The sequence below is a fragment of the Pseudomonas putida genome (genome assembly GCA_029953615.1).
GTDB lineage: Bacteria > Pseudomonadota > Gammaproteobacteria > Pseudomonadales > Pseudomonadaceae > Aquipseudomonas.
Genome location: CP124529.1, coordinates 1,210,334 through 1,438,394, shown reverse-complemented (window position 1 = coordinate 1,438,394; position 228,061 = coordinate 1,210,334). Strand labels below are relative to the sequence as shown.

The 228,061-nt window shown below is 63.4% G+C and carries 204 protein-coding genes, 1 other RNA gene and 17 pseudogenes (2 of these 222 cut by a window edge); 128 read left to right on the top strand and 94 right to left on the bottom strand.

The genetic code is table 11. The annotated features are described in order from the left end of the window. On the bottom strand, window positions 1–714 hold the 5' portion of the coding sequence (locus tag QIY50_06625) for a LysR family transcriptional regulator (GenBank protein WGV21884.1). The gene continues 237 nt to the left of window position 1, outside the view; the window shows 714 of its 951 coding nt (coding positions 1–714); the start codon lies at window positions 712–714; its stop codon lies beyond the left edge, outside the window. 132 nt (window positions 715–846) lie between these two features. Here QIY50_06625 and QIY50_06620 point away from each other — a divergent pair, with 132 nt between their 5' ends. Both QIY50_06620 and mmsB read left to right on the top strand, forming a co-directional pair. Beyond that, window positions 847–2,373 (top strand): CoA-acylating methylmalonate-semialdehyde dehydrogenase, encoded by a 1,527-nt coding sequence (locus QIY50_06620; protein WGV21883.1) that lies wholly within the window; start codon window positions 847–849, stop codon window positions 2,371–2,373. 10 nt (window positions 2,374–2,383) lie between these two features. Next, window positions 2,384–3,272: pseudogene (mmsB, locus tag QIY50_06615) on the top strand (3-hydroxyisobutyrate dehydrogenase). 225 nt (window positions 3,273–3,497) lie between these two features. Here mmsB and QIY50_06610 read toward each other — a convergent pair. Both QIY50_06610 and dmeF read right to left on the bottom strand, forming a co-directional pair. Next, window positions 3,498–3,842: a cupin domain-containing protein gene (locus QIY50_06610; GenBank protein ID WGV21882.1), complete on the bottom strand. Its 345-nt coding sequence runs from the start codon at window positions 3,840–3,842 to the stop codon at window positions 3,498–3,500. A gap of 96 nt (window positions 3,843–3,938) precedes the next feature. Next, window positions 3,939–4,862 (bottom strand): CDF family Co(II)/Ni(II) efflux transporter DmeF, encoded by a 924-nt coding sequence (dmeF, locus tag QIY50_06605; protein WGV21881.1) that lies wholly within the window; start codon window positions 4,860–4,862, stop codon window positions 3,939–3,941. 70 nt (window positions 4,863–4,932) lie between these two features. Between dmeF and QIY50_06600 the strand changes: the two genes are divergently transcribed. The 3 genes from QIY50_06600 (at window position 4,933) to QIY50_06590 (ending at window position 6,036) form a co-directional block, all read left to right on the top strand. Beyond that, window positions 4,933–5,208, top strand: a complete 276-nt coding sequence (locus QIY50_06600; protein WGV21880.1) for a metal/formaldehyde-sensitive transcriptional repressor — start codon at window positions 4,933–4,935, stop codon at window positions 5,206–5,208. A gap of 196 nt (window positions 5,209–5,404) precedes the next feature. Further along, on the top strand, window positions 5,405–5,632 hold the full coding sequence (locus QIY50_06595) for a type II toxin-antitoxin system HicA family toxin (protein ID WGV21879.1): 228 nt from the start codon (window positions 5,405–5,407) through the stop codon (window positions 5,630–5,632). Continuing rightward, window positions 5,629–6,036, top strand: a complete 408-nt coding sequence (locus QIY50_06590) for a type II toxin-antitoxin system HicB family antitoxin (protein WGV21878.1) — start codon at window positions 5,629–5,631, stop codon at window positions 6,034–6,036. Before QIY50_06595 ends, QIY50_06590 begins: the two co-directional genes overlap by 4 nt. 18 nt (window positions 6,037–6,054) lie before the next feature. Here the strand turns inward: QIY50_06590 and QIY50_06585 are convergent, their stop codons facing one another. The 7 genes from QIY50_06585 to QIY50_06555 form a co-directional block, all read right to left on the bottom strand. Continuing rightward, the gene (locus QIY50_06585) at window positions 6,055–6,987 is read right to left on the bottom strand and encodes a phosphatidate cytidylyltransferase (protein WGV21877.1); all 933 of its coding nucleotides are present in this window, start codon (window positions 6,985–6,987) and stop codon (window positions 6,055–6,057) included. Between the two features lies 1 nt (window position 6,988). Further along, window positions 6,989–7,612 carry a lysophospholipid acyltransferase family protein gene (locus tag QIY50_06580; GenBank protein ID WGV21876.1) on the bottom strand — a complete coding sequence of 208 codons (624 nt, stop codon included), beginning with the start codon at window positions 7,610–7,612 and terminating at the stop codon, window positions 6,989–6,991. Window positions 7,613–7,622: 10 nt separating this feature from the next. After that, window positions 7,623–8,054: a hypothetical protein gene (locus tag QIY50_06575; protein WGV21875.1), complete on the bottom strand. Its 432-nt coding sequence runs from the start codon at window positions 8,052–8,054 to the stop codon at window positions 7,623–7,625. Next, window positions 8,051–9,421 carry a phosphatase PAP2/dual specificity phosphatase family protein gene (locus QIY50_06570; GenBank protein WGV21874.1) on the bottom strand — a complete coding sequence of 457 codons (1,371 nt, stop codon included), beginning with the start codon at window positions 9,419–9,421 and terminating at the stop codon, window positions 8,051–8,053. Before QIY50_06570 ends, QIY50_06575 begins: the two co-directional genes overlap by 4 nt. Then, entirely contained in the window at window positions 9,422–11,176 is a 1,755-nt protein-coding gene (locus tag QIY50_06565; protein WGV21873.1) for a bifunctional alpha/beta hydrolase/class I SAM-dependent methyltransferase, read from the bottom strand. A gap of 30 nt (window positions 11,177–11,206) precedes the next feature. Next, window positions 11,207–11,812, bottom strand: coding sequence for a CDP-alcohol phosphatidyltransferase family protein (locus tag QIY50_06560; GenBank protein ID WGV21872.1), 606 nt, complete (start codon window positions 11,810–11,812; stop codon window positions 11,207–11,209). 282 nt (window positions 11,813–12,094) lie between these two features. Then, a complete protein-coding gene (locus QIY50_06555; protein ID WGV21871.1) occupies window positions 12,095–12,976 on the bottom strand; it encodes a LysR family transcriptional regulator in 882 nt (293 codons plus the stop codon). A 77-nt stretch (window positions 12,977–13,053) separates the two neighbouring features. Here QIY50_06555 and QIY50_06550 point away from each other — a divergent pair, with 77 nt between their 5' ends. Next, window positions 13,054–13,818: a sulfite exporter TauE/SafE family protein gene (locus QIY50_06550; protein ID WGV21870.1), complete on the top strand. Its 765-nt coding sequence runs from the start codon at window positions 13,054–13,056 to the stop codon at window positions 13,816–13,818. Here QIY50_06550 and QIY50_06545 read toward each other — a convergent pair. Further along, the gene (locus tag QIY50_06545) at window positions 13,808–14,122 is read right to left on the bottom strand and encodes a putative quinol monooxygenase (protein WGV21869.1); all 315 of its coding nucleotides are present in this window, start codon (window positions 14,120–14,122) and stop codon (window positions 13,808–13,810) included. The two genes, QIY50_06550 and QIY50_06545, sit on opposite strands and share 11 nt — an antisense overlap. 155 nt (window positions 14,123–14,277) lie before the next feature. Here QIY50_06545 and QIY50_06540 point away from each other — a divergent pair, with 155 nt between their 5' ends. The 3 genes from QIY50_06540 to ggt all read left to right on the top strand — a co-directional run bounded on the left by QIY50_06540 (window position 14,278) and on the right by ggt (window position 17,672). Then, entirely contained in the window at window positions 14,278–14,868 is a 591-nt protein-coding gene (locus tag QIY50_06540; GenBank protein WGV21868.1) for an NAD(P)H-dependent oxidoreductase, read from the top strand. Window positions 14,869–14,990: 122 nt separating this feature from the next. After that, window positions 14,991–15,887: a LysR family transcriptional regulator gene (locus QIY50_06535; GenBank protein ID WGV21867.1), complete on the top strand. Its 897-nt coding sequence runs from the start codon at window positions 14,991–14,993 to the stop codon at window positions 15,885–15,887. Between the two features lie 117 nt (window positions 15,888–16,004). Beyond that, entirely contained in the window at window positions 16,005–17,672 is a 1,668-nt protein-coding gene (gene ggt / locus QIY50_06530; GenBank protein WGV21866.1) for a gamma-glutamyltransferase, read from the top strand. Between the two features lie 133 nt (window positions 17,673–17,805). Here ggt and QIY50_06525 read toward each other — a convergent pair whose 3' ends face one another. Beyond that, window positions 17,806–19,725, bottom strand: a complete 1,920-nt coding sequence (locus QIY50_06525) for a methyl-accepting chemotaxis protein (GenBank protein ID WGV21865.1) — start codon at window positions 19,723–19,725, stop codon at window positions 17,806–17,808. 279 nt (window positions 19,726–20,004) lie between these two features. After that, a complete protein-coding gene (locus QIY50_06520; GenBank protein ID WGV21864.1) occupies window positions 20,005–20,892 on the bottom strand; it encodes a neutral zinc metallopeptidase in 888 nt (295 codons plus the stop codon). 226 nt (window positions 20,893–21,118) lie between these two features. Between QIY50_06520 and pcaH the strand changes: the two genes are divergently transcribed. Together pcaH and pcaG are read left to right on the top strand one after the other, a co-directional pair. Continuing rightward, window positions 21,119–21,838 carry a protocatechuate 3,4-dioxygenase subunit beta gene (gene pcaH, locus QIY50_06515; protein WGV21863.1) on the top strand — a complete coding sequence of 240 codons (720 nt, stop codon included), beginning with the start codon at window positions 21,119–21,121 and terminating at the stop codon, window positions 21,836–21,838. Between the two features lie 10 nt (window positions 21,839–21,848). Beyond that, window positions 21,849–22,454 (top strand): protocatechuate 3,4-dioxygenase subunit alpha, encoded by a 606-nt coding sequence (pcaG, locus tag QIY50_06510; protein ID WGV21862.1) that lies wholly within the window; start codon window positions 21,849–21,851, stop codon window positions 22,452–22,454. Window positions 22,455–22,534: 80 nt separating this feature from the next. Here the strand turns inward: pcaG and QIY50_06505 are convergent, their stop codons facing one another. From QIY50_06505 to QIY50_06480, 6 genes are all read right to left on the bottom strand, one after another. Beyond that, complete coding sequence (locus tag QIY50_06505) at window positions 22,535–22,954, bottom strand: IS3 family transposase (protein WGV21861.1); 420 nt, start codon at window positions 22,952–22,954, stop codon at window positions 22,535–22,537. Continuing rightward, on the bottom strand, window positions 22,938–23,234 hold the full coding sequence (locus tag QIY50_06500) for an IS3 family transposase (GenBank protein WGV21860.1): 297 nt from the start codon (window positions 23,232–23,234) through the stop codon (window positions 22,938–22,940). The genes QIY50_06505 and QIY50_06500 overlap by 17 nt, the downstream gene beginning before the upstream one ends. 140 nt (window positions 23,235–23,374) lie before the next feature. Then, window positions 23,375–23,683 (bottom strand): transposase, encoded by a 309-nt coding sequence (locus tag QIY50_06495; GenBank protein WGV21859.1) that lies wholly within the window; start codon window positions 23,681–23,683, stop codon window positions 23,375–23,377. Window positions 23,684–23,836: 153 nt separating this feature from the next. After that, window positions 23,837–24,922, bottom strand: coding sequence for a tRNA (uridine(54)-C5)-methyltransferase TrmA (gene trmA, locus QIY50_06490; protein WGV21858.1), 1,086 nt, complete (start codon window positions 24,920–24,922; stop codon window positions 23,837–23,839). Beyond that, window positions 24,919–26,214 carry an NCS2 family permease gene (locus QIY50_06485; GenBank protein WGV21857.1) on the bottom strand — a complete coding sequence of 432 codons (1,296 nt, stop codon included), beginning with the start codon at window positions 26,212–26,214 and terminating at the stop codon, window positions 24,919–24,921. Before QIY50_06485 ends, trmA begins: the two co-directional genes overlap by 4 nt. A gap of 280 nt (window positions 26,215–26,494) precedes the next feature. Continuing rightward, window positions 26,495–27,715, bottom strand: a complete 1,221-nt coding sequence (locus QIY50_06480) for an MFS transporter (GenBank protein ID WGV21856.1) — start codon at window positions 27,713–27,715, stop codon at window positions 26,495–26,497. 344 nt (window positions 27,716–28,059) lie between these two features. Between QIY50_06480 and QIY50_06475 the strand changes: the two genes are divergently transcribed. From QIY50_06475 to QIY50_06465, 3 genes are read left to right on the top strand one after another with little or no spacing between them, the layout of a single operon-like run. Then, a complete protein-coding gene (locus tag QIY50_06475; protein ID WGV21855.1) occupies window positions 28,060–29,496 on the top strand; it encodes a cytochrome ubiquinol oxidase subunit I in 1,437 nt (478 codons plus the stop codon). Window positions 29,497–29,499: 3 nt separating this feature from the next. Beyond that, window positions 29,500–30,507, top strand: a complete 1,008-nt coding sequence (gene cydB, locus QIY50_06470; GenBank protein WGV21854.1) for a cytochrome d ubiquinol oxidase subunit II — start codon at window positions 29,500–29,502, stop codon at window positions 30,505–30,507. 9 nt (window positions 30,508–30,516) lie between these two features. Beyond that, window positions 30,517–30,672 (top strand): DUF2474 domain-containing protein, encoded by a 156-nt coding sequence (locus QIY50_06465; GenBank protein WGV21853.1) that lies wholly within the window; start codon window positions 30,517–30,519, stop codon window positions 30,670–30,672. 115 nt (window positions 30,673–30,787) lie between these two features. On the opposite strand, the gene QIY50_06460 is transcribed toward QIY50_06465, so the two are convergent. Together QIY50_06460 and QIY50_06455 are read right to left on the bottom strand one after the other, a co-directional pair. Then, on the bottom strand, window positions 30,788–31,912 hold the full coding sequence (locus QIY50_06460; GenBank protein ID WGV21852.1) for a methyltransferase: 1,125 nt from the start codon (window positions 31,910–31,912) through the stop codon (window positions 30,788–30,790). A 96-nt stretch (window positions 31,913–32,008) separates the two neighbouring features. Next, window positions 32,009–32,716, bottom strand: a complete 708-nt coding sequence (locus QIY50_06455) for an autoinducer binding domain-containing protein (GenBank protein WGV21851.1) — start codon at window positions 32,714–32,716, stop codon at window positions 32,009–32,011. A gap of 214 nt (window positions 32,717–32,930) precedes the next feature. On the opposite strand from QIY50_06455, the gene QIY50_06450 reads away from it, so the two are divergent. Next, window positions 32,931–33,707, top strand: coding sequence for a ferredoxin--NADP reductase (locus tag QIY50_06450; GenBank protein WGV21850.1), 777 nt, complete (start codon window positions 32,931–32,933; stop codon window positions 33,705–33,707). Window positions 33,708–33,740: 33 nt separating this feature from the next. On the opposite strand, the gene mscL is transcribed toward QIY50_06450, so the two are convergent. After that, complete coding sequence (gene mscL, locus QIY50_06445; GenBank protein WGV21849.1) at window positions 33,741–34,160, bottom strand: large-conductance mechanosensitive channel protein MscL; 420 nt, start codon at window positions 34,158–34,160, stop codon at window positions 33,741–33,743. A 176-nt stretch (window positions 34,161–34,336) separates the two neighbouring features. Between mscL and radA the strand changes: the two genes are divergently transcribed. Continuing rightward, the gene (radA, locus tag QIY50_06440; GenBank protein ID WGV21848.1) at window positions 34,337–35,707 is read left to right on the top strand and encodes a DNA repair protein RadA; all 1,371 of its coding nucleotides are present in this window, start codon (window positions 34,337–34,339) and stop codon (window positions 35,705–35,707) included. Window positions 35,708–35,883: 176 nt separating this feature from the next. On the opposite strand, the gene QIY50_06435 is transcribed toward radA, so the two are convergent. Then, window positions 35,884–37,401: a nucleobase:cation symporter-2 family protein gene (locus tag QIY50_06435; GenBank protein ID WGV21847.1), complete on the bottom strand. Its 1,518-nt coding sequence runs from the start codon at window positions 37,399–37,401 to the stop codon at window positions 35,884–35,886. 263 nt (window positions 37,402–37,664) lie between these two features. Then, window positions 37,665–38,027: a PilZ domain-containing protein gene (locus QIY50_06430; protein ID WGV21846.1), complete on the bottom strand. Its 363-nt coding sequence runs from the start codon at window positions 38,025–38,027 to the stop codon at window positions 37,665–37,667. A gap of 178 nt (window positions 38,028–38,205) precedes the next feature. On the opposite strand from QIY50_06430, the gene QIY50_06425 reads away from it, so the two are divergent. From QIY50_06425 to yjiA, 3 genes are all read left to right on the top strand, one after another. Further along, complete coding sequence (locus QIY50_06425) at window positions 38,206–40,272, top strand: carbon starvation CstA family protein (protein WGV21845.1); 2,067 nt, start codon at window positions 38,206–38,208, stop codon at window positions 40,270–40,272. 13 nt (window positions 40,273–40,285) lie between these two features. After that, window positions 40,286–40,483 carry a YbdD/YjiX family protein gene (locus QIY50_06420; GenBank protein WGV21844.1) on the top strand — a complete coding sequence of 66 codons (198 nt, stop codon included), beginning with the start codon at window positions 40,286–40,288 and terminating at the stop codon, window positions 40,481–40,483. Window positions 40,484–40,629: 146 nt separating this feature from the next. Further along, window positions 40,630–41,607 (top strand): GTPase, encoded by a 978-nt coding sequence (yjiA, locus tag QIY50_06415; protein WGV21843.1) that lies wholly within the window; start codon window positions 40,630–40,632, stop codon window positions 41,605–41,607. Here the strand turns inward: yjiA and QIY50_06410 are convergent. Next, on the bottom strand, window positions 41,567–43,054 hold the full coding sequence (locus tag QIY50_06410; GenBank protein ID WGV21842.1) for a methylenetetrahydrofolate reductase C-terminal domain-containing protein: 1,488 nt from the start codon (window positions 43,052–43,054) through the stop codon (window positions 41,567–41,569). The genes yjiA and QIY50_06410 overlap by 41 nt on opposite strands. Before the next feature lie 313 nt (window positions 43,055–43,367). Between QIY50_06410 and metE the strand changes: the two are divergent. Next, window positions 43,368–45,660: pseudogene (gene metE, locus QIY50_06405) on the top strand (5-methyltetrahydropteroyltriglutamate--homocysteine S-methyltransferase). A 137-nt stretch (window positions 45,661–45,797) separates the two neighbouring features. Here metE and QIY50_06400 read toward each other — a convergent pair. Continuing rightward, window positions 45,798–46,976, bottom strand: coding sequence for an acetyl-CoA C-acetyltransferase (locus QIY50_06400; GenBank protein WGV21841.1), 1,179 nt, complete (start codon window positions 46,974–46,976; stop codon window positions 45,798–45,800). 175 nt (window positions 46,977–47,151) lie between these two features. On the opposite strand from QIY50_06400, the gene QIY50_06395 reads away from it, so the two are divergent. The 4 genes from QIY50_06395 (at window position 47,152) to QIY50_06380 (ending at window position 50,480) form a co-directional block, all read left to right on the top strand. After that, window positions 47,152–47,418: a PepSY domain-containing protein gene (locus tag QIY50_06395; GenBank protein WGV21840.1), complete on the top strand. Its 267-nt coding sequence runs from the start codon at window positions 47,152–47,154 to the stop codon at window positions 47,416–47,418. Next, window positions 47,415–47,948 carry a cytochrome b/b6 domain-containing protein gene (locus QIY50_06390; GenBank protein WGV21839.1) on the top strand — a complete coding sequence of 178 codons (534 nt, stop codon included), beginning with the start codon at window positions 47,415–47,417 and terminating at the stop codon, window positions 47,946–47,948. Before QIY50_06395 ends, QIY50_06390 begins: the two co-directional genes overlap by 4 nt. A 244-nt stretch (window positions 47,949–48,192) precedes the next feature. Beyond that, window positions 48,193–49,404 (top strand): trans-2-enoyl-CoA reductase family protein, encoded by a 1,212-nt coding sequence (locus tag QIY50_06385; protein ID WGV21838.1) that lies wholly within the window; start codon window positions 48,193–48,195, stop codon window positions 49,402–49,404. Between the two features lie 167 nt (window positions 49,405–49,571). Further along, a complete protein-coding gene (locus tag QIY50_06380) occupies window positions 49,572–50,480 on the top strand; it encodes an alpha/beta fold hydrolase (GenBank protein ID WGV21837.1) in 909 nt (302 codons plus the stop codon). A gap of 127 nt (window positions 50,481–50,607) precedes the next feature. Here QIY50_06380 and QIY50_06375 read toward each other — a convergent pair whose 3' ends face one another. The 4 genes from QIY50_06375 to QIY50_06360 are packed head-to-tail and all read right to left on the bottom strand — an operon-like array spanning window position 50,608 to window position 52,579. After that, on the bottom strand, window positions 50,608–50,949 hold the full coding sequence (locus QIY50_06375) for a HopJ type III effector protein (GenBank protein ID WGV21836.1): 342 nt from the start codon (window positions 50,947–50,949) through the stop codon (window positions 50,608–50,610). Beyond that, window positions 50,942–51,238 carry a DUF1244 domain-containing protein gene (locus tag QIY50_06370; protein WGV21835.1) on the bottom strand — a complete coding sequence of 99 codons (297 nt, stop codon included), beginning with the start codon at window positions 51,236–51,238 and terminating at the stop codon, window positions 50,942–50,944. The genes QIY50_06375 and QIY50_06370 overlap by 8 nt, the downstream gene beginning before the upstream one ends. 9 nt (window positions 51,239–51,247) lie before the next feature. After that, window positions 51,248–51,985 carry a dihydromonapterin reductase gene (gene folM, locus QIY50_06365; protein ID WGV21834.1) on the bottom strand — a complete coding sequence of 246 codons (738 nt, stop codon included), beginning with the start codon at window positions 51,983–51,985 and terminating at the stop codon, window positions 51,248–51,250. Window positions 51,986–52,018: 33 nt separating this feature from the next. Next, on the bottom strand, window positions 52,019–52,579 hold the full coding sequence (locus QIY50_06360) for an antibiotic biosynthesis monooxygenase (protein WGV21833.1): 561 nt from the start codon (window positions 52,577–52,579) through the stop codon (window positions 52,019–52,021). A gap of 219 nt (window positions 52,580–52,798) precedes the next feature. On the opposite strand from QIY50_06360, the pseudogene QIY50_06355 reads away from it, so the two are divergent. After that, window positions 52,799–53,735: pseudogene (locus tag QIY50_06355) on the top strand (MerR family transcriptional regulator). Here QIY50_06355 and QIY50_06350 read toward each other — a convergent pair. Beyond that, window positions 53,720–54,337 (bottom strand): hypothetical protein, encoded by a 618-nt coding sequence (locus tag QIY50_06350; protein WGV21832.1) that lies wholly within the window; start codon window positions 54,335–54,337, stop codon window positions 53,720–53,722. The pseudogene QIY50_06355 and the gene QIY50_06350 overlap by 16 nt on opposite strands. Before the next feature lie 56 nt (window positions 54,338–54,393). After that, window positions 54,394–54,822 carry a PAS domain S-box protein gene (locus QIY50_06345; GenBank protein ID WGV21831.1) on the bottom strand — a complete coding sequence of 143 codons (429 nt, stop codon included), beginning with the start codon at window positions 54,820–54,822 and terminating at the stop codon, window positions 54,394–54,396. 128 nt (window positions 54,823–54,950) lie between these two features. Between QIY50_06345 and QIY50_06340 the strand changes: the two genes are divergently transcribed. Next, complete coding sequence (locus QIY50_06340; GenBank protein WGV21830.1) at window positions 54,951–55,406, top strand: flavodoxin; 456 nt, start codon at window positions 54,951–54,953, stop codon at window positions 55,404–55,406. A gap of 147 nt (window positions 55,407–55,553) precedes the next feature. Here the strand turns inward: QIY50_06340 and QIY50_06335 are convergent, their stop codons facing one another. Further along, window positions 55,554–56,435 carry a LysR family transcriptional regulator gene (locus QIY50_06335; GenBank protein ID WGV21829.1) on the bottom strand — a complete coding sequence of 294 codons (882 nt, stop codon included), beginning with the start codon at window positions 56,433–56,435 and terminating at the stop codon, window positions 55,554–55,556. Window positions 56,436–56,531: 96 nt separating this feature from the next. Between QIY50_06335 and QIY50_06330 the strand changes: the two genes are divergently transcribed. From QIY50_06330 to QIY50_06315, 4 genes are all read left to right on the top strand, one after another. Beyond that, the gene (locus tag QIY50_06330) at window positions 56,532–56,912 is read left to right on the top strand and encodes a CidA/LrgA family protein (GenBank protein WGV21828.1); all 381 of its coding nucleotides are present in this window, start codon (window positions 56,532–56,534) and stop codon (window positions 56,910–56,912) included. Beyond that, complete coding sequence (locus QIY50_06325; protein WGV21827.1) at window positions 56,909–57,595, top strand: LrgB family protein; 687 nt, start codon at window positions 56,909–56,911, stop codon at window positions 57,593–57,595. The genes QIY50_06330 and QIY50_06325 overlap by 4 nt, the downstream gene beginning before the upstream one ends. Window positions 57,596–57,771: 176 nt before the next feature. Next, on the top strand, window positions 57,772–58,677 hold the full coding sequence (locus QIY50_06320) for an alpha/beta hydrolase (GenBank protein WGV21826.1): 906 nt from the start codon (window positions 57,772–57,774) through the stop codon (window positions 58,675–58,677). Window positions 58,678–58,886: 209 nt separating this feature from the next. Next, window positions 58,887–59,801, top strand: coding sequence for an SDR family oxidoreductase (locus QIY50_06315; GenBank protein ID WGV21825.1), 915 nt, complete (start codon window positions 58,887–58,889; stop codon window positions 59,799–59,801). 353 nt (window positions 59,802–60,154) lie between these two features. Here QIY50_06315 and QIY50_06310 read toward each other — a convergent pair whose 3' ends face one another. Then, window positions 60,155–60,937, bottom strand: coding sequence for an IclR family transcriptional regulator (locus QIY50_06310; protein ID WGV23013.1), 783 nt, complete (start codon window positions 60,935–60,937; stop codon window positions 60,155–60,157). A gap of 174 nt (window positions 60,938–61,111) precedes the next feature. On the opposite strand from QIY50_06310, the pseudogene hmgA reads away from it, so the two are divergent. The 3 genes and pseudogenes from hmgA (at window position 61,112) to maiA (ending at window position 64,355) form a co-directional block, all read left to right on the top strand. Next, window positions 61,112–62,414: pseudogene (gene hmgA / locus QIY50_06305) on the top strand (homogentisate 1,2-dioxygenase). Window positions 62,415–62,417: 3 nt separating this feature from the next. After that, window positions 62,418–63,710, top strand: a complete 1,293-nt coding sequence (fahA, locus tag QIY50_06300) for a fumarylacetoacetase (GenBank protein WGV21824.1) — start codon at window positions 62,418–62,420, stop codon at window positions 63,708–63,710. A 12-nt stretch (window positions 63,711–63,722) separates the two neighbouring features. After that, window positions 63,723–64,355 carry a maleylacetoacetate isomerase gene (gene maiA, locus QIY50_06295; GenBank protein WGV21823.1) on the top strand — a complete coding sequence of 211 codons (633 nt, stop codon included), beginning with the start codon at window positions 63,723–63,725 and terminating at the stop codon, window positions 64,353–64,355. Here the strand turns inward: maiA and QIY50_06290 are convergent. Continuing rightward, window positions 64,349–65,156, bottom strand: a pseudogene (locus tag QIY50_06290) (tetratricopeptide repeat protein). The gene maiA and the pseudogene QIY50_06290 overlap by 7 nt on opposite strands. A 123-nt stretch (window positions 65,157–65,279) precedes the next feature. Between QIY50_06290 and QIY50_06285 the strand changes: the two are divergent. After that, complete coding sequence (locus tag QIY50_06285; protein WGV21822.1) at window positions 65,280–66,299, top strand: Glu/Leu/Phe/Val dehydrogenase dimerization domain-containing protein; 1,020 nt, start codon at window positions 65,280–65,282, stop codon at window positions 66,297–66,299. A gap of 124 nt (window positions 66,300–66,423) precedes the next feature. Here the strand turns inward: QIY50_06285 and QIY50_06280 are convergent, their stop codons facing one another. Then, a complete protein-coding gene (locus QIY50_06280; protein ID WGV21821.1) occupies window positions 66,424–66,687 on the bottom strand; it encodes a YebG family protein in 264 nt (87 codons plus the stop codon). A gap of 230 nt (window positions 66,688–66,917) precedes the next feature. On the opposite strand from QIY50_06280, the gene QIY50_06275 reads away from it, so the two are divergent. Then, window positions 66,918–67,388, top strand: a complete 471-nt coding sequence (locus tag QIY50_06275) for a phosphate-starvation-inducible PsiE family protein (GenBank protein ID WGV21820.1) — start codon at window positions 66,918–66,920, stop codon at window positions 67,386–67,388. Between the two features lie 3 nt (window positions 67,389–67,391). Here the strand turns inward: QIY50_06275 and QIY50_06270 are convergent, their stop codons facing one another. Together QIY50_06270 and QIY50_06265 are read right to left on the bottom strand one after the other, a co-directional pair. Further along, window positions 67,392–67,682 (bottom strand): DUF3509 domain-containing protein, encoded by a 291-nt coding sequence (locus tag QIY50_06270; protein ID WGV21819.1) that lies wholly within the window; start codon window positions 67,680–67,682, stop codon window positions 67,392–67,394. A 121-nt stretch (window positions 67,683–67,803) separates the two neighbouring features. Then, on the bottom strand, window positions 67,804–68,151 hold the full coding sequence (locus QIY50_06265) for an HPF/RaiA family ribosome-associated protein (protein WGV21818.1): 348 nt from the start codon (window positions 68,149–68,151) through the stop codon (window positions 67,804–67,806). A gap of 232 nt (window positions 68,152–68,383) precedes the next feature. Here QIY50_06265 and QIY50_06260 point away from each other — a divergent pair, with 232 nt between their 5' ends. The 6 genes and pseudogenes from QIY50_06260 (at window position 68,384) to QIY50_06235 (ending at window position 74,754) form a co-directional block, all read left to right on the top strand. Beyond that, window positions 68,384–68,689 carry a DUF3649 domain-containing protein gene (locus QIY50_06260; protein ID WGV21817.1) on the top strand — a complete coding sequence of 102 codons (306 nt, stop codon included), beginning with the start codon at window positions 68,384–68,386 and terminating at the stop codon, window positions 68,687–68,689. Further along, entirely contained in the window at window positions 68,686–70,263 is a 1,578-nt protein-coding gene (locus QIY50_06255; GenBank protein WGV21816.1) for a PepSY-associated TM helix domain-containing protein, read from the top strand. The genes QIY50_06260 and QIY50_06255 overlap by 4 nt, the downstream gene beginning before the upstream one ends. Beyond that, window positions 70,263–70,589, top strand: a complete 327-nt coding sequence (locus QIY50_06250; protein WGV21815.1) for a DUF3325 domain-containing protein — start codon at window positions 70,263–70,265, stop codon at window positions 70,587–70,589. The genes QIY50_06255 and QIY50_06250 overlap by 1 nt, the downstream gene beginning before the upstream one ends. A gap of 22 nt (window positions 70,590–70,611) precedes the next feature. Beyond that, window positions 70,612–71,169 (top strand): sigma-70 family RNA polymerase sigma factor, encoded by a 558-nt coding sequence (locus tag QIY50_06245; protein ID WGV23012.1) that lies wholly within the window; start codon window positions 70,612–70,614, stop codon window positions 71,167–71,169. Next, window positions 71,166–72,147, top strand: a pseudogene (locus QIY50_06240) (FecR domain-containing protein). The gene QIY50_06245 and the pseudogene QIY50_06240 overlap by 4 nt, the downstream one beginning before the upstream one ends. Window positions 72,148–72,363: 216 nt before the next feature. Next, a complete protein-coding gene (locus QIY50_06235; protein WGV21814.1) occupies window positions 72,364–74,754 on the top strand; it encodes a TonB-dependent receptor in 2,391 nt (796 codons plus the stop codon). A gap of 127 nt (window positions 74,755–74,881) precedes the next feature. On the opposite strand, the pseudogene QIY50_06230 reads toward QIY50_06235, so the two are convergent. Beyond that, a pseudogene (locus tag QIY50_06230) lies at window positions 74,882–75,758 on the bottom strand (AraC family transcriptional regulator). Between the two features lie 262 nt (window positions 75,759–76,020). Between QIY50_06230 and QIY50_06225 the strand changes: the two are divergent. Further along, entirely contained in the window at window positions 76,021–76,923 is a 903-nt protein-coding gene (locus tag QIY50_06225) for an EamA family transporter (GenBank protein WGV21813.1), read from the top strand. A gap of 134 nt (window positions 76,924–77,057) precedes the next feature. Here the strand turns inward: QIY50_06225 and QIY50_06220 are convergent, their stop codons facing one another. Together QIY50_06220 and QIY50_06215 are read right to left on the bottom strand one after the other, a co-directional pair. Beyond that, the gene (locus QIY50_06220; GenBank protein WGV21812.1) at window positions 77,058–78,032 is read right to left on the bottom strand and encodes a D-glycerate dehydrogenase; all 975 of its coding nucleotides are present in this window, start codon (window positions 78,030–78,032) and stop codon (window positions 77,058–77,060) included. 177 nt (window positions 78,033–78,209) lie between these two features. Then, a complete protein-coding gene (locus QIY50_06215; GenBank protein ID WGV21811.1) occupies window positions 78,210–79,157 on the bottom strand; it encodes a LysR family transcriptional regulator in 948 nt (315 codons plus the stop codon). A 191-nt stretch (window positions 79,158–79,348) separates the two neighbouring features. On the opposite strand from QIY50_06215, the gene QIY50_06210 reads away from it, so the two are divergent. From QIY50_06210 to QIY50_06195, 4 genes are read left to right on the top strand one after another with little or no spacing between them, the layout of a single operon-like run. After that, window positions 79,349–80,878 (top strand): efflux transporter outer membrane subunit, encoded by a 1,530-nt coding sequence (locus QIY50_06210; GenBank protein ID WGV21810.1) that lies wholly within the window; start codon window positions 79,349–79,351, stop codon window positions 80,876–80,878. After that, the gene (locus tag QIY50_06205) at window positions 80,875–83,052 is read left to right on the top strand and encodes an FUSC family protein (protein ID WGV21809.1); all 2,178 of its coding nucleotides are present in this window, start codon (window positions 80,875–80,877) and stop codon (window positions 83,050–83,052) included. Before QIY50_06210 ends, QIY50_06205 begins: the two co-directional genes overlap by 4 nt. 4 nt (window positions 83,053–83,056) lie before the next feature. Beyond that, window positions 83,057–83,257, top strand: a complete 201-nt coding sequence (locus QIY50_06200; protein WGV23011.1) for a DUF1656 domain-containing protein — start codon at window positions 83,057–83,059, stop codon at window positions 83,255–83,257. Window positions 83,258–83,267: 10 nt separating this feature from the next. Beyond that, window positions 83,268–84,128 (top strand): HlyD family secretion protein, encoded by an 861-nt coding sequence (locus QIY50_06195; GenBank protein WGV21808.1) that lies wholly within the window; start codon window positions 83,268–83,270, stop codon window positions 84,126–84,128. Window positions 84,129–84,698: 570 nt separating this feature from the next. Here the strand turns inward: QIY50_06195 and QIY50_06190 are convergent. After that, a complete protein-coding gene (locus QIY50_06190; GenBank protein ID WGV21807.1) occupies window positions 84,699–85,148 on the bottom strand; it encodes a universal stress protein in 450 nt (149 codons plus the stop codon). A gap of 271 nt (window positions 85,149–85,419) precedes the next feature. On the opposite strand from QIY50_06190, the gene QIY50_06185 reads away from it, so the two are divergent. The 5 genes from QIY50_06185 to QIY50_06165 all read left to right on the top strand — a co-directional run bounded on the left by QIY50_06185 (window position 85,420) and on the right by QIY50_06165 (window position 91,570). Next, entirely contained in the window at window positions 85,420–86,328 is a 909-nt protein-coding gene (locus QIY50_06185) for a LysR family transcriptional regulator (GenBank protein WGV21806.1), read from the top strand. A gap of 228 nt (window positions 86,329–86,556) precedes the next feature. Continuing rightward, window positions 86,557–88,098: an MFS transporter gene (locus QIY50_06180; protein ID WGV21805.1), complete on the top strand. Its 1,542-nt coding sequence runs from the start codon at window positions 86,557–86,559 to the stop codon at window positions 88,096–88,098. 28 nt (window positions 88,099–88,126) lie between these two features. After that, on the top strand, window positions 88,127–89,188 hold the full coding sequence (locus QIY50_06175) for an HlyD family secretion protein (GenBank protein WGV21804.1): 1,062 nt from the start codon (window positions 88,127–88,129) through the stop codon (window positions 89,186–89,188). Continuing rightward, complete coding sequence (locus QIY50_06170) at window positions 89,185–90,636, top strand: efflux transporter outer membrane subunit (protein ID WGV21803.1); 1,452 nt, start codon at window positions 89,185–89,187, stop codon at window positions 90,634–90,636. The genes QIY50_06175 and QIY50_06170 overlap by 4 nt, the downstream gene beginning before the upstream one ends. Window positions 90,637–90,775: 139 nt before the next feature. Next, window positions 90,776–91,570, top strand: a complete 795-nt coding sequence (locus tag QIY50_06165; GenBank protein WGV21802.1) for an SDR family oxidoreductase — start codon at window positions 90,776–90,778, stop codon at window positions 91,568–91,570. A 130-nt stretch (window positions 91,571–91,700) separates the two neighbouring features. Here the strand turns inward: QIY50_06165 and QIY50_06160 are convergent, their stop codons facing one another. The 15 genes and pseudogenes from QIY50_06160 to yaaA form a co-directional block, all read right to left on the bottom strand. Continuing rightward, window positions 91,701–92,513 carry an SDR family oxidoreductase gene (locus QIY50_06160; GenBank protein ID WGV21801.1) on the bottom strand — a complete coding sequence of 271 codons (813 nt, stop codon included), beginning with the start codon at window positions 92,511–92,513 and terminating at the stop codon, window positions 91,701–91,703. A gap of 151 nt (window positions 92,514–92,664) precedes the next feature. Then, entirely contained in the window at window positions 92,665–93,129 is a 465-nt protein-coding gene (locus QIY50_06155; GenBank protein ID WGV21800.1) for a multidrug transporter, read from the bottom strand. Between the two features lie 97 nt (window positions 93,130–93,226). Next, window positions 93,227–94,681 (bottom strand): mannose-1-phosphate guanylyltransferase/mannose-6-phosphate isomerase, encoded by a 1,455-nt coding sequence (locus QIY50_06150; protein ID WGV21799.1) that lies wholly within the window; start codon window positions 94,679–94,681, stop codon window positions 93,227–93,229. A gap of 36 nt (window positions 94,682–94,717) precedes the next feature. Next, on the bottom strand, window positions 94,718–95,365 hold the full coding sequence (locus QIY50_06145) for an alginate O-acetyltransferase AlgF (GenBank protein WGV21798.1): 648 nt from the start codon (window positions 95,363–95,365) through the stop codon (window positions 94,718–94,720). A 16-nt stretch (window positions 95,366–95,381) separates the two neighbouring features. Further along, window positions 95,382–96,539, bottom strand: a complete 1,158-nt coding sequence (locus QIY50_06140) for an alginate O-acetyltransferase (protein ID WGV21797.1) — start codon at window positions 96,537–96,539, stop codon at window positions 95,382–95,384. 10 nt (window positions 96,540–96,549) lie between these two features. Beyond that, window positions 96,550–98,007 carry an MBOAT family protein gene (locus QIY50_06135; GenBank protein ID WGV21796.1) on the bottom strand — a complete coding sequence of 486 codons (1,458 nt, stop codon included), beginning with the start codon at window positions 98,005–98,007 and terminating at the stop codon, window positions 96,550–96,552. Between the two features lie 207 nt (window positions 98,008–98,214). Continuing rightward, window positions 98,215–99,318, bottom strand: a complete 1,104-nt coding sequence (locus QIY50_06130; GenBank protein WGV21795.1) for a mannuronate-specific alginate lyase — start codon at window positions 99,316–99,318, stop codon at window positions 98,215–98,217. 7 nt (window positions 99,319–99,325) lie between these two features. Further along, window positions 99,326–100,768, bottom strand: coding sequence for an alginate O-acetyltransferase (locus tag QIY50_06125; protein WGV21794.1), 1,443 nt, complete (start codon window positions 100,766–100,768; stop codon window positions 99,326–99,328). 13 nt (window positions 100,769–100,781) lie between these two features. Then, window positions 100,782–102,342 (bottom strand): annotated as a pseudogene (gene algG, locus QIY50_06120) (mannuronan 5-epimerase AlgG). 22 nt (window positions 102,343–102,364) lie between these two features. Next, window positions 102,365–103,843: an alginate export family protein gene (locus QIY50_06115; GenBank protein WGV21793.1), complete on the bottom strand. Its 1,479-nt coding sequence runs from the start codon at window positions 103,841–103,843 to the stop codon at window positions 102,365–102,367. After that, window positions 103,840–105,285, bottom strand: coding sequence for an alginate biosynthesis TPR repeat lipoprotein AlgK (gene algK, locus QIY50_06110; protein WGV21792.1), 1,446 nt, complete (start codon window positions 105,283–105,285; stop codon window positions 103,840–103,842). The genes QIY50_06115 and algK overlap by 4 nt, the downstream gene beginning before the upstream one ends. 90 nt (window positions 105,286–105,375) lie before the next feature. After that, window positions 105,376–106,542 (bottom strand): alginate biosynthesis protein Alg44, encoded by a 1,167-nt coding sequence (locus QIY50_06105; protein WGV21791.1) that lies wholly within the window; start codon window positions 106,540–106,542, stop codon window positions 105,376–105,378. A gap of 36 nt (window positions 106,543–106,578) precedes the next feature. Then, window positions 106,579–108,060 carry a glycosyltransferase family 2 protein gene (locus QIY50_06100; GenBank protein WGV21790.1) on the bottom strand — a complete coding sequence of 494 codons (1,482 nt, stop codon included), beginning with the start codon at window positions 108,058–108,060 and terminating at the stop codon, window positions 106,579–106,581. A 73-nt stretch (window positions 108,061–108,133) separates the two neighbouring features. Then, window positions 108,134–109,450, bottom strand: coding sequence for a UDP-glucose/GDP-mannose dehydrogenase family protein (locus QIY50_06095; protein ID WGV21789.1), 1,317 nt, complete (start codon window positions 109,448–109,450; stop codon window positions 108,134–108,136). Window positions 109,451–110,312: 862 nt separating this feature from the next. Continuing rightward, complete coding sequence (yaaA, locus tag QIY50_06090) at window positions 110,313–111,092, bottom strand: peroxide stress protein YaaA (GenBank protein WGV21788.1); 780 nt, start codon at window positions 111,090–111,092, stop codon at window positions 110,313–110,315. 137 nt (window positions 111,093–111,229) lie between these two features. Between yaaA and QIY50_06085 the strand changes: the two genes are divergently transcribed. From QIY50_06085 to moaE, 5 genes are all read left to right on the top strand, one after another. Further along, window positions 111,230–112,357 (top strand): polysaccharide deacetylase family protein, encoded by a 1,128-nt coding sequence (locus tag QIY50_06085; protein WGV21787.1) that lies wholly within the window; start codon window positions 111,230–111,232, stop codon window positions 112,355–112,357. A gap of 390 nt (window positions 112,358–112,747) precedes the next feature. Then, window positions 112,748–114,142, top strand: coding sequence for a PhoH family protein (locus tag QIY50_06080; protein ID WGV21786.1), 1,395 nt, complete (start codon window positions 112,748–112,750; stop codon window positions 114,140–114,142). 115 nt (window positions 114,143–114,257) lie between these two features. After that, window positions 114,258–114,728, top strand: coding sequence for a cyclic pyranopterin monophosphate synthase MoaC (gene moaC, locus QIY50_06075; protein ID WGV21785.1), 471 nt, complete (start codon window positions 114,258–114,260; stop codon window positions 114,726–114,728). Beyond that, entirely contained in the window at window positions 114,728–114,973 is a 246-nt protein-coding gene (gene moaD / locus QIY50_06070; GenBank protein WGV21784.1) for a molybdopterin converting factor subunit 1, read from the top strand. The genes moaC and moaD overlap by 1 nt, the downstream gene beginning before the upstream one ends. 2 nt (window positions 114,974–114,975) lie before the next feature. After that, a complete protein-coding gene (gene moaE / locus QIY50_06065) occupies window positions 114,976–115,422 on the top strand; it encodes a molybdopterin synthase catalytic subunit MoaE (GenBank protein ID WGV21783.1) in 447 nt (148 codons plus the stop codon). A 161-nt stretch (window positions 115,423–115,583) separates the two neighbouring features. On the opposite strand, the gene rhlB is transcribed toward moaE, so the two are convergent. Together rhlB and QIY50_06055 are read right to left on the bottom strand one after the other, a co-directional pair. Beyond that, window positions 115,584–117,047: an ATP-dependent RNA helicase RhlB gene (rhlB, locus tag QIY50_06060; GenBank protein WGV21782.1), complete on the bottom strand. Its 1,464-nt coding sequence runs from the start codon at window positions 117,045–117,047 to the stop codon at window positions 115,584–115,586. 101 nt (window positions 117,048–117,148) lie between these two features. Then, complete coding sequence (locus QIY50_06055; protein ID WGV21781.1) at window positions 117,149–117,805, bottom strand: alpha/beta fold hydrolase; 657 nt, start codon at window positions 117,803–117,805, stop codon at window positions 117,149–117,151. Between the two features lie 332 nt (window positions 117,806–118,137). Between QIY50_06055 and QIY50_06050 the strand changes: the two genes are divergently transcribed. The 4 genes from QIY50_06050 to QIY50_06035 all read left to right on the top strand — a co-directional run bounded on the left by QIY50_06050 (window position 118,138) and on the right by QIY50_06035 (window position 122,295). Continuing rightward, window positions 118,138–119,166 (top strand): amino acid ABC transporter substrate-binding protein, encoded by a 1,029-nt coding sequence (locus tag QIY50_06050; protein ID WGV21780.1) that lies wholly within the window; start codon window positions 118,138–118,140, stop codon window positions 119,164–119,166. Between the two features lie 67 nt (window positions 119,167–119,233). Continuing rightward, window positions 119,234–120,412, top strand: a complete 1,179-nt coding sequence (locus QIY50_06045) for an amino acid ABC transporter permease (GenBank protein WGV21779.1) — start codon at window positions 119,234–119,236, stop codon at window positions 120,410–120,412. 10 nt (window positions 120,413–120,422) lie between these two features. Beyond that, on the top strand, window positions 120,423–121,520 hold the full coding sequence (locus QIY50_06040; protein ID WGV21778.1) for an amino acid ABC transporter permease: 1,098 nt from the start codon (window positions 120,423–120,425) through the stop codon (window positions 121,518–121,520). 10 nt (window positions 121,521–121,530) lie between these two features. Continuing rightward, complete coding sequence (locus tag QIY50_06035; GenBank protein ID WGV21777.1) at window positions 121,531–122,295, top strand: amino acid ABC transporter ATP-binding protein; 765 nt, start codon at window positions 121,531–121,533, stop codon at window positions 122,293–122,295. Between the two features lie 120 nt (window positions 122,296–122,415). Here QIY50_06035 and algW read toward each other — a convergent pair whose 3' ends face one another. Then, a complete protein-coding gene (gene algW, locus QIY50_06030; GenBank protein ID WGV21776.1) occupies window positions 122,416–123,576 on the bottom strand; it encodes a Do family serine endopeptidase AlgW in 1,161 nt (386 codons plus the stop codon). Window positions 123,577–123,742: 166 nt separating this feature from the next. Between algW and QIY50_06025 the strand changes: the two are divergent. From QIY50_06025 to cysN, 3 genes and pseudogenes are all read left to right on the top strand, one after another. After that, window positions 123,743–124,502, top strand: a pseudogene (locus QIY50_06025) (Nif3-like dinuclear metal center hexameric protein). Window positions 124,503–124,740: 238 nt separating this feature from the next. Further along, window positions 124,741–125,658, top strand: a complete 918-nt coding sequence (gene cysD, locus QIY50_06020) for a sulfate adenylyltransferase subunit CysD (GenBank protein WGV21775.1) — start codon at window positions 124,741–124,743, stop codon at window positions 125,656–125,658. A 15-nt stretch (window positions 125,659–125,673) separates the two neighbouring features. Beyond that, window positions 125,674–127,575 carry a sulfate adenylyltransferase subunit CysN gene (gene cysN / locus QIY50_06015; GenBank protein WGV21774.1) on the top strand — a complete coding sequence of 634 codons (1,902 nt, stop codon included), beginning with the start codon at window positions 125,674–125,676 and terminating at the stop codon, window positions 127,573–127,575. Window positions 127,576–128,888: 1,313 nt separating this feature from the next. On the opposite strand, the gene QIY50_06010 is transcribed toward cysN, so the two are convergent. After that, on the bottom strand, window positions 128,889–129,368 hold the full coding sequence (locus QIY50_06010) for an Lrp/AsnC family transcriptional regulator (protein WGV21773.1): 480 nt from the start codon (window positions 129,366–129,368) through the stop codon (window positions 128,889–128,891). A gap of 127 nt (window positions 129,369–129,495) precedes the next feature. Between QIY50_06010 and QIY50_06005 the strand changes: the two genes are divergently transcribed. Further along, window positions 129,496–130,692 carry a methionine gamma-lyase gene (locus QIY50_06005; protein ID WGV21772.1) on the top strand — a complete coding sequence of 399 codons (1,197 nt, stop codon included), beginning with the start codon at window positions 129,496–129,498 and terminating at the stop codon, window positions 130,690–130,692. A 162-nt stretch (window positions 130,693–130,854) separates the two neighbouring features. Here the strand turns inward: QIY50_06005 and QIY50_06000 are convergent, their stop codons facing one another. After that, on the bottom strand, window positions 130,855–131,292 hold the full coding sequence (locus tag QIY50_06000) for a DUF1043 family protein (protein WGV21771.1): 438 nt from the start codon (window positions 131,290–131,292) through the stop codon (window positions 130,855–130,857). Window positions 131,293–131,427: 135 nt separating this feature from the next. On the opposite strand from QIY50_06000, the gene QIY50_05995 reads away from it, so the two are divergent. The 4 genes and pseudogenes from QIY50_05995 to zapE all read left to right on the top strand — a co-directional run bounded on the left by QIY50_05995 (window position 131,428) and on the right by zapE (window position 134,700). Then, window positions 131,428–132,063 (top strand): alpha/beta fold hydrolase, encoded by a 636-nt coding sequence (locus tag QIY50_05995; GenBank protein WGV21770.1) that lies wholly within the window; start codon window positions 131,428–131,430, stop codon window positions 132,061–132,063. A 25-nt stretch (window positions 132,064–132,088) separates the two neighbouring features. After that, window positions 132,089–133,019, top strand: a pseudogene (locus tag QIY50_05990) (tryptophan--tRNA ligase). Window positions 133,020–133,124: 105 nt separating this feature from the next. Further along, window positions 133,125–133,439 (top strand): hypothetical protein, encoded by a 315-nt coding sequence (locus QIY50_05985; protein WGV23151.1) that lies wholly within the window; start codon window positions 133,125–133,127, stop codon window positions 133,437–133,439. 166 nt (window positions 133,440–133,605) lie between these two features. Beyond that, entirely contained in the window at window positions 133,606–134,700 is a 1,095-nt protein-coding gene (gene zapE, locus QIY50_05980; GenBank protein WGV21769.1) for a cell division protein ZapE, read from the top strand. A 132-nt stretch (window positions 134,701–134,832) separates the two neighbouring features. Here zapE and QIY50_05975 read toward each other — a convergent pair whose 3' ends face one another. Both QIY50_05975 and QIY50_05970 read right to left on the bottom strand, forming a co-directional pair. Beyond that, window positions 134,833–135,753, bottom strand: a complete 921-nt coding sequence (locus tag QIY50_05975; protein ID WGV23010.1) for a GlxA family transcriptional regulator — start codon at window positions 135,751–135,753, stop codon at window positions 134,833–134,835. A 274-nt stretch (window positions 135,754–136,027) separates the two neighbouring features. After that, window positions 136,028–137,069: pseudogene (locus QIY50_05970) on the bottom strand (NADP(H)-dependent aldo-keto reductase). A gap of 258 nt (window positions 137,070–137,327) precedes the next feature. Here QIY50_05970 and rplM point away from each other — a divergent pair. The 7 genes and pseudogenes from rplM (at window position 137,328) to QIY50_05935 (ending at window position 142,194) form a co-directional block, all read left to right on the top strand. Further along, window positions 137,328–137,756 (top strand): 50S ribosomal protein L13, encoded by a 429-nt coding sequence (gene rplM / locus QIY50_05965; GenBank protein WGV21768.1) that lies wholly within the window; start codon window positions 137,328–137,330, stop codon window positions 137,754–137,756. Between the two features lie 14 nt (window positions 137,757–137,770). Then, window positions 137,771–138,163: a 30S ribosomal protein S9 gene (rpsI, locus tag QIY50_05960; GenBank protein ID WGV21767.1), complete on the top strand. Its 393-nt coding sequence runs from the start codon at window positions 137,771–137,773 to the stop codon at window positions 138,161–138,163. Between the two features lie 264 nt (window positions 138,164–138,427). Next, a pseudogene (gene petA / locus QIY50_05955) lies at window positions 138,428–139,022 on the top strand (ubiquinol-cytochrome c reductase iron-sulfur subunit). Continuing rightward, window positions 139,022–140,234: pseudogene (locus QIY50_05950) on the top strand (cytochrome bc complex cytochrome b subunit). The pseudogenes petA and QIY50_05950 overlap by 1 nt, the downstream one beginning before the upstream one ends. Then, complete coding sequence (locus QIY50_05945; GenBank protein WGV21766.1) at window positions 140,234–141,013, top strand: cytochrome c1; 780 nt, start codon at window positions 140,234–140,236, stop codon at window positions 141,011–141,013. The pseudogene QIY50_05950 and the gene QIY50_05945 overlap by 1 nt, the downstream one beginning before the upstream one ends. 118 nt (window positions 141,014–141,131) lie before the next feature. Continuing rightward, window positions 141,132–141,755 carry a glutathione S-transferase N-terminal domain-containing protein gene (locus QIY50_05940; GenBank protein WGV21765.1) on the top strand — a complete coding sequence of 208 codons (624 nt, stop codon included), beginning with the start codon at window positions 141,132–141,134 and terminating at the stop codon, window positions 141,753–141,755. 10 nt (window positions 141,756–141,765) lie between these two features. After that, a complete protein-coding gene (locus QIY50_05935; protein WGV21764.1) occupies window positions 141,766–142,194 on the top strand; it encodes a ClpXP protease specificity-enhancing factor in 429 nt (142 codons plus the stop codon). A gap of 51 nt (window positions 142,195–142,245) precedes the next feature. Here the strand turns inward: QIY50_05935 and QIY50_05930 are convergent, their stop codons facing one another. The 5 genes from QIY50_05930 to QIY50_05910 all read right to left on the bottom strand — a co-directional run bounded on the left by QIY50_05930 (window position 142,246) and on the right by QIY50_05910 (window position 146,050). Then, entirely contained in the window at window positions 142,246–142,464 is a 219-nt protein-coding gene (locus QIY50_05930) for a YgdI/YgdR family lipoprotein (protein ID WGV21763.1), read from the bottom strand. Between the two features lie 143 nt (window positions 142,465–142,607). After that, window positions 142,608–143,186: a BON domain-containing protein gene (locus tag QIY50_05925; GenBank protein ID WGV21762.1), complete on the bottom strand. Its 579-nt coding sequence runs from the start codon at window positions 143,184–143,186 to the stop codon at window positions 142,608–142,610. Continuing rightward, window positions 143,183–143,776, bottom strand: coding sequence for a phosphoheptose isomerase (locus QIY50_05920; GenBank protein ID WGV21761.1), 594 nt, complete (start codon window positions 143,774–143,776; stop codon window positions 143,183–143,185). The genes QIY50_05925 and QIY50_05920 overlap by 4 nt, the downstream gene beginning before the upstream one ends. 85 nt (window positions 143,777–143,861) lie before the next feature. Beyond that, window positions 143,862–144,233, bottom strand: a complete 372-nt coding sequence (locus QIY50_05915) for a YraN family protein (protein WGV21760.1) — start codon at window positions 144,231–144,233, stop codon at window positions 143,862–143,864. Next, entirely contained in the window at window positions 144,233–146,050 is a 1,818-nt protein-coding gene (locus QIY50_05910; GenBank protein ID WGV21759.1) for a penicillin-binding protein activator, read from the bottom strand. The genes QIY50_05915 and QIY50_05910 overlap by 1 nt, the downstream gene beginning before the upstream one ends. Window positions 146,051–146,317: 267 nt before the next feature. On the opposite strand from QIY50_05910, the gene rsmI reads away from it, so the two are divergent. The 18 genes from rsmI (at window position 146,318) to lpxC (ending at window position 165,657) form a co-directional block, all read left to right on the top strand. Next, entirely contained in the window at window positions 146,318–147,112 is a 795-nt protein-coding gene (gene rsmI / locus QIY50_05905) for a 16S rRNA (cytidine(1402)-2'-O)-methyltransferase (GenBank protein ID WGV23009.1), read from the top strand. A 67-nt stretch (window positions 147,113–147,179) separates the two neighbouring features. Beyond that, window positions 147,180–147,539, top strand: an RNA gene (gene rnpB, locus QIY50_05900) — RNase P RNA component class A. Between the two features lie 308 nt (window positions 147,540–147,847). Further along, window positions 147,848–148,303, top strand: coding sequence for a division/cell wall cluster transcriptional repressor MraZ (gene mraZ / locus QIY50_05895; protein ID WGV21758.1), 456 nt, complete (start codon window positions 147,848–147,850; stop codon window positions 148,301–148,303). Between the two features lie 2 nt (window positions 148,304–148,305). Continuing rightward, on the top strand, window positions 148,306–149,247 hold the full coding sequence (rsmH, locus tag QIY50_05890; protein WGV23008.1) for a 16S rRNA (cytosine(1402)-N(4))-methyltransferase RsmH: 942 nt from the start codon (window positions 148,306–148,308) through the stop codon (window positions 149,245–149,247). Then, window positions 149,244–149,537, top strand: a complete 294-nt coding sequence (ftsL, locus tag QIY50_05885; protein ID WGV21757.1) for a cell division protein FtsL — start codon at window positions 149,244–149,246, stop codon at window positions 149,535–149,537. Before rsmH ends, ftsL begins: the two co-directional genes overlap by 4 nt. Further along, window positions 149,537–151,279 carry a penicillin-binding protein 2 gene (locus QIY50_05880; GenBank protein WGV23007.1) on the top strand — a complete coding sequence of 581 codons (1,743 nt, stop codon included), beginning with the start codon at window positions 149,537–149,539 and terminating at the stop codon, window positions 151,277–151,279. Before ftsL ends, QIY50_05880 begins: the two co-directional genes overlap by 1 nt. Further along, window positions 151,276–152,766: a UDP-N-acetylmuramoyl-L-alanyl-D-glutamate--2,6-diaminopimelate ligase gene (gene murE, locus QIY50_05875; GenBank protein WGV21756.1), complete on the top strand. Its 1,491-nt coding sequence runs from the start codon at window positions 151,276–151,278 to the stop codon at window positions 152,764–152,766. The genes QIY50_05880 and murE overlap by 4 nt, the downstream gene beginning before the upstream one ends. Then, window positions 152,759–154,126: a UDP-N-acetylmuramoyl-tripeptide--D-alanyl-D-alanine ligase gene (gene murF / locus QIY50_05870; GenBank protein ID WGV21755.1), complete on the top strand. Its 1,368-nt coding sequence runs from the start codon at window positions 152,759–152,761 to the stop codon at window positions 154,124–154,126. The genes murE and murF overlap by 8 nt, the downstream gene beginning before the upstream one ends. Further along, a complete protein-coding gene (gene mraY, locus QIY50_05865) occupies window positions 154,126–155,208 on the top strand; it encodes a phospho-N-acetylmuramoyl-pentapeptide-transferase (GenBank protein ID WGV21754.1) in 1,083 nt (360 codons plus the stop codon). The genes murF and mraY overlap by 1 nt, the downstream gene beginning before the upstream one ends. A gap of 6 nt (window positions 155,209–155,214) precedes the next feature. Then, window positions 155,215–156,561, top strand: a complete 1,347-nt coding sequence (gene murD, locus QIY50_05860; GenBank protein ID WGV23006.1) for a UDP-N-acetylmuramoyl-L-alanine--D-glutamate ligase — start codon at window positions 155,215–155,217, stop codon at window positions 156,559–156,561. Further along, window positions 156,561–157,772 carry a putative lipid II flippase FtsW gene (gene ftsW / locus QIY50_05855; GenBank protein WGV23005.1) on the top strand — a complete coding sequence of 404 codons (1,212 nt, stop codon included), beginning with the start codon at window positions 156,561–156,563 and terminating at the stop codon, window positions 157,770–157,772. The genes murD and ftsW overlap by 1 nt, the downstream gene beginning before the upstream one ends. Continuing rightward, on the top strand, window positions 157,762–158,841 hold the full coding sequence (murG, locus tag QIY50_05850; GenBank protein WGV21753.1) for an undecaprenyldiphospho-muramoylpentapeptide beta-N-acetylglucosaminyltransferase: 1,080 nt from the start codon (window positions 157,762–157,764) through the stop codon (window positions 158,839–158,841). The genes ftsW and murG overlap by 11 nt, the downstream gene beginning before the upstream one ends. Beyond that, window positions 158,834–160,282 carry a UDP-N-acetylmuramate--L-alanine ligase gene (gene murC / locus QIY50_05845; protein WGV21752.1) on the top strand — a complete coding sequence of 483 codons (1,449 nt, stop codon included), beginning with the start codon at window positions 158,834–158,836 and terminating at the stop codon, window positions 160,280–160,282. The genes murG and murC overlap by 8 nt, the downstream gene beginning before the upstream one ends. After that, window positions 160,279–161,235, top strand: a complete 957-nt coding sequence (locus tag QIY50_05840) for a D-alanine--D-alanine ligase (GenBank protein ID WGV21751.1) — start codon at window positions 160,279–160,281, stop codon at window positions 161,233–161,235. Before murC ends, QIY50_05840 begins: the two co-directional genes overlap by 4 nt. A gap of 5 nt (window positions 161,236–161,240) precedes the next feature. Further along, entirely contained in the window at window positions 161,241–162,110 is an 870-nt protein-coding gene (locus QIY50_05835; GenBank protein WGV21750.1) for a cell division protein FtsQ/DivIB, read from the top strand. 14 nt (window positions 162,111–162,124) lie between these two features. Then, a complete protein-coding gene (gene ftsA, locus QIY50_05830) occupies window positions 162,125–163,381 on the top strand; it encodes a cell division protein FtsA (GenBank protein ID WGV21749.1) in 1,257 nt (418 codons plus the stop codon). Window positions 163,382–163,436: 55 nt separating this feature from the next. Further along, complete coding sequence (gene ftsZ / locus QIY50_05825; protein ID WGV21748.1) at window positions 163,437–164,633, top strand: cell division protein FtsZ; 1,197 nt, start codon at window positions 163,437–163,439, stop codon at window positions 164,631–164,633. A 112-nt stretch (window positions 164,634–164,745) separates the two neighbouring features. Next, on the top strand, window positions 164,746–165,657 hold the full coding sequence (gene lpxC, locus QIY50_05820; protein ID WGV21747.1) for a UDP-3-O-acyl-N-acetylglucosamine deacetylase: 912 nt from the start codon (window positions 164,746–164,748) through the stop codon (window positions 165,655–165,657). A 47-nt stretch (window positions 165,658–165,704) separates the two neighbouring features. Here the strand turns inward: lpxC and QIY50_05815 are convergent, their stop codons facing one another. Further along, on the bottom strand, window positions 165,705–166,160 hold the full coding sequence (locus QIY50_05815) for a DciA family protein (GenBank protein WGV21746.1): 456 nt from the start codon (window positions 166,158–166,160) through the stop codon (window positions 165,705–165,707). A gap of 390 nt (window positions 166,161–166,550) precedes the next feature. Here QIY50_05815 and secA point away from each other — a divergent pair, with 390 nt between their 5' ends. From secA to QIY50_05795, 4 genes are all read left to right on the top strand, one after another. After that, a complete protein-coding gene (secA, locus tag QIY50_05810) occupies window positions 166,551–169,286 on the top strand; it encodes a preprotein translocase subunit SecA (protein WGV21745.1) in 2,736 nt (911 codons plus the stop codon). Between the two features lie 196 nt (window positions 169,287–169,482). Beyond that, window positions 169,483–170,700 carry a bifunctional glutamate N-acetyltransferase/amino-acid acetyltransferase ArgJ gene (gene argJ / locus QIY50_05805; GenBank protein ID WGV21744.1) on the top strand — a complete coding sequence of 406 codons (1,218 nt, stop codon included), beginning with the start codon at window positions 169,483–169,485 and terminating at the stop codon, window positions 170,698–170,700. Between the two features lie 138 nt (window positions 170,701–170,838). Continuing rightward, window positions 170,839–171,471: a glutathione S-transferase family protein gene (locus QIY50_05800; GenBank protein ID WGV21743.1), complete on the top strand. Its 633-nt coding sequence runs from the start codon at window positions 170,839–170,841 to the stop codon at window positions 171,469–171,471. Continuing rightward, window positions 171,468–172,412 (top strand): Nudix family hydrolase, encoded by a 945-nt coding sequence (locus tag QIY50_05795; GenBank protein ID WGV21742.1) that lies wholly within the window; start codon window positions 171,468–171,470, stop codon window positions 172,410–172,412. Before QIY50_05800 ends, QIY50_05795 begins: the two co-directional genes overlap by 4 nt. Window positions 172,413–172,555: 143 nt before the next feature. Here the strand turns inward: QIY50_05795 and QIY50_05790 are convergent, their stop codons facing one another. The 3 genes and pseudogenes from QIY50_05790 to QIY50_05780 all read right to left on the bottom strand — a co-directional run bounded on the left by QIY50_05790 (window position 172,556) and on the right by QIY50_05780 (window position 176,111). After that, the gene (locus QIY50_05790) at window positions 172,556–173,122 is read right to left on the bottom strand and encodes a cob(I)yrinic acid a,c-diamide adenosyltransferase (protein ID WGV21741.1); all 567 of its coding nucleotides are present in this window, start codon (window positions 173,120–173,122) and stop codon (window positions 172,556–172,558) included. A gap of 1 nt (window position 173,123) precedes the next feature. Then, window positions 173,124–175,155: pseudogene (locus QIY50_05785) on the bottom strand (ATP-binding protein). 38 nt (window positions 175,156–175,193) lie between these two features. Continuing rightward, a complete protein-coding gene (locus QIY50_05780) occupies window positions 175,194–176,111 on the bottom strand; it encodes a putative 2-dehydropantoate 2-reductase (GenBank protein ID WGV21740.1) in 918 nt (305 codons plus the stop codon). A gap of 100 nt (window positions 176,112–176,211) precedes the next feature. Here QIY50_05780 and QIY50_05775 point away from each other — a divergent pair, with 100 nt between their 5' ends. The 3 genes from QIY50_05775 (at window position 176,212) to QIY50_05765 (ending at window position 179,106) form a co-directional block, all read left to right on the top strand. Continuing rightward, entirely contained in the window at window positions 176,212–176,697 is a 486-nt protein-coding gene (locus tag QIY50_05775) for a YajQ family cyclic di-GMP-binding protein (protein ID WGV21739.1), read from the top strand. A 113-nt stretch (window positions 176,698–176,810) separates the two neighbouring features. Further along, window positions 176,811–177,653, top strand: coding sequence for a mechanosensitive ion channel family protein (locus QIY50_05770; GenBank protein WGV21738.1), 843 nt, complete (start codon window positions 176,811–176,813; stop codon window positions 177,651–177,653). A 214-nt stretch (window positions 177,654–177,867) separates the two neighbouring features. Then, window positions 177,868–179,106 carry an MFS transporter gene (locus QIY50_05765; GenBank protein WGV21737.1) on the top strand — a complete coding sequence of 413 codons (1,239 nt, stop codon included), beginning with the start codon at window positions 177,868–177,870 and terminating at the stop codon, window positions 179,104–179,106. Between the two features lie 132 nt (window positions 179,107–179,238). On the opposite strand, the gene QIY50_05760 is transcribed toward QIY50_05765, so the two are convergent. Continuing rightward, window positions 179,239–180,786 carry an AmpG family muropeptide MFS transporter gene (locus QIY50_05760; GenBank protein ID WGV21736.1) on the bottom strand — a complete coding sequence of 516 codons (1,548 nt, stop codon included), beginning with the start codon at window positions 180,784–180,786 and terminating at the stop codon, window positions 179,239–179,241. A 43-nt stretch (window positions 180,787–180,829) separates the two neighbouring features. Further along, the gene (locus tag QIY50_05755) at window positions 180,830–181,183 is read right to left on the bottom strand and encodes an MGMT family protein (protein WGV21735.1); all 354 of its coding nucleotides are present in this window, start codon (window positions 181,181–181,183) and stop codon (window positions 180,830–180,832) included. Between the two features lie 166 nt (window positions 181,184–181,349). Here QIY50_05755 and QIY50_05750 point away from each other — a divergent pair, with 166 nt between their 5' ends. From QIY50_05750 to groL, 5 genes are all read left to right on the top strand, one after another. After that, window positions 181,350–182,360 (top strand): DUF481 domain-containing protein, encoded by a 1,011-nt coding sequence (locus QIY50_05750; GenBank protein WGV21734.1) that lies wholly within the window; start codon window positions 181,350–181,352, stop codon window positions 182,358–182,360. Window positions 182,361–182,548: 188 nt separating this feature from the next. Beyond that, window positions 182,549–183,280: a DUF2470 domain-containing protein gene (locus tag QIY50_05745; protein ID WGV21733.1), complete on the top strand. Its 732-nt coding sequence runs from the start codon at window positions 182,549–182,551 to the stop codon at window positions 183,278–183,280. Between the two features lie 67 nt (window positions 183,281–183,347). Next, window positions 183,348–183,809, top strand: a complete 462-nt coding sequence (gene fxsA, locus QIY50_05740) for a membrane protein FxsA (protein WGV21732.1) — start codon at window positions 183,348–183,350, stop codon at window positions 183,807–183,809. 321 nt (window positions 183,810–184,130) lie between these two features. After that, window positions 184,131–184,424 (top strand): co-chaperone GroES, encoded by a 294-nt coding sequence (locus QIY50_05735; GenBank protein ID WGV21731.1) that lies wholly within the window; start codon window positions 184,131–184,133, stop codon window positions 184,422–184,424. 47 nt (window positions 184,425–184,471) lie between these two features. Next, window positions 184,472–186,112, top strand: coding sequence for a chaperonin GroEL (gene groL / locus QIY50_05730; protein ID WGV21730.1), 1,641 nt, complete (start codon window positions 184,472–184,474; stop codon window positions 186,110–186,112). A 186-nt stretch (window positions 186,113–186,298) separates the two neighbouring features. Here groL and QIY50_05725 read toward each other — a convergent pair whose 3' ends face one another. Next, entirely contained in the window at window positions 186,299–187,027 is a 729-nt protein-coding gene (locus QIY50_05725; protein ID WGV21729.1) for a phosphatase PAP2 family protein, read from the bottom strand. Between the two features lie 183 nt (window positions 187,028–187,210). Here QIY50_05725 and colR point away from each other — a divergent pair. From colR to QIY50_05700, 5 genes and pseudogenes are all read left to right on the top strand, one after another. Next, a pseudogene (gene colR, locus QIY50_05720) lies at window positions 187,211–187,895 on the top strand (two-component system response regulator ColR). After that, window positions 187,885–189,195, top strand: a complete 1,311-nt coding sequence (locus tag QIY50_05715; GenBank protein ID WGV21728.1) for a HAMP domain-containing sensor histidine kinase — start codon at window positions 187,885–187,887, stop codon at window positions 189,193–189,195. The pseudogene colR and the gene QIY50_05715 overlap by 11 nt, the downstream one beginning before the upstream one ends. 107 nt (window positions 189,196–189,302) lie before the next feature. Then, window positions 189,303–189,986 (top strand): class I SAM-dependent methyltransferase, encoded by a 684-nt coding sequence (locus QIY50_05710; protein WGV21727.1) that lies wholly within the window; start codon window positions 189,303–189,305, stop codon window positions 189,984–189,986. Between the two features lie 6 nt (window positions 189,987–189,992). Continuing rightward, window positions 189,993–190,694, top strand: a complete 702-nt coding sequence (locus QIY50_05705; GenBank protein WGV21726.1) for a lipopolysaccharide kinase InaA family protein — start codon at window positions 189,993–189,995, stop codon at window positions 190,692–190,694. Next, window positions 190,691–190,924, top strand: coding sequence for a hypothetical protein (locus QIY50_05700; protein WGV21725.1), 234 nt, complete (start codon window positions 190,691–190,693; stop codon window positions 190,922–190,924). The genes QIY50_05705 and QIY50_05700 overlap by 4 nt, the downstream gene beginning before the upstream one ends. Before the next feature lie 168 nt (window positions 190,925–191,092). Here QIY50_05700 and QIY50_05695 read toward each other — a convergent pair whose 3' ends face one another. The 9 genes and pseudogenes from QIY50_05695 to QIY50_05655 form a co-directional block, all read right to left on the bottom strand. Beyond that, on the bottom strand, window positions 191,093–194,137 hold the full coding sequence (locus QIY50_05695) for a multidrug efflux RND transporter permease subunit (GenBank protein ID WGV21724.1): 3,045 nt from the start codon (window positions 194,135–194,137) through the stop codon (window positions 191,093–191,095). Between the two features lie 12 nt (window positions 194,138–194,149). Continuing rightward, on the bottom strand, window positions 194,150–195,298 hold the full coding sequence (locus QIY50_05690) for an efflux RND transporter periplasmic adaptor subunit (GenBank protein WGV21723.1): 1,149 nt from the start codon (window positions 195,296–195,298) through the stop codon (window positions 194,150–194,152). A gap of 194 nt (window positions 195,299–195,492) precedes the next feature. Further along, complete coding sequence (locus QIY50_05685; GenBank protein WGV21722.1) at window positions 195,493–196,590, bottom strand: DUF1513 domain-containing protein; 1,098 nt, start codon at window positions 196,588–196,590, stop codon at window positions 195,493–195,495. 2 nt (window positions 196,591–196,592) lie between these two features. Then, on the bottom strand, window positions 196,593–197,657 hold the full coding sequence (locus tag QIY50_05680) for an imelysin family protein (protein ID WGV21721.1): 1,065 nt from the start codon (window positions 197,655–197,657) through the stop codon (window positions 196,593–196,595). Window positions 197,658–197,677: 20 nt separating this feature from the next. Continuing rightward, a complete protein-coding gene (locus QIY50_05675; GenBank protein WGV21720.1) occupies window positions 197,678–199,105 on the bottom strand; it encodes a di-heme oxidoredictase family protein in 1,428 nt (475 codons plus the stop codon). Window positions 199,106–199,321: 216 nt separating this feature from the next. Then, the gene (locus QIY50_05670) at window positions 199,322–200,659 is read right to left on the bottom strand and encodes an imelysin family protein (protein WGV21719.1); all 1,338 of its coding nucleotides are present in this window, start codon (window positions 200,657–200,659) and stop codon (window positions 199,322–199,324) included. Between the two features lie 158 nt (window positions 200,660–200,817). Beyond that, window positions 200,818–202,872 carry an EAL domain-containing protein gene (locus tag QIY50_05665; protein WGV21718.1) on the bottom strand — a complete coding sequence of 685 codons (2,055 nt, stop codon included), beginning with the start codon at window positions 202,870–202,872 and terminating at the stop codon, window positions 200,818–200,820. A gap of 247 nt (window positions 202,873–203,119) precedes the next feature. Next, a pseudogene (locus QIY50_05660) lies at window positions 203,120–203,717 on the bottom strand (Fe-Mn family superoxide dismutase). Between the two features lie 309 nt (window positions 203,718–204,026). After that, complete coding sequence (locus QIY50_05655) at window positions 204,027–204,626, bottom strand: LysE/ArgO family amino acid transporter (GenBank protein ID WGV21717.1); 600 nt, start codon at window positions 204,624–204,626, stop codon at window positions 204,027–204,029. A gap of 97 nt (window positions 204,627–204,723) precedes the next feature. Between QIY50_05655 and QIY50_05650 the strand changes: the two genes are divergently transcribed. The 3 genes from QIY50_05650 to QIY50_05640 all read left to right on the top strand — a co-directional run bounded on the left by QIY50_05650 (window position 204,724) and on the right by QIY50_05640 (window position 207,616). Then, entirely contained in the window at window positions 204,724–205,614 is an 891-nt protein-coding gene (locus tag QIY50_05650; protein WGV21716.1) for a LysR family transcriptional regulator ArgP, read from the top strand. Window positions 205,615–205,663: 49 nt separating this feature from the next. Next, on the top strand, window positions 205,664–206,659 hold the full coding sequence (locus QIY50_05645; GenBank protein WGV21715.1) for an NAD(P)-dependent oxidoreductase: 996 nt from the start codon (window positions 205,664–205,666) through the stop codon (window positions 206,657–206,659). Between the two features lie 87 nt (window positions 206,660–206,746). After that, complete coding sequence (locus QIY50_05640) at window positions 206,747–207,616, top strand: ATPase (protein WGV21714.1); 870 nt, start codon at window positions 206,747–206,749, stop codon at window positions 207,614–207,616. A 108-nt stretch (window positions 207,617–207,724) separates the two neighbouring features. Here QIY50_05640 and QIY50_05635 read toward each other — a convergent pair whose 3' ends face one another. After that, window positions 207,725–208,774: an alkene reductase gene (locus QIY50_05635; protein ID WGV21713.1), complete on the bottom strand. Its 1,050-nt coding sequence runs from the start codon at window positions 208,772–208,774 to the stop codon at window positions 207,725–207,727. 17 nt (window positions 208,775–208,791) lie between these two features. Continuing rightward, complete coding sequence (locus QIY50_05630; protein WGV21712.1) at window positions 208,792–209,094, bottom strand: helix-turn-helix transcriptional regulator; 303 nt, start codon at window positions 209,092–209,094, stop codon at window positions 208,792–208,794. A gap of 150 nt (window positions 209,095–209,244) precedes the next feature. Between QIY50_05630 and QIY50_05625 the strand changes: the two genes are divergently transcribed. Beyond that, window positions 209,245–209,829, top strand: a complete 585-nt coding sequence (locus QIY50_05625; GenBank protein ID WGV21711.1) for an ACP phosphodiesterase — start codon at window positions 209,245–209,247, stop codon at window positions 209,827–209,829. Between the two features lie 124 nt (window positions 209,830–209,953). Here QIY50_05625 and QIY50_05620 read toward each other — a convergent pair whose 3' ends face one another. Together QIY50_05620 and olsB are read right to left on the bottom strand one after the other, a co-directional pair. Next, complete coding sequence (locus QIY50_05620; protein WGV21710.1) at window positions 209,954–210,742, bottom strand: lysophospholipid acyltransferase family protein; 789 nt, start codon at window positions 210,740–210,742, stop codon at window positions 209,954–209,956. After that, window positions 210,742–211,497 carry an L-ornithine N(alpha)-acyltransferase gene (olsB, locus tag QIY50_05615; protein ID WGV21709.1) on the bottom strand — a complete coding sequence of 252 codons (756 nt, stop codon included), beginning with the start codon at window positions 211,495–211,497 and terminating at the stop codon, window positions 210,742–210,744. The genes QIY50_05620 and olsB overlap by 1 nt, the downstream gene beginning before the upstream one ends. A 159-nt stretch (window positions 211,498–211,656) precedes the next feature. On the opposite strand from olsB, the gene QIY50_05610 reads away from it, so the two are divergent. The 6 genes from QIY50_05610 to QIY50_05585 all read left to right on the top strand — a co-directional run bounded on the left by QIY50_05610 (window position 211,657) and on the right by QIY50_05585 (window position 216,501). Continuing rightward, entirely contained in the window at window positions 211,657–212,544 is an 888-nt protein-coding gene (locus QIY50_05610) for an acyl-CoA dehydrogenase (GenBank protein ID WGV21708.1), read from the top strand. A 168-nt stretch (window positions 212,545–212,712) separates the two neighbouring features. Then, window positions 212,713–213,720: a serine hydrolase gene (locus tag QIY50_05605; GenBank protein ID WGV21707.1), complete on the top strand. Its 1,008-nt coding sequence runs from the start codon at window positions 212,713–212,715 to the stop codon at window positions 213,718–213,720. A 69-nt stretch (window positions 213,721–213,789) separates the two neighbouring features. After that, the gene (locus QIY50_05600; GenBank protein WGV21706.1) at window positions 213,790–214,086 is read left to right on the top strand and encodes an amidase; all 297 of its coding nucleotides are present in this window, start codon (window positions 213,790–213,792) and stop codon (window positions 214,084–214,086) included. 44 nt (window positions 214,087–214,130) lie between these two features. Then, the gene (locus QIY50_05595) at window positions 214,131–214,712 is read left to right on the top strand and encodes a YceI family protein (protein ID WGV21705.1); all 582 of its coding nucleotides are present in this window, start codon (window positions 214,131–214,133) and stop codon (window positions 214,710–214,712) included. A 1-nt stretch (window position 214,713) separates the two neighbouring features. Further along, complete coding sequence (locus tag QIY50_05590) at window positions 214,714–215,871, top strand: phosphatidylserine/phosphatidylglycerophosphate/cardiolipin synthase family protein (protein ID WGV21704.1); 1,158 nt, start codon at window positions 214,714–214,716, stop codon at window positions 215,869–215,871. A gap of 51 nt (window positions 215,872–215,922) precedes the next feature. Next, window positions 215,923–216,501, top strand: coding sequence for a DJ-1/PfpI family protein (locus QIY50_05585; protein ID WGV21703.1), 579 nt, complete (start codon window positions 215,923–215,925; stop codon window positions 216,499–216,501). Between the two features lie 118 nt (window positions 216,502–216,619). Here QIY50_05585 and QIY50_05580 read toward each other — a convergent pair whose 3' ends face one another. Continuing rightward, window positions 216,620–217,018 carry a nuclear transport factor 2 family protein gene (locus tag QIY50_05580; GenBank protein WGV21702.1) on the bottom strand — a complete coding sequence of 133 codons (399 nt, stop codon included), beginning with the start codon at window positions 217,016–217,018 and terminating at the stop codon, window positions 216,620–216,622. A 115-nt stretch (window positions 217,019–217,133) separates the two neighbouring features. Between QIY50_05580 and QIY50_05575 the strand changes: the two genes are divergently transcribed. Both QIY50_05575 and QIY50_05570 read left to right on the top strand, forming a co-directional pair. Continuing rightward, the gene (locus tag QIY50_05575) at window positions 217,134–217,724 is read left to right on the top strand and encodes a GNAT family N-acetyltransferase (protein WGV21701.1); all 591 of its coding nucleotides are present in this window, start codon (window positions 217,134–217,136) and stop codon (window positions 217,722–217,724) included. Further along, complete coding sequence (locus tag QIY50_05570) at window positions 217,721–218,593, top strand: carbon-nitrogen hydrolase family protein (protein WGV21700.1); 873 nt, start codon at window positions 217,721–217,723, stop codon at window positions 218,591–218,593. Before QIY50_05575 ends, QIY50_05570 begins: the two co-directional genes overlap by 4 nt. 121 nt (window positions 218,594–218,714) lie before the next feature. Here QIY50_05570 and QIY50_05565 read toward each other — a convergent pair whose 3' ends face one another. Then, a complete protein-coding gene (locus QIY50_05565; GenBank protein ID WGV21699.1) occupies window positions 218,715–220,238 on the bottom strand; it encodes a fumarate hydratase in 1,524 nt (507 codons plus the stop codon). 376 nt (window positions 220,239–220,614) lie between these two features. Here QIY50_05565 and QIY50_05560 point away from each other — a divergent pair, with 376 nt between their 5' ends. Further along, complete coding sequence (locus tag QIY50_05560) at window positions 220,615–221,535, top strand: iron-sulfur-binding ferredoxin reductase (GenBank protein WGV21698.1); 921 nt, start codon at window positions 220,615–220,617, stop codon at window positions 221,533–221,535. Between the two features lie 138 nt (window positions 221,536–221,673). On the opposite strand, the gene pyk is transcribed toward QIY50_05560, so the two are convergent. Further along, on the bottom strand, window positions 221,674–223,128 hold the full coding sequence (pyk, locus tag QIY50_05555) for a pyruvate kinase (GenBank protein WGV21697.1): 1,455 nt from the start codon (window positions 223,126–223,128) through the stop codon (window positions 221,674–221,676). A gap of 179 nt (window positions 223,129–223,307) precedes the next feature. Here pyk and QIY50_05550 point away from each other — a divergent pair, with 179 nt between their 5' ends. The 3 genes from QIY50_05550 to sbcB all read left to right on the top strand — a co-directional run bounded on the left by QIY50_05550 (window position 223,308) and on the right by sbcB (window position 225,696). After that, window positions 223,308–223,694: a tetratricopeptide repeat protein gene (locus QIY50_05550; GenBank protein WGV21696.1), complete on the top strand. Its 387-nt coding sequence runs from the start codon at window positions 223,308–223,310 to the stop codon at window positions 223,692–223,694. A 123-nt stretch (window positions 223,695–223,817) separates the two neighbouring features. Then, on the top strand, window positions 223,818–224,177 hold the full coding sequence (locus QIY50_05545) for a PilZ domain-containing protein (protein ID WGV21695.1): 360 nt from the start codon (window positions 223,818–223,820) through the stop codon (window positions 224,175–224,177). Window positions 224,178–224,262: 85 nt separating this feature from the next. Further along, window positions 224,263–225,696 carry an exodeoxyribonuclease I gene (sbcB, locus tag QIY50_05540; GenBank protein ID WGV21694.1) on the top strand — a complete coding sequence of 478 codons (1,434 nt, stop codon included), beginning with the start codon at window positions 224,263–224,265 and terminating at the stop codon, window positions 225,694–225,696. Window positions 225,697–225,779: 83 nt separating this feature from the next. Here the strand turns inward: sbcB and QIY50_05535 are convergent, their stop codons facing one another. Further along, the gene (locus tag QIY50_05535) at window positions 225,780–226,157 is read right to left on the bottom strand and encodes a DNA binding protein (protein WGV21693.1); all 378 of its coding nucleotides are present in this window, start codon (window positions 226,155–226,157) and stop codon (window positions 225,780–225,782) included. Window positions 226,158–226,439: 282 nt separating this feature from the next. On the opposite strand from QIY50_05535, the gene purU reads away from it, so the two are divergent. Then, window positions 226,440–227,291 (top strand): formyltetrahydrofolate deformylase, encoded by an 852-nt coding sequence (gene purU / locus QIY50_05530; protein ID WGV21692.1) that lies wholly within the window; start codon window positions 226,440–226,442, stop codon window positions 227,289–227,291. Window positions 227,292–227,457: 166 nt separating this feature from the next. Beyond that, on the top strand, window positions 227,458–227,691 hold the full coding sequence (locus QIY50_05525; GenBank protein WGV21691.1) for a hypothetical protein: 234 nt from the start codon (window positions 227,458–227,460) through the stop codon (window positions 227,689–227,691). Here QIY50_05525 and QIY50_05520 read toward each other — a convergent pair. Further along, a pseudogene (locus QIY50_05520) lies at window positions 227,597–228,061 on the bottom strand (lysylphosphatidylglycerol synthase transmembrane domain-containing protein) (it continues 568 nt past the right edge of the window). The gene QIY50_05525 and the pseudogene QIY50_05520 overlap by 95 nt on opposite strands.

Below are 228,061 nucleotides of genomic sequence, written 5' to 3'. Positions count from 1 at the left end.
CGCTGCCGTGTACTGCGCAATCACGCTGGTACTGCGCAAATGCGCGCTGGCGCTGGGGATCAGGTTGGCCAGGTACAGCAGCTCCGAACTGAACGCCAGGTCGTCCACATAGCTGATGAACGGGTGCCTGGCCAGGTCCGCGATCTGGCGGATCGGTGCGTGGCTGTCCAGGTAGTCCTGGGTTGCGTACAGCCGCAAGCGGTAGTCACACAGCTTGCAGCACACATAAGGCCCATGCTCTGGCCGCTCAAGGGCAATGACGATGTCCGCCTCGCGCTTGGACAGGCTGATGAAGTGCGGCAGCGGCAGGATATCCACCGAGATTGCCGGGTAGGCATCGACAAAGTGGCTTAGCTGCGGGGTGACGAAGAAGCTGCCGAAGCCTTCGGTGCAGCCCATGCGCACATGCCCCGACAACGCCACGCCCGAGCCGGACACCTGCTCGCAAGCCATGTGCAGCGTGCTCTCGATCGACTCGGCATAGCCCAGCAGGCGCTGGCCCTCGGCGGTGAGTACAAAGCCGTTGGTCCGGGACTTCTCGAACAGCAAGGTGCCCAGTGCCCCCTCCAGCGAGCTGATGCGCCGCGACACGGTGGTGTAGTCCACACTCAGGCGCTTGGCGGCGCTGCTGGCCTTGCGGGTACGCGCCACTTCAAGGAAGAACTTCAGGTCGTCCCAGTTGAGTGCGCTCAGGGATGTGAGGTCTTTTTGCATGATGATCCGGTTTTTTTGTGCGTTCTTGTTGGATGTTTGCACATCTATACTCGAAACAAGCCTCTGGACGCTACCTCGCGTTTGCCCGGCAATGGCGATCTCGTCCCGACAATAATTCCAAGGAGAACGCAGATGAACGCACCGCAATCCCCTGCCCAGACCAAAATCGAACAGGTCAAGCTGCTGATCGACGGCCAATGGGTCGAATCCAGGACCACCGAATGGCGCGACATCGTCAACCCGGCCACCCAAGAGGTGCTGGCGCGCGTACCGTTCGCCACCGTCGAAGAAGTCGACGCGGCCGTGGCCGCTGCCCACCGCGCCTTCCAGACCTGGCGTAACACCCCGATCGGCGCGCGCATGCGCATCATGCTCAAGCTGCAGGCGTTGATCCGCGAGCACACCAAACGCATCGCCCAGGTGCTCAGTGCCGAGCAGGGCAAGACCCTGGCCGACGCCGAAGGCGATATCTTCCGCGGCCTGGAAGTGGTCGAGCATGCCGCCTCCATCGGCACTCTGCAGATGGGCGAATTCGCCGAGAACGTTGCCGGCGGCGTCGATACCTACACCCTGCGCCAGCCGATCGGCGTGTGCGCCGGCATCACCCCGTTCAACTTCCCCGCGATGATTCCGCTGTGGATGTTCCCCATGGCCATCGTCTGCGGTAACACCTTCGTACTCAAGCCGTCCGAGCAGGACCCGCTGTCGACCATGCTGCTGGTCGAGCTGGCACTGGAGGCCGGCATACCGGCTGGCGTGCTCAACGTGGTGCACGGCGGCAAGCAGGTGGTGGATGCCATTTGCACCCACCAGGATATCAAGGCGATTTCCTTCGTCGGTTCCACCGAAGTGGGCACCCACGTGTACAACCTGGGTAGCCAGCACGGCAAGCGCGTGCAGTCGATGATGGGCGCCAAGAACCATGCGGTGGTGCTGCCCGATGCCAACCGCACGCAAACCGTCAACGCCTTGGTCGGTGCCGCCTTCGGCGCAGCAGGCCAGCGCTGCATGGCGACCTCGGTGGCGGTGCTGGTCGGCAAGGCCCGCGAATGGCTGCCGGACATCAAGGAAGCGGCCAGCAAGCTCAAGGTCAGTGCCGGTTGCGAGCCAGGCACCGATGTCGGCCCGGTGGTTTCCAAGCGCGCCAAGGAGCGTGTGCTGGGGCTGATCGAAAGCGGTATCAAGGAAGGCGCCAAGCTGGAACTCGACGGCCGCGACGTCAGCGTGCCGGGCTACGAGCAAGGCAACTTCGTCGGCCCGACCCTGTTCTCGGGGGTGAAGACCGACATGCAGATCTACACCCAGGAAATTTTCGGCCCAGTGCTGGTGACCCTGGAAGTCGACACTCTCGACGAGGCCATCGCCCTGGTCAACGCCAACCCGTTCGGCAACGGCACCGGCCTGTTCACCCAGAGCGGCGCGGCAGCCCGCAAGTTCCAGAGCGAAATCGACGTGGGCCAGGTCGGCATCAATATCCCGATCCCGGTACCGGTACCGTTCTTCAGCTTCACCGGTTCGCGTGGCTCCAAGCTCGGCGACCTCGGCCCGTACGGCAAGCAAGTGGTGCAGTTCTACACTCAGACCAAGACCGTCACGGCCCGTTGGTTCGATGACGACAGCGTCAACGACGGTGTGAACACCACCATCAGCCTGCGCTAAGGAGACAGTCATGCGTATCGCATTCATCGGCCTCGGCAACATGGGCGCACCCATGGCTCGCAACCTGATCAAGGCCGGGCACCAACTTAACCTGTTCGACCTGAACAAGGCCGTGCTGGCCGAACTGGCAGAACTGGGCGGGCAGATCAGCCCTTCGCCAAAGGTCGCGGCGGCCGACAGTGAGCTGGTGATCACCATGCTGCCGGCGGCTGCCCATGTGCGCAGCGTGTATCTGAACGAGGACGGTGTGCTGGCCGGCATTCGCCCGGGCACGCCGACCGTGGATTGCAGCACCATCGACCCGCAGACTGCGCGTGATGTGTCCAAGGCCGCAGCGGCCAAGGGCGTGGACATGGGCGATGCGCCGGTGTCCGGTGGCACCGGCGGCGCGGCGGCAGGTACCCTGACCTTCATGGTCGGTGCCAGCGCCGAGCTGTTCGCCACCCTCAAGCCGGTATTGGAACAGATGGGCCGCAACATCGTGCACTGCGGTGAAGTCGGCACCGGTCAGATCGCCAAGATCTGCAACCAACCTGCTACTGGGCATCTCGATGATCGGCGTGTCCGAGGCCATGGCCCTGGGCGATGCGCTGGGCATCGACACCAAGGTGCTGGCCGGCATCATCAACAGTTCGACCGGGCGTTGCTGGAGCTCGGACACCTACAACCCATGGCCGGGCGTCATCGAGACTGCGCCGGCATCGCGTGGCTATACCGGTGGTTTTGGCGCCGAGTTAATGCTCAAGGACCTGGGGCTGGCCACCGAGGCTGCGCGCCAGGCGCATCAGCCGGTAATCCTGGGTGCCGTGGCCCAGCAGCTGTATCAGGCCATGAGCCTGCGTGGCGAGGGTGGCAAGGACTTCTCGGCCATCGTCGAGAGTTATCGCAAGAAGGATTGACGCAAGAGGTGGGCTTCATCGCGGGCCAGGTGGCTTTCCCTCTGTAACTGCGCACCAGAGGGAAGGGCGCCTGATCCGCGATTTTTTTTGTTCGCGATTCAGCAGGCAGCCTACGACCCTGTGGGAGCGGGCATGCCCGCGAACACCGGCAAAGCCGGTGCCATCCACCGTGTTGCCTGCTTCGCGGGCGCGCCCGCTCCCACAGAGAGGGGGTGTAAGCCTTGATCAGGCGAAAACGAAGTACTTGCGCACCGTCTCGACCACTTCCCAGGTGCCTTTCATCCCCGGCTCGATCACGAACACATCACCCGCTTTCAGGTGCTTCGGCTCTTCGCCTTCCGGGGTGATGATGCAGTAGCCATCGAGGAAGTGGCAGAACTCCCACTTCTCGTAGTTGACCTCGAACTTGCCCGGGGTGCAAATCCAGGTGCCCATGATCTTGCTGCCGTCGGCCGACAGGTAAGCGTTGAGGTTGACGGTGTGCGGATCGCCGCCGATGCGCTTCCACTTGGTGGCGTCCACGACCGGCGTCGGGCAGGTTTCGCGCAGGACGGTGATGAAATCGGACATGGCACAACTCCTGGTGACTGGCTGAATGACTCGTCACCATAGGGCCATTGGCCGAGCCGCAGTTGCCTGGGCTCGACGTCCAGCTGTCTGGTCGCGCTATGCCAGGCGGTTGACCTCGACGGTGATGTGCGCCAGTTCTTCGTGTACGCCCATGGCCTGGCGCACGCTGTCGGCGCTGAGCTCGGCCCGGGCGGCCAGGCCGAGAATGCAGGCGTACTGGTCCTTGCCCACGCGCCAAACGTGCAGGTCGGTAATGCTGGCCGGCACCGGCAGCTGCGCGACCACCTCGCGGATTTCCTCCACTACCGGCGCATCCATCTCCGCATCCAGCAGCACTCGCCCGGTATCGCGCAACAGCCCGCGGGCCCACAGCGCTACCAGCAGCGCACCGACCAGGCCCATGACCGGGTCGAGCCAGCCGGCGCCCCAGTATTTGCCAGCCAGCAGTGCGACAATCGCCAGCACCGAGGTGGCGGCATCGGCCATCACATGCAGATAGGCCGAGCGCAGGTTCAGGTCGTGGTGATGGTGGTCATGGCCATGGTGGTGATGATCATGATGGTGATGGTCGTCACGCAGCAGCCAGGCGCAGATCAGGTTGACGGCCAGGCCCACGGCGGCGATGAAGATCGCCTCGTCGTAGTGGATCGGCCCTGGTGCCAGCAGGCGCTCCACCGACTGGAAGGCCATCAGCCCGGCCACGCCCAGCAACAGCAGGGCGCTGGAGTAGCCGCCAAGAATCTCGATCTTCCAGGTGCCGAAGGCAAAACGCCTGTCGCCGGTATAACGCCGCGCGGCGGCGTAGGCCAGCAGCGACAGGCCCAGGGCCAGGGCATGTGAGCTCATATGCCAGCCGTCGGCCAGCAACGCCATGGAATTGAAGAACCAGCCACCGGTAATTTCCGCCACCATCATCACCGCGGTCAGCCACACCGCCAGGCGGGTCTTGCGCTCGGCGCCCAGGTTGCTGGTATGGAACTGGTGGCTGTGCTGCCAGCGGTCTGAGGTTTGTGTCGCCATGGTTTATCATGCTCCCGGAACGTCGAGAAATATACTATACCCCAGTATACCTAGAATGGTGTGAAACCCAATGGCACATACCCTGAAGAGCAAGAAGCAGCTGCTGACCCGGGTGCGCAAGATCAAAGGCCAGGCCGCCGCCCTGGAGACAGCGCTGGAGCAGGACAAGGACTGCCTGGCGATCCTGCAGCAAATTGCCGCCGTGCGCGGCGCGGTGAACGGGCTGATGGCCGAAGTGATGGAAGGGCATATCCGCGAACACCTGGTGGCGGACGGGCTGACTGCCGAGGAGCGGCAGGACGAGGCGGACAAGGTGGCGACGTTGCTGCGGTCGTACCTTAAGTAGCAGACCGGTGGTTCCGATACCCCAGGGGGGTATTGGTACCCGATGGGACTTGCTGATTTCCTACGTGTCAGAAGGCATGTTCTTGCTTTGCCATCCAGTCTGTCCGCTGGTCGCGACACGTGTGCATAGTGTGTAGTGCGCTTTGTTCTGGTCAATTCGGTGTGTATGATACACATCGACTGCCGAGGAAGAATGAATGCGCAGTCGTGAAGTTATCCAGCTTATTGAAGCCGACGGTTGGTACCAGGTTGATGTGAAAGGTAGTCATCACCAGTTCAGGCACCCGACAAAAAGGGGGCGAGTCACGGTTCCTCATCCCAGGAGTGAGCTCCCCAAGGGCACAGTACGCAGCATCTTGAAGCAGGCTGGCTTGGTTCAAGCCAGCGGCACTGCCAGCACGAGCATCAACGGAGGTAGTCAATGAAATTCCCGGTCGTATTGCACAAAGACGCCGACTCGGACTACGGCGTGACCGTTCCTGATGTGCCCGGTTGCTTCAGCGCCGGTGCCACTGTTGCGAAAGCACTGGAGAATGTTCAGGAAGCGCTGGCACTACATTTTGAAGGGTTGGTCGCAGATAACGAGGCATTGCCGCAGGCACAGGAAGTCGACATCCATGTGGCGAACCCTGACTATGAAGGTGGGGTCTGGGCCGTTGTGGATTTTGATGTCACCCCGTATCTGGGCAAGGCGGTTCGCTTCAATGCAACGCTGCCGGAAAACCTGCTTCAACGAATCGACGAAAAAGTGAAGCGTGATCATCGCTATGCGTCCCGCTCCGGTTTTCTGGCTTCGGCTGCACTGCGAGAGTTGGCGCTTTCACACTGATCGGTGCGCACGCTTTCACTATGCCCACCAATACCGCACAAAGTGGAAGAACACCGGCGCGGCAAAGCACACCGAATCCATGCGGTCGAGCATGCCGCCGTGGCCCTCGATCATGTGCCCCCAGTCCTTCACCCCGCGGTCGCGCTTGATCGCCGACATCACTAGCCCGCCGAAGAAGCCCATGGCGTTGACCGCCAACGCCATGAGTGCGGCCTGCCAGAAGGTGAAGGGGGTGATCCAGCACAGCAGTGCGCCGACCAGGGTGGCCAGTGCCACCCCGCCGGCCAGGCCTTCGACGGTCTTGGATGGCGACAGGTTGGGCGCGACCTTGTGCTTGCCGAACAGCTTGCCGCACACGTACTGCAACACGTCGCTGATCTGCACCACCAGGATCAGCCAGGCGATCAGCAGCAGGTTGCGGCCCTCGTAACCCGGGATATCCAGGGTCATCAATGCCGGCACCGATGACACGCAGTACACCGCGATCATCAGCCCCCACTGCACCTTCGAGGCGCGTTCGAGAAAGCGCGTGGTGTCGCCGCCGAAGCTGGCCAGGATCGGCAGCAACAGGAACAGGTACACCGGGATGAAGATGCTGAACAGCCCGTACCAGTCCATGGCGATCAGCACGTACTGCACCGGCAGCGCCACATAGAACGCCGCCACCAGCGCCGGGTAGTCGCTGCGCCGGGTCGGGGTGAGAGTCATGAATTCGCGCAGGGCGTAGAACGATACGCCGTAGAACAGCACGATTACGCCGTACTTGCCGAACAGGAAGGCGATGCCGATCACCAGCACCATCACCCACCAGGCGTTGATGCGGGCGTTGAGGTTGTCGATCACCGCGTGCGGGGCGGGGCCGGCGCGCCATTTGAGCAGGCGGCCGATCACGCTGGCGAGTAGCAGCAGGGCACCGATGCCGGCAAACAGGGAAAGGGTGTTGTCGTCCATCTCAGGCATCCTTGGGGGCCAGGGTCAGCAGGGCCTGGCTGGCCCGCTCGAGGAAGGCTTGCTTGTTTTCATCCGGCTGCAGGTGCAGCGGTTCGCCAAAGCTCAATGTGCACAGCAACGGCAATGGCAGGGCGCGGCCCTTGGGCATCACCCGGTTCAGATTGGCGATCCACACCGGCACCAGTTCGACCTCGGGGTTGGCTGCTGCCAGGTGGTACAGCCCGCTCCGGAAGGGCATCAGCGGCTCGTCGCCCAGGTTGCGGGTACCCTCCGGGAAGAAGATCAGCGAGTCGCCCTGGGCCACGGCTTCGAGGATCGGCTGCAATGGGCTGCCCTGGCCGGCGCTGTGCTGCCGGTTGATCAGCACACCATTGAAGACCTTGCGGATAAGAAAATCGCGAATGCCCGGCCTGGCCCAGTAATCGGCACCGGCTACCGGACGGGTACGCTTGCGCAGCGGCTGCGGCAGCGAGGCCCACAACAGTACGAAGTCGCCATGGCTGCTGTGGTTGGCGAAGTACAGGCGCTGCACCGGCAGCGGCGTGCAGCCCAGCCACAGGGCACGGGCGCCGGTGATCAGGCGGGCGGCGGAGGTGATGAGGTAGGCGGTCAGGTTGGCGAGCATGGATCGGTAGTCATCCCTTCAAAGGCAGTGTCAGCAGGGTAGCCAGGGCCAGCGACAGTTGCAGGCCCAGGCACACTGCCTGGCGGCGCAACAGGGCCAGCGCGGCCTGGCTGCGTGCAGGCCAGGCGCGGGAGTCGGTGGCCTGCGGTTTGAGTTTCAGCTCGAACAGAGCGTGGTCCAGGGCCTGGGTATCCGTCGCCAGGTCGTGGCTGGCGGCCAGGCGGGCGAACAGTTCGGCGTCCAGGGCCACGCGGATGGCCCAGTACTTGTGCAGCACGCCCAGTACCAGCAGCACAACGCACAGCAGGCTGGCCAGCGGTTGCAGCTGGGCACCCAGCAAGGGCGCCAGGCCGTAGGCCAGGGCCAGCAGGGTGAGGCCGTCCGACAGGCGTGCCAGTTGCTCGCCACGGCCCAGCAGGCTGGCCACCACGTGCAGGTTCATGGTTGCGCCCCCAGCTGTTGCACGGCCTGGCGGTGCGTGCTGTGCAGGACTACGCCTGGGCGGGCCTTGCGGATCAGCGCTTCGGCCTGACGAGCATCACTGCAGCGGCCCGTGAGCACCAGCCAGGCGGCCACGGCGCTGGCGCTGCGCGAATAGCCCAAGGCGCAGCAGACCAGCACCGGGCCCTGGGAGCGCAGGCGTTCGATGGTTACGGCGGCCTGGTGCAGCAATGGGCTTTCGGGGGCGATCAGGTCCAGGGTGGGAAAACATGCGTAGCCAACGGCGGACGCGACCTGTGTAGGAGCGGCCTTGTGTCGCGAAAGGGCGCTCCTGAAAGGGGCCGCGCTGTCCTGAACATGACACGGTAGCTCTGCACACAAATCGACCACCGCAGCGAACCGCGCGCCACGCCCTGGAACCCGCCCGAGGTAGACGCCATCACACACTTCATCCGCCTGCGGATGCCGCCAGGTCCACAGCCGTGAATTGATCCACGCCCCCACCAGGTACGGCGCCAGCAGCCAGCTGGCTGCCTTCGACAAGCGCCCATCAGCGCCTTTCTGAAACCCGCCTGCACCGAGCACGGCATAGTTCAGCGCCACCAACGCCAGCGACACGGCTGGCCAGGCCAACCACAGCCAGGCCCCGCCCAGCGTGATGGCAGGCACTGCGCACAGCAGCCCGCCCATCGTATAAACCAACGCCAACCGCCAACGCTTGGCATCCCGCGCAAGGCGCGCCTGCTGCCAGGGCAGCGGCCCTTGATGTGGCCACAACCAGATGCAGGCAAACCCGGCCAGTGCTCCTGTGGGAACGTCCACGAAATGGTGCTGCCAGGTGGTCAGCACCGACACCCCGATCAGTGCCATCCAGCCATGCATCAGCCAACGCCAGGGCTGGCGCTGTACGTGCCGGGCAAACATCGTCCAGATGATCACCAGCAGGGCGATATGCAGCGAAGGCGCCTGGTTGAAAGGCTTGTCGAAGCCCATCAGTACATCGAACATCCAGCCGAATACCCCGCCCAGTTCCGGTCGTTCGAAGGTGAAGCGCAGTGGCCAGAGCAGGAAGCAACTGACGCTGATCAGCTGTGCGGTCAGCAGCGCCAGCGCGTGCCGGTCCATCTCCTGGCGCGTGCGCGGCAGCAGGAAGGACAAGCCGTAGAGCAGGTCGATCGACCAGTACGGGATGATCGTCCACGGCCACAACGGCATGCGGCTTTCCCAGCCGAACACCAGGCTGCCGACATCACCGCGCCCGGCGGTATGGTTGTTCGCCAGCCCGTAGCTGAGGAAAAACAGCGGCCCCAGCAATAGCAGCCAGAACACGCCCCGGCGAATCAGCCCGGGCTCGCGCGATGGGTTCATTCAGCGCACCCGTTGTGCCAGGCTGACGCTGAAAATGCCCCATTCATCGATGCGCTGGGCCAGCTTGCGGAACCCTGCGGCTTCCACCAGCTGGTCCATCTCGGCCTGGCTGCGGCGGCGCATTACCCAGGCCTCGCCGCCGCGGTGGCTGGTGAGGGCGCGGGCGATCATTTCCAGTTGCGGGTGCCACGGCTGGCCGGTGTAGACCAGGTAACCGCCATCCTCCAGCGCGTCGGCCAGGCCGGCCAACGAGTTGCCTACCAGCTGGTTGCTGGCGAACAGTTCGTACAGGCCGGAGACCACAGCCAAGGTAGGCGGTTGCTCCAGCGTGGCCAGGCTCTGGCGGTCGAAGGCATCGCCCTGGACGAAGCGGGCGATATCAGCCAGGCCTTTTTCCGCGATCAGCGCGCTGCCTTGCTGCACGTTCAGCTCGCTGTAGTCGCGCAGCAGGATCGAGTCTGGCAGTTGCTCCAGCTCTTGCAGGGCTTCGAGGATGTAGCGGCCATGGCCGGCAGCGATATCGACGATGTGTACTGGCCGTTGCTGTTCGCGCAGTTGGGCGATGGCCAGGCGCAGCAGCTCTTCGACGTGCAGCTTGCGCTGGCGGATGCCACGCCAGCCGATGGCATCGAGATAGTTCCGGTCGACCAGGCGGCCGAGCTTGCCATTGCCGGTCGCCTGGTTGCGGTAGACGTAGTCGAGGGTACTGCCGGAATCGAAACCTGTGTCGAAACCCAGCTTGACGCCTTCGGACAACCCCTTGCCCAGGCGCAGCGCGGCACGAGTGGCGCGCCAGTAAAGGTCGCGGGGCGAGTTGCGCGGCAGCGGTGCGGCCAGGCTCTCGGCCTCGGCGCAGCTGGCGCCGGTCTTGTCGGCATCGAGCAGTGACGGCAATGCGGCGGGGCTGGCGAAGCAATGTTCGACGAACCTCTCGATGCGCCGCAGGGCATGGGCCCGATCACGCTCGCCAAGGGTGTCGTGGAAGAAGCCTGGCAGGATGTGCATTTCCTTGCGCGTACTGCCCAGGCGTTCGAAGAAGCGCTCCTGCGGCTGGCGTTCGACCACCAAGTCGGCACCGGACACCAGCAGTTGGGTCGGCAGCTGGATAGCCTGGGCATCCGCCACCACGCGGTCGGCGGCTTCGTACAGGCCCAGCAGCATGGTCACCGAAATCGGTCGGCTGATCAGCGGATCGGCTACATACGACATGACCCGCTCAGGGTCGTGGGTAAGCAAGCGAGGTTTGACGTAGCTGTTGACGAAGAAATTGCCGCGCACGGCCTTCAGCAGCTTCAGGCCGGGGCGGGCGAACGGTACGTACAGCTTGACCTTGAACGCTGGCGAGGCCAGCACCAGGCAGCGCACCTTGGGTGCGTAGTCATGGGCCCAGGTGGCGACCAGCACGGCCCCGACGCTCTGTGCCAGCACCACCAGGTCCTGTTCGGCGATGCCGTGGCGGGCCTGGATATGCTCGATGAAGGTCTGCACATCGCGCACGCTGGTGGCGAACCCCGGGCTGTCGCCGCGCGCGCCCGGCGACTGGCCGTGGCCACGGGCATCCCAGGCGAAGAAGTCGTAGCCTGGCATGTCCAGCTCATCGGCCAGGTGGGCCATGCGCCCGCCATGTTCGTGGCCGCGGTGGAACATCACCACGGCCCGGCGTGGCTGGTGTTGGTTGCGGGTGGCAGGCCAGTGACGGTAGTGCAGCTCGACGCCGTCATGGGTGGAGAAGTGCTGCGTTTGCGCTTGGCGCATGGTCGACATCCTTTTACGACGGCAGTGGGCTCAGCGGGTTTCGGCCAGTCCCAAGCGAACCCGGTTGTAGAGGGTATAGAGCGAGAGTGCGAGGATGACCAGCAACAAGCCGTTGATCCAGGCACCGTTCAGCAGGCCGAAGGCGACACCGGTGCCGAGCACGCCGAAGGCGAAGGCCCGGTCGCTCTTGCCCATGGGCCCGTCGTAGCGCCGAGAGGCACCGGCCAGCGGGCCCATGACACCGGCGTATTCGCTGAAGGTGGCGCTGAGCACCACGAGTACGACCAAGGCTGGCGATACCCCAGCCAGCAGCGCGAAGGGCAGGTACAGCGCGGCGTCGGCGATCACGTCGCACAGTTCGTTGAGGTAGGCGCCGAGGGTGGATTGCTGGCCGAATTCCCGGGCGAGCATGCCGTCGACGGCGTTCAGCGCCATGCGCAGCAGCATCCAGACCGGCACCAGGATGAACAACCAGGCGAGATGCGGGAGGGCGGCCAGCAGCAGGCCCAGCAGGACGGATAGCAGGGCTGCGGCGACGGTGACCTGATTGGCGGTGACGCCGCGGTCGTGGAGGCGCTGGACAGCAGGGCGGAGCAGGGCCTGGAAGCGCGGTTTGAGCTGGTAGATCGATGCCACGGGAAAATCCTTTTCGGTGGGGCGTTAGGGCGCCATTGTGTGCGAGCCTTCTTCGCGGGTAAACCCGCTTCCACAGGCATAGCGTCAATCCGAGAGATAGCGCAATACCCTGTGGGAGCGGGCTTGCCCGCGAACACGGGCGAAGCCCGTGCCATCCACCGCGGTGCCTGTTTCGCGGGCATGCCCGCTCCCACAGGTACAGCATCAACCCGAGAGATAGCGCATACCTTGTGGGAGCGGGTTTACCCGCGAACACGGGCGAAGCCCGTGCCATCCACCGCGTCAGCTGGTGAGGGTGGTTACCAACCCTGCGGCATACCCCGGCAATGCTGAAAAATCGCGTGCACACAACAGCAAGCGGCGATTGGCCCATGGTTCTGTGAGCGCTACCCAATGCAACGGCAACAGCCCCTGCCAACGCTTCACTGCAGCGAGGGGTACCACTCCAACCCCGGCCCCGCCGGCAACCATGCGGATCACCCCATCGAACCCCTCGGCCCGCACCCGAACCCGCATGCGGCGCCCTTCGCGCAGCGCCTGCTCTTCCAGGTACAACGCCAATGCACTACTGGCCCCCAGGCCGACGTAGCCATGGGCCAGGCTATCGATGAAGCTGGGTGCGATCTCGCTGGCCAACGGGTGGCGCAGCGGCGTTACCAGCACCAGCGGGTCGTCGCGAAACGGCCGGGTTTGCAGGTGCTCGCTGGGCGCGGCAGTGGAAACGATGCCCAGGTCCGCCATGCCCTGGGTAATAGACTGCACGATGCGCAGGCTCGGCAACTCCTGTACATCCACGCTGATTGCGGGGTTTTCAGCCAGGTAGCCTGCCAGCAGTTCCGGCAGGTACTCCGTGAGCGCAGCCGTGTTGCACAGCAGGCGCACCTGGCCCTGTTGCCCTTGTGCGTACTGGCCCAGGTCGAACTGCAGGCGCTCGACCTGCTGCGTGATCAGCCGGGCATGCTGCAGCAGTGCTTGGCCGGCCGGGGTCGGTTGCACACCACGGCGGTTGCGTTCCAGCAAAGGGATGCCCAGCGATGCTTCCATGGCGCGGATGCGCGCGCTGGCTGCTGCCAGCGACAGATGGCTGCGGCTGGCGCCGGCGGTGATGTTGCCGCACTCCAGGGTGTGCTGGAACAGCCTGAGGTCGATCAGGTCGAAATGCATGTGGCTCTGTCCTGGCAAGAGTCTGGCTGAGTATATGGCAGATTTTCAGCCCGGCTGGCACACGCCATCATCGGCCCATGGATACCTTGCTCGCTTTCTACCAGAACATTGGTCCAGCGCTGTCGCTGCTGGTGGTACTGACCTTCCTGCTGGCCGGCGCGGTGAAGGGGGTGATCGGCCTCGGCCTGCCGACCATCGCCATGGGGCTGCTGGGCCTGGCTATGCCACCGGCGCAGGCTGCGGCATTGCTGATCGTGCCTTCGACCCTGACCAATCTATGGCAGCTGGCCAGCGGCGGGCACCTGCGGTGGTTGCTGGCACGCTTGTGGCCAATGTTGGCCATGATCCTGGTCGGTACCTTGCTGGGCAGCGCCTGGCTGGGGATCAACAGCGGCCCTTGGGCCGTGCATGCACTGGGCGCGGCCTTGGTGGTGTATGCGCTGTACGGGCTGGTCGGCCCGGGCTTGCGCCTGGCGCCGGGGCGGGAGCGTTGGCTGGGGCCGCTTTGCGGGCTGGTTACGGGCGTGGTCACGGCGGCAACCGGGGTATTCGTGATACCGGCGGTGCCCTACCTGCAGAGCCTGGGTTTGAACCGGGAACAGATGATTCAGGCCCTGGGCCTGTCGTTCACGGTTTCGACCCTGGCCTTGGCCGTTGGCCTGGCCGGGCAGGATGCCCTGGGTGGCCAGGCACTGGGTGCTTCGCTGCTGATGCTGGCGCCGGCCTTGCTCGGCATGCTGGCTGGCCAGTGGCTGCGACAGCGCATCAGCGCGCTGCTGTTCAAACGGTGCTTCTTCATCGGCCTGGCCGCGCTCGGCGGCCATTTGCTGGTCAGCGGTTAGCGCTGGATGCGCTGAGCATGTCGATCATCTGGATGTCGAAATCGCGTTCCAGGTAGTCCATGCGTTTTTCGAAGAACGCGGTCATGTGTGGCAGGGCTGAATGCACATCCAGCGCGGCCTTGTCGGCCCACACCTCGAAGAATACGAACAGGCTCGGGTCCTGCTTGTCGCGCAGCATGTGGTACTCGATGCAGCCCGGCTCCTGGCGGCTTGGCTCGACGTAGGCGCGGAACAGGGTTTCGAACGCTTCAGCCATTTCCGGGCGGGTCTTGGCTTTGAGGATGAAGGCGTACTGCTCACTCATGGATCGCTACTCGGGTGATGGGAGGTGATGCGATTCTAATGCAATAATGGGTTGTTTATTCGTGACTTCAGATCAATTGTATTTTGCCCCTGCATGGCTGTATCCCGCGCCCGCGGGCTCTTAACCTGCCGGCCTGAATTTTCCGCGAGGCCCGCATGAAGAAGATCCTTTTGCTCAACGGTGGTAAACAGTTCGCTCACTCTGATGGTCGCCTCAACGCGACCTTGCATGAAGCGGCCATCGCCCATCTGGACCGGGCCGGTTTCGATGTGCGCCAAACCTTCATCGATGGCGGCTATGACGCCCGGGAAGAAGTGGAGAAGTTCCTTTGGGCCGATGTGGTGATCTACCAGATGCCAGGCTGGTGGATGGGCGCGCCCTGGACCGTGAAGAAGTATGTCGACGAGGTGTTCACTGCTGGCCACGGCAGCCTGTATGCCAACGACGGCCGTACCCGTGCGGACCACTCGCAGAAGTACGGCAGCGGTGGTTTGGTGCACGGCAAGCAGTACATGCTTTCGCTGACCTGGAATGCACCGCAGCAGGCATTCGACGATCCGAGCGATTTCTTCGAAGGCAAGGGGGTGGATGCGGTGTACTTCCCGTTCCACAAGGCCAACCAGTTCCTCGGCATGACCGGGCTGCCGACTTTCCTGGCGGTGGATGTGATGAAGCGGCCGGATGTGCCGGCTGCTTTGGCGGCCTATGAGGCGCATCTGGACAAGGTATTTGGCAAGGCACAGTAAGGTTTTCTGTGTGTTGGCCTCTTCGCGGGCAAAGCCCGCGAAGAGGCCAACACCGGCACCGCTGGACTTGGCCTCGACAAGCGGCTATCTAATCCCTGCAGAGACCAACCACAGGCGCAGATGTGAAAACCCGATCCGAAGAACTCCAGGTATTCGTCGCCGTCATCGACTGCGGCTCGATTTCCGCGGCTGCCGAGCAGATGGGCCAGACCCCGTCCGCCGTCAGCCGTACCTTGTCGCGCCTGGAGGGCAAGCTGGGCACCACGCTGGTTAACCGTACCACCCGGCGCATGGACCTGACCGAGGAGGGCCGCTTCTTCCTCGAACGTGCGCGGTTGATCCTGGAGCAGATGGACGAGATGGAAGAGCGTCTGTCGATGAACCGGCAGACCCCCACCGGGCGCCTGCGCATCAATGCCGCCGCGCCGTTCATGCTGCATGCCATCCTGCCATGGATCGGCGAGTTCCGCCGCCAATACCCTGGCATCGAACTGGAACTCAATACCGACGACCTGATCATCGACCTGCTGGAGCAGAGCACCGATGTAGCGATCCGCATCGGCGAACTGGCCGACTCCAGCCTGCACGCGCGCAGTCTGGGATGCAGCCCGGTACAGGTGCTGGCCAGCCCGGCCTACCTCGAGCAGCACGGCACGCCGCAGCGGGTCGAGGACCTGGCCAACCACTGCCTGCTCGGCTTCAGCCAGCCCGAATCGCTCAACCACTGGCCTCTGCGCCATGCCCAAGGTGACCGCTGGAGCATCCGCCCGTCGCTGATCGCCTCCAGTGGCGAGACCTTGCGCCAGCTGGCGCTGGCCGGCGAGGGCATTGTCAGCCTGTCGCACTTCATGACCCATGAGGACATCCGCGCCGGGCGCCTGCAGGTGTTGCTGAGCGAGGCCAACAACGGCTACCGCCAGCCGATCCATGCGGTGTACTACCGCAACACCCAGCTGGCGCTGCGTATTCAGTGCTTCCTCGATTTCATCCAGCGCAAGTTGGCGATGTACGCCAGCTGAGTTGCCTGAATGCGACAGAGCCTGTCCACAGGCGGCGAAACTTCCTGCGTTTGATTGCACAGTCGGAACGCTTCGGCCTTACTGACTGATCAACAAAAACAACACCAAGGAAGTGTCATGCGTATTGTACCGTTCCAGTACCTGGCTCTTGCAGCCGCGATCCTGAGCTGTTCCTCGGTTCATGCCGCCAACCTTGAGGGTGGCGCAGTGGCCGCGCCTGATCAATATGGTGCACAGGTGGCCGCCGACATCCTCAAGAAAGGCGGTAATGCGGTGGATGCGGCAGTGGCCACTGCCTTCACCTTGGCGGTGACTTATCCCGAGGCTGGCAACATCGGTGGTGGCGGGTTCATGACCCTGTTCGTCGACGGCAAACCCTACTTCCTCGACTACCGCGAAGTCGCGCCCAAGGCCGCCACGCGCACTATGTACCTGGACGAAAAGGGAGAGGTCATCGAGAATCTCAGCCTGGTTGGGGCGCGCGCAGCTGGCGTGCCGGGCACGGTGATGGGGCTGTGGGAGGCGCACCAGAAGTTCGGCAAGCTGCCCTGGAGCGAACTGCTGACCCCGGCCATCGGCTATGCGAAAAACGGCTTCAAGGTGGCGGCGAAGCAGTACCAGTACCGCAACGATGCCCAGGGCATGTTCAAGACCGCGACCAACTTCAACGACTACTTCGGCAACATGAAGGTCGGCGAGCTGTTCAAGCAACCGGAAATGGCCCAGACCCTGGAGCGCATTGCCGACAAAGGCGTGAGCGAGTTCTACCAGGGCAAGACCGCCGACCTGCTGGTGGCGCAGATGCAGGCCGACAAGGGCCTGATCACCAAACAGGATCTCAAGGACTACCAGGCCGTATGGCGTGAGCCGATGGCCGTGAGCTGGCGTGGCAACGTGGTCTACACCGCGCCACCGCCAAGCTCTGGTGGCGTCGCCCTGGCCCAGCTGCTGGGCATCAAGGAAAACCGCGCGGCGGACTTCAAGGGTGTGGCGCACAACTCGGCGCAGTACATTCACCTGCTGGCCGAAATCGAGAAGCGCGTGTTCGCCGACCGCGCCGACTACCTCGGCGACCCGGGTTTCACCAACGTGCCGGTGGACCAGCTGGTGGCCAAGGATTACCTGGCCAAGCGCGCCGCACAGGTCAACCCGAAGGCCATTTCCGCCACCGACCAGGTCAAGCCGGGCCTGGAACCGCACCAGACCACGCATTTTTCGATCGTCGACAAGCAGGGCAACGCGGTCAGCAACACCTACACCCTCAACCTTGATTACGGCAGTGGCGTGGTGGTGAAAGGCGCCGGCTTCCTGCTCAACGACGAGATGGACGATTTCAGCGCCAAGCCGGGGGCGGCGAATGCCTTTGGCGTGGTGGGTGGCGATGCCAACGCCATCGCGCCGGGCAAGCGCATGTTGTCGTCCATGAGCCCCAGCCTGATGACCCGCGATGGCAAGGTCGAGCTGGTCATAGGTACCCCGGGCGGCTCGCGGATCTTTACCTCGATCTTCCAGGTGATGAACAACCTGTACGATTACGGTATGCCGCTGGACAAGGCAGTGGCGGCGCAGCGCGTGCATCATCAGTTGCTGCCCAAGGACACCGTCTACTTCGACAGCTATGCGCCGCTGACCGGGCCGGTGGCCGATGAACTGAAGAAGATGGGTTATGTGCTGGAGGACCAGGGTTGGGAGATGGGTGACATCCAGGCGATCCGGGTGGACGGGACGAAGCTTGAGACCGCTTCGGATCCACGTGGGCGTGGTGTGGGGATAATCGTCAAGTAAGCAGTTCGTCAGTGCCGGCCCTATCGCCGGCAAGCCAGCTCCCACAGGTTCGGCGCAGCCCCGAGGCTTGTGCTATCCCTGTGGGAGCCTGGCTTGCCGGCGATGGGCCGCAAAGCGGCCCCGGATTCCAGGATCAGACGCGGAACTGGCTGACCAGCGTCTGCAGCTGCCCACCAAGGCGCGCCAGCTCCACGCTGGACGCCGCCGTCTCGTCACTGGCCGCCGCCGTCTGTTCCGACACATCACGCACATTCAGGATGCTGCGGCTGATCTCCTCTGCCACCGCACTCTGCTGTTCCGCCGCTGCGGCAATCTGCTGGTTCATCGACTGGATGCTCGACACTGTGCTGGTGATGCTTTCCAGCGAAGCCCCGGCCTTGCGCGCCAGCTCGACGCTGCTGTCGGTCAGGGTACGGCTGCCGTGCATGGCCGCAGCCACTTGCTGGGTCCCGTGCTGCAGGCTGGCGATCAGCTCTTCGATCTCCTCGGTGGATTTCTGTGTGCGCTGGGCCAGGCCGCGTACTTCGTCGGCAACCACGGCAAAGCCACGACCGGCCTCGCCGGCACGCGCCGCCTCGATTGCTGCGTTCAGTGCCAGCAAGTTGGTCTGTTCAGCCACCGACTTGATCACATCCATCACGCTGCCGATCTTCTGGCTTTCCTGCTGCAGCAGGTTCATGGCCTCGGTGGAGCGGTGCATGTCCTCGGCCAGGCGCTCGATCTGGCCAATGGCTTCGCCTACCACGCGGTCGCCGGCGCGGGCTTCGTCATCGGCACCGGTGGCGGCATGCGAGGCCTGCTCGGCATTGCGCGCCACTTCCTGAACGGTAGCGGCCATTTCGTGCATGGCGGTGGCTACCTGGTCGGTCTCGACTTTCTGGCTGTTGGCGCCGGCGCTGGTCTGCTCGGTCACCGCCGACAGTTCCTCGGCAGCACTGGCGATCTGGGTGACGCCGTCGCGGATGCCGCTGATCAGCTCGCGCAACGTGGAGCCCATGCGGGCGATGCCTTGTTGCAGCATGCCCAGTTCGTCGCGGCGGGTGACGCGCAGGTGCTGGGTGAGGTCGCCGCTGGCGATCTTTTCCACTGCCGCCAGGGTGTCGCGCAGCGGGCGGGTGATCTGCCGGGTGATCAGCACTGCCGCCAGCACGCCGACCAGCAGTGCCAGCAGCGTGGCGATGGTCTGCAGGCTGCGGGCCTGGGTGCTCTCGATGTCACGGCGCTGCAGCTGGATCTGGTACAGCGCGTCGCTGCGCTTGACGATATCGGCACCCTGCACGGTCATTTCGGCGCGCGCAGTATTGATATTGGCGACGGCATCGCGGAACTGGCGCACGGCGTCACGGTAGGCCAGCACCGAGCCTTCGAACTGTTGCAGGCGCGTGTCTTCGGCCGGCAGCTGGCGCTTGAGGTTGTCGATTTCGGCCAGGGCGCCGTCCAGCTGGCGCAGGGCGGCCTGCTCGTTGGCGGCGCTGTTGTCGGCAATGTAGCCGCGTACGTCGATGCGCACCTGCAGTAGTTGCTGGCGGGCCTTGCTGACCAGCTGGTACTGGGCCAGGCGCACGCTGTCGGCCTCGGGGCGTGCCATCACTTCCTGGCTGAGGGCGTCCATGGCCTGGTCGGCCTGGCTGGCCGAGCCGTCCATGGCCGCGCGCGCGGTGCGGGTGGCGTCGTAGCCCTGGCGCATCTTGTTCAGCGACACCTTGTAGGCGCTGATGGTCTCGCCCAGTTCACCCAGCAGCTTGATGTTTTCCGGGCTCTTGAAGGTGCTGGCCAGGTAGGCCTGCTGCTTGCTGAAGGCGTCCAGCTTGGTCTGGGTGTTGGCGGCGGCGGCATCGTCGCCGTTGGCGATCATGTACTGCAGGCGCGCAATGCGCAGGTCGGTCAGGTCCTTGTTGAGCTGGCCGATATCGCCCATCCAGTTACTGCGGTCGATCAGGCTACCGAGGCTGGTCCAGCCGGTCAGGGCCAGCAGGCCGGTGAGGATCAGTACCAGGCCGAAGCCCAGGCCGAGTTTAAGGTTGACGCTGATGTTGGCGAACCAGTTGTTCATGCACGCTCTCCAGAAGTTTTTCGCTCGCTTGATCGACGATCGCCAGGCGTTGTTGTTCTGGATGCCTGCTGATTCGTGCAGGGGTTATCGGCAGTGATAGGGGAAGCTGAAACGCTTTTTCAGCAAAAAAGCAGAATTGAGGGAGAATCTAAAAGCTAGCGCAGTCCTTGTGCGAGCGGGCGTGCCCGCGAACACCGGCGGAGCCGGTGCCATCCACCGCGCTGGATTCTTCGCGGGCATGCCCGCTCCCACAGGGATTGCGCCGGCTGAGGCGGCTATTTAAAGGTTGCGCGCACTGAAAGTATCGCAACGGTTTACCTCACCTTCGGCAAACCCGGCCTTGAACCAGCGTACCCGCTGCGCCGAGGTGCCGTGGGTGAACGAGTCTGGTACCACGCGCCCGCGGCCTTGCTGCTGCAGGCGGTCATCGCCAATGGCATTGGCCGCATTCAGCGCCTCTTCGACGTCACCTGGCTCCAGCCAGTTCAGGCGCTTCTGCGCCTGGTAGGCCCATACCCCGGCCAGGCAGTCGGCCTGCAGCTCCTGGCGCACCAGCAGGCCATTGTTGCCTTCCATGCGCTGGCCACTGCGGCGCGCGGCATCGACCTTGGCCGACACGCCTAGCAGGGTCTGCACGTGATGGCCGATTTCATGGGCGATCACGTAGGCCTGGGCAAAGTCGCCGGCCGCGGCGAAGCGGGTTTCCATTTCGCGGAAGAATGACATGTCCAGGTAGACCCGCTGGTCGGCCGGACAGTAGAACGGCCCCACCGCCGCCGAAGCAAAGCCGCAGGCCGAATTGACCTGGCCGCTGAACAGCACCAGTTTGGGGTCGCGGTACTGCTTGCCGCCTTCGGCGAACAGGGCTTTCCAGGTGTCTTCGGTGTCGCCCAGGATCGAGGCGACGAATTCGGCCTGCTGGTCGTTGGCCGGCGGGGCCTTGCCGCCCACGCTGCTGGGCGCCTGCTGTTGTTGCTGTTCCATCTGGCCGGCGAGCTGGCCAAGAATCTGCATCGGGTCCTGGCCGGTGAGCCAGCCGATGCCGACGATCAGCAGCACCGCTCCAAGCCCCAGCCCCTTGCCGCCGCCGAAGCGCATGCCGCCGCCACCACCTTCGCCTCGGGCATCGACCACATTGTCGCTGCGTCGGCCTTTTCGCCAATCCATGAATGCTCTCCGGAGCGTGAAACAAAAAGACAAGATTAGTCCACGTCAGCGGCGAATGTCAGGCCAAGGTGTTTATCCATAACCAGATGGTTATGTTTGAAACGCCTGATTTCAATATTCATCGCCCGCTACCTGTCCGAAACTTCATCTGGGAGCGGGCTTGCCCGCGGCAGGGTTTCGAAGAAGCCCCCCTCGCATTTCCATAATTCCAAGAGAGGAAACCGGCATGCCCGCCCAGGACAACAGCCGCTTCGTGATCCGTGATCGCAACTGGCACCCGAAAGCCCTTACGCCTGACTACAAGACGTCCATTGCCCGCTCGCCACGTCAGGCACTGGTCAGCATCCCGCAGTCGATCAGCGAAACCACTGGCCCCGACTTTTCCCACCTGGGTTTCGGCGCCCACGACCATGACCTGCTGCTGAACTTCAACAACGGTGGCTTGCCGATCGGCGAGCGCATCATCGTCGCCGGCCGTGTGGTCGACCAGTACGGCAAGCCTGTGCCGAACACCCTGGTAGAAATGTGGCAAGCCAACGCCGGGGGCCGCTACCGCCACAAGAACGACCGCTACCTGGCACCTCTGGATCCGAACTTCGGTGGCGTCGGCCGCTGCCTGACCGACCGTGACGGCTACTACAGCTTCCGCACCATCAAGCCGGGCCCGTACCCATGGCGCAACGGCCCGAACGACTGGCGCCCGGCGCACATCCACTTCGCCATCAGCGGCCCGTCGATCGCCACCAAGCTGATCACCCAGCTGTACTTCGAGGGTGACCCGCTGATCCCGATGTGCCCGATCGTCAAGTCGATCGCCAACCCGCAAGCCGTGCAGCAGTTGATCGCCAAGCTCGACATGAGCAACGCCAACCCGATGGACTGCCTGGCCTACCGCTTCGACATCGTGCTGCGCGGCCAGCGCAAGACCCACTTCGAAAACTGCTGAGGACCCCGCCATGCCAATCGAACTGCTGCCGGAAACCCCTTCGCAGACTGCCGGCCCCTACGTGCACATCGGCCTGGCCCTGGAGGCGGCCGGCAACCCGACCCGCGATCAGGAAATCTGGAACCGCCTGGCCAAGCCAGATGCGCCAGGCGAGCACATTTTGCTGATCGGCCAGGTGTATGACGGTAATGGCCACCTGGTGCGTGATTCGTTCCTGGAAGTGTGGCAAGCCGATGCCAACGGCGAGTACCAGGATGCCTACAACCTGGAAAACGCCTTCAACAGCTTCGGCCGCACCGCCACCACCTTCGATGCCGGCGAATGGACCCTGCACACGGTCAAGCCGGGTGTGGTGAATAACGCTGCAGGCGTGCCGATGGCACCGCACATCAACATCAGCCTGTTTGCCCGGGGGATCAACATCCACCTGCACACGCGGCTGTACTTCGATGACGAGGCCGAGGCCAATGCCAAGTGCCCGGTGCTCAACCTGATCGAGCAGCCGCAGCGACGCGAGACTCTGGTGGCCAAGCGTTGCGAGGTGGACGGGAAGACGGCGTATCGTTTCGATATCCGTATTCAGGGGGAAGGGGAGACGGTGTTCTTCGACTTCTGAGTTGGACCTCGGGGCCGCTTTGCGGCCCATCGCGACAAAAGGTGTTCTGGTCAAGTTTCTCCGGACACCGATTACGGTGATCAAGCCGCCTGCTGCTCCATGGCTATTGGCGACAGATAGTTGTTGTAGCTGTGGAGCCGGATTCGGTTGTATCGCATGAAGAAGCTGGTCATATCCTGCCTGGCTTCTTCAATTTCCTGGTAGCCCTTGGGCGGAACCCACTCTGATTTAAGCGTCCCAAAGAAACGCTCTGTTGGCGCGTTGTCCCAGCATTGCCCCCTGCGGCTCATGCTCTGCGTTATCCCATGCTCAAGCAGCTCGGATTGGAAAAGCTGGCTGGTGTATTGGCAGCCTTGATCCGAATGAAACATCAAGCCTGGCTGCTTGCCCCGAACCCCTACCGCCATCCTCAATGCCTTACTAACCAGGTTGGCATCGTTGATCAGGGAAAACGCCCAACCAACGATCCGACGGGCGAACAAATCAATGACTACTGCCAAGTGAATACCAACGTTTCCCGACCATCAAACTGGTCACATCACCGCACCAGACTTGGTTGATCGCAGTAGGCTCGAAGTTACGTTCGAGCAGGTTCTTAGCCACGAATGCCTCGACTCCTCTGGAGCGATACTGATGCCGACGGCGCTGTCTGCTGGCCAGATTTGCTTCCTGCATGAGTCTTCCGGCCAGATACCGACCTACCTTCAGTTGCTGGGCTTTCAAGTGCTCAGAGAGCATCCTTGCGCCTGCGCTTCCACGGCTTTCAGCGTGCAATTGCACGACCTTTTCCCTGAGCGCGTCACGCTTGGTATTAGGCGCTGAACGGCGGTGAAGCCAGTCATAAAATGCGCTACGGGATACATTCAGCACACGGCAAAGCAGGCTGGTCGGATACGCACCAGACTCTCTCAGCTCCTCGATCAGGAAAAACGATCGGGATCCGACATCAAGAGAGCTGTAGCCTTTTTTAAGATTTCAGCCTCGGCCTCCAGGCGCTTGATCTTGGCCCGCAGTTGTTGGAGTTCTCGCTGTTCGTCGCTGATCGCCTTGGTACCGGCTACTGGCTGGCCTTTTTGACGCTCTTTGCGCACCTGATCAACCCACCGGCGCAGAGCCGTAGGGCCGACGTCCATTGAGGCGCAGACGTCGGGAATTGAGCAGTTGTCATCAAGAACCATGCTTGCAGCACGTTGCTTGAACTCGCGGGTGTAGGTCTTTCGTTCTTGCATGGAAACCTCCGGATTGGGCGAATCATATCGCCCTTAAGAGGTGTCCGGGGTCATTAGGCCAGTTCAAGGCCGCTCCTACAGGGAATCGCGATACTCCTGTAGGAGCGGCCTTGTGTCGCGATGGGCTGCAAAGCAGCGCCGGCGATCTGAAGGTCAACGCCGAACCAGCAGCACCCCACTCTCCATATGGTGGGTATACGGGAACTGGTCAAACAACGCACACCGCTCGATGCGGTGGGTGTCCTGCAACTGGGCAATGTTCGCCGCCAGCGTCTCCGGGTTGCAAGAGATGTACAGGATCCGCTCGAAACGCCGGGTCAACTCGCAGGTATCCGGGTCCATGCCCGCCCGCGGCGGGTCGACGAACACCGTACCGAACGCGTAGCTCTTCAGGTCGATGCCTTCCAGCCGGCGGAACGGCCGCACCCCATTCAGCGCCTGGGTCAGCTCTTCTGCCGACAGGCGCACCAGCCGCACGTTACCCACAGCGTTCTCGTCGAGGTTGCTCAGCGCGGCATTGACCGACGTCTTGCTGATCTCGGTAGCCAGCACCTTACGCACACGAGTGGCCAGCGGCAGGGTGAAGTTGCCGTTGCCGCAGTACAGCTCCAGCAGGTCGTCGTCCCGCTCGCCGATGGCCTCGAAGGCCCAGCTCAGCATCTTCTGGTTCACCGCGCCGTTGGGCTGGGTGAACGCGCCTTCCGGCTGGCGGTAGCTGAACACACGGCCGGCGACATCGAGCTTTTCCACCGCGTAGTCACGGCCGATGACCAGGCGCTTGCCCTTGGAGCGGCCAATGATGCTCACGCCCAACTCTTCGGCCAGTTGCCGTGCGGCCACTTCCCAGGCCTCGTCCAGCGGGCGGTGGTAGCACAGGGTGACCATGGCATCGCCGGCCAGGGTGGTGAGGAACTCCACCTGGAACAGGCGGTTGCCCAGTTCCTCGCTGGCCTGCCAGGCGGCTTTCAGGCGTGGCATCAATGCATTGATGCGCTGGCTGGCGATGGGGAAGTCGTCGATCAGGATCGCCTTGTGCTTCTCGCCCGGGGCGAACATGGCGTAGTGACGCTGGCCATCCTCGCGCCACAGACGGAATTCGGCGCGCAGGCGGTAATGCTCGCGCGGCGAGTCGAAAACAGCCGGCTCCGGCGCGCCGAACGGCGCCAGCAGCTCGCGCAGCCGGGCCACCTTGGCGTCCAGCTGGGTGGTGTAGGAGGAGGGGTCGAAAGCAGCACTCATGCGTTGAACCAGCCCAGCTTGATGACGAACAGGATGGAAAGGATCACCAGGGCCGGGTTCAGGTCGCGGTGGCGGCCGGAGATCAGCTTGACGGCGGTCCAGGAAATGAAGCCGAAGGCGATGCCGTTGGCGATCGAGTAGGTCAGCGGCATGGCCAGGGCGGTCACTACCACTGGTGCGGCTTCGGTGACGTCGTCCCAGTTTATTTCCGCCAGGCCCGAGGCCATCAGCACCGCGACGAACAGCAGCGCCGGTGCAGTGGCGAAGGCCGGCACGCTGCCGGCCAGCGGGGCGAAGAACAGTGCCAGCAGGAACAGCACGGCAACCACGATGGCGGTCAGCCCGGTACGGCCACCGGCGCTCACGCCCGCGGCAGATTCGATGTAGCTGGTGGTGGTCGAGGTGCCCAGCAGGGAGCCGGCCATGGCGGCGGTGCTGTCGGCAATCAGGGCACGGCCCATCTTCGGCATGTGCCCGTCCTTGCCCATCAGCCCGGCGCGCTTGGCCACGCCGATCAGAGTGCCGGAGTTGTCGAACAGGTCGACGAACAGGAAGGCGAAGATCACGCTGACCAGGCCAACGTCCAGCGCGCCGGCGATGTCCAGCTGCAGGAAGGTCGGGGCCAGCGACGGTGGCATCGAGACGATGCCGCCGAAGGGTGTCACGCCCATCACGATCGAGGCGATGGTCACGGCAAGAATGCCGATCAGCACGGCACCGCGCACTTTCAGCGACTCCAGGCCGACAATCAGGAAGAAGCCCAAGGTGGCGAGGATCGGTGCTGGCTGCTTGAGGTCGCCCAGGCCCACCAGGGTGGCCGGGTTATCGACGACGATACCGGCGTTATGCAGGGCGATCAGCGCCAGAAACAGACCGATACCGGCGGCAATGGCCGAACGCAGCGGCAGCGGGATGCTGTTCACGATCCACTCGCGGATGCGGAAGATAGACAACAGGAAGAACATCACCGCCGAAAGGAACACCGCGCCCAGTGCCACCTGCCAGGTGTGGCCCATGTGCAGCACCACGGTGTAGGTGAAGAACGCGTTCAGCCCCATGCCCGGCGCCAGCGCGATCGGGTAGTTGGCGATCAGGCCCATGGTCACCGAGCCGATGGCCGCGGCCAGGCAAGTGGCGACGAAGATCGCGCCCTTGTCCATGCCGGTCTCGCCGAGGATGCTCGGGTTGACGAACAGGATGTAGGCCATGGCCAGGAAGGTGGTGACGCCCGCGAGAATCTCGGTACGCACATTGGTGTCGTGTGCTTTCAGTTGAAACAGCCTTTCCAGCATGCCTGCTCCCAAGGCGCTCCCGGCGCCATGAATGTATCGACCCCATCAGCAAAGCACAGACCGTACCGGTTGCCGTGGTTTTGTGTGGGGCGGAAAAAAGCCGCGCATCATACCAGCATGCTTGGCGGGGGCCTATGGCCGTTGGGGAATGGTAATTTTTTCCCTGTGCCGGCCTCTTCGCGGACCATTGCCCGCTTCCACAGGTACCGCGCAGGGCCTGAAGCGGCGCGGTCCTTGTGGGAGCGGGCAAGCCCGCGAAGAGGCCGGTACAGGCGAGTGCTCAACCGTTATGCAACCGGTCCCGCCTGGCCAATGTCGGGAACAGTTTTATCCACACCCCGGTCACCAACAACGTGCCCACGCCGCCCATTACCACCGCCGGCACTGTGCCAAACCAGTGCGCGGTCACCCCCGATTCGAACTCGCCTAGCTGGTTCGAGGCACCAATGAACAAGCCGTTCACCGCGCTCACCCGCCCGCGCATTTCATCCGGCGTCTCCAACTGCACGAAGGCGCCGCGGATGACCATGCTGATCATGTCCGCCGCACCCAGCACCACCAGCACTGCCAGCGAGAACCAGAACGAGGTCGACAGGCCGAAGGCGATAGTCGCCACGCCGAACACACCCACGGCGGTGAACATGGTCCGCCCCACGTTGCGCTCGAACGGGAAGCGCGCCAGCCACAGTGACATCAGCAACGCCCCCACCGCTGGCGCCGAGCGTAGCAGGCCGAGGCCCAGCGGGCCGGTCAGCAGGATGTCCTTGGCGAACACCGGCAGCAGTGCGGTCGCCCCGCCCAGCAGCACGGCGAACAAGTCCAGCGAGATGGCGCCGAGGATGTCGGGCCGGCTGCGGATGAAGCGGATACCGGCCAGCAGCGATTCGATGCTGGCGCGCCCACGCTGGGTCACCTGGCCGCGTGCCTGCAGGCTCAGGGTAAGCACGCAGGCAATGGCGTACAGGGCCACGGTGGGGCCGTAAACCCAGATGCTGCCGAAGGCATACAGGAAACCGCCCACCGCCGGCGCCACGATGGTTGCTGCCTGGGTGGCCGAGGCCGAAGCCGCCACCGCGCGTGGGAACAGCCCGGCCGGTACCACGTTGGGCAGCAGCGCCTGGGTCGCCGGCATTTCGAACGAACGCGTGGCACCGAGCAGGAAGGCGAGGGCGAAGATCAGCTCGCGGGTGACGTTGTCAGTGGCACTGCCCAGCGCCAGTGCCAGGGCTATCAGCCCCTGCAGGCTCTGGCACAGCGCGGCGACCTTGCGCCGGTCATAGCGGTCGGCGACATGCCCGGTGTGCAGCATGAACAGCACCCGTGGGGCGAACTCGACCAGGCCGACCAGGCCCAGGTCCAGCACATTGCCGGTCAACTGGTAGAGGTGCCAGCCGATGGCCACGGTAAGCATCTGGAAGCCGCTGGCGGTGAATACGCGGGCCAGCCAGAACGCCAGGAAGGGGCGATGGTGGCGTAACAACTGCGGTGCGGAATCGGACATCGGAAATCAGCGGCCTCGGCGCAGTAGAGGGGGGCGCAGCGTATCATCTGTTTGTAACAAACAGTTACTGTTTGCCGTGGTCTGCACTTTTTCACGGGTCATGAAAGGGGGTGGGGCAACCGGTCACGCGGCAATCAACCACACGGCCCGACTGGCCATTCAGGACTATGCTTCCTAGCAATCGTTGATCTGGATCAATCGTTCCAGATGTAACGATCGGGCCCTTGGGCCGAAATCCCTGCGATCGAACAGAACAATTCCAACGCGCCGCACTCGACTACCGTGGGGGCAGTGGGCGATTGGGCCAGCGGCCCGGACGCCGGATTATCTGAAGAGGAAGCACCATGTTCGGAATAGAGGCCTTAGAGCTCGCCCGAATGCAGTTTGCCTTTACCGTATCGTTCCATATCCTGTTCCCGGCCATCACCATTGGCCTGGCGAGCTACCTGGCCGTTCTCGAAGGCCTCTGGCTGCGGACCAACAACCAGGTCTACCGTGACCTTTATCACTTCTGGTCGAAAATCTTCGCCGTCAACTTCGGCATGGGCGTGGTTTCCGGCCTGGTCATGGCCTATCAGTTCGGCACCAACTGGAGCCGCTTCTCCGACTTCGCCGGCGCCATTACCGGCCCGTTGCTCACTTACGAGGTGCTGACGGCGTTCTTCCTCGAGGCTGGCTTCCTGGGGGTCATGCTGTTTGGCTGGAACCGTGTCGGCCGTGGCCTGCACTTCTTCTCCACGGTGATGGTGGCACTCGGCACCCTGGTCTCGACCTTCTGGATCCTCGCCTCCAACAGTTGGATGCAGACCCCGCAAGGCCACGAAATCATCGATGGCCGGGTGGTGCCGGTGGACTGGTTTGCGGTGGTGTTCAACCCCTCCTTCCCCTACCGCCTGATGCACATGGCCACTGCCGCGTTCGTTGCCACCGCGTTCTTCGTCGGTGCCTCGGCGGCCTGGCACCTGTTGCGCGGGCGTGACAACCCGGCGGTGCGCAAGATGCTGTCGATGGCCATGTGGATGGCGCTGGTCGTCGCGCCGATCCAGGCGGTGATCGGTGACTTCCATGGCCTCAACACCCTCAAGCACCAACCGGTGAAAATCGCCGCGATCGAAGGCCACTGGGAGAACGTGCCCGGCGAGCCGACCCCGCTGATCCTGTTCGGCATCCCCGACATGCAGGCCGAAACCACCCGCTTCAAGCTCGAGATCCCGGCGCTCGGCAGCCTCATCCTGACCCACAGCCTGGACAAGCAGGTACCGGCGATGAAGGAGTTCCCACCCGAAGACCGGCCCAACTCGACCATCGTCTTCTGGTCGTTCCGGATCATGGTCGGGCTGGGTTTCCTGATGATCTTCGTCGGCCTGTGGAGCCTGTGGCTGCGTAAGCGCGGCACGCTCTACACCTCGCGGCCGTTCCTGCACCTGGCCCTGTGGATGGGGCCTTCCGGGCTGATCGCACTGCTGGCCGGCTGGTTCACAACGGAAATCGGCCGCCAGCCCTGGGTGGTATATGGCCTGATGCGCACGGCAGACGGTGTGTCCAACCACAGTTACGCCCAGCTTGGCTTCACCCTGGTGGCCTTCGTGGTGGTGTATTTCGCCCTGTTCGGCACCGGCCTTGGCTACATGATGCGCCTGGTGCGCAAAGGGCCGAAAACCGGTGAAGGGGACGAACACAACCCCGGTGGCCCTGGCACCAAACGCACACCGGCGCGGCCGCTGTCTGCCGCCGATGATGGCCATGAGGCCAATTCCGCCAGCCTGAGCAAGGAACACTGAGCCATGGGTATCGACCTTTCGCTGATCTGGGCCGTGATCATCATTTTCGGCGTCATGATGTACGTGGTGATGGATGGTTTCGACCTGGGCATCGGCATGCTCTTCCCGTTCGTCAAGGGCGAGCGGGACCGCGATGTAATGATGAACACCGTCGCCCCCGTATGGGACGGTAACGAAACCTGGCTGGTGCTGGGCGGTGCCGGGCTGTTCGGGGCATTCCCGATGGCTTACTCGGTAGTGCTGGAGGCGCTGTACCTGCCGTTGATCCTGATGCTGATCGGTCTGATCTTCCGCGGCGTGGCCTTCGAGTTCCGTTTCAAGGCCACCGCCGACAAGCGCCATATCTGGGACAAGGCGTTCATCGGAGGCTCGCTGGTTGCCACCTTCTTCCAGGGCGTGGCACTGGGCGCCTTCCTCGAAGGCTTCAAGGTGGTCGACCGGCATTTCGCCGGAGGCACCCTTGACTGGCTGACCCCGTTCAGCCTGTTCTGCGGCCTGGGGCTGATCGTTGCCTACACCCTGTTGGGTTGTACCTGGCTGATCATGAAGACCGAAGGGCCGCTGCAGCAGAAGATGCACGACATCGCCCGGCCGTTGGCGCTGGTGCTGCTGGTGGTGATCGGCATCGTCAGCCTGTGGACACCGATTGCCTACCCGCAGATTGCCGAGCGCTGGTTCAGCATGCCTAACCTGGTCTGGTTCATGCCGGTGCCGATCCTGGTGCTGGTCACCTTCTACGGGTTGCTCAAGGCGGTGGCGCGCAATGCGCACTACACACCGTTCCTGCTGACGCTGGTGCTGATCTTCCTTGGTTACAGCGGCCTGGGCATCAGCCTGTGGCCGAATATCATCCCGCCGTCGATCTCGATCTGGGATGCCGCGGCGCCACCGCAGAGCCAGGGCTTCATGCTGGTGGGTACCCTGTTCATCCTGCCGTTCATCCTCATGTATACCTTCTGGAGCTATTACGTGTTCCGCGGCAAGGTTACCCATGAAGACGGCTATCACTAGGAGGGCCGCATGATGACCGGCAAGCATGGTTTGGACGAGAAGAAACCCCTGTGGCAGCGGCTGGGCTGGCTGCTGCTGATCTGGGCGATGAGTGTGGCGGCCCTGGGTGTGGCGGCCTGGGTGATGCGCCTGTTCATGGGGGCTGCGGGGCTGACCACCCATTGAACCAATGGGGGCGCCTGTGGGAGCGGGCGTGCCCGCGAAGCAGACAACGCGATAGATGGCACCGGCTTCGCCGGTGTTCGCGGGCATGCCCGCTCCCATAGGGGCGGCGGCGCTTTTACTTGCGGGCTTTCAGAATAACGAACTTGGGCGTCGCCGCCACCTGCTCCACCCCCCGGAACAACCGCGCCAGCTTGCTGTGATAGCCCAGGTGCCGGTTACCCACGATATACAGCGCCCCGCCCACCACCAACGCCTCACGCGCCTGCTGGAACATGCGCCAGGCGAGGAAGTCACCCACCACCTGCTGCTGGTGGAATGGCGGGTTGCACAGCACCACGTCCAGTGACTGCTTCTCTACCCCCGCCAATCCATCGGCTGCTTCGAACGCCGCCGGGCGCTCACCCAGCGCGGCCTGCCAGTTCTCCCGCGCCGATTGCACCGCCATGTACGACTCGTCGACCAGGGTGTACTGGGCATCCGGGTTGACCAGCGCGCTGGCGATCGCCAGCACTCCGTTGCCGCAGCCCAGGTCTGCCACCCGCGCGCGGCCCAGTTCGCGGGGCAGGTGTGGCAGGAACGCCCGTGTGCCAATGTCCAGGCCCTCACGGCAAAACACGTTGGCGTGGTTGACCAGCTCCAGCGGCGGCGCGTCGAGGCTGTAGCGGCTAGGGTAGGGCGAGCGGGCGACAGGCCGTTCGGCCAGCGTCGCGGTCAGCAAGCGTGCCTTTTTCTGCGCCAGCGAGGCTTGCACCGGGCCGATGTACTTCTCCATCAGGTCACCGGCAGCCCGTGGCAAGTGCTTGATCATCGCCCCGGCAATCACTTGGGCATTGGGCGCCAGGTGGCCTTGCAGGCGAATCAGTTGTTCTTCGAGCAGGGCCAGGGTCTTGGGCACACGCACCAGCACCCGATCGAACGGGCCTTGCCAGTGTTCGCTGGCCGGCACGAACGGCACGCTGTCGAAGGGCAGGCCATTGCGCACCAGGTTCTTTTCCAGGGCCAGGTGCGCCAGGTGCGAATCGCCACTGCTGACTACCTGCAACTTGCCCGCCAGGCTGGCGGCCAGGGCGCCGAAGCTGTCATTGAGCACCAGCACCCGGCAGGTGGCATCGAGGGCCTGTTCGTGCAGCTGCGCAAGCAGGTACTCGTCGGCGGCATCGAAAGCCTGCAGAGGGTCGTTGGCCTGTTCCGGCTGGCGGATCAGGTCGAGTTCGGCGTAGGGGGTGGTCAACAGGGGCATGGCGTCTGGCTCGGGTACGAAACTGCCCGTTGCGGTTCGCCCCGGGCTTTGCCGGGCGATTCTACAGGGCTTTGCCCAAGGTCGCAGGTTTGAAGGTCAGATCCAGCCACGCAGGGCGGCGATGGCAATGGCGCCGGCCTTGTTGGCGGCGTTGGTCTTGGTGATGACACTGCGGATATGGAAGTTCACCGTGCTCTGCGACAGCGACAGGATGCAGGCCACGTCGCTGGCTGTCTTGCCGGCGGCTGACCATTTCAGTACTTCCAGTTCGCGCTCGCTCATTTTCGGTGGCGGTGGGCACAGCGCACTCAGGTGGTGCTCGCCCAGCACGGCATGCAGCGTGTGGCATAGCCACTGAACGTTGCCGGCCTTGCCATAGAATTCAACGATATCGATGTTGCCGACCGGCCTGGCAACGCTGATCTGGCTTTCATTGTGCTGCAAGTCGTACAGCGACTGGGTCCAGCCATGCCGTAGTCCATGCTGGCAGGCTGCTTCCCGGTACTGGGGGGCCTCGCGGTACAACTCGTCGGTCCACAGCACAGCCTCGGTAGTGCCGTGGCTCAGGCTGGCAGCTGCGTCCTGCTTGTAGAACTCATCGCGCTGATAACGCTCGATCCACGCGGGCGGGTAGTTGCTATAGAGGAAGACCCTGGGCGTCTGGGTGGCGATCTGGATGCGAATGTTCAGCCCAAGGTATTCCATGCCCAGGTCCTGAGCCAGGTGCACTGCTATGTCGAACAGCTTCCGTGGGCTGCGTTCGCTGACAAACGCATGAAGATGTTCGGGTTTCCAGTCAGGCATCTTTAACGCTCCCAGGCGATGCAGATTTCAATCCGTTTGAACACCCGGTTGAGTGTAGGAAAAGACTTACCAAAACGTTGGGAATTTTTTGTTATAGCGATCACGATTTTCTATGACTTCGGCAGGATCGCCGCAGATGAGGCCCTACAAAGCAGTGGTTTTTATCCGCGTCACTTTGCGCGACACTGTGCGCACGCCAAACCTGGAGTCCGATATGACCGCAAGCGCCGAAAAGTTCACCCGCCAGACCCTGCTCGATGTTCAGCCGCTGACGCCGAACCTCTTCAGCCTGCGGGTTACGCGCGACGCGGGGTTCCGCTTCCGTTCCGGCCAGTTTGCCCGCCTGGGCGTGACCAAGGCCGATGGCAGTGTAGTGTGGCGCGCCTACTCCATGGTCAGCGCGCCCCATGACGAGCACCTCGACTTCTTCTCCATCGTGGTGCCAGGCGGGGAGTTCACCAGCGAGCTGAGCCGACTGGGGGCAGGCGATACCCTGCTGATCGACCGCCAGGCCTTCGGCTTCCTTACCCTCGACCGCTTCGTTGGTGGCCGCGACCTGTGGTTGCTGGCGACCGGTACTGGCATTGCGCCGTTCATGTCGATCCTGCAGGACTTTGAAGCCTGGGAGCGGTTTGACAGCATCAAACTGGTGTATTCGGTGCGCGAGGCGAAGGAACTGGCTTATGTAGATGAAATCGCCGGGCTGGAGCAGCGCGATTACCTGGCCGAATTCGCCGGCAAGTTGCAGTTCATTCCGGTGGTGACCCGTGAACAGCATCCGGGGGCGTTGAACCAGCGTATTACCACGCTGATCGAGAATGGCGAACTGGAGAAGGCGGCGGGGTTGGAACTGTCGCCAGAGCATTCGCGGGTGATGCTGTGTGGCAACCCGGAGATGATTGATGAAACGCGCAAGGTACTGAAGGCGCGGGACCTGCAGCTGAGCCTGAGCAAGCGGCCGGGACAGGTGGCTGTGGAAAACTACTGGTAAGGCCGTTGGGGCCGCGTTGCGGCCCCAGCGATCTTAAGGCAACCGATTCTGGTTCTGCGTCTTGAGCAAGTCGCGAATCTCGGTCAGCAAGGTCTCTTCAGGCGAAGGCACTGGCGGCGCAGACGGCGCCACCGCCTCTTCGCGCTTCAGGCGGTTGATCGCCTTCACCCCCATGAAGATGGCAAAGGCCACGATGACGAAGTCGATCACGGTCTGGATGAACTTGCCATACGCCAGCACTACTGCCGGAACGTCACCTTCGGCAGCCTTCAGGGTAATTGCCAGGTCGCTGAAGTCCACACCACCGATCAACAGGCCCAGTGGCGGCATGACCACATCACCGACGAAAGACGAGACGATCTTGCCGAAGGCCGCGCCGATGATGATACCAACCGCCATATCGACGACATTGCCTTTGACCGCGAAGGCCTTGAATTCACTGATCATGCCCATGTCTTGTTCCTTGTAACAAAAGGTAAGGTTTACGCAGTGTAAGCCACTTAAACGCTTCATGCGTTGTGTTCAGGGCCACAGACCGCTGTTAGAACGAATAGTTTTGTCGCATCCCGAGGCGTTCGAGGCACGTCCAGCTCGGCTATCATGGCGGTTTTTTCCAGGAGACCCCAGCCATGGCAAAGGCCAAGCGCTTGTATGGCTGCACCGAGTGCGGTGCGACCTTCCCCAAATGGGCCGGCCAGTGTGGCGAATGCGGGGCCTGGAACACCCTGGTCGAGACCATGATCGAAAGCGGCGGTGCGGCTGCGCCCAGTAGCGGCCGTGCCGGCTGGACCGGGCAGCAGGCGCAGATCAAGACCCTGGCCGAAGTCAGCGTCGAGGAAATCCCGCGCTTCACCACAAGCAGCACTGAACTGGATCGAGTGCTGGGCGGTGGCCTTGTGGATGGTTCGGTGGTGTTGATCGGTGGTGACCCGGGCATCGGCAAGTCGACCATCCTGCTGCAAACCTTGTGCAACATTGCCGTGGGCATGCCGGCGCTGTATGTCACCGGCGAGGAGTCGCAGCAGCAGGTGGCCATGCGCTCACGGCGCCTGGGCCTGCCCCAGGACCAGCTCAAGGTGATGACCGAAACCTGCATCGAGACCATCATCGCCACGGCCCGCGTCGAGAAACCGCGAGTGATGGTGATCGACTCGATCCAGACCATTTTCACCGAGCAGTTGCAATCGGCACCCGGCGGCGTGGCCCAGGTGCGCGAAAGCACGGCGTTGCTGGTGCGCTACGCCAAGCAGAGCGGCACGGCGATCTTCCTGGTCGGCCACGTGACCAAGGAAGGCTCGCTCGCCGGCCCGCGGGTACTCGAGCACATGGTCGATACCGTGCTGTATTTCGAAGGCGAGTCCGATGGCCGCCTGCGCCTGCTGCGGGCGGTCAAGAACCGCTTTGGCGCGGTCAACGAGCTGGGTGTGTTCGGCATGACCGACCGGGGCCTGAAAGAAGTGTCCAACCCCTCGGCGATATTCCTCAACCGCACCCAGGAGGAAGTACCGGGCAGCGTGGTGATGGCCACCTGGGAAGGCACCCGGCCGATGCTGGTGGAGGTGCAGGCGCTGGTCGACGACAGCCACCTGGCCAACCCGCGCCGGGTGACCTTGGGCCTTGACCAGAACCGCCTGGCGATGTTGCTGGCGGTGCTGCACCGCCACGGCGGTATTCCCACCCATGACCAGGACGTGTTCCTCAACGTGGTGGGCGGGGTGAAGGTGCTGGAAACCGCCTCGGACCTGGCGCTGCTGGCGGCGGTGATGTCCAGCCTGCGCAACCGGCCCCTGGCCCATGGGCTGCTGGTATTCGGCGAGATCGGCCTGTCTGGCGAGGTGCGGCCGGTGCCCAGTGGTCAGGAGCGTTTGAAGGAAGCCGCCAAGCATGGTTTCAAGCGAGCCATCGTGCCCAAGGGCAATGCGCCTAAAGAGGCGCCGGCGGGGTTGCAGGTGATTGCCGTTACCCGGCTGGAGCAGGCCCTGGATGCGCTGTTCGAGTAATTTGTAGCCTGTACCGGCCTCTTCGCGGGCACGCCCGCTCCCACAGGATCACCTCGGTCTCCGAAGCTTGTGCAATCCCTGTGGGAGCGGGCGCGCCCGCGAAGAGGCCAATACCGGTAAATGAAAAAGGGGCCGACGATGCGCATCGGCCCCCCACCTCACCGCTCAGTCAGCGGTCAATGCTCGGCAACCGCACTGCGCCTGACCGTTTCATTGCCATGCTCGTCCTGTTCCAGCATCGGCACTTCATTACCCTCGGCATCGAACAGCTTGCCGTCCTTGAAGTAGTCGCCATCACGCAGCGCTGAAATGTCCGAATACTGGATGGTGCGCTCGTACGCGGCAGCAAACACCGACTGCTGGTCCGAATTGCCGGCGGTGAAGTGGTTGAAAATCAGGTTCAGCAGGATAGCCATGATCGCCGCCGAGCTGATGCCCGAGTGGAAGATGGTCTCGAACCAGTTCGGGAAGTGATGGTAGAAGGTCGGTGCGGCAATCGGGATCATGCCGAAGCCCAGTGAGGCCGCGACGATGATCAGGTTGACGTTGTTCTTGTAGCTGACCTTGGACAGGGTGCGGATACCGCTGGCTGCCACGGTGCCGAACAGCACGATGCCGGCGCCACCCAGTACCGGAGTAGGGACCGCGGCAATTACCCGGCCCATGATCGGCAGCAGGCCGAGCACCACCAGGATCACGCCACCGGTGGCCACCACGTAGCGGCTCTTGACCCCGGTCACGGCTACCAGGCCGACGTTCTGGGCAAACGCGCTCTGGGTGAACGAGCCGAAGATCGGTGCCAGGATGCTCGAGGCCATGTCGGCGCGCAGGCCGTTGCCCAGGCGCTTGGAGTCGACCTTGGTGTCGATGATTTCGCCCACCGCGAGGATGTCGGCTGAAGTTTCCACCAGGGTCACCATGATCACGATGCACATCGACAGGATCGCGGCGATGTGGAATTCCGGCATGCCGAAATGGAACGGCGTGGGGAATGCGAACATCGGGCCCTCGGTGACCTTGCTGAAGTCGGCCATGCCCAGCGCCCAGGCGATCAGGGTGCCGACCACCATGGCCAGCAGAATCGACAGGCGCGAGATCGCCGCGCTGCCAAGCTTGCTCAGCAGCAGCACGATGGCGAAGGTCAGGGCTGCCAGGCCGATGTTGGCCACGCTGCCGAATTCCGGCGAGGCGCTGTTGCCACCCATTACCCAGCGAGCGGCCACGGGCATCAGGGTCAGGCCGATGGTAGTGATGACGATGCCGGTCACCAACGGCGGGAAGAACTTGGTGATGCGGGAGAACACAGGGGTGATCAGAAAACCGATCAGCGACGCTGCCATGACCGCGCCGAGCACGCCCGGCAGGCCACCGCCGCCCTCGCTGCTGAGGATGGCCCCCATGGTCGCCACACCGGCGAATGAAACGCCCTGCACCAGCGGCAACTGGCAGCCGAAGAACGGCAGGCCAAGGGTTTGCAGCAGGGTGGCCAAGCCACCGGCAAACAGCGAAGCGGCGATCAGCATGCCGATTTCGGCGCCGTTCAGGCCTGCGGCCTGCCCCAGGATCAGGGGTACCGCGACGATCCCCCCGTACATGGTCAGCACATGCTGCAGACCATAGGCCAGGTTGGCACCAAGACCGAGGTTTTCATCCTCGGGCCGCTTGGCGGGAGACGTGCTAGGGGACGTAGTCATGGAGCAGGCTCTCTGTTTATTGTTGTGGCGCTACTGTAGACACTTCCGACAAATGATTGCCACAAGAATTGTATACAATATTTTGATCGTAGCGCGCACAAGAGTGCCCGCAAGATGCGCGGGAATCTAATGCAGAAGGCGTACCAACTCGTCAGAGGCTGTGCTAGAGGGGTGTGTACAAAGCGCCGCTACCCAGGCTTAAAGCTGTCTGGGTAGACAAGAAACACAACGCGGGGGAGCCATTAGCTAGCTAAGAGATTTCATTATTCGATGAGTTCGCGCAGCTCACGCATCATTTCGGTGCTGTCGGCCACGTTCAATTCCACAAGACGGTGCAAATGGGTCATCGATTCGACGTCGATGTACAGGCAGATAAAGCCCAGGCGGGTGGCTTCCTCATGGCGCAATTCAACCTGCATTTGCACACGCACATCGCGGTCGAGGTGGATGATCGCATCGAAATCCTGGGTCAGGTCGGCGTCCCATGGCTCGGGGCGATTGACCAGAAGGCCCTTCAGCGACAGATCCAGGAGTTTTACCGGCCAGCGGCGGTCGCCCTGGCGCAGCTCGGTGGGGGCATCGAAATCGATGCGCTGGAAACGGCGGCGTTCGTCGTGATCGCTCATGGGGTAGATCCTCGCATAGGTCCTCAGGTGACATCCTGACTATAGTTAGAGTGGTATGTACATCAGGTACCGCAATCTGGCCGCAGAGGCTCTAGACCAAAGCAAGTGTGGCAATGCGCGATGACTCGCCCTAGACTCGATGGGCGGTCTTTTCCAATCCACCAGCTGGAAGCAAACCATGAACAACAATAATAGCCTGCTACGCCACATTCCGTGGCTGGCGCTGGCAGTCATAGGAGCCTGTGCGCTGGGCGTGGTTGCCCTGCGTCGCGGCGAGGCGATCAATGCCTTGTGGATCGTGGTCGCGGCAGTGGCCATCTACCTGGTCGCCTATCGTTACTACAGCCTGTTCATCGCCACCAAGGTGATGCAGCTCGACCCACGCCGTGCCACCCCGGCGGTGCTCAACAACGACGGCCTGGACTACGTCCCGACCAACAAACACATCCTCTTCGGCCACCACTTCGCCGCCATCGCTGGTGCAGGCCCCTTGGTCGGCCCGGTGCTCGCCGCGCAGATGGGCTACCTGCCCGGCACGCTGTGGCTGATCGCCGGCGTGGTGCTGGCCGGTGCGGTGCAGGACTTCATGGTCCTGTTCCTGTCCACCCGCCGCAACGGCCGCTCGCTGGGCGACATGGTACGTGAGGAGATGGGCCGTATCCCGGGCACCATCGCCCTGTTCGGCTGCTTCCTGATCATGATCATCATCCTGGCGGTGCTGGCATTGATCGTGGTCAAGGCCTTGGCCGAGAGCCCGTGGGGCATGTTCACGGTGATGGCGACCATTCCGATCGCGATGTTCATGGGCATTTACATGCGCTACATCCGCCCGGGCCATATCGGTGAGATCTCGGTCATCGGCGTGGTGCTGCTGCTGGCCTCGATCTGGCTGGGGGGCCAGATTGCCGCAGATCCGACCTGGGGCCCGGCGTTCACCTTCACCGGCGTGCAGATCACCTGGATGCTGGTGGGCTATGGCTTCGTCGCCGCCGTGCTGCCGGTATGGCTGGTATTGGCGCCACGTGACTACCTGTCGACCTTCCTCAAGATCGGCACGATCGTCGGCCTGGCCATTGGTATCCTGATCATCGCGCCCGAGCTGAAAATGCCGGCGCTGACCCAGTTCACCGATGGCACCGGCCCGGTGTGGAAGGGCACCCTGTTCCCGTTCCTGTTCATCACCATCGCCTGTGGCGCGGTGTCCGGCTTCCATGCGCTGATCTCCTCGGGGACCACGCCCAAGCTGCTCGACAACGAAACCAACGCCCGCTACATCGGCTACGGCGGCATGCTGATGGAATCGTTCGTTGCCATCATGGCCATGGTCGCCGCCTCGGTGATCGAACCAGGCGTGTACTTCGCCATGAACAGCCCGGCCGCGGTGGTCGGTGCCGACGTGGCATCGGTGGCGCAAACGGTCAGCAGCTGGGGCTTCCTGATTACCCCTGAGCAGCTCGAGGCCACTGCCCGCGACATTGGCGAGCACACCATCCTGGCCCGTGCCGGTGGTGCACCGACCCTGGCGGTGGGTATTGCGCAGATCCTGCACCAGGTGCTGCCGGGTGAAAACACCATGGCCTTCTGGTACCACTTCGCAATCCTGTTCGAGGCCCTGTTCATCCTTACCGCGGTAGACGCCGGCACCCGTGCCGGGCGCTTCATGCTGCAGGACCTGCTGGGCAGCTTCGTGCCGGCGCTCAAGCGCACCGAGTCGTGGACTGCCAACCTGATTGGTACTGCCGGCTGCGTGGCCCTGTGGGGCTACCTGCTGTACCAGGGCGTGATCGACCCGCTGGGTGGCATCAACACCCTGTGGCCGCTGTTCGGTATTTCCAACCAGATGCTGGCTGGTATCGCCTTGATGCTCGGCACTGTGGTGCTGATCAAGATGAAGCGCCAGCGCTACGTCTGGGTCACCCTGCTGCCGGCCGTGTGGTTGCTCATCTGCACCACCACTGCAGGCCTGATCAAGCTGTTCGACCCGAACCCGGCTGTTGGTTTCCTGGCCTTGGCCAAGAAATACAGCACTGCGCTGGACGCCGGCCAGGTACTGGCCCCGGCCAAGGACATCGGACAGATGCAGCACGTGATTTTCAACGCCTACACCAACGCCGGCCTGACGATCCTGTTCCTGGTTGTGGTGTTCAGTGTGCTGTTCTTCGCTGTCAAGGTCGGCTTCGCCGCCCTCGGCCGCAAGGAGCGCACCGACAAGGAAACCCCGTTCCAGGCCCTGCCTGAAGCTTGAGAGGACTGCTGCGATGTTCAACGACCTGGGTCGACTGGGTAAGTACCTGGGGCAGGCAGCCCGCCTGATGGTCGGCATGCCCGACTACGACAACTACGTCGAGCACATGCAGAAAACGCACCCGGACAAGCCGGTCATGACGTACGAGCAGTTCTTCCGCGAACGCCAGGAAGCGCGCTACGGCGGCAAGTCCGGGCCCAAGTGTTGTTGATCCTCAAGCGTTAACCTGTCCCGGCCTCATCGCCGGCAAGCCGGCTCCCACAGGTATTGCACAGGCCTCAAGGTTTGTGCGGTACCTGTGGGAGCTGGCTTGCCGGCGATGAGGCCAGTGTTTTTTCCGCACAGGAGATGTTCTGCGTGCAGACGCCTATTCCCGTAACCGTACTCACTGGCTTCCTCGGTGCCGGCAAGACCACCTTGCTCAAGCACATGCTCAAGGCCGAGCACGGCCTGAAGATCGCCGTGATCGAGAACGAATTCAGCGAGGCCGGCATCGACAGCCAGCTACTGGGCGACGACCCGGTGCAGGTAATGACCTTGGCCAATGGCTGCGTGTGCTGCAGCATCCATGGCGACCTGACCCGCGCCTTGTACCTGCTGCTGGAACGCCTGGATGCCGGCGAGATCGCCTTCGACCGCCTGGTAATCGAGTGCACCGGCCTGGCCGACCCGGCGCCGGTGGCCCAGACCTTCTTCATCGACGAGGAACTGCGTGAGCGCTACATCCTCGACGGCATCATCACCCTGGTCGATGCCGCTCACGCCGAGTTGCACCTGACCCAGACCATCGCCCAGGCCCAGGTCGGCTTTGCCGATCGCCTGCTGCTGAGCAAGACCGACCTGGTCGAGCCCGCTGCAGTCGAGGCCCTGCGCGAGCGCCTGGCGCGCATCAATGGCCGGGCCGCGGTCCGCGTGGTCGAGCATGGTCGCATCGACCTGGCCGAGCTGCTGGATGTGCGTGGTTTCAACCTCAACCCGGATCTGGGCGCGAACCTGAAGCCAGCGCTACGCCCGCTGCTCAAGCCCGCTACCCCGGACCGGATTTCCACCTTGGTGCTGCGCACGGAAAGCCCGCTGGACATCGACCGCCTCAGCGACTTCATGAACGAACTGCTGGAAACCCACGGCAAGCAGCTGCTGCGCTACAAGGGCGTGCTGAACATTGCCGGAGAGGCGCGCAAGCTGGTGTTCCAGGGCGTACTCAAGCTCTATGGCTTCGACTGGGACGCCGAGTGGGCCGAGGGTGAAACCCGCGAAAGCGTGATGGTGTTCATCGCCGACGAATTGCCCGAAGCTACGATTCGGGCTGGCTTCGAGGCGCTGGCTGCGGGCTGAACTGACGCGGCGTCTGGGCCTGGAACCACTGCGGCCACGAGCTGCGGTGGCGTGTATCGAGCTCGATGCACGGGATCAGTCGCTCGGTCAGCAGTGCTGTCTGCCGCACCGCCTTGGCGGTGCGGTACTTGACGCTGTGGATGCACTCGCGGTCGCCGAACTCGCAGCGGTTCAGCGCGGTGCCGCCGCAGGGGCCGTTGGCCAGGCCCTTGGGGCAGGTTTCCGGGCAGATGTACAGGGTCTCTTCCAGGCGGCAGCGGCCGCAGGTGTCGCAGCCTACCAGCGGTTTCTTCACCGCGTGTTCCAGCTTGTGCAGCACCTGCGCGCCAAGGCGGGTGGCCCACATCGGCTGGCGCACAGCCCAGCCAAATGCCTTGCTCAGCCCATTGCGGCGGCTGAACAGCAGCGAATGCATGCCGTGCATCAGGTGATAGCGCGCCTTCTCCTTGAACGAGGCATCGACCCGTGATTCGCCCTGGCGCCAGCTTGCCTGCGGCGGATGGAAGCTGACTGCCGGCAGGCCGGGCATCTGCCAGCTGGCCTGCCAGGCCGGCGCCCATTGTTCCAGCGTGTGGATTTGCGCCTGCCAGTGCTCGATGCGTGCTTCCAGGGCCAGCAGTTGCTTGAGTTCGTGAACCCCCGACAAATGCACGCCGGCGTAGCCCATCAGCTTCACGCCGATGATCTGCAAAGCAAGGCGGTCGACGCTGCGCGCCTGGGCAAAGGCCTTGGACTGCGCCGTTTCTGCTTCCAGCATGTCGCGCATCGACGGCGTGACGGTCACGCCAGCCACGTGCTCGAGCATCGTCGCACGCCCGTGGGTGAGGCTCATCAGGCAGGCCAGCATCGGCCGGGGCGTGGCCTGGCGGCGCATCCAGTGCATGGCTTCCTGGTGTTTGCCGGCATCGAATCCCAGTTGCAGTGTAAGGAAGTCGGCGCCTGCCGCCAGTTTTTTCTCGGCCTTGAAGTATTGGGCACCGCCTTCTTCCTCGCAGTACTTGAACGGGTTCAGCGCCGCGCCAAGCAGCCAGTGCGGGCAGGCCTGGCGGGCGATCTGCAGGGCTGCTACCGACTCCAGGTAGCGCACCGGGCGCTGGCCAGGCTGGTGGCCGGGCAGACGGTCGCCGGTCAGCAGCAGCAGTTGGTCGAGGCCGGCGGCATCCATGCGTTGCAGTTGGGCGAGCAGGTGGTGGCGTTCGCGGTCCTTGCCGGAGAAATGCGGCAGGGCAGGTACCGGGTTGCCGAACGAGGCGAGGGCGTCCAGTGGCGACATGTCCAGCGGGCTGCCGACGCGGTCGCCAATGGCCACAGTCATTGGCCAGCCGCACAGGTGCGCACGGGCCAGGATCGCGTCCATGGCGGCGAAGCGTTCTGCGGAGGGCTTGGGGACGAACTCCATGATGCAGACGAAGGTGTTTTCGCGCAGCGCGGTTTTCAGCAGGCTCATGGGGCCGGGTACCTGGTGTGGTCAGGGTGGCATTGTGCGGCAGAAGGCGGGTGCGGTCATGCTCTGAATGAGACATGTGTGTGCCTGTGCCGGCCTCTTCGCGGGCGCGCCCGCTCCCACAGGTATTGCATGAACCTTGAAGCCTGTGGCGAACCCTGTGGGAGCGGGCATGCCCGCGAAGGGGCCGGTACAGGCAGTACACATTCATGATCATGAGTAAATCTTGAGTTCATCTCAAATTTAATGAATTTGTCTCAAGATGCCAGTGCCCGGAGAATCCCCTCATTCATTTCTGCATGCTGAGGGACAAGACATGGCACTGGCACACAACCTGGGCTTTCCACGTATCGGCCGCGACCGCGAGCTGAAAAAGGCCCAGGAAGCCTACTGGAAGGGTGAACTCGACGAAGCCGGCCTGCGCGCCGTCGGCCGCGAGCTGCGTGCCCGCCACTGGCAGGTGCAGAAAGACGCCGGCATCGAACTGCTGCCGGTCGGCGACTTTGCCTGGTACGACCAGGTGCTGACCCACTCGCTGACCTTCGGCGTGATCCCGCAGCGCTTTCGCAGCCATGACGGCGCCAGGCCAACGCTGCAAACCCTGTTCGCCATGGCCCGTGGCGCCGTGGGTGATAGCTGCTGCGGCGGCGCCCATGCGCAGGAAATGACCAAGTGGTTCGACACCAACTATCACTACCTGGTCCCCGAGTTCACCGTCGACCAGCAGTTCGCCCTGAGCTGGGAGCAGCTGTTCGAAGAGGTGGCAGAAGCCCAGGCCCTGGGGCACGCGGTCAAGCCGGTGGTGATCGGCCCACTGACCTACCTGTGGCTGGGCAAGGCCAAGGGCGGCGATTTCGACAAGCTGGAGCTGCTTGACCGCCTGTTGCCAGTGTATGACCAGATTCTCAATCGCCTGGCTGCCCAGGGCGTGGAATGGGTACAGATCGATGAGCCGATCCTCGCCCTGGACCTGCCTCAGGCCTGGAAGAATGCCTACGAGCGCGTTTACAACATCCTTCAGCGGGCGCCACTGAAGAAGCTGATCGCCACCTATTTCGGCGGCCTGGAAGACAACCTGGGCCTGGCCGCGAACCTGCCGGTCGATGGCCTGCACATCGACCTGGTGCGGGCGCCCGAACAGTACCCGACCATCCTCGACCGCCTGCCGGCCTACAAGGTGCTGTCGCTGGGCCTGGTCAACGGCCGCAACGTCTGGCGCTGCGACCTGGAAAAGGCGCTGGAGGTACTGCGCCATGCCCATGAGCGCCTGGGTGAGCGGCTGTGGGTGTCGCCGTCCTGCTCGCTGCTGCACAGCCCGGTGGACCTGGACCGTGAAGACCAGCTCGATGCCGAACTGCACAGCTGGCTGGCCTTCGCCGTGCAGAAGTGCCAGGAAGTGGCGCTGCTGGCCAAGGCCATCAATGCCCCGCACGCCGCCGACGTGGCCGCCGCATTGGCCCAGAGCCAGGCCGTGCAGGCCAGCCGCGCCGCTTCGCCGCGTATTCACAAGCCTGGCGTGCAGGCCCGGCTGGCAGCCATCAAGCCCGCTGACAGCCAGCGTCAGTCGGCGTTTGCCCAGCGTATCGTCAAGCAACGTGCGGGGCTCGACCTGCCGGCGTTTCCGACCACCACCATCGGTTCGTTCCCGCAGACCTCGGCGATTCGCCTGGCACGCCAGGCCTACCGGCAGGGCAAGCTGACCGAGGCCGATTACGTCGAGGCCATGCACAGCGAGATCCGCCATGCGGTGAAAATCCAGGAGGACCTGGGCCTGGATGTGCTGGTGCACGGCGAGGCCGAGCGCAACGACATGGTCGAGTACTTCGCCGAGCAGATCGATGGCTATGCGTTCACCCGCTTCGGCTGGGTGCAGAGTTACGGTTCGCGCTGTGTGAAGCCTGCGGTGATCGTTGGCGACCTGAGCCGGCCGAAAGCCATGACCGTGGAATGGATCACCTATGCCCAGAGCCTGACCAGCAAGGTGATGAAGGGCATGCTGACCGGCCCGGTGACGATGTTGATGTGGTCGTTCCCGCGTGAAGACGTGAGCCGCGAAGTACAGGCGCGCCAGCTGGCACTGGCAATCCGCGACGAAGTGGTCGATCTGGAGGCGGCGGGTATCAGGATTGTGCAGATCGACGAAGCGGCCTTCCGTGAAGGCCTGCCACTGCGCCATGGCGCCTGGGCCCATTACCTGGAATGGGCCACCGAGGCCTTCCGCTTGTGTGCCTCGGGGGTGCGTGACGAAACCCAGATCCACACCCACATGTGCTACAGCGAGTTCAACGACGTGATCGAGTCGATCGCGGCGATGGATGCCGACGTGATCACCATCGAGACCTCGCGGTCCCGACATGGAGCTGCTGGCGGCCTTCGAGCGCTTTGCCTATCCCAACGAGATCGGCCCGGGGGTGTATGACATTCATTCGCCACGGGTGCCGACCCGTGAGGAAATGGTCAAGCTGCTGCGCAAGGCTGCCCGGCGTATCCCGGCCGAGCGCCTGTGGGTAAACCCGGATTGCGGGCTGAAGACCCGGGGTTGGCCGGAGACCGAGGCAGCGCTGGTGAACATGGTCGCAGCTGCCCGCGAGCTGCGTGCCACTGTCTGATTTTTTGCTGTTTGTGCCGGCCTCTTCGCGGGTGAACCCGCTCCCACAGGGATATCACTGGATCAAGCATCAGTGGGGTCCCTGTGGGAGCGGGCAAGCCCGCGAAGAGGCTCGGGCCTGCTCACATCAGCCTGTGATCAACGCTCGATCGCCAAGGCCACGCCTTGCCCGCCGCCAATGCACAAGGTGGCCAGGCCTTTCTTCGCATCCCGCTTGATCATTTCATGCAGCAGGGTCACCAGCACCCGGCACCCGGACGCACCAATCGGATGGCCCAGGGCAATCGCCCCGCCATTCACGTTGACCCGCGCGGCATCCCATTCCAGCGCCTTGCCTACGGCCAGCGCCTGCGCGGCAAAGGCTTCGTTGGCTTCGATCAGGTCCAGCTCGGCCAGTTGCCAGCCGGCCTTGTCCAGGCAGCGCTGCGTGGCCGAAACCGGGCCAATGCCCATGATCGCCGGGTCTACACCGGCACTGGCATAGGCCGCGATCCGGGCCAGCACCGGCAAGCCCAGAGCCTTGGCCTTGGCAGCGCTCATCAGCAGCACGGCGGCGGCACCGTCATTCAGGCTTGAAGCGTTGCCGGCGGTGACGCTGCCGTCCTTCTTGAACGCCGGGCGCAGTTTGCCCAGGGACTCGGCAGTGGTATCCGGACGCGGCTGCTCGTCCCGCGCGAAGACTTTGGGGTCGCCTTTTTTCTGCGGCAGCACGATCGGGGTGATTTCATCATCGAAGCGGCCGGCCTCAATCGCCGCCACCGCCTTGCGCTGCGACTCGGCGGCGAAGGCGTCCTGCTGCTCGCGGCTGAGGCCGTATTGCTCCACCAGGTTTTCGGCGGTGATGCCCATGTGGTAGTCGTTGAAGGCATCCCACAGGCCATCGGTGATCATGCTGTCGATCAACTGGCCATGCCCCATGCGCTGGCCAGTGCGGGCCGAGGGCATCACGTAGGGGGCAAGGCTCATGTTCTCCTGGCCGCCGGCGATTACCACCTCGGCGTCGCCGCAGCGAATGGCCTGAGCGCCCAGGTGCAGTGCCTTGAGGCCCGAGCCGCAGACCTTGTTCAGGGTCAGTGCCGGTACGCTGAAGGGCAGGCCGGCCTTGATCGCAGCCTGGCGTGCAGGGTTCTGCCCGGCGCCGGCAGTGAGCACCTGGCCGAGGATGACTTCGTCGACCTGTGCCGGGGCCAGCCCGGTCTGCTCCAGCAGGCGCTTGATCACGGCGGCACCGAGGTCTACTGCAGGCACATTGGCCAAGGCGCCCTGGAAGCTGCCAATGGCGGTACGGGTTGCGGCGACGATGACCACGTCGTTCATGTTGTTGTTCTCCGTGCGATGGGCGTAATGCCGCAAGCATCGGTGGCTTTGGCTCATTTGTTAAGTTTGTTTTTCTTTGCGATTAATGTGTAAAGCCAATGAATGAGCGTAAAGCGGCCTGCAGAACTATGCTAAGGGATGCGCTTTTGCATCCATCTGAATGGAGTTCATGCCCATGCGTACATTGATCGCCATGACTCTCCTGATTGGCAGCGGCACTGTGTTCGCCGCCACCGAATGTACCACTGCTGACAAAAGCACCTGGCAGGACCAGGAAAAATTCCAGGCGCAGCTCAAGGAGCAGGGCTACAAGATCAACAAGTTCAAGGTCACCAAGGGGAACTGCTACGAGATCTACGGTTTCGACAAGGATGGCAAGAAGGTCGAGATCTACCATGACCCAGTGACGGGCAAGGCAGTCAAGACCGAGTACCACGATTGAACAGCGACGGTACGGTGCAGCTGTGGGACCCTCTACTGCGGCTGTGCCACTGGTCGATCGCCTTGGTGTTCTTCGCCAACTACTTCTTCAACGAAGAGGGTGAAGACTGGCACCAGTGGCTGGGCTACTACGCACTGGCCGTTGTGGTGGTGCGTGTGATCTGGGGCTTTGTCGGGCCACGCAGCGCGCGCTGGGCCGATTTCTGGCCAACCCCCGCAACCTTGGTCGGGCATGCTCGGGCGCTGCTGCATGGGGGGCTTGACCATCACATGGGGCATTCGCCGATTGGCGCGCTGGTGATGGTACTGATGCTGACCTGCATCGCCGGCCTGGGCCTTACCGGGTGGGCGTCGCAGGAGGTGGACGCGCTGTTTGGTGTCGACTGGCCGATGGACCTGCACAGCTGGCTGGCCAACGCGCTGCTGGTGCTGGTTTGCGTGCATGTGCTGGCGGCCATCTACGAGAGCGTGCGCATGCGGGAAAACCTGCCGTGGTCGATGATCACCGGGCGCCGTCGGCATCGCGACTGACTGTGCCGGCCTCTTCGCGGGCTCACCCGCTCCGACAGGTACTGCGCAGCCTTCAGGATTTGCGCTGTCCCTGTGGGAGCGGGCGAGCCCGCGAAGCGGCCGGACAGGAAAACCTCGGTTTTGAATCCCTCTGATCACCCCGTAATATGTGTCGGATAACCTGCGGGGGTAGTCTCACCCTCTGATCAACCGGAATCGCCCAAGGCGGCGCTTCCCCCGGCATAAACCTGACGAGGTACAGACATTGGCCATCATTCATCCTAAGGTTCGCGGTTTCATCTGCACCACGACTCACCCGAAGGGCTGCGAGCTCAACGTCCGTGACCAGATCGAAGCCACCCGCAAGCTGGGCGTGCGCGAGGATGGCCCGAAGAAGGTCCTGGTCATCGGTGCTTCCAGCGGCTATGGCCTGGCAGCCCGCATCACCGCGGCGTTCGGCTTCAAGGCCGACACCCTGGGCGTGTTCTTCGAAAAGCCAGGCACCGAGACCAAGGCCGGCACTGCTGGCTGGTACAACGCTGCAGCCTTCGACAAGTTTGCCAAGGCCGAGGGCCTGTACAGCAAGTCGATCAATGGTGACGCCTTCTCTGACGAAGCCCGTGCCAAGGTCATCGAACTGATCAAGAACGAAATGGGCGGCAAGGTCGACCTGGTCATCTACTCGCTGGCCTCGCCAGTGCGCAAGCTGCCGCAGACCGGTGAGCTGGTGCGTTCGGCCCTGAAGCCGATCGGCCAGCCGTACAAGTCGACCGCCATCGACACCAACAAGGACACCATCATCGAGGCCAGCATCGAGCCGGCTACCGAGCAGGAAATCGCCGACACCGTCACCGTCATGGGTGGCCAGGACTGGCAGCTGTGGATCGACGCCCTGGCTGGCGCCAACGTGCTGGCCGAAGGCGCCCGCACCGTGGCCTTCAGCTACATCGGCAGCGATATCACCTGGCCAATCTACTGGCACGGTGCGCTGGGCCAGGCCAAGCAGGACCTGGACGAAACTGCCCTGCGCCTGGACAAGAAACTGGCCGAAGAAGTGAAGGGCGGCGCCAACGTGGCGGTGCTGAAGTCGGTGGTTACCCAGGCCAGCTCGGCCATCCCGGTGATGCCGCTTTACCTGTCGATGGTGTTCAAGATCATGCAGGAGAAGGGTGTTCACGAAGGCACCCAGGACCAGCTGGACCGCATGTACCGTGACCGCATGTACCGTGCCGACGGCGCGCCGGCCGAGGTCGACGAAAAGGGCCGCCTGCGCCTGGACGACTGGGAACTGCGTGATGACGTACAGGATGCCTGCAAGGCGCTGTGGCCACAGGTGACCACCGAGAACCTGTTCGAACTGACCGACTACGCCGGTTACAAGAAGCAGTTCCTCAACCTGTTCGGCTTCGAGCGCGCTGACGTCAACTACGACGAAGACGTGGCTACCGAGGTGAAGTTCGACTGCATCGAGCTGTAACCGCTGCCGGCCTGTACCGGCCTCTTCGCGGGCACGCCCGCTCCCACAGGTTCCCCACTGCCTTCAAGCTTGGTGAGATCCCTGTGGGAGCGGGCAAGCCCGCGAAGAGGCCGGTACAGGCTGCAGAATCTTTGCTAGCTTTGGCGCACAACAACAGGGAATGTGCCATGAGCAGCCTCACCCAGCCCGCCACTGCCTTTCGCCACACCGCAGCCGACGGCTACAGCCTCGGCGGCTTCCGCTGGCGCCACGCCCGACCTGATCCCCAGCGCCCGCTGGTGATCATCAACGCTGCCACCTCGGTACGCTGCCGCTACTACTCGCGTTTCGCCGACTACCTGTTCGCCCAGGGTTGTGATGTGCTGACCTACGACTACCGTGGCATCGGCGAATCCCGACCGCTCTCGTTGCGCGGCTTCCAGGCGTCCTGGAGCGACTGGGGCCGGCTGGACTTCGAAGCCATGCTGGTGCACGCCGCAGAACATTTCCCGGGCCAGCCGGTGGACGTGGTGGGGCATAGTTTTGGCGGCTGCGCAGTGGGGCTGGCACCGTCGGCAAGCAAGGTGCGCCGGGTGGTGATGGTCGGTGCGCAATTTGCCTACTGGCGGGATTACGCGGTTGACCAGCGCTGGCAACTGTTCGGCAAGTGGCATGTGGTAATGCCGCTGCTCACCCGGTTGTTCGGTTACTTTCCCGGCAAGCGCCTGGGTTGGCTGGAGGACACGCCATCCGGCGTGGTGCACGACTGGACCACCCGTACCCCGCGCTATGAGCAGCGGCCCAGTGGGCGTGCGCTGGAGGCACTACCGTTCGCCCAGGTACGCGCGGCGACGCTGGCCATCAGCCTGACCGATGACCCCTTTGGCACTGTGGCGGCGACCGAGCGTTTGCTAGGTTATTTGCAGCGGGCCGAGCGCCAGCACCTGCGCATTGCGCCTGAGGATATCTCGGTCGAGGAAATTGGCCATTTCGCGTTCTTCCATGACCGGTTTCGCGAAAGTTTGTGGCCGGTGGCGTTGCAGTGGTTGCAGCGGGGTGGGTTGGCGGGTGACGTCCCAGGAAAGATCATGGGTTGATGCTGCCTGCACCGGCCTCATCGCCGGCAAGCCAGCTCCCACAGGGATATCATCAAGCCTGAAGGCAGTGGGGTACCTGTGGGAGCTGGCTTGCCGGCGATGAGGCCGCAAAGCGGCCCCGGCTATCTCACGGCTTGCGCGACAGCGGCAGCTCGGCAAACTTCACGCCCGCCAAACCATGCTTGATCAGCGCACGAATGTTGCCATGGTCGCTGCCCTCGGGTGTGGCCACCACGTCACGGTAGTGCTCGCCAAAGGCCAGCAGCGCTTCCTGGTCGCTCAGCCCTTCCAGCAACGCCAGGCCCAGAGTCTTGCAGGAACCTTCGTTCTGCCCGGCCGCATTTGCCACGCCGCCATTGTCGAAGGCCTGTGGCTGGTAGCTGTAGTTGTCGGCAATGAACGCCAGGGTGTCGGCAAACACGTGTTGGCCGCTGGCCAGGCTGGCGCGCAGGGTGTTCAGGTCAGTCACGGGGTTTTCCTTTTTCGAACGCCGCTTGCTGGTCGGCGCTGGCTTCTTTCTGGTATTGGGCTTTCCACTCGGCGTAGGGCATGCCGTACACCGCTTCGCGGGCGTCATCCAGGCTGAGGTCGAGCTGGCGCTCGTCAGCCGCGGCCTTGTACCACTTGGACAGGCAGTTGCGGCAGAAGCCGGACAGGTTCATCAGGTCGATGTTCTGCACGTCGGTGCGCTTTTGCAGGTGTTCGACCAGGCGCCGGAACGCGGCGGCCTCGAGTTCGAGCTGTTGCTGTGGGGTCATGGGCTTCTCTCAGGTCATGCGGTTCTTCAGGTGGCGGCCACCGTTGATGACCACCTGGCTGCCGGTGCTGTACTGGCTGGCGAGCAGGTACTTGACTGTCTCGATCAGCGGGCCGGCGCCGGGTTCGAACTCCAGCAGGGCCTTTTTCAGGGTTTGCTGGCGGTAGGCTTCGTCACCCCCTTCCTTGAGGATCAGCAGCCCGGGCAGGATACCGTTCACATGCACCTTGGGCGCATATTTTTCGGCGAACGACAGCACCATGTTCTGCAACGCGGCCTTGGTCGCGGCATAGCCGATGTGGCTTTTGCTGCCACGCGAAGAGGTTTCGTCGCAAATGTGGATGATGTCGGCCTTTTCCACCTTGGCCAGCAGGTCGCCCAGGGCCAGGTTGAGATGGTAGGGCGCTTCGACGTGCAGGCGGAACATGGTTTCGAGGTTTTCGAGGCCATCGTCGAGCCACAGCGAGGCGTTGTGGATGATCGCGCGCAGGCCGTCGTAATGGTTGTGCAGGTAGTCGATCAGGGCCTGGCGGTCAGCCGCCTGGCACAGGTCGGCCTGGAACTGCACGATGTTCGGGTGGGCCGCCTGTGGCTGGAGGCTTCGGCTGGCACTGACTACCGTATGGCCGGCCTGCGCCAGTTCAAGGGCCAGAGCCAGCCCGACGCGCTGGCTGGCTCCGGTAACGAGAATGGGGCTGTTCATGTTCGGGGCGGTCAACTTGTCTGTCCTTTGGTTGCCGCCCAGCATACCCGAACTATCTACCGTGTGTACGGCCTGGCCTTAGCGGCTGCGCAGGGCGCCAGCGGGGGCCGGGGATGCATGCAGCCAGCCGGCCAGCAGGCGGGTGGACAGGGGGATGAACAGGTAGACCATCACCGGCGTCAGGCCCAGGGTGCTGAGCAATACCCGTGGTACCAGGCCCAGTGCTGCCAGCCAGTGGCCGAACACCAGGTTGAATACCAGCGAGACCGGGAAGAAGGCCAGCCAGATGGCTACCGCCTGCTTCCAGCGCGGTGGTTTTTGCACCAGGTTGGTGCCAAACCAGTCGTCAATGCCGCTCACGCGCGCTTCTTTGGGGCGTTCGAACAGGCCGTTGCCGCGCTGCAGCCAGGCCCGGCGCGAGGCGGAATGCTCCCAGGCCTGCAGGGTCGGTTCGTCGCTGAAACGAAAGATGATCTGGAATTCGTCGCTGTCGCGGGGTGGCGCCAGGATGCCCGAGCCAAGGTAGCCGGGGAAGTCGGTGGCCAGCTGTTCGCCTTCATGCAGCCAGGCCAGCAGTTCCTGGTAGCGGCCATGGGCGGCGCGGCGCGACACCATCAGGGTGACGGGAGGGGTAGACATCGTGTATCTCCTGGCAACGGGGCTGGCGGGTAGCCGGCCCCTTTGGCTGTGTGGCCCGGGGTGGTGGGCAACGCAGGCGTGCATGCAAGAATCGGGCGCGGATTATCGCCCATGTGCGATCTTCGGCAACTGTCAGCCGGCAAACGGTTGCGGCACAGCGTGTGGTATTGCCGTAGTAGACTAGGTGTTCAACTTGGGCACACAAGGTACACCTTGCAGATGAACGAACAGGGACTGAATCCGGTTATCGATGCGGGCCTCGCGCAGCAGGACCTGTTTCCGATCCGTGAGGTTTCCCGCCTGACCGGCGTCAACGCCGTGGACCTTGCGCGCCTGGGAGCGCCGCTACGGTCTGATCCAGCCAACCCGCACCGACAGTGGCCATCGCCTGTATACCCAGGCCGACATCGATGATATCCGACGTATCCTGGGCTGGCTGGCGCGCGGTGTGGCGGTGAGCAAGGTTGCCAGCATCCTTGCGCGCGGCCACGCTGTTGCCGGGCAGGCAGGTGGCGCGACGGGCACCTGGGTGCACTGGCAGCAGCAGATTCGCCAGGCGCTACAGTGTTTTGACGTGGCTGGCCTGGACCGCCTGTTCGACGAGGTGTTTGCCGCCTGCGCCCTGGACCAGGTGTTCAGCGAAGTGTTCATGCCGGTCTGGCATGAACTGGCGGTCGGCCATGGCGGCTACGGGCAGCCCAGCGAGTGGCTGTTCTTCGATCAGTTCCTGCGTGGCCGGGTGTTTGCCCGCTTGCAACTTGCCCGTGCACCGCGCACCCACAAGGTGCTCCTGGCGCCGTTGCCGGGGCAGTGCCACGAGCTGGAATTGCTGGTGACCAGCCTGACCCTGGGCAGCGATGAAGTTGGCGTGACGCCACTGGCGAGCGGGCAGCCGCTGGCGGAGCTGACACTGGTCTGCGAGCGCCTGAAACCGGATGCCCTGGTGCTGTTTTCCCACCAGCCGCCCACCACGGAACTCACCCGGCGCCTGACGCGCCTGGTGGCAGGGCTGGAATGCCCGTTGTTACTGGCGGGTGAAGCGGCGGAACTGGCACAGGACAGCCTTGCTGGCAGCCCGATCGCCTGCCTGGGCGCGCAGGGCAGCGTTATGCGCCAGCGTTTGCGGCAATTTCTGGCCGGTCAGCTCGATACCTGAGTGTGAAGCTCGGGGTGGGCCCGGCGATGGGCCTGGAGGATGTAGTCGCGCAGGCGTTCGATCTCTTCGGCCGGACTTTGACTGAGGTCGTAGGCGGCCAGGTCCGGGCCGATGCGCCTGCCCAGCACGCCATGCAGTTCGATGGGAGGGATGCTGCCAGGGGCGAAGCGCAGTTCGAAGCGGGTTGGCGCCGCTGGCAGGCCACGGACTTCCAGCAACGTACCCTTGAACGAAATATCGCGAACCCACAGGCCGCTTTCCTGCCCATGGGCATCGAGCAGTGCACTCGGCTTTTCCATCGACAGGCGCCAGGGGCGCAGCATAGGGCCATCTTCGTAGATTTCCGGTGAGCCCAGTTGCAGGTGCAGGGCGTGGAATTCGTCTTCCACCAGTTGCAGCGGGAAGCTTATCTGCTGGTTGTTGAACTGGGCCTGCAGGGTTACCTGCTCGTTGGCGACCAAGCGGGTGAGCAGGCTCTGGATGCGGCGGTCGCCATTGACCAGCAGGCTCGACATGGGGTCGGCCAGGTTCAACTGCGGCGAATGCTGCATGTTCTGTATGAAATCCAGCTCGTCCTGGGTAAGGAGCGCTTCTGCTTGCATGATCGAACTCGATGGCGATTTCTTCAACGCGATTGACCGTGCGTGGCGTACTTGGTTCAGGTGCGTTCGTCGGGTTTCGGACGAACGCGCAGTTGCGCCAGTTCCCGCTCCAGTTCGACCTGGCGAGTGACGTCTTTCTGGATACCGATGAAGTAGGTGCGCTGTTCCGCGTCGTGCCTGACCGGGGTGATCGACAGTTCGTTCCAGAAGGCGCTGCCATCCTTGCGGTAGTTGCGCAGCACTTCGCGGCACGGCCGGCCTTCGGCCAGGGCCTTGCGAATGCGGGCGCGGCCAAGCTGGTCGCGGTCTTCGGCCTGCAGGAAGCGGCAATCCTGATAAAGGATTTCGTCACGGCTATAGCCGGTCAGGCGTTCGAAGGCCGCGTTCACATAGATGAGAATGGTGTCGTCGCCTTCCTGTTCGGCGACCACGATGCCGTCATTGGATGCATCGACCATGGATTGCAGCAGTTGCGCGTTGATCATGTTCGGGCCGTTGAGTAAACAAGGGTGCGAAGCAGGGTTGAGGATGGTGACTTTGGTAGAGGCGGCCTTTTGCCAGCGCCGGATGCTAGTATCCTACGTTTTCACTCAGTTTCGGAATCCTCTACCCGATGAAAGTCGCCATTATTTCCGGATCGGTCTACGGCACCGCCGAAGAAGTCGCCCGCCACGCTCAATCGCTGCTCAAGGCTGCAGGCCTGGAGGCCTGGCATGCGGCGCGCGCTACCTTGCAGGACCTTGAAGGTTTTGCCCCCGATGCCTTGCTGGCCGTGACCTCGACCACTGGCATGGGCGAACTGCCGGACAACCTCATGCCGTTGTACAGCAGCATTCGTGACACCCTGCCTGCGGCCTGGCGTGGCCTGCCAGGCGCGGTGATTGCGTTGGGTGACAGCAGTTATGGCGATACCTATTGCGGTGGTGGCGAGCAGATGCGCGAACTGTTTGCCGAACTGGGCGTGCGGGAAGTGCAGCCGATGCTGCGCTTGGATGCCAGCGAGACGGTGACCCCGGAGGCGGATGCAGAGCCTTGGTTGGCTGAGCTTGTTCAAGCACTGAAGGCCTGACTCGAGGCTTCACGCGATCCCTTGTAGGAGCGGCCTTGTGTCGCGAAAGGGCTGCGCAGCAGCCCCAGGATTGGGCAGCGCAGCAGGTATTGCTGGGGCTGCTTTGCAGCCCTTTCGCGACACAAGGCCGCTCCTACAGGGATCGCGTCAGCCGTGATGTTCGCGTAGTAAAGACAACCACGCCTGCGCCGCCCGTGACAGGTACGCACCGCGCCGCCAGATGAACGCGATATCCCAACGCAAATCCCCCGGCGAGCGCAGCGGCAAGCGCACCACACCTGGGCGCTCCAGCGCTTTTGCCACCACACGGGGCAGCAACACCACGCCCTGGCCCGCCGCCGCCAGCGCCGCGAGGAAGTCCGCCTGGCCGCTGCGCCCGCCTTCCTTCGGAGTAAAGCCCTGCTGCTGGCACGCCTTCAGCAGCCGGTCATTCAGCACGAAACTGCGCTGGTAAAGCAGGAACGGCGTATCAGCCAACTGCCGCAGGTCCACTCCGCCTTGGCTCGCAAGCTCATGACCGGCCGGCAACAGGGCGTCCATCGGTTCGTTGCAGAACGGCTGATAGTCGAACGCCTCGTCAGCGGGCGTCAGGCTACCACCCAGCTCCAGTTCGCCACTCCGGACCGCCTGTTCGATACTGCGGCTGCCGCCTTCGAGCAAGTGCACCGCGATGTTCGGGTGACGCCGCCGATACTCGGCGAACAACCCGGCGAACAGCGCGTCGCTGCCCAGCATCGGCAAGCCCAGGCGCAGCTCGCCGCGGGCCATCTGGCTGAGATCGTCCAGTTCGCCGAGCAGTGCCTGACGCTGGCGCAGCAAGGCCTCGCCGCGCTCCAGCACGATGCGCCCGGCAGCGGTCAGGTGCAGCTGCGAGGCCTGGCGCTCCAGCAGTGGCTGGCCCACATCTTGCTCCAGCTGGGCCACCTGTTTGCTCACCGCCGACTGGCTGATGTGCAGGGTCTGCGCCGCCTGGGTAAAACCGCCGCGGTGGACCACTTCGATAAAGCTGCGCAGCTGTTTGAATTCCATGATCGCAATTCCATTCTGGAATGGCGTTCAGTCTAACAATTCGCTTCTGGCCTACACAGCCGAATCTTAAAATGAGGGCCTGTCGAGGACTCCCCCATGAAACCCGCGTTACTGAAAAAAGCCCTGCGCCTGCTCGTCGAGCTGGCGATCCTCTGTGGCCTGTTCCTGCTCGGCGGCCAGCTTGCCACCTGGCTGGGCTGGCCGATTCCCGGCGGCGTAATGGGCCTGGCATTGCTGCTGTTGCTGTTCGCCTCGGGTGTGCTCAAGCCGGCCACGCTGCAACTGGGCGCCGGCTGGCTGATGGCTGAGATGCTGCTGTTCTTCATCCCGGCGTTGATGAGCCTGCTCGATTACGGCGCCCTGATCCGTGACGAGGGCTGGCGCATCCTGCTGGTGATCGCGGTGAGCACCCTGATGGTGATGGTGGTGACCGCACTGACTGTGGAACTGGTGTGCCGCTGGAGGTATGCGCCATGAGCCTTGAACCCATGCCGCTGTTCTGGCTGGCCCTGACCTTGCTGGCCTACCTGGGCAGCCGCTGGCTGTACCGGCGCAGTGGCCGCTACCTGCTGTCGCCACTGATTCTGGTGCCGGTACTGTTGCTGGCGGTGGCCGTGCCGTTGCACACCGCCTATGCCGAGTACGCCCGCAACACCCACTGGCTGATGAGTGTGCTTGGCCCGGTAACCGTGGCATTCGCGGTACCGATCTGGCAGCAACGCGGCATGCTGGCGCGCCACTGGCCGGCGCTGATGGTGGGTATGGTCGCCGGCAGCAGTGCTTCGATCGCCAGTTCCTGGGGGCTGGCGCATCTGTTGGCGCTGGACAGCGCGACCAGCCTGTCGCTGGTGCCGCGGTCGATCACCACACCTTTTGCCATGCCACTGGCCCACGACCTGGGCGGCGTACCGGAGCTTACGGCAGTGTTCGTGATGTTCACCGGTGTGCTGGGGGCGATGTTCGGCGGCGTGCTGCTGCGCTGGTTGCCGCTGCGCACGCCGCTGGCACGGGGTGCGCTGTTCGGTGTCGGCGCCCATGGCGCCGGGGTCAGCCGGGCACAGGAGGTGGGCCGCGAGGAGGGCTCGGTGGCCGGCCTGGTCATGGTCCTTACCGGGCTGCTGAACCTGTTTGCGGCACCGCTGCTGGCCATGCTGCTCTGACCGTTCGTGCCACTGACTCGCCAAGTCATCAAGCTGGCTGACAACGCAAGTCCCAGCCCTTGGACCGCTGGTTAGACTCAGCCTCGACATAGAGAGCACATGTATGTGCCGAGGTGACATGCAATGACCGCAGCCTTGCTCTATTCCGCCATCACCACTTCACCGGGACCGTTCTGATGCCCATGGCCGAAATTCCATTGTGCATCTGGCGTACCCGGGGACAGAGTTTCGATTTCCGGGGCCAGAGCATCCGCTACTGGACCGCAGGGCAAGGAGAGCCCTTGCTTCTGTTGCACGGCTTCCCCACCGCCAGCTGGGATTGGCGCTACCTTTGGGGGCCTTTGACCCAGCGCTTTCGGGTGATCGCCTGCGACATGCTCGGCTTCGGCGATTCGGCCAAGCCGGTCGATCACGTCTACAGCCTGATCGAGCAGGCCGACCTGCAGCAGGCCTTGCTCGCCGAACTGAAGGTCGACCAGCCAGTACATCTGCTGGCTCATGATTACGGCGGCAGTGTGGCTCAGGAACTGCTGGCGCGGCATCATGAACAGCGCGCCGACATCGCCAGTTGCGTGTTCCTCAACAGCGGGTTGTTCCCCGAAAGCTGCCGCATGCTGCTGATCCAGAAGCTGCTGCTCAGCCGCCTGGGCTGGCTGGTAGGGCGCTCGTTCGGGCGCGACGATCTGGTGCGCAGCGTGACTCAGGTCTACGGCCCGTGTACCTACCCCAGTGAGAGCGTGCTGGATGACTTCTGGAGCCTGATCGTCGCCAATCATGGCACGCGCATCCTGCACAAGCTGGTGGGTTACATGCCAGAGCGCAGGTTGCATCGCGCCCGCTGGGTTGGCGCGATGCAGCGCCAAGGCGTGCCGCTGCGCTTCATCAATGGCGTGGTCGACCCGCTTTCCGGCGGGCACATGGTGGAGCGCTACCGGCAACTGGTGCCGGAGCCCGACACCGTGCAGTTGCAGGGCATTGGCCATTACCCGCATACCGAAGCGCCGGTGCAGGTGCTGCGCCATTACCTGGCCTTTCGTGAACAGTCGCTGAACCATTCCCGGCAGAAAGTGGCGTGCTCCTGACCGGGCCTCATCGCCGGCAAGCCGGCTCCCACAGGTCTTGAGGTTGGCGCGTTCGGTGTGGGAGCTGGCTTGCCGGCGATGGGCCGCACAGCGGCCCCATAACCATCGCCCTGCGTTATTGCCAGGCATTCAGCCTGCGTGAGCTTGATTGTCCACCCACCGCTTGCGGCGGACACTCGGCTGACCTGAACCTGCCTGGAGCCATGAGCATGAGCGAGCCTGTCCGTCTGCAAGATCGCGTGGTGATCGTCACCGGAGCCGGCGGCGGCCTGGGCCGTGCGCATGCGCTGTTGTTCGCTTCGCGTGGCGCCCGGGTGGTGGTCAACGACCTTGGCGGCTCTACCCACGGTGAAGGTGCCAGCGCCTCCGCCGCCGACCGGGTGGTAGAGGAGATCCGCGCTGCCGGGGGCAGCGCAATCGCCAACCATGATTCGGTCAGCCATGGCGCGCGCATCGTCGAGCAGGCCCTGGACAGCTTCGGCCGGGTCGATGTACTGGTGAACAATGCCGGCATCCTGCGTGACAAGACCTTCCACAAGATGGACGACAGCGACTGGGAGCAAGTCTATCAGGTGCATGTCGAGGGGGCTTACAAGGTCACCCGCGCTGCCTGGCCGCACCTGCGCGAGCAGAACTGGGGGCGGGTGATCTTCACCGCTTCCACCTCCGGCATCTACGGTAACTTCGGCCAGGCCAACTACGGCATGGCCAAGCTGGGCCTGTACGGGTTGACGCGTACCTTGGCAATCGAAGGGCGCAAGCATGGCATCCTGGTCAACGCCATCGCCCCCACGGGTGGCACGCGGATGACCGAAGGACTGATCCCGCCCCAGGTGTTCGAGCGGCTCAAGCCTGAGCTGGTCAGCCCACTGGTGGTGTACCTGGGCAGCGAGCAGTGCCAGGGCACTGGCGAGCTGTTCGAAGTGGGTGGCGGCTGGGTGGGCAAGGTGCGCTGGGAGCGTAGCCTGGGGGTAGGCTTCGATCCTCGCGAAGGTTTTACCCCGGAACAGGTGGCGGAGAACTGGGCACGGATTGGCGACTTCGATGGAGCGGTACACCCGCAAGACAGCTTGCAGGCGTTGCAGCAGATGATGGCGAATTTGCAGAAGTATCCGCTGGGCTGAGCTTTGTACTACCTGTGCTGGCCTCTTCGCGGGCTTGCCCGCTCCCACAGTGATATCACCAAACCTGAGGGCAGTGATTCCCTGTGGGAGCGGGCAAGCCCCGCGAAGAGGCCAGCACAGGCGACGGAAATGTTCAGGGCAAATAAAAAAGGCCGCTGCAAGCCGCAGCGGCCAATCGAGACGTTAGATCAAGGAGCTTCAAAATCTACGTCGGTGAACCTCGCAGGCCTGAAAGGCGGGGGGGAGAGCCCTTCATGCCGGCCAGTGAGTTAAGAATAAGCGCCTGATCCTGTGGGAAAAATAGCCGCTTATGACATTCACCTTTACGTATCGGGCAATAGTGCCGCAGGCGTTCAGCCTGCGGGCGAATAGCCCATGCGCCAGCTGGTTTCCCGGGCTGCCGCCAGCAGCCGTTGAGCCGCCGGGCCATGCTCGTCGGCATGGAAGATCGACGTAGGCCCGACCACGGTCATCACCGCGGCGATCTGCCCCATGGCATTGAACACCGGGGCCGACAGCGCGTCCACGCCCGGCATCAACAGCCCATGTACATGGTGCAGACCACGTTGACGAATGCCCGCCAGCACCGGCTGGTAGTCGGCAGCGCTGTGCTGCAGGGCGGCCAGTTCCCGGTCACGCAACTCCACGGTCTCGCGCTCGGGCAGGTAGGCGGCAAACACCAGCCCTGTAGACGACGTGAGCAGCGGCAATACCGAGCCGATCTGCGTTACCACGGTGACCGCGCGCACTGCCGGCTCGATGCTGACCACTGTCGCGCCCTGGTTGCCCCATACGGCAACGAAGCAGCTCTCGTTCAGTTCATCGCGCAACTGCGACAACGGCAGCGCGGCAATCTTCAGCACATCGATGCTGCCCAGTGCCGCCAGCCCTACCCGAAGTGCCTCGCGCCCCAGGCCGTAATGGTTGGTGGCCGCATCCTGCTCGGCAAAGCCGCTGGCGATCAAGGCCTGCAGGTAGCGGTGCACCTTGCTCGCCGGCATTTGCACGTGTTCCGCCAGGCGCGACAGGGAGGTGGACGGGGAGAGCTCGGCAAGGGCCTTGAGGATGTCGGTGCCGACCTCCGCCGAGCGGACTTTCTGCTTGCCGTTGTCGGCGGGGGAGCTGGCTTTGACCATGGACATTTACTTCCGGATTCTTCGAGTCGCGCCTTTATAGCTTGACGCATTGTTCGTAGCAAATTACGTTATTCGTAATCTGATTACGATAAAAACAATGCAGACGCGCTGCCATCCCGCCCCGGGCCAGCAGCCAGCTGCCAGCAACGGCTCGGCCAGAGCCCGGAGGCATCGATGAATCGCGATACGTCACCCGACCTTCACTACCTCAGCGGCTTCGGCAACGAGTTTGCCAGCGAAGCGCTGCCAGGGGCCTTGCCGGTCGGGCAGAACTCGCCGCAGAAGGCGCCTTATGGGCTGTATGCCGAGTTGCTTTCGGGCACGGCGTTCACCATGACCCGCAGCGAACTGCGCCGCACCTGGCTGTACCGTATTCGCCCGTCTGCCTTGCACCCGCGTTTCGAGCGCCTGGCGCGCCAGCCGCTGGCCGGCCCGCTGGGGGCCATCACCCCCAACCGCCTGCGCTGGAACCCCCAGCCGATCCCCGCCGAGCCGACCGACTTCATCGAAGGCTGGCTGCCCATGGTGGCCAACGCCGCTGCAGAAAAGCCGGCCGGCGTGAGCATCTACATCTACCGCGCCAACCGTTCCATGGAACGGGTGTTCTTCAACGCCGACGGTGAACTGCTGCTGGTGCCGGAACAGGGCCGCCTGCGCATCGCCACCGAGCTTGGGGTGATGGACGTCGAGCCGCTGGAAATCGCCGTGATCCCGCGTGGCATGAAGTTCCGTGTCGAACTGCTCGACAGCCAGGCCCGCGGCTACATCGCCGAAAACCACGGCGCGCCGCTGCGCATCCCGGACCTGGGCCCGATCGGCAGCAATGGCCTGGCCAACCCGCGTGACTTCCTTACCCCGGTGGCGCGCTACGAAGAGGCCGAGGGCCCGGTGCAACTGGTGCAGAAGTTTCTTGGCGAACACTGGGCTTGCGAACTGCAGCACTCCCCACTGGACGTGGTCGCCTGGGCACGGTAGCAACGTGCCGTACAAGTACGACCTGCGCCGCTTCAACACCATCGGCACGGTCAGCTTTGACCACCCGGACCCGTCGATCTTCACTGTACTGACTTCGCCGACCAGCGTGCATGGCCTGGCCAACATGGACTTCGTGATCTTCCCGCCACGCTGGATGGTGGCCGAGAACACCTTCCGTCCACCATGGTTCCACCGCAACCTGATGAACGAATTCATGGGCCTGATCAACGGTGCCTACGACGCCAAGGCCGAGGGCTTCGTGCCGGGTGGTGCCTCACTGCACGGGGTGATGAGTGCCCATGGCCCCGACGCTGAAACCTGCGAAAAGGCTATTGCTGCCGACCTGGCGCCGCACAAGATCGACAACACCATGGCCTTCATGTTCGAGACCAGCCAAGTGCTGCGCCCGAGCCTGCAAGCCCTTGAATGCCCGCAGTTGCAGGCCGACTACGATAGTTGCTGGGCCACCTTGCCGAGCACCTTCAACCCGAACCGGAGATAACCCATGAACCAGACCGCCATTGCCCGTAGCTGGGTCGAGCACGCCAACGGGCACAGCGACTTCCCGCTGCAGAACCTGCCGTTGGGCATCTTCAGCCGGCCGGGTGAAGCCAGGCGCTGTGGCGTGGCCATCGGCGACGCGATCCTTGACCTGGAGGCGGTGTTGGCCGCCGGCCTGTTCGACGGTGCCGCCAAGGCCGCCGTCGAGGCCACCCGTGGCGGGGCGCTGAACGCCTTCTTCGCCCTCGGCCGCGGTGCCCGCGTTGCCCTGCGCGAGCGCCTGCTGGTGCTGCTGGGCGAGCACAGCGAACACCAGGCTGCGCTGCAGGCCGCACTGTATCCAGCCAGCGCTTGCCAGCTGCATGTACCGGCGCAGATCGGTGACTACACCGACTTCTACGTGGGCATCGAGCACGCCAAGAACGTGGGCAAGCTGTTCCGCCCCGACAACCCGTTGCTGCCCAACTACAAGTACGTGCCAATCGGTTATCACGGCCGCGCCTCGACCATCCGCCCGTCCGGCACCGATGTGCGCCGGCCCAAGGGCCAGACCCTGCCGGCGGGGCACACCGAGCCAAGCTTCGGCCCCTGCGCGCGCCTGGACTATGAGCTGGAGCTGGGTATCTGGATCGGCCAAGGCAATGACATGGGCCAGGCAATCCCGGTAGGCGATGCCGCCGAGCACGTGGCCGGCCTGTGCCTGCTCAACGACTGGTCGGCGCGTGATATCCAGGCCTGGGAATACCAGCCGCTGGGCCCGTTCCTGTCCAAGAGTTTCATCACCACCGTCTCGCCCTGGGTGGTCACCGCCGAAGCGCTGGAGCCGTTCCGCTGTGCCCAGCCGGCGCGCCCGGAAGGCGACCCGCAGCCATTGTCGTACTTGCTGGACAAGCGTGACCAGGCCGCCGGTGCATTCGATATCGAGCTCGAGGTACTGCTGCTGACCGAGCGCATGCGCGAGCAAGGCCTTGCCCCGCAGCGCCTGGCCCTGAGCAACACCCGCAGCATGTACTGGACCGTGGCGCAACTGGTCGCGCACCACAGCGTCAACGGCTGCCAGCTGCAACCGGGCGACCTGTTCGGTTCGGGCACGCTGTCGGGCGCCACGCCAGGTTCGTTCGGCAGCCTGCTGGAGATCACCGAAGGTGGCAAGCACCCGGTGGAACTGGCCAGCGGCGAGGTGCGCAGGTTCCTCGAAGACGGCGACGAGATCATCATGCGCGCCCGTTGCGCGCGTGATGGCGTGGCCAGCATCGGCTTCGGCGAATGCCGTGGCACGGTCATTCCGGCCAACTGAGGAGGCACGGGCATGGAGCTGTACACCTATTACCGTTCCACCTCGTCCTACCGGGTGCGCATTGCTCTGGCACTGAAGGGGCTGGCCTACCAGTCCCTGCCGGTCAACCTGCTGCAGGGTGAGCAGCGCGGTGAAGGTTATGTCGCCGTCAACCCGCAGGGCCGCGTGCCTGCCTTGCGCACTGACGGCGGTGAGCTGCTGGTGCAGTCGCCGGCGATCATCGAGTACCTGGAAGAGGTTTATCCACAGCCCGCGCTGCTGCCTGCCACGGCCGAGGCGCGCGCCAAGGTGCGGGGCGTGGCGGCGATCATAGGCTGCGACATCCATCCATTGCACAACGTCAGCGTGCTCAACCGGCTGCGTCAGGCCGGCCAGGACGAGAGCCAGGTCAACCAGTGGATCGGCCACTGGATCAGCCAAGGGCTGGCGGCAGTGGAGCAGCTGATTGGTGATCACGGCTTCTGCTTCGGTGATGAGCCGGGCCTGGCGGATGTCTACCTGATTCCGCAGTTGTACGCGGCCGAACGCTTCAACATCGACCTCGACAGTTTCCCGCGCATCCTGCGGGTTGCCGCCCTGGCGGCGGGGCACCCGGCGTTCGCCCAGGCCCACCCGGCACAGCAGCCGGACAGCCCGGCTCAGTGAATGGAACGGTTCGCCGCCGGAAGCCTGCCGATACGTTCGGACAGTTTCAGGCGCTGGACCGGGTCTTCGGTCAGCAGTAACGCATGCTCCAGGTCGAAGCGCTCGGCCTGTGGGCAATCCAGGTGCTGGTAGAGCGAGGCGCGGGTCACGTAGTCGCTGGCCTGTACCGGCCCCAGTTGCATGACCCGTTCGGCATCGATCAGCGCCGCCAGGTGGTCGTCGTTGCTGATGTGCAACTGACGCAGGTTGCGTGACAGGCGTTGCAGCATCTGCTGCGGGCTGGCGCTGCGCATGTGTTCGCCAGTCAGCGCCAGCTGCGGGCCGAACTGGCGCGCCAGCAGCTCCCGGCAATCGTTGGGGTACAGGCGCCGGCCCCCGCAGGGGTCAAGCAGATGATCGGCACCCGGTACGCGTAGCAGGAAATGGCCAGGGAAGCCTACGCCCTCAAGGGGAATGGACAGGCGCCGGGCCAGCTCCAGGGCGAGGATGGCCAGCGCCAGCGGTTGGCCTCGGCGGCGTTGCAGTACCTTGTCCATCATCGCAGCATGGCGGGCGCAGCGGGTGGTATTCATCCTGCTGGAAGCCCAGGGCATTGAGTTGGCGCAGCAGTGGCTGGGCCAGTTCGCACAGCGGCAGCATCGGCAGGTTTGCGCTGATCTCGCGCTGTAGCGCCTGCAGCATGGCAAGGCTGGCCGCGGGCTCGACGCTGCGGTCGTGCTCGGCGGCAATCCATAATGCGGCTTCCAGCAGGGCGACGGGCTCGCGTTCCAGGCAGGCCAGGCAGGCTTGACGTGGCTTCATGGGCTTCTCCACACACGCTTGAGTATTAGCCGTGGCGCGTGGTTTCGTCCAGTGGTCCGGCGGCGGCGCCAGCCCAAGGGCCGTGCCTATACTGGAAGGAGCACCTCTCAGGGGAGCCTGTCGATGTTCGCGCTGATGCAAAGCACCCGTACCCAGTCGCTGCACTTGTTCACCGACCCGCCCACCGGGTTGAAGGCTGTGGTGGCGATCCACAGTGAGCAGTTGGGCCCCGCGATGGGCGGTTGCCGCTATCTCCCTTATGCCGATGATGAAAGCGCCATGACCGACGCCATTCGCCTGGCCCAGGGCATGAGCTACAAGGCGGCGCTGGCCGGCCTGCCACTGGGGGGCGGCAAGGCGGTGATCATGCGCAACCCGCATGTGGAAAACCGCGCCGCGCTGTTCGAGGCCTTTGGCCGCTTCATCGACAGCATGCAAGGGCGCTTCATCATCGCCGTGGACAGCGGTACCTCGACCCTGGACATGGACTGCATTGCCCAGAGCACCCCCCATGTGACCAGCACCACGGCCTCGGGAGACCCCTCACCGCATGCGGCGATGGGGGTTTTTGCCGGCATTCGCGCGACCACTTCGTTCCGCCTTGGCAGTGATAACCTGCAAGGGCTGCGGGTGGCGGTGCAAGGGCTGGGTAATGTCGGTTATGCGCTGGCGGAGCAACTGCATGCGGCGGGGGCGGACCTGCTGGTAAGCGATCTGGACCCTGGGCGGGTGCGGCTGGCGGTGGAGCAGTTCAATGCCCATCCGGTGACCAACGATGCCTTGATCAGCACGCCTTGCGATATCTTTGCCCCTTGCGGCGTGGGGCCGGTGTTGAACGGGCAGAGCGTGATGCAGCTGCGTTGCGCGGCAGTGGCGGGTTCGGCCAACAACCAGCTGACCACCTTGCAGGTAGCTGACCAGCTGGAGTCGCGCGGGATACTGTATGCGCCCGATTACGTAATCAATGCCGGTGGGTTGATCTACGTGGCACTTACCCATCGTGGCGAAGACCTGGGAACCATCACTGCGCACCTGGCGCGGATACCTTCACGGCTGACCGAAGTGTTTGGCCATGCACAGGCTGAGAAGCGCTCGCCGGCGCGGGTGGCGCAGATGCTGGCGGAGCGGTTGTTGTACGGCTGAAAATCAACGTTGGCCTTGCTGGCCTATTCGCGGGTAAATCCGCTCCCACAGGTATCGCACAGGTCTTGAACACTGTGGAGTACCTGTGGGAGCGGGTTTACCCGCGAAGCAGGCGCCGTCGATATCACTCGACTGCACCGCCCTCGAGCAACTCGGCCAATGCATCCGGCTGGCTCTTGAACGCACGGGCGAACACATCGCGATTCTTGGCCATGTAGATACCGGCTTCCTCGACCTGCTGTTCGGTCAGCGAGGGCACTGCCTTGTGCAGTACTTCGGCCAGGCGCTCGGCCAGTTCGAGCATCTTGTCGTGACGGTCTGCTTCGGCCTTATCCATGAACAAGCGCTCCGGGTCGCGGCTGCTGCGGTACACCACTTCGACGGCCATTCATCACCTCTATGCCTTTTGCTGGTTGTGTCACGATTTACTGTATCTATATACAGTAATGGCATTTGCCACCACCACGCAACCTGATTCTTCTGCCAAAAGCCTAGTACACAGGTGCCTTGCGGCAATCGGTCGCCTTCCAAGCCAGGGGCCTGGCCCTTTAACTGCATGGCACAAGCGTCACACCGGTGACGCATCATCCTTCAAGACGTATCGGGGAATGGAACATCGTGAACATCAAATGGGCAGAAAAGCTGCGCAAGGGCCTGCACGGCTCGGCCGACTCGCTGGGCAACCTGTGCGTCGAGGCATTCCACTACCTGGCACTGTTCGGCATCGGCGCGATCACCGCCTATGCGGCGGTGGTGACGTTCATGGACATGCTCGGCAAGGGCGAGGTCAGTGTCGATGACATCCTGCTGCTGTTCATCTACCTGGAGCTGGGCGCGATGGTCGGCATCTACTTCAAGACCAACCACATGCCGATCCGCTTCCTGCTGTACGTGGCCATCACCGCACTGACCCGCCTGCTGATCGGCGATGTCTCGCACCACAAGGCGCCGGACGCGGGGCTGTTGTACGTGTGCGGTGGCATCCTGTTGCTGGCGTTCGCAATCCTGGTGGTGCGCTACGCCTCGTATCGCTACCCCTCGACCAAAGTGCTGGATGCCAGCGGCAAGGAAGTGGAGGAGGGCAAATAACCCTCAGTTGGCGATGAAATGACGCGGCTCGTGGCGGGCGTCACGGGTCAGCGCGGCCAGCACCTGCAGGGGGTTCTGGCTGTGTTCGATGGCCAGGCCCAGGCGGATGCTGTCGATCACCCGCTGCAGGCGCACCGGGTCATTGCGCTGGGCCTGGGTGATGAGGCGCTTGGCGACCACGCCAGCGTTGTCGGAAAGGGTCAGCATGATGCTGCCGTCGAGGTTCGCAATGCTCAGGTTGACCCGGTATTCGGGGGCGAATGCAGCACTGATTCGTTCGAATGGGTTGTTCATGGTCATGCTTCTGCGGTGAATGATTGCAGAAGTTGACCGGGGAAGTTACCTGTTGGTTCAGCGCCACCGATCGATACAAACGAAAACGCCCGGCATCAGGCCGGGCGTTTTGCATTGCCGATCAGGCGTCCGGGTCACTCAGTTCCAGGGCGCCGCGCTTGCTGCGAAGCTTGCCGTAGAAGTGTTCCAGCGCATGGTTGAGCTTGGTGGCGGCACCATCGACCGCCTGGTCCAGCGAAGTGGCGGTGTGGGTCACGGAAATCGGTTGGTGGCCTTTGGGGCGAGCCTCCATCTGGCAGCGTTTGTCATGCGGTCCGGGCTTGGCGCCGTTCTCGTCGCGCAGGTGAACCTCGATGCGGGTGAGGTCGTCCTCGTAACGTTCCAGCGAGTTCTGCAGTGTGCTGCGGACCCACTGGTCGAGCCGGGCATTGCCTTCGAAATGGTTGCTGCTGTTGACCTGGATTTGCATGATTCAATCCTTATTCAGCTTGCTCGCATGGAGACGCGCCTAGGCCTTTGAGACCCTTGGTATTTCTGCGTCTCTTGACTCTAAGGTCAGGCAACGGCGAAACGAATTCAAGCCCTTTTTGAAAATAAATTTCTTGTTGCATTCTGGGCGACAGGCGGCACATCGCTCAGTCTTTGCTTATGAGAATTGAAATCATTATTATTGCAGGCCCGTAAACGCCCGGACCTTCGCCATGACGCGCAAAAACGCCGGCCTCTCGCCTAGCTATCGCCTGGCCGTGACCTCACGCAGCCTGGCCGCGCTGCTGGGCGGCTACGTGCTGGCGTCCGCGGCCAGCGTCTGCATTGCTCTGGTAGCGCCGCTGCCACGGGTTGATGCGACGCTCACTGGCCTGCTGCTGTCATTCGTCTTCTACCTGCTGGCGTTCATCTGGTGCTTCGCCTGCCGCAGCGCTTTGCGCGCATGGCTGGGTGTGCTGGCGCCAAGCGTGCTGCTGGGGGTGATCAGCGGGTTGGCCTACTGGATGAAAACCCCATGAAAGAAGGCTTCCGCCAGGCAATGGCCTGGCTGCACACCTGGACCGGCCTGATCTTCGGCTGGCTGTTGTTCGCCATCTTCCTCACCGGCACGCTGTCGTATTTCAAGGAAGAAATCACCCATTGGTCGCAGCCAGAAGTGCACCGCCATGCGCTGGACCCGGCCCATAGCCTGGAGGTGGCCCAGCGCTACCTGCAGGACAACGCCGGGCACTCGGGCACCTGGCTGATCCGCATGCCCAACGCACGCGAGGCCGCCTTGAGCGTGGGCTATCGCGACCCCAATGGCGGGCCGCGCGGCTTCGCCAGCAAAACGCTCGATACCCAGACCGGCCAGCCGGTAGAGGCTCGCGACAGTCGCGGTGGCGAGTTCTTTTACCGGTTCCACTTCCAGCTGCAGATGCCATACCCCTTCGGCCGCTGGCTGTCGACGTTCTGTGCCTTGATCATGCTGCTGGGGCTGGTCACCGGCATCATCACCCACAAGAAGTTCTTCAAGGAGTTCTTCACCTTCCGCCCCGGCAAGGGCCAGCGCTCGTGGCTGGACGGGCACAACGCCATCGGCGTGCTGGTGCTGCCGTTCCACCTGATGATCAGTTACAGCAGCCTGGTGCTGTTCATGTACATGGTGATGCCGGCGGGCATCATGGCCGGCTATGGCAATGACACCGGCAAGTACTTCAACGACTTGTTCGGCCGTAACGATGCGCCCAAGGCGGCCCATGTGGCCGCGCCGCTGGTACCGTTGCCAAGCCTGTACGCCAAGGTGCAGGGCCTGCAACCGGGCGCGCGTATCGGCCGTATCCAGGTGGAAAATGCCGGCGACAGCAATGCCCGCGTCACTTTCACCCAGTCCGCGGCCGACCATGTGGCCTATCGGCGCAGCGCCAACTGGACCTTCGATGGTGCCAGCGGTGCGCTGCTGAGCCAGGGCAAGCCGGAAAGCGGTGTAATGATGGCCGCCTTCAGCTTTGCCGGCCTGCACATGGGCAACTTCGCCGGGCCTTGGCTGCGCTGGCTGTACTTCTTCTTTGGCTTGGCCGGTACTGCGGTGATCGGCACCGGGCTGGTGATGTGGCTGGGCAAACGCCAGCTCAAGCATGCCGGGAGCGAACGCCTGCCGGGCGAACTGCGCCTGGTCGAAGTGCTGAATATCGCCAGCATGAGCGGTCTGCTGCTGGCCGTGGCGGGCTTCTTCTGGGCCAACCGCCTGATCCCGACGGGTGTCGAAGGCCGAGCCGACTGGGAGGTCAATGCTTTCTTCACCGCCTGGGGCCTGTCGCTGGTACACGCCATGCTGCGCAGCGGGCGCCGGGCGTGGGGCGAGCAACTGGCGCTGGGCGCGCTGGCCTTTGCCTTGCTGCCGCTGCTCAATGGCCTGACCACCGGCCAGGGCCTGAACCATTCGCTGCAGGCGGGTGACTGGGCCATGGCCGGCTTCGACCTGACCGCGCTGGGCACTGGCCTGTTCCTGGCCTGGCTGGCCGGCAAGATGTTGCGCAGCCCAAAGCCAATGGCCAAGCGCGCCTCTCGTGCAGCAAAGAAGCCAAGCACTCAAACGGCGGGGGCGAGCTGATGCTGGGTAATGCACTGATCGCTTACGCCGGCTTCGTTGCCCTGTGCCTGGCCATGGAAAAACACTTCGTCGACCTGCTCGGGCGCAAGCCGCGCCACGGGCAGTCGCGTCTGTTGCGCAGCGTCGGCTGGCTGCTGCTGGTGCTGTCGCTGGTGTTCAGTATACAGCTGCGGGGCTGGGCCCATGGCCTGGTGGAGTGGACCGCCGTGCTGATGGCCGGGGTGACCCTGTGGGTGTTCGGCCTGCCCTACCAGCCCCGCCTGTTGCTGGGCCTGGCCGCCGCCAGCGTGGTGCTGGGGCCGTTGCTGGCCGTGTTCGCCGAGTGAACCGGTGAGCGAGCCGGGCGACATGATCGAGGCGGATGCCGAAAGCGGCGGCGGGCGTGCGCGCTTCGTCCAGGTGTTCCAGGCTCAGCGGGCCCGCATGGAGGCACTGGTGAGCCGCCGGGTCGGCTGCCGGGCCACGGCATCGGACCTGGTGCAGGAGCTGTTCCTGCGCTTCTGGCGCCGGCCCGAGGTCAAGGTCGAGGCGCTGGACACTTACCTGCTGCGTTGTGCCGGCAACCTGGCCATCGACCACTTGCGTAGTGAAGGCAGCCGCGAACGTGCGGCCGAAGCAGTGCTGCCGCTGGATGACGCGGCCATGGCCCAGGCACCGGAGCAGGCCGTGGAGGTAGACCACGACTTGCAGCGCATCGAGGCTGCCTTGCGCGCCTTGCCTGAACGTACCCGGCAGATCTTCCTGCTCAACCGTATCCACGGCTGCAAGTACGGTGAGATCGCCAAGGCCATGCAACTGTCCCAGAGCGCTGTGGAAAAGCATATGATGCGCGCCCTCGAAGCGTGCAAGGCGAGTGTTGCCGAGCCCGCGTCCACCCCACGCCGGCCAGGGAGCGCCCGTCGATGAGCCGATTACCGCCGATCACCGAGGCGCAGTCCCGGGCCGCGCTGCAATGGCTCAGCCGGATCAACGAGCAGCCCGCGCAGGCTGAGGGAGCGGCGTTCAAGCGCTGGCTGCTGGCCGACCCTGGGCACCGTGTGGCCTATGACCAGGCCAAGGTGCTGTGGCAGAGCAGCGCCGCTCCGGCGGCGCTGCTGGCCGCTGAAGAAAAGGAAGCCCTGCAACGTTACCTTGATGCGATTGGCCAGGCCGCCGGCCCGTGGCGCTTGGTGGCGGGGAGCAGCGCTGGCGATGGCGGCCTGCATGGTGCTGGCCGTCGGCGCTGCTGGTGGCTGGCATCCGGGTTACTGGTTGCAGGACTTGCGATCGGATTACAGCAGTGCCAGGCACGTTCGCCAGGTGACCTTGGCCGACCAGTCGCAAGTGACACTTGATGCGGCCAGTGCAATTGCGGTCGATTTCGCCCACGGCGAGCGTCGTGTGCGGCTACTACATGGCGCGGCGTTCTTTCAGGTCACCCATACCGGCGAGCCGTTCCTGGTCGAAGCGGGTGGTGGCGAGGTGCGGGTGCTCGGTACCCAGTTCGAGGTACGCGAGCAGGGCGAGGGCGCCGAGGTCACGGTGCGCAGCGGGCGTGTGGCGGTGCGCCCGTCGCAGGGCGCCTTGGCGCGTGAACTGACGGCCAATCAGCAGGTGACATACTCCGCAGGCCAGGTCGGTGATACTCAATCGGTGGACAGCGACAACCGCCTGGCCTGGCGCCAGGGCTGGCTGAATTATTACCAGGTGCCGCTGGCGCAGGTGGTCGAGGACTTGGCGCGCTATTACCCGGGGCGCATCCTGTTGCTCGATGGTGAACTGGGGCAGCGCAAGGTCAGTGGCAGTTTCCCCGTGGCCGAGCCGTTGCTTGCGCTGGATTCGCTGGGCAAGGTAATGGGCTTTTCGCGGCAGACCGTGCTGGGGCGGTTGACCCTGATCCGGTAGTCGCCTTTGCGGGCCTCTTCGCGGGCTTGCCCGCTCCCACAGGTACTGCACCGGATTCAAAACTTGTGCAGTCCCTGTGGGAGCGGGCAAGCCCGCGAAGAGGCCGGCACAGCAAAAATTTTTCAGGCAACGGGTGAGGTAACAGGACGTGGCATCCGTGTAATGAGTGGAAGTGCGATTCATTCGCAGTCATATCCCTCTCACAGGTCAGCGTCCATGAAGTTCACCCCGCGTTGTGTCCCCCTCTGGCTAGGCCTTTCCGCGCTCCCGGCACTCGCTGTCTCCCCCCTGGCCTGCGCCGCCGAGCAACAGCAGGCGTACGCCTTCGCCCAGCCGGCGCAACCCCTGGCCCAGGCACTCAACGCCTTCAGCCGCACCACCGGCCAGGGTGTCGTCTACACCCTGGAACTGCCCGGCGTGCCGGCGCCGGCGCTGAACGGCAGGTTCAGCGCCGAGCAGGCCCTGCAACAGCTGCTGGGCACGACCGGGCTGGCCTGGCGCCGCGTCGATGCACGCACTTTCACCCTCGAAGCGGTGGACACCTCCGGCGCCCTCAACCTCCAGGCCACCACCGTGAGCTCGCAACTGGACGACTACAGCTACCAGCCCCCGGCTACCGCCTCGATCATGCGCGGGCAGGGCCCGAGCCAGGACATTCCCCAGGCAATCAACGTGGTACCGGCCCAGGTCATCCGTGACCAGGCCCCGCGCAACCTCGACGACGCCCTGGCCAACGTCAGCGGCATCACTCAGGGCAACAACTTTGGCGGCACCTCCGACACGGTGATGAAGCGCGGCTTCGGCGACAACCGCGACGGCTCGATCATGCGCGATGGCATGCCCGTCGTGCAGGGCCGCAACCTCAATGCCAGCACCGAGCGCGTCGAAGTGCTCAAGGGCCCGGCCTCGCTGCTGTACGGCATCCAGGATCCGGGCGGGGTGATCAACGTGGTCAGCAAGCGCCCACAACTGGCGCAGTACAACGCCCTGACCGTGCGCGGGTCCACCTACGGCAGCGGCAAGAACGGCAGCGGTGGCGGGCTCGACAGCACCGGTGCGCTGGGCGACAGCAACTTCGCCTATCGCCTGATCGTCGATCACGAAGATGAGGACTACTGGCGCAACTTTGGCGTGCACCGCGAATCGCTGGTGGCGCCGTCGCTGGCCTGGCTGGGCGAAGACACCCAGGTAGTGCTGGCTTACGAGCACCGCGAATTTCTCTATCCCTTCGACCGTGGCACGGCGTTCGGCAGCAACGGCCACCCGCTGGACATCCCGGCCACGCGGCGCCTGGACGAGCCGTTCAACGACATGGAAGGGCGTTCCGACCTGTACCGCCTGGAGGTCGACCACCAGCTGGCCGATGAATGGAAGCTGCACTTCGGCTACAGCTTCAACCGCGAAACCTATGATGCCAGCCAGGTGCGGGTGACCGGCGTGAATGAAAAAAGCGGCACGCTGTCGCGCAGCATCGACGGCACCCACAACGCCATGAGCCGTGACCAGTTCGCCACGCTTAGCCTGGCCGGTAATGTGCAACTGGCGGGGATGCAGAACGACCTGCTGTTCGGTGTCGATCATGAGGACCGCAAGATTTTCCGCGGTGACATGATTCGGCAGACCCCACAATCAGCCTTCAGCTATGTAAACCCGGTCTACGGTCAGGAAGTGGAGGGCACCACCGTAAAAGCTAGTGACAGCGACCAGACCGACAAGCTGCGCACCGATGCACTGTTTGTTCAGGACGCACTGCACCTGGACGATCATTGGATCCTGGTGGCCGGTGCGCGCTTCCAGCAGTTCGACCAGTATGCTGGCCGTGGCCGCCCGTTCAAGGCCAACACCGACATCAGTGGTCAGGCGTGGGTGCCGCATGCAGGTATCGTCTACAAGGTGGACGACCAGCTGTCGTTTTATGGCAGCTATAGCGAGTCGTTCAAGCCCAACTCGACTATCGCGCCGCTGGTCGGCAATGTGGTCCTCGACTCGTCGGTGGCGCCAGAGGAGGGCAAGTCCTGGGAGCTGGGCGCCAAGCTCGACATACCGGGCCGCATTACGGGTACTTTGGCGTTGTTCGATATCACCAAGCGCAACGTGCTCGTATCCAACTTTGATAACAGTACGCGCGAAACGGTGTACAGCAATGCTGGTGAGGTCAGCTCACGTGGCGTCGAGCTGGACCTGACCGGCCAGCTGAGTGAGCGCTGGAGCCTGATCGGCAGCTACGCCTTCACCGATGCGCAAGTGACCAAGGACCCAGACCTCAAGGGCAACCGCCTGCAGAACGTGGCCCGGCACAGTGGTTCGCTGTCGGCGGTTTATGACTATGGCAGCCTGTTCGGGGGCGATCGCCTACGCATCGGCGCAGGGGCCCGGTATGTGGGCGAGCGGGCGGGTAACCCGACCAACACCTTCGACCTGCCGTCCTATACCGTGGCCGATGCCTTCGCCAGCTACGAGACCCGGCTCGACGAGCACAAGGTGCTGCTGCAACTGAACGTGAAGAACCTGTTCGACAAGGTTTACTACAGCTCGGCGGTGAACCAGTACTTTGTGGCTATCGGGGATGCGCGGCAGGTGAGCTTGTCCAGCACCTTTGAGTTCTAGGTAGTTGGGGCCGCTTTGCGGCCCATCGCCGGCAAGCCAGCTCCCACAGGTTTAGTGACAAGTTCAGGCTTGTGAAAATCTTGTGGGAGCTGGCTTGCCGGCGATGGGCTGCAAAGCAGCCCCAACTTCACAAATTGAAGGCCAAACGGTACTCACCTGGTGTGGCACCAATGGCCTGGCGGAACCGGTTACTGAAATGGCTGGCACTGGCAAACCCGCACAACAGGGCAATCTCCCCCAACGGCATCACCCCCAGCCGCAACAGCTGGCAGGCCCGGTGCAGCCGCCGGGCCAGCACATACTGGTGCGGCGGCAGCCCGAAACTGGCGCGGAACATGCGCGCAAAGTGGTATTCGGACAGGTTGCAGCGCAAGGCCAGTTCACCCAGGGTGATGGGCTGGTCAAGGTGCGCTTCGATGTAGTCGACCATTTGCCGACGCAGGCTCGGTGCCAGCCCGCCTTTCAGGCGCAAGCCCTGGCGCAGCCCGACCTGGCTGAGCAGCGCATGGTCGACGATCTCGTGCGCAAGGCTGCTGGCCAGCAGGCGTTCGCCAGGTTCGTCCCAGTCCAGGGTTATCAGTTGGCGAAAGCGCGTGGCCTGCTGCGGGTCATCAAGAAAGGTCGCTTCCTGCAGTTGCAGCTCACGCGGATTCACGGTCGAGCAGGCGCACGCAGCCCAGGGCGAATTGCGCCTCGCTGACATACAGGTGTGCCAGGCGGATCGCGCCGTTGACCACCCAGTTGGACTCGTGCCCGGCCGGCATCACGCACAGCTTGTCGGGAGCCCCTTTGTCGCCCGGGCGCTGGCGGCGGAAGGTGCCGGTGCCGTCGGCGATGTAACACGACAGCGTGTGATGGCTCGGTGCCTGGTAGTCGCGGGCATCGTCGCGGTTGCTCCACAACGCCGCCGCCAGCCCGTCGCCCAGGTGCGCGCTCAGCTCCAGCCGGGCGTGGGGCGAGGCGTGCATGGCGTTGAACACTTGCAGCTGGGTGAGTGGGGTCATAGGCGGTTCCTCTTGCCAGCCATCCTACTGCGCTGAGGGATGGCTTACAGCTACCTGTGGGACAAATGCGCAAGTTTGTGCAAGCCGGGGAGGAGCCCGCGGATGAAACTGGAGGCCTCGGCGAGGGCTGCGCCCTCGATTCGCGGGTGAACCCGCTCCCACAGGGACCGCGCCAGCCTCGAGAGCAGCACGGTCCCTGTGGGAGCGGCTTTAGCCGCGAAGCGCCGAGCACCGATCTTGAAAGGCCCAAGGAACCGCCGCCATGAACCTGTCGCTCTACCTGCTCACTGTCCTGATCTGGGGCACCACCTGGATCGCCCTGAAACTCCAGCTGGGCGTGGTCGCCATTCCGGTCTCGATCGTCTACCGCTTTGCCCTGGCCGGCCTGATCCTGTTCGCCTTCCTGCTGCTTACCCGCCGCCTGCAGCCAATGAACCGGCGCGGCCACCAGATCTGCCTGGCCCAGGGCCTGTGCCTGTTCTGCGTCAACTTCATCTGCTTTCTCAGCGCCAGCCAGTGGATCGCCAGCGGCCTTATCGCCGTGGTGTTCTCCACCGCTACCCTGTGGAACGCGCTCAACGCGCGGATCTTCTTCGGCCAGAAGATCGCCAGCAATGTGCTCGGCGGCGGCGCCTTGGGGCTACTTGGCCTGGGGCTGCTGTTCTGGCCGGAGCTGTCCCACCACGCTGCCAGCCGCGAAACCCTATACGGCCTTGGCCTGGCCCTGCTCGGCACGCTGTGCTTCTCGGCCGGCAACATGCTGTCGAGCATGCAGCAGAAGGCCGGGCTCAAACCCATGACCACCAATGCCTGGGGCATGGTTTACGGAGCGGTGATGCTGGCGGTGTTCTGCGTGGTAAGCGGCGTGCCGTTCAGCATGGAATGGAATGTAAGGTATATCGGCTCGTTGCTGTACCTGGTGGTGCCGGGCTCGGTGATCGCCTTTACCGCCTACCTGACCCTGGTCGGGCGCATGGGGCCGGAGCGGGCAGCGTATTGCACGGTGCTGTTCCCCTTGGTGGCGCTGAATGTGTCGGCGGTGGCCGAGGGGTACCAGTGGACGGCACCGGCCTTGTTGGGGCTGGTGGCGGTGATGGCGGGGAATGTGCTGGTGTTTCGCAAGCCCAAGGCCAGGGTGGCTGAGGGTGTTGTGGTGGCCAAATAGGTGATGGGTTGCCTGTGCCGGCCCTTTCGCGGGCTCGCCCGCTCCCACAAGTACTGCACAGGCCTTCAGGGCGGTGGTGTACCTGTGGGAGCGGGCGAGCCCGGGAAAGGGCCAGGGCAGGCAGCAGGGGGCTATCAGCCCTTCCACACTTGAGGGTTCACCAGGTCCCGCGGCCGCTCACCCAGTAGCGCTGCACGCAGGTTGTCAATCGCCCGGTTGGCCATGGCCTCGCGGGTTTCGGCAGTGGCCGAGCCAACGTGCGGCAAGGTCAGTGCATTGGGCAGCTTGAACAGCGGCGAATCGCTCAGCGGCTCTTTCTCGTACACATCCAGGCCCGCACCGCGAATGGTGCCGTTCTGCAGTGCTTCGATCAGGGCAGCCTCGTCCACCACCGGCCCGCGGGCGATGTTGATCAGGAATGCGCTCGGCTTCATCAGTTGCAACTCGCGCGCACCGATCAGCTTGCGGGTGGCATCGGACAACGGCACCACGATGCAGACGAAATCGGCCTCAGCCAGCAGTTGCTCCAGGCTGCGGAATTGCGCGCCCAGCTCTTGCTCCAGCGCCGTCTTGCGGCTGTTGCCGGCATAGATGACCTGCATGTTGAAACCGAACCGGCCGCGACGGGCAATGGCGGCACCGATGTTGCCCATGCCGACGATGCCCAAGGTTTTGCCGTGCACATCGCTGCCGAAGTGGGCCGGGCCTACGGTGGCCTGCCAGTTGCCGGCCTTGGTCCAGGCATCCAGTTCGGCGGTGCGGCGGGCGCAGCCCATGATCAGCGAAAAGCCCAGGTCGGCGGTGCTTTCGGTCAGTACGTCGGGGGTGTTGGTCAGGGCGATGCCGCGTTCGTTGAAGTAGTCCAGGTCATAGTTGTCGTAGCCGACCGACACGCTGGACACCACCTCAAGCCTGGCCGCGCCTTCAAGCTGCGCCCGGCCGAGCTTGCGGCCAACGCCGATCAGGCCATGGGCTTCGGGCAGGGCTTCGTTGAACTGGGCATTGAGGTCGCCGAGTTTTGGGTTCGGCACGATCACGTTGAAGTCTTGCTGCAGGCGTTCGGCCATGGCCGGGGTGATACGGCTGAAGGCCAGGACGGTCTTTTTCATCGGGCAACTTCTCTGCAAGGCGTGGGACGGTGGGGGCTTCTTCGCGGGCACGCCCGCTCCCACAGGTACCGCACAGATTGAAGGCCTGCGCATTACCTGTGGGAGCGGGCGTGCCCGCGAATGGCCTGACAATGGTTAGCAACCTACCATTGTCCGACCCCGCAATGCAGCAGCTTTTTAGTTGGCGATCATCACCTGATGGGTTTTCAGGTCCGCCTCATGGGCTGCCAGAATCTCCGGCAGCGAGTTGCGAAGGTACTCGACCCAGGTCTTGATCTTGGCATCCAGGTACTGCCGCGACGGGTAGATGGCGTACAGGTTCAGTTCCTGCAGGCGGTACTCGGGCAGTACCCGCACCAGGCTGCCATCGCGCAGGCCCTCGATGGCCGAATAGATTGGCAGCACGCCTACGCCCATGCCGCTGCGGATCGCGGTCTTCATCGCGTCGGCAGTATTGACCATGAACGGCGAGCTGGTGATGTTGACCATTTCCTGGCCTTCCGGCCCGTCGAACAGCCATTTCTCCAACGGGATCACCGGGCTGACCATGCGCAGGCAGGCGTGCTTGAGCAGGTCGGCTGGCTTGTGCGCCACGCCATGCCGGGCGATATAGGCAGGCGAAGCGCAGACGATGCTGTAGGTAATGCCCAGGCGCTGCGACACGAACCCCGAGTCGGGCAGTTCGGTGGCCAGCACGATGGACACATCATAGCCCTCGTCGAGCAGGTCGGGTACGCGGTTGGCCATGGTCAGGTCGAAGGTCACGTCCGGGTGCGATTCGCGGTAGCGGGCGATGGCATCGACCACGAAATGCTGGCCAACCCCGGTCATCGAATGCACCTTCAACATCCCGGCCGGGCGGGCATGGGCGTCGCTGGCCTCGGCCTCGGCTTCTTCGACATAGGTAAGAATCTGTTCGCAACGCATCAGGTAGCGCTTGCCGGCTTCGGTCAGCGCAATGCGGCGGGTGGTACGGTTGAGCAGCCTTGTTTGCAGATGGGCTTCCAGGTTGGAGACCGCCCGCGACACGTTCGCGGTGGTTGTATCCAGTTGCCCGGCGGCAGCGGTAAAGCTGCCGAGTTGGGCTACGCAACTGAAAGCACGCATGTTTTGCAGGGTGTCCATGGGTCACTCTCGATGTAGAGGACAAAATTGTGTCACGAAGTAACGCAAAAGAGATGAAAAGTTGCCTTCGACCAAAGGCGGATTATCGCTGTTTTGGTAACAAAGATTCGCAGGAATCCACGCTTATCGCCAGTGCTGCCGCCCCCTAGAATTGCCCAGCCTCTTCACCTCTTCCTCGGGAAATCGCAGCTGTGCCGCGTCGCATCATCAGAACGCTCAATGCGTTCAGTGCCTGTGCCCTTGCCCTCGCCCTGAGCGGCTGTATCGGAACCTGGGGCATTGCCCCGCAAAGCAAGACGCTGCAAGCCAATACCCTGACCACCGACGCGGCCATACGCGAAGCCGCGACCGACGCCCACTGGCCCGACCAGCAGTGGTGGCACGCCTATGGCGACCCACAGCTGGACCGCTGGGTTGCCCTGGCCGTGGCCGGCAGCCCGAGCCTGGCCATGGCTGCGGCGCGGGTACGCGAAGCCAAGGCCATGGCCGGCGTGGTCGAGTCGGCGGAAAAGCTCCAGGCCAACGGCCAGGCCTCGCTCAAACGCCACAACTGGCCTGAAGACCAGTTCTACGGCCCCGGCGCGCTGTCCGGTGCCAACACCTGGGACAACAACGCCGCCATCGGTTTCAGCTACGCCCTCGACCTGTGGGGCCGTGACCGCAACGCCAGTGAGCAGGCTGTGGACCAGGCGCACATGAGCGTGGCCGAAGCCCGCCAGGCGCAGCTGGAGTTGCAGAACAACGTGGTGCGCGCCTACATCCAGCTGAGCCTGCACTTCGCCCAGCGCGATATCGTCAAGGCCGAGCTGGAACAGCAGGAGCAGATCCTGGCCCTGGCCAAACGCCGTCTGGATGCCGGTATCGGCACCCACTTCGAAGTCAGCCAGGCCGAAGCGCCGCTGCCGGAAACCCACCGCCAGCTCGACAGCCTCGACGAAGAAATTGCCCTGGCCCGCAACCAGCTGGCCGCCCTGGCCGGCAAGGGCCCGGGGGAGGGCGCGCAGTTGCAGCGCCCGAGCCTGGCCCTGGCCGCGCCACTGAAACTGCCGTCGAACCTGCCGGCCGAACTGGTCGGCCAGCGTCCCGACGTGGTTGCCAGCCGTTGGCAGGTAGCTGCCCAGGCGCGGGGCATCGATGTCGCCCATGCCGGCTTCTTCCCCAACGTCGACCTGGTCGGCAGCCTTGGTTTCATGGCAACCGGCGGCGGCCCGCTGGAGTTCCTCACCGGGCGCAAGTTCAACTACAACGTCGGCCCGGCCATCAGCCTGCCGATCTTCGACGGTGGCCGCCTGCGCTCGCAGCTGGGCGTGGCCTCGGCGGGCTATGACGTGGCCGTGGCGCGCTACAACCAGACTGTGGTCGGTGCGCTGAAGAACATCTCCGACCAGCTGATCCGCCGTGAGTCGATGAAGGAGCAGTCGCACTTCGCCGCTGAGTCGGTCGCGGCCGCGCAGAAAACCTACGACATCGCCATGGTCGCTTTTCAGCGTGGCCTTACCGACTACCTCAACGTGCTCAACGCGCAGACCTTGCTGTTCCGCCAGCAGCAGGTGCAGCAGCAGGTGCAGGCCGCCCGCCTGATCGCCCATGCCGAGCTGGTCACCGCCCTGGGCGGCGGCTTGCAGGCGGGTCAGGACGTGCCGACAGAGGAGCGCCAGGCCGCACCGAAAACCCCGGCCACGCTGGCCGTTTTCGACAAGAAGCCGGATAACGCCGAATGAGCACTTCCAGTTTGCCCGTGCGCTGGCTGCAGAGCCTGGAATGGCGCCGCGGCTTCTTTGCCTGGGCGCGCACCGACGGGGTGACCTGGGTGTACATCTTCAAGGTGCTGGCCGCTGCGTTCATCACCCTGTGGCTGGCCATGCGTCTGGAACTGCCGCAACCGCGCACGGCGATGATCACCGTGTTCATCGTCATGCAGCCGCAAAGCGGGCATGTGTTCGCCAAGAGCTTCTACCGCGTGCTCGGCACCCTGGCCGGCTCGGCGATGATGGTGGCGCTGATCGCCATCTTCCCGCAGAACACCGAGCTGTTCCTGCCCAGCCTGGCCCTGTGGGTCGGCCTGTGCTCGGCCGGTGCCATGCGCTACCGCACCTTCCGCGCCTATGGCTTCGTGCTGGCCGGCTACACCGCAGCGATGATCGGCCTGCCGGTGCTGCAGCACCCCGACCAGGCATTCATGGCGGCGGTATGGCGGGTGCTGGAAATCGCCTTGGGCATTCTGGTGTCGACCTTCGTCAGCGCCGCGATCCTGCCGCAGTCGGCCAGTGCCGCCATGCGCAACGCCCTGTACCAGCGCTTTGGCGTGTTCGCCGGGGTGGTAGTCGAGGCCCTGCGTGGCGACAGCCAGCGCGACCGTTTCGAGAGCAGCAACGTGCGCTTCGTCGCTGAAGCAGTGGGCCTGGAAAGCCTGCGCAACGTCACCGCCTTCGAAGACCCGCACATGCGCCGGCGCTCTGGCCGCCTGGTGCGCATGAACAGCGAGTTCATGGCCATCACCACGCGGTTCAATGCCCTGCACCGTTTGCTGGAGCGCCTGCGCGCCCGCGGCCCGCTGCAGATCGTCGGCGCCATCGAGCCGGGCCTGAACACCCTGGTGGAACTGCTGCAACCCTACGTGGGCCGGGCACTGACCGACGCCGATGCACTGCGCCTGACCCTGGAGCTGGCCGCCTACAAGGAAGGCCTGCAGGCCCAGGTGCGCGGCCTGCGCGCCGAGTACCTGGCGACCGGGCCGAGCGAATCCGACCTGCTCGACTTCCACACCGCCTTCGAGCTGCTCTACCGCTTCGTTGACGAAATGTACAGCTACGCCGAGACCCACGCCTCGCTGGCCGCACACCGGCACGAACGCGAGCAGTGGGATGAGCCCTACGTGGCGCAGACCAGCTGGCTGGTATCGCTTGCTGCCGGTGTGCGTGCCTCGGTGGTGCTGTTGCTGCTGGGCAGCTACTGGCTGCTCAGCGACTGGCCCAGCGGCGCCATGATGACCTTGATCGCTACCGTCACCGTGGGCCTCTCGGCGGCCTCGCCGAACCCCAAGCGCATGTCGTTCCAGATGGCCTGCGGTACAGCGATCGGTGCCTTCGTCGGCTTCTTCGAAACCTTCTTCGTGTTCCCCTGGATCGACGGATTCCCGCTGCTGTGCATGGTCCTGGCGCCAGTGTTCGTGCTGGGCGCGTTCCTTTCGTCACGGCCGGCCTATGCCGGCTACGGTATCGGCCTGCTGGTGTTCTTTGCCATCGGTTCGGTGCCGAACAACCTCACCGTGTATGACCCGTACACCTTCATCAACGACTACATCGGCATGGTCATCGGCATGTTCGTTTGCGCCGCTGCCGGGGCGATCATCCTGCCGCCCAACAGCCGCTGGCTGTGGAGCCGCCTGGAGCAGGAACTGCGCGAGCAGGTGCTGTTCGCCATCAGCGGCCGCCTGCGCGGCATCGGCACGGCCTTCGAAAGCCGCACCCGCGACCTGCTGCACCAGGCCTATGGCCTGGCAGCCGGCAAGCCGCAGGTGCAGAGCCAGTTGATGGGCTGGATGTTCACCGTGCTGGAAATCGGCCACGCCATCATCGAGCTGCGCAAGGAGCAGGCCCGTGCGCCGGTGCACCCGGCCTACGCCGAATCGCAGCCCTGGCGCCAGGCGATCCGCGTGATGGGCCGTGCCCTGGCCCGGCTGTTCCTGCAACCCAGCGCCAGCAACCACGAACGCGCGTTGGTGGCCGTGGACCATGCCATCGCCCGCGTGCAGGCCACCGACGAGCCCTTTGCCCGGCACTTCGACACGTCGGTGCTGCGCCGCGCACAAAGCTACCTGCACTTCATCCGTTCTTCCCTGCTCGACCCACAGTCGCCGTTGGCGCCGGCGAAAGGACTGCACGATGCTCCGTGAAACCATGCCCCGAGAAATCGCTTTCCATGGCGTGTACATGCCCACCATGACCTTGATGTTCCTGTTCGCCCTGGGCCTGGCCTGGGGGCTGGACCGGTTCATTGCCAGCCATGATGGCTATCGCTTCTTCTGGCACCCGGCGCTGTTGCGTCTGAGCCTGTTCGTCTGCCTGTTCGGCGCCCTGGCGCTGTCGCTCTACTGGTGAGAATCCTTCGATGAAAAAGTTCTTCAGCCTGATCGCCACCCTGTTGGTGCTGGCCGCTGCCGTGGTGATCGGTCGCCAGTTGTGGCTGCATTACATGACCACGCCATGGACCCGCGACGGCCGTGTGCGTGCCGACATCATCAACGTCGCTGCCGACGTGCCTGGCTATGTGGTGGATGTGCCGGTCAAGGACAACCAGCGCGTGAAAAAGGGCGACTTGCTGATCCAGATCGACCCCGAGCACTACCAACTGGCGGTTGATCAGGCCAAGGCGCAGGTTGCATCGCGCAAGGCCACCTGGGAAATGCGCAAGGTCAATGCCAAGCGCCGTGCCGACATGGACAACCTGGTGATTTCCAAGGAAAACCGCGACGACGCCAGCAACATCGCCAACTCGGCCCAGGCCGATTACCAGCAGGCCCTTGCCGAACTGGCTGCCGCCGAGCTGAACCTCAAGCGTACCCAGATCGTGGCCACGGTGGACGGCTACGTGACCAACCTGAACATCCACAAGGGGGACTATGCGCGTACCGGTGAGGCGGTAATGGCGGTGGTCGACGAAAACTCGTTCTGGGTATACGGGTTCTTCGAGGAGACCAAGCTGCCGCATGTGAAGGTGGGTGACCCGGCCGAGCTGCAGATGATGAGTGGCGAGCGCATCAAAGGCCATGTGGAGAGCATCGCCCGCGGCATCTACGACCGCGACAACCCACAGAGCCGCGAGCTGATTGCTGACGTAAACCCCACCTTCAACTGGGTGCGCCTGGCGCAGCGGGTGCCGGTGCGCATTCATATCGATGAAGTGCCGGAAGGGTTTTTGCTGGCGGCGGGGACTACCTGTACGGTGGTGGTGAAGCCGAGCGAGGGATAGGGTTGGACCAATTTACGGGTTTAGGAAAAGGACTACACGAGGGTAAGAAGCGGATGTTATGAGACACCTGTAGCCCGCGTTGCACAATGCCGTTTTCTCGTCGCACGCAGTTTGCATTGCTAGCGAGCCGGAAAAGAAATGGCCCCGGTAGACGGGGCCATTGATACGTACCTAGCGTCATCACCAGCATGACCATCAGGTCTTCTGGGAGAGGGCGGCATAGGGCTGCATCGCGAATGCTAATACAGGAAGGACGAGTTTGACAAACCAGGACTGGAGCCAATTTCTTGAGCAGGCTTTTTCCAAGCCTCGCCTTGCTCGATACGCCATCAACCCTCGTAAAACCGCTGCCGCTACTGCGTAAAAGGTATTGAACCTGATTCGGGATCTACGCAATCGAGCAGCTCACCACGATGCCTTGCTCTGGTTGGACCCCGATATTCGTCAACGGCATCTGCTGTGCCTGGAAGTTATTGGTTGGGTAAGCCCGGAGTTGAAGCCCTGGCTTACCCGTTATGATGGTTTTCCCGAAGCATGGTCAAACTGGGTTTGCGGCACCGCCCATGACTGCTAACAAGCAGGCCCCACCAACACCGGTACCTTCACCCGGTCGATCACCTTCGCGCTGATCGACGGGTCCAGCATCCGCCCCAGCCGCGACAGGTGGCGGTGGCCCATGATGATCAGTTCGCAGTTCAGCTCCTGCGCCTTGGCCACGATCGCCTCGACCGGTTGCCCGGCGACCATGCAGCCCTGGCTGGCGAAGCCGGCTTGTTGCAACGTGCGTACAGCCTCGGCCACGGCCTGGTCGGCCTGGTGCTGCTCTTCGCAGGCGGCGGGGTATTCTTCCAGTTCTTCCGTGGTATAGGGCGCGGGTTGGTCGTGGACGGCGAAGGTAGAGTCGATGGCCAGCAGCACGTGCAGTTCGTGCTCGCCGGGGCGACAGAATTGGCGGGCGAGGGTGAGCAGGGCGGTGGAGGCGGGGGAGGCGTCGATAGCGATCAGGACGGGGCTGGGCATTGGGGATCCTTATTGCAGGCTGGCTGAGTGGTTGTATGTTCTGGCCCTTTCGCGGGCAAGCCCGCTCCCACAGGGACTGCACAGGTTTCGAGTGCTGTGGTGTACCTGTGGGAGCGGGCTTGCCCGAGAAAGGGCCGAACCTGCCATACATCATTCTTGGCCCAATTCACTGCCTGAATAAATGCCCCACCACGCACGAGCGCATTGCGTCTGGTGCAATCCAGCAACCTGCTACCATCGCGATTCCCCACAGCTGTAACGGAAAACGGCCATGCAACTCCCGGACATGAACCTGCTCGTCGCCCTCGATGCCCTGCTCGACGAGGGCAGCGTGGTTGGCGCGGCGCAGCGCATGAACCTGAGCCCGGCGGCGATGAGCCGGACCTTGGGGCGTATCCGCGAGGCACTGGGTGATCCGATCCTGGTGCGCGCCGGCCGTGGCCTGGTGCCGACGCCTCGGGCGCTGGCCCTGCGCGAACAGGTGGCAGCATTGGTGGAACAGGCTGGAGAGGTGTTCCGCAGTGCCGACGAGGTCGACCTGGGCAAGCTCGACCGAGCCTTCAACATTCGCACCAATGACCTGTTCATCGCCCTCTACGGCGCCCAATTGCTGCGGCGCATGCATGAACAGGCGCCGCGCACGGTGCTGCGCTTCGTGCCGGAAAGCCCTGGCGGTGACGACGACAGCGTACTGCGCGACGGGCGTACCGACCTGATCATCAGCTCGACCGTGGACCTGGGCCCGGAAATCAAGGTGCAGAGCCTGTTCCAGACCTACTATGTCGGCCTGGCTCGGCGTGACCACCCGATCTTTGACCAGCCGATCACGCCGACCAGCTTTGCCAGCTATTCACAGATCAGCGTGTCCCGCCGTGGTCGGGCCAATGGGCCGATCGATGTTGAGCTGGCCAACTTCAAGGTGCAGCGGCGGGTGGCGCTGATTACCCCGAGCTTTCACTCGGCGCTGTTCTCGTTGCCGGATTCCGACCTGATCCTGCCGATGCCGGCGAATATCCTCAACAGCGTACACAAGCTCGGGCTGCCGCTGCGTTCGTTCGAGATCCCGGTGCCGCTGGAGCGGGTGACCGTGCTGCAGGCGTGGCACCCGAGGTTTCACAATGACCCGGCGCATCGATGGTTGCGGCAGACCCTGAAGGCTTGCTGCAGTGTCGACCCTTGATTGCCTTTGAGGGCCTTATCGCCGGCAAGCCAGCTCCCACAGGATCGGTGCCTGTCTCGAAGGCTACGCAGTACCCTGTGGGAGCTGGCTTGCCGGCGATAGGGCCAGACCTGCAAAAGGTGGATTGCGTCCAACGCAACATAAACCTGCCAAGAAGTCAGTTTTCGTCAGCATTCGACCTTCTTAGACTTGCTCCAGTCGCAAATTTGTTGCTGGAGATGTCTGCCCATGAATTCCCTGTCCGCCCCGTCTGCCGCGATTGCCGCCGCCCCCGCGCCGGCCGCGCCTGCGCAGACTGCGTTCGGCCTGCAGGTAGTGGTCGGGTTGTTCGGTGTGTTGCTGGCCGTATTGTGCGCGGGCCTAAACGAGTCGGTGACCAAGATCTCCCTGGCCGATATCCGCGGCGCCATGGGCATCGGTGCCGACGAAGGCGCCTGGCTGCTGGCGGTTTACAGCGCCGCCTCGGTCTCGGCCATGGCCTTCGCGCCATGGCTGGCCACCACGTTCTCGCTGCGGCGCTTCACCATGAGCGCTATCGGCCTTTTCGCCGTGCTCGGCCTGCTGCAACCGTTCGCCCCCAACCTGCACAGCCTGATGCTGCTGCGTGTGCTTCAGGGCTTCGCCTCTGGCGCCTTGCCGCCGATGCTGATGAGCGTGGCCCTGCGCTTCCTGCCACCGGGCATCAAGGTCTATGGCCTGGCCTGCTATGCCCTCACCGCCACCTTCGGCCCCAACCTCGGCACGCCGCTGGCAGGGCTGTGGACCGAATACGTCGGCTGGCAGTGGGCGTTCTGGCAGATCATCCTGCCCTCGGCGCTGGCCATGTTCTGCGTCGGCTGGGGCTTGCCGCAGGACCCGCTGCGCCTGGAGCGCTTCAAGCAGTTCGACTGGCGCGGTGTGCTGCTCGGCTTGCCCGCCATCAGCTGCATCGTGCTGGGCCTGTCGCTGGGTGACCGCTGGGGTTGGTTCGATTCGCCGCTGATCTGTTGGCTGCTCGGTGGCGGCCTGCTGTTGCTGGTGCTGTTCATGTACAACGAATGGTCCGAGCCGCTGCCATTCTTCCAGTTGCGCATGCTGTCGCGGCGCAACCTGAGTTTCGCCCTGGTGACCCTGGCTGGTGTGCTGATCGTGCTCTCGGGCGTGGGCAGCATTCCGTCGGCCTACCTGGCGCAGATCCAGGGCTACCGCCCGGCGCAGACCAGCCCGCTGATGATGCTGGTAGCCATGCCGCAGCTGATTGCCCTGCCGCTGACGGCGACGCTGTGCAACATCCGCGCGGTGGACTGCCGTTGGGTGCTGGGCATCGGCCTGGCGATGCTGGCGGTGTCCTGTGTGGGCAGCAGCCTGCTGACCAGCGAGTGGATCCGTGGCGACTTCTACCCGTTCTACCTGCTGCAGGTGTTCGGCCAGCCAATGGCAGTGCTGCCGCTGCTGATGCTGTCCACCAACGGCATGACCCCGCAGGAAGGTCCGTTTGCCTCCAGCTGGTTCAACACCGTCAAGGGCCTGGCCGCGGTAATCGCCGGTGGCCTGCTGGACGCCCTTGGCACCCTGCGTCGGCACTTTCATTCCAACCACCTGGTGGACAGCCTGGGCAACGCCCCGTTGGTCGACGATAACGCAGCCGGCCTGGCCAGGCGCATCCACGACCAGGCGCTGGTGCTGACCTCGGCTGACCTGTACCTGGTCATGGCCTGCATTGCCGTGGCCCTGATCTGCCTGATTCCTTTCGTGCCTACCCGGGTCTATCCGCCGCGCGCGGTGGCCTGAACCCTGGATGAATTCGAGAACCACTGAAATGACCAACAACCGCAAAACCCTGTTCATCGGCTCGGTGCTTGCCGTGGCCGTGCTGGCCGGCATCGTCGGCCCCTGGATGTTCGGCAGCGACCACCGCCAAAGCACCAATGACGCCTATGTGATTGCCGACTACACCGTGGTCGCGCCCAAGGTCGCCGGCTTCATCAAGGAGGTGCTGGTGGAAGACAACCAGCAGGTCAAGGCCGGCCAGTTGCTGGCGACCATCGATGCCCGTGACTACCAGGCCGCGCTGGATGCCGCACAGGCACAGTTGTTGGTGGCCCAGGCGCAAAGCGCCGATGCTCGCGCCACCCTCGAGCGCCAGGCCTCGCTGATTGCCCAGGCTGAGGCAGCAGTGAAAGCGGCCCAGGCCGAAGCTGCGTTCGCCGACCATGAGGTCAACCGCTACAGCCGCCTGGCCGAGCAGGGTGCCGGCACTGTGCAGAATGCCCAGCAGGCGCGCAGCGGGGTCGACCAGGCCCGCGCGCGCCTGGCCAATGCCCAGGCGGCACTGGTCGCGGCACGCAAGCAGGTGGATATCCTTGCCGCCCAGGTGGCCAGTGCCGACGGGCAGCTGAAGCGGGCCGAGGCGGGGCTGGAAAAGGCCCGGCTCGATCTGTCCTATACCCGCATCACCGCGCCGGTGGACGGCATGGTCGGCGAGCGCGCCTTGCGTGTCGGTGCCTACGTCAACCCGGGCGCCCGCCTGCTGTCGGTGGTGCCGTTGCAGCAGGCCTATGTGGTCGGCAACTTCCAGGAAACCCAGCTGACCCACGTACAGCCTGGCCAGGCCGTGAGCATCAGTGTCGACACCTTTGCCGGCGAGAAGCTGCAAGGCCATGTGCAAAGCATCGCCCCTGCCACCGGCGTGACCTTCGCCGCGGTCAAGCCGGACAACGCTACCGGCAACTTCACCAAGGTGGTGCAGCGCATCCCGGTGAAGATCGTTTTCGATGACGGCCAGCCGCTGCTTGCCCGCCTGCGCGTCGGCATGTCGGTGGAGGCGACCATCGATACCCGCGGCGACAAGCTGGACGGCAAAGAGGTAAGTGCACGATGAAACCGGCATTACGCTTGAGCCCGTTGCTGCTGGCTGCGCTGATGGCCGGCTGCACCTTGGGCCCGGACTTCCTGCGCCCTGACAGCCAGGCACCGCAACAGTGGGCTCCGCTGCAAGGCGAGGCGGCGGCCAGCCAGCCGCAGGCCGAACCGCTGGAACTGCGCTGGTGGGAGAGCTTCCATGATGCCCGCCTGAGTGCCTTGATCCAGCGCGTTGCCGAGCGCAACCTCGACCTGCAGATGGCCAGCGCCCGCCTGTTGCAAAGCCGCGCCCTGCGCAGCACCGTGGCTGCGGACGAAGTACCGTCGGTGGGTGTGAATGCCGGCTACAGCCGCGCGCGCAACAGTGGTGAAGGCCTGAGCGACCCGTCCGGCAAGGCAGGCAAGGAAGCCTTCAATCTCTGGCAGGGTGACTTGGTGGCGGGTTGGGAGCTGGACCTGTGGGGCCGCGTGCGGCGCCAGGTCGAGGCTGCCGATGCCACGGTCGAAGTGGCCGAGAACGACCGCCGTGGCGTGCTGCTGGCATTGCTTGCGGAAACCGCTGGTAACTACATCCAGCTACGCGCCGTGCAGCACACCATCGATGTGACCCGCGACAACCTCGAGGTCGCCCGGCACAGCCTGAAGTTGTCCGAAAACCGCCAGGCCGAAGGTGTCGCCACGCGCCTGGACGTGGCCCAGGCCAGTGCCCAGGTCGCCTCGATCGAGTCGCGCCTGCCAAGCCTGGAAGCACGGCGCGATGACCTGATCAATGCCCTCAGCCTGCTCGCCGCCGAACCGCCGCGCAGCCTGCAGGCCGAGTTGCTGCTGGGCGGCGAACTGCCTGCGCCGCAGCAGACCTTCGCCATTGGATTGCCGTCCGAACTGGCCGAGCGCCGCCCGGACATTCGCCAGGCCGAAGCCCGCCTGCATGCCGCCACCGCCAGCATTGGCGTGGCCAAGGCCGACTTCTACCCGAGTATCCGGCTGTCGGGCAGTGTCGGGTTCCAGGCCATGCAGCTGTCCGATTTCGGCGCGTGGGATGCGCGCCGTTTCGCCTTCGGGCCACAGCTGTCGCTACCGATCTTCGAGGGTGGCCGGCTCACGGGCACCCTGGAACTGCGCGAGGCGCAGCAGCAGGAAGCGGCGCTCAACTACCGCAAGGTGGTGCTGGGTGCCTGGCATGAAATCGATGATGTGCTACGCCTGTACAACGCCAGCCAGTTGCGCCGCGATCACTTGGCCGAGGCAGTGCGGCAGAACCGCATCGCCCTGGAAACTGCCCAGCGTCAGTATGTGGAAGGGGCGGTGGACTTTCTCAATGTGCTGACGGTGCAGGGTGCATTGCTGGCCAGCGAGGAGCAGTGGATTGACAGTTCGGCGGCGGTGTCGCAGGCACTGGTGGGGCTGTACAAGGCCCTGGGTGGCGGCTGGCAGGCGTTTGATGAGCAGCCTGTGAAGAAAGTGTGATTTTGGGGGCCGCTTTGCGACCCATCGCGACACAAGGCCGCTCCTACAGGGGATTGCGCCCGCCTGTAGGAGCGGCCTTGTGTCGCGATGGGCTGCAAAGCAGCCCCCTGCGATTTCCCAGACAGACGAGGAGGCACAGATGCACATTTCCCTGAACGGCAAGCGCGCCATCGTCAGCGGCTCCACCGCCGGCATCGGCCTGGCCATCGCCATCGGCCTGGCCGAGGCGGGGGCCGAAGTGGTCCTCAATGGGCGTACCCAGGCCCGGGTCGACGAAGCCCTCAAAGTTGTGCGCGAGCGTCTGCCACAGGCGCGCATCATTGGCATCGCTGCCGACCTGGGCACCCAGGCAGGGGCACAGACGCTGTTCGACCAGGTGCCGCATACCGACATCCTGGTCAACAACCTGGGTATCTTCGAGCCCAAGCCGTTCTTCGAGATCGGGGATGAGGACTGGCAGCGTTTCTTCGACGTCAATGTGCTCAGTGCCGTTCGCCTGTCGCGCCACTATGCCCAAGGCATGGCCGAACGCAAATGGGGGCGGGTGGTGTTCCTGTCCAGTGAGTCGGCGCTGCAGATCCCGACCGAGATGATTCATTACGGCATGACTAAGACTGCGTTGCTTGCGGTGTCACGCGGGCTGGCCGAGACCCTGGCCGGCACTGGGGTGACGGTGAATTCGGTGTTGCCGGGGCCTACGCGTTCGGAAGGTGTGGGCGACTTCTTTGCCAAGCTGGCCGAGGAGCAGGGGGTGTCGACTGAAGAGCTGGAAGCCAACTTCCTTGCCGAGCACCGGCCGACCTCGCTGATCAAGCGGCTGGCGACGGTGGAGGAGGTGGCGAACATGGTGGTGTACCTGGCATCGATGCAGGCCAGTGCCACTACCGGGGCTGCATTGCGGGTTGACGGCGGGGTGCTGCGTTCCATTGCCTGATCTGTTTTTCCTGTACCGGCCTCTTCGCGGGCTTGCCCGCTCCCACAGGTACTGCACAGTACTCAAGAGCTGTGGAGTACCTGTGGGAGCGGGCGAGCCCGCGAAGAGGCCAGCACAGGCAACCAATCAATCAGAGCGGGCGCAGCAGGCCAAACCGCTTGCGCAACGCCCAATCCAGCACCCGCCGCGGCAGCAGCCGGGCCATCAACGGCAACGCCGTGCTGCCATTGCCCAATCGCACCACCGCCGGCACCGGCGACTTCCCGACCGCCGCCAGCACGCCCTGGGCAAACACCGCGGCCGAAGTAGGCTTGTCCTGCGAGGCCCGCGCACGGGCCTGTACCTGCTCGCGCAACGGCCACCATGCCGAATCCGCAGCCAGCACCTGCTCGGCCTGGCGCTGTGCATTGCTGGCGAACTGCGAGGCAATCGCTCCGGGCTGCACTTCCATGACTTGCACACCGAACGGCGCCAGTTCCAGGCGCAAGGCATCGCTCAGGGCATGCACGGCTGCTTTCGAGGCGCAGTAGGCGCCGGCGAACGGGGTGACCAGCACGCCTGATACGCTGCCGATGTTCACCACCAGGCCTCGTGACCGGCGTAGGTGCGGGAACAATGCGCGGGTAACGCCAACCACAGCGAAGACGTTGGTTTCGAACTGCTGGCGCAGGGCATCCACTCCTCCATCGAGCAACGGGCCCATGGCGCCGTAGCCGGCGTTGTTGATCAGGATGTCGAGGCTTGGCAGCTCCTCGGCAAGGCGGGCCAGGGCCTCACTGTCGTTCACGTCCAGTTGCCGGGCGGTGTAACCGGCGGCGTTCAGTTGCTCGACGTCCTCAGGTTTGCGGGCGGTTGCCCAAACGTGATGGCCGGCATCGCGGAAGGCATCGGCCAGGGCGCGGCCGATGCCGCTGGAACAACCGGTGATCAGGACGGTGGGCATGGTTGGGGCCTGTTGTCGGGGGAAGTTGGTGTTGCCTGTGCCGGCCTCTTCGCGGGCTCGCCCGCTCCCACAGGTACTGCACAGTACTCAAGAGCTGTGGAGTACCTGTGGGAGCGGGCGAGCCCGCGAAGAGGCCAGTACAGACGATACATTAGTTGGCAAACGTACCTTGCAGGTGCTCTGCACGAAACTCCAGGGTCTGTGGCCGGTACCCGGAGCGCAGTGGCGGCAGTGGCAGGCAGTCTTTCCACTCGGCCCCTGGCTGCAGTTCACCCGGCCCACGGTAGCGCGGGGCGTTGTAGGTATTCTCGGCCAGGTTCACGGTATCGCCCGGCGCATACGCCGCCACCCGCCAGCGCAATTCGGTGAGCGGCACGTCGTTGCCGTTCTTCATGCGTACCTGCAGGGCACGGTCGGCGGGGCAGTGTTCAGGGGCGTAGGTCAGACGCAGGTCCAGACGGGCCAGTTGCGAGGTTTCGCGGGTGTCCTGCCAGACCACGAACAGGGCCACCAGGCCCAGGCCACAAACGGCAGCCAGCGAAATCGGCAGGGCCTTGGCCGGGTAGCGCAACAGCAGTACCAGCCAGGTGAGGATGAGGAAGGCACCGATGATCATGGGGCTTGCAGACCTTGATTGTGCGGGGTCTGACCATCGTAGCCCGAAATGGGGAGTGGCTCAAAAAGCGGGGCCGCAAAGCGGCCCCAGGGTTGCATTACTGCGCGATGGTCTTCACCGAAACACCACGCTCGATCGGCGTGGAGGTACGGCCGTAAACATCCTCGAAGCGCTCGATGTCATCCTCGCCCAGGTAGCTGCCGGACTGCACTTCGATGATCTCCAGCGGAATCTTGCCCGGGTTGCGCAGGCGGTGCACCGAGGCGATCGGGATGTAGGTCGACTGGTTCTCGGTCAGCAGGAACACGTTCTCGTCACAAGTCACCTCGGCAGTGCCGGACACCACGATCCAGTGCTCGGCGCGGTGGTGGTGCATCTGTAGCGACAGGCTGGCACCCGGCTTGACGGTAATGTGCTTGACCTGGAAGCGGCCGCCCATGTCCACCGAGTCGTACGAGCCCCACGGGCGATACACTTCCAGGTGGTTCTGGGTTTCGCTGCGGCCCTGCTCGTCAAGGGTCTTGACCATCTGCTTGACGCCCTGGACCTTGTCCTTGTGGGCAATCATCATGGCGTCCTTGGTCTCGACCACCACGATGTTCTCCAGGCCGATCACCGACACCAGCTTGCCGTTGCCGTGGATCATGCAGTTGTGGCTGTCCTGCACCACCACATCGCCCTTGGTGACGTTGCCGTTGTCGTCCTTCTCGTGCACTTCCCACAACGACGACCAGCAGCCCACGTCGCTCCAGCCGGCCGACATCGGCACCACGCAGGCGCGCTGGGTCTTTTCCATCACCGCGTAGTCGATGGAGTTGTCCGGGCAGCAGGCGAAGGTGGCTTCGTCGATGCTCAGCACATCACCGTCTTCCTGGCTGCGCTCCAGGGCCAGCACACAGGTGTCGTAGATGTCGCCGTCGTGCTTCTTCAATTCTTCCAGGAAGCGGCTGGCACGGAACAGGAACATGCCGCTGTTCCAGAAGTAACCGCCAGCCTGGACGAACTCGGCGGCGCGTTTTTCGTCGGGTTTCTCGACGAACTGCGCCACCCGCGCCACGCCCTCAGGCAGCAGGGCGTCCTGGCTGGAACGGATGTAGCCGTAACCGGTTTCCGGCTTGGTCGCCGGCACACCGAACAGCACCATCTCGCCACGCTCGGCGGCCACGGTGGCCAAGGCCAGGGCCCGTTGCAGTGCCTTCTGGTCATCGATCACGTGGTCGGCAGGCAGCACCAGCATCAACTCGTCGCGACCTTCGTTGACCAGCTTCATGGCAGCCATGGCCACGGCCGGCGCGGTATTGCGGCCGAACGGTTCCATCAGGATGCCTTGGGTTTCCAGCTTCAGCGCGGCCAGTTGCTCCTGCACGATGAATTTGTGGTCCTTGTTGCAGACCACGATCGGCGTGTCCATGCCTTCGAACACCAGGCGCTCGAGGGTTTGCTGGAACAGGGTGTGTTCACCGGTCAGGGCCAGGAACTGTTTGGGGAACTGCTTGCGCGACAGAGGCCACAGACGCGAACCGCTACCACCAGAAAGAATTACCGGGATCATCATGTTTCTCCAATAGTCGTTGAGAGGCAGGGGCAATCAGTTGCTAGCCACGGGGCGAGTTACCCACACCGGCGACAAGGCGTTGCCGGAACCCGTTACGTACAGCACTGCGGCTTCGCCGCGCTCCAGGGCGACGGGTTTGACGTCGCCCACTTTCTTGTCTCCTTGGTACAGCGCCAGGTTGACCTTGACCGGGTTGATTTCGCGTTCGCCACGGCCGTTGGCGGCCACCGGCTTGACCACTTCGGTCTTGCCGTCGGCGGTCTTCAGGGTCAGTTGCTGGTCGCTCAGGTTCTGCACGCGAACCAGGGCTTTCTGCTTGTTCTTGAACGGTGGCTCTTCGATCAGTTGCGGGTTGCCGCTGGTGCTGTTGACCAGGGTGTAGTACTTGTCCGCAGCCAGCTTGACCGGCACGCTCTTGCCGCCGACCTGGGCGGTGTAGTCACCCCCTGGCAGGAAGCTGAAGTCACTGCTGCCCTGTGCGCCAACCTGCTTGATCTGGGTGTTGCCGACCGAAGCTGCCGCCGGTGCGCTGGAAGCGTTGTACAGGCGCACGAAGCTCGAGCCTTTCGGTGCGCTCGGGCCATACAGTGCGGCATCGGCGCCGGCGAAGGCCTGCATGGAGGCCAGGGACAGGCCGGCAGCGAGGGTGAGGGCTTTGGCAATGGAAGTCTTGGTAGTCATGTGCAGGTTCCTCTGATTAGTGGTTAGTCCGGGTGGACGACAAAGCCAGGTTTTCTTCGGATTTACGGGTGTTCTTCAGCTGGGCGATCCACTGCGGATCGAAGCTGCTGAGGTCGTTCTTCATTGGCAGATAACGTTCGGGGAATTCCCACACCACCACCTGGGGTGCGGCGTTCTTGAAGGCATCGCTTTGCAGGTACTTGAGCATCGGCAGTAGCGGGCCATGGCCGTCTTCGGCGTAGTTGGCCACGTCGCTGCGCAGGGCCTGCTGCAACGCGCCGAGGAAGTTCCAGTGCGGGTTGGCGCTGTAGCTGGTGCCTACCAGTGCCACCGGGATCTGCGTGTCGGCGAACAGTGCGTCACCGGCTTCACCCTCGGCCTCGACCGGGCGAGTGGTGCGCTGCTGCAGGTTGTCCGGGGCCGGCAGCAGGTTGCTGAACAGCGGGTCCAGTGGCAGGAAGTTGGTCAGGTCGCCTTTGTACGGCGCGGTGCTGCCGGCTTCGGTGATGAACGTTTGTGGCTCACCATTGAGCAGGCTCTGGCGGCCGACCGCTTCGGCCAGGGCCTGGGCGGCCACTTCGGCGCCCATCGGCGTCCAGTGGGTGTCGGTGCGCAGGAACACCTGGCCGCGGGCCTTGGCCTGCTCCATGGGTGCCATCAGGTCCGGGGCGAACACATTGGCCTGGCGTGCCTGGGCATGGAACTGGTTGTACAGGTCGTCATGCAGGCTGGTCGGCAGTTCCTTGCCCAGGTACTCGGCGTACACCCGCGCCTTGGCAGGCACGATCGCTAATACAAGCTGGCTGCCGTGCTGCTGCAGGGTGTCACGCACGCCACGGATAAGCGCCAGGTTTTCCTGCATCAGCTGCTCGGCACCTGCGGTGGGCTTGAACTCTTCGTCACTGAACAGCCACTGGTCGCGGCCCAGCACTACGCCGGGGCGGCCTTCGTTGAACAGCTTGAAGTCCATCGCCGCCCACAGGTTGGTACCCAGGCGCTTGATCGGGAACTGCTCGTCATAGTGGGTCTCGGCGGCCTTGGCCAGCTTGCCGTTGAGCAGGGTCATCTGCTCGGTACGCTGGAAGCTTTGCAGGCCACCGGTGGACCACACGCCCATGCCCACCAGCAGGCCGAGAAACGATAGCGAATAGGTAATGCGCAATGTCCGGGTCATGTCATCCACCTCAGAACTGGAAGTACAGGAACGGCGAGTAGCTCTGCGCCGAAAGCTTGAGGATCGAGGCCACGAACAGCAGCAGCACCAGGGCTCGGGTCATCACCCGGGTCCAGTCCAGGCCGATCGAGCCGTCGCTGTTGACCTGCACCGGGGTGGCCTTGGGCGTTGGCCTGGCGTTGCGGTAGAAGTCGCGCAGGCCGAAGAACGCCAGGGTGATGTAGGCGACTACCAGGGTGGCTACCTGCAGGCCGGTGAGCTGGGCACGGTTGAGTTCCGACAGCTGCCAGTCGCCGAAGCTGAACATGGCGCCGTACATGCGACCGGCCACTTCCAGGTTCTCGGCACGGAAGATCACCCAGCCGACCACCACCAGCAGGAAGGTGAACGCCCACTTCACCGGGTTGAAACGCTGCGGGTTGGTGTCGATGCCCAGCGCGCGCTCAATGGCCAGCCACATGCCGTGCCAGGCGCCCCAGATGATGTAGGTGAAGTTGGCACCGTGCCACAGGCCACCCAGCAGCATGGTCAGGAACAGGTTGCGGTAGGTGTTGAAGGTGCCTTTGCGGTTACCGCCCAAGGTGATGTACAGGTAGTCGCGCAGCCAGGTCGACAAGCTGATGTGCCAGCGCCGCCAGAACTCGGTGATCGACTGGCTGATGTACGGCTGCTTGAAGTTCTCCATGAAGCGGAAGCCCATCATCAGGCCCAGGCCGATGGCCATGTCGCTGTAGCCGCTGAAGTCGAAGTACAGCTGTGCGGTGTAGGCCAGGGCGCCGAGCCAGGCGTCGCCGGTGGTCGGGTTCTGCAGGGCGAAGCAGTGGTCGGCCACGACCGCCAGGGTATCGGCGATGAACACTTTCTTGATGAAGCCCTGCATGAAGCGGGTGCAGCCTTCGGAGAACTTGTCCAGGGTGTGGGTGCGGTTGTTGAACTGGTCGACCAGGTCCTTGAAACGCAGCACGGGGCCGGCGATCAGGTGCGGGAAGATCGCCACGAACGCCGCGAAGTCGATCAGGTTGCGGGTGGCCGGGGTGTCGCCGCGGTACACGTCGATGATGTAGCTGATCGACTCGAAGATGTAGAACGAGATACCGATCGGCAGCAGCACGTGAGTGAGGATGAACGGCTCCAGGCCGAACGAGGTGATGATCGCGTTCAGGCTATCGACGCCGAAGTTGGCGTACTTGAAATAGCCGAGGATCGCCAGGTCGACACCAACGCCGAGCAGCAGCCAGCGCTGCGCCGGCTTGGTGCGTACTCCGGCGGCGCCGACTTTCAGGCCGATCCAGTAGTTCCACAGGGTGACCCCGGCGAACAGGGCCAGGAAGTCCACTCGCCACCAGGCGTAGAAGATGTAGCTGGCGACCAGCAGCAGCAGGTTGCGATAACGTTGCCCGCTCAAGTAGTACAGGCCGAGGAAGATCGGCAAGAACAGGAACAGGAACACGTTGGACGAGAAGACCATCCCGGTTCTCCTTTTTGTTCACAGCATCCGGGGCAAAGCGCCCCCCAAACCCCCCAGTAAAAAACCGGAAGGCAACCTAGTACCTCTGTGGGAGCTGGCTTGCCGGCGATGCAAGGCGAAGCCTTGCCCAGCGGTTGACAGGGGCTGCTACGCAGCCCATCGCCGGCAAGCCAGCTCCCACAGGTTTCATCCCCACATCGGGGTGTGTTACTTCTTGCTCTCTGCGCCAGGGTCATAGACCCGGGTCAGGTCGCCACCCAGCCGGAAGCTGTTGAACGGCTGCATGCCGCGCTTGCGTTGCAGGGTGTCGCCACTGCACGCATACAGGCTGCAGTAGGGCTCCATCCACGAGTACTTGCTGTCGATCTTCAGGTCTTTCATGTCCTGTTTCTCGCCATTGCGGGCCTTGAACGCGCTGGGGTCCTTCGACCCGTTCAGCACCCGCTGCGCCAGGCGCTGCAGGGCGTTGTTGTTCTCGCCGCGCACGTCCACGCCATTGACCTGGGCGAAGCTGGCGATCATCGCCAACGGCGGCAGGGCGTAGTTGTGGTAGGCCAGGGCGCGTTGCTTGCGCTTCAGCTCGTTGGGCAGGAAGCCCTGCTCGTCGACCTGGTTGGCGCCAACCCGGTATTCCTTCACGGCCCAGTCGAACAGGTCGCGACGGTCGGTGGCCACGGCGCTGGCCATCACCGCCCAGGCTGCCCAGTAGCTGTGGTTGTTGATCTTCTCCAGCGGCAGGTCGCTCCAGTCGCGCACGGTCTGTTCGGCCAGGCGGGCGAACCATTTTTCGATCAGCTCGGCCTCGGCCTGGTGCGCGGCCAGCGGCTGCGAATTGGAGAACTTCAGGCGCAGCCACGAACCACTCATGCTGCCCAACGCCCATTTGCGCATCGACTTGCCGGTGTGGTTGTAGTCGGTGGACATCAGCGCATCGGCGCGGGCCCAGCTGCCCAGCCAGGCCAGGGTGCACTCGAGCTGCGCCGGGCGGCCGTCACGCATGTACTGGCCGATCATCTTGCTCACGCCTTTCTCAAGGGTGGTGATGTCCTCGGTCGACTTGCGAAAAGCCTTTTCCGAGTCGGCATTGAGCGTGGCCCGCGCCTTGTCCGAGCCTTCGTACTTGCTGCGGAACTGAAGGGCGCCGGTGTACGGCTTGGGGGCAGCTTCGCAGCGGAAGTTGCCGTCGCCGGTCTTGAGCTTTTCGATCCCCTCGTAGTAACCCTGGGGCGGTACCAGCGCGGCGTGCGCAGCACCGCCGCACAGCGCCAGGGCAAGCAGGGCGGGGCGGGAAATTCGCTTGAACGGGATCATGATCGCCTCACTGGCCGGCCTGCGCGGTCTGCGCGGGCACGGCGAAGTTGTTGCGTTTGCAGAGCTTGGCTTCGACTTTCTGGGTGCCGCTTTCCGGCCCCTGCACCTCGAACGCCAGCAGGCTCTGGCTGGCCCAGTCCTCGTCTTCGCGCATCTGGAAGACGAAGCGGCCGTCGGTGTCGGAGGTTTCCGGTTTTTCCAGCTTGATGTCCTCGTGGCGGCCGTTGAGGTACCAGAGGGTGGCCTGCAGCACCTTCACCGACGGGTCTTCGAATTTCACATCCATTTGTATGTTGCGGTTGACCAGGTCCTTGAGCACGCCACCCTTGCCGTTGACCATCAGCTCGTTCTTGCCGGGCTTGAGGGTGGCGCTGGCGCTCATCAGGGCCGGGCGGTCATCGCAGCCGTCGTCGAGCAGGCCAAGGATCTGCCGCCAGATGGTTTCCTGGTCCAGGCGATACAGCGGGGAGAATTCCCAGATCAGAATCTTCGGCGGGTTCTTCTGGAATTCCTCGCTGCCCAGGTACTGGATCATCGAGCCTTCCAGGCCACCGCCGGGGAAGGCCACGTTCAATACATCGGCACCAATGTACTGTTGCAGGAAGCCCGCAAAGTTGTAGTTCTTGCCGCTGTGACTGGTACCGACCAAGGTGATCTGCGCGTTGCCGGCGTCACCGAACAGGTCGTCACCGCCACCGTCGGAGCCTTTCGGCTCGGTGGCGAACTGGTCCATGTACTGCACGGCGTAGCTGGTGCCACAGAGCTGGCCGGCAACGTTATGCAAGGTGCCGGTCTTGCCCATGCGCCCGGACTTCTTCGTTTCGAACTCCTTGCGCGGGATGCCTTCGAAGGCCGGCATCTTGTGCACGGTCTCGGCCACGATCTTCGCCGCGCGCTCGGCGCCATACGGCGTCCAGTGCTGGTCGCCACGGAAGTAGAAGTCCTTGCCCTGGTCGGCAGCGGCCAGTTGTTCGTTGGTCAGCGGTGAAAGGTCTGGGACGTTGTAGCCCATGCTGGCGAAACGCTTGAGCATTGCCTGGTAATTGCCCAGGGCCTTCTGGTAGTCGAAGGCGGCTTTTTCCGCCGGGTTGAGCATGTTGCGGTTCACCAGGCCACGGGTTGGCTGGTACACCACCACCAGTTCCACACCGCGCTTCTTGAACGCGTCATGTACTTGCTGCAGGCGCTTGTAGCCGGCGGGGGTGGTGTTGAACTCGGTACGCAGGTCTTCGCGGGTACGGAACAGCCAGTCGCCCTTGGCCTGCACCAGCGTAGTGAAGTTCTGCTGGTAACGGGTGGTGTAGCGGCTGGCGTCATGCGCTTCAGGGCACAGCTGGCAGCAAGGCTCGGCGCTGAAGGTAGGGGCCTTGACGTCTTCGGCGCGCACGCCCTGGCTGATCGCCAGGAGGGCGGCGGACAGGCCCAGCAGTTTCATCAGATGTGGAATCATGGTCTGGGCTTCCTTAATCGATCATTTCGGTCTGGCGTTCGACCGGGTCGATCAGCACAGCCTTTTGCTGGCGTACCAGCAGGTCGAGGATTTCGTCCTGGCGTTCGCCGAGGATGCCGTTGAGGCTGATGCCGCTGGCCTTGCGCGGGGCGAGCATGGATACCTTGTACAGCTCGACCGACAGCGGCGAGTCGATGGACAAGGGCCCGGAGCCGTTGGCCGCCAGTTCGCCACCGACCAGGATCAGCGACACCTTGGTGTCGAACGGGTCGAGGGCGATGTCACGGTCGGTGTCGGACAGGTCTTTGATGTGGCCGTACACACCGACCAGGCCGTTGGCCATGGCGACGTTTTCGTACAGGCGGATGTTCACGCTGTTACGCACGCGGATGCCGTGGCGGCGGTTGTTGATCAGCTTGTTGCCCCAGATCAGGTTGTCGCCACTTTCGTACAGGGTGATGCCGTCGGTGTGGTTGCGGTAGATCTCGTTGTAGGCAATCAGGTTGTTGACGCTGTTACGGTCGATCACCACGCCCGAGAGCTTGTTGTCGAAGCTCTTGTTGTTGATGATCCAGCTGTCGTTGACCTCACGCGAAACGATGATGCCGTGCTTCTTCTTGGTGCCGTACACCGTTGTTGCCGGCGATGATCAGCCGGTGCGAGCGGTCGTGCGGGTCGATGCCGTAGACGATGTTGTCGCGGTAGGTGCTGTCCTTGACCACGAAGTCCTGGGTCTCGTAGCAGTAGAAGCCGTACCACATGTCGCTGAACTCGGAGCCGATGATCCAGCCGGTGGGTTCCGGGCGGCCCATGCGCTTGGCCATGTTCGGCGTGTACTGCGAGATACTCACGCCATACGACTTGGACTTGGCGTAGCCGAAACTGGCCATCTTGGTATTGACGATGTAGGTCTCGGTACCGCCCCACGACAGCAGGAACGGGCGGAATTCCTTGGGCGAGCGGAAGGTCGCCGGGCCGTTGTCCTTCTCGCGCCAGCCAGTCACCTGGGTGTCGGTGACGAACAGCTTGCCGTCGTTGACCAGGAACGAACCGCCTTCCTGGGACAGGCGCAGCTGCTTGACCTTGCCGTCGATCTCGAGAATGCCCTTCTGCCCGACCACGATCGGCAGGCGCGCCAGGTACACGCCAGGCTCGACTTCGCTGAGGTACTGTTTAGGTACCTTCTTGCTCAGCTCGACCAGGTCGAGATGGCCGTCATCGACGAAGATCGCCTGCGGAATGCCATGCTGGCGCTGGACCCACTCGGCCGCCTTGTTGTCGCCGCCGACGAATTCCTTGAGGGTGTCCTCCTGGAACATACGGCGCACGCTGACCTTGCCCTTGTGGCGGCGGTCGATTTTCTTCTGCACCGCCTCGGCGGTGTAGCCAGTCAGGTCAGGCAGCTTGGGCGGGTCCATGTGCAGGGGCTCGACCGGTGCGCTGGAGACCGTGTAGGTCTTGGCCTGCTGCAGTTCCTTGGCGATCACCTTGGGCTCTGCGGCAGCGACCAGGCCACTGGCCAGCAGCAACGCGCTGGCCAACAGGCTGTGACGTAAGTGCGGGTGAAGGTTCATAACGGTAAGTCCTCTACCGGCCTCAGAAGCGCCAGATCACGTCGACGAAGGCACGGTGCATGTACGAGTCCGCTTCCTTGCCGTAAGCATCGCCCGGCTTGAACACACCAGCGCGCAGGCGCACCAGGGCAGATGGCTCGTCGATGGCCTGGCTCATCGAAGCCGGCAGCAGGCCTTGCTTGAAGTACTTGGTCACGACTACGTCCATTTCCTGGCCAAGGTCTTTTTCGCCATCGACCAGCGGGCGGTTCACACCGTTGTCGTTGACCACCGCGTTGATGCCGCTGGAACCGATGTTCTGGTTGCCATCGACACGCCAGAACTTGTGGTAGATGAAGCTGGCGTCGTAGTCGTCGCGCAGCTGCCAGGAGGCGAACAGGGTGGCCGCCTGCAGGTTGCCCAGCTCGCCACGGAAGGCTTCACCGAAGCGGTGCACGCGCGAACGGGTACCGGTGTAGTTGGAGCGGTTGCTCTCCAGGCCGGTCTGCTCGTAGTTGCTCGAACCGTCGTCGCCACCGCCGCCGCTGCCACGGGCGTAGGCCGCACCGACCTGCCATTGGGGGTCGAGGCGCAGGCGGATGCCGAGGTCGGTGGCCCAGGCGTTGACGTCACCGCTCTGCTTGCCGGTGGCCACGGTTTCGTCACCGACGACCTGGCTGCTGAGAGTGTCGCGGTCACCGGTCAGCCAGGTGACGCTGCCCCAGTAGTTGACGGTGTGGTCGTTGCGCCAGTTGTAGGCGTCGCTGTTGGCTTCCAGACCCAGCCAGGTGAGGTCGCCGGTGCGGGTCTTGTCCAGCGCATCGACGGTTTCGCCCGGGTTCTTCAGGCTGCCGCCGTCGTGGGTGTGGTGGGCGCGTACGCCGACCCAGTGGCCAGGAGTCCACTGCGTGGCGACGTTGCCGTAGATGTGCGTGCGGTCCTTGTCTTCCGGGGCCAGCTCGGTGAGGTCGGTGCGGTATTCGCTGAAGCGCTGGGCTACGCCCAGGTCGGCCTTGAGCAGGGTGGTGTCGAAGGTCCAGTTCAGCGCCTCGATGTTGGTGTCACGCCACATGCCATCGTCGCTGCGCAGGCGCTGGCGACCGAAACGCAGCTGCTCGCCGGGGTAGGCGGTGAGGCCGCTGTAGCCGACCCAGAATTCGCGCATGGCCAGGTAGCTCTTGTCCTGCTCGCGGCCGTCGGCGGCGGTGTCGGTGGTGGTGCCGTCGTCGTTCTGGCGCAGGGTGTCGGTTTCGATGGTGTCGGTAGCAGTGACGGCCTGGCCCATGGCATAGGCGCTCCAGTTGCCGCGCTCGCCATATACCCAAGGGCGCAGGTCGAGGCCCAGGCCGCTGACGTCGCCGCCGGAGCGGGTACCGAGGTCACGGTCGTCTTCCGACTGGCCGGTGATTTTCACATCCAGGCCGAAGTTCTTTTCAGCGGTCATTTCCGCCAGGGTCGGGCAGGACCACAGCAGGGCGAAGCTCAGGCCGATGCCGGCTTTCACGAAGGGATTGAGCGTCATAGCGAGTCCTCACCGGTTACTTCTTTTTCGTCGTCTTGCAGGGCTTCGATGGCCAGGGTGCTGTTGGCGCCCTGGCTCATGCTGCCGCGTGCCTGCTTTTCCTGTGCCAGCAGTTGCTGGGCCTGGCTGCGCTGGTCAGGTGTAAGTTGCTGGTCGAGCTGCTGCAGCAGTTCAGCGGACTGTGGCGACGGGTTGGCCTGGGCCAGCTGGGCGAATACCCAGGCGTTGCCCGGTTGCGGGCGAATGCCATGGCCTTCGCTGAACAGCTGGGCCAGGGCGTAGTCGGCGCTGTTCTGTCCGCCACGGGCGGCGGCCAGCAGGTGGTCGACGGCCTTCTGCGGCTCGACGTTGCCCAGGTAGCCGCGGCGGTACAGCTGGCCCAGGTAGTAATGGGCGCTGACTTCGCCGGCGTCGGCGGCAGCCTGCAGGTGTTGTTCGGCTTTGGCCGCATCCGCAGGCAGGGTCTTGCCTTCGTAGTACAGGCGGCCCAGCAACAGTTCGGCGCGTGGCTGTTCGGCTTCGCGGCCCTTGTCGATGTAGGCCATCAGCTGGTCGGTATCGCCCAGCTCGGGGAAGTCGTACACCAGTTGCGCCAGGCTGACCCAGGACGCCGGGTTGGCTGGGGCCACCTGTTCGAGCAGGTCCTTGGCGGTTTTCTCGTCGGTCTGGCCGAGGCTGCGGTCAGCCAGTACTCGGGCAACGCTGTCGACCCGGGTGGCCGGTACTGCGCCACGGGCGTAGGCCGCCTTGAGCTGACCGAGCAGGGCAGCCTGCTGGTCGGCCTGGCCACGCTTCTGGTACACGGTGGCCAGTTCGACGTAGCAGATGTCGGTGGTGTTCAGCGCGGCCTTGCAGATGTTCTCCACTTCGCCCAGGTGCTGGTCGTAGGTGCCCTGGGTGCGGTACAGCAGCACCTGGGCCAGGCCCGCTTCCGGGTTGCCGGCGGCGCGCCACTGGTCGATCTGCTGCTGCGCGTTGACCTTGGGGAAGCTCTGCGGGTAGCTCAGGTAGAGCATCGCCAGCGGGATCAGGGTGTTGCTTTCGCCCTGTGCGGCGGCTTGCTTGAGCAGGGTTTCGGCTTCTTCGCGCTCGGCCTGGGTGCTGTCGGGCTTGGCCACCAGCAGGCGGCCAAGGCGCGCCTGGGCACGCGGCGAAATAGCGGCCGCGGCGCGGTAGGTGGCTTCGGCTTCCTTGATTTTCGCCGGATCGCGGGTGGCGACCTTGATGTCGGCCAGGCCCACTTGCGCTTCGCTGTAGCCCAGGTCGGCCAGCGCCTTGTAGTTGCGCTCGGCCAGTGCCGTGTCACCGCGCTTCATGGCCTCGTTGGCCAGGCGCTGGTCGGGCAGGCCCGCACAGCCCGCCAAGGCGATGGCCATGGCCAGGCTGCACAGCCCAAGGTTTACTCGGACCCTGTGGGAGCGGGCGTGCCCGCGAATTGGCATAGCCGATGATGTTGCCCCTGCTGGCCTCTTCGCGGGCACGCCCGCTCCCACAGGGTATGTGTTGGTATCAGAGATCATTGTCAGATCCTCTTACAGCCCACGGGCCATGGCTTTGTCGATCAGCCAGTTCAGCGACGGGCCACGGTCGCTGTTGACCGAAGCCGGGCGGCCGGCGAGTTCGGCGGGCAAGGCGCTGTCGGGCTTGATCTGCACACGGATGTCGGCGGCCAGGTCTTCGCTGTTGAGGCTGGCGCTGCTGACGATCTGGCCGGTGCGCACTTCGTCTTCGCCGGCTACCTGGAAGTTGACCCGGGTGCCTGGCTTGACCTCGTCGAACTGGCGGTAGGTGAAGCGCGCCTCGATCATCGGGTTGGTGGTGCGCGGGATCAGCTGGAAGATCGGCTGGCCCTTGGCGGCGTACTGGCCGTTGTCCACCAGCTGGCGGGCAACCACGCAGTCACAGGGGCTGGTGAGGGTGCCGGACAGCTGCTTGCCGAACAGTTCCTCGATCTTCGCCGGCTCCAGTTGCGCGTCTTCCAGGTTGCCCTTGAGCATGTCCAGCATGCTGGTGGTGAAGCTGGCCAGTGGCGCGCCCTTGGCGATCAGCCCGCCGCTGTCGACCAGGCTATTCACGGTGCCGTCGCGCGGCATGGTGATGTTGGTAGTGGGCACTGCGACCACGCCGGCTTCGGCGTGGCTGACGAAGTACATGCCGTACAGCGACTTGGCGATGAAGCCGAAGGCGGCGACACCGACCACGAACACGCCGAGGGTGACCGTCACTGCCTTGAGGCGGCCGAAGGCGCTCAGGCCGGCGCCGCTGTCCTTTTGCTTGCGCGCCTTGGTGAAGTTGTCACGCTGCAGGGTGCTGAGCACATCGCCTGCGGTGATCAGTTCACCCGACAGGTGCGAAGTGATGATGTGGCGCAAGGTGGCGATGTCGCGTGGCTCGAGGTTCTGGAACTGCGCGCCGGTGCGGCCACTGTCCGGGTGGTATGAGCGCACCTGGAACTCGATGTCCATCGACAGGCCGAGGTTGTCGACCGTGAACTGCAGCCTTCCGCGTAGCACGTCGCCAACCGTCAGTTGTTGCTTGGTGTGGAAGCTCAGGCCACCGGCGGAGAGGTCGTCGACCTTCACATCGTGGGCCTGGCGCTGAGCGTCGAGGAACCGCAGCTTGGCGGGGATACGTACCCGGGCATGCTGGCGCTGGGCTTCGGACTCATGCACGACGTTGACGTTCACGGCGGTATTCATGTGGTTTGTTCCTGTTAGTTCCGATCCGGGTTGGGCTCACACGACCATGAACAGCACAGCGACGAAGATGCTGGCAGCCGAGAAGGTCATGGTCCGCGAGGACCAGGTGTTGAACCATTGTTGAAAGCTGGCGAGGTCTCGCTTGAGGGCAGTGGGCTGACGCGTCCAGGACTGCTTGTCGAGGCGGAAGAACACGTAGATCTTCATCAGCGCGCCGATGATCTGGTTGTAATAGAGAATCAGCGGGTAGGCCGGGCCGACGTTGTGGCCGGAGCACAGCAGCATGATGGTGAGGATCAGGCGGGTGATGCCGATCCACAGCAGGTACACCAGCAGGAAGCCCAGGCCGAACTTGAGGCTGGCGATCACTGCCACGGTCAGGCCCAGCAGGCTGGTCCACATCGACACGCGCTGGTCGAACAGCACGATGCTGGTGAACAGCCCCAGGCGGCGCAGGCCCAGGCCCAGCGCGCGGGAGTTCTGCCGCAGGTTGTTGCCGTACCAGCGGTACATCAGCTTGCGGCTGGCCTTGAAGAAGCTCTTCTCCGGCGGGTGCTCGACCGTGTTGATGGCGGCGTCCGGCACGTAGAAAGTGTCATAGCCCAGGCGCATCAGGCTGAACCAGCTGGACTTGTCGTCACCGGTGAGGAACTTGAAGCGGCCCAGGCGCCAGTGCATCAGCGAGTCGCTTTCGACGTCGGCGATGAACTCGGGGTTGGTCACCACGCTGGCGCGGAACATCGACATGCGCCCGGTCATGGTGAGCACGCGCTTGGACAGGGCCATCGAGCACATGTTGATGTGGCGCTGGGCGAAGCGCAGCTTGTGCCACTCGCTCATGATGTAGCCGCCACGCACTTCGCAGAACTCGTTGGTGGTCAGGCCGCCGACGTTGGGGAACAGCTTGAACCACGGCACGGTCTTGCGTACCACGCCATCGCCCAGCACGGTGTCGCCGTCGATCACTGCGACCACAGCGTTCTCGTCCGGCAGCATGCGCGAGATGGCACGGAAACCGTAGGCCAGGCCGTCACGCTTGCCGGTACCGGCGATGCGCACGATGTCCAGTTTCACGTGGGCTGGCGGGTTGTATTTGGCCCACAGGCTTTTCACCAGCAGTTCGTCCGACATTTCCACCAGCGAGCAGACCACGGTGGTGGGGAAGCCACAGTTGATCGCCTCGCGGATCACCGAGCTGTAAACCTGGGCGGTGGTCAGCGCTTCGATGCGGAAGCTGGTCACCATCAGGTACACATGGGACGGGTCGGCGTCCTTGCCCATCTTCTGCACCTTGCGGCGCAGGTACGGGTACACGCCGTAGAGGAAGATCATGCCGCGGATGAAATGGGTGGCGCCCATGGAATAGCGCCAGATGCCGACTGCGCCGACCAGGAAGATGAAGTGCTTCGACTGCGAGTCGAAGATATCGGCTGGCAGGGCCAGGGCGATCAACATGAGCAGACTCATGTAGAGCAGCCAACCGGCGCACTGCAACAGCACTGTCTGGATCCTTTGCATGTTCAGCATCCGTCGAGAATTCGGGGAAAGGTGGGCAGCGGTGGTGGGGAGGCCATCGCTGCCCTGCCGGCACTTACCAGCAAATGCCTTCGGTACGGCTGGTGGCGCAGGTCGGTTTGCTCATGAAGCCGACCAGGTCGATCACGTGCTTGCCGGCCGGTGCTTGCTGTGCCAGTGCACGGAACTGCTCGTCACGGTTGCCCAGGACGATGATGTCGGCGTTGTCGATCACCTTCTGGAAGTCGGCGTTGAGCAGCGACGACACGTGCGGGATCTTCGACTCGATGTAGTCCTTGTTGGCGCCGTGGACGCGGGCGTACTGGACGTTCTCGTCGTAGATGTCCAGCTGGTAGCCCTTGCCGATCAGGCGCTCGGCCAGTTCCACCAGCGGGCTTTCCCGCAGGTCGTCGGTGCCGGCCTTGAAGCTCAGGCCGAGCAGGGCGACCTTGCGCTTGTCGTGGGCTTCGATCAGCTCGAAGGCGTTCTGCACCTGCGATTCGTTGCTGCGCATCAGCGAGTCGAGCAGCGGTGCGCGAACATCCAGGCTGGCGGCACGATAGGTGAGGGCGCGCACGTCCTTGGGCAGGCACGAGCCGCCGAAGGCGAAGCCAGGGCGCATGTAGTACTGGGACAGGTTCAGCACTTTGTCCTGGCAGACCACGTCCATCACGTCACGGCCATCCACGCCTACGGCTTTGGCGATGTTGCCGATCTCGTTGGCGAAGGTGACCTTGGTGGCGTGCCACACGTTGCAGGTGTACTTGATCATCTCGGCCACTTCGATCGGCTTGCGGATGATCGGCGCGTCGAGCTCTTCGTACAGGGCCTGGAGGATGTCGCCGCTGGCGCTGTCCAGTTCGCCGATGACGGTCATCGGTGGCTGGTCGTAATCCTTGATCGCGGTGCTTTCACGCAGGAATTCCGGGTTGACCGCGACGCCGAAGTCGACGCCGGCTTTCTTGCCCGAGCAGTCTTCGAGGATCGGGATCACCACGTTCTTCACGGTGCCCGGCAGCACGGTGCTGCGTACCACGATGGTGTGGCGGCGCTCGCTGTCACGCAGCACGTAGCCGATTTCGCGGCATACCGACTCGATATACTCAAGGCCCAGGTCGCCGTTCTTCTTGCTTGGGGTACCCACGCAGATCATCGATACGTCGCTGGCACGGATGGCTTCGGCGAAATCGGTAGTACCGCGCAGGCGGCCGTTGGCGATGCCCTGTTGCAGCAGTGCTTCCAGGCCAGGTTCGACGATGGGCGACTTGCCCTGATTGATCAGGTCGATCTTGGTGCTGGACACGTCCACACCGATCACTTCATGGCCTCGCGCCGTCAGGCAGCCTGCACAGACTGCACCCACATAACCCAAACCAAAGATGCTGATACGCATCGCTATCACCTCATGTGTTTATCACGCCGACCCTCCGGAGAGAGCCGGGCTGGGTTGATTAACAACAGTTTTCGGGCGCACGGATCCATGGCGAAATGCACACTTCGCCGAGCGCAGGCAAAATAAATCCGGAGCGCAAAAAGTTATGCACTCAAATGTGGCAGTAAAAAGCCATTAATTAAAAAACGTGCCCTGGAATGCAGCCGTCTTTATTGCAATGCGCTACCTGGCGCGTTGCTGTGCTTGTTTTTTCAAGTGGAAAAATCCTTTGAAATCAACCACTAGGACGAATTGTAAGGGACGCGTCTCTCCTGCGTGGACAGGGTCTTCGGGGGTTGCCGTCATACCTGTCGAAGTTGTTGGGCTGGTAGTGGATACCTGCCGTTGTCATCTGTAAGTCATCTCTCACACCCCGAGGGCAGGAAAATCGTTACGGCACTATGAGCGATTCGTCGTAGCAGAAGTTCCGGGGTGGGTTCGGCGCGGATGAAAGATTTCTAAATATTTTTTCAGTGGCGAACAATTTCAATTTGATAGCACGCGGGGGTTTTGCCCCGATATATAAAGGGCGAAACTGTTGCGAGATATTTTTGTGCCAGTATTGAAAAATTTTTTGAAAAATTCGTCAAAAAAGCTACGAACGGTCTTATGGCGTTTGGCGATAAGTAGTGGTGTGACGTTTTATTGGCGTCGGATTTGTGGCGTAGTGGCGATATGAAGTGTGCCCTGTTGAGGGGCAAAGGCGGGGAGAAATGTTTTTGCCCATTCGCGGGCACGCCCGCTCCCACAGGTTGGTCACCGACCTTGAATTCAGTGGCATACCTGTGGGAGCGGGCGAGCCCGCGAAAGCGGTGCTACAGGCTTACTCGGTGGGATGATCGCGCAGAAACACCAGCTGGTCCGGCTTCGACTGCTCGGCACTGTAGTAGTACCCCTGCACATCGAACTGCTTGAGCTGCTCCGGGTCGCTGATGCGCTGCTGGATGACGAAGCGGCTCATCATGCCGCGGGCTTTCTTGGCGTAGAAGCTGATGATCTTGTACTGGCCGTTCTTCAGGTCCTTGAAGTCGACGTTGATCACCCGAGCCTTGAGCGCACTGCGTTTCACCGCGCTGAAGTACTCGTTGCTGGCCAGGTTCAGCAGCACATCATCACCCTGTTCGGCCAGGGCCTGGTTCAGCCACTCGCTGATGCGCGTGCCCCAGAAGGCGTACAGGTCCTTGCCGCGGGCGTTGGCCAGCTTGGTGCCCATTTCCAGGCGGTAGGGCTGCATCAGGTCGAGCGGGCGCAGCAGGCCGTACAGGCCCGAAAGCATGCGCAGGTGATCCTGGGCATAGCTGAAGTCGTCCTCGCCCAGGCTCTCGGCGTCGAGGCCGGTGTACACGTCACCCTTGAACGCCAGCAGCGCCTGCTTGGCATTGGCCGGGGTGAAGTCCGGGGTCCAGCTGCCGAAGCGCGCGGCATTCAGGCCGGCGAGCTTGTCGGACAGGTGCATCAGTTCGCTGATCTGCGCCGGTGACAGGTCGCGCAGCTGCTGGATCAGTTCCTGGGAGTCGTCCAGGTACTGGGGCAGGGTGAAGCGTTCGGTCACCGGCGGGGTGTCGTAGTCGAGGGTCTTGGCGGGGGAAATCACCGTCAGCATCGGGTCGGCTCCTGGCATCGTTGGCCGGGGATTCTACGGGCTGGACGGGGCAAGTCCAAACTATGCCGACGATAGTCACAGACCATGACCGATGCAGAGGCTATAGTGCGCGTTTCGCCGTTGCGGAGCCTTCAACCGTGCGTATTGCCTCTGCCTTGCTGGCCGCTCTGCTGAGCCTGGCCGTGCAAGCCGCTCCTTCACCCCAGGTGAGCCTGGACCGCAGCCTGTGGCCCGAACAGCTGGACAGCCCGGCGTTGTTCGACGTGGCTTCGCGGGCCGAGATCCTCTCGTTCGCCCAGGTGCTGCACGAAAGCGAACTGCTGGACGACGCGACGCTGGCGGCGCGCCTGGGGCTGCGACAGATCAACCTGCAGAAGGTGCGCCTGGTGCGGGCGCGCATGTGGCAGCGGTTGTGGGAGGGTTATCAACAGGCTCAGCGCAGTTGCGAGCAGGATGCGTCGTTCTGCTACCCGGTAACATCGATGGCGGAGTTGCGCACGCAAGCGACGACGTTCGCGACTGATGTCGGCACGTTCTACACAGGCTGGATCGAGCCGAGCCACCAGTTCCATGTGCGCTACCTGGACGAGCAGCTGCGCAAGGCTGCGTTGCTGCCACAGACCAGCAGCGAGGTGGAGCGGCTGTCCTCGCGCGAGCGCAACGGGGATCAGCTGAACGACCGCATGTTCCTGCTGACCTTCGTTGGTGGGCCCGGGCCGCAGGGCGGCAGTACCGATCTGCTGGCTGATTATCTGCGCCGGCAAAAGCTTGAAGGCACGTTCTTCGTGCTCGGCAATCGCCTGCAGCAACGCCGTGACGCCGGTGCGGCAGATGCCTTGCGCCAACTCTATCGTGGGCAATGCGTGGGGATTCAGGGTTGGGAGTACCGCTCCCATGCGCAGTGGACAGACTGGCAGGATTCGTTGCGGCGCAGCCGGGCACGAGTGCAGGCCGACTTGCCGGAGCAGTACGTGCCGTTGTTCCGGCCGCCTTACGGGCAGCGCCGTGCCGATGGCGAGGCTTTCATGGCCAGCCAGCAGCTGCGGGTGTCATTGTGGGACATCGATGCCCAGGATGATGGCGCACTGAGTGCCGAGGCCTCTGCCCAGCGGGTGCTGACCTTGATGCTGCTGTGGCGCAAGGGGGTGATCCAGTTCCATGACGGCCTACCCAAGGCGCAGCCGGCGGTGGAGTGGTTGTTGCGCAATACCGCGCAGAGCGGGATTGGTTGGGAAGATTGCCAGGCGTATGGCTTGAGGGGGTAGGGGGCCGCTTTGCGGCCCATCGCGACACAAGGCCGCTCTACAAGGTTACGCGATGCCTGTAGGAGCGGCCTTGTGTCGCGATCGGGGTGCGAAGCGCCCCCCAGCAATCCCAGCCTGAATTTTTACTGTAGCCCCCACGCGCCCCCTCGCCAACCCCTGTTCGTCATTTGGAAAAATAAACTTCACCTACACGTAAAAAGACTTTTTTTAGTCATCATTTTTGCTGTATGAAGAAACCAGACAGCCGATTCCTGCAGCACAGGTGGCGTCATCCAGGCCCACCTAGCCAGGTTCGCTTCCCGCCCGTAACAACGCGGATACGGGGACAGCGGCAGTCACTCTGCGGCGTAACAGACCACGCCGTGTGGCTTCGACATAAGGTGACCGAGTATGGATGACCAAGGACGCAACCCTTCCTCCAGCAAGCCTATCCTGTATGTGCTCGATACCAACGTCCTGATTCACGACCCCAACGCGTTACTGAACTTCGAGGAGCACCATGTCGCCATCCCGATGACGGTGCTGGAGGAACTCGACAAGCTCAAGACCGGCAAACAGACCATCGCCGCCGAATGCCGCCAGGCCATTCGCCTGATCGACCAGACCCTGGGTGACGCCTCGCCCAGCGATGTCGAGCAGGGCGTACCGATCCAGCGTGGCAAGAGCGGGCCCAAGGGCTTCCTGTCCATCCTGATGACCCCGCGCAACGAGCCGAACAAGCTGCTGCCGGAAAACCTCAACGACAACATCATCATCAACCAGTTGCTCGAAGTACGGGGCCGACGCACCGACCTGGACGTTGTGCTGGTCACCAAAGACATCAACATGCGCCTCAAGGCACGTGCCTGTGGCATCGCGGCCGAGGACTACAGCACCGACCAGCTGGTCGACGACGTGTCCTTGCTGTCCAAGGGCTACCATTCGGTCACCGGCTCGTTCTGGGACCGGGTGAGCAAGGTCGATACCCGCCAGGAGCGTGGCCGTACGTGGCACCGCGTGCAATTGATCGACAACCTGCCGGCGGTGCATGTCAACGAGTTCATCATCGATGAACAGGGCTTCGTCGGCTGGATCAAGGGTATCCGCAACGACGAGCTGCTGTTGCTCGACCTGCACCAGGAACCGCTGCTGCACCAGGAAGCCTGGGGCCTGAAGCCGCGGGACATCCACCAGAGCCTGGCGCTGTTCGCCCTGCTCGACCCGGATATCCACCTGGTCAACCTGACCGGCGCCGCCGGTTCCGGCAAGACCATCCTGGCCTTGGCCGCGGCCATTGAACAGACCATGGTCAGCAAGCGCTACCGGCGCATCATCGCCACCCGCAGTGTGCAGGGGCTGGACCAGGAGATCGGCTTCCTGCCGGGCACCGAGGCCGAGAAAATGGAGCCCTGGCTGGGCGCCATCACCGACAACCTCGAAGCCTTGCACATGGATGACGAAAGCACCCATGGCAGCGTCGAGTACATCCTCGAGCGCGTGCCGCTGCAGTTCAAGTCGCTGAACTACATCCGTGGCCGTAGCTTCCAGCAGAGCCTGATCCTGATTGATGAGTGCCAGAACCTCACGCCGCACCAGATGAAAACCATCATCACCCGTGCCGGCTCCGGGTCCAAGGTAGTCTGCCTGGGCAACCTGGCGCAGATCGACACCCCCTACCTGTCCGCGACCAGCTCGGGCCTGACCTACCTGACCGAGCGCTTCAAGGACTTCCCCCATGGCGTGCACATCACCCTGCAGGGCGTGCCACGCTCGGTGCTGGCCGAGTACGCCGAATCGCATCTGTAACCCTCACCGCCGGGCGGTTCGCCGCCCGGCCTCTTCGCGGGCCAGTTGACGCATCCCTCTGCTCAAACCTGACTCACAGGTTTACACTGCGTGTTCCCTTCACAGGAGCAGAGCAGTGCTGACACATCTTGATTCCCAGGGGCGGGCCAACATGGTCGACGTCACTGAAAAGGCCGTGACCGAGCGCGAGGCCACGGCCGAGGCGCGTGTGCGCATGTTGCCGCAGACCTTGCAGATGATTGTCGACGGTGAACACCCCAAGGGGGACGTGTTCGCCGTGGCGCGCATTGCCGGTATCCAGGCGGCCAAGAAGACCAGTGACCTGATCCCGCTGTGCCACCCGCTGATGCTGACCAGCGTCAAGGTCGAACTCAGTGCCGAGGGGCAGGACGCCGTGCGCATCGTCGCCCGCTGCAAGCTGGCCGGGCAGACCGGCGTGGAGATGGAGGCGCTGACCGCCGCCAGCGTGGCTGCGCTGACGATCTATGACATGTGCAAGGCTGTGGATAAAGGCATGGTCATCGAGCAGGTGCGCCTGCTGGAGAAGGTCGGCGGCAAGAGTGGCCACTACAAGGTGCAGGCGTGATGAAGATCAAGGTGATGTACTTCGCCCGTTACCGCGAGCTGCTGGGCGTGGATGCCGAGCGAGTGGAGGGCGAGTTCAAGGTTATCGACGATGTGCGCCAGGCGCTGCTGGGCAAGGGCGGGCAGTACGAGCTGCTGGCCGAGCAGAACCTGATGTGCGCGCGTAATGAAGAGCTGTGCAAGCTCGATGAGCCGCTGGAAGAGGGCGATGAAGTGGCGTTCTTCCCGCCGGTGACCGGAGGCTGAACATGGCTGTGCGAGTACAGGAAGGCGCGTTCGACCCAGGGGCCGAGACCAATGCCATGCATGCGGCCAATGTCGGCGTGGGGGCGGTGGTCGGTTTTGTCGGTTATGTGCGGGACTTCAACGATGGTCGCGAAGTGGCGGGGATGTTCCTCGAGCACTATCCGGGCATGACCGAAAAGGCGCTGGCCAAGATCGTGGTCGAGGCCGAGCAGCGCTGGCCGTTGCTGAAGGTGGAGGTGCTGCACCGCATCGGTGCGCTGGAGCCGGGCGAGCCGATCGTGTTCGTCGGTGTGGCCAGTGCCCATCGGCAGGCGGCGTTCGATGCCTGCAACTTCATCATGGACTACCTGAAAACCCGGGCGCCATTCTGGAAGAAGGAAAATACCCAGGAAGGGCCGCGCTGGGTCGAAGGGAAGCAGAGTGACCAGGATGCTGCCGGGCGCTGGTAGCCAAGGCTGCGCCGATTTCTTGTAGGAGCGGCCTTGTGTCGCGAAAGGGCCGCATGGCGGCCCCAGGATTTCAGCATTAATGCAGAGATTGCTGGGGCCGCGATGCGGCCCTTTCGCGACGCAAGGCCGCTCCTACAGGGACGGTGCCAGCATTCGGATCATCAGTGGTGCTTGCGCGGCACCGGCTTCAGCAGCTCGTCCGGCGGCATTTCACACTTGATCTTGCGCCCCAGCAGCTCTTCGATCGCGGGCAGCTGGTACGAGTCATCCTCACCGGCAAAGCTGATCGATACACCGCTGGTGCCCGCACGGCCGGTCCGGCCAATGCGGTGCACGTAGTCGTCCGGGTCTTCCGGCAGGGTGAAGTTGATCACGTGGCTGATGCCGTCGATGTGAATACCACGCCCGGCCACGTCGGTAGCCACCAGCACGGTAATGCGCCCTTCGCGGAAGCTCTCCAGGGTGCGGATACGCTTGTGCTGTGGCACGTCGCCCGACAGCTGGGCGGCGTTGATGCCGTCGCGCACCAGTTTTTCCTCGATGCGCCGCACCTCGTCCTTGCGGTTGGCAAACACCATTACCCGTTCCCACTTGTTCTGGGTCACCAGGTTGTACAGCAGCTTGTACTTGTCACTGCCGGCCACCGCATACACGTGCTGCTCCACCGTTTCGCTGGCCACGTTTTCCGGCTCGATCTCGACGATGGCCGGGTTGGTGGTCCATTGCTTGGCCAGGTTCATCACGTCGTCGGTGAAGGTGGCGGAGAACAGCAGGGTCTGGCGCTCGCTTTTCGGCGGCGTCTGGCGAATGATCTGGCGCACCTGGGGGATGAAGCCCATGTCGAGCATGCGGTCGGCTTCGTCCAGCACCATCACCTCGACCATGTCCAGGTGCACCTCACCGCGCTGGTTGAAGTCCAGAAGGCGGCCCGGGGTTGCCACCAGGATGTCGCAGTGGCGCGCTTCCAGGGCCTTGAGCTGCTTGTCGAAGTCCATGCCGCCGACGAAGCTCATCACGTTCAGGCCGGTGTACCTGGTCAGGGCAACGGCATCCTTGGCGATCTGCACTACCAGCTCACGGGTGGGCGCGATGATCAGCGCGCGTGGCTCGCCCATGTAGCGTTCCTTCGGCGGCGGCGTCTGCTGCAGCTGGGAAATGATCGAGATCAGGAACGCCGCCGTCTTGCCGGTACCGGTCTGGGCCCGGCCGATGGCGTCCTGGCCTCGCAGGGTGTAACCCAGTACCTGTGCCTGGATCGGCGTACAGTACGGGAAACCCAGGTCGTGGATGGCGTGCATCAGCTCATTGGACAGTTTGAAATCGTGGAAGCGGGTCTTGCCTTCCTGCGGCTCGACCACGAAGTCTTCCGGTTTCCACAGGCTGGCCTGCGGCTTGGGCTTGCGCTCACGGCGGGGTTTGCCCTTGGCCGGCTTTTCGCTGGCTGGGGTAACGGCGGCAGGCTGTTCAGCCTCGGCAGTGGGGTTGGTGCGCGGGGCGGCCGGCTTTGCTGCGGGCCGGGCCTCGCTGGCGGGCGCGGGTGCAGGCGGCGTCGCGCTGGCAGCAGGAGTGACGGCCTGTGGCGCGTCGTCTCCCTTGCCGAATATTTTCTTGAGTGCCTTGAGCACGATCGTCTCATCAACTGGTTAAGGAATGTACGCCGGGCAGTGTAATGCAAGATTCAGGCGCGGCGTAGTGGAATAGCCTCACAACTACAGGCTGCCTTGGCTTATTGCAATTGCTTGCACAGCCAGTCGTGGATGTCGTTCAACTCTTCAACCACCACTTCATGTTCCATCGGGTATTCGTGCCAGCGGGCGGCGACGCCCCAGGTATTCAGGTACTCGAAGGCGGTACGGCCCATGGAGGGGATCACCACCGGATCATGCACGCCGTGCAGGCACAGGGCCGGGGTGCGTTGCTGGCAGGCGCTCAGCTGATGCTGGTCGTTGAAGGTAGGGGCGTAGGTGGACAGGGCGATCACGCCACCCAGCGCTTCTTGCCACTTTATATAGGCAGTGTGCAGCACCACCGCACCGCCCTGGGAGAAACCGGCCAGGAAGATCCGCGACAGGCTGATGCCTTTGGCCTGCTCGGCCTTGATCAGGGCAATGAGCTGCTCGGCCGATTCTTCCAGCTGCGTTTCGTCGATGGCGCGGGCCGGGGTCATTGCCTTGATGTCGTACCAGCTGGGCATGGCGTAGCCGCCGTTGATGGTTACCGGGCGGGTGGGGGCCTGGGGCATGACGAAACGGGTGCTGAGCAGGCGCTCCTGCATGAATTCGGCCACTGGTAGGAAGTCGTAACGGTCGGCACCCAGACCGTGCAACCAGATCACACAGGCATCTGCGGTTTTCTGCGGTTCGAGAATCAGTGGGTTGGTCATGACTGCTCCGAAAGTGTGCGGGTCTTGTTATGGCGTGCGTGAAAAGAAGGCGCTGGAAATGATTGTCTGAAAAAGAATGTCGCAACGATACAACTTTACCTACTTGACGAGCGCTTAAACGCTACAGCCGGGAATTTTGGTACGCGCTTTGCAATTCAACCTGTGATGCAAAGGGCAGGCCGTGACGGTAACACCCTTTGCACGCGAAGGCTGTCACAGAACAGTCCATTGCGCCATTTGACCCAATAACAAGCCAATACGGGTCGGACACGCCTCAAAAGGGTGCGGTGCAATTCCGGCTCGATACAACAAGAGCGATTTGGAGGTTGTGAATGAAGATGTTGAAAACCACCCTGGCAGTCCTGACCGCTGCCGCTGCGCTGGGCGCCGTGAGCAACGCCCAGGCCGGCGCCACCCTCGATGCGGTAAAGAAGAAGGGCTTCGTCCAGTGTGGCGTGAGCGACGGTCTTCCAGGCTTCTCGGTACCTGATGCGCAGGGCAAGATCGTTGGTATCGACGCCGACGTGTGCCGCGCTGTGGCCGCCGCCGTGTTCGGTGACGCCAGCAAGGTCAAGTTCAGCCAGCTCAACGCCAAGGAACGCTTCACCGCCCTGCAGTCGGGCGAAGTCGACGTGCTGTCGCGCAACACCACCTGGACCAGCTCGCGTGATGCCGGCATGGGCCTTGTGTTCGCCGGGGTTACCTATTACGACGGCGTTGGCTTCCTGGCCAACAAGAAGCTGGGGGTATCCAGCGCCAAGGAGCTCGATGGCGCGACCATCTGCATCCAGGCCGGTACCACCACCGAGCTGAACGTGTCGGACTACTTCCGCGCCAATGGCCTTAAATACACCCCTATCACCTTCGACACCTCCGACGAAAGCGCCAAATCGCTGGAATCGGGCCGTTGCGACGTGCTGACCTCGGACAAGTCGCAGTTGTTCGCCCAGCGCTCCAAGCTGGCCGCGCCGACCGAGTACGTGGTACTGCCGGAAACCATCTCCAAGGAACCGCTCGGCCCGGTGGTGCGTAAAGGCGACGAAGAATGGTTCAGCATCGTCAAGTGGACCCTGTTCGCCATGCTCAACGCCGAAGAGGCGGGCATCACCTCGAAGAACGTCGAGGCCGAAGCCAAAAGCACCAAGAACCCGGACGTCGCCCGCCTGCTGGGCGCGGATGGCGAGTACGGCAAGGACCTCAAGCTGCCCAAGGACTGGGTAGTGCAAATCGTGAAGCAAGTCGGTAACTACGGCGAAGTGTTCGAGAAGAACCTGGGCCAGAGCACCGACCTGAAGATCGACCGTGGCATGAACGCCCTGTGGAACAACGGCGGCATCCAGTACGCGCCACCTGTGCGCTGATGGCTGCACCCTGCGGCGGCATCCCGCCGCCGCAGGCTGTTCGGAACCCTACTGTCCGGGGCACTTCATGCAAAATCGAATTGGCGCACAAAAGGGGTTATCCCTGAGCGATCCACGTGTGCGCGCGTGGCTGTTCCAGATTCTCACGATAGTCTTCGTGGTCGGTCTGGGCTGGTATTTGTTCCACAACACGCAAACCAACCTGCAACACCGGGGCATCACCTCGGGCTTCGACTTCCTCGACCGCAGTGCCGGCTTCGGCATCGCCCAGCACCTGATCCCCTATGTGGAATCCGACAGCTATGCGCGGGTGTTCGTCATCGGCCTGCTCAACACCCTGCTGGTGACCTTCATCGGCGTGGTGCTGGCGACCCTCCTCGGCTTCATCATCGGTGTGGCGCGGCTGTCGCCAAACTGGATGATCAACAAGCTGGCGACCGTGTATGTGGAAACCTTCCGCAATATCCCGCCGTTGTTGCAGATCCTGTTCTGGTATTTCGCCGTGTTCCTGACCCTGCCGGGACCGCGCGGCAGCATCAATATCGACGACACCTTCTTTATCAGCAACCGTGGCCTGAACATGCCCGGCGCGTCCATGGCCGAAGGCTTCTGGCCGTTCGTCGTGGCCCTGGTCATGGCACTGCTGGCCATCGTGGTAATGGTGCGCTTTGCCAACAAGCGCTTCGACGAGACCGGTGTACCGTTCCACAAGTTCTGGGTGGGGCTGGCGTTGTTCATCGCCATTCCCGGCGTTTGCGTACTGCTGTTCGGCACCCCGGTGCACTGGGAAGTGCCGCAATTGAAAGGATTCAACTTCGTCGGCGGCTGGGTGCTGATCCCCGAGCTGCTGGCGCTGACCCTGGCGTTGACCATCTATACCGCAGCGTTCATCGCCGAGATCGTGCGCTCCGGTATCCGTTCGGTCAGCCATGGCCAGACCGAGGCCGCGCGCTCGCTGGGCCTGCGCGAGGGCCCGACCCTGCGCAAAGTGATCATCCCCCAGGCTCTGCGGGTGATCATTCCGCCGCTGACCAGCCAGTACCTGAACCTGGCGAAGAACTCATCGCTGGCGGCCGGTATCGGCTACCCGGAAATGGTCTCGCTGTTCGCCGGTACCGTGCTCAACCAGACCGGCCAGGCCATCGAGGTGATCGCCATCACCATGAGTGTCTATCTCGCCATCAGCATCAGCATTTCGCTGCTGATGAACTGGTACAACAAGCGCATTGCGCTTATCGAGCGGTGAGGATACGCCCGTGAATGCCCATGTTTTCAAACCCGATATGCCGCCACCGGTGAAAACCGTCGGCGTGCTCGCATGGATGCGTGCCAATCTGTTCTCCAGCTGGCTCAACACGCTGCTGACCCTGTTCGCCATCTACCTGGTGTGGCTGATCGTGCCGCCGTTGCTGCAGTGGGCGTTGCTTGACGCCAACTGGGTCGGCACCACCCGCGCCGACTGCACCAAGGAAGGCGCCTGCTGGGTGTTCGTGCAGCAGCGCTTCGGCCAGTTCATGTACGGCTACTACCCGGCCGAGTTGCGCTGGCGCGTGGACCTGACCGTATGGCTTGCCGTGCTCGGCGCCGCGCCACTGTTCATCAAGCGCTTCCCGCGCAAGGCCTTCTACGGCCTGGGCTTCCTGGTGCTGTACCCGGTGCTGGCCTACACCCTGCTGCATGGGGGCGTCCTGGGCCTGGAAAACGTAGCGACCAGCCAGTGGGGCGGGCTGATGCTGACCTTGGTGATTGCCACCGTGGGTATCGTCGGCGCCTTGCCACTGGGCATCCTGCTGGCCCTTGGCCGGCGTTCACGGATGCCGGCAGTGAAGGTGGTATGCGTAACCTTCATCGAGTTCTGGCGCGGCGTGCCGTTGATCACTGTGCTGTTCATGTCGTCGGTGATGCTGCCGTTGTTCCTGCCCGAGGGCATGAGCTTCGACAAGCTGCTGCGGGCGATGATCGGCGTGATCCTGTTCCAGTCGGCGTACATTGCCGAGGTGGTGCGGGGCGGCCTGCAGGCCATCCCCAAGGGCCAGTATGAAGCCGCTGCGGCCATGGGCCTGGGCTACTGGCGGGCGATGGGCCTGGTGATCCTGCCGCAGGCGCTCAAGCTGGTGATCCCCGGCATCGTCAACACCTTCATTGCCCTGTTCAAAGACACCAGCCTGGTGATCATCATCGGCCTGTTCGACCTGCTGAACAGCGTCAAGCAAGCCGCCGCCGACCCTGCCTGGCTGGGCATGGCCACCGAGGGCTACGTGTTCGCCGCCCTGGTGTTCTGGATTTTCTGTTTCGGTATGTCCCGCTACTCCATGCATCTGGAGCGCAAGCTGGACACTGGCCACAAGCGTTAGGAGTTTCGAAATGAGTGAAGCGATCAAGCAGCCTGCCGGCCCCGAAGGCATCATCCAGATGCAGGGCGTTAACAAGTGGTACGGCCAGTTCCATGTGCTCAAGGACATCAACCTGAACGTGCGCCAGGGCGAGCGTATCGTACTGTGCGGGCCGTCCGGCTCGGGCAAGTCCACCACCATCCGTTGCCTCAACCGCCTGGAAGAGCACCAGCAGGGGCGCATCGTGGTCGATGGTGTGGAGCTGACCAACGACCTCAAGCAGATCGAAGCGATCCGCCGCGAGGTCGGCATGGTGTTCCAGCACTTCAACCTGTTCCCGCACCTGAGCATCCTGGAGAACTGCACCCTGGCGCCGATGTGGGTGCGCAAGATGCCACGGCGCAAGGCCGAGGAAATCGCCATGCACTACCTGGAGCGGGTGCGTATTCTGGAGCAGGCGCACAAGTACCCGGGGCAGTTGTCCGGTGGCCAGCAGCAGCGTGTGGCGATTGCCCGTGCGTTGTGCATGAAGCCGAAGATCATGCTGTTCGACGAACCGACCTCGGCGCTGGACCCGGAAATGGTCAAGGAAGTGCTCGATACCATGGTGGGCCTGGCCGAGGATGGCATGACCATGCTCTGCGTGACCCACGAGATGGGCTTTGCCCGGACCGTGGCGAACCGGGTGATCTTCATGGACAAGGGCGAGATCGTCGAACAGGCGGCACCGGATGACTTCTTCGACCGGCCGCGCAGTGACCGGACCAAGTTGTTCCTGAGCCAGATCCTGCATTGATGCTGTAGGGGCCCCTTCGCGGGCACGCCCGCTCCCACAGGTACTGCACAGGGCTTGAGGCCGGTGTTATCACTGTGGGAGCGGGCGTGCCCGCGAAGGGCCGCAAAGCGGCCCCGTTTTTTACTTCTCTTCCTTGGCGACTGCCGGCGCCGGTGGCGGCCGCAGCCCCACTTCGGCGATCAGCTTCAGCTGCTGCCCATTGCGCATCACCTCGATGGTGATCTTCTCGTTGGGCTTGATCCGCGCGACCTGATTCATCGACTTGCGCCCGTCACCGGCCGGCTCACCGTTGATGCTCAGGATCACGTCACCCAACTGCAACCCGGCCTTCGCCGCCGGCCCTTCGCGGAAAATACCCGCCACCACGATGCCCGGGCGGTCCTTCATGCCGAACGAGTCGGCCAGTTCCTGGCTCAGCGGCTGTACCTCGATGCCCAGCCAGCCACGGATGACCTGGCCGTGCTCGACGATTGACTTCATCACCTCCAGCGCCAGTTTTACCGGGATGGCAAAACCGATACCCTGCGAACCGCCGGATTTGGAGAAGATCGCGGTGTTGATGCCGATCAGGTTGCCGTTGGCATCCACCAGTGCACCGCCGGAGTTGCCCGGGTTGATTGCTGCGTCGGTCTGGATGAAGTCTTCGTAGTTGTTCAGGCCCAGCTGGTTGCGGCCAGTGGCGCTGATGATGCCCATGGTCACGGTCTGGCCGACGCCGAACGGGTTGCCGATGGCCAGCGACACGTCGCCGATGTGAATGTTGTCGGAACGGCCGATGGTGATCGCCGGCAGGCTCTTCAGGTCGATCTTCAGCACCGCCAGGTCGGTTTCCGGGTCGCTACCAATCACCCGGGCCAAGGTTTCGCGGCCATCCTTCAGGGCCACGACGATCTGGTCGGCGCCACTGGTGACGTGGTTGTTGGTCAGCAGGTAGCCCTCGGGGCTCATGATCACCGCCGAGCCCAGGCTCGATTCCCAGCGGCGCTGCTTGGGCAGGTTGTCACCGAAGAACCGGCGGAACTGCGGGTCTTCGAACAGCGGGTGGGCGCTCTTGTTCACCACCTTGGTGGTGTACAGGTTGACCACCGCCGGGGCGGCCAGGGTCACGGCGTCGGCGTAGGACACCGGGCCCTGCATGATCCGCGAAGTCTGCGGTGCCTGCTGCAGGTTGACGTCCTGGCTGGGCAGGCCGACCCATTCCGGGAAGCGCTGGATGATCAGCATGGCGATCAGTAGGCCGGTAAGCAGCGGCCAGCCAAAGTAACGCAAAGCCTTGAACATGAATGAATCCTGGAAAGAGCGGGGTGGTGGCCGCGCGGTCGGGCATGAGCGCGCGCGATCATACACCGGTTCCCCCAGTGCCGGCGACGGCTCATAATGGCCGGCATTATACGGGCGTTGCATGGGCGTTGTGCCCGAGAAAAGCGCAGATTTCGAGGAGATTTTCATGGCCGTCGCTCTGAACACCCTGGTCGAGGAAGCCGAGCGTTACCTGGGCAGCGCGAGGATCCAGGATTATTGCCCCAACGGCCTGCAAGTCGAGGGCCGGCCGCAGGTCAGCCGCATCGTCAGCGGTGTCACCGCCAGCCAGGCATTGCTGGATTGCGGCAGTCGAGGCCGAGGCCGACCTGGTGCTGGTGCACCATGGTTACTTCTGGAAGGGTGAGAACCCGTGCGTCACCGGCATTCGCCAGCGCCGGCTGAAGACCCTGTTGAACAACGACATCAGCCTGCTGGCGTTCCACCTGCCGCTGGACGTGCACCCGGACGTGGGCAACAACGTGCAACTGGCGCGGCAGTTGGACATCACCGTCGAAGGGCCACTGGACCCGGAGAACCCCAAGGTGGTCGGGCTGGTCGGCTCGCTGGCCGAGCCCGTGACCGCGCGCGACTTCGCCCGACGGGTGCGGGAGGTGCTGGGGCGTGAACCGTTGCTGGTCGAAGGCGAGCAGATGATCAGTCGGGTCGGCTGGTGCACCGGGGGCGGGCAGGGCTACATCGACACGGCGATCGCGGCCGGGGTGGACCTGTACCTGACCGGCGAGGCGTCGGAGCAGACCTATCATAGTGCCCGCGAGAATGGTGTCAGCTTCATTGCCGCCGGTCACCATGCTACCGAGCGCTATGGGGTGCAGGCGCTGGGTGATTACCTGGCGCGGCGGTTTGCCGTGGAGCACCTGTTCATCGATTGCCCGAACCCGATCTGACATCGGCGCCGCCTTCTTCGCGGGCACGCCCGCTCCCACCAGGGCTGCGCTGCACCTGTGGGAGCGGGCATGCCCGCGAAGGGCCGTAGAGCGGCCCAGTCCCACCCCAAACCCCCAGTCATATCGTTAGACTTTTTCGATCTAGCCAGCCTCCTAAATAGAAGCAGCCGCTGTGGTAGAGTGATTCGCTCGAACACGGCCCGCAGGCCGTCCATAAGATCGTTTTTCGTGAGTAGCCATGGTCGACAAACTGACGCACTTGAAACAGCTGGAGGCGGAAAGCATCCACATCATCCGCGAGGTGGCCGCCGAGTTCGACAACCCGGTGATGCTGTACTCGATCGGCAAGGATTCCGCCGTGATGCTGCATCTGGCGCGCAAGGCCTTCTTCCCGGGCAAGCTGCCGTTCCCGGTGATGCACGTCGACACTCAATGGAAATTCCAGGAGATGTACAGCTTCCGCGACAAGATGGTCGAGGAAATGGGCCTGGAGCTGATCACCCACGTCAACCCCGAGGGTGTGGCGCAGGGTATCAACCCGTTCACCCATGGCAGCTCCAAGCACACCGACATCATGAAGACCCAAGGCCTGAAGCAGGCGCTGGACAAGCATGGTTTCGATGCCGCCTTCGGTGGCGCGCGCCGCGACGAAGAGAAGTCGCGGGCCAAGGAGCGCGTGTACTCGTTCCGTGACAGCAAGCACCGCTGGGACCCGAAGAATCAGCGCCCCGAGCTGTGGAACGTGTACAACGGCAAGGTCAACAAGGGCGAGTCGATCCGCGTCTTCCCGCTGTCGAACTGGACCGAGCTGGACATCTGGCAGTACATCTACCTCGAAGGCATCCCGATCGTGCCGCTGTACTTCGCCGCCGAGCGTGAAGTGATCGAGAAGAACGGCACCCTGATCATGATCGACGACGAGCGCATCCTCGAACATCTCACCGATGAAGAGAAAGCGCGCATCGTCAAGAAGAAGGTGCGTTTCCGTACCCTCGGCTGCTACCCGTTGACGGGTGCTGTCGAGTCGGAAGCCGAGACCCTGACGGACATCATCCAGGAAATGCTCCTGACCCGTACGTCCGAACGTCAGGGCCGTGTCATCGACCACGATGGCGCCGGTTCCATGGAAGACAAGAAACGCCAAGGCTACTTCTAATTTCAGGGTTACTCCATGTCGCACCAATCTGATCTGATCAGCGAGGACATCCTCGCCTACCTGGCCCAGCACGAGCGCAAGGAACTGCTGCGCTTCCTGACCTGCGGCAACGTCGACGACGGCAAGAGCACCCTGATCGGGCGCCTGCTGCACGACTCGAAGATGATCTACGAGGACCACCTCGAGGCCATCACCCGTGATTCGAAGAAAGTCGGTACCACCGGCGAAGAAGTCGACCTGGCGCTGCTGGTCGACGGCCTGCAGGCCGAGCGCGAGCAGGGCATCACCATCGATGTCGCCTACCGCTACTTCTCCACCGCCAAGCGCAAGTTCATCATTGCCGACACCCCGGGCCACGAGCAGTACACCCGCAACATGGCTACCGGTGCGTCCACCTGCGACCTGGCGATCATCCTGGTCGACGCCCGCTACGGCGTGCAGACCCAGACCCGCCGCCACAGCTATATTGCTTCGTTGCTGGGCATCAAGCATATCGTGGTCGCGGTCAACAAGATGGACCTCAAGGGCTTCGATGAAGGCGTGTTCGAATCGATCAAGGCCGACTACCTGAAGTTCGCCGAAGCCATCAACCTGACCCCGAGCAGCCTGCACTTTGTGCCGATGTCGGCGCTCAAGGGTGACAACGTGGTCAACCATAGCGAGCAGTCGCCGTGGTACGCCGGCCCGACGCTGATGGAAATTCTCGAAACCGTCGAGGTGTCGGCCGACCGCAACTTCACTGACCTGCGCTTCCCGGTGCAGTACGTCAACCGTCCGAACCTGAACTTCCGTGGCTTTGCCGGCACCATCGCCAGCGGCGTGGTGCACAAGGGGGACGAAATCGTCGTGCTGCCGTCGGGCAAGAGCAGCCGCGTCAAGTCCATCGTCACCTATGAAGGTGAACTTGAAAACGCAGGCCCTGGCCAGGCAGTGACCCTGACCATGGAAGACGAGATCGACATCTCCCGTGGTGACCTGCTGGTGCATGCCGACAACGTCCCGCCGGTCACCGACCAGTTCGACGCCATGCTGGTGTGGATGGCCGAGGAGCCGATGCTCCCGGGCAAGAAGTACGACATCAAGCGCGCTACCAGCTACGTGCCGGGCTCGATTGCCAGTATTACCCACAAGGTCGATGTGAACACCTTGGAGCAGGGCGCTGCCAGCGCGCTGCAACTGAACGAGATCGGCCGCGTCAAGGTGTCCCTGGATGCCTCGATCGCCCTCGACGGTTACGACAGCAACCGCACCACCGGTGCGTTCATCGTCATCGACCGCCTGACCAACGGCACCGTTGGCGCGGGCATGATCATCGCCCCGCCAGTGTTGCCGCACGGCAGCACCGGTCATCATGGCAAGCTGTGCCATGTGGCTACCGAAGAGCGCGCCCTGCGCTTCGGCCAGCAGCCTGCCACCGTGCTGTTCAGCGGCCTGTCCGGCGCTGGCAAGAGCACCCTGGCCTACGCCGTGGAGCGCAAGCTGTTCGACATGGGCCGTGCGGTCTACGTACTCGACGGCCAGAACCTGCGTCACGACCTGAACAAGGGCCTGCCACAGGACCGCGCCGGCCGCACCGAGAACTGGCGCCGCGCCGCCCATGTGGCGCGCCAGTTCAACGAAGCCGGCCTGCTGACCCTGGCCGCGTTCGTGGCTCCGGATGCCGAGGGCCGTGAGCAGGCCAAGGCGCTGATCGGCAAGGAGCGCCTGCTGACTGTCTACGTCCAGGCCTCGCCGCTGGCCTGCCGCGAGCGCGACCCGCAAGGCCTGTACGCTGCCGGTGGCGACAACATCCCGGGCGAAAGCTTCCCGTACGATGTGCCGCTGGATGCCGACCTGGTGATCGATACCCAGTCCACCAGTGTGGACGAGGGCGTCAAACAGGTGCTGGAGCTGCTGCGTCAGCGTGGTGCGATCTAAGCACTGGCTTGCAAGAAAAACCCCGCTTCGGCGGGGTTTTTTGTTTTTGCCCGACTTGCGTGCGCGGCCCCTTGTAGGAGCGGCCTTGTGTCGCGATGGGCTGCGCAGCAGCCCCAGCATAGCCACGATCTGTACAGACACTTCATAGGATAGTAACCGCGCAAAGCGTGAGGCTGTCGCTGGCAGTTCCGTTTCGTTTGAACGGTTGAAGTGACTTGCGCAGCATCACTTCACGGGTGTTTTTATCAATCGGAAGTGCTCTTGGTAGTCTTTCATCCGTTCGCACCCCTGTTTGTAGGGGTCCATATCACAGCTGAATTTTTCATGCTCACGGTCAGGAAGTATTAGGAGGCGCTCACCGCTGCACCCTGATAACAGCAGAGCACTGAGTAATGTCAGATGTTTCATGGATGTGATCTCCTGGCGATGACTAAAACCTGCTTTTGTCGCAAGTCAAGGTTAGTGTTTTTAAAGATTGCAATCGTATTGGTGCTGTTTTGCGTAGGTATTATCTCGCGCTCTGTAAGTTGAGTCTGCGGGGATTTATGTAGTCTTGATCTTCTTAGGCTGTAAGATTTTTTACTGGTTCCATCGGGGGGATTTCTGGCTGTTTGTAAGGGGTGGTTCCGAGGAAAATGGGCTCGCAAGCTTAGGTAGACGGCTTGTTAACTTTCTTGAAATCGAGGTTTGTAATGGGGAAGAGTAAATATCGGAAGATTCAATACAAGCCGTTTCAGAATTCTGGAGGCGAATTGCTTCCTCCAAATGAGGCGATGCAGCCGGGACAATTAATCAGGTCCCGCAGCGGTAGGTTTCTGCTTCGTCTCCGGCACGATGGAAACCTGGTCCTAGAAGAGGATGGCTCCGTTATCTGGGTCGCAGACGAAAGGCAGGCATATAGTTATACGCTCCATACCAAGAAGCGTGAACCGCTGCAGTTCGTCGTCAGCAATTCTGGTTTTCTGTATGACCCAGCTCGCGAGCGACTGTGGGCCGCAGCGAGTACGGAAACACTTGATAGATCCTATTGGGAGAATAATTATCTCAACGTAACCGACACTGGTAATATCTTGATTTTTGATGGGCGCAATGCAGAGGTTCGATGGGCGCGGTTTGGTTTCGTGCCGGGACGGATACCCAAAAAACCGAAAATTTACCCGGAAATATATCCGCCATTTCCACCTCCGTTGATTAGCATTCCTCATGATTTTCCATAGGGGCTATTGTGGTCTTTGACTACAGTAACGTTATAAGCTGCGCGCATGTCTTGCAGCTTATAATGTTGCCCTCGATAGGTGAGCTAAGTTTGTCGGTCAGATGTGTCGTTCTGTTACCGGAATTATTCGCTTGCTTTTCACCTCTTTGTAGGAAAAGCTCGAATAGATCTCCTTTACGCCTGGCAATCGCTGCAAAACCTCTCGCGCAAACTCCCCAAACGACTCCAGGTCCCGCGCCAGGATCTCCAGCAGAAAATCATACCTCCCGGAAATGTTATGGCAGGCGACGATCTCGGGAATCTCCATCAGCCGTCGCTCGAACGCCAGCGCCATGTCCTTGGTGTGCGAGTCCATCATGATGCTGACGAACGCGGTCACGCCAAACCCCAGCGACTTGGGCGAAAGGATGGCCTGGTAGCCGGTGATGTAGCCGTTGTCCTCCAGCAACTTGACCCGTCGCCAACAGGGCGAGGTGGTCAGTGCCACCTGGTCGGCGAGTTCGGCAACGGTGAGGCGGGCGTTGTCCTGCAGGGCAGCCAGCAGGGCGCGGTCGGTGCGGTCGAGGCTTAAAGGCATGTTTTGCCCTCCTGGTGCGGAAGTTATTGTTTTTGTTCCAGCAAGCACGCGGATGCGTGGGCAACTTTGGAAAAAATCGGGCAGCTCGGTGGCATAAGCTTATAACAAACCACAAGAGGCTGTTGCCATGCGCGACTCCCATGACAAGACCGGTTTCGCCACACGGGCCATTCACCATGGCTACGACCCGCTTTCCCACGGTGGCGCCTTGGTGCCGCCGGTGTACCAGACTGCTACCTATGCCTTCCCAACCGTCGAGTACGGCGCTGCGTGCTTCGCCGGCGAGGAGCCGGGGCATTTCTACAGCCGCATCTCCAACCCGACCCTGGCCTTGCTGGAGCAGCGCATGGCCTCGCTGGAGGGCGGCGAGGCGGGGCTGGCGTTGGCGTCGGGCATGGGGGCCATCACCTCGACGATCTGGACCCTGCTGCGCCCTGGCGACGAGCTGATCGTCGGGCGTACGTTGTATGGCTGCACCTTTGCCTTCCTGCACCATGGCATTGGCGAATTCGGGGTGAAGATCCGCCATGTCGACCTGAACGATGCCAAGGCCCTGAAGGCGGCGATCAACGGCAAAACGCGGATGATCTACTTCGAAACGCCAGCCAACCCCAACATGCAACTTGTGGATATCGCCGCAGTGGCCGAGGCGGTGCGCGGGCATGATGTACATGTAGTGGTCGACAACACCTACTGCACACCCTATCTACAACGTCCGCTGGAGCTGGGGGCTGACCTGGTAGTGCATTCGGCGACCAAGTACCTCAGTGGCCACGGCGATATCACTGCAGGCCTGGTGGTCGGGCGCAAGGCGTTGATCGACCGCATTCGCCTGGAAGGGCTGAAGGACATGACCGGGGCGGTGCTGTCGCCGCATGACGCAGCGCTGCTGATGCGCGGGATCAAGACCCTGGCCCTGCGCATGGACCGCCATTGCGCCAATGCCCGGCAGGTGGCGGAGTTTCTGGCCCGGCAGCCGCAGGTGGAACTGATTCACTACCCGGGGCTGCCGTCGTTTGCCCAGTACGAACTGGCGCAGCGCCAGATGCGTTTACCGGGCGGGATGATCGCATTCGAACTCAAGGGCGGTATCGAGGCTGGCCGGCGTTTCATGAACGCGCTACAGCTGTTCGCCCGCGCGGTGAGCCTGGGCGATGCCGAGTCGCTGGCGCAGCATCCGGCGAGCATGACGCACTCAAGCTATACCGCGAAGGAGCGGGCGCATCACGGGATATCGGAGGGGCTGGTGCGCCTGTCGGTGGGGCTGGAGGATGTGGAGGACCTGCTGGCGGATGTCGAGCAGGCACTGCAGGCTTGCAGCTAGGTTGCCTGGGCCGGCCTCTTCGCGGGCACGCCCGCTTCCACAGGTATCACACAGATTACAAATGCTGTGGTGTACCAGTGGGAGCGGGCGAGCCCGCGAAGAGGCCAGTGAATCCGGCCCACAAAAAAGGCCTCTAGCGAGGCCTTTGTCATGTTCGGCAGATCAGCGCTTGAGGCCGTAGCTCTCGTCGAGCATGCCCGGCGAGTTCGGCGCTTTCGGTGCGTAGTCGCGCGGCACTTCGGCAGTGTCCTTCGGCGGGGTCAGGCGGTCGCGTGGGCCTTGCGCGCCCTCGGAATGCAGGGCCGCCAGCAGGCGTTGGCGCGTAACGTCATCAAGGGCCAGGCTGTTGGCGCCTTCGGCCAGGTGATCCTGAACGTCCTGGTAGCTCTGGGTCAGTTTCTTGACCAGCACGGCGGTGCTGTTGAAGTGGGTGACCACTTCGTTCTGGTAGCTGTCGAAGCGCTTCTGGATGTCGTCCAGCTGACGCTGGGTGCTGCTCGGCGCAGCATTGGGCAGCAGGCGAGCGACGACGAAACCGACCACGACGCCGATGACCAGGGCCAGGGTCGGCAACAACCAAACAAGGAGCGAGAGTTCCACGAGTCCTTCCTCTATAAACGGCTTTGCTTTACGTTAACGGCTCAGACCTGCGCTGTATACCGCGAGCGATCGCAAATCAGAACAGAATTCCTCACCTAGACGAATCGACCCCTCCCGAGGTCACGGAGTAGTGCCTTGCTTGTCCGCGAAACCCCCTTGTTCATCGATGGCCCCAGTGGCCAGCTGGAAGCCTTGTACCTGGACGTGGCCAATGCCCGCGGCGCGGTGCTGATCTGCCACCCCAACCCGGTCCAGGGCGGCACCATGCTCAACAAGGTGGTCTCGACCCTGCAACGCACCGCTCGTGACGCCGGCTACGTGACCTTGCGCTTCAACTACCGTGGCGTAGGGCAGAGCGCCGGCAGCCATGACATGGGCGCTGGCGAGGTGGCCGATGCCCAGGCCGCTGCGGCCTGGCTGCGCGAAAAGCACCTGGGCTTGCCGCTGGTGCTGATGGGCTTCTCGTTCGGCGGCTTCGTCGCTGCCAGCCTGGCCGGCCGCCTGGAGGCCTCAGGGGCAGAGCTGCAGCAACTGTTCATGATCGCCCCGGCGGTAATGCGCCTGACGCCGGAATACCCGGTGCCGCAGCGCTGCCCGATCACCGTGGTGCAGCCGGACGCCGACGAAGTGGTTGCGCCGCAGCTGGTTTACGAATGGTCCGACAGCCTGTCGCGCCCCCATGAGCTGCTGAAAGTGGCAGAATGCGGACACTTCTTCCATGGCAAGCTGACCGATCTGAAGGATCTGCTGCTGCCGCGCCTTTCGAACTGAGCCAAGCCTGAATAAGCGAACACCCATGACCACGCGCATTCTTACCGGTATCACCACCACCGGCACTCCGCACCTGGGCAACTACGCCGGCGCCATCCGCCCGGCGATCCGTGCCAGCCAGCAGCCCGGTGTCGACTCGTTCTACTTCCTGGCCGACTACCACGCCCTGATCAAGTGCGATGACCCGCTGCGCATCCAGCGTTCGCGCCTGGAAATCGCCGCCACCTGGCTGGCTGGTGGCCTCGACCCGGACAAGGTGACCTTCTACCGCCAGTCCGACATCCCGGAAATCCCCGAGCTCACCTGGCTGCTGACCTGCGTCAGCGCCAAGGGTCTGCTCAACCGTGCGCACGCCTACAAGGCCTCGGTGGACAAGAACCTGGAAAACGGCGAAGACCCGGATGCCGGCGTAACCATGGGCCTGTACAGCTACCCGGTGCTGATGGCCGCTGACATCCTGATGTTCAACGCCAACAAGGTGCCAGTCGGCCGTGACCAGATCCAGCACGTGGAAATGGCCCGCGACATCGGCCAGCGCTTCAACCACCTGTTTGGTCAGGGCAAGGACTTCTTCGCCCTGCCGGAAGCGGTGATCGAGGAGAGCGTGGCAACCCTGCCGGGTCTGGACGGGCGCAAGATGTCCAAAAGCTACGACAACACCATCCCGCTGTTCACCAGCGCCAAGGACATGAAAGACGCCATCTCGCGCATCGTCACCGACTCGCGCGCACCTGGCGAAGCGAAAGATCCGGACAACGCGCACCTGTTCACCCTGTTCCAGGCCTTCGCGACGCCGGCGCAGTGCGCCGAGTTCCGTGAACAGCTGCTGCAGGGCCCTGGGCTGGGGCGAGGCCAAGCAGCGCCTGTTCCAGCTGCTGGACGGCCAGCTGGCCGAGAAGCGCGAGTACTACCACCAGCTGATCGCACGTCCGGCGGACCTGGAAGACATCCTGTTGGCTGGCGCCGCCAAGGCTCGCAAGATCGCCACGCCGTTCCTCGAGCAACTGCGCGAGGCCGTTGGCCTGCGTTCGTTCCGCAGCAGCGTGCAGGCCGGCACGGAAGTGAAGAAAAAGGCCGCCAAGACCTCGCGTTTTGTCAGTTTCCGAGATGATGACGGCAGCTTCCGCTTCCGCCTGCTGGCTGCCGACGGCGAACAACTGCTGCTGTCGCGCAGCTTCACCGACGGCAAGAGCGCCGGCGCCGTGAGCAAGCAGCTGCAGCAAGGTGGCGAGGCCGATGTGCGCATCGAAGGCCTGGGCTTCGGCCTGTGGCTGAATGGCGAGCAGGTTGCCGACGGGCCGCAGTTCGACACTGCCGAGGCCCGTGATGCGGCCATCGAAAGCCTGCGTGCAGCGCTTGCCCCACAAGCGGACTGAAGATGTTGTAACTGTGGGAGCGGGCGTGCCCGCGAAACAGGCGCCGCGTTGCATGGCACCGGCTTTGCCGGTGTTCGCGGGCACGCCCGCTCCCACAGACTGATTGCCATTAGGCGGGCCTGTCGCTACAGTGACGGCCCGTTTTTTGTTGCCTCGCTAACGAATCATGACGCCCCTAGAACGATATCAAGCAGATCTGAAACGTCCCGACTTCTTCCATGACGCGGCGCAGGAAACTGCGGTGCGTCACCTGCAGCGCCTGTACGACGACCTGGTACACGCGCAGAACAACAAGCCGGGGGTATTCGGCAAGCTGTTCGGCAAGAAGGAGCAGACCCCGGTCAAGGGCCTGTACTTCTGGGGTGGGGTAGGGCGCGGCAAGACTTACCTGGTCGATACCTTCTTCGAGGCGCTGCCGTTCAAGCAGAAGATGCGCACGCACTTCCACCGCTTCATGAAGCGCGTGCACGAGGAAATGAAAACCCTCAAGGGCGAAAAGAACCCGCTGACCATCATCGCCAAACGCTTCAGCGAAGAAGCCAAGGTGATCTGCTTCGACGAATTCTTCGTGTCGGACATTACCGACGCGATGATCCTCGGCACCCTGATGGAAGAGCTGTTCAAGAACGGCGTATCGCTGGTGGCCACCTCCAACATCGTGCCGGACGGCCTGTACAAGGACGGCCTGCAGCGCGCGCGCTTCCTGCCGGCCATCGCCATGATCAAGCAGTACACCGAGGTGGTGAACGTCGACAGCGGGGTCGACTACCGCCTGCGTCACCTGGAACAGGCCGAGCTGTATCACTACCCACTCGATGAGGCGGCGCACCAGAGCCTGCGCGCCAGCTTCAAGGCACTGACTCCCGAGTGCACCCAGGCGGTCGAGAACGATGTGCTGATGATCGAGAATCGCCCGATCAATGCCCTGCTTACCTGCGACGACGTGGCCTGGTTCGACTTCCGCGCCCTGTGCGACGGCCCTCGCAGCCAGAACGACTACATCGAACTGGGCAAGATCTTCCATGCCGTGCTGCTGAGCAACGTGGAGCAGATGGGCGTCACCACCGATGACATTGCCCGCCGCTTCATCAACATGGTTGACGAGTTCTATGACCGCAACGTCAAGCTGATCATCTCGGCCGAGGTGGAGCTGAAGGACCTGTATACCGGCGGGCGGCTGGCCTTCGAGTTCCAGCGTACCCTGAGCCGGTTGCTGGAGATGCAGTCGCACGAGTTCCTGGCGCGCGCTCACAAGCCGTAAGAATTTTGGGGCCGCTTTGCGGCCCATCGCAGGCAAGCCAGCTCCCACTGGTTTAGCGCAGCCCTTTAGACTTATGCAATACCTGTGGGAGCTGGCTTGCCTGCGATGGGCTGCAGAGCAGCCCCATTGGCCTCAAGCCTCCTGCATGAACTGCTGCCGATACTGGTTCGGCGACAACTCGGTATGCTGGCGGAACAGCCGCGCAAAGAAACTGGCATCGTCATAGCCGACCTCGTAACTGATGGTCTTGATGCTTTTGCGCGTGCTCGACAACAACCCCTTGGCTGTCTCGATCCGCAACCGTTGCAGGTAGTGCAGCGGTTTGTCCCCCGTCGCGCCCTGGAAGCGGCGCATGAAGTTGCGAATGCTCATGCCGTGGTTGCGAGCGACGTCCTCGAAGCGGAACTTGTCGGCGAAGTGCTCCTCCAGCCAATGCTGGATCTGCAGGATGATCAGGTCCTGGTGCAGCTTCTGCCCGCCAAAACCCATGCGCCCCGGGGTGTAGTTGCGCTGCACTTCGTAGAGGATGTCGCGGGATACGGCGCGGGCCACGTTGGCACCACAGAAGCGTTCGATCAGGTAGATATACAGGTCGCAGGCTGAAGTGGCGCCGCCAGCACAATAGATATTGTCGGCGTCGGTCAGGTGCTTGTCCTGGTTCAGTCGGATCTTCGGGAAGCGCTCGGCAAAGCTGCTGAAGAAGCGCCAGTAGGTGGTCGCCTCCTTGCCGTCGAGCAGGCCGGACTCGGCCAGCCAGAACACCCCACTGGCCTCGGCGCACAGCACAGCGCCACGGGCATGCTGTTCACGCAGCCACGGCAGCACCTGTGGATAACGCTGCAGCAGGTTGTCGAAGTCGTCCCAGAAGGCCGGGAGAATGATCACATCGGCGTCTTCCAGGCCGCCATCGACCGGGAGTTGCACATTGCTGAAGCTGTCCACGGGCTGGCCGTCGGGGCTCACCAGGCGGATCTCGAACATCGGCTGCAGGCCCAGGCCCAGCTGTTTGCTGTAGCGCAAGCTGGCGAGGTGGAAGAAATCCTTGGCCTGCATCAAGGTCGAAGCGAATACCTTGTCAATGGCCAGGATGCAGACGCGCCGCAGCGACGCGGAGGGTTGGGTAAACATCATTGTCATTGTTCTTATAGGGTAGAGTGGTCAATCACCGGCTGGATCGTCTTATTTTTTGGCGATTGTGTCTAGCCTGCCGGACCGCGCGTGTTTCTTCGCGGGCTCGCCCGCTCCCACAGGGACCGCACACAGTTCAATGGCTGTGCAGTACTTGTGGGAGCGGGCGAGCCCGCGAAGAAACCAGCACAGGGTCGGCTCAAGGCGCCGGGTTCGGCTGTTCCTGGTGAATCGCCTCGATCGCCGCCAGCAGTTCATCGCTCAGGCTCAGCTCGAGGCTGGCCAGGTTGCTGTCCAGTTGTTCGAGGCTGGTCGCGCCAATGATGTTGCTGGTCACGAATGGCTGCCGGGTGACGAACGCCAAGGCCATTTGCGCCGGATCCAGGCCGTGATCACGGGCCAGTTGCACGTAGCGGCTGCAGGCCGCCACGGTCTGTGGGTTGGAGTAGCGGGCAAAGCGGCTGAACAGGGTCAGGCGTGCGTTTTCCGGGCGTGCGCCGTTCTCGTATTTGCCGGAAAGCATACCGAACGCCAGCGGTGAATAGGCCAGCAGGCCACACTGCTCGCGGATGGCCACTTCCGCCAGGCCCACTTCGAAACTGCGGTTGAGCAGGTTGTACGGGTTCTGGATCGACACCGCCCGCGGCCAGCCACGGCTTTCGGCCAGCTGCAGGAACTTCATGGTGCCCCATGGCGTTTCGTTGGACAGGCCGATGTGGCGGATCTTGCCCGCGCGCACTTGCTCGTCGAGCACTTCAAGGGTTTCTTCCAGCGGGGTGAAGTGGTCCTGCGGCAGGTGTTGGTAGCCCAGCTTGCCGAAGAAGTTGGTGCTGCGCTCGGGCCAGTGCAGCTGGTACAGGTCGATGCGGTCGGTCTGCAGGCGCTTGAGGCTCTCGTCCAGTGCCGCGACTATGTGCTGGCGGTTGTGCCTGAGCTGGCCGTCGCGAATATGGCTGATGCCGTTGCCGGGGCCCGCGACCTTGCTCGCCAGTACCCATTCATCGCGATCGGCACTGGCCTTGAACCAGTTGCCGATGATGCGCTCGGTGGCAGCGTAGGTCTCGGGGCGGTGGCGGCACCGGGTACATCTCGGCGGTGTCGATGAAGTTGACCCCGGCGGCCTTGGCCCGGGCAATCTGCGCGAAGGCCTCTGCCTGGTCGTTCTGTTCGCCCCAGGTCATGGTGCCCAGGCACAGGGCGCTGACGTTGAGGTCGGTACGGCCGAGCTGACGGTATTCCATCGGGTAGACACTCCTTGGGCAAATAAGCCCATCAAAGCAGGTTGAAATTTTTCGCGCAATCTGGATAATTCGGCACCTCTCCGTGTGGCGGAAGTGATGCACCACCACGCAGGAAGAACCCCGTCGAACACTGGCGTGCCTGACCCGAGCCCCCAAAAGCGTCAGCGTTCGGCTGCGCGCTTGCCCTTGGCAAGCTGTGCACTATCCAGTAAGATTCGCCGTCTATTTTTCGCTGGGCGGCCTCTGAGGCTTTAGAGAATGAAAACTTTTACTGCTAAACCGGAAACAGTAAAGCGCGAGTGGTTCGTAGTCGACGCCGCTGGCCAGACCCTGGGTCGTCTGGCTACCGAAATCGCTAGCCGTCTGCGTGGCAAACACAAGCCAGAATACACCCCTCACGTTGACACCGGCGACTACATCGTCGTTATCAACGCCGAGCAGGTTCGTGTGACTGGTGCCAAGTCTTCCGACAAGATGTACTACTCCCACTCCGGTTTCCCGGGCGGTATCAAGGAAATCAACTTCGAGAAGTTGATCGCCAAGGCCCCTGAGCGTGTTATCGAAACTGCGGTCAAAGGCATGCTGCCGAAGAACCCGCTGGGTCGCGACATGTACCGCAAGCTGAAAGTGTACGCGGGTGCTGCTCACCCACACACTGCTCAGCAGCCTCAAGAACTGAAGATCTAACGGGATAGTTCATTATGTCGGCGACTCAAAACTACGGCACTGGCCGTCGCAAGACCGCAACCGCTCGCGTATTCCTGCGTCCGGGTACTGGTAACATTTCCATCAACAACCGTTCTCTGGACGTGTTCTTCGGTCGCGAAACCGCTCGCATGGTTGTTCGTCAGCCGCTCGAGCTGACCGAAACCGTCGAGAAGTTCGACATCTACGTCACCGTTTCCGGTGGTGGTGTCAGCGGTCAAGCCGGTGCGATCCGTCACGGTATCACCCGCGCTCTGATGGAATACGACGAAACCCTGCGTGGCGCTCTGCGTCGTGCTGGCTACGTCACCCGCGACGCTCGTGAAGTCGAGCGTAAGAAAGTGGGTCTGCGTAAAGCGCGTAAGCGTCCTCAGTACTCCAAGCGTTAATACCGCTTCGGCAGTCGAAAAAAGCCCGGTTCCTTGGAACCGGGCTTTTTTTATGTCTTGGACTAACCTGTCAGCATGTCAGTGACCACTTGTCGCATAGACACAGATCAAGCAAAGCACGGGTAGTGCCCCCTGGCTGGGGTAATCACCTTGTCAGTGTGTGGATTTGTTTCTTACCATGGCGACCAATTTTTAGCGCCACTGACACAACCTAAGTACAGGGTCTGGTTCAACAGGCCAAGCAAGCTGATGGGAGAGGACTGAATGAGCAATGACGGCGTCAACGCAGGCCGGCGCCGCTTCCTCGTAGCCGCGACATCCGTAGTCGGGGCGGCGGGGGCAGTGGGGGCTGCGGTACCGTTCGTGGGGTCATGGTTTCCCAGTGCCAAGGCGAAAGCCGCGGGTGCACCGGTGAAGGTCAATATCGCCAAGGTCGAGGCCGGGCAGCAAATGGTGGCCGAATGGCGTGGCCAGCCGGTGTTCATCGTGCGGCGAACGGACGAAATCCTCGGCAACCTGAAGAAAGTCGTCGGTGACCTGGCTGACCCGGAGTCCAAGGCCTCGGTGCAGCCGACCTACGTCGACCCCCAGGTTCGTTCGATCAAGCCGGAAATCCTCATCCTCGTCGGCCTGTGCACGCACCTGGGCTGCTCGCCCACCTTCCGCCCGGAAGTTGCACCCGCCGACCTTGGCCCCAAATGGGTCGGTGGCTATTTCTGCCCGTGCCACGGCTCCCCACTACGACCTGGCTGGCCGTGTCTACAAGTCGCAGCCGGCGCCTCTCAACCTGCCCGTGCCACCGCACTCTTACGAGTCGGACGAGATCGTCGTCATCGGCGTTGACCAGGAGAACGCATGATGAGCAAGTTCATGGACTGGATTGATGCTCGCTTCCCCGCCACCAAGATGTGGGAAGACCACCTGAGCAAGTATTACGCGCCCAAGAACTTCAACTTCCTGTACTTCTTCGGCTCGCTGGCGTTGCTGGTGCTGGTCAACCAGATCGTCACCGGTGTATGGCTGACCATGAGCTTCACGCCCTCGGCGGAAGAGGCGTTCGCCTCGGTCGAGTACATCATGCGTGACGTGGAATATGGCTGGATCCTGCGCTACCTGCACTCAACCGGTGCATCGGCGTTCTTCATCGTGGTCTATCTGCACATGTTCCGCGGCCTGCTCTACGGCTCCTACCAGAAGCCGCGTGAACTGGTGTGGCTGTTCGGCATGCTGATCTACCCTGGCGCTGATGGCCGAAGCCTTCATGGGCTACCTGCTGCCGTGGGGCCAGATGTCGTACTGGGGTGCCCAGGTGATCATCTCGCTGTTCGGTGCCATCCCGGTGATCGGTGGCGACCTTACCCAGTGGATCCGCGGTGACTACCTGATCTCGGGCATCACCCTGAACCGCTTCTTCGCCCTGCATGTGGTCGCCTTGCCGATCGTGATTCTCGGCCTGGTGGTACTGCACATCCTCGCCCTTCACGAAGTGGGTTCGAACAACCCGGACGGCGTCGACATCAAGAAGAAAAAGGATGAAAACGGCATCCCGCTGGACGGTATCCCATTCCACCCGTACTACACCGTCAAGGACATCGTCGGCGTGGTGGTGTTCCTGTTCGTGTTCTGCGCCGTGGTGTTCTTCTTCCCGGAAATGGGTGGGTACTTCCTGGAGAAACCCAACTTCGAACAGGCCAACGCCTTCAAGACCCCTGAGCACATTGCGCCTGTGTGGTACTTCACGCCGTTCTACGCGATCCTGCGTGCGGTGCCTGACAAGTTGATGGGCGTCATCGCCATGGGTGCGGCCATCGCCGTGTTGTTCGTACTGCCCTGGCTCGACCGCAGCCCGGTGCGCTCCATGCGCTACAAGGGCTGGATCAGCAAACTCTTCCTGCTGGTGTTCTGCGTGGCCTTCGTCATCCTCGGCGTGCTGGGCGTACTGGCACCGACACCTGGGCGTACCTTGCTGTCGCAGGTGTGCACGGTGTTGTACTTCGCCTACTTCCTGCTGATGCCGTTCTACACAAGGCTCGAGAAGACCAAACCGGTTCCGGAAAGGGTGACTGGCTGATGAAAAAGTTGATTGCAGTATTTTTGCTGGCAGTGATGCCTGCCTTTTCCTTCGCTGCCGAACACGGCCTCGAGCTGGACAAGGTCGACATCGACCTGAGTGACAAGGCCGCCATGCAGGACGGTGCGCGTACCTTTGCCAACTATTGCATGGGTTGCCACAGTGCCAAGTTCCAGCGTTACGAGCGGGTGGCCGATGACCTGGGCATTCCGCACGAGCTGATGCTGGAGAAGCTGGTGTTCACGGGTGCCAAGATCGGTGACCACATGCAGATTGGCATGAAGCCCAGTGACGCCAAGACCTGGTTCGGCGCCGCGCCGCCCGACCTGACCCTGGTGGCCCGTGTGCGTGGTACCGACTGGTTGTACACCTACCTGCGCAGCTTCTATGAGGACCCATCGCGGCCTTACGGGGTAAACAACAAGGTGTTCCCGAACGTCGGCATGCCTAACGTGCTGGTCGGCCTGCAAGGCAACCAGGTGATTGGCTGCAAACAAGTGCAGACCGTGACCGATGGCAAGAAGCAATTCGACCCGTTGACCGGTAGCCCTATCACCCATGAAGCCTGCGACCAGCTGACCATTACGCCGAAATCCGGTACCCTGACAACCGAGCAGTTCGACGAGAAGGTCAAGAACCTGGTGACCTTCCTGGCCTATTCGGCCAACCCGGTCAAACTGGAAAGCCAGCGCATCGGTACCTACGTGTTGCTGTACCTGGCTTTCTTCTTCGTATTCGCCTATTTGCTCAAGCGTGAATACTGGAAGGACGTGCACTGATCACGCAGTAGTTTCTGGTTGTTGAACGCGCCCGGGGCGCCCCCGCAGAAATGCGGGGCGCGCCCCGGGCGCGTTTTCATTTACAGTTGTACAAGCATCCCGTGCGAGGAGCCGCTACATGGGCGCAACCAACAGGTTAGCCTGCTATTCCGATCCCGCTGATCACTATTCCCATCGGGTACGTCTTGTGCTCGCCGAGAAGGGCATCAGCGTACAGGTCATCGATGTCGACCCCGGCCGCCTGCCGCCCAAGCTGATCGAGGTGAACCCTTACGGCAGTGTGCCGACGCTGGTCGACCGTGACCTGGCGTTGTATGAATCGACCGTGGTGATGGAATACCTCGAGGAGCGTTACCCGCACCCACCGCTGATGCCGGTATACCCGGTTGCGCGGGGGAACAGCCGCTTGCTGATGCACCGCATCCAGCGCGACTGGTGCTCCCTGGCCGATACCGTGCTCGACCCGCGCAGCAACGAGGCCGCTCGTGCCGAGGCGCGCAAGGCCTTGCGCGAGAGCCTGACCGGGGTCTCGCCCTTGTTTGGCGAGTTCGCCTGTTTCATGAGCGAGGAGCAAAGCCTGGTCGATTGTTGTCTACTGCCCATACTCTGGCGTTTGCCGGTGTTGGGCATCGAGTTGCCGCGGCAAGCCAAGCCGCTGCTGGATTACATGGAGCGTCAGTTCGCCCGCGAGCCTTTCCAGGCGAGCCTGTCCTCCGTAGAACGTGAAATGCGCAAGCTTTAAGGAGCCGTTGATGAACTCCAGTCGCCCCTATCTGGTTCGAGCACTGTACGAGTGGATCGTCGACAACGATTGCACGCCCCATATGCTGGTCAATGCCGAGTTCCCGAAGGTCCAGGTGCCGGATGGTTTCGCCAGTGATGGCCAGATTGTGTTGAATATCTCGCCAAGCGCCGTGCGCAGCCTGCACATGGACAACGACGCGGTCAGCTTCGAGGGCCGCTTCAGTGGCGTGGCTCACTCGCTGTTTGTGCCGGTTGGCGCCATCCTGGGTATCTACGCCCGGGAAAATGGCCAGGGCATGGTTTTTGAGCTAGAGCCGTCGCAGGATGACGAGGGCCTGGAAGACGATGATGTGCAGCCGGATGACGATGGCCCGCCAGAGGGTGGCGGCCAGCCACCACGTCCGACTGGCCGACCAAGCCTGAAAGTGGTCAAGTAACAAAAAAGGCGATCCAACCGGATCGCCTTTTTCTTTGCTCTCAACGTGAGATTACAGGTCGCTGATGGTGCGTACCTGATCCTTGTTGATGCGGGTGCGTTTGCCGTCGAGTTGCTGGAACTCGTAGAAGCCGGAGTCGGCATCGAATTCCGGTACGTCGACCGTCTGGATTTCACGGCCGTCGTTGAGAATGATCTGGCTAGGGGTGGAGCAGCCGGCCAGGGTGGCGACGGTGCCGAACAGCAGGGCTGGCAGCAGAAGCTTTTTCATGCGGTGTTTCCTGGATTTCTGAAAAGACACGGTGTTGCGCTTGCCTGTACCGGCCTCTTCGCGGGCTTGCCCGCTCCCACAGGGTTTGGCGTATCCCTTTGGGAGCGGGCAAGCCCGCGAAGAGGCCGGTACAGGCTAACGAATCAGTCGATGTACTCGAACAGCTTGACGATCTTCTGCACGCCCGACACGCCCTGTACCACGGCAGTGGCCGAGTTGGCCTCCTGCTGGGTCACCAGGCCGAGCAGGTAGACGATGCCGTTTTCGGTAATCACCTTGATGCGCGAGCTGGGTACGGCATTATCGGTCAGCATCTGGGCTTTGATCTTGGTGGTCAGCCAGGCGTCGTTGTTGCGCGCCAGGATGGAAGAGGGCTGCATCACCTGCAGCTCGTTGTGCACCTTCTTGACCCGCTGCACCTGGCTGGCGGTCTGCTCGGCCAGGCTCTTGAGGTCGGCGCGCGGGGTCTGGCCGGCCAGCAGGACGATGCCGTTATAGCTGCTGACAACGATGTGCGAACCTTTGTCCAGGTCAGGGCTGGCCTTGGCGATATTGACCGAGGCCTTGGTTTCGATCAGCGAGTCGTCGATCTTGCTGCCGATGGTGCGCGTGCCGCGATCATCTTCGATCGGCGAATTGCGGGTAGAGGTCAGTACCGAGCTGCAACCAGTGACGCTCAGGCACAGGGTCAGGGCCATCAGGCCGAGGCGCATAGGGGTCATTCTTCACTCCCGAACAGTTGGCTGTCGATCAGATCACACAGGCAGTGGATCGCCAGCAGGTGGACTTCCTGGACGCGTGCGGTAATCGTCGAAGGTACGCGGATTTCCACGTCTTCGGGCAGCAGCAGCGAAGCCATGCCGCCACCGTCGCGGCCAGTCAATGCTACGACAATCATTTCGCGGTCATGTGCGGCCTGGATCGCCTGGATCACGTTGGCCGAGTTGCCGCTGGTGGAGATCGCCAGCAGAACGTCACCGGGCTGGCCCAGCGCGCGTATCTGCTTGGAAAAGACTTCGTTGTAGCTGTAGTCGTTGGCGATCGAGGTCAGGGTCGAGCTGTCGGTGGTCAGCGCGATGGCCGGCAGGCTCGGCCGTTCACGCTCGAAGCGGTTGAGCAGCTCCGAGGAAAAATGCTGGGCATCGCCGGCCGAGCCGCCATTGCCGCAGGCGAGCATCTTGCCCTCGTTGAGCAGCGCGTTGACCATGACCAGGCTGGCCTGCTCGATGTGCGGTGCCAGGATGTCCATTGCCTGTTGCTTGGTATCGATGCTGGCTTGGAACAGCCGGCGAATTCGGGATTGCATGTCCATCTGGTGACCTTAAGTGGGGCGGTGGCCTTTGCTACGCGCAACAACGACCAGCCCGCGAAACATAGAGCAAAAAAACGGAGTGGGTTCAGCATTCGAAGGCGTTTTTCAGCCATTGAAGCGGTTTGCCTGCATGGTGGCTACCCTGCAGGGCGACTACGTCGAAGCGGCAGGGGTGGTTGCTCCAGTGGGGCTCCTTCTGCAGGAACAGGCTGGCGGCGAGCACCAGCCGTTTCTGCTTGCGCCCGTCGATGCTGCCGAGAGCGCCACCGAAGCCCGCGTGCAACCGGTAGCGGACTTCGACGAATACTACTGTATCGGCGTCGAGCATGACCAGATCAAGCTCACCGCCTTTGCACCGCCAGTTACGCGCCAGCAGTTGCAGGCCCTGCCCTTGAAGGTATTCCAGGGCCTGGGTTTCCGCTGCCTGCCCGGCGCTGGTGGGCGACGCAGCTGCCATCAACGAGCGGTGTCAGGCAGGCGCTGGACCTGGCCGCCGACGAACTCTGCCCAAGGCAGCTGGCGCTCGACACGCTGGTTGGCGTTCATGCTCAGGCTGCCCGAAAGGCCCAGTACGCGATTGTCCGGCAGCGCTTTCAGCTGGCCCAGGCGCGGCGCCAGGCTGTAGGCGTCGACGCCCATGGCATACAGGCGGCCCAGGCTACCGGCAGCTTGTGGCCATTGCTGCACGACCTGTTGACGCAGGCTGTTGCTGGTGTCGAGCAGCCACGGGGTTTCGCAGAAGCGGATGCCGTTCATGTCGTTGTACTGGTTGACGTCGCCACTGGCGCTGTACAGGTTCGAGGTGGCGTAGACCGGTACGTCGCCGGCGTACTGGAAGTTCAGGGTCGGCTTGATCTGCTGGGCCTGTTGCGGGGTCGAGGCGAGGAAGATGAAGTCGATGTCCTGGCGGCGCGACGGCTGCGCGGCGATGCTGCCGCCTACCGTGCTCTGCAGGCTCTTGGCACGGCCTTCGCTCTGGCGCAGCTGGAACAGTTCGGCAATCTGCTGGGCCAGGGCGACCGGCTGGGCGATGCGCTCGGCGGCGAGCAGGGTACCACCGTTGCCTTCCCAATCCTGGCGGAAGGCAGCAAGCACGCGGTCACCCCATTCGCCGCTTGGCACCAGGGCCACGGCGCGAACCATGCCATCGGCGCGGGCGCGGCGGGCCACTTCACGGGCCTCGTCTTCGGCAGCCAGGCCAAACTGGAACAGCTGCGGCGGAGCCTTCTGGCCGGCGTCGGCGTAATTCAGGGCCAGGGTGGTGATCGGCAGTTGTGGCTTGGCGGCCAGCTGCTTGACCAACGGTTTTTCCAGCGGGCCGATCACCAGCTGTACGCCTGCGGCCTGGGCCTGGCGATAGAAATCGTCGAGCGAGCCGATGCGCGAGCTGTCGAATACCTGCACCGCTGGCGCCTGCTGGCCGGCTTGCTGGGCCTGGAAGTGCGCAGCCATGAAGCCGTCACGCAGGGCTCGGGCAACCCCGGCCAGCGGGCCTTCCTGGGGCAGCAGCAGGGCAATCCTGGTCAGTGGCTGGCTGGCCAGCTCCTTGAGCTTGGTCAGCGCCAGCGGCAGCTGTTGAGCGGCCGGATGGTCCGGGTGCTGCTTGACCCAGGCATCGATAGCGGCTTGTTGCTGCTCCAGGGTGCCGGCGCTTTTCACGGCGAAGGCCAGGCTGGTCCAGCCGGCCAGGGTCTGGTCGTTGCCTGGCTGCTGCAGTTGCTCTGCAGGCAGCGAGGCGACCAGGGCCCAGATAGCGTCATTGTTGGCGCTGGCGGCCTGGCCGCTGAGCAGCGGAGCCAGCAGTACGCGCTGTTGTGCGGCCGCCAGGGCCTGGCCATCTGCTTCGAGGGCGGCCGCGTGCACGCTGTAGGTGCGCGCTTGCTGCTCTTCCGGCAGTTCGGCGATGCGCTGCAGGCTAGGGTGGGCCAGGGCGGTCAGGGCAGCCTTGGGCTGGTTGCGGCTCATGGCCAGCTCGGCGCCGAGGGTGCTGGCGAACACTTGCTGGGCCGGTTTGAGCGTGTCCAGCGGCACCTGCTCGAGGATGCGTGCGGCGCGGGGGAAGTCCTTCTGCTTGTAGGCCAGGTCGGCTGCGCTCAGGCGCAGCAAGGCGGCGTCTTCCGCGGACTTGCTGGAAGCAGCCTTTTCGAGCAGTTGCTCGATGCTGGCGTCCGGGGTGCGTGGCAGTTCGCCCAGGCTGGATGAGGGCGAGCTGGCGCAGGCCGCCAGCAGGGCGGCAAGGCAGAGGGCTGTGAACAGCCGCAGGCAAGCGATCATGTAAAGGTCCTGTTACTCGATCAAGGTGGCCGGCAATTGTACCCAAGCGCTGGCCGGGGCGCGATGTCGCCGTGTCGAACCTTCACTATAGGTGGCCTGCCACCGGTCGTTGGCGAAGTTCTTTGCGCCCTGTTGCAGGCGCTCGGGCTACAATAGCGCCTTTGATCCGAACGACAGGTGTGCGCAGTGACTGATGTGGCAGGGGCTTCGAAATCCACCGTGGGGACGCTGTATGTGGTCGCAACCCCCATCGGCAACCTCGACGACATGAGCGCCCGGGCGCTGAAGGTGCTGGCGGACGTGGCCCTGATCGCGGCGGAAGATACTCGCCATTCGGTCCGCCTGCTGCAGCACTTCGGCATCGACACGCCGCTGGCGGCCTGCCATGAGCACAACGAGCGTGACGAGGGCGGGCGTTTTCTCACCAAGCTGCTGGCAGGCGAGAATGTGGCACTGGTATCCGACGCCGGCACGCCGCTGATTTCCGATCCCGGCTACCACCTGGTGCGCCAGGCGCGAGCTGCCGGGGTGAACGTGGTGCCGGTGCCGGGCGCCTGTGCTCTGATCGCCGCCCTGTCGGCGGCCGGCCTGCCCTCGGACCGCTTCATTTTCGAAGGCTTCCTGCCAGCCAAGACGGCGGGGCGCCGGGCGCGCCTGGAGCAGGTAAAGGAAGAACCGCGCACGCTGATCTTCTATGAGGCCCCCCACCGCATCCTGGAATGCCTTGAAGACATGGAGGCGGTGTTCGGTGGCGAGCGCCCGGCGCTGTTGGCGCGCGAGCTGACCAAGACCTTCGAGACCCTCAAGGGCCTGCCGCTGGCTGATCTGCGCGCGTTCGTTGCCGGCGACAGCAACCAGCAGCGCGGCGAGTGCGTGGTGCTGGTCGGTGGCTGGAGTGCGCCGGAGGGCGAGCAGGCGATCAGTGCCGAGGCGCAGCGGGTGCTCGACCTGCTGCTGGCCGAGCTGCCGCTCAAGCGGGCGGCGGCGCTGGCTGCGGAAATTACCGGGGTGCGCAAGAACCTGCTGTATCAACTTGCCCTGGAAAAGCAGAAAGCCGAATAGTGGCATATTGATATAAATGCCGGTATTGCTTGTCGTTGGGCGCGCGTGCCGTTAATCTTGTCGGCGGAGAGTCGATCGGACAGTCGCTGCCTGCTTTTGTTCCGCAAAAGCAGGGGGAGGAAAGTCCGGGCTCCATAGGGCAGAGTGCCAGGTAACGCCTGGGAGGCGCGAGCCTACGGAAAGTGCCACAGAAAATAACCGCCTAAGCATTTCGGTGCCGGTAAGGGTGAAAAGGTGCGGTAAGAGCGCACCGCACGGCTGGCAACAGTTCGTGGCTAGGTAAACCCCACTCGGAGCAAGACCAAATAGGGTTCCATCAGGCGTGGCCCGCGTCGGAACCGGGTAGGTTGCTAGAGGCGTCCAGTGATGGCCGTCGTAGAGGAATGACTGTTCTCGACAAAACCCGGCTTACAGATCGACTCTCCACCTTTCCTTCCCTGCTTGAATCGATAGCAGATGCCCGTTGGTAATACCGAAAAAATCTTACTCTTGATAAATCACTTTAACTTTGAACTGCACGTGCTTGCGTGGGTTTGATTTTTCTCGTGTTTTTTTCTCTCTGGTAGTCCTTCCGCATTCCTTTATTGCGCTAAATCTCGGTCCTGTAAGGCTTTTCCTTCCGAACGTGCCTTGACGGTGCTGCGGGCGGATTCCTATAGTGTGCGCAAGTGGCAGAAAGTGGGATGAAGTGGGTTTTCTGACACAAAAAAGCTAACATTGTGGGGAATCGCAGCCGTGTTCCGCGGAGCCAACGCCGTCAGCCTCGATGCCAAGGGCCGTCTCGCCATGCCGAGCCGGTACCGTGACGAGCTCGATTCGCGTTGCAATGGTCAGCTGATCGTGACCATCGACGCCGTTGACCCCTGCTTGTGTGTTTATCCCCTCGATGAGTGGGAACAGATAGAAGCCAAGTTGCGTGCCTTGCCATCGTTGCGTGAGGAAAACCGTCGCCTGCAGCGTTTGCTGATCGGTAATGCGGTTGACCTGGAGCTCGATGGCAGTGGGCGTTTCCTGGTGCCGCCCCGTCTGCGCGAGTACGCCAAGCTCGACAAGAAGGCGATGCTGGTGGGGCAACTGAACAAATTCCAGCTGTGGGATGAAGATGCCTGGAACGCGGTTTCGGCAGCCGACCTTGCAGCTATTCAACAACCGGGCGCCATGCCCGACGAATTGCGTGACCTGATCCTGTGACCATAGATAGCGGCTTCAACCACATTACCGTCCTGCTCGACGAAGCTGTCGAGGCATTGGCCCTGCGCGCCGACGGTTGCTATCTGGACGGCACCTTTGGCCGTGGCGGGCACAGCCGGCTGATTCTCAGCAAACTCGGGCCGCAAGGGCGGCTGCTGGGTTTCGACAAAGATCCACAGGCGATTGCCACGGGGCAAGCGCTGGCGGCCGAAGACGGCCGCTTTGTCATTGTGCAGCGCAGCTTTGCCGAGCTGGGTGCGGAGGTGGCCGAGCGCGGCCTGCACGGCAAGGTCAGTGGTGTGCTGCTGGACCTGGGCGTGTCTTCGCCACAGCTGGATGACCCCGAGCGGGGGTTCAGCTTCCTCAATGATGGCCCGCTGGACATGCGCATGAACCCGGACCAAGGCATCAGCGCTGCAGAGTTCATCGCCACTGCGCCAGTGGAAGAAATCGCCCGTGTCTTCAAGGAGTATGGCGAGGAACGCTTCGCCGGGCGCATGGCGCGAGCCGTGGTCGAGCGTCGCGAAAAACAGCCGTTCACCCGTACCGCCGACCTGGCAGAGGTGCTCAAGGTGGCCAACCCGGCATGGGAGAAGGGCAAAAACCCGGCAACCCGTGCCTTCCAGGGGCTTCGCATTCACGTCAACAACGAGCTGGGCGACCTTGAGGCCGGCCTCGAGGCCGCACTCGATGCGCTCGAAGTCGGTGGTCGCCTGGCGGTCATCAGCTTCCACTCGCTGGAAGACCGTATCGTCAAACTGTTCATGCGCAAGCTGGTGAAAGGTGAGGCCGACAACCTGCCGCGCAACCTGCCGGTTCAGCACAAGGTCTTCGAGCCGAAAATCAAGCTCATCGGCAAGGCCCAGTTCGCCTCCGAAGCCGAGCTCAAGGCCAACCCACGTTCGCGTAGCGCCGTGATGCGCGTGGCGGAGAAACTGCGGTGAGCAGGCTGTTTGCCAAACCTTTGCCAGGCGGAAGCTTCCTGATGCTTCTGTTGTTCGTTGCCGTGCTGATTTCGGCCATCGCCGTGTCCTACAGCGCGCACTGGAACCGTCAGTTGCTCAACACCCTGTACGGCGAGTTGAACGAGCGCGACAAGGCCCAGGCCGAGTGGGGTCGGCTGATCCTCGAGCAAAGCACCTGGACCGCCGCCAGCCGCATCGAAAACCTGGCTTCCGAGCAACTGAAGATGCGCGTACCTTCGGCTGACGAAGTACGGATGGTGGCGCCATGATGAAGCTCGAAGGCGCACTCTACCCATGGCGCTTCCGCGTGGTGATCGGCTTGCTGGCGCTGATGGTCGGTGCCATCTGCTGGCGCATTATCGACCTGCAGGTGGTCGACCGTGATTTCCTCAAGGGGCAGGGCGATGCGCGCAGCCTGCGTCACATCCCTATCCCGGCTCACCGCGGCCTGATCACTGACCGTAACGGTGAGCCACTGGCAGTCAGTACCCCGGTCACTACCCTGTGGGCCAACCCCAAGGAAATGCAGGCTTCCAAAGACCGCTGGCCACAGTTGGCCGCCGCGCTGGGGCAGAACCCGCAGCAGTTGACCGAGCGCCTCACCCAGCAGGCCAGCAAAGAGTTCATCTACCTGGTCCGCGGCCTGACCCCGGAGCAGGGCCAGCATGTGCTCGACCTGAAAGTGCCAGGTGTGTATGGCCTGGAAGAATTCCGCCGCTTCTACCCGGCCGGTGATGTCACCGCGCACATGGTCGGCTTCACCGACCTCGATGACCACGGTCGCGAAGGGGTGGAACTGGCCTATGACGAGTGGCTGGCCGGTGTACCCGGCAAGCGGCAGGTGATCAAGGACCGGCGCGGCCGGCTGATCAAGGACATCCAGGTAACCAAGAACGCCAAGGCAGGGAAGACCTTGGCGTTGTCGATTGACCTGCGCCTGCAGTACCTGGCCACTCGCGAACTGCGCAATGCCATTGCCGAACAGGACGCCAAGGCCGGCAGCCTGGTGATCATGGACGTCAAGACCGGTGAGGTCCTGGCCATGGTCAACCAGCCGACCTACAACCCCAACAACCGCCGCAGCATGTTCCCGGCCGCCATGCGTAACCGGGCGATCATCGACGTGTTCGAGCCGGGCTCCACGGTCAAGCCGATCTCCATGAGCGCGGCGCTGCAGAGCGGCCGCTGGAAGCCGACCGACAAGGTCGAGGTATACCCGGGCAGCCTGCAGATCGGTCGCTACACCATCAAGGACGTGTCCAAGAGCGAGGGGCCGATCCTCGACCTGACCGGCATCCTGATCAACTCCAGTAACGTCGGCATGAGCAAGATCGCCTTCGATATCGGCGGCGAGGCCATCTACCGGGTCATGTCCCAGGTCGGCCTGGGCCAGTACACCGGCCTTGGCTTCCCGGGTGAACGGGTCGGCAACCTGCCCAACCACCGCGAATGGCGCAAGGCCGAGACTGCGACCTTGTCCTATGGCTATGGCGTGTCGGTCACTGCCCTGCAGTTGGTGCACGCCTACGCGGCGCTGGCCAACGACGGCAAGATGGTGCCGCTGTCGATCCTCAAGGTCGACAAGGCACCGGAAGCGGTGCAGGCCATACCGAAGGAAACCGCCGAAACCATCCAGGGCATGCTGCAGCAGGTGATCGAAGCGCCACGCGGCGTATTCCGCGCGCAGGTGCCGTTCTATCACGTGGCCGGCAAGTCCGGTACTGCGCGCAAGGCCACCGTGGGTTCCAAGGGCTACACCGAGAACGCCTACCGCTCGCTGTTCGCCGGCTTCGGGCCGATGAGCGACCCGCGCTACGCCATCGTCGTGGTCATCGACGAGCCGGGCAAGGGCGGCTACTTCGGTGGCCTGGTATCGGCGCCGGTGTTCAGCAAGGTCATGTCCGGCACCCTGCGCCTGATGAACGTGCCGCCAGACAACCTGCCGCCACCCGCACCCGTCGAACAATCGCAGGTCAATGCAGCAGCAACCGCCAAGGGAGGGCGTGGATGATGACAATGCCATTGAGCAAGCTTTTCGCTCACGCCAGCCGTGACCCGCTGATCCGTGAACTGACCCTGGACAGCCGCAATGTGCGCCCGGGCGATCTGTTCCTGGCCGTGCCGGGTGCCAAGGTCGATGGCCGCGAGCATATCGCCGACGCCTTGGCCCGTGGCGCCGCCGCCGTGGCTTATGAAGAACAGGGTGCAACCGTGCTGCCGCTGACCGAGGTGCCGCTGATTCCGGTCAAGGGCCTGATCGCGCAGCTTTCGGACATCGCCGGGCGTTTCTATGGCGAACCGAGCCGCCAGCTGAACCTGGTCGGCGTGACCGGTACCAACGGCAAGACCAGCGTCACCCAGCTGGTGGCCCAGGCGCTCGACCTGCTTGGCCAGCGCTGCGGCCTGATCGGCACCCTGGGTACCGGTTTCTATGGTGAGCTGCAGAGCGGCCGCCTGACCACGCCCGACCCGATCGCCGTCCAGTCGACCCTCAACGATCTCAAGAAAGGGGGCGCCAAGGCCGTGGCCATGGAGGTGTCCTCCCATGCCCTGGAGCAGGGCCGGGTCGCCGCGCTGGAATTCGACATTGCGGTCATGACCAACCTGTCCCGCGACCACCTGGACTACCACGGCAGCATGGAGGCCTACGAGGCCGCCAAGGCCAAGCTGTTCTCCTGGCCGAGCCTGCGTTGCCAGGTGGTCAACCTGGATGACGATTTCGGCCGTCGCCTGGCCGCCGACTTCGCTCGCCGCCCGAGTGTCGACCATATCGAGACCCGGTTGCTCAGTTACAGCCTGGAGAACCCGGAGGCCTCGCTGTACTGCCGCGAAGCCGTGTTCAATGACGATGGCGTGCGCGCCACCCTGGTTACCGCCCAGGGGGAACGTACCCTGCGCAGCCAGTTGCTGGGCCGCTTCAACTTGAGCAACATGCTCGCCGCCGTGGCGACGTTGCTGGCGCTGGATTATGCGCTGGACGAAATTCTTGAAGTCACCCCGCAGCTGCAGGGGCCGATCGGCCGCATGCAGCGCCTGGGAGGTGGCGACAAGCCGCTGGTAGTGGTCGACTACGCGCACACCCCGGATGCCCTGGAAAAAGTACTCGAAGCCCTGCGCCCACACGCCCACGGCAAGCTGCTGTGCCTGTTCGGCTGCGGTGGCGACCGTGACCGTGGCAAGCGGCCGCTGATGGCCGAAGTGGCCGAGCGCTTGGCCGATCGCGTGCTGGTCACCGACGACAACCCACGTACTGAAGACCCGCTTCGCATCTTTGACGACATCCGTCCGGGTTTCGCCAGGCCTGCGGAGGTCGAGTTCGTTGCCGGTCGTGGCGAAGCCATCGCGCACCTGGTCGCCACTGCCGCTGCCGACGATGTGATCGTGCTGGCCGGCAAGGGGCACGAGGATTACCAGGAGATCAATGGCGAGCGCCATGATTTCTCCGATCTGACCGAGGCCGAAAAGGCACTTGCAGCCTGGGAGGCTCCACATGCTTAAGCCGCTGTCACTCAGCCAGCTGACCACAGCACTGAGTGGTCAACACGTTGGTGCCGACGCCACCTTCACGGGTGTCAGCATCGACAGCCGCAGCGTTGGCGCCGGGCAACTGTTCGTCGCCCTGGCCGGCCCGCGCTTCGATGGCCACGACTACCTGGCCGATGTAAAGGGCAAGGGCGCTGTCGCGGCCCTGGTCGAGCGTGTAGTGGCCGATGTCGACCTGCCGCAGCTGCTGGTTGCCGATTGCCGCCTGGCCCTGGGCCAACTCGGTGCACTGAACCGCGCCGCCTACGACAAGCCGGTGGTGGCCATTACCGGTTCCAGCGGCAAGACCACGGTCAAGGAGATGCTCGCCAGCATCCTGCGTACCCGTGGCCTGGTGCACGCCACCCGCGGCAACCTGAACAACGACCTCGGCGCGCCGCTGACCCTGCTGGAGATCGCTCCCGAGCACAGTGCCGCGGTGATCGAGCTGGGCGCCTCGCGCATTGGCGAGATCCGCTACACCGTGGGCCTGACCCGGCCCCAGGTGGTCATCATCAACAACGCCGGTACCGCCCACGTGGGCGAGTTCGGCGGCCCGGAGAAGATCGTCGAAGCCAAGGGCGAGATCCTCGAAGGCCTGGGCGAGGGCGGTATCGCCATCCTCAATCTGGACGACAAGGCTTTTGATATCTGGAAGGCGCGTGCCGGCGCGCACAAGGTCTTCAGCTTCGCCCGCAGCAATGCCAGTGCCGATTTCTACGCCACCGATATCGGTCGCGATGCCCGTGGTTGCCCGTCATTCAAGCTGCATGGCGCTGGCGACGAGGTAGACGTGCAACTCAATGTGCTCGGTGAGCACAACGTCAGCAACGCCCTGGCCGCCGCCGCCGCTGCCCATGCCGTTGGTCTGAGCCTGAGCGGCATCGCTGCCGGCCTGGCTGCCATGCAACCGGTCAAGGGCCGTACCGTGGCGCAGATCGCGCCGAATGGCGTGCGGGTGATCGACGACAGTTACAACGCAAATCCCACCTCCATGTGCGCGGCCATTGATATACTCGCCGGCTTTTCCGGGCGCACCGTTCTGGTGCTTGGGGATATCGGCGAACTGGGGCAATGGGCGGAGGAAGGCCACCGTCAGGTGGGTGACTACGCGCGCGGCAAGGTCGATGCGCTTTACGCAGTGGGTTCCAACATGACACACGCGGTCAAGGCGTTCGGCGCCAATGGTCGCCATTTCGCTACTCAAGCTGAGTTGATCGACGCAGTTGGCGCCGAGAATGCCAGCGACACCACTATCTTGATCAAGGGCTCGCGCAGCGCTGCGATGGAAAACGTCGTGGCGGCATTGTGCGGTGCCAGCGGGGAGAAACATTAATGCTGCTGCTGTTGGCCGAGTATCTGCAACAGTTCCACAAAGGCTTCGCGGTCTTCCAGTACCTGTCCCTGCGCGGGATTCTGGGTGTGCTGACCGCGTTGTCCCTGGCGCTGTGGCTGGGGCCGTGGATGATCCGTACCCTGCAAATCCGCCAGATCGGCCAGGCCGTGCGTAACGACGGCCCGCAATCGCACCTGTCCAAGTCCGGCACCCCGACCATGGGCGGGGCGCTGATCCTGTCCGCCATTGCCGTCAGTACCCTGCTGTGGGCCGACCTGACCAACCGCTATGTGTGGGTTGTGCTCATCGTTACCCTGGCATTCGGTGCCATCGGCTGGGTTGACGACTACCGCAAGGTCATCGAAAAGAACTCGCGCGGCCTGCCTAGCCGCTGGAAGTACTTCTGGCAGTCGGTGTTCGGCCTGGCTGCAGCCATCTTCCTGTACAAGACCGCGCCGACCAGCGTCGAAACCACGCTGATCCTGCCGTTCATCAAGGATGTCACCATTCCTCTGGGCATCGGCTTCGTCGTGCTGACCTACTTCGTCATTGTCGGTTCGAGCAACGCGGTCAACCTTACCGACGGCCTCGACGGCCTGGCGATCATGCCGACGGTGATGGTGGGCGGTGCCCTGGGCATCTTCTGCTACCTGTCGGGCAACGTGAAGTTCGCCGAATACCTGCTGATCCCGTACGTGCCGGGCTCGGGCGAGCTGATCGTGTTCTGCGGCGCGCTGATCGGTGCCGGCCTGGGCTTCCTGTGGTTCAACACCTACCCGGCGCAGGTGTTCATGGGGGACGTCGGCGCGCTGGCGCTGGGTGCCGCGCTGGGCACCATCGCCGTGATCGTCCGCCAGGAAATCGTGCTGTTCATCATGGGCGGCGTGTTCGTCATGGAAACCCTGTCGGTGGTGATCCAGGTTGCCTCGTTCAAGCTCACCGGCAAGCGCGTGTTCCGCATGGCGCCGATCCACCACCACTTTGAACTCAAAGGCTGGCCAGAGCCACGGGTGATCGTCCGCTTCTGGATCATCACCGTGATCCTGGTGCTGATCGGCCTTGCAACCCTGAAACTGAGGTAGATGAGCGTGTCATTGATCGCTTCCGACCAATTCCGCATCGTTGTCGGCCTCGGCAAGAGCGGCATGTCCCTGGTTCGCTTCCTGGCGAGCCGGGGCATTGCCTTTGCGGTCGCCGACACCCGCGAGCAACCGCCGGAACTGGACACCCTGCGCCGTGATTACCCGCAGGTGGAAGTGCGCTGTGGTGAGCTGGACGTGGACTTCCTGTGCCGCGCCAACGAGTTGTACGTTAGCCCCGGCCTGGCCCTGGCCACCCCGGCGCTGCAGCAGGCGGCCGCGCGTGGCGTGAAGCTGTCCGGCGACATCGAGCTGTTCGCTCGCCACGCCAAGGCCCCGATCATTGCCATCAGCGGCTCCAACGCCAAGAGCACCGTTACCACCCTGGTTGGCGAAATGGCTGCCAAGGCCGGCAAGCGCGTGGCGGTTGGGGGCAACCTCGGTACCCCGGCGCTGGACCTGCTGGCCGATGACGTCGAGCTGTACGTGCTGGAACTGTCCAGCTTCCAGCTGGAAACCACCGACCAGCTCAACGCCGAAGTGGCCACCGTGCTGAACATCAGCGAAGACCACATGGACCGCTACAGCGGCCTGCCGGCCTATCACCTGGCCAAGCACCGGATCTTCCGTGGTGCCCGCCAGGTCGTGGTCAACCGCCAGGACGCCCTGACCCGGCCGTTGCCGGTGGAAGGCCGCCCATGCTGGACCTTCGGCCTCAACCAGCCGGATTTCAAGGCCTTCGGCCTGCGCGAAGTGGACGGCGAGAAATACCTGGCCTTCGAGTTCCAGGCGCTGATGCCGGCGCGTGAGCTGAAGATTCGTGGTGCCCACAACCAGAGCAATGCCCTGGCGGCGCTGGCCCTGGGGCATGCTGCCGGCCTGCCGTTCGAACCGATGCTCGAAGCCCTGCGCGAGTTCGGCGGCCTGGCCCACCGTTGCCAGTGGGTGCGCGAGCGCAACGGCGTGAACTGGTATGACGATTCCAAGGCCACCAACGTCGGTGCTGCGCTGGCCGCCATCGAGGGCCTGGGTGCCGATATCGAAGGCAAGCTGGTGCTGATCGCCGGTGGTGATGGCAAGGGCGCCGACTTCACCGCGCTGCGCGAGCCGGTCCAGCGCTTCTGCCGCGCCGTGGTACTGCTTGGCCGTGATGCCGAGCGCCTGGCCGAAGCCCTGGGCGATGGCGTACAGATGGTGCGTGTGAAGACTCTCGATGACGCCGTGCAGCAATGCGCCGAACTGGCCCAGGCGGGTGATGCCGTGCTGCTGTCGCCAGCGTGCGCCAGTCTCGACATGTTCAAGAACTTCGAAGAACGCGGGCGCCTGTTCGCCCAGGCAGCGGGAGGCCTTGCATGATCTTCGGCATCCTCAAGCCTTACCCGTCGCCGCTGATCAGCGGCCGTGGCATCGACCTGGACTTCGCGATGCTCGCTGGCTGCCTGGCATTGCTGGGCCTGGGCCTGGTGATGATCACCTCGGCGTCCTCGGAAGTGGCTGCGGTGCAGTCGGGTAACCCGCTCTACCACATGTTCCGCCACCTGGTGTACGTGTTCCTCGGCCTTGTCGCCTGCGGTGCCACCATGCTGGTGCCGATCGCCACCTGGCAGCGCATGGGCTTCATGATGCTGCTGGGGGCCTTCGGCCTGCTGGTGCTGGTGCTGGTGCCCGGTATCGGCCGCGAAGTGAACGGCTCCATGCGCTGGATCGGCTTCAGCTTCTTCAACGTGCAGCCTTCGGAAATCGCCAAGGTGTTCGTGGTCGTCTACCTGGCCGGCTACCTGGTACGTCGGCAGACCGAAGTCCGCGAAACCTGGATGGGCTTCTTCAAGCCGTTCATCGTGCTGCTGCCCATGGCGGCTCTGCTGCTGATGGAGCCGGACTTCGGCGCCACCGTGGTGATGATGGGCGCGGCGGCAGCCATGCTGTTCCTCGGCGGGGTGGGCTTGTTCCGCTTCAGCCTGATGGTGGTGCTGGCGGTGGTCGCGGTGTTCGTGCTGGTACAGGCGCAGCCGTACCGGATGGCACGTCTGATCACCTTCACCGACCCATGGTCCGACCAGTTCGGTTCCGGCTACCAGCTCACCCAGGCACTGATTGCCTTCGGCCGTGGCGAGTGGCTGGGCGTTGGCCTGGGCAACAGCGTGCAGAAACAGTTCTACCTGCCTGAAGCACACACCGACTTCGTGTTCTCGGTACTGGCCGAAGAGCTTGGCGTGGTCGGCTCGCTGCTGACCATCGCACTGTTCGTGTTCGTCACTGTGCGCGCCCTGTACATCGGCCTGTGGGCGGAAAAAGCCAAGCAGTTCTTTGCCGCTTATGTCGCCTTCGGCCTGGCCTTCCTGTGGATCGGCCAGTTCCTGATCAACATCGGTGTGAACGTCGGCCTGCTGCCGACCAAGGGCCTGACCCTGCCGTTCCTCAGCTACGGGGGCAGCTCGTTGGTAATCTGCTGTGCCTGCGTGGGGCTTTTGCTGCGTATCGAGTGGGAAAGCCGCACGCACCTGGGCAGTGAGGAGCACGAATTCAGCGAAAGCGATTTTGCCGAGGAGACCAATCATGGCCGCTGACGGCAAGAACGTACTGATCATGGCGGGCGGCACCGGGGGCCACGTGTTCCCGGCCTTGGCCTGCGCCCGTGAATTCCAGGCGCGCGGTTACAATGTGCACTGGCTGGGCACCCCGCGTGGCATCGAGAACGAACTGGTGCCCCAGGCCGGCCTGCCGTTGCACCTGATCCAGGTCAGCGGCCTGCGTGGCAAGAGCAAGCTGTCGTTGCTCAAGGCGCCGTTCACCCTGGTCAAGGCCGTGCTGCAGGCGCGGCGTATCGTGCGTGAGCTGAAACCGGTATGCGTGGTCGGCTTCGGTGGCTATGTGACCGGTCCCGGCGGCGTCGCCGCGCGGCTGTGTGGCGTGCCGTTGGTGATCCACGAGCAGAACGCCCGCGCCGGTACCGCCAATCGCTTGCTGGTGCCTCTGTCGGCACGGGTTTGCGAAGCTTTCCCGAACACTTTCGAGGCCAGCGACAAGCGTCGCACCACCGGCAACCCGGTGCGCCCGGAGCTGTTCATGGACGCGCAACGCGCGCCCCTGGCCGAGCGCCGTGCACGCCTGTTGGTGCTCGGTGGCAGCCTGGGTGCGGAACCATTGAACAAATTGTTGCCTAAGGCCCTGTCCGAAGTGCCCGCCGCGCTGCGACCGGAGGTGTTTCACCAGGCTGGCAAGCAACATGCGCCGATCACCGCCGAGCGTTATCACGAGGCAGGTGTCGAGGCGCAGGTAGAGCCTTTCATCAAGGACATGGCCCAGGCCTATGGCTGGGCCGACATGGTGGTATGCCGGGCCGGTGCCCTGACCGTCAGCGAGCTGGCGGCGGCGGGCCTGCCTTCGATGCTGGTGCCATTGCCCCACGCGATCGACGACCACCAGACCCACAACGCCCAATATCTGGCCCGGGAAGGCGCTGCCTTCCTGCTGCCACAAGCGACAACTGGCGCAGCGCAGCTCGCTGAACGCCTGAACGAGGTGCTGATGCAACCCGAGAAACTCAACGTCATGGCAGGCACCGCACGGCGCCTGGCCAAACCTGCCGCAACCAGCACCGTGGTCGATATCTGCCTGGAGGTGGCCCATGGTTGAGAGCCAGAAAGCCATGCCCCAGCCGAAGATGGGCCGTATCCGCCGTATTCACTTCGTCGGTATCGGCGGCGTGGGCATGTGCGGCATTGCCGAAGTGCTGCTGAACCTGGGCTATGAAGTGTCAGGCTCCGACCTGAAGGCCTCGCCGGTCACCGAGCGCCTGGAATCGTTCGGCGCCGAGATTTTCGTCGGCCACCGCGCCGAGAACGCCGCCACCGCCGATGTGCTGGTGGTGTCCAGTGCCATCAACCCGGCCAACCCGGAAGTCGCCACCGCCCTGGAGCGGCGCATCCCGGTGGTGCCGCGTGCCGAGATGCTCGCCGAGCTGATGCGCTACCGCCACGGCGTGGCCGTTGCCGGCACCCACGGCAAGACCACCACCACCAGCCTGCTGGCCTCGGTGTTCGCCGCCGGTGGCCTGGACCCGACCTTCGTCATCGGCGGCCGCCTGACCGCCGCCGGTACCAATGCCCAGCTGGGCACCAGCCGCTACCTGATTGCCGAAGCGGACGAGAGCGATGCCAGCTTCCTGCACCTGCAGCCGATGGTCGCCGTGGTCACCAACATCGACGCCGACCACATGGCGACCTACGAAGGTGACTTCAACAAGCTGAAGAAAACCTTCGTCGAGTTCCTGCACAACCTGCCGTTCTACGGCCTGGCCGTGATGTGCCTGGACGACCCGGTCGTGCGCGAGATCCTGCCACAGGTCAAGCGCCCTACCGTGACCTATGGCTTCAGCGACGAGGCCGACATCCGCGCCATCAACGTGCGCCAGATGGGCATGCAGACCCACTTCACCGTACTGCGCCGTGACCGCGAGCCGCTGGAGGTGTCGGTGAACATGCCCGGCAACCACAACGTGCTCAACGCCTTGGCCACCATCGCCATCGCCACTGACGAAGGCATCACTGACGAGGCCATCGTCCAGGGCCTGTCGGGCTTCCAGGGTGTCGGCCGTCGCTTCCAGGTGTACGGCGAACTGCCGGTCGATGGCGGTAGCGTGATGCTGGTCGACGACTACGGCCACCACCCGACCGAAGTGGCGGCAGTGATCAAGGCTGTGCGCGGTGGCTGGCCAAGCCGTCGCCTGGTGATCGTGTACCAGCCGCACCGCTACAGCCGTACTCGTGACCTGTACGACGACTTCGTCCAGGTACTGGGCGATGCCAACGTGCTGCTGCTGATGGAAGTCTACCCGGCCGGTGAAGAGCCGATCCCGGGGGCCGACAGCCGCCAGCTGTGCCACAGCATCCGCCAGCGCGGAAAACTGGACCCGATCTACATCGAACGTGGCGTCGACTTGGCGCCGCTGGTCAAGCCACTGCTGCGCGCTGGCGACATCCTGATCTGCCAGGGTGCCGGTGATGTCGGCGGCCTGGCTCCGCAATTGATGAAAAGCCCGCTGTTCGCTGGCGCCAAGCAGGAGAAGTCGAAATGACCAGCGCCTACGAAAAACTGCACTCGACCCTGGACGTCAAGGCGTTCGGCCGTGTTGCCGTGCTGTACGGCGGCAAGAGTGCCGAGCGTGAAGTGTCGCTCAAGTCTGGCGCCGCGGTGATCGACGCGCTGACCACCGCCGGTGTCGACGTGGTCGCGATCGACGTGGGTGACGACCTGCTCGAGCGCCTGCAAAGCGAGAAGATCGACCGCGCCTTCATCATCCTCCACGGCCGTGGTGGTGAAGACGGCAGCATGCAAGGTCTCCTCGAATGCCTGGGCATCCCCTACACCGGCAGTGGCATCCTTGCCTCGGCACTGGCCATGGACAAGCTGCGCACCAAGCAGGTATGGCAGAGCCTGGGTATTCCGACCCCGCGCCACGCAGTGCTGGCCAGCGAGAGTGATTGTTTGCAGGCCGCCACGGAACTGGGCTTCCCGCTTATCGTCAAACCCGCCCATGAAGGTTCCAGCATCGGCATGGCCAAGGTGAACAGCGCCCAGGAACTGGTCGCCGCCTGGCAGGATGCCGCCCGATACGATTCCCAGGTACTGGTGGAGCAGTGGATCCACGGCCCGGAGTTCACCGTCGCGGTATTGCGCGGCCAGGTGCTGCCTCCGATCGCCCTGGGTACGCCGCACGTGTTCTACGACTACGACGCCAAGTACATCGCCAACGATACCCAGTACCGCATTCCATGCGGCCTGGATAGCGTCAAGGAACAGGAACTGATCGACCTGACCGCGCGTGCCTGCGATGCCATCGGCATCGAAGGCTGGGGGCGGCTGGACGTGATGCAGGACGAGCAGGGCCGGTTCTGGCTGCTCGAAGTCAACACCGCACCCGGCATGACCGACCATAGCCTGGTGCCCATGGCGGCCCGCGCGGCCGGCCTGGACTTCCAGCAACTGGTGCTGGCGATCCTGGCCGAAAGCGTGGCAACGCGAGGTTAACGACCATGCAAGGCGCAATGATACGTCAGCAGCAACCCGTTACCGGCCGTAGCAAGCCGGTGCCGCGTGGTGCCAGCCGGCTGGTGGCCGACGAGCCCGTATCGGCGCGCCTGCCGCGGCCAAGCCTGGGTGGCCTGAAGCGTCTGCTTTGGCCGGTAGTGCTGGTGGCAGCCGGCTTTGGTGCCTACGAGGGCGCCATTCGGCTGATGCCGTACGCCGACCGGCCAATCACCAAGATCGACGTGCAGGGCGACCTCAGCTACATCAGCCAGCAGTCGGTGCAGCAGCGGATCGCGCCCTACGTGGCGGCGAGCTTCTTCAGTGTCGACCTGCCGGCGATGCGTGCAGAGCTCGAACAGATGCCGTGGATTGCCCATGCCGAAGTGCGTCGGGTGTGGCCCGACGAGGTGGTGATCCGCCTGGAAGAACAGTTGCCGGTGGCACGCTGGGGTGACGAAGCCTTGCTCAACAACCAGGGCCAGGCCTTCACCCCGCGCGAACTGGCCAATTACGAGCACCTGCCGCAGCTGGCCGGGCCGCAGCGTGCTCAGCAACAAGTCATGCAGCAGTATCAGGTACTGAGCCAGATGCTGCGCCCCCTGGGCTTTTCCATCGCTCGCCTGGAGCTGCGCGAGCGAGGCAGCTGGTTCCTGACCACGGGCGCGAGCAGCGCCGGGCCGGGCATCGAGCTGCTGCTGGGGCGCGACCATCTGGTGGAGAAGATGCGCCGTTTCATTGCCATTTACGACAAGACACTCAAAGACCAGATCACCACTATCGCCCGCATTGATCTGCGTTACTCCAACGGACTTGCCGTTGGTTGGCGGGAACCGATTGCACCGACGACGGCCCAACCCGCCGTTGCGAAGAATTAGAGAGAGGCAGGACCATGGCAAACGCGCATAGCGGCAAAATGATCGTCGGGCTGGACATCGGCACCTCCAAGGTGGTGGCGCTGGTGGGCGAAGTGGGCGAGGACGGCACCCTGGAAATCGTCGGGATCGGCACCCATCCGTCCCGCGGCCTGAAAAAAGGCGTGGTGGTGAACATCGAGTCCACCGTGCAGTCGATCCAGCGCGCCGTGGAAGAGGCGCAGCTGATGGCCGGCTGCCGCATCCACTCGGCCTTCGTCGGCGTGGCCGGCAACCACATCCGCAGCCTGAACTCCCACGGCATCGTCGCCATTCGCGACCGCGAGGTCAGCCTGGCCGACCTGGAGCGCGTACTCGACGCCGCCCAGGCGGTGGCCATTCCGGCCGACCAGCGCGTGTTGCACACCCTGCCGCAGGACTACGTGATCGACAACCAGGAAGGCGTGCGCGAGCCACTGGGCATGTCGGGCGTACGCCTGGAAGCCAAGGTCCACGTGGTCACCTGCGCAGTCAACGCGGCGCAGAACATCGAGAAATGCGTACGCCGCTGCGGCCTGGAAATCGACGACATCATCCTCGAGCAGCTGGCCTCGGCCTACTCGGTGCTGACCGACGATGAAAAAGAGCTGGGTGTGTGCCTGGTGGACATCGGTGGTGGCACCACCGACATCGCCATCTTCACCGAGGGCGCGATCCGTCACACCGCGGTGATCCCGATTGCCGGCGACCAGGTGACCAACGACATCGCCATGGCGCTGCGTACCCCTACCCAGTACGCCGAGGAAATCAAGATCCGCTACGCCTGCGCCCTGGCCAAACTGGCTGGCGCCGGCGAGACCATCAAGGTGCCGAGCGTGGGCGATCGCCCACCGCGCGAGCTGTCGCGCCAGGCCCTGGCCGAGGTGGTGGAGCCACGTTACGACGAGCTCTTCACCCTGATCCAGGCCGAACTGCGCCGCAGCGGCTACGAAGACCTGGTGCCGGCCGGCATCGTCCTCACCGGCGGCACCGCGAAGATGGAAGGCGCCGTGGAACTGGCCGAGGAAATCTTCCACATGCCGGTACGCCTGGGCGTACCGCATAGCGTTCGGGGGCTTAGCGACGTGGTTCGCAACCCGATCTATTCCACCGGCGTGGGCTTGCTCACCTACGGCCTGCAGAAGCAGACCGAAGACCTGCCCCTGACCGGTAACAGCAGCAACAACAGCTATGGCGATGAACCGAAGGCCCCAGTGCTTGAACGCTTCAAGCGCTGGGTCCAGGGCAACTTCTAAGTTTCAAAGCAGTAGTGGTAGGCGCGACAACTAGAGAACTGTAAGGAGAGGGAAAATGTTCGAGCTCGTAGACAACGTCCCGCAAAGCCCGGTCATCAAAGTGATCGGTGTTGGCGGTGGTGGCGGCAACGCCGTCAACCACATGGTCAAGAGCAGCATCGAAGGCGTGGAATTCATCTGCGCCAACACCGATGCTCAGGCGCTGAAAAACATCGGCGCGCGCACCATCCTGCAATTGGGCACTGGCGTGACCAAGGGCCTGGGTGCCGGTGCCAATCCGGAAGTCGGCCGCCAGGCCGCGCTGGAAGACCGTGAGCGCATCGCTGAAGTGCTGCAGGGCACCAACATGGTGTTCATCACCACTGGCATGGGCGGCGGTACCGGTACCGGTGCTGCACCGATCATCGCCGAAGTGGCCAAGGAAATGGGCATTCTCACCGTTGCCGTGGTGACCCGTCCGTTCCCGTTCGAAGGCCGCAAGCGCATGCAGATCGCCGATGAAGGCATCCGCATGCTGGCCGAAAGCGTCGACTCGTTGATCACCATCCCCAACGAGAAGCTGCTGACCATCCTGGGCAAGGATGCCAGCCTGCTGTCCGCCTTCGCCAAGGCTGACGACGTCCTGGCCGGTGCCGTGCGCGGTATCTCCGATATCATCAAACGCCCGGGCATGATCAACGTCGACTTCGCGGACGTGCGTACCGTGATGGGTGAAATGGGCATGGCCATGATGGGTACTGGCTGCGCCAGCGGCCCGAACCGTGCGCGTGAAGCCACCGAGGCAGCGATCCGCAACCCGCTGCTGGAAGACGTCAACCTGCAGGGCGCCCGCGGCATCCTGGTGAACATCACCGCAGGCCCTGACCTGTCGCTGGGCGAGTACTCCGACGTGGGTAGCATCATCGAAGCCTTCGCCTCCGACCACGCCATGGTCAAGGTCGGCACCGTGATCGACCCGGACATGCGTGACGAGCTGCACGTGACCGTAGTGGCTACTGGCCTGGGCGCGCGCATCGAGAAGCCTGTGAAGGTGGTCGACAACACCCTGCAGACTGCCCAGCAGGCGTACGAGGCTTCCAACCCGGCGCCGGTTCGCCAGGAGCAGCCTGCCGTCAACTACCGTGACCTGGAGCGCCCGACCGTAATGCGCAACCAGGCCCATGCAGGGGCTGCTGCAGCCGCTAAACTGAACCCTCAGGATGACCTGGACTACCTTGATATCCCGGCATTCCTGCGTCGCCAGGCTGATTAATGGAATTTATCAGGGGTATAAAGGTGATTGGTATTCATCAAAGGTTGGGTCTGTTATCATCCCCAGCCTTTGTTGATACCTGTTCGCAATTTGCGCTGAAGCGGCCAATGCCATGATTAAACAACGCACCCTGAAGAATACCATCCGTGCCACAGGTGTCGGTCTGCACTCCGGGGAGAAGGTTTACCTGACCCTCAAGCCTGCACCTGTTGACACCGGCATCGTCTTCCGCCGCGCCGACCTCGACCCTGTGGTCGAAATTCCGGCGCGTGCGGCCAACGTCGGCGAGACAACCATGTCGACGACGCTGGTCAACGGTGACGTCAAGGTCGATACGGTCGAGCACCTGCTCTCCGCCATGGCGGGCCTGGGCATCGATAACGCCTACGTCGAGCTCTCCGCCTCGGAAGTGCCGATCATGGATGGCAGCGCCGGACCCTTTGTATTCCTGATTCAGTCTGCCGGCCTGGAAGAACAGGACGCAGCCAAGAAGTTCATCCGCATCCTGCGTGAGGTAACCGTGGAAGAGGGCGACAAGCGCGCCACTTTCCTGCCTTTCGACGGTTTCAAGGTGAGCTTCGAGATCGACTTCGATCATCCGGTACTTCGCAACCGGACCCAGAGCGCCAGCGTCGACTTTTCCAGCACGTCGTTCGTGAAGGAAGTCAGCCGCGCGCGCACCTTTGGTTTCATGCGTGACATCGAGTACCTGCGCAAGCACAACCTTGCGCTGGGTGGCAGTGTCGAGAACGCCATCGTGGTCGATGAGGACGGCGTGCTCAACGAAGACGGCCTTCGTTACGAAGACGAATTCGTCAAGCACAAGATCCTCGACGCCATCGGCGACCTCTACCTGCTGGGCAACAGCCTGATCGGCGAGTTCAAGGGCTACAAGTCCGGCCACGCGCTGAACAACCAGCTGTTGCGTAAGCTGATTGCCGAAACCGATGCCTGGGAAGTGGTCACCTTCGAAGATGCCAGCACGGCACCGATCTCCTACATGCGCCCTGTTGCGGCCGTGTAAGTTCGAACACTCTCTAGTTCATTAAGGCCACCTTCGGGTGGCCTTTTTTATGGCTTGTCCCGGGCATGGGCGGCCAATCGTTCCAGTGCTGCGCGCAGCTTGGGGTCGGTGATGCCCTCGGCGGTATCGCGCAGGCTCTCGGCTGCGTTGTTGGACAGCTCTGCTGCATGGCCACCACGCTTGGCTGGCACCAGCGGGGGCTGGACCTTGTACAGGATGCGCCTGAGGTTGGCGAATGCCTCCATGCCCTGTAACGCCGACATCAGGCGTTTTTGCTGATAGCGCAAGCGGGTTGCCCAGTGGCCGTCGGTTACCACCAGCAACAAGGTGCCATCGCGCCACGACGCCACATGACAGTGCTCGCGGGCGGCCGGTTGCAGCTGGCTTTCCAGCAGGCGCTGCAGGTGCTCCAGGCGTTCGGCCTGGTTCAGCAGCAGGCGCAGCGGGCGGACCTGGCGGAGCAGGGCCGAGGGCGGCTGGGCGGGGGAGGGTTTGTAGGCCATGGGGGTACGCATGAGGTTACATGGTCCGCAGTCTAACACCTCTATGGCCTGAACCGGCCTCTTCGCGGGCTTGCCCGCTCCCACAAGATCACCACAGACCTCAAGTGTTGTGTAAAGCCTGTGGGAGCGGGCAAGCCCGCGAAGGGGCCGTACAGGCAATACAAGCCAAGAGTCATTCTCGACACCTTTCATCTTGGCGAACCTTGAACTCAGGGAAAATGCCCCTATCTAAAACCGGCCCCCGCCAAAACGCTGTACAAGCATCGTGGCAATCCACCACTTTCCTCACCATCGTTTCCGGGTAGAATGCTCGTTCGCATGCGGCCTCAGGGCTGCACGGGCGACTCATGGGGCCGCCCTCCATCCCTACGTGTGGAAGATCCTGCCGATATGTTTGCGCCTTTGTTAAAGAAACTTTTTGGAAGCAAGAACGAGCGTGAAGTCAAACGCATGCTCAAGACGGTGAACATCGTCAATGCTCTCGAAGAGAAGATGGTGGCCCTCTCCGACGAGCAACTGCGGGGCAAGACCGCAGAGTTCAAGGAGCGCCTGGCCAAAGGCGAGACACTGGACCAATTGCTGCCTGAAGCCTTCGCCGTGGCCCGCGAGGCCGGCAAGCGCGTGATGGGCATGCGCCACTTCGACGTGCAGCTGATCGGTGGCATGACCCTGCACGAGGGCATGATCGCAGAAATGCGTACCGGTGAAGGCAAGACCTTGGTCGGTACCCTGGCCGTGTACCTCAACGCACTGTCCGGCAAGGGCGTGCACGTGGTCACCGTCAACGACTACCTGGCCCGCCGTGACGCCAACTGGATGCGCCCGCTGTACGAGTTCCTCGGCCTGTCGGTCGGCATCGTCTCGGCCTTCCAGCCGCCGGAAGAAAAGCGCGCCGCCTACGCGTCCGACATCACCTACGGCACCAACAACGAATTCGGCTTCGACTACCTGCGCGACAACATGGCGTTCAGCCAGGAAGAGAAGTTCCAGCGTGAACTGAACTTCGCCGTGATCGACGAAGTCGACTCCATCCTCATCGACGAAGCGCGTACCCCGCTGATCATTTCCGGCCAGGCCGAGGACAGCTCCAAGCTGTACATCGAGATCAACCGCCTGATCCCGCGCCTGACGCAGCACATCGAGGAAGTGGAAGGCCAGGTCACCCAGGAAGGCCACTTCACGATCGACGAGAAGAGCCGCCAGGTCGAACTGAACGAAGCCGGTCACCAGTACATCGAGGAAATGCTCACCCAGTCCGGGCTGCTGGCCGAGGGCGAGAGCCTGTACTCGGCGCATAACCTGAGCCTGCTGACCCACGTCTACGCCGGCCTGCGTGCGCACAAGCTGTTCCACCGCAACGTCGAGTACATCATCCAGGACGGCCAGGTCCTGCTGATCGACGAACACACCGGCCGTACCATGCCCGGCCGTCGCCTGTCCGAAGGCCTGCACCAGGCCATCGAAGCGAAAGAAAACCTGAATATCCAGGCCGAGAGCCAGACCCTGGCTTCGACCACGTTCCAGAACTACTTCCGCCTGTACACCAAGCTGTCCGGCATGACCGGTACCGCCGACACCGAAGCGTTCGAGTTCCAGTCCATCTACGGGCTCAACGTGATGGTCATCCCGCCGAACAAGCCTTTGGCGCGTAAAGACTTCAACGACCTGGTGTACCTGACCGCCGACGAAAAGTACGCCGCGATCATCGCCGACATCAAGGAAAGCATGACCCAGGGCCGCCCGGTGCTGGTAGGTACGGCGACCATCGAAACGTCCGAGCACATGTCCAACCTCCTGAAGAAGGAAGGTATCGACCACAAGGTGCTCAATGCCAAGTACCACGAGAAGGAAGCCGAGATCATCGCGCAAGCCGGTGCGCCAGGTGCCCTGACCATCGCTACCAACATGGCCGGCCGTGGTACCGACATCCTGCTGGGTGGCAACTGGGAAGCCGAAGTGGCCGCCCTGGAAAACCCGACCGCCGAGCAGATCGCCCAGATCAAGGCCGACTGGCAGAAGCGTCACCAGCAAGTAATCGAGTCGGGTGGCCTGCACGTGATCGCCTCCGAGCGCCACGAATCGCGCCGTATCGACAACCAGCTGCGTGGCCGTTCCGGCCGTCAGGGTGACCCGGGCTCCAGCCGCTTCTACCTGTCGCTGGAAGACAGCCTGATGCGCATCTTCGCCTCTGACCGGGTGAAGAACTTCATGAAGGCACTGGGCATGCAGTCGGGCGAAGCCATCGAGCACCGCATGGTCACCAACGCCATCGAGAAGGCCCAGCGCAAGGTCGAAGGCCGCAACTTCGACATCCGCAAGCAGCTGCTGGAATACGACGACGTGGCCAACGAGCAGCGCAAGGTGATCTACCACATGCGCAACAGCCTGTTGGCCGCCGAGAACATTGGCGACACCATCGTCGAATTCCGCAAGGAAGTACTGGACGCTACCATCAGCCAGCACATTCCGCCGCAGTCGCTGCCCGAGCAGTGGGACGTGGCCGGCCTGGAGGCTTCGCTGGCCAGCGATTTCGCCATGAAGCTGCCGATCCAGCAGTGGCTCGACGAGGACGATCACCTCTACGAAGAGACCCTGCGCGAGAAGCTGCTGAACGAAATCACCAACGCATACACGGAGAAGGAAGACCAGGCCGGTATCGAGGCCCTGCGTACCTTCGAGAAGCAGATTCTGCTGCGCGTGCTGGACGACCTGTGGAAAGACCACCTGTCGACCATGGACCACCTGCGTCACGGTATTCACTTGCGCGGTTATGCGCAGAAGAACCCGAAACAGGAGTACAAGCGCGAATCCTTCAGCCTGTTCCAGGAGCTGCTCGAGTCGATCAAGCGCGACACCATTCGTGTGCTGTCGCACGTTCAGGTACGCCGCGAAGACCCGGCCGAAGAGGAAGCCCGCCTGCGCCGCGAGGCCGAGGAACTGGCCAGCCGCATGCAGTTCCAGCACGCCGCTGCTCCGGGGCTGGAAAGCGAACAACTGAGCGAGGAGGGCGCCGAAGTGGCTGTCGCCTCGGCACCGGTGCGCAACGACCAGAAGCTGGGCCGCAACGAGCCGTGCTGGTGTGGTTCGGGCAAGAAGTTCAAGCATTGCCACGGGCAGATCGAGTGATCTGACCAGGCTGTTGTAACCTGAAACATCCGGGGCCGCTTTGCGGCCCATTCGCGGCACAAGGCCGCTCCTATAGGGACCGCGCCCGCCACAATGGTTGCGATGTCCTTGTAGGAGCGGCCTTGTGCCGCGAATGGGGCGCGAAGCGGCCCCGCTCTTCCATCACCTGTTCACCGTATTTTCTAGGAGCGCTCTAATGGCTGTTGGTCTTGGTCCTTTGCCCACCCTGCACCCGGTTCCGGGTTTTGAACTCGGCATCGCTTCTGCCGGCATCAAGCGCCCAGGGCGCAAGGATGTGGTGGTCATGCGCTGTGCCGAAGGCTCCAGTGTGGCTGGCGTGTTCACCCTCAACGCCTTCTGCGCAGCGCCGGTGATCCTGTCCAAGCAGCGTGTACAGGGCACCGTGCGCTACCTGCTGACCAACACCGGTAACGCCAACGCCGGCACCGGCGCGCCAGGCCTGGCCGCCGCCGAGCGTACCTGTGCCAAGCTGGCCGAACTGGCCGGCGTACCGGCCGAGTCGGTACTGCCATTCTCCACTGGCGTAATCGGCGAGCCGCTGCCGGTAGAAAAGATTGAAGGCGCATTGCAGGCCGCCCTCGACAACCTGTCGGAAAACCACTGGGCCGAGGCCGCCACCGGCATCATGACCACCGACACCCTGCCAAAGGGTGCCAGCCGCCAGTTCCAGCACGATGGCGTGACCGTTACCGTTACCGGCATCAGCAAGGGTGCAGGCATGATCCGCCCGAACATGGCCACCATGCTCGGCTACATCGCCACCGACGCCAAGGTGGCACCAGCGGTGCTCAAGGACCTGATGCTGGACGGTGCCAACAAGTCGTTCAACCGCATCACCATCGATGGCGACACCTCGACCAACGACTGCTGCATGCTGATCGCTACCGGCAAGGCCAACCTGCCGGAAGTCACCGAAGCCAGCGGCGCACTGTTCGAAGCGTTGAAGAAGGCGGTGTTCGAAGTGTGCATGGAAGTGGCCCAGGCCATCGTCCGTGACGGCGAAGGCGCTACCAAGTTCGTTACCGTGCAGGTCAACGGCGGTGGCAACCACCAGGAGTGCCTGGACGTAGGCTATGCCGTGGCCCACTCGCCGCTGATCAAGACTGCACTGTTCGCCTCCGACCCGAACTGGGGCCGTATCCTCGCCGCCGTCGGCCGTGCCGGCGTGCCGGAGCTGGATGTGAGCCTGATCGATGTGTACCTGGACAACGTGTGCATTGCCAGCAAAGGCGGCCGCAGCCCGAGCTACACCGAAGACCAGGGCGCCAAGGTAATGGCCCAGGAAGAGATCACCATCCGCATCGAACTGGGCCGTGGCCAGTGCAGCGAAACCATCTGGACCACCGACCTGTCCCACGAGTACGTGAAGATCAACGCCGAGTACCGTACCTGATTCAAATGGGGCCGCTTTGCGGCCCTTTCGCGACACAAGGCCGCTCCTACAAGCGCTCGCGATCTCCTGTAGGAGCGGCCTTGCGTCGCGATGGGCTGCAAAGCAGCCCCAAAATTCCCAAACCGATGGAGCCGAACCATGAGCTATCACCTGATCATCGGCGACAAGCTGTATTCCTCCTGGTCGCTGCGCGGCGCCCTGGCCCTAGAACTGGCTGGCGTGCCTTACGAAGAAACACTGATCAAACTCAACCAGCCTGACACCCGTCAGCGCATCCTCGCTTTCTCCGCAACCGGCAAGGTACCGCTGCTCAAGACCGAGCACGGTGTGATCGCCGACTCGCTGGCCATTGCCGAATACCTCAACGAACGCCACCCCGAGGCCCAGCTATGGCCTGCCGACGTGGCAGCCCGGGCCCAGGCCCGTTCGGCCTGCGCGCAGATGCACAGCGGCTTCTTCGCCCTGCGCGGCGCCATGCCGTTCGACCTGTCGCGCGACCAGGCACTGGACAGCGTGGCGCTGGAGGTTCAAATCGATATCGACCGTATCGTTGCACTGTGGTCGGAATGCCGGCTGGCGGCCAAGGACAGCGGCCCGTTCCTGTTCGGCAAGCCGAGCCTGGCCGATGCCTTCTTCGCCCCGGTGGCGGTGCGCCTGCGCACCTACCGCGTGGAAGTGCCTGCCGAGGCGGCGGCCTATATCGAAACCATTTACCAGTGGCCGGCCTTCCAGGCCTGGCAGCAGGCTGGCCTGGCGGAGCGTGAAGGGTGAAACGGATTCATGTGGTAGCCGCCGTCATTCGTGGTACTGACGGCCGGATTCTGATTGCCCGCCGTGCCGATACCCAGCACCAGGGTGGCCTGTGGGAATTCCCGGGCGGCAAGGTGGAAGCGGGTGAAAGCGTCGAGGCGGCGTTGGCCCGGGAACTGCGCGAGGAGCTGGGCATCGAGGTGAGCCGTTCGCGTGCGTTGATCAAGGTCAGCCACGACTACCCGGACAAGCAGGTTCTGCTGGACGTGCGCGAAGTCGAGGTGTTCACCGGCGAGCCGCATGGCGCCGAGGGCCAGCCGCTGGAATGGGTTGCCCCACGTGATTTGCCCCAGTACGCGTTCCCCGAGGCCAACAAACCGATCGTTGCGGCCGCGCGTCTGCCGGACCAGTACCTGATCACACCCGATGGCCTGGAAGTGCCGCAGATGCTCAAGGGCATTCAGAAGGCGGTGGCCAGCGGCATTCGCCTGATTCAGCTGCGAGCCCCGGACATGTACGACCCCAAGTACCGCGACGTGGCGGTGGATGCGGTCGGGTTGTGCGCGGGCAAGGCGCAGTTGATGCTCAAGGGGCCGCTGGAGTGGCTGGGTGATTTCCCTGCCGCGGGTTGGCACCTGACGGCTGCACAACTGCGCAAATATGCCGCCAACGGGCGGCCGTTCCCCAAGGAACGCTGGCTGGCGGCGTCCTGCCACAGTGCCGAAGAGCTGGCGCTGGCGGAGCAGATGGGCGTGGATTTCGTCACCTTGTCGCCGGTGCAGGCAACCCAGACTCATCCCGAAGCGGTGCCGTTGGGGTGGGATGAGGCGCAGCGGTTGATTGCCGGGTTCAACAAGCCGGTCTATCTGCTGGGTGGGGTAGGGCCGGGTGAGCGTGAGCAGGCCTGGGAAGCGGGGGCACAGGGCGTAGCCGGGATTCGGGCGTTCTGGCCAGAGATTTGAGTTGCCTGTTTTTGGGGCCGCTTTGCGGCCCATCGCGACACAAGGCCGCTCCTACAAAGGAATCGCGTAATCCTGAATGAATCGCGAACCCCCTGTAGGAGCGGCCTTGTGTCGCGACGGGCTGCAAGGCAGCCCCAGAAATATCAACCTTTTGGTTTCTCGGCAGGCTGCCACAAAACCTCAGCCACCCCCTGCCGCCGCCCAATGATCCGCGCCGCCACGAACAGCAGGTCGGATAACCGGTTGATATACGCCAACCCAACCCCCGCCAACGGCTCCAGCGCATTCAGTTGCTGGCACCGCCGCTCTGCACTGCGCGCCAGGCTCCGGCACACATGCGCCTGCGCCACTAACGCCGAGCCACTGGGCAAGATGAAGTTCTTCAACGGCCCCAGCTCTTCGTTCCACACATCGATCGCCGCCTCCAGACGTTCCACTTCCGCCAGGTTCAACGCCTGATAACTGGGCATCGCCAGCTCACCGCCCAGGTCGAACAAGCGGTGCTGACAGGGCGCCAATACCGCACTCACTTCATCCAGCCCTTGTTCGGCCAGCCCCGCCAGTAGCAAGCCTAACTGGCTGTTCAGGCTGTCCACCTCGCCAATCGCCTCGATCCGTGGGTGGTCCTTGGGAACCCGGCGCCCGTCGCCCAGGCCGGTTTCGCCCTTGTCGCCAGTGCGGGTGTAGATCTTCGACAGGCGGTAGCCCATGTCACTTCTCCGTTTTCGCCGGCGCCGCCGTTGTCGGCTGGCCGAGGGGCAGGCGCAGGGTAAAGCAGGTGCCCTGGCCGGGCGTGGACTGCACTTCCATCTGCCCCTTGTGGTTGTTGGTGATGATGAAGTACGAGACCGACAGGCCCAGCCCGGTGCCCTGGCCGATTTCCTTGGTGGTGAAGAACGGCTCGAAGGTGCGCTTGCGCACTCCTTCGGGCATGCCGATGCCGTTGTCCTCGACCTGGATTTCTGCCCATGGCGGGTTCAGGCGGGTACGCAGGGTGATGCGCCCGGGCTCGCTCGGCTGTGGCCGCTGGTGGATGGCCTGGGCGGCGTTTTTCAGCAGGTTGAGCAGCACCTGCTCCAGCTCGTTGGCGGTGCACGGTACCGGCCCCAGTTCGGGGTCGAACTGGCGCACGATGGCCTGGCCCTTGAAGTCGAAGCCGATGGCCAGGTCGAAGTCGTTGCTGGCGATCTCCAGCGCCTGGTCGATCAGTGCCGGCAGGTCGCACGGCGCCAGCTGGCGGTTGCTGCGGCGGCTGAAGCTGAGCATGTGGGTGACGATTTTCGCCGCCCGGGCACCGGCCTGCTGGATGCCGTCGAGCAATTGCGGCACTTCGCGGCTTTCCAGATAGCGGTTGACCATGGGCAGGTCGATGCCCAGTTCTTCGGCCTGTTCCAGGTTGCGCGGCAGCTCGGGTGACAGCCGCCGGCGGATGTTCTGCACGTTATGCAGGATCGCGCCCAGCGGGTTGTTGATCTCGTGGGCCATGCCCGGCCGCCAGGCCACCGACCGAAAGCATCTTCTCCGATTGCACCATCATTTCTTCCAGCGACAGGCGTTGGGTGATGTCGTCGATGCGGATGACCACGCCACGGCCGCCGCCACCGGTCAGCGGGTAGAAGGTCAGGGCATAGTGGCGCAGGTCGTCGCCCTTGGGCCAGGTGACCCGCTCAATCTTGGCAACGCGGTGTTTCTCCACGGTTTCCTTCAGTTGCGGCAGGAACGGCTTGAGCGGTTCGAAGGCGATGAAGATCGGCTGGTTCAGCGCTTCGTCCAGTGGCGTGCCGGAAAGCACCGTGGCTTCGTGGTTCCACTGGGTCACGTAGAGCTGTTCGTCGAGGGCGATCAGCGCCGAGGGCATCGAGTCGATGATGCTGTTGAGGTAGTTCTGGAAGCCGGTGAGCTTTTTCTCGATCTTGCTGCGCACCTGCACTTCCAGCTCCAGCTTGCGGTTGGTGTGGCGGGTTTCCTCGGCCAGGCCCTGGGCCTGGTCATAGGCCTCCTGAAACTCGTCGCGGGTGCGCTTGAGCTGCTGTTCGCGGGCTTCGATACGCGAGAGCATGGTATTGAACGCTTCGGCCAGGCTGCCGATTTCATCGTCGTTGCCGCGCTGCGCACGCAGGGCATAGCTCTCTTCGCGGGTGACCTGGCGGCTGAGCTCTTCGAGCTGGTTGATCGGCTGGGTGATCAGGCGTTTGATCTGCCGGGCGATGACGATCCACAGCAGGATACTGAACACCAGGATGCCCAGGCTGGCGCTGAGGGTACCGGTGTAGAAAGCCGTGGGCAGTTCGCTGCTGGCCACCAGCAGCAGGTGCGCTGGCGGGTTGGCGTCACGTGGCATGCGGATCAGCTGGGTGCTGCGAAACTCCATCAGGCGCCAGCCGTCGATGTCGCGAAAACGCTTGGGCAGGGCCAGTGGTTCGCCGTGCTGCAACTGCGCCAGGATGCGGCCATCGCCACCGTAGACGGCGGCGGCGCGCAGCGGTGTGTAGCTGTCGAGTTCCTTGAGCAGGGCGCTGGCGGTGTCCGGCGCATCGCCGGCGCGTGCCGCCAGCTGCGGGTTGGCCACCAGCCGGCCGATTGTCTGCAGCGCCTGCGGTGCCATGCTTTCCTGGGTGATCCAGTAGGCGGCGCTGATGAAGGTGAGGTTGGCCACCAGCAGGATGGTCACCAGCAGTACCAGCAGGGCCGCCAGCAGCTTCTGCCCGACCGGGAGGTTTTCCAGGCGTTGGCGCAAGGTCATGGGCAAGGCAATGTCCGTATCCGGTTGTAAGGGCCGCGTCAGTCGCAGGGTAAACCACGCACGCGCAGGTTATCGACCAGGCGCTGCAGCAGGTGTTCCAGCTGCGGCAGCTGCAGGCCATGACGGCCAGCGGCGCGACAGGCGTGGCCAAGCAGGTAGTGCACCTCGGTGCGCCGACCCGCGCGTACATCCTGGTACATGGAAGAGTAGTTGGCCGCGGTGGCAAGGATCACCCGCTGCACTTCTTCGTCCAGCCCGTCTGCCGCTTGCGGCTGGCCGCAGCGGCACAGCAGGTGGGCCAGTTCGGCGCACAGGGCGTCCACTTCGCCCAGGTGCCCCAGCAGCCCGCCGTTCTGGCAGTCGTGCAGCACGGTCAGCGGGTTGATGGCGCAATTGAGCGCCAGCTTGCGCCACAGGCGGGTGAGGATATCCACCGTCCACTCGGCGGGGATGCCGGCCTGGTGCAGATCATCGAACCAGGCCGGGGTCGTCGGGTTGCGTGGGTCGCCCAACCAATTGAAACCGTGGCCGGCAAAGCGTACCTGCCAGTCACCCTCGCGGAACGCCCCTTCGGTACTGGAGGCGAAAATGCAGCGTGCGCGCGGCACCAGGTCGGCGACTTCGTCCTGGCTACCGAGGCCGTTCTGCAACAGCAGCACCTCGGCGCCCTCGACCAGACGCGGTGCCACGCCAGCGATAGCCGGGGCGGCGTCGTAAGCCTTGCAGGCCACCAGCAGGCGATGGATCGGGCCGGGTGCCTGCGCGGTTTCGGCGGGGATGGCGTAGTGGCGGGGCTGGTCCTGTTCGACCAGGGTCAGGCCGCCGGCCTGCTGGTAGGCCTGCAGCCGTTGCCCGTCACGCAGGATCAGGCGCACTGCCTTGCCTGCGCGCGCCAGGCGGCAAGCCCACAGGCTGCCCAGGCTACCGGCGCCGAGAATATGCCAGGTGCTGCTCATATGCGTTTCGCAACCCGTTATAATGAGCCCGCATTTTAACCGTCAAACCCAGCGCGCTCCATCTTCAGCCTGAGCGCGCTTTTATTTTGGGAGAACAACCATGCCTTCGTTCGACGTGGTATCGGAACTGGACAAGCACGAAGTGCAGAACGCGGTCGACAACGCCATCAAGGACCTGGACCGCCGCTACGACCTCAAGGGCAAGGGCACCTTCGAGTTCAAGGACAAAGAGCAGACCGTGATGCTCACCGCCGAGGAAGAGTTCCAGCTCGAAGCGATGCTGGAAATCCTGCGCCTGGCGCTGGTCAAGCGCAAGATCGACGTGAAGTGCCTGGAAACCAAGGACCCGTACGCCTCGGGCAAGGAAAAGAAACAGGAAGCCAAGTTCCGCGAAGGCATCGACAAGGACCTGGCGAAGAAGATCGTCGCCACCATCAAGGATGCCAAGCTGAAAGTGCAGGCCGCGATCCAGGGCGAGCAGGTACGCGTAACCGGTAAAAAGCGTGACGACCTGCAGGAAGCCATCGCCCTGCTGCGTACCAAGGAATTCGACATGCCGCTGCAGTTCAACAACTTCCGCGACTGATCGCAGGGTTGTCCGGAACCCCGATAGCGTAATGATGTCCATGGGGGCCAAGGCCGCCGAACCGACGGCGGCTTGCTATACGTGTACATGCCGTTCGGCATCAGGAGATGAATATGGATTTGAACGCTGAAGTCGATCAGCTGGTCCGCCAATCGCAGACCTGGGTCCCCTTGATCATGGAATACGGCAGCCGCCTGCTGCTGGCACTGCTGACCTTGGCGATTGGCTGGTGGCTTACCAACGTGGTCAGTGATCGACTCGCCAGGCTGGTGGGTTTGCGCGTACAGGACCCCGCACTGCAGGGCTTCATCCGCACCCTGGCCAACATAATCCTCAAGGTCATGCTGGCGATCAGCGTTGCCTCGATGATCGGCATCGAGACCACTTCGTTCGTGGCTGCGATTGGTGGTGCCACGTTGGCCATCGGTCTGGCGTTGCAGGGCAGCCTGGCAAACTTTGCCGGTGGTGTGCTGATCCTGCTGTTCCGCCCGTTCCGCATCGGTGACTGGATCGAGGCACAAGGCGTGGCCGGCACCGTCGACAGCATCCAGATTTTCCACACCGTGTTGCGTACCGGTGACAACAAGACCGTGATCATGCCCAACGGCAGCCTGTCCAACGGCATCATCACCAACACCAACCGCCAGCCTACACGCAAGGTGGTGTTCGACGTGGGCGTGGACTACGAGGCCGACCTGCAGAAGGCCCGCAATGTGCTGCTGGAGCTGGCGCAGGACCCACGGGTGCTGCCCGACCCGGCGCCGCAGGCCGTGGTCGCGACGCTGGGCGACAGCTCGATCACCGTGTCGTTGCGCTTGTGGACCAAGACTGCCGATTACTGGGACGTGATGTTCATGCTCAACGAGCATGCACGTGACCGGTTGAAGGCCGAAGGGATCGACATTCCGTTCCCGCAGCGGGTGATTCGCGTGGTGCAGGAGACTGCAGCGCAGTAATACGGCACAAAGCCGGGGCCGCTACGCGCCCCATCGCCGGCAAGCCAGCTCCCACAGGGTCATCGCAGTCCTCAGGCCTGTGTTGTACCTGTGGGAGCTGGCTTGCCGGCGATGGGGCGCGCAGCGGCCCCGGCTTTTTTACACTTGTTCACAGCAATACCCCGCCATTTCTGGCATATAGCCTGACCCCACCTGCCACACCCGATACGCCATCATGAAACCACTGCTGTACATCACCCCCCTGCGCGCCTTGCTGTTCGGTCTGACCCTGGCCCTGTTCGAGCTGCTTACCTACCTGGCCAGCGATGCCGTCATGCCGGCCATGCCGGTGGTTGTCGGCGACCTGAACGCCAGCCCCGAATACATTCCTCACGCCCTCAACCTGTACCTGCTGGGGGGCGTGGTGCTGCAATGGCTGATCGGCCCGCTGGCCGACCGCTATGGCCGGCGCCCGTTGCTGCTGACGGGCTGCGCGTTCTTCGGCCTGGCCTGCCTGGCCACCTTCTGGGTTCACGACATCGGTCTGTTCAATTTGCTGCGGCTGCTGCAGGGCATCGGCCTGGGGTTTGTGGTCACGGTCAGCTACCCGGCCCTGAACGAAGCCTTCAGTGAAGCGGATGCCGTGCGCATGATGGCCCTGCTGGCCAATATCGCCTTGCTCTCGCCATTGCTCGGGCCGTTGGTGGGCACCTTGCTGCTGCAGTGGCTGGACTGGCGCTGGCTGTTCGTGGCCTTCGCCATCGGCGCAGTGCTGGCCTGGCTGCTGCTGTACCGGCTGATGCCGGAAACGCTTGGCGTGGAGCGCCGTGACGGCTCGCGCCTGGCGTTCACGCCGATCCACCTGCTGCCGCTGCTGGCCGGCTACGGCCAGTTGCTGGCCAACCGCCGCTTTGTCGCTGGCAGCGCGGCGCTGGGCCTGGTCGGCCTGCCGCTGATTGGCTGGATCGGCCTGTCACCGGTACTGCTGATCCACGATGAGGGGCTGAGCACCATGGCATACGCCTTGTGGCAGTTGCCGGTGTTTGGCGGGCTGATCCTTGGCAACCTGATCATCAACCGCATCGCCGACCGCTATCCACTGCCGGCGCTGGTGCGTGGTGCATTGTGGCCATATCTGGCCGGCCTGTGCCTGATGGTGCTGGCGACCTGGTACTGGCCGAGCGTGACCAGTGTGGTGGCGGGCATGTCGCTGTACGCGCTGGGGTTGGGCGTGGCCAACGCGGTGCTGTATCGCATGACGCTGTTCGCCAGCGAGCAGAGCAAAGGCCTGGTCTCGGCCATGCTGGGGATGATCACCATTGCCCTGCTGGGGCTGGGTGGGGCGCTGCTGGCGATGATAGGTGCCGGGGCCAGCTTGCTGCACTTTGCCCTGGCGGCGGGTGTGGCGGGGGCCTTGGCGTTGTGGCCGCTGTGGCTTGTGGTGGGTGGACGAGCCGACGCTGTTACCCAGTAATCTTCATTGCCTGAACCGGCCTCTTCGCGGGCTTGCCCGCTCCCACAGGGACTGCACAGGTCTCAAGGGCAGTGCTTTACCTGTGGGAGCGGGCAAGCCCGCGAAGAGGCCGGTTCAGGCAATACAAAACCGTCAGGGCCGCTCGGCCGCCGAACCTTCCGCTGCCACCGGTTTGCCCGGCCCGGCCTCCTGGCGCCACTGCAGGGCAATCAGGATCAGGGTCGGCACACCCAGCAGCGCAGTGATCAGGAAGAAGTCGTGGTAACCGAACTTCTCCACCATGACCCCCGAATAACCCCCGATCAGCCTTGGTAGCAGCAGCATGATCGAGCTGAGCAACGCATACTGGGTAGCCGAGAACTTCAGGTTGGTCAGGCTCGACAGGTAAGCGACGAAGGCCGATGTGGCCAGGCCGGAGCTGAAGTTGTCCAGCGAGATGGTCACCACCAGCATTTGCAGGTTGGGGCCCATGTCAGCCAGCATCATGAACAGGATATTGGTGGCGGCCGAAGCTGCGCCACCGATGAACAGGATCGGCATGATGCCGAAGCGCACGATCAGCAGGCCGCCCACCCCGGCACCGACCAGGGTCATGATCAGGCCGAAGATCTTGCTGACACTGGCGATCTGGTCCTTGGTGAAGCCCATGTCGATGTAGAACACGTTGGCCATCACGCCCATGACCGTGTCCGACATGCGATAGGTGGCGATCAGGCCGAGCAACAGCAAGGCTTGCCAGCGGTAGCGGGCGATGAAGTCGTTGACCGGGGTCAGCACCGGTGCCAGGCCGCGACGGCCCAGGCTCGACAGGCACGCCCAGGTCAGCAGCACGTACAGGATCAGGCGCAGGAAGGCGCGGTCTTCCAGCAGCAGGTCAAGGGGCGTGGCATCACCAGAAATGACGCTGGACCAGCCGGTATTGAACATCTGGGTGAAGCTGGCCGGTACCGACACCAGCAGGATGATCAGCACGAACACCGAGGCCAACTGGTGCACCAGCCCGTAGCGCGCCGCCGACAGTTGGGTGCGCATGGGTACGGGCGGCTCGCGCATGATCAGGGTGGTGAACACGGCGGGCAGCATCATCACCGCGAACATGACGTAGGTGCCGGCCCAGGCCTTGTGCAGGTAGCTGAAGCCGGTGGAGCCGAACCACTCGGCGAAGAACAGTGCTCCAGCCGTGGCCAGCAGGGCGGCCACCCGGTAGCCGGCCATATAGCTGGCGGCGAGCGCGGCCTGGCGCTGGTCGTCGGCGATTTCCAGGCGGTAGGCATCGACGGCGATGTCCTGGGTGGCCGAAGCGAAGGCCACCAGCACCGCCAGGGCGATCAGCCATGACAGGTGCTGCTGCGGGTCGCACAGGCTCATGCCGACCAGCCCGATCACTACCAGCGCTTGCGACAATAGCAGCCACGAACGCCGGCGCCCCAGGCTGCCGAGCAGCGGCAGGCGCCATTGGTCAAGCAGTGGCGACCATACCCACTTGAAGGCGTAGGCGAGGCCGATCAGGCTGGCGTAACCAATGGTCTCGCGGGCCACGCCAGCTTCGCGCAGCCACACGGAAAGGGTGGAAAACACCAGCATGTAGGGCAGGCCGGCGGCGAAGCCGAGCAGCAAAAGTACCAAGGTTGACGGGCTGGCATAGGCAGCAAGCGCAGCGCGCCAGGTTTTACGGGGCATGGGCCAACATCTGCCTCAAATTTGCGAAAACAAAGCGCGCACTCTAACCGCTGTGCTCCATCGGGCGCCAGCCATGGCGCGTCATATCCACACGATTGTTGGCTACATTCACACCCTCCGCGCGCAGCCGCGCCCGTTGTTCATCCCCCGACGGGGTACCCAGTGCCAGGCTCAGCCGGCCACCAGCGCCAAGCACCCGATGCCAGGGCAGCCGAGTATCTGCTGGCAGTTGCCCAAGGGTGCGTCCGACCCAGCGTGCTGCCCGACCAAGGCCCGCCAGCTCGGCCAGTTGGCCATAACTGACCACCTTGCCGGCCGGCACCTGGCCGAGTACCGAATACAGCGCCGTTCGTCGGCCCTCGGCGGATTCCAGGGCATGCTCATATCCGTCAGACATCAGGCCCCCAGTGGGCTGCAGATGAAACCGGACCGACGGTCTGGCAAATGAGAGTTGAACTCAACGGCATGCTCCCGGTCTTTCCTTGCTCTGGTCGTGGTTATCTGGATAATGCCCGGCTTTTTTCGTCAAATCGAACCCGAAGTCCGCAAACAATAGCCCGCTTATGTATTCTAGATCCTTGTTGTGCCTGCTTGCTGTTTCCCTGTGCGCCTCCCCGGTGTTCGCCGACACCGTGTGGATGAAAAACGGTGACCGGCTCAGCGGCAAGATCAAAGTCTTCGATGGCGGCAAGCTGCTGCTGGAAACCCCCTATGGCGGTTCCATCGCCCTGGACTGGAAAGAAGTCCAGACCCTTGAGAGCGACCAGGAGATGCTGGTCAAGCAGGACGCCTACAGCGGTGAGCGTGCCAAGTCGCTGAAAGCCGCCGAGCCCGGCAAGGTGACCCTGGCCAATGGCGATGCGCCGAAGACCGTGGAGCTGGCCAGCATCGAGCAGATCATGAAGCCCAAACCTCTGGTGGAAGACTTCGTGTGGAAGGGCAACGTCGACGTGGCGCTGGACTACAAGCGCGCCGAGAACGACACCGACGACTATGACGTCGGCTTCAAGACCAGCGCCCGCCATGGCCGCTGGCGGCACAACGCCGAAGGCGAATACAACCGCGAGACGAAGGACGACGTCACCACCACCGACAACTGGAGTGCCGAGTACGCTTTGGACCGCTTCCTCACCGAGAAGTGGTTCTGGCAGGGGCGCATGGAGTACAAGCGCGACCGCGTCGAAGACCTGGCCCGCCAGCGCACCGTGGGTACCGGCCCGGGTTACCAGTTCTGGGACGACGAACTGGGCGCGTTCTCGCTGGGGTCGCTGATCAACCGCACCGACTTCGAATACCAGGATGGCGCCAAGGACAACTTCTATTCTGCGGCAGTGAAGTGGGATTACACCCGCTACCTGATTGGCAAGAACGTGCAGTTGTTCACCAACGGTGAGTTCGCCAAGCCACTGGGTGGCGTCGCCGACTACGCGCTGGATGCCGAGGTCGGCCTGCGCTACAAGGTCACCGAATGGGCCTCGCTCAACCTCAAGGCGGAGAAGGACATCATCACCGGTACCCGTGAGAGTGACCTGGACAAGACCCGCTATACCGCAGGCTTTGGCGTTACCTGGTAGATCTTTGGGGCCGCATTGCGGCCCATCGCCGGCAAGCCAGCTCCCACAGGTACGGCACAGGCCTGGGCATTTCGCGGTTATTGTGGGAGCTGGCTTGCCGGCGAAAGGGCTGCGCAGCAGCCCCATTGGCACTGCAACTGATAATGCTATCTTGTGGCCACCCAGTCCGCCGCCAGGAGTTCCCCCAAGTGAGTACCAAAGCCATTCGCCCCGCCCGGGAGCTACTGCTCAAGGAATACCGCGGCGTGCTCTCGACCCATTCCAGGTCGATGCCCGGCTACCCCTTCGGTTCGGTCGTGCCGTACTGTCTGGACGCTCAGGGCAACCCGCTGATCCTGATCAGCCGCATCGCCCAGCACACCCACAACCTGCAGAAAGACCCCAAGTGCTCGCTGCTGGTCGGTGAGCGAGAAGCCGAGGACGTGCAAGCCGTGGGGCGCCTTACGGTAATGGCCGAAGCGCACAAGCTGGTGGACGAGGCTGCCATCGACGCTGCCGCCGAACGCTACTACCGCTATTTCCCGGACGCCGCCAACTACCACAAGGCCCACGACTTCGACTTCTGGGTGCTACAACCTGTACGCCACCGCTACATCGGCGGCTTCGGCGCGATCCACTGGCTCGACCAGGTGACCCTGGCCAACCCGTTCGCCGGCAAGGCCGAAGCGAGCATGGTCGAGCACATGAACAACGACCACGCCAACGCCATCGCCCATTATGTGGAGCTGACCGGTTTGCCACGCCATGCGCCGGCGCAAATGGTCGGGGTGGACAGTGAAGGCATGCACTTGCGTATCGGCCAGGCGGTGTACTGGTTGCCTTTCCCTGATGCTTGCAACACGCCGACACAAGTCCGCGAAGCCCTGGTTCTGCTGGCCCGCGCCGACCAGTGGCCGGTTGCGACGGCAGTCGAGGGTTGAAAAGCCGAGCGCACGCATCCATCTGTTGGTCTTACAGGAAGGTTCTCTTCCGACGAGGAATGCTTTGATGCGTGCTTTTCTACTGCTGTTTCTCCTGTTTCCCGTGCTGGAGCTGTTCGTCTTCGTCAAGGTCAGTGCCGCCATCGGTTTCTTCCCGGCGCTGCTGCTGATCATCGCCGGCTCCGCGCTGGGTGTGCTGGTAATGCGCGTGGCCGGGCTGGCCACCGCGCTGCGCGCACGTGAAAGCCTGCAGCGTGGCGAGTTGCCCGCCGAGGACATGTTCCAGGGCATGATGCTGGCCGTGGGTGGCGGCCTGCTGTTGCTGCCAGGTTTCATCAGCGACGTGCTGGGCCTGCTATGCCTGCTGCCATTCACCCGTCATCTGGCTGCACGCAAGATGCGCGAGCGTGCCGAGGCGCAGGCCATGCGCCAGCGCGCATTCCAGGACGACCCGTTCCAGGCACAGCCGCGTGATGGCGGGCACCGTCCGAACGTGATCGAAGGCGAATACGAACGCCGCGACAAGTAACAACCTGGGGCCGTTTCGCGCCCCTTTCGCGGCACAAGGCCGCTCCTGCAGAGTTCACGACCCCCTGTAGGAGCGGCCTTGTGCCGCGAAAGGGGCGCGAAGCGGCCCCAAGCTTTTCAGGCTAATGAAAAATTTTCTGAAACAAGCCTTGTAATTGAATATGGCGGCCTCATGTAGTGGTCACCGCAAGGTTTCTGGTGGCAACACCAGGCATAACTCAGGTGGTTCGCCCATTGCGGGCCACCCCCGGCAACGCCGGACAGCATCAACCCGCCGGTGTCACACCGGCCGATGAAAACCACTATTTGGGAGAGATCGACAATGAAGCTTCGTCCTCTGCATGACCGCGTAGTCATCCGTCGCAGCGAAGAAGAATCGAAAACCGCTGGCGGTATCGTCCTGCCAGGTTCGGCCGCTGAAAAACCAAACCGCGGCGAAGTCGTCGCCGTCGGCACCGGTCGCATCCTGGACAACGGCGAAGTTCGTGCGCTGGCCGTGAAAGTGGGTGACAAAGTGGTTTTCGGCCCTTACTCGGGCAGCAACACCGTGAAAGTCGATGGCGAAGACCTGCTGGTCATGGCCGAGAACGAAATCCTCGCCGTTATCGAAGGCTGATTTCCTGACTTCCCGTTACTCCAAAGAATTTCAAGGATTAAACGATCATGGCTGCTAAAGACGTAAAATTCGGCGATTCCGCTCGTAAGAAAATGCTGGTTGGTGTCAACGTTCTGGCTGACGCGGTAAAAGCGACCCTGGGCCCGAAAGGCCGCAACGTGGTGTTGGCCAAGAGCTTCGGCGCACCGACCATCACCAAGGACGGCGTTTCCGTCGCCAAAGAAATCGAGCTGAAAGACGCTTTCGAAAACATGGGCGCCCAGCTGGTCAAGGAAGTGGCTTCCAAGGCCAACGACGCTGCCGGTGACGGCACCACCACCGCTACCGTTCTGGCTCAGGCCATCGTCAACGAAGGCCTGAAAGCCGTCGCTGCCGGTATGAACCCGATGGACCTGAAGCGCGGCATCGACAAGGCCACCGCCGCCGTTGTCGCCGAGCTGAAGAACCTGTCCAAGCCATGCGCCGACTCCAAGGCCATCGCCCAGGTAGGTACCATCTCCGCCAACTCCGACAACTCCATCGGTGAAATCATCGCCGAAGCCATGGAAAAAGTCGGTAAAGAAGGCGTGATTACCGTTGAAGAAGGCTCGGGCCTGGAAAACGAACTGTCGGTCGTCGAAGGCATGCAGTTCGACCGTGGCTACCTGTCGCCGTACTTCGTCAACAAGCCGGACACCATGGTAGCCGAGCTGGAAGGCCCGCTGCTGCTGCTGGTCGACAAGAAGATTTCCAACATCCGTGAGCTGCTGCCAGTTCTGGAAGCCGTTGCCAAGGCCGGCCGCCCACTGCTGATCGTTGCCGAGGACGTTGAAGGCGAAGCCCTGGCTACCCTGGTAGTCAACAACATGCGCGGCATCGTCAAGGTTGCTGCGGTCAAGGCGCCGGGCTTCGGCGACCGCCGCAAGGCCATGCTGCAGGACATCGCCGTCCTGACCGGCGGCCAGGTCATCTCCGAAGAAATCGGCCTGTCCCTGGAAACCGCTACCCTGGAGCACCTGGGTAACGCCAAGCGCGTCATCCTGTCCAAGGAAAACACCACCATCATCGACGGCGCTGGCGCCGACGGCGAGATCGAAGCGCGCGTCAAGCAGATCCGCGCCCAGATCGAAGAAACTTCCTCGGACTACGACCGTGAGAAGCTGCAAGAGCGTCTGGCCAAGCTGGCTGGCGGTGTTGCCGTGATCAAGGTCGGTGCCGGCACCGAAGTTGAAATGAAAGAGAAGAAAGCCCGCGTTGAAGACGCCCTGCACGCTACCCGTGCAGCCGTTGAAGAAGGCGTGGTGCCTGGCGGCGGTGTAGCCCTGGTTCGCTCCCTGGCTGCCATTGCCAACCTCAAAGGCGACAACGAAGACCAGAACGTCGGTATCGCCCTGCTGCGTCGCGCCGTTGAAGCGCCGCTGCGCCAGATCACTGCCAACGCCGGCGACGAGCCAAGCGTTGTCGCTGACAAGGTCAAGCAAGGTTCGGGTAACTTCGGTTACAACGCTGCTACCGGCGAATACGGCGACATGATCGAGATGGGCATCCTCGACCCAGCCAAGGTCACCCGTTCGGCGCTGCAAGCTGCTGCTTCGATCGGCGGTCTGATGATCACCACCGAAGCCATGGTTGCCGACCTGCCGGAAGACAAGCCAGCTGCTGGCATGCCTGACATGGGCGGCATGGGTGGCATGGGCGGCATGATGTAAGCCAGCCTTACCCCCAGCACCATCAAAAAGCCCCGGTTCGCGAGAACCGGGGCTTTTTTGTTTTCCTGTTGGGGGCCATTGGGGCTGCTGCGCAGCCCATCGCGACGCAAGGCCGCTCCTACAAGGGATCGCGTAACCTGTAGGAGCGGCCTTGTGTCGCGAAAGGGCCGCAAAGCGGCCCCTGGGTCAGGCGACGCTACGCTCAGCGGCAGGTACCTCAGCCATTCCCCGACGATACAGAACCAGGTAATACGACCCCAACCCGATCAACCAGCAGAACACAGCCGTCCACACGTTATGCGACAGGAAGTGTGCCCCCTGCATCATCCGCCCCAGTGAAAGCACCGACCCGGCCACGAAGGCCACCGCCAAGGCCGCCCGCGCCAGCCGCGGCTTGCGATCACGCAACATGAAGAACAGACCGAACAGGCAGAACCCGGTTGCCGCATGCCCGCCTGGCCAGCACAGCCCGGGCTTGTCGGTCGCCGGCCGCGGTTCCAGCAGCTTGCTGTAGGTCTCGGTGCCGCCAAACTGGGTCAGGCTCCACGGGCACTGCACCTGGGTGACCTTTTTCAGTGGCGTGACAAACGCCGTCGACAGGCCCAGCGCCAGCACCAGGCAACCCAGCTCACGGCGCCAGCCGAACAGGCGCTTCACGAAGAAACTGGCGGCAAAGGTCAGTAGCGAAAGCACGCCCAGCAGGATCACCATTTGCTTGACCCGGTCATGCAGGATGTTCTCCAGCAAATAGCTGTGGCGGCCGATGAACTGCCCGGCGGCAGGGTCGAAGAACAGGTTGGCAATGTCCATGTCGACCGAGGTCAGTTCCAGCAGGATCAAGCCCAGCGCGGTCGCCAAGGGGAGCCCCAGGTAAAGCCAGAAATTGAGCGGGCGAGGGCGGTTTGGTTGCTGCATGACGGCTCCAGGGCGCGAAAAAGATCGGGCATTGTCGGCCGCCCGCTATCCTGTGTCCGTGAAGGATCAGTGAAAAAACCGTCAAGTGCGGTGAATTTTCCCCAGGGCTGGCACCCCGCCGGCATAGGCCTTAAGCTGCGCCTGCCGCGCACCACAGCGAGAAGCGCCGCACAGGAGAAACCGATGCGCATTCTTTTGGTTGAAGACAACCGCGATATCCTGGCCAATCTGGCCGATTACCTGGGCATGAAGGGCTATACCGTCGACTGCGCCCAGGATGGCCTGTCCGGCCTGCACCTGGCTGCCACCGAGCACTACGACCTGATCGTTCTCGACATCATGCTGCCCGGCATCGACGGCTACACGCTGTGCCAAGCGTCTGCGCGAAGACGCTCGCCGTGACACGCCGGTGATCATGCTCACTGCCCGCGACCAACTGGATGATCGCCTGCAAGGCTTCCGCTCCGGTGCCGACGATTACCTGCTCAAGCCTTTCGCCCTGTCGGAGCTGGCCGCACGCATCGAAGCGGTGCTGCGTCGTGCCCAGGGCGGTGGACGGCGTACCCTGCAGGTGGCTGACCTGAGCTACGACCTGGACACCCTGGAAGTTTCCCGCCAGGGCCGCCTGCTCAAGCTCAACCCGGTCGGCCTCAAGCTGCTGGCGGTGCTGATGCAGAAAAGCCCGCACGTGTTGCGCCGTGAAGTGCTGGAAGAAGCCCTGTGGGGCGATGATTGCCCCGACAGCGACAGCCTGCGCAGCCACGTGCACCAGCTGCGCCAGGTGATCGACAAGCCGTTCGAAAAACCGCTGCTGCATACCGTCCATGGCGTCGGCTATCGCCTCGCCGAGGGCCGTGATGGAGTTTAAGCAAAGCCTTGCCCAGCGCATCATCATCGCCTTTGCCCTGATGAGTGCGCTGGTGGCCGGGGCCTTCGCCTTCGGCATTGTCGGCACTGTGCACCTGGTCGAAGAACGGCTGATTTCCACGGTATTGGGCGGCGACTTGCAGCGTCTGCTGCGCATGGACAGCGTCAGTGACTGGAGCCACCGGCCCCGCCCCGACCAGCTGTTCTACTTCAGCGGCGGGCGTGACGATTTCGAACTGCCCAAAGACTTGCGCCACCTCGACCGAGGCTTCCATGAGGTGTTCCGCGACCAGCTGTCTTACCACGCCATGGTCGAGATCGTCGACGGTCGCCGTTATGTGCTGTTGCAGGACCAGAGTGACTTCGAGGAACGCGAACGGCTGCTGTTCGCGGTGGTGGTGGTAGGCTTCGTGCTCAGCCTGGTGCTGGCGGTCATTCTCGGCTGGCTGGTGGCGCGCCGGGTGATGGCACCGGTGATCCGCCTGGCGCGTCAGGTACGCCACCGCGACCAGCTGCTGGGCCTGGCCCCGCCCCTGGCGCCGGACTATGCCGCGGACGAAGTCGGCCAACTGGCGGTAGCTTTCGACGATACCTTGGGCCGCCTGCGCGATGCGCTGACCCGCGAACGGTTGTTCACCAGCGACGTCAGTCACGAGCTGCGCACGCCCTTGATGGTGCTGGCGACCTCGTGCGAACTGCTGATGGAAAACCCGACGCTGGACGCCCGTTCGCGTAGCCAGGTGGAGCGTGTGGCGCGGGCCACGGAAGAAATGCGCGAACTGGTCAAGACCTTCCTGATGCTGGCCCGGGCACAGCGCGACGAGGGTGCGGTGGCTTCGCGGGCTACCCTTCGCGAAGTGGCTGACGAACTGGTCGGCGTTTGGCGCGACACTATCGAGCAGAAGGGCCTGGCGCTGTATTTCGATGGCCGCGTCAGTGCCAGCCCGGTGCTGTACAACGCCACCTTCCTGCAGTCGGTGATGGGCAACCTGCTGCGCAATGCCGCGCACTACACCGATAGCGGCTATATCCGCCTGAGCCTGGAAGCCAATGGCTTCAGCGTGGAGGACAGTGGCGTGGGTATCCCGGAAGAACAGCGCGAGGCCATGTTCCGGCCGTTCGTGCGCGGCGACGAGCGACGCGGCGAGGGGCTGGGCCTGGGCCTGTCGCTGGTACAGCGGATCTGCGACGACCAGGGGTGGCAGGTCACCCTGACCTCGACCTTGCCGCACGGCTGCCGCTTCAGGGTGGACCTTAGCAATACCGCAGCCAAGGGCGACCCGGAGGCGTTGGTCGAGTAATCAGTTGTAACAGGTCATTCGGGGCTCAACATATTTTTCACATGAGCATGACCTGATTCCTACGCTTGCTTACCTAATGTGGGCGGAATGGAGTCAGGAGATGCCCAATGCGTAGCCCCATCAAGCTTGAATTTTCCGAGAAGTACGACAAAGAACATGCCCGCGAGTACTTTCTCAAGCACCAGGACGGCCTGGCGCGGCGCCTTTCCCACAAGCGTGATGAGCAACTGGCGCGTCGCGCCTTGGCATTGGCAGGTGAACCTGGCCTGGTCCTCGACCTGCCATGTGGTGCGGGCCGCTTCTGGCCGTTGCTGGCAGAAAAGCCCAACCGAGTGATCATCGGCGCCGACAACTCCGAAGCGATGATCGAGACAGCCTGTACCGCGCAAGCGCCAGAGGTAGTGGCACGGGTACGTCCTTTGCAAACTTCCGCGTTTGCCATCGACTTGCCAGACAACTCGGTGGACAGCATTTTCTGCATGCGCCTGTTCCACCACATTGGCGAAGCGGCGCACAGAAAGACCATTCTTTCGGAATTTCAACGTGTTAGCCGTGATAGTGTGATCCTGTCACTGTGGGTGGATGGTAACTTCAAGGCCTGGCGCCGGAAAAAGCTGGAACAGCGCCGCAGCGCCAGGAAGGGCGACCAGGACAATTACCAGAACCGTTTTGTGTTACCGGCCGACACGGTCGAAGAAGAATTTCGAGCCGCCGGCTTCAGAATCCAGGAACGCCTCGACTTCCTGCCGTTCTATGCCATGTGGCGGGTCTATGTATTGCGTAAGGGGTAGTATTTGATGGCTGTAGCCCAGAGTGGGGAGTCGCGGTTCGATTTTTACTGGCGCCAGCAGGGCGAGTGGGTCGAGGAGCCTAACCAGCGCCGTGGTGGCGAGAGTGGTGTGCAACGCCTCAACGATGGCAACGGCAAGCTGCTGTATGCCAAGCGTCAGGTCGGGCATATCTACCGTAGCCTGCTGCACCCTTTTGGCCGGCCGACCGTATTGCGTGAGCTCGATGCGTTGAACAGCTTCGAGCAACTGGGCGTGCGTGTACCGCGCATCGTCTTCTGTGGCGCCGAGCGTGGTGCCGATCACCAGTGGCGTGCGCTGCTGGTCAGCGAAGCACTCGACGGCTTCGTCGAACTCGACACCTGGCATGCCGAAGGTGCCCGCGAGCGTTACCCACAGGTGGTGCATGAGCGCATGCTCAAGGACCTGGCGGACAACCTGGCGCGCATGCACCTGGGGCACTGGCAGCACGGCTGCCTGTACGGCAAGCACGTGTTCGTCAAGGTGGTGGGTGAAGGCGAACAGGCCCGGGTCGAGGTTGCCCTGCTGGACCTGGAAAAATGCCGGCGGCGCATCAGCTGTCAGCGCGCAGCGGGCAATGACCTGCGCCAGCTGCGCCGCCACTCGTCGATCAATGACGCAGAATGGCAAACCCTGCTCTACTTTTACCAGATGGCGTTTGGCAGCGCTGTCAAAGGGTTAGAGCAATGAAACTAGAAATAGCTCGAGCTTTGTTCCTGGTAGCTGGCCTGGCGGTGACCACCGTGGCGGTGGCGGCCTGGGAGGAGCCGAGGCCAACAGTGTTCAGCAAGGCCGAACTGGCCGACCAGTGCGCGTTGCCGCGGGATGTGAAACCGCAGCAACAGGCCAAGGTCGCGCCGGATCAGGACCTGCTGCTGTTCCTGTTCGGCATGCGCCAGGGGTTGCGGCCGTTCGGTTGAGCCCGGCGCGCTCAGAAATGCCAGAGGCCTCGCGATTGCGGGGCCTCTGGCATTTTTGCATCTGCATTGCCGGCCTCTTCGCGGGCTTGCCCGTTCCCACAGGTACTGCACAGGACCCGAACCTGACGCTGTGCCTGTGGGAGCGGGCGAGCCCGCGAAGAGGCCGGATCAGGCTACAGCGGGTTCCCTGGCTTTCGCCTTGTGCGCAAGCAAGGTGTAGACGCAAGGCAACACAAACAGGGTAAACAGCGTGCCGATCGACATACCGGTGGCAATCACCGTGCCGATGTCAAAGCGGCTGACCGCCCCCGCCCCGGTTGCCAGAATCAGCGGCACCATGCCGAATACCATCGCCGCCGTGGTCATCAGCACCGGGCGCAGGCGAATCGCCGCAGCTTCCTCGATCGCCTCACGCACGCTCAGGCCGCGTTCCTCGCGCAGCTGGTTGGCGAACTCGACAATGAGGATGCCGTGCTTGCTGATCAGCCCGATCAGCGTTACCAGCCCCACCTGGGTGTAGATGTTCATGCTCGATAGACCAAGGAACAGCGGCAACAGCGCGCCACAGATCGACAACGGCACCGTCACCAGAATCACCAGCGGGTCGCGGAAGCTTTCGAATTGCGCCGCCAGCACCAGGAAGATGATTGCCAACGCCAGGCCGAAGGTTACCCACAGTGCGCTGCCTTCCTGCACGTACTGGCGGGCCGCGCCGGCATAGTCGAAAGCGAAGCCTTCCGGCGCCTCTTCGCGGGCGATAGCCTGTACGGTCTGCAGCGCCTCGCCGAGGCTGACCATGGGCACACCCTGGATGATTGCCGAGTTCAGTTGCTGGAACTGGTTGAGCTGGCGCGGGCGGGCGCGGTCGCTGAGGGTGATCAGGGTGGATAGCGGTAGCAACTGGCCCTGGTCGTTCTTCACGTAGTAGTTGTTCAGCCAGCCGGGGTTGTCGCGGTAAGGCCGCTCGACCTGGGCGATCACTTTGTAACTGCGGCCTTCGAGGGTGAAACGGTTGATCTCCGCCTCGCCCAGCAAGGTCGCCAGGGTGCTGCCCAAGGTGTCCATCGACACGCCCATCTGCGCCGCCTTGGCCCGGTCGATATCCACCACTACTTCGGGCTTGTCGAAGGCCAGGTCAATGTCGAGGAAGGCGAACTTGCCGGATTCCTGGGCGCGAGCCTTGATGCGCTGGGCCACATCCAGCAGTGCCGGGTAGTCACCAGCGCTGTTGATCACGAACTGGAATGGCAGGCCCTCGCCGGTGCCGGGCAGCGACGGCAGGTTGAAGCCGAAGATCTGCAGACCGCTGATTTCCTCAAGCTTGCGCTGTACCAGCGGCAGCAGTTCCATCTGCGTGCGCTCGCGCTCGTTCCAGGGCTTGAGCAGGAAGCCGCCGATGCCGGTCTGCACGCCGTTGAAACCGTTGATCTGGAACGACGAGTAATACTCGGGGAACGCCTTGAACAGCGGGGTGAACTGGTCGGTGTAGGCGTTGAGGTAATCAAGGTTGGCCGGCTGCGGCGAGCTGCTCATCATGAAGATCACGCCCTGGTCCTCGTTGGGCGCCAGTTCGTTCTGGGTAAACTTCAGCAGTACCGGAATCAGGCACAGGATGATAACGGCAAACACCAGCACGACCGGCCGGCTGTCGAGGGTGGCGTGCAACAGACGCTGGTAGCGCACCTTCAGGCGTTCGAACAGCACGTCCAGGCGATGGGCCAGGCCACTGGGGTTCTGCTCCCGGCGCAACAACAGCGCGCACATCATCGGTGACAGGGTGAGGGCGACGATGCCGGAGATGATCACCGCACCGGCCAAGGTCAGGGCAAACTCCTTGAACAGTGCGCCGGTAAGCCCGGTCAGGAAGCCGATCGGCGCGTACACTGCCGCCAGGGTGATGGTCATCGACACCACCGGCATGGCGATTTCGCGGGCACCCTCGAGGGCCGCTTCGAACGGCGACTTGCCTTCCTCCATGTGCCGGTGGATGTTCTCTACCACGACGATCGCATCATCCACCACCAGCCCGATGGCCAGCACCATGGCTAGCAGGGTCAGCAGGTTGAGCGAGTAACCCATCATCTGCATGAAGAACAGCACGCCGATCATCGACAGCGGGATGGTCACCACCGGGATCAACACCGAACGCAGGGCGCCGAGGAACAGAAACACCACGACGATGACGATCAGCACGGCTTCACCGAGGGTCTTGATCACTTCGTCGATGGAGGCCTGGATGAACAGCGTGGCGTCGTAGGCGATCGATACCTTCAGCGCCGAGGGCAGCTGGCTTTCCAGCTCGGGCATGATGCGCCGCACTTCCTTGATGACGTCCAGCGGGTTGGCGGCTGGCGTGGCCTTGATGCCGATGTACACCGACGGGGTGCCGTCGAACGAGCTGACCGTGTCGTAGTTTTCTGCCCCCATCTCGACCCGTGCCACGTCGCCCAACAGCACGCGGCTGTCACCATTGATCTTGACCGGCAGGGCGGCGAACGCCTCGGCCGACTTCAGTTCGGTGCTGGCGTTGATGCTGGTGACCACGTATTCGCCTTTTACCTCGCCGGCGGCAGAGAGGAAGTTGTAGCGCCGCACGGCGTTGGTCACATCGGTGGCCGACAGGCCGAAGCCTGCCAGTTTCACCGGGTCGATCCAGATGCGCATGGCGAACACCTGGTTACCGAGGATCTCCGCTTCGGCCATGCCCGGCAGGGTTGCCAGCTTGGGCTGGATCACCCGTGACAGGTAGTCGGTGATTTGCGGGTTGCTCATCTCCTTGCTGTAGAAACTGATGTACATCAGTGCCGAGGCATCGGCGGCTTCCTTGCTCAGTACCGGGTCTTCCGAGTCCTGCGGCAGCTTGTTGCGTACTTCGTTGGCCTTGGCCAGCAGCTCGGTGAACAACCGGTCGCTGTCAGCGCCGATGCGTGCGTAGATGGAGATGATCGAGAAATTCTGCCGGCTCACCGAGGTCATGTAGTCGATGCCTTCGGCGCTGGCCAGGCTTTGCTGTAGCGGCTGGGTGATATAGCCCTGGATGGTCTCGGCGTTGGCACCGGGGTAGGCGGTGGTTACCGTGATCAGGGCGTTTTCCATTTGCGGGTACTGGCGGATCTGCAGCTTGTTCCAGGCCTGGAAGCCCAGCAGCAGGATCAGCAGGCTGACCACGCTGGCCAGCACCGGGCGACGGATGAACGGGTCGGTGAACGCCATGCCAGCCTCCTGTCAGTCCTTGCCCGGCGCGCCCTGGGCGGGCTTGAGGGCTTTGTCCTGGCCGATGCGGATCGCGGCGCCGGGGGTGAGCTTCAGTTGGCCGGCGGTGACCACCTGTTCCCCGGCCTGCAACCCCTTGCTGACCACCACCACGCCGTCACGGCGCTCGCCGGTCTGTACCGTGCGCTGTTCTGCGGTGAGCTGCGGCTGGCCCTTGTCGTCGTTTACCGGCTTGCCGTCCTTGTCCTTTTTCGGCGTGGCGACATACACCGAGTTGCCATAGAGGGTGTAGGTGATGGCGCTTTCCGGCACGACCACTTGTGGCTGCGGGTTGGGCAGCAGGATCAGCAGGCTGGCGAACATGCCCGGCAGCAACTTGCCGTCCGGGTTGGCCATGGTCGCGCGCACCAGCATGTTGCGCGTGGTTTCCTCGACCTTGGGGTTGATGGCGCTGAGGCTCGCGGGGAAGGTCTGGCCCGGGTAGGCGGCTACCTGCACCAGCACTTGCTGGCCCAGGCTCAGGCGAGGCAGGGCTTGTTCCGGTACGTTGAAGTCGACGTACAGGCTGGAGGTGTCCTGCAGGGTGGCAATCACCGTGCCGGCGGCCAGATAGTCGCCGACGTCCACCTGGCGAATGCCGATGGTGCCGCTGAACGGGGCGCTGATGCTTTTCTTGGTCTTCGATGCCTTGAGCTGGTCGACCACCGCCTGATTGCGCCGATACTGGGCGGTGAGGCGGTCGAACTCGCCGCGGGAAATGGCCGAATCACCAACCAGCTGGCTGCCACGGCCGAAATCGACCTTGGCCAGGCCGAGGTCGGCCTGGGCGGTGCCGAGCAGGGCGGTTTCCTGGTCGTCGTTGAGTTGCAGCAGCAGTTGCCCGGCCTTGACCTGCTGCCCCGAGTCGAAGTGCAGCGCCTTGACGATGCCTTCCACCTCCAGGCTCAGTTCCACGCCCTGTAGCGCCTTGAGGCTGCCAACGGCGGGCAGGCGCTCTTGCCATGGGCGCTGTTCGGCGAAGGCGGCCGCCACGGTGATGGGCGGCTTGGGGGCAGTGAACATCTGGATCTGCTGGTAGATCGAAAAGGCTTTGTAGCCCCCCAGGGCCAGCACGATCAGCAGAACCACGGCCAACATGGTGAGCATGCGGCGGCGCAGCATAGGTCCGGTTCCTTGGATGCGGTTGTTATTCGTTTAGACACGACAACGGGCGATCCTGCCCACGTGGTTGGGGGAATTATTGACTGTTTTCTGGGGGAAGGGGAGTGAAATGCCTGTGCTGGCCTCTTCGCGGGCACGCCCGCTCCCACAGGAACCGCGCAGTCAGCGGGTTACGCGGTCCCTTATAGAAAAAATCAGACCAGATGCAGGTGGTTGTCCCAGAACCCGGACGGCAGGTTCATCGGTTGCCCGACCAGCTCGGCCTTGCGGCAATCATAGAACCGGCAACGGCCCTGCCCGGAGGTGACGACAAAACCGTCCTGCACCGCGCCCACCCCCGCGCAATCGGGCATCGGCGCATCCAGCCGCACCGCGCCGCTGTCCAGGTCCCATATGAACAGGCGGTTGGCCCGTGGCGCGGTCAGCGCTACCAGCCGCAGCTCGCTGTGGATAGCCACGCTGGCGGTGTACTGGGCCATGGCCTGCAACTGCCGCTCCGGCACCGGGAAAGCTTTGAATGGTTCGCCCGGGCGCTTGATCGCCAGCAGTTCGGCGGTTTCATCGGCATCGCCCATGAATTGCTGGCAGGCGGCGATGGTGCCATCGCTACCCACCGCCAGGTGGCGCACGCTGTTCATCTGCTGGGCCAGGGTTTCCTTGCTCAGCAGGGTGCCGTCGCGCTGCATCAGCACAAGGCTCGGTTCCATGGCGTCGAGGTTCATCTCCACCCGGCTTTCGGCTTCGGTGCGGATACCGCCGTTGGCCACGACCAGCGTCTCGCCGTCCGGCAACCAGGCCACTTCGTGCGGGCCGATGCCGTGGGTCGGGATTTCGCCGCTGTGCACAAGGCGCTCGCCTTCGAAGCGGTAAACGCCGAGTACGCCACGCCCCGGGTCGGTGGTGTCGTTCTCGGTGGCATACAACCATTCGCCGCTTTTGTGAATGACTGCGTGGCCGTAGAAGTGCCGGTTCGGCTGCGAGGTGACGGTCTGCAGCAGGCGCCCGTCGCGCAGGTCGACCAGGTAGCTTTCGGTGCCGGGACGGCGGGCGACGAACAGGGCGATCGGCAGTTGCGGGTGATGGATGATGGCATGGCAACGTTGGGCAACCTGGGTGCTGAACACCTGGGTGCCGTCCAGGCGGAACCCGACCGCATAGTGCTTTCCGTCGCCGTCGTCACGCGCCGACAGCAGCAGGGGCTCGCTGCCTTTGTTGCGGAACAGGCTCCAGCCGCCCAGGGTGAGGGCGCTGAGCAATACGCTACCGAGTTTGAGGGCCTGGCGTCGCAGCATGATCAGTCACCGTCGTTGGCATTGAAGCCCAGCTGGATGTTCAACGCCTTGGCCAGCTCGCCTTCGTGCAAGCGGTGGACGGCGTTGAGGCTGTCGTAGATCTGGTTCAGGGTTTGCTGACCGGCGTCGTCGGCCAGCAGCTCGCCCAGGGTCTTCTGGTTGTCGGCCAGCAGCTTGAGCGAGGCAGCGTAGGCGGCGTCGATCTTGTCCGCCAGGGCTTTCTGGTCGCTGGACAGCAAGCCGCGCAGGCCCTGGTTGTCGACCCCGACCCAGACTGCTTCGGCGGCCTTGAGGCTGGCCTCCAGGCTCTTCAGCGAGCTGTGGCTGCGCCAGGCTTCGGCCTGCAGTGGCTGCGGGATACCCTTGCTCTGACGGCCCATCGGCGCACCGAGTTTTTTCTTCAGGCTGTCCAGGGCGGTGACCTGGGCGCGCAGCAGGTCGGCGATGGCCTCGTGGGAGTCGGCGTAGCGCTGGTTGGGGAACTTGGTCATCTGCGAGAGCATGCCGTCGGTGCTGTTCCAGCCCTTGAGGATCTCCTCGGCCAGGGCCTTCTGGTGTTCACCGATGGCCACCAGCAACGGGCAGTAGCGGGCTTTCTGCTCGGCAGTGGCGATGTCCGGCTTGCTGTCGAACAGGATGTACTCGTAGGCCGACAGGCCACGTACCACCACGCTGGCCTTGCCCAGGGCCGCGGCATCGACCGGCTGGTCGGCGTTGACCAGTTGCTCGACCTGGCGGCCGACCAGGTTCTTCTTGTCGGGCCAGAACTGTACCTGCCAGGCGCGGTTGCCTTCGGCCAGCGGGCCGACCAGCAGCGGTTGCAACTCGGCCCAGGCCTTTTGCGCGTTGAGGAAGTCGGCGCGAGCCTTGTCCAGGGTTTCCTTGCCTTCGCAGTAGGCCAGGGCGCTGGCGGCCAGAGTGCGGTCGGCCTCGACCCAGCGGCTGTAGGTGGGCAGGATCACCTGTTTGGCGATGGCAGCGGAGGTCACGGCTTGCGGGTCCTGCGGTGAGCAGGCGCCGAGGGCGAGTGCGGCGAGGCTGGTGAACAACAGTTTGGGTCGGAACATGCCCGGCTCCTTTGCGCTTTTTAAAGTGAGTTCAGGAACGCCAGCAACGCGGCACGCTGCTCGGCATTGAAAGTGAGTACGAAGTTGCGTGCCGCCTCGGCCTCGCCACCGTGCCAGAGCACGGCTTCGAGCAGGTTGCGGGCACGGCCGTCGTGCAGGAACTGGCTGTGGCCACTGACCGTCTCGCTCAGGCCGATGCCCCACAGTGGCGGGGTGCGCCAGTCCTGGCCGTTGGCAGCGAATTCGGTGCGCTCGTCGGCCAGCCCCGGGCCCATGTCATGCAACAGCAGGTCGCTGTAGGGGCGGATCAGCTGGTTGGCCAGCTCAGGCTCGGCGGCATTGGCGGCGGTGGTGAACTGCGGCGTGTGGCAGCCCTGGCAGCCGGCCTGGTAGAACAGGTTCTTGCCCGCCAGCACCTGCGGCGAGCCTACGTCGCGGCGGGCCGGCACGGCCAGGTTGCGGGTGTAGAAGGTGACCAGCCGCAGGATGTTGTCGCTGACTTCCTTCTCGCCATCGGCACCGTCGCCGTTGGGCGCGGCCAGGCAGTCGGCCTGCGCCGGCGTGCAGTCATCGTTGGGCTGCAGGGTGGTGGTCAGGCCCATGTCACCGGCAAAGGCGTGCACGTTCTGCTGGTTGACGTTGGGCTGCCCGGCCTTCCAGCCGAAGCGGCCGACCACGGTCTTGCCCTGGGCGTCGTCCCACACCCGGTTGGCCCGGCCGCGGATACCGTCGTGGTTGCGGTCGTCGGGGTCTTCATTGGCCAGCAGGTCGCTTTCAGGGATGGCTTCGAGCAGGCCCAGGCCGATCATCGGCGGCGCCACCCGTGCCGAAAAGCGCGTGTCAGGATGCATCACGCCATAGCCGAGCTGGGTGATCTGCAGGGCCGGCTTGCGCAACTCGACCTGGTGGCCGTCCTCGAACGACACCGTTTCGCTGGTGTAGCTCACCCGCACCTTGCCTTCCGGCATCACGCCGGGGATGGCCATGTCCTGCAACTGGGTACCATAGACTGGCTCCGGCACCACGCCGAGGCGTTCGACCACCTTGGCCAGGTAGGGCTGGTCGGGGATCGACAGGCGTACCAGCATCGATACGGCGTTGCTGTCGCCCGGCTCTGGCGGGTGACCGCGGCCGTCGCGCACGTGGCAGTTCTGGCAGGCATTGGTGTTGAACAACGGGCCCAGGCCGTCACGGGCGGTGGTGGTGGACGGGGCGATCACCCAAGGGTTGCGGAAGAAGCTGTTGCCGACGGCGAAGTCCAGGCGCCGCTCGGGCGAAAGGTTGGCCGAGGGCAGGGAATAGGCATTGCGGTCAGTGCGCTGCACGGTGGCTTTGCCGCCCGACAACGCTTCGCCAGGCTCGGCCTGGGTGAAACGCGGGGCGTCGTCACAGGCGGTGAGGGCAAAGGCCAGCAGCAGCGGGGAGAGTCGGGGCAGCGACAAGGACATCGAGAATCCTGGGCGTGAGCGAAAAACCGGCGTGCAAGCTTAGCAGGGTGATGAAGTTTGAATAAGAGCAATTTGCAATTGCTGGATGAAATCGGTGTCAGTTGGCCATGTTCATTTGTTGCCTGTGCCGGCCTCTTCGCGGGTTAACCCGCGAAAAGGCCGGCACAGAAAAAAGGCGACCCGAAGGCCGCCTTTTTCAGAACCGCTACAGCAGGATCAGAACTCGTGATCTGCGGTATCCGGGTTCAGGTTGGCAATGCCCAGCTTGCCCGCGGCCTGCTCGATCGCACCGGTCTGCTTGACCAGGGCGGCGATGGCGTCACGCACGATCTGGTTGCCGGCGGCATTGTCGGCAGCGATCAGCTGGTCGTAGTGCTCGCCCTTGAGGGCGTGGTCGACGATCACCTGGATCTTGGCTTCGGTGGCTTCCAGGTCGGCCTTGAGGGTGGCGTCGGTGGCCGGGTCAACCTTGGCCACCAGCGACGACAGGCTCGGGCCGGTCACCTTGCTGCCGTCCGGGCGAGTGTACTCGCCCAGGTAGACGTTGCGGATACCCTTGGCGTCGTAGAAGTGCGAGTAGTGGGTGTTGTCGCTGAAGCAGTCGTGCTCGTCTTCCGGCGAGTTGGCTTCCAGCGAAACCTTCATGCGCTCGCCAGCCAGTTCACCCAGCGACAGGCTGCCCATGCCGAACAGCATCTTGCGCAGGCCGTCGTTGACCGACTCGGCTTCCAGCTTGGCGCGGTAGTTGTCGGCCACGTTCGGTGCCCAGTTGCCGACCATCTCTTCGAGGTCCTTGACCAGCAGGTCGGTGACTGCCTTCAGGTAGGCACGGCGGCGGTCGTTGTGGCCGCCGGTGGCGCCGTTGCCTTCCAGGTAGTCCGAGGCCGGACGGTTGCCCGCGCCTGGGCCGGTGCCGTTGAGGTCCTGGCCCCACAGCAGGAACTCGATCGCGTGGTAGCCGGTGGCGACGTTGGCTTCGGAACCGCCCAGCTCGTTCAGGCTGGCCAGCTTCTCGGGGGTGATGTCCTTGACGTCGATTTTCTCTTCGCCCACCTGGATTTCGGTGTTGGCGATGATATTGGCGTTGGCCGCCGGGTTGCCCAGGGCGTGCTCGTAGCTCTTGTCGACGTAGTCGATCAGGCCTTCGTCCAGCGGCCAGGCGTTCACCTGGCCTTCCCAGTCGTCGATGATGGTGTTGCCGAAGCGGAAGGCTTCGCTTTGCAGATACGGAACGCGCGAGGCGACCCAGGCTTCCCTGGCGGCCTTCAGGGTTTCGTCGTTGGGCTTGGCCAGGAACGCGTCGACTGCGCTCTGCAAGGCCTTGGCGGTGCTCAGCGAGTCGCTGTAAACGGCGTAGACCAGCTCTGCGTAATGTTTGACCACGGCTTTGCCGGCAGCTTCGTCGACAGCCCCGGGTGCTGCAGCGGTGGTGCTGGCGGCAGCAGGTGCCTGGGCTTGCGGCGCGGCGGCCTTGTCGTCCTTGCCTTCACCGCAACCGGCGAGAGCGATGGCAATGGCCAGCAGACTGGCGGAGGCCAGAGGCATTCGAATCATTGTTGGTTTTCCTGCGTCGTGTGGTTGGACCAAGGGGGAGACCGTGCGCCGTGGCACGCGAAACGGCAACATCATGCGAAAGATTTGCATTTGCTGTAAAGGGGGCGGGCGTGCAAATCGTGTAAATGCCGGTCACGGCCGGTAACCGGGCAGGCGGGTCAGAACATTGAAACCCGGTTGCGCTGCGCCTGCTTGAGGAAGTTGGTCAGCTCTCGGGCCGACAGCGGCTTGCTGTAGTGGTAGCCCTGGCCTTCGTGGCAGCCCTGGGCGACGATGTAGGTTTCCTGTTCGGCGGTTTCCACGCCCTCAGCGATCACCTGCATCCCCAAGCTCTTGCCCAGCTGGATGATGGCACGAACGATGGTGGCGTCGTCATCGTCGTCCAGAAGGTCCTGGACGAAGCTCTTGTCGATCTTGATCTTGTCCAGCGGCAGCGATTTCAGGTAGCTGAGCGACGAATAGCCGGTGCCGAAGTCGTCGATGGCAATCAGTGCCCCGGAGCGGCGCAGGCTCAGCAGGTGCTGGGCGGCAGTGCTGATGTCTTCCATCAGGCCGGTCTCGGTGACTTCCAGTTCCAGGCTGCGTGGCGGCAGGCGGTAGGCCTGCAGCAGGTTGTTGACCACCCGCGGCAGTTCGTTGTGGTGCAGCTGCACGGTGGACAGGTTGACTGCCATGCGCAAGTCGCTGAAGCCCATGTCATGCCATTCGCGCAGCTGTCGGCACGCCTGGTCGAGCACCCATTCGCCGATGCTGATGATGCTGCCGTTCTGTTCGGCGAGGGGGATGAACTGGTCCGGCGGCACCATGCCCAGCTCCGGATGCTGCCAGCGCAGCAGTGCCTCGACACCGACCACGCTGTGGTCGCGGTAACTGATCTGTGGCTGGTACACCAGGTATAGCTGGTTGCGCGCCAGCGCTTCGCGCAAGTCCTTTTCCAGCTCGCGACGGCGGCGCATCTCACTGTCGACGCTGGCGATGTAGAACTGGTAGCGGTTGCGCGAACGGGCCTTGGCCAGGGTCATGGTCTGTTCGGCTTTTTGCAGTAGCTTCTCGGTGCTGTCACCGTCTTCCGGGAACAGGGTGATGCCGATGGTGGCGCGCAGGCGGATCTGCTGGTGGTGGTCGAGGTCGAATGGCACTTCCAGGTCGTCGAGGATGCTCTGCGCCAGTTCGGCCGCCTCGTAGGGCTGCTCGATATTGGCCTGCACCAGGGCGAACTGGTCACCACCCAGCCGAGCCAGGGCGCCCAGGCGGCCACTGTGGGCGCGCAGGCGGTCGGCCAGGGCCAACAACAATTGATCGCCGACCTGGTAGCTGAATTGCTCGTTGATGCCCTTGAAGTCGTCCAGGCCGACGCATAACACCGCCACGCGATGTTGCAGGCGGCGGCCGTCGACGAGGATCTTGTCCAGTTGCTGCTGCAGCTGCTGGCGGTTGGGCAGGCCGGTGAGGAAGTCGTACTGGGCCATGCGTTGCAGGCTGTTCTCTGCTTCGTGGCGCAGGTGGGTGTTGCGCTCGATCGAGGCCAGCAGCTGGTTGGCGGTATTTACCCACAGGCCCAGCTCGTTCTTCTCGTGGCCCTTGAGCAGCGGCAGCTGGTGCTGGCTGGGGCGGTCGGGGTTGATCTGGGTGAGGTGCTCGATGATCTTCGACAGCGGTTTGGTCAACAGCCAGTGATAGATCAGGTACAGCACCAGGCCCATGGCCAGGGCCCGCAGCACGCCGGAAATGAAAATGATTACGGCGTTGATGAGGAAGTCTTCGCCGTAGGACGACGTATCGAGGGTAATGCTCAGGTCGCCGTAGTATTCGCTGTAGGGGCCGCGGCCGACCAGTTGCGTGGTGTAGGTACGTTCCTGGCCGAGGATAAGGTCGGTCAGCCAGCGCATGGACATGTCCTGCAGCGGGCGGGACTTTTCTGCCAGCATGGTTTCGTTGGGGTGGCCGATGGAGGCCATGCGTACCGATTCGTCCTGGAACAGGCCTTCCATCACCTGCATGCCCATTTCGCGGTCGAGGCTATATACCGCCTGGGTCGAGGGGTCGCGGAACATGTCGAGGATGCGCTGGGCATCATTGTTCACGGCCTGGCGGGTCTTGTAGGTGTCATAGACAATTTGCGCACAGCTGAGCACGACACCGACCGCCAGCGCCGACAGCAGCACGACCCTGAGCAACTTGACCGACAAGCTGTTCCGCAATTCCAGCTTCAATGGGGTTTCCTTAATCCACGCGCATGGCATCATTTTGCCATCAACGATGACGATACACTACCGGCCGACCATCAGTAGTGTATCGGTTGCCTGACCCCGCAACTTGAATGCGCTGTATCAATCTTCCAGAGGTTTGATGTTAGCGTGCTATACGGGCTGAGCAAGCAAAACCGTAATGGGTTTTCCGCGGGTACAGGCATAAAAAAACCCGGCACCGGGCCGGGTTTTTCGTTCAGGGCTGAATGACTCAGGCCTTGAAGGTCTTGCCTTCGAACTGTTCGGCAACGAAAGCCCAGTTGACCAGGTTCCAGAATGCCTCGACGTACTTCGGACGCAGGTTGCGGTAGTCGATGTAGTAGGCGTGCTCCCAGACGTCGCAGGTCAGCAGCGGGGTGTCGCCGCTGGTCAGCGGGCAGCCGGCACCGATGGTGCTGGCCAGGGCCAGGGAACCGTCAGCCTTCTTCACCAGCCAGCCCCAGCCGGAGCCGAAGGTGCCAACCGAAGTCTTGGTGAACTCTTCCTTGTAACTTGTCGAAGGAACCGAAAGCGGCGTTGATGGCGTCAGCCAGGGCACCGGTCGGCTGGCCACCGGCGTTTGGTGCCAGGCAGTTCCAGTAGAAGGTGTGGTTCCAGACTTGAGCGGCGTTGTTGAAGATGCCGCCCGAAGAGCTCTTGACGATCTCTTCCAGGGTCTTGCCTTCGAATTCGGTGCCTGGGACCAGGTTGTTCAGGTTCACGACATAGGTGTTGTGGTGCTTGTCGTGGTGATACTCCAGGGTTTCCTTGGAGATGTGCGGCTGCAGGGCATCGTGGGCGTACGGCAGCGGCGGCAATTCAAAAGCCATGGTAGATCTCCTGATTCAGGTCTGTTTGCGGTTTGCGCAAGGCCGATCACGGGCGGCCCGATGAGCGTCTGCGAGTTTGTACTCTTTGCGACGCAAGGGCTGGATCATAGCACCGGGTCCGGCGCATAACCACGCAACAAACATAGGGAATAGAGGTTCCAGAGCGGGAGGGGTGTGCCGACTGGTGGCGTCAGCTATTGCCTGCAAGGGCCTCATCGCCGGCAAGCCGGCTCCCACAGGGATATCACCGACCTCAGGCCTGGTGATATCCCTGTGGGAGCCGGCTTGCCGGCGATAGGGCCCTTGATGTCAGTTGAAGATCAACTGCGCCGCCACTGCAAACATCATCACCGCCACCATCAGGTCGAGCATGCGCCAGGTCGCCGGCCGCGCCAGCCACGGTGCCAGCCAGGCCGCGCCGATCGCCAGGGTCGAGAACCACAGCAGCGAGGCACTGGCGGCGCCGGCCACATAGGCACCAGGTGCGGTCTGCTGGGCGCCCAGCGAGCCGATCAGCAACACCGTGTCGAGGTACACGTGCGGGTTCAGCAGGGTCACTGCCAGGGCGCTGAGCAGCACGGCACGGCGCGAGCGCATGCCCTGGCCTTGCTGGTGCTGCAGGCTCTGCTGGGAACAGGCACTGCGCAAGGCCTTGGCGCCGTACCAGACCAGGAACAGCGCACCGCCCCAGCGCGCCACCGCCAGCAAGGTCGGGTTATGCGCCAGCACGGTGGCCAGGCCGAACACCCCGGCAGCCACCAGGACGGCGTCACAGACGATGCACAGTGCCGCCACCGGCAAATGATGCTCGCGGCGCAAGCTCTGGGCGAGGACGAAGGCGTTCTGTGCACCGATGGCCATGATCAGGCCGAAGGCCACGAGCATGCCGTTGAGATAGCTTTGCCACATGGCGTGCTCTCCAAAGAGTCCAAAAGATGCTGGCCATTGTGCTGAACCGCGCTGTATAAGAAAAACAAATAGAGCTGATCTGTCATTAGGAAAATCGATGTTCGACTACAAGCTGCTGGCCGCCCTCGCGGCGGTGATCGAACAGGGCGGTTTCGAGCGCGCGGCGCAGGTGCTGGGCTTGTCGCAGTCGGCTATCTCCCAGCGCATCAAGCTGCTCGAGGCGCGGGTCGGCCAGCCGGTGCTGGTGCGTGCCACGCCGCCCAGCCCGACCGAGGTCGGCCGCCAGTTGCTCAACCATGTGCAGCAGGTGCGCCTGCTCGAACGCGACTTGCAGCGCCAGGTGCCGGCGCTGGACGAGGAGGGCATGCCAGAGCGCCTGCGCATCGCCCTCAACGCCGACAGCCTGGCCACTTGGTGGGCCGGTGCGGTGGGTAACTTCTGCGCACAGCAGAATGTGCTGACCGACCTGGTGGTTGAAGACCAGGAAGTGGGCCTCAAGCGCATGCGTGCGGGCGAAGTGGCGGCCTGCCTGTGTGGCAGCGAACGGCCGGTGGCCGGGGCGCGCAGCCTGCCACTGGGCGCCATGCGCTACCGCGCGCTGGCCAGCCCCGGGTTCATGGCGCGGCATTTTCCGCACGGCTTTACCGCCTGCCGCCTGGCCCGTACCCCGGCGATCGTGTACGGCCCGGACGACTTCCTGCAGCACCGCTACCTGGCATCGTTGGGCATCGAGGACGGGTTTCTGCACCACTTGTGCCCGTCGTCCGAAGGTTTCCTGCGCATGACCGAAGCCGGCCTGGGCTGGGGCCTGGTGCCCGAACTGCAGGCTCGCGAGCAACTGGCCAGCGGCCAGTTGGTGGAAATCTGCAGCGATACCCCCATCGACGTGCCGCTGTACTGGCATCATTGGCGCAATGGCGGGCAACTGCTCGCGCAACTGACCGACCACCTGCGGCACACCGCACGGCAATGGCTGGTGCCCTTGTAGCCACGGCTGGCGTCAGTTGCATCTGAAATCTGGCAAGACGGAGTCTTACATGCGAATTCTGGTCACCGGCGCGAGTGGCTTCATTGGTGGGCGCTTTGCGCGCTTTGCCCTTGAGCAGGGCCTGGACGTGCGGGTCAGCGGTCGTCGTACCGAAGGGGTCGAGCACCTGGTCAAGCGCGGCGCCCAGTTCATTCCCGGCGACCTGGGTGATGCCGATCTGGCCCGGCGCCTGTGCCAAGGCGTCGAGGCCGTGGTGCACTGCGCTGGCGCAGTGGGCAACTGGGGGCGCTACCAGGACTTCCACCAAGGCAATGTGGTGGTTACCGAAAACGTGGTCGAGGGCTGTCTGAAGGAACACGTACGCCGGCTGGTGCACCTGTCATCGCCGTCGATCTACTTCAATGGCCGCTCGCGCCTGGATATCCGTGAAGACCAGGTGCCGCGCCGCTTCCACGACCACTACGGGCAGACCAAGTACATGGCCGAGCAGAAAGTGTTCGGTGCCCAGGAGTTCGGCCTCGAGGTGCTGGCGCTGCGCCCGCGCTTCGTCACCGGCGCCGGCGATGCCAGTATCTTCCCGCGGCTGATGCAGATGCAGCGCAAGGGGCGGGTGGCGATTATCGGCAACGGCCTGAACAAGGTCGACTTCACCAGCGTGCACAACCTCAATGAAGCGCTGCTCAGCGCCTTGTTCGCCGACGACCGGGCGCTGGGCCAGGCCTACAACATCAGCAACGGCCAGCCGCTGCCGCTGTGGGATGTGGTCAACTATGTGATGCGCCAGATGCAGTTGCCGCAGGTTACCCGTTACCGTGCCTACGGCCTGGCATACAGCCTGGCCGCGCTGAACGAGGCAGCCTGCATGTTGTGGCCGGGGCGCCCGCAACCGACCTTGTCGCGCCTGGGGATGCAGGTGATGAGCCGCGATTTCACCCTGGATATCAGCCGCGCCCGGCAGTACCTGGACTACCAACCCAAGGTCAGCCTGTGGACGGCGCTGGATGAATTTTGTGCCTGGTGGAAGCATCAGCCGCCGGGGCAGTGAAACCGTCGCGCCGACAATGGACATCAATGCGCTGCGCTGGCGGTTTATACTCGTGCCTCTTTGCGACTACCGCGGTTGAATGTATCCATGCGTAACCATGCTCACGATGACTACGATGACGTGCCTACCTTGCGGGCGGGCACCCATGACGATGACGAACTGATGCCGGCGCACGTGGTGCGCAGCCGCCAGAAAGCCGCTCGCGGTGCCAGCACGGCGCCGCTGTGGGCATTGCTCGGGGCCTCGTTCATCGCCTTGGCGGGCCTTGGCTGGTGGAGCTTCCAGCAGATTTCGCTGATGGAGCAGCAACTGGTGGCGACCCAGGAAAGCTTCGCCCGCATCAGTGAAGAAGCGGCCGGGCGCCTGCAGGCGATCAGCGGCAAGGTGGCGGCCAGCGAATCCGGAGCGACCACAAACAGCGAGGCGTTGAAGCTGCAACTGCGTCAGTTGCAGAAAGGTGTGGCCGGGCAGACCGGCGACCTGGGCAAGCGCCTGGAGCAGGTGCTGGCCGATACCCGTGAACAGCAGAAGGTCGTGACACAGCTGCAAACCCAGTTGCAGGCGCAGCTGAAGGCGGTGAATGGCGAGCTGGCCGCGTTGCGCTCGGGCCAGGTCGATGGTGGCAAGCTGGATACCCAGTTCAAGGGCCTGAACGAACAGATTGCTGCGCTGAAGGCCGCGCAGGTGGATGGCGCCAAGCTGGACGGGCAGCTCAAGAGCCTGGGCAGCGAGGTGGCAGCGCTGAAGAAGCAGGGTAACCCGAGCGCGGCCATCCAGGACCTGGAGCAGGACATCCTGGTGCTCAAGAGCCAGATCGACAACCGCCCGGCAGCTTCGTCGGCGGGTGGTGCTTCGGTGCAGGAGTTCGATGCGTTCCGGGCGCAGACGACCCGCAACCTGAATACCCTGCAGAGCCAGATCCAGAACCTGCAGCAGCAGATCAACGCCCGGCCATGAAATCACCTGAGCCTTCTTCGCGGGCACGCCCGCTCCCACAGGTACAGCGACAAGCTTGAAGATTGTGCTGATCCTGTGGGAGCGGGCGTGCCCGCGAATGGCCCTCGATCACAACCGCGGATAGTCGATATACCCCACCGGCCCTTTGGCATAGAAGGTCTCCGGCCGCGCCTCGTTCAACGGCGCATCCGCTGCCAGCCGTGCCGGCAGGTCAGGGTTGGCGATGAACGGCACGCCAAACGCCACCGCATCGGCCTTGCCACTGGCCAGGGCCGCATTGGCACTGGCCTTGTCAAACCGCTCGTTGACGATGTACGGGCCACCGAACGCTTCCTTGATCAGCGGGCCGATGCTGTCATCGGCTTCCTTTTCCCGCGAGCAGATGAACGCAATGCCGCGCTTGCCCAGTTCGCGGGCCACGTAGGTAAAGGTTTCGGCGCGGTCTGCGTCGCCCATGTCATGGATATCGGCACGCGGCGACAGGTGCACGCCAACACGGCTCGCGCCCCACACCTCGATGGCCGCATCGGTCACTTCCAGCAGCAGCCGCGCACGGTTTTCCAGCGAGCCGCCGTAGCGGTCGGTGCGCTGGTTGGTGCTGCTCTGCAGGAACTGGTCGAGCAGGTAGCCGTTGGCACCGTGGATCTCCACCCCATCGAAACCGGCAGCCTTGGCATTCTCGGCACCGCTGCGGTAGGCCTCGACGATGTCGATGATTTCTTCGCTTTCCAGCGCGCGCGGAGTTGGGTAATCGCTGAGCGGGCGTACCAGGCTTACATGGCCCTTGGGCTGGATCGCGCTAGGTGCTACCGGCAGCTCGCCGTTCAGGTAGCTGGGGTGGGAAATGCGGCCAACGTGCCACAGTTGCAGGAAGATGCGCCCGCCAGCGGCATGCACGGCTTTGGTCACATTGTTCCAGCCACGCACCTGTTCGTCGTTCCAGATACCGGGGGTATCCGGGTAGCCGACGCCCATGGCGCTGACCGAGGTCGCCTCGCTGAGAATCAGCCCGGCGCTGGCGCGCTGCACGTAGTACTCGGCCATCAGCGCGTTGGGTACGCGGCCTTCGTCGGCCCGGCAGCGGGTGAGCGGGGCCATGATGATGCGGTTGGGCAACTGCAGGTCGCCCAGGGTGATAGGATCGAAAAGCGTGGTCATGACGGTTACCTGCCTGTTCAGAGTGCTTGGCGCAGTTGTTCGAGAAACGCCTGGATGGTGGTTTCGTTGCGTTTGAAGAAGTGCCATTGGCCGATCTTCTGGCTGCTGATCAGCCCGGCGCGTTGCAATGTGGCCAGGTGGGCGGAGACGGTTGACTGCGAGAGGCCGCAGCGTTGGTCGATCTGCCCGGCACACACACCGTTCTCGGTGCTGTGGTACTGGTCGGGAAATTGCGTTGCCGGGTCCTTCAGCCAACTGAGGATTTCTCGCCTGACCGGGTGGGCCAGTGCTTTTATGATTTCGTCGAGATCGAGAGGCATGGGTTGAGGCTCGTTGTAGCGGTATATCGCGATGGAACGAAATGTAAATCGTGGTTTCCCGATATACAAATACGAAGAGGTTCTGAACTGAGCGCGAATCGTTATATCGCGTTATAACGATATGCGGGCTGGCGGTGCTAGACTGCGCTCATGAACTACCTTGCACACCTGCACCTGGGCGGCCCGGCGCCGCAACAACTGCTTGGCAGCCTGTATGGCGATTTCGTCAAAGGTTCGCTGGAAGGGCGTTTTCCGCCCGCGCTGGAGGCAGCGATCCGGCTGCACCGGCATATCGACAGCTATACCGACCAGCATCCGTTGGTGATGGCGGCACTGGCGCGTTTTCCTCGGGAGCGGCGGCGCTTTGCCGGTATCGTTCTGGATGTGTTTTTCGACCATTGCCTGGCGCGGCATTGGCGTGATTATGCCGAGCAGCCGCTGGAGCAGTTCACCGGGGACTTTTATCGGGTATTGCTGGCGGAGCCCGAGTTGCCGGGGCGGCTGGCGCGGATTGCGCCGCTCATGGCGGCGGATGACTGGCTGGGGGCGTATGGCGACTTTGCCACGCTGGAGCAGGTGTTCAACGGCATCGCCCGGCGCTTGTCGCGGCCGGAGGGGATGGTTGGGGTGATGGGGGAGCTGGAGCGGTTGTATGAGCCATTGCTGGCGGACTTCAGGGCGTTTTATCCGCAGTTGCAGGCCTTTGCGGCGGCGGGGCGGAAGTCTGACAGTTAGTTCTGCGCAGGCTTATTCGCGGGCTTGCCCGCTCCCACAGGTATGGCGCAGTTCTCAGGATATGCGCGCGGACCCTGTGGGAGCGGGCAAGCCGCGAAAAGGCCGTTACTGGCAGTGCAAGTACTCAGGCAGCCCGCGCCTGCCGCCGTGGCGCCAACTCAACGTCTTCAACTCCGAACAACGCCAGGTGAATCGCCTGCTGCGCCTGCAACGCCAGCACCGCTCGTTCCTTGCCCACACTGCCAATCGGCTGCAGCAGCTGAATGCAAACCTCCCCTCGCGGCTGGGCGAACAGGCGCATCAGGTGTGACACCAGGTCATCATCACCAATGAACGGCGCAATCGGGTCGATCTGGCCTGCGCGCCGGTACTGGATGGCCACCGGCTGCACCGTCACGCCGCGGTCGATGGCGCCAGCCAGCAGGCGGCCGTGGAAGGTGCGCAGGGTACGGCCACTGGTCGTGGTGCCTTCCGGGAAGATCAGCAGCGGCCGAGAAAGACCCAGCTGCCCGGCGATCTGCTCGCGCAGGCGCTGGCTGTCGCCCCCGCCACGGCGGATGAACAGGGTGCCGGCCTTTTCCGCCAGCCAGCCGGCCAGCGGCCAGTGACGCACTTCGGCCTTGGACAGGAACGACAGCGGTAGCAACATGCCGAGCAGGGGGATATCGGTCCAGGAGACATGGTTGCTGACCCATAGCATCGGCCGCTGCGGCAGCTCACCGACCACCCGCACCTCGAAGGGCAAGGCAGCGACCAGGCGCTTCATAAACAGGCAGGACCAGCGTTGGCGGCGCTCGAGGGGCGCTTTGAACCCCAGATGCTCGCCCAGGGCGAGCACGCTGGCCATCAGCATGCCCAGCAGCAGTACCAGCAGCAGTCGAGTCAGGCGGGCCATTACCCGCAGCTTCGGCATCAGACCGCTGCCTTGAAGTGGCGGGCGTAGCGTGGGCACAGTTCGTCGCGCTTGAGCAGGATGAACACGTCGGCCACCTGGAAGTCTTCGTCCCAGCACGGCTCGCCGCAGATCTTCGCGCCCAGGCGCATGTACGCCTTGAGCAGCGGTGGCATTTCGGCGATGACGTTGTTTGGCAGGGCCAGGTTGGGCAACGGGTTCTTTGGCTCGGCGCGCAGGTGCTCGGTGCACAGGTAGCGCTCACGCAGGCGCTGCATCACTGCGTGGGCCTGTACCCCGCCATCTTGCATGGGGATGCTGGCGCAACCCATCAGGTAGCTGTAGCGGCCTTCGTTGAGTACTTCAGCCAGTTCGCCCCAGAGCACGGCGATGGTGCCGCCGTTGCGGTAGTCGGGGGCGACGCAGGTGCGGCCCAGCTCCAGGATCGGGCCTTGCAGCTGCAACAGCCCGTGCAGGCTGAACTCTTCTTCGCTATAGAAGCGGCCCAGGCTGCTGGCGGCCTGATGGTCCAGCAGGCGGGTGGTGGCAACCAGCTCGCCAGTGCTCAGGTCGCGTACGCCAATGTGGCGGCAATGCACGTCGTAGTCGTCCATGTCCAGGCCTTGCTCGGCTCCTTTGAGCCTGGCCTTGAATTCGGCGCTGAACACTTTGTAGCGCAGGGCCTGGGCTTCCTGCAGGGCCGCGGCGCCAACCAGGCGTTCGGCTTGCAGACGGCGTTCGGTGCTGTTGTCGCCAGCGTGAGCGATCCGAGTCATTACGAGTCTCCATAAGCCAGCCATGAAGGGTTGCGGCCGGTCGGCTTTGTTGTGCAAAGTCAGCCTAGGTAGATGGGGTGTCACCCCTGTGAATCTTTGGTGATGCTTGCGTGACACCCCCTGAGCCTCAATTGAAAGCCCCCCACTAGGAGCCGACCGATGGCCTGGCTGCAACGACTCAACGACCCGCTTCGCCAAGGGCTGGCGGGCACCCTGGGCGAAACCTATGCCGCGCTGCTCGAACGCCTTGGCCCGGTTGCCCCGTTCGAACTGGCGGTGCTCGGCGGGCGCGCGATGGCCACCCCGGGCCTGGCCTTCCTGGTCGGCTACCAGGCCGCCTTGCGCGTGCTGTGGCCCAGTGCTCCTCACAGCCTTGGTGCCCTGTGTGCTACCGAACGGCGCAGCGTGCGGCCGGCGGACATGCGCACGCGCCTGGACGGCTTGCGGCTGACCGGCAGCAAGGACTTCGTCACTGCAGGCCTGGAGGCGGAATGGCTGCTGGTGGCGGCGCGCAGCGAGGCGGCAGGCGCGGCGCCGCAGTTGAACCTGGCGGTGGTCTACCCTGGGGAGCCAGGAGTGACGCTGGAAGCGCTGCCGACCTTGCCGCTGATGCCGGAAGTGGGGCATGGGCGACTGGTGCTGGAGCAGGCGGCGTGCGAGTTGCTGGCCGGTGATGGTTGGGATGCCTATGTGAAGCCGTTCCGCTCGCTGGAGGACTTGTATGTGCTTGCGGCTTTGACGGCCTGGCTGTATGGCGTGGGGCAGGAGTGCGCCTGGCCACAGGCCCTGCGCCTGCAACTGCTTGGGCTGCTGGCCGGGTGTGCCGAGGGTAGCCGGCAGTGTGCCGATAGCGTTGGCTGCCATCTGTTGCTCGGGGGATTGTTCGCACAGTTCCAGGCACTGCGAGGGGAGATCGATGCAGCATTGGCGGCGGGGCCAGCGCAGTGGGCGCAGATCTGGCAGCGTGACCAGGGGGTGATGGCGCTGGCGGCGGCGGCGCGGGAGAAGCGGCTGAACAAGGCTTGGGCTGCTGCGGGATTGTCATGAATGCCTGTCAGATTTGTGTGATTCCATGAATCTTGGGGCCGCTTTGCGGCCCATCGCCGGCAAGCCAGCTCCCACAGGTACTGCACAAGGCTTGAGGTCGATGCGGTCGGTGTGGGAGCTGGCTTGCCGGCGATGGGCTGCATAGCAGCCCCAAAAAAGGCGGACATGATGAGGGCTCTCCTGCTGACACTGGCGATGCTGACGGGCTGCGCCTGGGCCGAAGCCTGGCCCGAACCCGACTGGCCAATCGACAACACCCCCCTCGACTGGCAAGCCGTCGACGCCTACGCCTTCCCCGCACGCCCCTCCGCCGAGCGCAGCGGCATCCGCACCGACGCCCTGCTGATCATCCGCGACGGGCGCATCCTCTACGAACGCTACGCCGCGCCCACCAGCGCCGCCACTGCCCACCTCACCTGGTCGATCAGCAAAAGCGTACTGGCCACGCTATTGGGCGTAGCCCATGGCGAAGGCCGCTTTCAGCTGCAGGACCCGGTCAGTCGCTTTTATCCGGCCATGCAGGCCCACCCTGGTGTGCGCATGGCCGACCTGCTGCATTGGGCCAGCGGCCTGGATTGGCAGGAAGACTACGAATACGCCCCGCTCAAATCATCAGTGGTTGCCATGCTGTATACCCGTGGCCGCGAGGACATGGCGGCCTATACGGCAGCGCGGGAAGCAGTGGCCAGCCCGGGCCAGCGGTTTCGCTATTCCAGTGGCGACAGCAACCTGCTGGCCGCCACACTGCGTGGCATGCTCGATGCCGGTCAGTACCACGACTACCCCTGGCAGGCGCTGTTCACCCCTTTGGGCATCGACAGCGCGGTATGGGAGCGTGACCGGGCAGGTACCTACCGTGGGCTCGTCCTACCTGTACCTCAGCGCTCGCGACCTGGCGCGGATCGGCCTGCTGATGCAGCGCGATGGGCGCTGGCAGGATCGGCAATTGCTGCCCAAGCCCTGGGTGGCCTTCAACCGCACGTTGTTTGCCAAAGCCGAAGCACTGCCCGGCGAGGCCAACCCCGGTGGCCACTGGTGGCTCAACCAGCCGCTGGCCGACGCTGCACGGCCTTGGCCGAGTGCGCCGGCAGACACCTATGCAGCCCTTGGCCACTGGGGCCAGGCGCTGTACGTGCTGCCCACGCAAAAGCTGGTGATCGTGCGTTACGCCGATGACCGCGACGGCAGCTACCAGCACGACGAGCTGCTCAAGCGGATACTCGCGGTGCTGGCCGGGGAGGGGGCATGAATCGAGTGCTGCTGGTGGTGGTGCTGGGGGTGGCGTACTGGGCCTGGCAGGAGCGCCAGGCTCTGGCGGACTTCCCTGGCATTCTTTCGGCCTACTCGGCCAAAGAGTATTGCTCGTGCCGCTTTGTCATGGGTTTCCAGCCGGCGTATTGCCAAGGCTACGTGAAGCAATGGCTGCCGTTGAGGCTTCTGGAGGAAGACCGCCAACAGCGGCAGGTCACCGCCGAAGGCCTGGGTCGACGCAACCAGGCTGCCTGGCAAGGCCCACGCGAGGGCTGCCGCTTGCTGCCGTGAAGGCGGGCGGGTAAGGTTGGCGGCCTGGTTTCACGAGATCTGTCATGTTCAAGCTGCCCCGCCTGCTGCCCGCCTTGTTGCTGGCTTTTTGCCTGCCCGCCCACGCCAACTGGCACCTTGATGGCGAGTCTTCGCGCCTTTCTTTCATTACCGGCAAGAACGGTAACAGCGCCGAAGTGCACCGCTTTCTGGTGTTGCATGGCACCGTCGACCGCAAGGGCGTGGCCGGGCTGAGCATCGAGATGGATTCGGTGAGCAGTGGCATTCCGCTGCGGGACGAACGCATGCGTGAGGACCTGTTCGAGGTCGAGCGCTTTGCCGAAGCCAAGGTGCAGGCGCAACTGGACCTGCGGCCGATCAACGACCTGGCCAACGGTGCCCAGATCGAACTGCGCCTGCCGCTGACCGTGACCCTGCACGGCCAGTCGCACAGCTACAACGCCTTGCTGCTGGCCACCCGCCTGGACGAGCGACGCTTCCAGGTGGTGACCCTTGAGCCTCTGGTGCTGCGCGCCGAGGATTTCGGCCTGCTGCCAGGCCTGCAACGCCTGCGCAAGTTCGCCGGGCTCAAGTCCATCAACCCATCGGTGCCGGTTAGCGCGGTGCTGATCTTCACCGCCCGCTGACATGCCGGGGCCGGTCTTTCCCTGGCGGGATGGCAACCAGTTCGAACTGCTGATCGACGGCCCCGAGTTTTTTCCGCGCATGCTCCTGGCGATCGTGCGCGCCGAGTTCCAGGTCGACCTGGAGCTGTACCTGGTCGAGGCCGGTGACTGCGCGGATGCGGTGGTCGAAGCGCTGGAGCAGGCTGCCCGACGCGGTGTGCGGGTGCGCTGCCTGTTCGACGACTACGGCTCGCTGGCGTTCAACAGCAAGTTGCGTCAGCGCCTGCTGGACGCCGGCGTATACCTGCGCTGGTACAACCGCCTGCGCTGGAAGCGTGGCCTGCGCAACCTGTACCGCGATCACCGCAAGTTGCTGCTGGTGGACGAGCGCTGGGCTGTGGTGGGCGGCACGGGCGTCACCGACGAGTTCTGGACGCCGGGCGAGGCGACCAGCGAATGGCACGAGGTGATGGTGCAGATGCAGGGGCCAGTGGTAAGCGACTGGCAGTTGCTGTTCGATCGCCAGTGGCACGCCAACAACCGTCGTACCGCCTGGCGCCCGGCCGAGGGCTTTGGCCTGCCACGCCTGCCAAAGGTGCCTGCGCAGGGGCAGGGCATGGGCCGGGTAGCCTATGCCGACGCCCGCCAGCACCAGGACATCCTGCATTCGCTGGTGCGGGCGATCAACAGCGGCAAGCAGCGAGTGTGGCTGGCCACGCCTTACTTCCTGCCGACCTGGAGCGTGCGCCGGTCGCTGCGCCGGGCTGCCGGCAAGGGGGTCGATGTGCGGCTGCTGCTGACCGGGCCACGCACCGATCACCCCTCGGTACGGTATGCAGGGCACCGCTATTACCCCCGTTTGCTGCGCGCCGGGGTGCGCATCTACGAGTACCAGCCGTGTTTCCTGCACCTGAAGATGGTACTGATCGACGACTGGGTGAGTATCGGCTCATGCAACTTCGATCACTGGAACCTGCGTTTCAACCTCGAGGCCAATATCGAGGCACTCGACCCGCCGCTGACGGCTGCCGTGCAGGCCAGTTTCGAGCGTGATTTCGCCTTGAGCGAGGTGGTCGACCTGAGCCACTGGAACGCCCGGCCTCTGTGGCGCCGGATCAAGCAGCGGTTGTGGGGTTTGCTGGACCGGCTGGTGGTCAACTTGCTCGACCGTCGCGACTGAGACCGGCTATCGTGCAGTGACTGTCTCAAGGCAATCGAAGGAGTGGGTGCGATGACTGCGAAGAAAATTCTCATGCTGGTTGGTGACTACGTCGAAGATTACGAGGTCATGGTGCCGTTCCAGGCGCTGAGCATGGTCGGGCACACGGTGCACGCTGTATGCCCGGAAAAGCTCGCGGGGCAGACCGTGCGTACCGCGATTCATGATTTCGAGGGCGAACAGACCTACAGCGAGAAGCCTGGGCATAACTTTGCCCTGAATTATGACTTTGTGCGGGTGCGGGCCGAGAGTTACGACGCGCTGTTGATCCCGGGTGGCCGTGCGCCAGAGTACCTGCGTCTGGATGAAAAGGTGCTGGAGCTGGTGCGCGCGTTCAACCAGGCCGGCAAGCCGATCGCGGCGGTATGCCATGGTGCCCAGTTGCTGGCGGCGGCCGGCGTGCTGGAAGGGCGCGAATGCAGCGCGTACCCGGCCTGTGCACCGGAAGTGCGCCTGGCAGGTGGCAAGTTCATCGATATCGCCGTGGACCAGGCGCATGTGGATGGCAACCTGGTGACTGCACCTGCCTGGCCGGCGCACCCGGCGTGGCTGGCGGCCTTCCTCAAGGTGCTGGGTACCCGCATCTCCTGACCGGGCCTCTTCGCGGGCATGCCCGCTCCCACATGTACGCGGGTGCTCTCGAGTCGTGTGGGATCCCTGTGGGAGCGGGCGTGCCCGCGAAGAGGCCAGTACAGGCCATACACCCTGATCAGGCCACCTGCTCAACCCAGTCATTGAGGTTGTAGTAGTTGGTCACCCGGGCAATCTTCCCGCAATGAATATAGAAGAACGCCCCCGCCGGCAGCACATAGGTCTGCCCGTTGGCCGCCGGCAACCCTTCGTCATCGGCCAGATATTCCCCGTGCACGGTGAACTCCGCCGCCGCGCGGCTGCCGTCGGCGTTCTGCATCACCACGATATCGGCCAGGCGCTCGCGGTAGCAGCGGTTCATCTTGTCCATGAACGCGGCAAACCGGGCCTTGCCCATCTGCCGCTCGCCCTGGTTGATGTCGTGGATCACATCCTCGCTGAGCAGGGCGAGAAAGGCTGGCATGTCTCCGGCGTTGAAGGCGGCGTAGTAAGCATTTACCAGTTCGGTAGCGGTCATGGAACAATACCTGTCGTGGAGGGAAAAGGCGGGTCGTTGCTCCGGATGATAGGGTTTCCCCTCAAGCCCGGCTTAGCCGAGCGCGTCATCCACATCGACAAAACGACCGCCAAGCATGGAAATACGCCTGTTGCACGGCGCCGCTATCGCGCCTTACATCGATGACCTCGCTCGCCTGCGCCTTACCGTGTTCCGCGAGTTTCCCTATCTTTATGACGGTACCCCCGAGTACGAGGCCGACTACCTGGCCACCTATGCCCGCTCGGGGCGCAGCCTGGTGGTGCTGGCGCTGGACGACGGCAAGGTCGTTGGCGCCTCCACCGGCCTGCCGCTGGTGGATGTCGCCGCCGAGTTCCAGCAGCCGTTCCTGGCCCAGGGGCGCGACCCGGCCAGCGTGTACTACTTCGGTGAATCGGTGGTACTGCCCGAGTACCGTGGCCAGGGCCTGGGGGTGCGCTTTTTCATCGAGCGTGAGTCCTACGCGCACAAGCTGGCCGAGTTCGACTACTGCGCGTTCTGTGCGGTCGAGCGGCCAGGCGTGCATCCACGGCGGCCAGCGGACTACAAGCCATTGCACGGCTTTTGGCGAAACCGCGGCTTCCTGCACGACCCGTCGCTGCGCACCAGCTACGCCTGGCGCGACCTGGACGAGCAGGAAAGCTCCGACAAGCTGATGTCGTTCTGGCTAAAGGAACTGCCGATATGATCCGCCTGGCGGCCTGCCAGTACGCCATCGAGCTGCATGAAACCTGGGAGGCCTACGCCGACCACCTGCAAGGCCTGTGCGCCGAAGCGGTGGAGGCGGGGGCCCGCGTGCTGCTGTTGCCGGAATACGCCGGGCTGGTGCTCAGCGGGCAGTTGCCGGCTGAGCAACGGGGCGACCTGAAGGCTTCGATCGCCGGTATCCAGCCGCTGGTCGAACCGTGGTTGGCGTTGTGCGAGGGGCTTGCCCGGCGCTGGGGTATCTACCTGCAACCTGGCAGCCTGCCGGTGCTCGACAGCGATGGCCGCTACCGCAACCGTGCCTGGCTGTTCGGCCCCAAGGGCGTGCTGGGTTACCAGGACAAGCTGATGATGACCCGCTTCGAGCGGGAACAGTGGGACATCGCTGCCGGCCAAGGGCTGCAGGTGTTCGACACCGAACTGGGGCGTCTGGGGATACTGATCTGCTACGACAATGAATTCCCGATGCTGGCCCGGCGCCTGGCCGAAGAGGGTGCCGACCTTATTCTGGCACCGAGCTGTACCGACACCGAGGCGGGTTACCACCGGGTGCGCATTGGCGCGCAAGCGCGGGCGCTGGAGAACCAGCTTGCGGTATTGCAGAGCCCTACGGTCGGGCTGGCGCCCTGGTCGCCGGCGCTGGACGAGAATATCGGCCGGGCAGGGTTATTCGTGCCGCCGGATCACGGGATGCCGGGGGATGGGGTGGTGGCGCTGAGTGAAGCGCTGAGTCCGGTTTGCAGCCAGTGGCTGGTGTGCGAGGTGGATCTGGAAGAGGTGCGGCGGGTGAGGCGGGAAGGGCAGGTGTTTACCCGCAGGGACTGGCCGGAGCAGTTTGACAGAATCCTGTGAAAACAGTGGCGGCCTCTTCGCGGGCTCGCCCGCTCCCACAGCTACAGCGCAAGCCTGAGGGCTACGCGTTACCTGTGGGAGCGGGCAAGCCCGCGAAGAAGCCGCCGCAGTTACATCAGGCTTACTTCACTTCGACTGCCAGGCTCTGGGCAATCTTGTTCTGCCACAGCGCAGGGCCAGTAATGTGGACAGACTCACCGTTGCTGTCGACGGCAACAGTCACTGGCATGTCCTTCACCTCGAACTCGTAGATCGCTTCCATACCCAGCTCGGCGAAGGCCAGGACCTTCGACTTGCGGATGGCCTGGGCCACCAGGTAGGCGGCGCCGCCGACGGCCATCAGGTACACGGCCTTGTTGTCCTTGATCGCCTCGATGGCGGCAGGGCCGCGCTCGGACTTGCCGATCATGCCCAGCAGGCCAGTCTGCTCGAGGATCTGGCGGGTGAACTTGTCCATGCGGGTAGCGGTGGTCGGGCCGGCTGGGCCTACCACTTCGTCACCGACCGGGTCGACCGGGCCGACGTAGTAGATGAAGCGGCCTTTCAGGTCCACCGGCAGCTCTTCGCCACGGTTGAGCATTTCGACCATGCGCTTGTGCGCGGCATCGCGGCCGGTCAGCATCTTGCCGTTGAGCAGGATGGTTTCGCCCGGCTTCCAGCTGGCGACTTCTTCCGGGGTGATGGCGTCGAGGTTGACGCGACGGGCGCTCGGGCCGGCTTCCCAGACGATTTCCGGGTAGGCGTCCAGCGACGGCGCTTCCAGCTCGGCCGGGCCGGAACCATCGAGCACGAAGTGGGCGTGGCGGGTGGCGGCGCAGTTGGGGATCATGCACACCGGCAGCGAAGCGGCGTGGGTCGGGTAGTCCATGATCTTGACGTCGAGCACGGTGGTCAGGCCACCCAGGCCCTGGGCGCCGATGCCCAGCTGGTTGACCTTCTCGAACAGCTCCAGGCGGATTTCTTCCAGGCGGTTCTGCGGGCCACGGGCTTTCAGTTCGTGGATGTCGATGGACTCCATCAACACTTCCTTGGCCATCACGGCGGCCTTCTCGGCGGTACCGCCGATGCCGATGCCAAGCATGCCAGGCGGGCACCAGCCAGCGCCCATGGTCGGAACGGTCTTCAGAACCCAGTCGACGATCGAGTCGGACGGGTTGAGCATGGCCATCTTCGACTTGTTCTCCGAGCCGCCGCCCTTGGCTGCGACATCGACCTCGACCTTGTCGCCGGGGACGATGGAGTAGTGGATCACTGCCGGGGTGTTGTCCTTGGTGTTCTTGCGGGCACCGGCCGGGTCGGCCAGGATCGAAGCGCGCAGGACGTTTTCAGGCAGGTTGTAGGCGCGACGCACACCTTCGTTGATCATGTCGTCGACGCTCAGGGTGGCGCCGTCCCAGCGCACGTCCATGCCCACGCGCACGAACACGGTGACGATACCGGTGTCCTGGCAGATCGGGCGGTGGCCGGTGGCGCACATGCGCGAGTTGATCAGGATCTGGGCGATGGAATCGCGTGCAGCAGGCGATTCTTCACGCAGATAGGCCTCGTGCATGGCCTGGATGAAATCGACGGGGTGGTAATACGAGATGAATTGCAGGGCGTCGGCGACGCTCTGAATCAGGTCGTCTTGCTTGATCACGGTCATGCAGCGCGCTCCTCTTAAAGACGGGAACATTCATTACGGCGCTCGACGGTGCCGACCAGCGTGTCGAAGCGCCTTGCAAGGCGCCGGCAGGTCGGGCCGACGGAAAAAGGCGCGGCAGTATAGCGCGCATCCGTGCCGGGCACACCTGCGGCCGGTCTGGGACCATGGTCGGCAGCGGCTGGGCATTGTTCTTGCTGGCTCGCTGAAGAGATAGGATGCTTTGGAAGGTGCTGCTCTGCAGCCCATCGCCGGCAAGCCAGCTCCCACAGGATTGCACCATGCCTGAAGCTTGCACCTTACCTGTGGGCGCTGGCTTGCCGGCGGATGGGGCGCAAAGCGCCCCCAGAAAATCAACAGCTGGAAGAGATAGCAGAACATGCCCGAACTTTGCGTGGGCGAGCGCCGCTGGGCGGTGCCGACCGGCAGCAACCTGCTCGATGCCTTGAATGAAGCCGGGCTCAACGTGCCTTACAGCTGCCGCGCCGGCAGTTGCCATGCCTGCCTGGTGCACTGCCTGGCGGGCCAACCGCGGGATGCCATGCCCGATGCCCTGGCGCAGGACAAGCATGCCCAGGGCTGGCGCCTGGCCTGCCAGTGCCGGGTAGTCGAGGACCTGCGCGTGGCGCTGTTCGACCCGCTGCAGGATGGCGTGCCGGCGCAGGTCTGCGCACTGGACTGGTTCGGCGATGTGCTGCGCGTGCGGTTGCGGCCCGAGCGGGCAATACGTTACCAGGCGGGGCAGCATGTGGTGCTGTGGAGTGGCGTGGTAGCGCGGCCTTACTCCTTGGCCAGCCTGCCGGGCGAAGATGATTTCCTCGAGTTTCATATCGACTGCCAGCGCCCCGGCGCCTTTTGTGACAAGGCCCGTGGCCTGCAGCTGGGTGATGTGTTGCGCCTGGGCGAGCTCAGGGGCGGTGCCTTGCATTACGACCCGGACTGGCAGCAGCGGCCGCTGTGGTTGCTGGCGGCGGGGACCGGGCTGGCGCCATTGTGGGGCATCTTGCGCGAGGCGCTGCGGCAGGGGCACCAGGGGGAAATCAGGGTCATGCATGTGGCGCGCGAGGGCGCCGGGCATTATCTGGCCGAGGCGTTGCGGGAGATGGCGGATGTGAATGTCGAACTGGTACTGGCGGAGCAGCTGGATGAGGCGTTGGCCGGTTTGCGGCCGTCATCGCGCCAGACGGTAGCGCTGGTGTGCGGGGCGCCGGGGAGTGTCGAGCGGTTTGCCCGGCGGCTGTTCATTGCCGGGGTGCCGCGAGGGCAAGTGTTTGCCGATGTGTTTGTCGAGCATGCCTGAGGCATTTGTGTTGATTGTGCCGGGCCTTTCGCGGGCACGCCCGCTCTCACAGGTACAGCGCAGCCTCAAGCTTGGCGCGAATCCTGTGGGAGCGGGCGTGCCCGCGAAGGGCCGCAGAGCGGCCCCCTCTGGAGCAGATCAACCGACCAGCGGATCACCCACATGCAGGATCTTCATGCCATTGGTGCCACCGATGGTGTGGTAGCTGTCACCCTTGGTCAGGATTACCCAGTCACCTTGTTCCACCAGGCCACGCTTGAGCAGTTCGTCGACCGCTGCCTGGCTCACCTTGTCGGCCGGCAGCGAGGCCGGGTCGAAGGCAATCGGGTAGACGCCACGGAACATGTTTGCACGGGCCTGGGTGGCGCGGTGCGGCGACAGGGCGAAGATCGGCACGTGCGAACGCAGGCGCGACATGATCAGCGGGGTGTAGCCACTCTCGGTCAGGGCGATGATCGCCTTCACGCCCGGGAAGTGGTTGGCGGTGTACATGGCCGCCAGGGCGATGCTTTCGTCGCAACGCTCGAAGGTGGTGTGCAGGCGGTGGCTGGACTTCTGGCTGGTCGGGTGCTTTTCGGCACCCAGGCAGATGCGGGCCATGGCCTGGACGGCTTCGATCGGGTAAGAGCCGGCGGCGCTTTCGGCCGACAGCATCACCGCATCGGTGTTGTCCAGCACGGCGTTGGCCACGTCGGACACTTCGGCGCGGGTCGGCATCGGGTTCTGGATCATCGACTCCATCATCTGGGTCGCCACGATCACCGCCTTGTTGTTGCGGCGGGCGTGCTGGATGATCTTCTTCTGGATGGCGATCAGCTCGGCGTCTCCGATTTCCACGCCCAGGTCGCCACGGGCGACCATGACGGCGTCGGAGGCGAGGATCAGCTTGTCGAGGGTCTCGTCGTCGGCAACGGCTTCGGCACGCTCGATCTTGGCCACCAGCCAGGCACTGCCGCCGGCTTCGTCACGCAGCTTGCGTGCGTATTCCATGTCGCTGGCGTCACGCGGGAAGGACACGGCCAGGTAGTCCAGGTCCATTTCCGCAGCCAGCTTGATGTCGGCCTTGTCTTTCTCGGTCAGGGCCGGTGCGGTCAGGCCGCCGCCTTTACGGTTGATGCCTTTGTGGTCCGACAGCGGGCCACCGATGATGACCACGCAGTGCAGGGCGTCTGCGGTGGCGGTTTCGACGCGCATGACCACACGGCCATCGTCGAGCAGCAATTCGTCACCAACGCCGCAGTCCTTGACCAGGTCGGGGTAGTCGATACCGACGATGTCCTGGTTGCCTTCGGTCAGCGGGTGGGCGGTGGAGAAGGTGAACTTGTCACCGATCTTCAATTCGATGCGCTTGTTGGCGAACTTGGCGATGCGGATCTTCGGACCCTGCAGGTCGCCCAGCAGTGCAACATGGCGGCCGTTCTTGGCGGCGATGTCTCGGATCAGGCGCGCGCGGGCCTTGTGCTCGTCCGGAGTGCCGTGGGAGAAGTTCAGGCGTGCCACATCCAGGCCGGCGAGGATCAGCTGTTCGATCACTTCCGGCGAGTTGCTGGCGGGGCCAAGGGTGGCGACGATTTTGGTACGGCGGATGCTCATGCACAGACTCCTATAGTGAAGCGCAGCGAAAGGCTACTCCTCAATTACGCTGTAGTCATTGTTCCGTTGCACTACCTGCGACCAAGGCAGGGTGGCATTTGAACGGGCAGGGTATCCTTGCAAAAGGGTGTGAAGATTTGCCGGCAAAGGCCGATACACTGGCATCAAAGGAGACCCCCATGCGAGCCCTGATCGTTTTAGCCCTGGCGGCCAGCGCCGTCGGCTGCACCCGCTGGTCCATGGACCACCACCTGAACAATGCCTACCGCGCCTACGACCGTGGCGATTGCGCACGGGTCATGCTCGAGCTGTCCCAGGTCGACCGCACCAGCCGTGCGCGACCGTTCATCCACCCCGAAGTGGCGCTGCTGCGCGGTCAGTGCCTGGAGCGCCAGGCCTTGTACGTGGATGCCGCGCAGACATACCAGTACCTGATCCAGCAATACCCGGGTAATGAGTATGCCTATCGCGCCCAGGCGCGCCTGCAGACCCTGGAGAAGCTCGGCCATCTGCGCAGCACCGAAGCCGCCGTGGCCAACCCGGTGAGTGCCGCACCTTGGCGTTAACGCCAAGGTGTGATTAATTTCACGGGATTTGCCGCGCGCGCTGCGCTAATCTGTAACTCAGATGTTACAACAACCGCCAGTTCCACGTATTCCTGGCATCGGATACGGACTGCACCTGCGATCATGTTCAACAAGCGCCACATCGAACGCCATCAGCTGCCTTGTGTTCTCAAGGTGTTCAACCGCTTGACCGGTCAGGCTATCGGCCAGTTGGGCAACGCCTCCGAAGACGGGCTGATGCTGATCAGCCAGCTGCCTGTACTGGTAGGGCCCGACTACGAACTGCAATTGCGCCTGCCGCTGGTCGGTGGCGGGTATCAGTTCGTCAACCTCACCGCCAGTTGCCTGTGGTGCCGCGAAGACCAGACGCCCGGGCACTACGATTCGGGCTTCATGCTGCTGCAGACACCGCGCGAGTACGAAGAATTCGTCTGCTCGTTGCGAGACTATTTCAGTTTCCGTCCTGCCAACGCTTCCGTCTGAGCCTGCTGAGCCCCACCAGCACAGCTCGCTGGAGTCGCGCCGCAATCGCGCTAGAATCGGGTCGACCTCGATACAGGACGACCCCGTGACCTCCAGCATTTTCTGGCACGACTACGAAACCACCGGCATCAACCCGCGCTGCGACCGGCCGCTGCAGGTGGCAGGCGTGCGCACCGACTTCGATCTCAACGAAATCGACGAGCCGATCAGCCTTTATTGCCGGCCCTCCGACGATATCCTGCCGCACCCGGCCGCTTGCCTGGTGACCGGCATTACCCCCCAACTGCTGGCCGAGCAGGGCCTGTGCGAAGCCGAGTTCATGACCCGGGTGCACGCACAACTGGCGCACCCAGGTACCTGTGGTGCCGGCTACAACACCCTGCGTTTCGACGACGAAGTGACCCGCTACAGCCTGTACCGTAACTTTTTCGACCCTTATGCCCGAGAGTGGCAGGGCGGCAATAGCCGCTGGGACTTGATCGACATCGTGCGCACGGCCTATGCGTTGCGCCCGGACGGCATCCACTGGCCGCAACAGGACGGGCGCACCAGCCTGCGCCTGGAACTGCTGAGCAAGGCCAATGGCATCGACCATGGGCACGCCCACGAAGCGCTTTCCGACGTGCGGGCCACCATCGCCCTGGCCCGTCTGATCCGGCAGAAACAGCCCAAATTGTATGACTGGCTGTTCCAGTTGCGCAGCAAGCACAAAGTGATGGAGCAGATCCGTTTGTTGCAACCACTGGTGCATATATCCGGGCGTTTTTCGGCGGCACGCAATTACATTGGTGTCGTATTGCCATTGGCCTGGCACCCGCGCAATCGCAATGCATTGATTGTGTGCGACCTGCATCAGGAAACCCTACCGTTACTACGGGAAAGTGCTGAAGTTTTACGGCAGCGTTTGTATACCCGCCATGAAGAACTGACCGAGGGCGAATTACCGGTGCCGCTCAAACTGGTGCAGATCAATCGCTGCCCGGTAGTGGCGCCACTCTCGGTATTGCGCCCGGTTGATCAACAACGGTTGGGCCTGGACTTGACGTTGTTACAAATGCGCGGCGAAGAATTGGCCAGGCAACAAGCGCAATGGCAAGACAAGCTGGAACACATCTACGGCAAGGAGGATTTCGTCCCGAGCGAAGACCCGGAACAACAGTTGTATGACGGTTTTCTGGGGGACCGTGACCGCCGCTTATGCGAGCAAGTTCGCGCACTGGAACCGGCGCAGTTGGGCCGAGGGCAGTGGATGTTCGATGATCCGCGCTTGCCTGAACTGTTGTTCCGCTATCGGGCGCGCAACTTCCCCGAGACCCTGACCGGTGAAGAGCGGCAACGCTGGTTCAGCTTCTGCCAGCAACGCCTGAGCGACCCGCAGTGGGGGGCGCCGAATACGCTGGGCGACTTTGAACAGGCGCGGCAGCAGGCCTGGGAGAGCGCCGACGAGGCGGGGCGGCGTGTGCTGGAGGCCTGGCAGGTGCATGCCCGGCAATTGCAGGCACAGTTTGCAGTTGGCTGAGCACCGATACAAACACCGACAAACGAAAACGCCGGCAATGTGCCGGCGTTTTCGTTGCGATAAGCAAAGGCGTATGCGGACAATCAGTCCAGCAGGGTTGCCCAGCTTTCAACCACATCGCCACCCCACTTGGCTTTCCACTCTTTCAGGGTCTTGTGGTTGCCGCCTTTGGTTTCGATCACTTCATTGTTGTGCGGGTTCTTGTATTGCTTGACCTTGCGCGCACGCTTGGTGGCGGTAGTCTTGACCGCACCACGAGGGGCCTTGCTCAGTTTCGAATCCGGGTCGAGCAGGGCAATCACGTCGCGCAGCGACTTGGAGTACTCGCCCATCAGTGTGCGCAGTTTGCCTTCGAACTCCAGTTCTTTCTTCAGCTTGTCATCCTGCGACAGGTTGGCCAGGCGGGCCTGAAGTTCCTTGATGGCTTCTTCGGTAGCGCGGTACTCGTTGATCAGGGACATGGAGTGTTCCTTAATGCGTGTCAGAAATGTGTGGGCCAATAATAGACAGGCGATACTCGCAAGTAAACATATTGTTGGGCAATGAACTGTTAATTAAGCTGTGACAATATTTCTCTGGGTGAACAAAAATTTACAATTAACCTGGCATTTCGTCATGTCTGTCAGCGTGTGACGGCATTTCATCTCGCCAGCGCCCCGGGCCACGGCTGCAGCGATCATTACTGCGTTTTTCCTGGCGGGCCGCTAGAATGAGCGCCTTTGCGAAGTTCTGGAGTCTCATTCATGCGCACCTATCGTCTGGTGATCGCCTGCCCCGACCGTGTTGGCATCGTGGCGAAAGTCAGTAATTTCCTGGCCTTGTACAATGGCTGGATCAACGAAGCCAGCCACCACTCCGATGAGCAGAGCGGTTGGTTCTTCATGCGCCATGAAATCCGCGCCGAATCGCTGCCATTCGGTATCGAAGCCTTCCGCGAGGCGTTTGCGCCGATCGCCGAAGAGTTCTCCATGACCTGGCGCATTACCGACTCGGCGCAGAAAAAACGCGTGGTGCTGATGGCCAGCCGCGAGTCGCACTGCCTGGCCGACCTGCTGCACCGCTGGCACACCGATGAGCTGGATTGCGAGATCCCTTGCGTGATCTCCAACCACAACGACCTGCGCAGCATGGTCGAGTGGCACGGTATTCCTTTCTTCCATGTACCGGTCGACCCCAAGGACAAAGCCCCGGCCTTTGCCGAAGTGTCGCGCCTGGTGCAGGAGCACGCCGCCGACGTGGTGGTGCTGGCCCGCTACATGCAGATCCTGCCGCCGCAGCTGTGCCAGGACTATGCTGAAAAGGTGATCAACATCCACCACAGTTTCCTGCCGTCGTTCGTCGGCGCCAAGCCGTATCACCAGGCTGCCCTGCGTGGTGTGAAGCTGATCGGCGCGACCTGCCACTATGTCACCGAAGAGCTGGACGCCGGCCCGATCATCGAGCAGGACGTGGTGCGTGTCAGCCATGCCGACAGCATCGACGACATGGTCCGCTTTGGCCGTGATGTGGAAAAGATGGTGCTGGCCCGTGGCCTGCGTTATCACCTGGAAGACCGGGTGCTGGTGCATGGCAACAAGACTGTGGTGTTTGACTGACAGGTCCGGTTGCCTGTGAGATCTCGGGGCTGCTTTGCAGCCCATCGCCGGCAAGCCAGCTCCCACAGGGATAGCACATGGCTTGGGGAGCGATGCGGTCGGTGTGGGAGCTGGCTTGCCGGCGAAAGGGGCGCGACGCGCCCCCAGCAATCTAAGCGGTAGGCCGATGACCAAGCAGCGCAACCAACCCACCGCCTCACCCCCACCCACCCTCGGCGAAGGCTGCCTGGCCCGCTACGACCCCGAAGCCCTGGTCGATACCGACGGCACCGACTTCCCCGGTGCCGCCGAACTGTGGCAGCAGCTCAACCCGCCTGACGCCGCCAGCGCTCCAGCAACGGGCGCCCCAACAGGCATACGAACACCGGCCCACCCGCCAGCAGATAAAAGTAGTAAGTGACCGCCCGCCATATCAGGACCGCCGCAGCCGCGGTCGAACTGCCCACCAGTGGCGTCAGCAGGCTGGCCGACGTCAGCTCTGCGGCACCGGCGCCGCCAGGCAGCAGGCTGAATTGGCCGGCACTGAGCGACAGCATCTGCACCAGAAAGCTGGGTATCCACGCCAGGTCTACCCCCAACCCCCTCAATACCAGGTACAACACCCCCCCTGCCCCCCAACCCCCTCAATACCAGGTACAACACGCTGTAGCGCAGGCCCCAGTGGGCACAGGTCAGGGTGAACACCAGGGTCAGCGTGCGCTTGGGCAGGCGCCAGGTCTGCGCCAGCGCATTGATGAAATGCAGCAATTTGCGCGCCCAGCGGCGTTTGC

Bases quoted from the DNA above. Each gene is read 5' to 3' on its own strand.
- QIY50_06620 (WGV21883.1), top strand. From the start codon at position 847: ATGAACGCACCGCAATCCCCTGCCCAGACCAAAATCGAACAGGTCAAG.
- QIY50_06610 (WGV21882.1), bottom strand. From the start codon at position 3,842: ATGTCCGATTTCATCACCGTCCTGCGCGAAACCTGCCCGACGCCGGTC.
- dmeF (WGV21881.1), bottom strand. From the start codon at position 4,862: ATGGCGACACAAACCTCAGACCGCTGGCAGCACAGCCACCAGTTCCAT.
- QIY50_06600 (WGV21880.1), top strand. From the start codon at position 4,933: ATGGCACATACCCTGAAGAGCAAGAAGCAGCTGCTGACCCGGGTGCGC.
- QIY50_06595 (WGV21879.1), top strand. From the start codon at position 5,405: ATGCGCAGTCGTGAAGTTATCCAGCTTATTGAAGCCGACGGTTGGTAC.
- QIY50_06590 (WGV21878.1), top strand. From the start codon at position 5,629: ATGAAATTCCCGGTCGTATTGCACAAAGACGCCGACTCGGACTACGGC.
- QIY50_06585 (WGV21877.1), bottom strand. From the start codon at position 6,987: ATGGACGACAACACCCTTTCCCTGTTTGCCGGCATCGGTGCCCTGCTG.
- QIY50_06580 (WGV21876.1), bottom strand. From the start codon at position 7,612: ATGCTCGCCAACCTGACCGCCTACCTCATCACCTCCGCCGCCCGCCTG.
- QIY50_06575 (WGV21875.1), bottom strand. From the start codon at position 8,054: ATGAACCTGCACGTGGTGGCCAGCCTGCTGGGCCGTGGCGAGCAACTG.
- QIY50_06570 (WGV21874.1), bottom strand. From the start codon at position 9,421: ATGAACCCATCGCGCGAGCCCGGGCTGATTCGCCGGGGCGTGTTCTGG.
- QIY50_06565 (WGV21873.1), bottom strand. From the start codon at position 11,176: ATGCGCCAAGCGCAAACGCAGCACTTCTCCACCCATGACGGCGTCGAG.
- QIY50_06555 (WGV21871.1), bottom strand. From the start codon at position 12,976: ATGCATTTCGACCTGATCGACCTCAGGCTGTTCCAGCACACCCTGGAG.
- QIY50_06550 (WGV21870.1), top strand. From the start codon at position 13,054: ATGGATACCTTGCTCGCTTTCTACCAGAACATTGGTCCAGCGCTGTCG.
- QIY50_06545 (WGV21869.1), bottom strand. From the start codon at position 14,122: ATGAGTGAGCAGTACGCCTTCATCCTCAAAGCCAAGACCCGCCCGGAA.
- QIY50_06540 (WGV21868.1), top strand. From the start codon at position 14,278: ATGAAGAAGATCCTTTTGCTCAACGGTGGTAAACAGTTCGCTCACTCT.
- ggt (WGV21866.1), top strand. From the start codon at position 16,005: ATGCGTATTGTACCGTTCCAGTACCTGGCTCTTGCAGCCGCGATCCTG.
- QIY50_06525 (WGV21865.1), bottom strand. From the start codon at position 19,725: ATGAACAACTGGTTCGCCAACATCAGCGTCAACCTTAAACTCGGCCTG.
- QIY50_06520 (WGV21864.1), bottom strand. From the start codon at position 20,892: ATGGATTGGCGAAAAGGCCGACGCAGCGACAATGTGGTCGATGCCCGA.
- pcaH (WGV21863.1), top strand. From the start codon at position 21,119: ATGCCCGCCCAGGACAACAGCCGCTTCGTGATCCGTGATCGCAACTGG.
- pcaG (WGV21862.1), top strand. From the start codon at position 21,849: ATGCCAATCGAACTGCTGCCGGAAACCCCTTCGCAGACTGCCGGCCCC.
- QIY50_06495 (WGV21859.1), bottom strand. From the start codon at position 23,683: ATGCAAGAACGAAAGACCTACACCCGCGAGTTCAAGCAACGTGCTGCA.
- trmA (WGV21858.1), bottom strand. From the start codon at position 24,922: ATGAGTGCTGCTTTCGACCCCTCCTCCTACACCACCCAGCTGGACGCC.
- QIY50_06485 (WGV21857.1), bottom strand. From the start codon at position 26,214: ATGCTGGAAAGGCTGTTTCAACTGAAAGCACACGACACCAATGTGCGT.
- QIY50_06480 (WGV21856.1), bottom strand. From the start codon at position 27,715: ATGTCCGATTCCGCACCGCAGTTGTTACGCCACCATCGCCCCTTCCTG.
- QIY50_06475 (WGV21855.1), top strand. From the start codon at position 28,060: ATGTTCGGAATAGAGGCCTTAGAGCTCGCCCGAATGCAGTTTGCCTTT.
- cydB (WGV21854.1), top strand. From the start codon at position 29,500: ATGGGTATCGACCTTTCGCTGATCTGGGCCGTGATCATCATTTTCGGC.
- QIY50_06465 (WGV21853.1), top strand. From the start codon at position 30,517: ATGATGACCGGCAAGCATGGTTTGGACGAGAAGAAACCCCTGTGGCAG.
- QIY50_06460 (WGV21852.1), bottom strand. From the start codon at position 31,912: ATGCCCCTGTTGACCACCCCCTACGCCGAACTCGACCTGATCCGCCAG.
- QIY50_06455 (WGV21851.1), bottom strand. From the start codon at position 32,716: ATGCCTGACTGGAAACCCGAACATCTTCATGCGTTTGTCAGCGAACGC.
- QIY50_06450 (WGV21850.1), top strand. From the start codon at position 32,931: ATGACCGCAAGCGCCGAAAAGTTCACCCGCCAGACCCTGCTCGATGTT.
- mscL (WGV21849.1), bottom strand. From the start codon at position 34,160: ATGGGCATGATCAGTGAATTCAAGGCCTTCGCGGTCAAAGGCAATGTC.
- radA (WGV21848.1), top strand. From the start codon at position 34,337: ATGGCAAAGGCCAAGCGCTTGTATGGCTGCACCGAGTGCGGTGCGACC.
- QIY50_06435 (WGV21847.1), bottom strand. From the start codon at position 37,401: ATGACTACGTCCCCTAGCACGTCTCCCGCCAAGCGGCCCGAGGATGAA.
- QIY50_06430 (WGV21846.1), bottom strand. From the start codon at position 38,027: ATGAGCGATCACGACGAACGCCGCCGTTTCCAGCGCATCGATTTCGAT.
- QIY50_06425 (WGV21845.1), top strand. From the start codon at position 38,206: ATGAACAACAATAATAGCCTGCTACGCCACATTCCGTGGCTGGCGCTG.
- QIY50_06420 (WGV21844.1), top strand. From the start codon at position 40,286: ATGTTCAACGACCTGGGTCGACTGGGTAAGTACCTGGGGCAGGCAGCC.
- QIY50_06410 (WGV21842.1), bottom strand. From the start codon at position 43,054: ATGAGCCTGCTGAAAACCGCGCTGCGCGAAAACACCTTCGTCTGCATC.
- QIY50_06400 (WGV21841.1), bottom strand. From the start codon at position 46,976: ATGAACGACGTGGTCATCGTCGCCGCAACCCGTACCGCCATTGGCAGC.
- QIY50_06395 (WGV21840.1), top strand. From the start codon at position 47,152: ATGCGTACATTGATCGCCATGACTCTCCTGATTGGCAGCGGCACTGTG.
- QIY50_06380 (WGV21837.1), top strand. From the start codon at position 49,572: ATGAGCAGCCTCACCCAGCCCGCCACTGCCTTTCGCCACACCGCAGCC.
- QIY50_06370 (WGV21835.1), bottom strand. From the start codon at position 51,238: ATGACCCCACAGCAACAGCTCGAACTCGAGGCCGCCGCGTTCCGGCGC.
- folM (WGV21834.1), bottom strand. From the start codon at position 51,985: ATGCTGGGCGGCAACCAAAGGACAGACAAGTTGACCGCCCCGAACATG.
- QIY50_06360 (WGV21833.1), bottom strand. From the start codon at position 52,579: ATGTCTACCCCTCCCGTCACCCTGATGGTGTCGCGCCGCGCCGCCCAT.
- QIY50_06350 (WGV21832.1), bottom strand. From the start codon at position 54,337: ATGCAAGCAGAAGCGCTCCTTACCCAGGACGAGCTGGATTTCATACAG.
- QIY50_06345 (WGV21831.1), bottom strand. From the start codon at position 54,822: ATGATCAACGCGCAACTGCTGCAATCCATGGTCGATGCATCCAATGAC.
- QIY50_06340 (WGV21830.1), top strand. From the start codon at position 54,951: ATGAAAGTCGCCATTATTTCCGGATCGGTCTACGGCACCGCCGAAGAA.
- QIY50_06335 (WGV21829.1), bottom strand. From the start codon at position 56,435: ATGGAATTCAAACAGCTGCGCAGCTTTATCGAAGTGGTCCACCGCGGC.
- QIY50_06330 (WGV21828.1), top strand. From the start codon at position 56,532: ATGAAACCCGCGTTACTGAAAAAAGCCCTGCGCCTGCTCGTCGAGCTG.
- QIY50_06325 (WGV21827.1), top strand. From the start codon at position 56,909: ATGAGCCTTGAACCCATGCCGCTGTTCTGGCTGGCCCTGACCTTGCTG.
- QIY50_06320 (WGV21826.1), top strand. From the start codon at position 57,772: ATGCCCATGGCCGAAATTCCATTGTGCATCTGGCGTACCCGGGGACAG.
- QIY50_06315 (WGV21825.1), top strand. From the start codon at position 58,887: ATGAGCGAGCCTGTCCGTCTGCAAGATCGCGTGGTGATCGTCACCGGA.
- QIY50_06310 (WGV23013.1), bottom strand. From the start codon at position 60,937: ATGGTCAAAGCCAGCTCCCCCGCCGACAACGGCAAGCAGAAAGTCCGC.
- fahA (WGV21824.1), top strand. From the start codon at position 62,418: ATGAACCAGACCGCCATTGCCCGTAGCTGGGTCGAGCACGCCAACGGG.
- maiA (WGV21823.1), top strand. From the start codon at position 63,723: ATGGAGCTGTACACCTATTACCGTTCCACCTCGTCCTACCGGGTGCGC.
- QIY50_06285 (WGV21822.1), top strand. From the start codon at position 65,280: ATGTTCGCGCTGATGCAAAGCACCCGTACCCAGTCGCTGCACTTGTTC.
- QIY50_06280 (WGV21821.1), bottom strand. From the start codon at position 66,687: ATGGCCGTCGAAGTGGTGTACCGCAGCAGCCGCGACCCGGAGCGCTTG.
- QIY50_06270 (WGV21819.1), bottom strand. From the start codon at position 67,682: ATGAACAACCCATTCGAACGAATCAGTGCTGCATTCGCCCCCGAATAC.
- QIY50_06265 (WGV21818.1), bottom strand. From the start codon at position 68,151: ATGCAAATCCAGGTCAACAGCAGCAACCATTTCGAAGGCAATGCCCGG.
- QIY50_06260 (WGV21817.1), top strand. From the start codon at position 68,384: ATGACGCGCAAAAACGCCGGCCTCTCGCCTAGCTATCGCCTGGCCGTG.
- QIY50_06255 (WGV21816.1), top strand. From the start codon at position 68,686: ATGAAAGAAGGCTTCCGCCAGGCAATGGCCTGGCTGCACACCTGGACC.
- QIY50_06250 (WGV21815.1), top strand. From the start codon at position 70,263: ATGCTGGGTAATGCACTGATCGCTTACGCCGGCTTCGTTGCCCTGTGC.
- QIY50_06245 (WGV23012.1), top strand. From the start codon at position 70,612: ATGATCGAGGCGGATGCCGAAAGCGGCGGCGGGCGTGCGCGCTTCGTC.
- QIY50_06235 (WGV21814.1), top strand. From the start codon at position 72,364: ATGAAGTTCACCCCGCGTTGTGTCCCCCTCTGGCTAGGCCTTTCCGCG.
- QIY50_06225 (WGV21813.1), top strand. From the start codon at position 76,021: ATGAACCTGTCGCTCTACCTGCTCACTGTCCTGATCTGGGGCACCACC.
- QIY50_06220 (WGV21812.1), bottom strand. From the start codon at position 78,032: ATGAAAAAGACCGTCCTGGCCTTCAGCCGTATCACCCCGGCCATGGCC.
- QIY50_06215 (WGV21811.1), bottom strand. From the start codon at position 79,157: ATGGACACCCTGCAAAACATGCGTGCTTTCAGTTGCGTAGCCCAACTC.
- QIY50_06205 (WGV21809.1), top strand. From the start codon at position 80,875: ATGAGCACTTCCAGTTTGCCCGTGCGCTGGCTGCAGAGCCTGGAATGG.
- QIY50_06200 (WGV23011.1), top strand. From the start codon at position 83,057: ATGCCCCGAGAAATCGCTTTCCATGGCGTGTACATGCCCACCATGACC.
- QIY50_06195 (WGV21808.1), top strand. From the start codon at position 83,268: ATGAAAAAGTTCTTCAGCCTGATCGCCACCCTGTTGGTGCTGGCCGCT.
- QIY50_06190 (WGV21807.1), bottom strand. From the start codon at position 85,148: ATGCCCAGCCCCGTCCTGATCGCTATCGACGCCTCCCCCGCCTCCACC.
- QIY50_06185 (WGV21806.1), top strand. From the start codon at position 85,420: ATGCAACTCCCGGACATGAACCTGCTCGTCGCCCTCGATGCCCTGCTC.
- QIY50_06180 (WGV21805.1), top strand. From the start codon at position 86,557: ATGAATTCCCTGTCCGCCCCGTCTGCCGCGATTGCCGCCGCCCCCGCG.
- QIY50_06175 (WGV21804.1), top strand. From the start codon at position 88,127: ATGACCAACAACCGCAAAACCCTGTTCATCGGCTCGGTGCTTGCCGTG.
- QIY50_06170 (WGV21803.1), top strand. From the start codon at position 89,185: ATGAAACCGGCATTACGCTTGAGCCCGTTGCTGCTGGCTGCGCTGATG.
- QIY50_06165 (WGV21802.1), top strand. From the start codon at position 90,776: ATGCACATTTCCCTGAACGGCAAGCGCGCCATCGTCAGCGGCTCCACC.
- QIY50_06160 (WGV21801.1), bottom strand. From the start codon at position 92,513: ATGCCCACCGTCCTGATCACCGGTTGTTCCAGCGGCATCGGCCGCGCC.
- QIY50_06155 (WGV21800.1), bottom strand. From the start codon at position 93,129: ATGATCATCGGTGCCTTCCTCATCCTCACCTGGCTGGTACTGCTGTTG.
- QIY50_06150 (WGV21799.1), bottom strand. From the start codon at position 94,681: ATGATCCCGGTAATTCTTTCTGGTGGTAGCGGTTCGCGTCTGTGGCCT.
- QIY50_06145 (WGV21798.1), bottom strand. From the start codon at position 95,365: ATGACTACCAAGACTTCCATTGCCAAAGCCCTCACCCTCGCTGCCGGC.
- QIY50_06140 (WGV21797.1), bottom strand. From the start codon at position 96,539: ATGACCCGGACATTGCGCATTACCTATTCGCTATCGTTTCTCGGCCTG.
- QIY50_06135 (WGV21796.1), bottom strand. From the start codon at position 98,007: ATGGTCTTCTCGTCCAACGTGTTCCTGTTCCTGTTCTTGCCGATCTTC.
- QIY50_06130 (WGV21795.1), bottom strand. From the start codon at position 99,318: ATGATCCCGTTCAAGCGAATTTCCCGCCCCGCCCTGCTTGCCCTGGCG.
- QIY50_06125 (WGV21794.1), bottom strand. From the start codon at position 100,768: ATGATTCCACATCTGATGAAACTGCTGGGCCTGTCCGCCGCCCTCCTG.
- QIY50_06115 (WGV21793.1), bottom strand. From the start codon at position 103,843: ATGACGCTCAATCCCTTCGTGAAAGCCGGCATCGGCCTGAGCTTCGCC.
- algK (WGV21792.1), bottom strand. From the start codon at position 105,285: ATGCCAATTCGCGGGCACGCCCGCTCCCACAGGGTCCGAGTAAACCTT.
- QIY50_06105 (WGV21791.1), bottom strand. From the start codon at position 106,542: ATGAATACCGCCGTGAACGTCAACGTCGTGCATGAGTCCGAAGCCCAG.
- QIY50_06100 (WGV21790.1), bottom strand. From the start codon at position 108,060: ATGCAAAGGATCCAGACAGTGCTGTTGCAGTGCGCCGGTTGGCTGCTC.
- QIY50_06095 (WGV21789.1), bottom strand. From the start codon at position 109,450: ATGCGTATCAGCATCTTTGGTTTGGGTTATGTGGGTGCAGTCTGTGCA.
- yaaA (WGV21788.1), bottom strand. From the start codon at position 111,092: ATGCTGACGGTGATTTCCCCCGCCAAGACCCTCGACTACGACACCCCG.
- QIY50_06080 (WGV21786.1), top strand. From the start codon at position 112,748: ATGGATGACCAAGGACGCAACCCTTCCTCCAGCAAGCCTATCCTGTAT.
- moaD (WGV21784.1), top strand. From the start codon at position 114,728: ATGAAGATCAAGGTGATGTACTTCGCCCGTTACCGCGAGCTGCTGGGC.
- moaE (WGV21783.1), top strand. From the start codon at position 114,976: ATGGCTGTGCGAGTACAGGAAGGCGCGTTCGACCCAGGGGCCGAGACC.
- QIY50_06055 (WGV21781.1), bottom strand. From the start codon at position 117,805: ATGACCAACCCACTGATTCTCGAACCGCAGAAAACCGCAGATGCCTGT.
- QIY50_06050 (WGV21780.1), top strand. From the start codon at position 118,138: ATGAAGATGTTGAAAACCACCCTGGCAGTCCTGACCGCTGCCGCTGCG.
- QIY50_06045 (WGV21779.1), top strand. From the start codon at position 119,234: ATGCAAAATCGAATTGGCGCACAAAAGGGGTTATCCCTGAGCGATCCA.
- QIY50_06035 (WGV21777.1), top strand. From the start codon at position 121,531: ATGAGTGAAGCGATCAAGCAGCCTGCCGGCCCCGAAGGCATCATCCAG.
- algW (WGV21776.1), bottom strand. From the start codon at position 123,576: ATGTTCAAGGCTTTGCGTTACTTTGGCTGGCCGCTGCTTACCGGCCTA.
- cysD (WGV21775.1), top strand. From the start codon at position 124,741: ATGGTCGACAAACTGACGCACTTGAAACAGCTGGAGGCGGAAAGCATC.
- cysN (WGV21774.1), top strand. From the start codon at position 125,674: ATGTCGCACCAATCTGATCTGATCAGCGAGGACATCCTCGCCTACCTG.
- QIY50_06010 (WGV21773.1), bottom strand. From the start codon at position 129,368: ATGCCTTTAAGCCTCGACCGCACCGACCGCGCCCTGCTGGCTGCCCTG.
- QIY50_06005 (WGV21772.1), top strand. From the start codon at position 129,496: ATGCGCGACTCCCATGACAAGACCGGTTTCGCCACACGGGCCATTCAC.
- zapE (WGV21769.1), top strand. From the start codon at position 133,606: ATGACGCCCCTAGAACGATATCAAGCAGATCTGAAACGTCCCGACTTC.
- QIY50_05975 (WGV23010.1), bottom strand. From the start codon at position 135,753: ATGCAGGCCAAGGATTTCTTCCACCTCGCCAGCTTGCGCTACAGCAAA.
- rplM (WGV21768.1), top strand. From the start codon at position 137,328: ATGAAAACTTTTACTGCTAAACCGGAAACAGTAAAGCGCGAGTGGTTC.
- rpsI (WGV21767.1), top strand. From the start codon at position 137,771: ATGTCGGCGACTCAAAACTACGGCACTGGCCGTCGCAAGACCGCAACC.
- QIY50_05945 (WGV21766.1), top strand. From the start codon at position 140,234: ATGAAAAAGTTGATTGCAGTATTTTTGCTGGCAGTGATGCCTGCCTTT.
- QIY50_05940 (WGV21765.1), top strand. From the start codon at position 141,132: ATGGGCGCAACCAACAGGTTAGCCTGCTATTCCGATCCCGCTGATCAC.
- QIY50_05935 (WGV21764.1), top strand. From the start codon at position 141,766: ATGAACTCCAGTCGCCCCTATCTGGTTCGAGCACTGTACGAGTGGATC.
- QIY50_05930 (WGV21763.1), bottom strand. From the start codon at position 142,464: ATGAAAAAGCTTCTGCTGCCAGCCCTGCTGTTCGGCACCGTCGCCACC.
- QIY50_05925 (WGV21762.1), bottom strand. From the start codon at position 143,186: ATGACCCCTATGCGCCTCGGCCTGATGGCCCTGACCCTGTGCCTGAGC.
- QIY50_05920 (WGV21761.1), bottom strand. From the start codon at position 143,776: ATGGACATGCAATCCCGAATTCGCCGGCTGTTCCAAGCCAGCATCGAT.
- QIY50_05915 (WGV21760.1), bottom strand. From the start codon at position 144,233: ATGGCAGCTGCGTCGCCCACCAGCGCCGGGCAGGCAGCGGAAACCCAG.
- QIY50_05910 (WGV21759.1), bottom strand. From the start codon at position 146,050: ATGATCGCTTGCCTGCGGCTGTTCACAGCCCTCTGCCTTGCCGCCCTG.
- rsmI (WGV23009.1), top strand. From the start codon at position 146,318: ATGAGCGCCCGGGCGCTGAAGGTGCTGGCGGACGTGGCCCTGATCGCG.
- QIY50_05880 (WGV23007.1), top strand. From the start codon at position 149,537: ATGAAGCTCGAAGGCGCACTCTACCCATGGCGCTTCCGCGTGGTGATC.
- murE (WGV21756.1), top strand. From the start codon at position 151,276: ATGATGACAATGCCATTGAGCAAGCTTTTCGCTCACGCCAGCCGTGAC.
- murF (WGV21755.1), top strand. From the start codon at position 152,759: ATGCTTAAGCCGCTGTCACTCAGCCAGCTGACCACAGCACTGAGTGGT.
- mraY (WGV21754.1), top strand. From the start codon at position 154,126: ATGCTGCTGCTGTTGGCCGAGTATCTGCAACAGTTCCACAAAGGCTTC.
- murG (WGV21753.1), top strand. From the start codon at position 157,762: ATGGCCGCTGACGGCAAGAACGTACTGATCATGGCGGGCGGCACCGGG.
- murC (WGV21752.1), top strand. From the start codon at position 158,834: ATGGTTGAGAGCCAGAAAGCCATGCCCCAGCCGAAGATGGGCCGTATC.
- QIY50_05840 (WGV21751.1), top strand. From the start codon at position 160,279: ATGACCAGCGCCTACGAAAAACTGCACTCGACCCTGGACGTCAAGGCG.
- QIY50_05835 (WGV21750.1), top strand. From the start codon at position 161,241: ATGCAAGGCGCAATGATACGTCAGCAGCAACCCGTTACCGGCCGTAGC.
- ftsA (WGV21749.1), top strand. From the start codon at position 162,125: ATGGCAAACGCGCATAGCGGCAAAATGATCGTCGGGCTGGACATCGGC.
- ftsZ (WGV21748.1), top strand. From the start codon at position 163,437: ATGTTCGAGCTCGTAGACAACGTCCCGCAAAGCCCGGTCATCAAAGTG.
- lpxC (WGV21747.1), top strand. From the start codon at position 164,746: ATGATTAAACAACGCACCCTGAAGAATACCATCCGTGCCACAGGTGTC.
- QIY50_05815 (WGV21746.1), bottom strand. From the start codon at position 166,160: ATGGCCTACAAACCCTCCCCCGCCCAGCCGCCCTCGGCCCTGCTCCGC.
- secA (WGV21745.1), top strand. From the start codon at position 166,551: ATGTTTGCGCCTTTGTTAAAGAAACTTTTTGGAAGCAAGAACGAGCGT.
- argJ (WGV21744.1), top strand. From the start codon at position 169,483: ATGGCTGTTGGTCTTGGTCCTTTGCCCACCCTGCACCCGGTTCCGGGT.
- QIY50_05800 (WGV21743.1), top strand. From the start codon at position 170,839: ATGAGCTATCACCTGATCATCGGCGACAAGCTGTATTCCTCCTGGTCG.
- QIY50_05790 (WGV21741.1), bottom strand. From the start codon at position 173,122: ATGGGCTACCGCCTGTCGAAGATCTACACCCGCACTGGCGACAAGGGC.
- QIY50_05780 (WGV21740.1), bottom strand. From the start codon at position 176,111: ATGAGCAGCACCTGGCATATTCTCGGCGCCGGTAGCCTGGGCAGCCTG.
- QIY50_05775 (WGV21739.1), top strand. From the start codon at position 176,212: ATGCCTTCGTTCGACGTGGTATCGGAACTGGACAAGCACGAAGTGCAG.
- QIY50_05770 (WGV21738.1), top strand. From the start codon at position 176,811: ATGGATTTGAACGCTGAAGTCGATCAGCTGGTCCGCCAATCGCAGACC.
- QIY50_05765 (WGV21737.1), top strand. From the start codon at position 177,868: ATGAAACCACTGCTGTACATCACCCCCCTGCGCGCCTTGCTGTTCGGT.
- QIY50_05760 (WGV21736.1), bottom strand. From the start codon at position 180,786: ATGCCCCGTAAAACCTGGCGCGCTGCGCTTGCTGCCTATGCCAGCCCG.
- QIY50_05755 (WGV21735.1), bottom strand. From the start codon at position 181,183: ATGTCTGACGGATATGAGCATGCCCTGGAATCCGCCGAGGGCCGACGA.
- QIY50_05750 (WGV21734.1), top strand. From the start codon at position 181,350: ATGTATTCTAGATCCTTGTTGTGCCTGCTTGCTGTTTCCCTGTGCGCC.
- fxsA (WGV21732.1), top strand. From the start codon at position 183,348: ATGCGTGCTTTTCTACTGCTGTTTCTCCTGTTTCCCGTGCTGGAGCTG.
- QIY50_05735 (WGV21731.1), top strand. From the start codon at position 184,131: ATGAAGCTTCGTCCTCTGCATGACCGCGTAGTCATCCGTCGCAGCGAA.
- groL (WGV21730.1), top strand. From the start codon at position 184,472: ATGGCTGCTAAAGACGTAAAATTCGGCGATTCCGCTCGTAAGAAAATG.
- QIY50_05725 (WGV21729.1), bottom strand. From the start codon at position 187,027: ATGCAGCAACCAAACCGCCCTCGCCCGCTCAATTTCTGGCTTTACCTG.
- QIY50_05715 (WGV21728.1), top strand. From the start codon at position 187,885: ATGGAGTTTAAGCAAAGCCTTGCCCAGCGCATCATCATCGCCTTTGCC.
- QIY50_05710 (WGV21727.1), top strand. From the start codon at position 189,303: ATGCGTAGCCCCATCAAGCTTGAATTTTCCGAGAAGTACGACAAAGAA.
- QIY50_05705 (WGV21726.1), top strand. From the start codon at position 189,993: ATGGCTGTAGCCCAGAGTGGGGAGTCGCGGTTCGATTTTTACTGGCGC.
- QIY50_05700 (WGV21725.1), top strand. From the start codon at position 190,691: ATGAAACTAGAAATAGCTCGAGCTTTGTTCCTGGTAGCTGGCCTGGCG.
- QIY50_05695 (WGV21724.1), bottom strand. From the start codon at position 194,137: ATGGCGTTCACCGACCCGTTCATCCGTCGCCCGGTGCTGGCCAGCGTG.
- QIY50_05690 (WGV21723.1), bottom strand. From the start codon at position 195,298: ATGCTGCGCCGCCGCATGCTCACCATGTTGGCCGTGGTTCTGCTGATC.
- QIY50_05685 (WGV21722.1), bottom strand. From the start codon at position 196,590: ATGCTGCGACGCCAGGCCCTCAAACTCGGTAGCGTATTGCTCAGCGCC.
- QIY50_05680 (WGV21721.1), bottom strand. From the start codon at position 197,657: ATGTTCCGACCCAAACTGTTGTTCACCAGCCTCGCCGCACTCGCCCTC.
- QIY50_05675 (WGV21720.1), bottom strand. From the start codon at position 199,105: ATGTCCTTGTCGCTGCCCCGACTCTCCCCGCTGCTGCTGGCCTTTGCC.
- QIY50_05670 (WGV21719.1), bottom strand. From the start codon at position 200,659: ATGATTCGAATGCCTCTGGCCTCCGCCAGTCTGCTGGCCATTGCCATC.
- QIY50_05655 (WGV21717.1), bottom strand. From the start codon at position 204,626: ATGTGGCAAAGCTATCTCAACGGCATGCTCGTGGCCTTCGGCCTGATC.
- QIY50_05650 (WGV21716.1), top strand. From the start codon at position 204,724: ATGTTCGACTACAAGCTGCTGGCCGCCCTCGCGGCGGTGATCGAACAG.
- QIY50_05645 (WGV21715.1), top strand. From the start codon at position 205,664: ATGCGAATTCTGGTCACCGGCGCGAGTGGCTTCATTGGTGGGCGCTTT.
- QIY50_05640 (WGV21714.1), top strand. From the start codon at position 206,747: ATGCGTAACCATGCTCACGATGACTACGATGACGTGCCTACCTTGCGG.
- QIY50_05635 (WGV21713.1), bottom strand. From the start codon at position 208,774: ATGACCACGCTTTTCGATCCTATCACCCTGGGCGACCTGCAGTTGCCC.
- QIY50_05630 (WGV21712.1), bottom strand. From the start codon at position 209,094: ATGCCTCTCGATCTCGACGAAATCATAAAAGCACTGGCCCACCCGGTC.
- QIY50_05625 (WGV21711.1), top strand. From the start codon at position 209,245: ATGAACTACCTTGCACACCTGCACCTGGGCGGCCCGGCGCCGCAACAA.
- QIY50_05620 (WGV21710.1), bottom strand. From the start codon at position 210,742: ATGCCGAAGCTGCGGGTAATGGCCCGCCTGACTCGACTGCTGCTGGTA.
- olsB (WGV21709.1), bottom strand. From the start codon at position 211,497: ATGACTCGGATCGCTCACGCTGGCGACAACAGCACCGAACGCCGTCTG.
- QIY50_05610 (WGV21708.1), top strand. From the start codon at position 211,657: ATGGCCTGGCTGCAACGACTCAACGACCCGCTTCGCCAAGGGCTGGCG.
- QIY50_05605 (WGV21707.1), top strand. From the start codon at position 212,713: ATGAGGGCTCTCCTGCTGACACTGGCGATGCTGACGGGCTGCGCCTGG.
- QIY50_05600 (WGV21706.1), top strand. From the start codon at position 213,790: ATGAATCGAGTGCTGCTGGTGGTGGTGCTGGGGGTGGCGTACTGGGCC.
- QIY50_05595 (WGV21705.1), top strand. From the start codon at position 214,131: ATGTTCAAGCTGCCCCGCCTGCTGCCCGCCTTGTTGCTGGCTTTTTGC.
- QIY50_05590 (WGV21704.1), top strand. From the start codon at position 214,714: ATGCCGGGGCCGGTCTTTCCCTGGCGGGATGGCAACCAGTTCGAACTG.
- QIY50_05585 (WGV21703.1), top strand. From the start codon at position 215,923: ATGACTGCGAAGAAAATTCTCATGCTGGTTGGTGACTACGTCGAAGAT.
- QIY50_05580 (WGV21702.1), bottom strand. From the start codon at position 217,018: ATGACCGCTACCGAACTGGTAAATGCTTACTACGCCGCCTTCAACGCC.
- QIY50_05575 (WGV21701.1), top strand. From the start codon at position 217,134: ATGGAAATACGCCTGTTGCACGGCGCCGCTATCGCGCCTTACATCGAT.
- QIY50_05570 (WGV21700.1), top strand. From the start codon at position 217,721: ATGATCCGCCTGGCGGCCTGCCAGTACGCCATCGAGCTGCATGAAACC.
- QIY50_05565 (WGV21699.1), bottom strand. From the start codon at position 220,238: ATGACCGTGATCAAGCAAGACGACCTGATTCAGAGCGTCGCCGACGCC.
- QIY50_05560 (WGV21698.1), top strand. From the start codon at position 220,615: ATGCCCGAACTTTGCGTGGGCGAGCGCCGCTGGGCGGTGCCGACCGGC.
- pyk (WGV21697.1), bottom strand. From the start codon at position 223,128: ATGAGCATCCGCCGTACCAAAATCGTCGCCACCCTTGGCCCCGCCAGC.
- QIY50_05550 (WGV21696.1), top strand. From the start codon at position 223,308: ATGCGAGCCCTGATCGTTTTAGCCCTGGCGGCCAGCGCCGTCGGCTGC.
- QIY50_05545 (WGV21695.1), top strand. From the start codon at position 223,818: ATGTTCAACAAGCGCCACATCGAACGCCATCAGCTGCCTTGTGTTCTC.
- QIY50_05535 (WGV21693.1), bottom strand. From the start codon at position 226,157: ATGTCCCTGATCAACGAGTACCGCGCTACCGAAGAAGCCATCAAGGAA.
- purU (WGV21692.1), top strand. From the start codon at position 226,440: ATGCGCACCTATCGTCTGGTGATCGCCTGCCCCGACCGTGTTGGCATC.
- QIY50_05525 (WGV21691.1), top strand. From the start codon at position 227,458: ATGACCAAGCAGCGCAACCAACCCACCGCCTCACCCCCACCCACCCTC.